Origin of the sequence: Paenibacillus sp. FSL M7-0896 (assembly GCF_037975415.1) — a bacterium.
Lineage (GTDB): Bacteria > Bacillota > Bacilli > Paenibacillales > Paenibacillaceae > Paenibacillus_AQ > Paenibacillus_AQ silagei.
In genome coordinates this window covers 4,727,513-4,958,198 of the sequence record NZ_CP150250.1, presented here as the reverse complement: position 1 = coordinate 4,958,198, position 230,686 = coordinate 4,727,513, and the positions used below count along the sequence as shown (strand labels likewise).

At 53.9% G+C, this 230,686-nt stretch carries 162 protein-coding genes, 1 CRISPR repeat array and 1 riboswitch (2 of these 164 cut by a window edge); of the genes, 99 read left to right on the top strand and 63 right to left on the bottom strand.

Going from position 1 to position 230,686, the window contains the following annotated elements:
- Positions 1 to 646: the 5' portion of an alpha/beta hydrolase gene (locus tag MKY12_RS21375; protein WP_339249882.1), read on the bottom strand. It extends 377 nt beyond the left edge of the window; the window shows 646 of its 1,023 coding nt (coding positions 1–646); the start codon lies at positions 644 to 646; the stop codon falls past the left edge of the window.
- A 201-nt stretch (positions 647 to 847) separates the two neighbouring features.
- Here MKY12_RS21375 and MKY12_RS21370 point away from each other — a divergent pair, with 201 nt between their 5' ends.
- From MKY12_RS21370 to MKY12_RS21325, 10 genes are all read left to right on the top strand, one after another.
- Positions 848 to 994, top strand: a complete 147-nt coding sequence (locus MKY12_RS21370) for a lmo0937 family membrane protein (RefSeq protein ID WP_143804202.1) — start codon at positions 848 to 850, stop codon at positions 992 to 994.
- 533 nt (positions 995 to 1,527) lie between these two features.
- Complete coding sequence (locus tag MKY12_RS21365) at positions 1,528 to 2,085, top strand: hypothetical protein (RefSeq protein ID WP_339249880.1); 558 nt, start codon at positions 1,528 to 1,530, stop codon at positions 2,083 to 2,085.
- Positions 2,086 to 2,279: 194 nt separating this feature from the next.
- The gene (locus MKY12_RS21360) at positions 2,280 to 3,872 is read left to right on the top strand and encodes a diguanylate cyclase (RefSeq protein WP_339249878.1); all 1,593 of its coding nucleotides are present in this window, start codon (positions 2,280 to 2,282) and stop codon (positions 3,870 to 3,872) included.
- Between the two features lie 83 nt (positions 3,873 to 3,955).
- A complete protein-coding gene (gene dcuS, locus MKY12_RS21355; protein WP_339249876.1) occupies positions 3,956 to 5,554 on the top strand; it encodes a DcuS/MalK family sensor histidine kinase in 1,599 nt (532 codons plus the stop codon).
- A gap of 51 nt (positions 5,555 to 5,605) precedes the next feature.
- Positions 5,606 to 6,313, top strand: coding sequence for a response regulator (locus MKY12_RS21350; protein WP_339249874.1), 708 nt, complete (start codon positions 5,606 to 5,608; stop codon positions 6,311 to 6,313).
- A 514-nt stretch (positions 6,314 to 6,827) separates the two neighbouring features.
- Positions 6,828 to 8,186 carry a 2-hydroxycarboxylate transporter family protein gene (locus tag MKY12_RS21345; RefSeq protein WP_036731526.1) on the top strand — a complete coding sequence of 453 codons (1,359 nt, stop codon included), beginning with the start codon at positions 6,828 to 6,830 and terminating at the stop codon, positions 8,184 to 8,186.
- A 271-nt stretch (positions 8,187 to 8,457) separates the two neighbouring features.
- On the top strand, positions 8,458 to 9,642 hold the full coding sequence (locus MKY12_RS21340) for a malic enzyme-like NAD(P)-binding protein (RefSeq protein WP_339310679.1): 1,185 nt from the start codon (positions 8,458 to 8,460) through the stop codon (positions 9,640 to 9,642).
- 175 nt (positions 9,643 to 9,817) lie between these two features.
- Complete coding sequence (locus tag MKY12_RS21335) at positions 9,818 to 10,882, top strand: suppressor of fused domain protein (RefSeq protein WP_339310678.1); 1,065 nt, start codon at positions 9,818 to 9,820, stop codon at positions 10,880 to 10,882.
- Positions 10,883 to 11,087: 205 nt separating this feature from the next.
- Complete coding sequence (locus tag MKY12_RS21330) at positions 11,088 to 12,224, top strand: AI-2E family transporter (RefSeq protein ID WP_339310677.1); 1,137 nt, start codon at positions 11,088 to 11,090, stop codon at positions 12,222 to 12,224.
- Positions 12,225 to 12,428: 204 nt separating this feature from the next.
- A complete protein-coding gene (locus tag MKY12_RS21325; protein ID WP_339310675.1) occupies positions 12,429 to 12,626 on the top strand; it encodes a hypothetical protein in 198 nt (65 codons plus the stop codon).
- A gap of 94 nt (positions 12,627 to 12,720) precedes the next feature.
- Here the strand turns inward: MKY12_RS21325 and MKY12_RS21320 are convergent, their stop codons facing one another.
- The 4 genes from MKY12_RS21320 to MKY12_RS21305 form a co-directional block, all read right to left on the bottom strand.
- Positions 12,721 to 13,464, bottom strand: coding sequence for an amino acid ABC transporter ATP-binding protein (locus MKY12_RS21320; protein WP_339249868.1), 744 nt, complete (start codon positions 13,462 to 13,464; stop codon positions 12,721 to 12,723).
- Between the two features lie 15 nt (positions 13,465 to 13,479).
- Complete coding sequence (locus tag MKY12_RS21315; RefSeq protein WP_209984930.1) at positions 13,480 to 14,139, bottom strand: amino acid ABC transporter permease; 660 nt, start codon at positions 14,137 to 14,139, stop codon at positions 13,480 to 13,482.
- Positions 14,140 to 14,153: 14 nt separating this feature from the next.
- Positions 14,154 to 14,930, bottom strand: a complete 777-nt coding sequence (locus MKY12_RS21310) for an amino acid ABC transporter substrate-binding protein (RefSeq protein WP_339310673.1) — start codon at positions 14,928 to 14,930, stop codon at positions 14,154 to 14,156.
- Between the two features lie 307 nt (positions 14,931 to 15,237).
- A complete protein-coding gene (locus tag MKY12_RS21305; RefSeq protein WP_209985194.1) occupies positions 15,238 to 15,921 on the bottom strand; it encodes a pectate lyase in 684 nt (227 codons plus the stop codon).
- A gap of 238 nt (positions 15,922 to 16,159) precedes the next feature.
- Between MKY12_RS21305 and MKY12_RS21300 the strand changes: the two genes are divergently transcribed.
- Positions 16,160 to 16,840: a GDSL-type esterase/lipase family protein gene (locus tag MKY12_RS21300; protein ID WP_339219230.1), complete on the top strand. Its 681-nt coding sequence runs from the start codon at positions 16,160 to 16,162 to the stop codon at positions 16,838 to 16,840.
- 82 nt (positions 16,841 to 16,922) lie between these two features.
- On the opposite strand, the gene MKY12_RS21295 is transcribed toward MKY12_RS21300, so the two are convergent.
- The 6 genes from MKY12_RS21295 to MKY12_RS21270 all read right to left on the bottom strand — a co-directional run bounded on the left by MKY12_RS21295 (position 16,923) and on the right by MKY12_RS21270 (position 26,220).
- Complete coding sequence (locus MKY12_RS21295; protein ID WP_339310671.1) at positions 16,923 to 18,344, bottom strand: collagen-like protein; 1,422 nt, start codon at positions 18,342 to 18,344, stop codon at positions 16,923 to 16,925.
- A 215-nt stretch (positions 18,345 to 18,559) separates the two neighbouring features.
- The gene (locus tag MKY12_RS21290) at positions 18,560 to 19,606 is read right to left on the bottom strand and encodes a glycosyltransferase family 2 protein (protein ID WP_339219226.1); all 1,047 of its coding nucleotides are present in this window, start codon (positions 19,604 to 19,606) and stop codon (positions 18,560 to 18,562) included.
- A 16-nt stretch (positions 19,607 to 19,622) separates the two neighbouring features.
- The gene (locus MKY12_RS21285; protein ID WP_339310669.1) at positions 19,623 to 22,082 is read right to left on the bottom strand and encodes a collagen-like protein; all 2,460 of its coding nucleotides are present in this window, start codon (positions 22,080 to 22,082) and stop codon (positions 19,623 to 19,625) included.
- 175 nt (positions 22,083 to 22,257) lie between these two features.
- Entirely contained in the window at positions 22,258 to 23,457 is a 1,200-nt protein-coding gene (locus MKY12_RS21280) for an MFS transporter (protein ID WP_339314941.1), read from the bottom strand.
- A 252-nt stretch (positions 23,458 to 23,709) separates the two neighbouring features.
- Positions 23,710 to 25,158, bottom strand: a complete 1,449-nt coding sequence (locus MKY12_RS21275; protein WP_339310667.1) for a hypothetical protein — start codon at positions 25,156 to 25,158, stop codon at positions 23,710 to 23,712.
- A 183-nt stretch (positions 25,159 to 25,341) separates the two neighbouring features.
- Entirely contained in the window at positions 25,342 to 26,220 is an 879-nt protein-coding gene (locus MKY12_RS21270; RefSeq protein ID WP_339314939.1) for an AraC family transcriptional regulator, read from the bottom strand.
- Positions 26,221 to 26,394: 174 nt separating this feature from the next.
- On the opposite strand from MKY12_RS21270, the gene MKY12_RS21265 reads away from it, so the two are divergent.
- From MKY12_RS21265 to MKY12_RS21170, 20 genes are all read left to right on the top strand, one after another.
- Positions 26,395 to 27,054, top strand: a complete 660-nt coding sequence (locus tag MKY12_RS21265) for a ThuA domain-containing protein (protein WP_339310665.1) — start codon at positions 26,395 to 26,397, stop codon at positions 27,052 to 27,054.
- A gap of 24 nt (positions 27,055 to 27,078) precedes the next feature.
- Positions 27,079 to 28,182, top strand: a complete 1,104-nt coding sequence (locus tag MKY12_RS21260) for a Gfo/Idh/MocA family oxidoreductase (protein ID WP_339249850.1) — start codon at positions 27,079 to 27,081, stop codon at positions 28,180 to 28,182.
- Positions 28,183 to 28,955: 773 nt separating this feature from the next.
- Entirely contained in the window at positions 28,956 to 30,680 is a 1,725-nt protein-coding gene (gene treC, locus MKY12_RS21255; protein ID WP_339249848.1) for an alpha,alpha-phosphotrehalase, read from the top strand.
- A gap of 101 nt (positions 30,681 to 30,781) precedes the next feature.
- Entirely contained in the window at positions 30,782 to 32,767 is a 1,986-nt protein-coding gene (treP, locus tag MKY12_RS21250; RefSeq protein WP_036731549.1) for a PTS system trehalose-specific EIIBC component, read from the top strand.
- Between the two features lie 128 nt (positions 32,768 to 32,895).
- Entirely contained in the window at positions 32,896 to 33,615 is a 720-nt protein-coding gene (treR, locus tag MKY12_RS21245) for a trehalose operon repressor (RefSeq protein ID WP_036731551.1), read from the top strand.
- A gap of 219 nt (positions 33,616 to 33,834) precedes the next feature.
- On the top strand, positions 33,835 to 39,795 hold the full coding sequence (locus MKY12_RS21240; RefSeq protein WP_339249845.1) for an S-layer homology domain-containing protein: 5,961 nt from the start codon (positions 33,835 to 33,837) through the stop codon (positions 39,793 to 39,795).
- 308 nt (positions 39,796 to 40,103) lie between these two features.
- Entirely contained in the window at positions 40,104 to 41,627 is a 1,524-nt protein-coding gene (locus MKY12_RS21235) for a glycoside hydrolase family 43 protein (protein ID WP_339310663.1), read from the top strand.
- Positions 41,624 to 42,619 carry a glycoside hydrolase family 43 protein gene (locus tag MKY12_RS21230; RefSeq protein ID WP_339310661.1) on the top strand — a complete coding sequence of 332 codons (996 nt, stop codon included), beginning with the start codon at positions 41,624 to 41,626 and terminating at the stop codon, positions 42,617 to 42,619. The genes MKY12_RS21235 and MKY12_RS21230 overlap by 4 nt, the downstream gene beginning before the upstream one ends.
- Before the next feature lie 436 nt (positions 42,620 to 43,055).
- Entirely contained in the window at positions 43,056 to 45,863 is a 2,808-nt protein-coding gene (locus MKY12_RS21225; protein ID WP_339310659.1) for a hypothetical protein, read from the top strand.
- Positions 45,864 to 46,007: 144 nt separating this feature from the next.
- Positions 46,008 to 47,831 (top strand): sensor histidine kinase, encoded by a 1,824-nt coding sequence (locus MKY12_RS21220; protein WP_339310658.1) that lies wholly within the window; start codon positions 46,008 to 46,010, stop codon positions 47,829 to 47,831.
- Positions 47,824 to 49,353, top strand: a complete 1,530-nt coding sequence (locus tag MKY12_RS21215) for a response regulator transcription factor (RefSeq protein WP_339310656.1) — start codon at positions 47,824 to 47,826, stop codon at positions 49,351 to 49,353. The genes MKY12_RS21220 and MKY12_RS21215 overlap by 8 nt, the downstream gene beginning before the upstream one ends.
- A gap of 206 nt (positions 49,354 to 49,559) precedes the next feature.
- Complete coding sequence (locus tag MKY12_RS21210; RefSeq protein ID WP_339310655.1) at positions 49,560 to 51,065, top strand: ABC transporter substrate-binding protein; 1,506 nt, start codon at positions 49,560 to 49,562, stop codon at positions 51,063 to 51,065.
- Between the two features lie 90 nt (positions 51,066 to 51,155).
- Positions 51,156 to 52,082: an ABC transporter permease subunit gene (locus tag MKY12_RS21205; protein ID WP_036731566.1), complete on the top strand. Its 927-nt coding sequence runs from the start codon at positions 51,156 to 51,158 to the stop codon at positions 52,080 to 52,082.
- A gap of 29 nt (positions 52,083 to 52,111) precedes the next feature.
- A complete protein-coding gene (locus tag MKY12_RS21200; RefSeq protein ID WP_036731568.1) occupies positions 52,112 to 53,029 on the top strand; it encodes a carbohydrate ABC transporter permease in 918 nt (305 codons plus the stop codon).
- Positions 53,030 to 53,071: 42 nt separating this feature from the next.
- A complete protein-coding gene (locus tag MKY12_RS21195) occupies positions 53,072 to 55,366 on the top strand; it encodes a glycoside hydrolase family 3 N-terminal domain-containing protein (protein WP_339310653.1) in 2,295 nt (764 codons plus the stop codon).
- Between the two features lie 17 nt (positions 55,367 to 55,383).
- Positions 55,384 to 58,527, top strand: coding sequence for an alpha-mannosidase (locus MKY12_RS21190; RefSeq protein ID WP_036732079.1), 3,144 nt, complete (start codon positions 55,384 to 55,386; stop codon positions 58,525 to 58,527).
- A 275-nt stretch (positions 58,528 to 58,802) separates the two neighbouring features.
- On the top strand, positions 58,803 to 60,122 hold the full coding sequence (locus MKY12_RS21185) for a glycoside hydrolase family 125 protein (RefSeq protein ID WP_036731572.1): 1,320 nt from the start codon (positions 58,803 to 58,805) through the stop codon (positions 60,120 to 60,122).
- A gap of 71 nt (positions 60,123 to 60,193) precedes the next feature.
- A complete protein-coding gene (locus MKY12_RS21180) occupies positions 60,194 to 61,192 on the top strand; it encodes a glycoside hydrolase family 130 protein (protein ID WP_036731574.1) in 999 nt (332 codons plus the stop codon).
- A gap of 6 nt (positions 61,193 to 61,198) precedes the next feature.
- Positions 61,199 to 63,937 carry an alpha-mannosidase gene (locus MKY12_RS21175; protein ID WP_036731576.1) on the top strand — a complete coding sequence of 913 codons (2,739 nt, stop codon included), beginning with the start codon at positions 61,199 to 61,201 and terminating at the stop codon, positions 63,935 to 63,937.
- Between the two features lie 43 nt (positions 63,938 to 63,980).
- On the top strand, positions 63,981 to 65,471 hold the full coding sequence (locus tag MKY12_RS21170; RefSeq protein ID WP_081751400.1) for a glycoside hydrolase family 20 protein: 1,491 nt from the start codon (positions 63,981 to 63,983) through the stop codon (positions 65,469 to 65,471).
- A 228-nt stretch (positions 65,472 to 65,699) separates the two neighbouring features.
- Here MKY12_RS21170 and MKY12_RS21165 read toward each other — a convergent pair whose 3' ends face one another.
- Positions 65,700 to 66,893, bottom strand: coding sequence for an IS256 family transposase (locus MKY12_RS21165; RefSeq protein ID WP_339249823.1), 1,194 nt, complete (start codon positions 66,891 to 66,893; stop codon positions 65,700 to 65,702).
- A 791-nt stretch (positions 66,894 to 67,684) separates the two neighbouring features.
- Here MKY12_RS21165 and MKY12_RS21160 point away from each other — a divergent pair.
- Complete coding sequence (locus MKY12_RS21160; RefSeq protein ID WP_339314936.1) at positions 67,685 to 68,572, top strand: PhzF family phenazine biosynthesis protein; 888 nt, start codon at positions 67,685 to 67,687, stop codon at positions 68,570 to 68,572.
- Positions 68,573 to 68,594: 22 nt separating this feature from the next.
- Here MKY12_RS21160 and MKY12_RS21155 read toward each other — a convergent pair whose 3' ends face one another.
- A complete protein-coding gene (locus MKY12_RS21155; protein ID WP_339310650.1) occupies positions 68,595 to 69,182 on the bottom strand; it encodes an NAD(P)H oxidoreductase in 588 nt (195 codons plus the stop codon).
- A 169-nt stretch (positions 69,183 to 69,351) separates the two neighbouring features.
- Between MKY12_RS21155 and MKY12_RS21150 the strand changes: the two genes are divergently transcribed.
- The 3 genes from MKY12_RS21150 to MKY12_RS21140 are packed head-to-tail and all read left to right on the top strand — an operon-like array spanning position 69,352 to position 71,700.
- Positions 69,352 to 69,723 carry a helix-turn-helix domain-containing protein gene (locus MKY12_RS21150; RefSeq protein ID WP_036731582.1) on the top strand — a complete coding sequence of 124 codons (372 nt, stop codon included), beginning with the start codon at positions 69,352 to 69,354 and terminating at the stop codon, positions 69,721 to 69,723.
- Positions 69,724 to 69,759: 36 nt separating this feature from the next.
- Positions 69,760 to 71,202: a cardiolipin synthase gene (cls, locus tag MKY12_RS21145; RefSeq protein ID WP_339249815.1), complete on the top strand. Its 1,443-nt coding sequence runs from the start codon at positions 69,760 to 69,762 to the stop codon at positions 71,200 to 71,202.
- 48 nt (positions 71,203 to 71,250) lie between these two features.
- Entirely contained in the window at positions 71,251 to 71,700 is a 450-nt protein-coding gene (locus MKY12_RS21140; protein ID WP_339310648.1) for a DUF1877 family protein, read from the top strand.
- A 77-nt stretch (positions 71,701 to 71,777) separates the two neighbouring features.
- On the opposite strand, the gene MKY12_RS21135 is transcribed toward MKY12_RS21140, so the two are convergent.
- From MKY12_RS21135 to MKY12_RS21125, 3 genes are all read right to left on the bottom strand, one after another.
- Positions 71,778 to 72,200 (bottom strand): GNAT family N-acetyltransferase, encoded by a 423-nt coding sequence (locus MKY12_RS21135; protein ID WP_339310646.1) that lies wholly within the window; start codon positions 72,198 to 72,200, stop codon positions 71,778 to 71,780.
- 199 nt (positions 72,201 to 72,399) lie between these two features.
- Positions 72,400 to 74,943: an MMPL family transporter gene (locus tag MKY12_RS21130; protein WP_339310644.1), complete on the bottom strand. Its 2,544-nt coding sequence runs from the start codon at positions 74,941 to 74,943 to the stop codon at positions 72,400 to 72,402.
- 29 nt (positions 74,944 to 74,972) lie between these two features.
- Positions 74,973 to 75,593 carry a TetR/AcrR family transcriptional regulator gene (locus tag MKY12_RS21125; protein WP_036731586.1) on the bottom strand — a complete coding sequence of 207 codons (621 nt, stop codon included), beginning with the start codon at positions 75,591 to 75,593 and terminating at the stop codon, positions 74,973 to 74,975.
- Positions 75,594 to 76,062: 469 nt separating this feature from the next.
- Positions 76,063 to 76,245, top strand: a riboswitch (cyclic di-AMP (ydaO/yuaA leader).
- 800 nt (positions 76,246 to 77,045) lie between these two features.
- Here MKY12_RS21125 and MKY12_RS21120 point away from each other — a divergent pair.
- Positions 77,046 to 77,543: a hypothetical protein gene (locus MKY12_RS21120; protein WP_209871546.1), complete on the top strand. Its 498-nt coding sequence runs from the start codon at positions 77,046 to 77,048 to the stop codon at positions 77,541 to 77,543.
- An 18-nt stretch (positions 77,544 to 77,561) separates the two neighbouring features.
- Complete coding sequence (locus MKY12_RS21115; protein WP_036731590.1) at positions 77,562 to 78,992, top strand: SPFH domain-containing protein; 1,431 nt, start codon at positions 77,562 to 77,564, stop codon at positions 78,990 to 78,992.
- 133 nt (positions 78,993 to 79,125) lie between these two features.
- Here MKY12_RS21115 and MKY12_RS21110 read toward each other — a convergent pair whose 3' ends face one another.
- From MKY12_RS21110 to MKY12_RS21095, 4 genes are all read right to left on the bottom strand, one after another.
- Positions 79,126 to 81,420, bottom strand: a complete 2,295-nt coding sequence (locus MKY12_RS21110) for an alpha-galactosidase (RefSeq protein ID WP_339310641.1) — start codon at positions 81,418 to 81,420, stop codon at positions 79,126 to 79,128.
- A gap of 118 nt (positions 81,421 to 81,538) precedes the next feature.
- Positions 81,539 to 82,534, bottom strand: coding sequence for a substrate-binding domain-containing protein (locus MKY12_RS21105; RefSeq protein ID WP_339310640.1), 996 nt, complete (start codon positions 82,532 to 82,534; stop codon positions 81,539 to 81,541).
- A 565-nt stretch (positions 82,535 to 83,099) separates the two neighbouring features.
- Positions 83,100 to 84,728, bottom strand: a complete 1,629-nt coding sequence (locus tag MKY12_RS21100) for a helix-turn-helix domain-containing protein (RefSeq protein ID WP_036731597.1) — start codon at positions 84,726 to 84,728, stop codon at positions 83,100 to 83,102.
- A gap of 101 nt (positions 84,729 to 84,829) precedes the next feature.
- Positions 84,830 to 86,608: a sensor histidine kinase gene (locus MKY12_RS21095; protein WP_036731599.1), complete on the bottom strand. Its 1,779-nt coding sequence runs from the start codon at positions 86,606 to 86,608 to the stop codon at positions 84,830 to 84,832.
- Between the two features lie 281 nt (positions 86,609 to 86,889).
- Here MKY12_RS21095 and MKY12_RS21090 point away from each other — a divergent pair, with 281 nt between their 5' ends.
- From MKY12_RS21090 to MKY12_RS21075, 4 genes are all read left to right on the top strand, one after another.
- Positions 86,890 to 88,233, top strand: a complete 1,344-nt coding sequence (locus MKY12_RS21090; RefSeq protein WP_076085891.1) for a sugar ABC transporter substrate-binding protein — start codon at positions 86,890 to 86,892, stop codon at positions 88,231 to 88,233.
- A gap of 148 nt (positions 88,234 to 88,381) precedes the next feature.
- The gene (locus tag MKY12_RS21085) at positions 88,382 to 89,320 is read left to right on the top strand and encodes a sugar ABC transporter permease (protein WP_036731603.1); all 939 of its coding nucleotides are present in this window, start codon (positions 88,382 to 88,384) and stop codon (positions 89,318 to 89,320) included.
- A 15-nt stretch (positions 89,321 to 89,335) separates the two neighbouring features.
- Positions 89,336 to 90,175, top strand: a complete 840-nt coding sequence (locus MKY12_RS21080; protein ID WP_339310637.1) for a carbohydrate ABC transporter permease — start codon at positions 89,336 to 89,338, stop codon at positions 90,173 to 90,175.
- A 446-nt stretch (positions 90,176 to 90,621) separates the two neighbouring features.
- Complete coding sequence (locus MKY12_RS21075) at positions 90,622 to 96,462, top strand: S-layer homology domain-containing protein (RefSeq protein ID WP_339310635.1); 5,841 nt, start codon at positions 90,622 to 90,624, stop codon at positions 96,460 to 96,462.
- A gap of 100 nt (positions 96,463 to 96,562) precedes the next feature.
- Here MKY12_RS21075 and MKY12_RS21070 read toward each other — a convergent pair whose 3' ends face one another.
- The 9 genes from MKY12_RS21070 to MKY12_RS21030 form a co-directional block, all read right to left on the bottom strand.
- Positions 96,563 to 97,717 (bottom strand): hypothetical protein, encoded by a 1,155-nt coding sequence (locus tag MKY12_RS21070; protein WP_339310633.1) that lies wholly within the window; start codon positions 97,715 to 97,717, stop codon positions 96,563 to 96,565.
- 34 nt (positions 97,718 to 97,751) lie between these two features.
- Positions 97,752 to 98,909 carry a hypothetical protein gene (locus tag MKY12_RS21065; protein WP_339310632.1) on the bottom strand — a complete coding sequence of 386 codons (1,158 nt, stop codon included), beginning with the start codon at positions 98,907 to 98,909 and terminating at the stop codon, positions 97,752 to 97,754.
- Between the two features lie 64 nt (positions 98,910 to 98,973).
- Complete coding sequence (locus MKY12_RS21060) at positions 98,974 to 100,119, bottom strand: YncE family protein (RefSeq protein WP_339310631.1); 1,146 nt, start codon at positions 100,117 to 100,119, stop codon at positions 98,974 to 98,976.
- 19 nt (positions 100,120 to 100,138) lie between these two features.
- On the bottom strand, positions 100,139 to 101,269 hold the full coding sequence (locus MKY12_RS21055; protein WP_339310629.1) for a YncE family protein: 1,131 nt from the start codon (positions 101,267 to 101,269) through the stop codon (positions 100,139 to 100,141).
- Between the two features lie 314 nt (positions 101,270 to 101,583).
- Positions 101,584 to 102,726 carry a hypothetical protein gene (locus tag MKY12_RS21050; protein ID WP_339310627.1) on the bottom strand — a complete coding sequence of 381 codons (1,143 nt, stop codon included), beginning with the start codon at positions 102,724 to 102,726 and terminating at the stop codon, positions 101,584 to 101,586.
- A 238-nt stretch (positions 102,727 to 102,964) separates the two neighbouring features.
- Positions 102,965 to 104,134: a YncE family protein gene (locus tag MKY12_RS21045; protein ID WP_339310626.1), complete on the bottom strand. Its 1,170-nt coding sequence runs from the start codon at positions 104,132 to 104,134 to the stop codon at positions 102,965 to 102,967.
- Between the two features lie 183 nt (positions 104,135 to 104,317).
- Complete coding sequence (locus MKY12_RS21040; protein WP_339310624.1) at positions 104,318 to 105,148, bottom strand: carbohydrate ABC transporter permease; 831 nt, start codon at positions 105,146 to 105,148, stop codon at positions 104,318 to 104,320.
- A complete protein-coding gene (locus tag MKY12_RS21035) occupies positions 105,148 to 106,020 on the bottom strand; it encodes a sugar ABC transporter permease (protein WP_339310623.1) in 873 nt (290 codons plus the stop codon). Before MKY12_RS21035 ends, MKY12_RS21040 begins: the two co-directional genes overlap by 1 nt.
- Positions 106,021 to 106,113: 93 nt before the next feature.
- Entirely contained in the window at positions 106,114 to 107,457 is a 1,344-nt protein-coding gene (locus MKY12_RS21030; RefSeq protein WP_339310621.1) for an ABC transporter substrate-binding protein, read from the bottom strand.
- Positions 107,458 to 107,651: 194 nt separating this feature from the next.
- Between MKY12_RS21030 and MKY12_RS21025 the strand changes: the two genes are divergently transcribed.
- Together MKY12_RS21025 and MKY12_RS21020 are read left to right on the top strand one after the other, a co-directional pair.
- Entirely contained in the window at positions 107,652 to 109,448 is a 1,797-nt protein-coding gene (locus tag MKY12_RS21025; RefSeq protein ID WP_339310620.1) for a histidine kinase, read from the top strand.
- An 18-nt stretch (positions 109,449 to 109,466) separates the two neighbouring features.
- Positions 109,467 to 110,234 carry a response regulator gene (locus MKY12_RS21020; RefSeq protein WP_339310619.1) on the top strand — a complete coding sequence of 256 codons (768 nt, stop codon included), beginning with the start codon at positions 109,467 to 109,469 and terminating at the stop codon, positions 110,232 to 110,234.
- 210 nt (positions 110,235 to 110,444) lie between these two features.
- Here MKY12_RS21020 and MKY12_RS21015 read toward each other — a convergent pair whose 3' ends face one another.
- Positions 110,445 to 111,302: an AraC family transcriptional regulator gene (locus MKY12_RS21015; protein WP_339310617.1), complete on the bottom strand. Its 858-nt coding sequence runs from the start codon at positions 111,300 to 111,302 to the stop codon at positions 110,445 to 110,447.
- A gap of 93 nt (positions 111,303 to 111,395) precedes the next feature.
- Here MKY12_RS21015 and MKY12_RS21010 point away from each other — a divergent pair, with 93 nt between their 5' ends.
- Genes MKY12_RS21010 through MKY12_RS20995 form a run of 4 tightly spaced genes read left to right on the top strand, consistent with a single transcriptional unit; the run spans position 111,396 to position 117,511 of the window.
- Positions 111,396 to 112,538, top strand: coding sequence for a DUF2264 domain-containing protein (locus MKY12_RS21010; protein WP_339310615.1), 1,143 nt, complete (start codon positions 111,396 to 111,398; stop codon positions 112,536 to 112,538).
- Between the two features lie 38 nt (positions 112,539 to 112,576).
- Positions 112,577 to 114,391: a hypothetical protein gene (locus MKY12_RS21005; protein WP_339310613.1), complete on the top strand. Its 1,815-nt coding sequence runs from the start codon at positions 112,577 to 112,579 to the stop codon at positions 114,389 to 114,391.
- A gap of 44 nt (positions 114,392 to 114,435) precedes the next feature.
- On the top strand, positions 114,436 to 115,572 hold the full coding sequence (locus MKY12_RS21000; protein WP_339310612.1) for a glycoside hydrolase family 88 protein: 1,137 nt from the start codon (positions 114,436 to 114,438) through the stop codon (positions 115,570 to 115,572).
- 28 nt (positions 115,573 to 115,600) lie between these two features.
- Positions 115,601 to 117,511: a DUF2264 domain-containing protein gene (locus tag MKY12_RS20995; RefSeq protein WP_339314934.1), complete on the top strand. Its 1,911-nt coding sequence runs from the start codon at positions 115,601 to 115,603 to the stop codon at positions 117,509 to 117,511.
- Between the two features lie 485 nt (positions 117,512 to 117,996).
- Here the strand turns inward: MKY12_RS20995 and MKY12_RS20990 are convergent, their stop codons facing one another.
- Both MKY12_RS20990 and MKY12_RS20985 read right to left on the bottom strand, forming a co-directional pair.
- The gene (locus tag MKY12_RS20990) at positions 117,997 to 119,586 is read right to left on the bottom strand and encodes a response regulator (RefSeq protein ID WP_339314932.1); all 1,590 of its coding nucleotides are present in this window, start codon (positions 119,584 to 119,586) and stop codon (positions 117,997 to 117,999) included.
- 60 nt (positions 119,587 to 119,646) lie between these two features.
- Positions 119,647 to 121,434 carry a sensor histidine kinase gene (locus tag MKY12_RS20985; protein WP_339310610.1) on the bottom strand — a complete coding sequence of 596 codons (1,788 nt, stop codon included), beginning with the start codon at positions 121,432 to 121,434 and terminating at the stop codon, positions 119,647 to 119,649.
- A 212-nt stretch (positions 121,435 to 121,646) separates the two neighbouring features.
- Here MKY12_RS20985 and MKY12_RS20980 point away from each other — a divergent pair, with 212 nt between their 5' ends.
- From MKY12_RS20980 to MKY12_RS20955, 6 genes are all read left to right on the top strand, one after another.
- Entirely contained in the window at positions 121,647 to 122,999 is a 1,353-nt protein-coding gene (locus MKY12_RS20980) for an extracellular solute-binding protein (RefSeq protein WP_209871469.1), read from the top strand.
- An 85-nt stretch (positions 123,000 to 123,084) separates the two neighbouring features.
- On the top strand, positions 123,085 to 123,975 hold the full coding sequence (locus MKY12_RS20975) for a sugar ABC transporter permease (protein WP_036731631.1): 891 nt from the start codon (positions 123,085 to 123,087) through the stop codon (positions 123,973 to 123,975).
- A 12-nt stretch (positions 123,976 to 123,987) separates the two neighbouring features.
- Positions 123,988 to 124,812, top strand: coding sequence for a carbohydrate ABC transporter permease (locus tag MKY12_RS20970; RefSeq protein WP_036731633.1), 825 nt, complete (start codon positions 123,988 to 123,990; stop codon positions 124,810 to 124,812).
- A gap of 118 nt (positions 124,813 to 124,930) precedes the next feature.
- Positions 124,931 to 126,934 carry a beta-galactosidase gene (locus MKY12_RS20965; protein WP_339310609.1) on the top strand — a complete coding sequence of 668 codons (2,004 nt, stop codon included), beginning with the start codon at positions 124,931 to 124,933 and terminating at the stop codon, positions 126,932 to 126,934.
- A 303-nt stretch (positions 126,935 to 127,237) separates the two neighbouring features.
- The gene (locus MKY12_RS20960; protein ID WP_339314930.1) at positions 127,238 to 128,509 is read left to right on the top strand and encodes a glycoside hydrolase family 30 protein; all 1,272 of its coding nucleotides are present in this window, start codon (positions 127,238 to 127,240) and stop codon (positions 128,507 to 128,509) included.
- A gap of 310 nt (positions 128,510 to 128,819) precedes the next feature.
- Complete coding sequence (locus MKY12_RS20955) at positions 128,820 to 129,467, top strand: elongation factor G-binding protein (RefSeq protein WP_036731637.1); 648 nt, start codon at positions 128,820 to 128,822, stop codon at positions 129,465 to 129,467.
- Between the two features lie 81 nt (positions 129,468 to 129,548).
- On the opposite strand, the gene MKY12_RS20950 is transcribed toward MKY12_RS20955, so the two are convergent.
- Complete coding sequence (locus MKY12_RS20950; protein ID WP_339249753.1) at positions 129,549 to 130,535, bottom strand: hypothetical protein; 987 nt, start codon at positions 130,533 to 130,535, stop codon at positions 129,549 to 129,551.
- Positions 130,513 to 131,433, bottom strand: coding sequence for an AraC family transcriptional regulator (locus MKY12_RS20945; protein ID WP_339249751.1), 921 nt, complete (start codon positions 131,431 to 131,433; stop codon positions 130,513 to 130,515). The genes MKY12_RS20950 and MKY12_RS20945 overlap by 23 nt, the downstream gene beginning before the upstream one ends.
- 156 nt (positions 131,434 to 131,589) lie before the next feature.
- On the opposite strand from MKY12_RS20945, the gene MKY12_RS20940 reads away from it, so the two are divergent.
- Genes MKY12_RS20940 through MKY12_RS20920 form a run of 5 tightly spaced genes read left to right on the top strand, consistent with a single transcriptional unit; the run spans position 131,590 to position 136,522 of the window.
- Entirely contained in the window at positions 131,590 to 131,829 is a 240-nt protein-coding gene (locus MKY12_RS20940; protein ID WP_339249749.1) for an acyl carrier protein, read from the top strand.
- Entirely contained in the window at positions 131,826 to 133,169 is a 1,344-nt protein-coding gene (locus MKY12_RS20935; RefSeq protein WP_339249747.1) for a hypothetical protein, read from the top strand. Before MKY12_RS20940 ends, MKY12_RS20935 begins: the two co-directional genes overlap by 4 nt.
- 16 nt (positions 133,170 to 133,185) lie before the next feature.
- The gene (locus MKY12_RS20930; protein WP_339249745.1) at positions 133,186 to 134,307 is read left to right on the top strand and encodes a UDP-glucuronosyltransferase; all 1,122 of its coding nucleotides are present in this window, start codon (positions 133,186 to 133,188) and stop codon (positions 134,305 to 134,307) included.
- Positions 134,307 to 135,500, top strand: coding sequence for a radical SAM protein (locus MKY12_RS20925; protein WP_339249743.1), 1,194 nt, complete (start codon positions 134,307 to 134,309; stop codon positions 135,498 to 135,500). The genes MKY12_RS20930 and MKY12_RS20925 overlap by 1 nt, the downstream gene beginning before the upstream one ends.
- Positions 135,497 to 136,522: a Gfo/Idh/MocA family oxidoreductase gene (locus MKY12_RS20920; RefSeq protein WP_339249741.1), complete on the top strand. Its 1,026-nt coding sequence runs from the start codon at positions 135,497 to 135,499 to the stop codon at positions 136,520 to 136,522. Before MKY12_RS20925 ends, MKY12_RS20920 begins: the two co-directional genes overlap by 4 nt.
- Before the next feature lie 146 nt (positions 136,523 to 136,668).
- Here MKY12_RS20920 and MKY12_RS20915 read toward each other — a convergent pair whose 3' ends face one another.
- Complete coding sequence (locus tag MKY12_RS20915; RefSeq protein ID WP_339249739.1) at positions 136,669 to 137,457, bottom strand: nucleotidyltransferase domain-containing protein; 789 nt, start codon at positions 137,455 to 137,457, stop codon at positions 136,669 to 136,671.
- 126 nt (positions 137,458 to 137,583) lie between these two features.
- Positions 137,584 to 138,885, bottom strand: coding sequence for an MFS transporter (locus MKY12_RS20910; protein WP_339310607.1), 1,302 nt, complete (start codon positions 138,883 to 138,885; stop codon positions 137,584 to 137,586).
- 176 nt (positions 138,886 to 139,061) lie between these two features.
- Between MKY12_RS20910 and MKY12_RS20905 the strand changes: the two genes are divergently transcribed.
- Positions 139,062 to 140,267 carry a helix-turn-helix transcriptional regulator gene (locus MKY12_RS20905; protein ID WP_339249734.1) on the top strand — a complete coding sequence of 402 codons (1,206 nt, stop codon included), beginning with the start codon at positions 139,062 to 139,064 and terminating at the stop codon, positions 140,265 to 140,267.
- A gap of 646 nt (positions 140,268 to 140,913) precedes the next feature.
- Here MKY12_RS20905 and MKY12_RS20900 read toward each other — a convergent pair.
- The 5 genes from MKY12_RS20900 to MKY12_RS20880 all read right to left on the bottom strand — a co-directional run bounded on the left by MKY12_RS20900 (position 140,914) and on the right by MKY12_RS20880 (position 148,077).
- Complete coding sequence (locus MKY12_RS20900) at positions 140,914 to 142,668, bottom strand: ABC transporter substrate-binding protein (protein ID WP_339249732.1); 1,755 nt, start codon at positions 142,666 to 142,668, stop codon at positions 140,914 to 140,916.
- 77 nt (positions 142,669 to 142,745) lie between these two features.
- Entirely contained in the window at positions 142,746 to 143,645 is a 900-nt protein-coding gene (locus MKY12_RS20895; RefSeq protein ID WP_076081237.1) for a carbohydrate ABC transporter permease, read from the bottom strand.
- Between the two features lie 12 nt (positions 143,646 to 143,657).
- Positions 143,658 to 144,614 carry an ABC transporter permease subunit gene (locus tag MKY12_RS20890; protein ID WP_036731659.1) on the bottom strand — a complete coding sequence of 319 codons (957 nt, stop codon included), beginning with the start codon at positions 144,612 to 144,614 and terminating at the stop codon, positions 143,658 to 143,660.
- Positions 144,615 to 144,701: 87 nt separating this feature from the next.
- On the bottom strand, positions 144,702 to 146,294 hold the full coding sequence (locus MKY12_RS20885) for a response regulator (protein WP_339249729.1): 1,593 nt from the start codon (positions 146,292 to 146,294) through the stop codon (positions 144,702 to 144,704).
- Positions 146,287 to 148,077, bottom strand: coding sequence for a sensor histidine kinase (locus MKY12_RS20880; protein ID WP_081751385.1), 1,791 nt, complete (start codon positions 148,075 to 148,077; stop codon positions 146,287 to 146,289). Before MKY12_RS20880 ends, MKY12_RS20885 begins: the two co-directional genes overlap by 8 nt.
- 604 nt (positions 148,078 to 148,681) lie before the next feature.
- Here MKY12_RS20880 and MKY12_RS20875 point away from each other — a divergent pair.
- The 7 genes from MKY12_RS20875 (at position 148,682) to MKY12_RS20845 (ending at position 156,171) form a co-directional block, all read left to right on the top strand.
- Positions 148,682 to 148,996, top strand: coding sequence for a helix-turn-helix domain-containing protein (locus MKY12_RS20875; protein WP_339310606.1), 315 nt, complete (start codon positions 148,682 to 148,684; stop codon positions 148,994 to 148,996).
- A 5-nt stretch (positions 148,997 to 149,001) separates the two neighbouring features.
- Positions 149,002 to 149,934, top strand: a complete 933-nt coding sequence (locus tag MKY12_RS20870; protein WP_339310604.1) for an IS3 family transposase — start codon at positions 149,002 to 149,004, stop codon at positions 149,932 to 149,934.
- A gap of 285 nt (positions 149,935 to 150,219) precedes the next feature.
- On the top strand, positions 150,220 to 152,292 hold the full coding sequence (locus MKY12_RS20865) for a hypothetical protein (RefSeq protein ID WP_339310603.1): 2,073 nt from the start codon (positions 150,220 to 150,222) through the stop codon (positions 152,290 to 152,292).
- A gap of 6 nt (positions 152,293 to 152,298) precedes the next feature.
- A complete protein-coding gene (locus MKY12_RS20860) occupies positions 152,299 to 152,772 on the top strand; it encodes a hypothetical protein (protein WP_339310601.1) in 474 nt (157 codons plus the stop codon).
- A gap of 423 nt (positions 152,773 to 153,195) precedes the next feature.
- Positions 153,196 to 154,497: a Na+/H+ antiporter NhaC family protein gene (locus MKY12_RS20855; RefSeq protein ID WP_339310600.1), complete on the top strand. Its 1,302-nt coding sequence runs from the start codon at positions 153,196 to 153,198 to the stop codon at positions 154,495 to 154,497.
- A 27-nt stretch (positions 154,498 to 154,524) separates the two neighbouring features.
- Positions 154,525 to 155,670, top strand: a complete 1,146-nt coding sequence (locus MKY12_RS20850) for a glycerate kinase (RefSeq protein WP_339310598.1) — start codon at positions 154,525 to 154,527, stop codon at positions 155,668 to 155,670.
- Between the two features lie 231 nt (positions 155,671 to 155,901).
- Entirely contained in the window at positions 155,902 to 156,171 is a 270-nt protein-coding gene (locus tag MKY12_RS20845) for a hypothetical protein (RefSeq protein WP_339310597.1), read from the top strand.
- Here the strand turns inward: MKY12_RS20845 and MKY12_RS20840 are convergent.
- Both MKY12_RS20840 and MKY12_RS20835 read right to left on the bottom strand, forming a co-directional pair.
- Positions 156,140 to 157,168: a sugar diacid recognition domain-containing protein gene (locus tag MKY12_RS20840; RefSeq protein ID WP_339310595.1), complete on the bottom strand. Its 1,029-nt coding sequence runs from the start codon at positions 157,166 to 157,168 to the stop codon at positions 156,140 to 156,142. The genes MKY12_RS20845 and MKY12_RS20840 overlap by 32 nt on opposite strands.
- Before the next feature lie 300 nt (positions 157,169 to 157,468).
- The gene (locus MKY12_RS20835) at positions 157,469 to 158,383 is read right to left on the bottom strand and encodes a dihydrodipicolinate synthase family protein (RefSeq protein ID WP_339310594.1); all 915 of its coding nucleotides are present in this window, start codon (positions 158,381 to 158,383) and stop codon (positions 157,469 to 157,471) included.
- A gap of 96 nt (positions 158,384 to 158,479) precedes the next feature.
- Between MKY12_RS20835 and MKY12_RS20830 the strand changes: the two genes are divergently transcribed.
- From MKY12_RS20830 to MKY12_RS20815, 4 genes are all read left to right on the top strand, one after another.
- A complete protein-coding gene (locus MKY12_RS20830) occupies positions 158,480 to 159,238 on the top strand; it encodes an IclR family transcriptional regulator (protein WP_339310592.1) in 759 nt (252 codons plus the stop codon).
- 65 nt (positions 159,239 to 159,303) lie between these two features.
- A complete protein-coding gene (locus MKY12_RS20825) occupies positions 159,304 to 161,259 on the top strand; it encodes a YjhG/YagF family D-xylonate dehydratase (protein WP_339257559.1) in 1,956 nt (651 codons plus the stop codon).
- Positions 161,256 to 162,839: a glycoside hydrolase family 43 protein gene (locus MKY12_RS20820; RefSeq protein ID WP_339249711.1), complete on the top strand. Its 1,584-nt coding sequence runs from the start codon at positions 161,256 to 161,258 to the stop codon at positions 162,837 to 162,839. Before MKY12_RS20825 ends, MKY12_RS20820 begins: the two co-directional genes overlap by 4 nt.
- A 439-nt stretch (positions 162,840 to 163,278) precedes the next feature.
- On the top strand, positions 163,279 to 164,601 hold the full coding sequence (locus MKY12_RS20815; RefSeq protein WP_339249709.1) for an IS4 family transposase: 1,323 nt from the start codon (positions 163,279 to 163,281) through the stop codon (positions 164,599 to 164,601).
- Positions 164,602 to 165,040: 439 nt separating this feature from the next.
- Here the strand turns inward: MKY12_RS20815 and MKY12_RS20810 are convergent, their stop codons facing one another.
- Positions 165,041 to 166,657 (bottom strand): mannitol dehydrogenase family protein, encoded by a 1,617-nt coding sequence (locus tag MKY12_RS20810; RefSeq protein ID WP_339249707.1) that lies wholly within the window; start codon positions 166,655 to 166,657, stop codon positions 165,041 to 165,043.
- Positions 166,657 to 167,733, bottom strand: a complete 1,077-nt coding sequence (gene uxuA / locus MKY12_RS20805) for a mannonate dehydratase (protein ID WP_339310590.1) — start codon at positions 167,731 to 167,733, stop codon at positions 166,657 to 166,659. Before uxuA ends, MKY12_RS20810 begins: the two co-directional genes overlap by 1 nt.
- Before the next feature lie 227 nt (positions 167,734 to 167,960).
- Here uxuA and MKY12_RS20800 point away from each other — a divergent pair, with 227 nt between their 5' ends.
- Positions 167,961 to 168,614, top strand: coding sequence for a GntR family transcriptional regulator (locus MKY12_RS20800; protein WP_036731680.1), 654 nt, complete (start codon positions 167,961 to 167,963; stop codon positions 168,612 to 168,614).
- A 207-nt stretch (positions 168,615 to 168,821) separates the two neighbouring features.
- Here MKY12_RS20800 and MKY12_RS20795 read toward each other — a convergent pair whose 3' ends face one another.
- Positions 168,822 to 169,727: an AraC family transcriptional regulator gene (locus MKY12_RS20795; RefSeq protein ID WP_339249701.1), complete on the bottom strand. Its 906-nt coding sequence runs from the start codon at positions 169,725 to 169,727 to the stop codon at positions 168,822 to 168,824.
- Between the two features lie 302 nt (positions 169,728 to 170,029).
- On the opposite strand from MKY12_RS20795, the gene MKY12_RS20790 reads away from it, so the two are divergent.
- From MKY12_RS20790 to MKY12_RS20760, 7 genes are all read left to right on the top strand, one after another.
- Positions 170,030 to 172,114, top strand: coding sequence for an alpha-glucuronidase family glycosyl hydrolase (locus MKY12_RS20790; protein ID WP_339249699.1), 2,085 nt, complete (start codon positions 170,030 to 170,032; stop codon positions 172,112 to 172,114).
- A 32-nt stretch (positions 172,115 to 172,146) separates the two neighbouring features.
- A complete protein-coding gene (locus MKY12_RS20785; RefSeq protein ID WP_339249697.1) occupies positions 172,147 to 172,941 on the top strand; it encodes a Nif3-like dinuclear metal center hexameric protein in 795 nt (264 codons plus the stop codon).
- A gap of 247 nt (positions 172,942 to 173,188) precedes the next feature.
- Positions 173,189 to 175,477, top strand: a complete 2,289-nt coding sequence (locus MKY12_RS20780; RefSeq protein ID WP_339310588.1) for an AraC family transcriptional regulator — start codon at positions 173,189 to 173,191, stop codon at positions 175,475 to 175,477.
- 173 nt (positions 175,478 to 175,650) lie between these two features.
- The gene (locus tag MKY12_RS20775; RefSeq protein WP_339310586.1) at positions 175,651 to 177,261 is read left to right on the top strand and encodes an extracellular solute-binding protein; all 1,611 of its coding nucleotides are present in this window, start codon (positions 175,651 to 175,653) and stop codon (positions 177,259 to 177,261) included.
- A gap of 84 nt (positions 177,262 to 177,345) precedes the next feature.
- A complete protein-coding gene (locus tag MKY12_RS20770; RefSeq protein WP_036731695.1) occupies positions 177,346 to 178,254 on the top strand; it encodes an ABC transporter permease subunit in 909 nt (302 codons plus the stop codon).
- Positions 178,255 to 178,266: 12 nt separating this feature from the next.
- Positions 178,267 to 179,145, top strand: coding sequence for a carbohydrate ABC transporter permease (locus MKY12_RS20765; RefSeq protein ID WP_339310584.1), 879 nt, complete (start codon positions 178,267 to 178,269; stop codon positions 179,143 to 179,145).
- 24 nt (positions 179,146 to 179,169) lie between these two features.
- Positions 179,170 to 182,661, top strand: a complete 3,492-nt coding sequence (locus MKY12_RS20760; protein WP_339310582.1) for a sugar-binding domain-containing protein — start codon at positions 179,170 to 179,172, stop codon at positions 182,659 to 182,661.
- A gap of 167 nt (positions 182,662 to 182,828) precedes the next feature.
- Here MKY12_RS20760 and MKY12_RS20755 read toward each other — a convergent pair whose 3' ends face one another.
- The gene (locus tag MKY12_RS20755) at positions 182,829 to 184,154 is read right to left on the bottom strand and encodes a sugar phosphate nucleotidyltransferase (protein WP_339314929.1); all 1,326 of its coding nucleotides are present in this window, start codon (positions 184,152 to 184,154) and stop codon (positions 182,829 to 182,831) included.
- 16 nt (positions 184,155 to 184,170) lie between these two features.
- Complete coding sequence (locus MKY12_RS20750) at positions 184,171 to 184,986, bottom strand: DUF6492 family protein (protein ID WP_339314927.1); 816 nt, start codon at positions 184,984 to 184,986, stop codon at positions 184,171 to 184,173.
- Positions 184,987 to 185,203: 217 nt separating this feature from the next.
- Between MKY12_RS20750 and MKY12_RS20745 the strand changes: the two genes are divergently transcribed.
- From MKY12_RS20745 to MKY12_RS20720, 6 genes are all read left to right on the top strand, one after another.
- Positions 185,204 to 185,959, top strand: coding sequence for a YheC/YheD family protein (locus MKY12_RS20745; RefSeq protein ID WP_339310580.1), 756 nt, complete (start codon positions 185,204 to 185,206; stop codon positions 185,957 to 185,959).
- A 295-nt stretch (positions 185,960 to 186,254) separates the two neighbouring features.
- Positions 186,255 to 187,274, top strand: a complete 1,020-nt coding sequence (locus MKY12_RS20740) for a LacI family DNA-binding transcriptional regulator (RefSeq protein ID WP_036731707.1) — start codon at positions 186,255 to 186,257, stop codon at positions 187,272 to 187,274.
- Positions 187,275 to 187,399: 125 nt separating this feature from the next.
- Positions 187,400 to 188,395: an ABC transporter permease subunit gene (locus MKY12_RS20735; RefSeq protein ID WP_339310577.1), complete on the top strand. Its 996-nt coding sequence runs from the start codon at positions 187,400 to 187,402 to the stop codon at positions 188,393 to 188,395.
- A gap of 13 nt (positions 188,396 to 188,408) precedes the next feature.
- Entirely contained in the window at positions 188,409 to 189,296 is an 888-nt protein-coding gene (locus MKY12_RS20730) for a carbohydrate ABC transporter permease (RefSeq protein ID WP_036731709.1), read from the top strand.
- 33 nt (positions 189,297 to 189,329) lie between these two features.
- Positions 189,330 to 190,970: a sugar ABC transporter substrate-binding protein gene (locus MKY12_RS20725; protein ID WP_339249680.1), complete on the top strand. Its 1,641-nt coding sequence runs from the start codon at positions 189,330 to 189,332 to the stop codon at positions 190,968 to 190,970.
- 61 nt (positions 190,971 to 191,031) lie between these two features.
- On the top strand, positions 191,032 to 192,378 hold the full coding sequence (locus MKY12_RS20720) for a glycoside hydrolase family 30 beta sandwich domain-containing protein (protein WP_339310575.1): 1,347 nt from the start codon (positions 191,032 to 191,034) through the stop codon (positions 192,376 to 192,378).
- 99 nt (positions 192,379 to 192,477) lie between these two features.
- Positions 192,478 to 192,860: a CRISPR direct-repeat array (repeat unit 26 nt; unit sequence AATGTAATCGAAAAACCGATTACAAT).
- A gap of 38 nt (positions 192,861 to 192,898) precedes the next feature.
- Here MKY12_RS20720 and MKY12_RS20715 read toward each other — a convergent pair.
- Positions 192,899 to 193,912 (bottom strand): ABC transporter substrate-binding protein, encoded by a 1,014-nt coding sequence (locus MKY12_RS20715; protein ID WP_339249676.1) that lies wholly within the window; start codon positions 193,910 to 193,912, stop codon positions 192,899 to 192,901.
- 249 nt (positions 193,913 to 194,161) lie between these two features.
- Between MKY12_RS20715 and MKY12_RS20710 the strand changes: the two genes are divergently transcribed.
- The 3 genes from MKY12_RS20710 (at position 194,162) to MKY12_RS20700 (ending at position 199,653) form a co-directional block, all read left to right on the top strand.
- On the top strand, positions 194,162 to 194,677 hold the full coding sequence (locus MKY12_RS20710; RefSeq protein WP_209871359.1) for a hypothetical protein: 516 nt from the start codon (positions 194,162 to 194,164) through the stop codon (positions 194,675 to 194,677).
- A 132-nt stretch (positions 194,678 to 194,809) separates the two neighbouring features.
- A complete protein-coding gene (locus MKY12_RS20705) occupies positions 194,810 to 195,856 on the top strand; it encodes a LacI family DNA-binding transcriptional regulator (RefSeq protein WP_339249673.1) in 1,047 nt (348 codons plus the stop codon).
- 593 nt (positions 195,857 to 196,449) lie between these two features.
- Entirely contained in the window at positions 196,450 to 199,653 is a 3,204-nt protein-coding gene (locus tag MKY12_RS20700) for an alpha-mannosidase (protein ID WP_339310573.1), read from the top strand.
- Between the two features lie 131 nt (positions 199,654 to 199,784).
- Here MKY12_RS20700 and MKY12_RS20695 read toward each other — a convergent pair whose 3' ends face one another.
- Together MKY12_RS20695 and MKY12_RS20690 are read right to left on the bottom strand one after the other, a co-directional pair.
- Positions 199,785 to 201,530, bottom strand: coding sequence for an ATP-binding cassette domain-containing protein (locus MKY12_RS20695; protein WP_339249669.1), 1,746 nt, complete (start codon positions 201,528 to 201,530; stop codon positions 199,785 to 199,787).
- Between the two features lie 82 nt (positions 201,531 to 201,612).
- On the bottom strand, positions 201,613 to 202,521 hold the full coding sequence (locus tag MKY12_RS20690; protein WP_339310571.1) for an AraC family transcriptional regulator: 909 nt from the start codon (positions 202,519 to 202,521) through the stop codon (positions 201,613 to 201,615).
- Between the two features lie 157 nt (positions 202,522 to 202,678).
- Between MKY12_RS20690 and MKY12_RS20685 the strand changes: the two genes are divergently transcribed.
- From MKY12_RS20685 to MKY12_RS20665, 5 genes are all read left to right on the top strand, one after another.
- Complete coding sequence (locus MKY12_RS20685; RefSeq protein ID WP_339310569.1) at positions 202,679 to 205,351, top strand: glycoside hydrolase family 78 protein; 2,673 nt, start codon at positions 202,679 to 202,681, stop codon at positions 205,349 to 205,351.
- Between the two features lie 42 nt (positions 205,352 to 205,393).
- On the top strand, positions 205,394 to 205,741 hold the full coding sequence (locus MKY12_RS20680) for a hypothetical protein (RefSeq protein WP_339310567.1): 348 nt from the start codon (positions 205,394 to 205,396) through the stop codon (positions 205,739 to 205,741).
- 137 nt (positions 205,742 to 205,878) lie between these two features.
- Positions 205,879 to 206,280, top strand: a complete 402-nt coding sequence (locus tag MKY12_RS20675) for an Rrf2 family transcriptional regulator (RefSeq protein WP_339310566.1) — start codon at positions 205,879 to 205,881, stop codon at positions 206,278 to 206,280.
- Positions 206,281 to 206,473: 193 nt separating this feature from the next.
- Positions 206,474 to 207,406, top strand: coding sequence for a methyltransferase domain-containing protein (locus MKY12_RS20670; RefSeq protein ID WP_339310565.1), 933 nt, complete (start codon positions 206,474 to 206,476; stop codon positions 207,404 to 207,406).
- A 173-nt stretch (positions 207,407 to 207,579) separates the two neighbouring features.
- Entirely contained in the window at positions 207,580 to 208,008 is a 429-nt protein-coding gene (locus MKY12_RS20665; protein WP_036731739.1) for a GreA/GreB family elongation factor, read from the top strand.
- A gap of 90 nt (positions 208,009 to 208,098) precedes the next feature.
- On the opposite strand, the gene MKY12_RS20660 is transcribed toward MKY12_RS20665, so the two are convergent.
- Positions 208,099 to 210,036, bottom strand: a complete 1,938-nt coding sequence (locus MKY12_RS20660; RefSeq protein ID WP_339310564.1) for an NAD(+) synthase — start codon at positions 210,034 to 210,036, stop codon at positions 208,099 to 208,101.
- A gap of 191 nt (positions 210,037 to 210,227) precedes the next feature.
- On the opposite strand from MKY12_RS20660, the gene MKY12_RS20655 reads away from it, so the two are divergent.
- On the top strand, positions 210,228 to 211,067 hold the full coding sequence (locus MKY12_RS20655; RefSeq protein WP_339310563.1) for an MBL fold metallo-hydrolase: 840 nt from the start codon (positions 210,228 to 210,230) through the stop codon (positions 211,065 to 211,067).
- Between the two features lie 3 nt (positions 211,068 to 211,070).
- Here MKY12_RS20655 and MKY12_RS20650 read toward each other — a convergent pair whose 3' ends face one another.
- Positions 211,071 to 211,844 carry a DeoR/GlpR family DNA-binding transcription regulator gene (locus MKY12_RS20650; RefSeq protein ID WP_339310561.1) on the bottom strand — a complete coding sequence of 258 codons (774 nt, stop codon included), beginning with the start codon at positions 211,842 to 211,844 and terminating at the stop codon, positions 211,071 to 211,073.
- A gap of 320 nt (positions 211,845 to 212,164) precedes the next feature.
- Between MKY12_RS20650 and MKY12_RS20645 the strand changes: the two genes are divergently transcribed.
- The 4 genes from MKY12_RS20645 to fucU are packed head-to-tail and all read left to right on the top strand — an operon-like array spanning position 212,165 to position 216,734.
- Positions 212,165 to 213,931 carry an L-fucose isomerase gene (locus tag MKY12_RS20645; RefSeq protein ID WP_339310559.1) on the top strand — a complete coding sequence of 589 codons (1,767 nt, stop codon included), beginning with the start codon at positions 212,165 to 212,167 and terminating at the stop codon, positions 213,929 to 213,931.
- 24 nt (positions 213,932 to 213,955) lie between these two features.
- Positions 213,956 to 215,569 (top strand): rhamnulokinase family protein, encoded by a 1,614-nt coding sequence (locus tag MKY12_RS20640; protein WP_339310557.1) that lies wholly within the window; start codon positions 213,956 to 213,958, stop codon positions 215,567 to 215,569.
- A gap of 50 nt (positions 215,570 to 215,619) precedes the next feature.
- A complete protein-coding gene (locus MKY12_RS20635; protein ID WP_036731751.1) occupies positions 215,620 to 216,270 on the top strand; it encodes a class II aldolase/adducin family protein in 651 nt (216 codons plus the stop codon).
- 23 nt (positions 216,271 to 216,293) lie between these two features.
- Positions 216,294 to 216,734 (top strand): L-fucose mutarotase, encoded by a 441-nt coding sequence (gene fucU / locus MKY12_RS20630; RefSeq protein WP_036698546.1) that lies wholly within the window; start codon positions 216,294 to 216,296, stop codon positions 216,732 to 216,734.
- A gap of 1,257 nt (positions 216,735 to 217,991) precedes the next feature.
- On the opposite strand, the gene MKY12_RS20625 is transcribed toward fucU, so the two are convergent.
- From MKY12_RS20625 to MKY12_RS20595, 7 genes are all read right to left on the bottom strand, one after another.
- Complete coding sequence (locus tag MKY12_RS20625) at positions 217,992 to 218,834, bottom strand: sugar phosphate isomerase/epimerase (RefSeq protein ID WP_339310555.1); 843 nt, start codon at positions 218,832 to 218,834, stop codon at positions 217,992 to 217,994.
- A 288-nt stretch (positions 218,835 to 219,122) separates the two neighbouring features.
- Positions 219,123 to 219,836, bottom strand: coding sequence for a rhamnogalacturonan acetylesterase (locus tag MKY12_RS20620; protein WP_339310554.1), 714 nt, complete (start codon positions 219,834 to 219,836; stop codon positions 219,123 to 219,125).
- Between the two features lie 17 nt (positions 219,837 to 219,853).
- Positions 219,854 to 221,275, bottom strand: coding sequence for a glucuronate isomerase (gene uxaC, locus MKY12_RS20615; RefSeq protein ID WP_339310553.1), 1,422 nt, complete (start codon positions 221,273 to 221,275; stop codon positions 219,854 to 219,856).
- Positions 221,276 to 221,525: 250 nt separating this feature from the next.
- Positions 221,526 to 223,013: an altronate dehydratase family protein gene (locus tag MKY12_RS20610; protein ID WP_339310551.1), complete on the bottom strand. Its 1,488-nt coding sequence runs from the start codon at positions 223,011 to 223,013 to the stop codon at positions 221,526 to 221,528.
- Between the two features lie 62 nt (positions 223,014 to 223,075).
- Complete coding sequence (locus MKY12_RS20605) at positions 223,076 to 224,497, bottom strand: tagaturonate reductase (protein WP_339310550.1); 1,422 nt, start codon at positions 224,495 to 224,497, stop codon at positions 223,076 to 223,078.
- 136 nt (positions 224,498 to 224,633) lie between these two features.
- Entirely contained in the window at positions 224,634 to 225,629 is a 996-nt protein-coding gene (locus MKY12_RS20600) for a LacI family DNA-binding transcriptional regulator (protein WP_339310549.1), read from the bottom strand.
- Positions 225,630 to 225,844: 215 nt separating this feature from the next.
- Positions 225,845 to 226,063: a hypothetical protein gene (locus tag MKY12_RS20595; protein WP_339310548.1), complete on the bottom strand. Its 219-nt coding sequence runs from the start codon at positions 226,061 to 226,063 to the stop codon at positions 225,845 to 225,847.
- A 200-nt stretch (positions 226,064 to 226,263) separates the two neighbouring features.
- Here MKY12_RS20595 and MKY12_RS20590 point away from each other — a divergent pair, with 200 nt between their 5' ends.
- Complete coding sequence (locus MKY12_RS20590) at positions 226,264 to 227,373, top strand: hypothetical protein (protein WP_339310547.1); 1,110 nt, start codon at positions 226,264 to 226,266, stop codon at positions 227,371 to 227,373.
- Positions 227,374 to 227,493: 120 nt separating this feature from the next.
- Here the strand turns inward: MKY12_RS20590 and MKY12_RS20585 are convergent, their stop codons facing one another.
- From MKY12_RS20585 to MKY12_RS20575, 3 genes are all read right to left on the bottom strand, one after another.
- Entirely contained in the window at positions 227,494 to 228,396 is a 903-nt protein-coding gene (locus MKY12_RS20585; protein WP_339314925.1) for a manganese catalase family protein, read from the bottom strand.
- Positions 228,397 to 228,470: 74 nt separating this feature from the next.
- The gene (locus MKY12_RS20580; RefSeq protein ID WP_339310546.1) at positions 228,471 to 229,832 is read right to left on the bottom strand and encodes a metallophosphoesterase; all 1,362 of its coding nucleotides are present in this window, start codon (positions 229,830 to 229,832) and stop codon (positions 228,471 to 228,473) included.
- A gap of 93 nt (positions 229,833 to 229,925) precedes the next feature.
- Entirely contained in the window at positions 229,926 to 230,480 is a 555-nt protein-coding gene (locus MKY12_RS20575) for a hypothetical protein (RefSeq protein WP_339310545.1), read from the bottom strand.
- A gap of 159 nt (positions 230,481 to 230,639) precedes the next feature.
- Here MKY12_RS20575 and MKY12_RS20570 point away from each other — a divergent pair, with 159 nt between their 5' ends.
- Positions 230,640 to 230,686: the 5' portion of a TetR/AcrR family transcriptional regulator gene (locus MKY12_RS20570; protein WP_339310544.1), read on the top strand. 529 nt of this gene lie beyond the right edge of the window; the window shows 47 of its 576 coding nt (coding positions 1–47); it begins with the start codon at positions 230,640 to 230,642; its stop codon lies off the right edge, out of view.

The window sequence follows — 230,686 nt, the reverse complement described above, 5'->3', positions numbered from 1 at the left end:
TCTGGAACAGCCGAAGCGCACCGGAGCGCTTGAGCAGGCTCAGCAGGGAGGCACTGGGGTTGCCGGCAAACTTCTCGGCGGCCAGAATCGGCTTCGTCTCGCGATCGTCATTCTCAGGTCTGGCATCAATCAGTACCAGTCCGGTCACTTCCTCCGGGTAAGTCTGAGTGAACAGCCGGGCGTACATGCCGCCGAGGGAGTGGCCGACCATCAGGTAAGGGCCAGGAATGTCTGCATTCTTAAGGGCGGTGTGCAGCTCGTTCACAATATTGGCGCCTGAGCGTTCCGTATCCGCCTGCTCGCTCCAGGCATACCCGGCCCGTTCGTAAGTGACCACGGTGGCATGTGCAGCTAACTGTTCAGGGATATCTCTCCACGACAGGCTGGTTTCGCCGCTGCCTGCTTCCAGAATGATAGTGGGTGCTCCCGCTCCTATCTGGCGAATGTGGAGGTTATAACCTCCGGCATCCACCAGTTGACCCGGTGCAGGATAGTTTTTACGGTCAGTGGTAGAGGCGATGGCTTCATACAGGAACCCTGATCCTGCGAGAAGCAGGACAGCGGACACAAGGATTAGCAGCAGCTTAAGCAGCCTGATCCGCAGTTTTTGGGCAGCGGGTTTCGGGTGACTGGAAGAGTTGGTCATGGTACTAGGTTCGACTCCTTTTATATAATACAATTGTATCATTTAAAAAACAGTATAACAGCCTGTGCCGCAATTAAGCAATGTCCTGAGCGCTCAAAATAGCTATCTCCATAGCCGGATCTGAAGGACTAGCCGTTTAAATCCCCCTCCACAAGGGTAAAATACAAACAAATCAAACCGGAAGAGAAAGGCGGTAAGCTTATGCTGTGGGGATTAATCGGACTTGTAGTGGTGGTATGGCTGTTAGGCCTCATCTTTAATTTCATGGGCAATATGATTCATCTTCTGCTGTTTGTCGCAGCGGTCCTGTTCGTGATCAACCTGGTCAAGGGACGGTCGCGGAGATAACGGCTAATGATCAGAATGGTGAACCTGAGTGTTCACAATACACAGTGGCTGCGTTAGGCAGCAATGCATGTGCCCCGGTAGGAGGGCATGTGCTTTTTTATTGTTTGGGAATTTATAGTTCACGTCTGTTGTAAGAAGTGCAACAATGGTGCCTCATAGAAGCGGTCTATGCTGAAATCCTGCAAGAATTGCAACAATGCTACCCCTTACAAGCGGCGGGTGAGTAAATAACGCTTAGAATTGGCAAGAGATAGGCGGAGCACCGCCATGAAAGGAAGAATAACATTGGATTCTGCGTTTAGTTCACCTGATCTCGTCGGAGGTGGGCAGCGAACGTAATTGAAGAGCAGAAGTGCACTTGAATTAGGGTTTATTGGAACAACATTCCGTTTGCGGAGCGTGCTCACCGAGCGTCGTACGTAAATCATGCGCATAAACCAAAAAGGAGGTGTCTCATTTGCAGTCTGGCGGATGTCTGGACACTTATTCCCCGGTTGCCTATAATAAATGAAAATGTATATGGAGGAGATTCAATGCGCAAACCAATCATCGCCGTCGATATGGACGATACCATCTGCCATCTCGTGAAGCGTGCGATATACCACAATAACATTGAGTTTCCTACGCACCCGCTCCGCTATGAGGACATGATGGATTGGAACACGGACCACCTGCGTCATCCGGACAGCACGATGGAGCTTTTTTTCGGGAGACCCGGCTTATATGAGGAGCTGGAGCTGTTCGATGAATATGTAGTGGAAGAGATGGAGAAGCTTCACCATGCGTATGATGTCATCATTGTTACGGCGGCTTCGCCGAAGTCGGTGGCTGAGAAATGGAACTGGCTGCAGAAGCATATGCCGTATATCCCGGCCGACAATTTCTTCACCGCAAGGCGCAAGCATCTGATCGGCTACGATCTGCTGATTGATGACGGCCCGCATAACCTGCTGCCCGCCGTTCAGGCAGGGAAGAAGGTGCTCTGCATCCCGCATCCGTGGAATCTGAGAGCACGTGAGCAATACTCTTTTCCGCTGATGACCTCCTGGGAGGGTGCCAAGGAACGGGTGGATGAGATTTTGCAGGCGTAGGGTCAACCTGATCTTAACCTTAACCTGAACCTGATTTATCGCTTGAAGATGAGCCTCGCTTGTGCGGGCTTATTCTGCTATGTCCGAGAGATATCCACCGCCTGTACTGCCGTAAATCCGCTGTCGAACATTATCAGTATTTGCTGTATGATGGGTGTATCTTTGCGTTTCTTGCTCCAAGGAGGATTGCAGTTTTGTCTAAAGGGTTAAAGAGTAAGGTTAGTCAAAGTAAAAAGCTGAGTCTCACCACGCTGCTCACGGGTCTGGTGACACTGGTGGTTCTCCTAACTTCGAGTATTCTTCTGCTGGGTTCTTATGAGTCTAAGAAACGTTCATTAATGGAGACCACGCTTCATTTGAATTACATCAATGCTGACCGTATGTCGAGGACCATGGATTCATTATTTCAGTCTATGTGCGGGAGTCTGAAATACAACGCCGCAAGGCTGTCTGACATAGAAGCTATGCCGGCTCAGCAAGTGAATGATTCCCTGGATCTGATGCGCAGTAGCAGCAATTTCTTCAATTCCATCACCGTGGTCGACGCCAGCGGATTCGTCCGCCATGTCTCACCTGCCAGCATAGGGACTACAGGCAAGCACATCACCTCAGAGAATAGCAAGGAAGCATTAGCGCTCCGTAAGCCGTATACCTCTTCTCCATACCTGACTGCCAATACCAAGCGGTTAATTGTATTTTTGAGCCAGCCCATCTTCGATGCTGCGGGTACCTACGCCGGAATGCTTAGCGGCACCATCTACCTTCAGGAGAATAACGTGCTGTCTGAGATTTTTGACAATGGGCAGGAGGATGATTCGGGGGCTTATTATTATATTGTGGATTCCGAAGGACATCTGGTGTATCACCCGGATAAAGCGCGGATCGGCACAGATGTCAGCAGCAATGGGGTTGTGCAGCGTCTGATGAATAAGCAAAGCGGAGAACAGCCTGTCACGAACACCCGGGGCATCGAGATGCTGGCCGGATACTCCAGTGTGCCCGCCAATGGTTGGGGCATTGTGGTCGTCTCCCCGATCAGCCAGATTCATAAGGAGCTGATGGGCCATTTTCGTATCCTAATCGGGTATTCCTCCCTGCCGTTCATCGTCCTGCTGCTGGGGGTTATTCTTCTGGCACGCAAGTTTGCGCGCCCCTTCGTCTATCTGGCAGATGTTGTGAGCAAGATGGGCAAGGAGCAGATAGAATTGCAGGAAGCGAAGCGGTATTGGAGCAGGGAAGCCTATTTATTGACAGACGGCGTGTCGCTTGCCCTGGCCAATATCCAGCAGCAGACCGAGCAGTTGACCCATGAAGCCGAAACGGATGTGCTGACTGGTCTGATGAACCGCAGGTCCCTTGAGCATACGATCAGCCAGCGGATGAGCTCCGGTATTCCTTTTTCACTGGTGATGCTGGATGTAGACAAGTTCAAGCTTGTCAATGACACGTACGGCCATAAGCTGGGCGATGAAGTTCTAAAGCATGTTGTCCGGGTTATTGTGACCTCGCTTCGCCCGGATGATGTCTGTTACCGCTACGGCGGGGAGGAATTCGTTATCCTGCTGGCCCGGACTACACCTGCGGAAGCCTTCAGCGCTGCTGAGCGAATCCGTCTTGCTGTCGAGCGGAGCCAGGCGCCGATTGCGGCGCAGCTTACGATTTCACAGGGGATCGCCCACTATCCTTCGCATGCTGCGGACTTTACGGGACTGCTCGTGAAGGCGGATCAGGCCTTGTATCTGGCGAAGAGCAGAGGGCGGAACCAGTCGGTGATTACGGAGTCATAGCAGAATTTACTTAGAATTGTGATTATCGCGCTTTGAAGGCTTTTGCGTTATAATCGAGAAAAATTTCCTGAAGGTGGAGCATTGTGAGAATTGGTACAAAAAGATTACGCCTTCAAACCACCATTACTCTGATGATCTGCCTGATCGTCGTGCTGGTGCTGCTGATTGTGTATGTAATGTTCGGCATGCGATTCTCCGAAGAGGCCCGGTCTTCTCTGGAGAACAAGGCCATCACCATTGCACGGACGGTATCCCGCACGCCGGGGGTGGTGGATGGGCTGCTTGCAGAGTCTGATTTCGGCAGCATCCAGCGTTATGCAACCGATATCAGCGCTATTAATGACGTTCAATTTGTGGTGGTGATGGATATGGGCGGCATTCGCCGTTCCCACCCTGATCCGGCCCTGATCGGCAAGCATTTCATGGGCGGGGATGAGACCGATGCACTGCATGGCAAGGAGACCATATCCGTGGCTGAAGGCTCGCTCGGTTATTCTGTGAGAGCGTTCTCACCGATCTTCGCCGCTGACGGCAAGCAGGTTGGAGCAGTAGCTGTAGGCATATCGCTTGGCAGCGTCCGTTCCGCCGTTCAGCAGAACCGCTGGATTATCTATTCAGGCATCCTGGTCGGCGGGCTGATGGGGATATTCGGTGCCATCCTGCTCGCCCGCAAAATCAAGCGGATGATGTTCGGCATGGAGCCGGGAGAAATCGCCAAATTGCTGGAGGAGCGCAGCGCCATGCTGCAATCGACCAAAGAAGGGATTCTGGCCGTCGACAAGGACTCGCGGATTACCCTGGTGAATGCCGAGGCCCGGCGGCTGATGGGCAGTGTCGGCTTGAACCAGGAACCGGTAGGCAGGCAGGCCGGGCAGTTCTGGCCGCTGCTGCGGATGGAGAAGGTGCTGGAGACCGGGGAAGCCTTGCAGGATAAGGAAGTGGAGCAGAGCGGCATCACGCTGCTGGTGAATGTGGTTCCGGTCCGGGTGAACGGAATCATCGAAGGGGCGATTGCCACGTTCCGGGACAAGACCGAGATCAGTATTCTGATGGAGCGGCTCTCCGGCATCTCCCTATACGCCGAGGCACTGCGTGCGCAGACGCATGAGTTCATGAACAAGCTGCATGTCATCATGGGGCTGAATACTATGCGCAGATACGACCGGCTTGAGGAATATCTCACGGATATTGTACAGAGCATCCAGACGGAGGCGGACTCAGTGGTCCGGCAGGTCAAAGACCCGGTGATGGTTGGCTTCCTGCTCGGCAAGCTCAGCAGAATCAGGGAGGCCGATGTGCGGCTGGTGATCCGGGATGACGGTATGCTGCCTGAAGTAGCGGATCATGAGGTGGCGCGGGAGCTGGTCACGATAGCGGGCAACCTGCTGGACAACGCGCTGGAGGCGCTGCAAGGCGCAGACAACAAGCAGATCGAGATTGGATTCAGGCATAAGGACAACCAGCTTACCCTTAAGGTTAGCGATAACGGGACAGGCATAGCTGCGGAGAATGGAGCCCACCTGTTTGAACAGGGCTATTCGACCAAAGGCGGCGACCGGGGCGTGGGGCTGTATCTGGTGCGGCGAAGTGTAGATAAGCTGGGCGGAACGATTACGTATGACAGCCGGGAAGGGGAAGGCACTGAATTCACGGTGCAGATTCCTTATTTGGCAAAGAATTAAGATAAATCATGAAAAGGGTGGAGAGCCCATGAAGAGTGGTGATAAGCCATTATGATAAAAGTACTTATCGTTGAAGATGATCCCATGGTGTCGGAGATGAACAAGTTTTATCTGCAGCAGGTGGAGGGCTTCCGTGCAGATGGCTGGGCCAGCTCGGCGGAAGAAGTGCTGGGGATGCTGGAGAAGCAGGCCTATGACCTGATCCTGCTGGATATTTACATGAAGGAGAGCAACGGGCTGGAGCTGCTGTCCGAGATCCGGCGCAGAGGCGTGAAGATTGATGTCATTGTCATCTCGGCCGCAAGCGACAAGGAGAGCATCCAGGAAGCGCTACAGAACGGAGCGGTGGACTACTTGATTAAGCCGTTTGAATTCTCCAGGCTCCGGGCGGCGCTTAATGGATACCGGGAGCAGAACAAGCTATTCCGCAGCCAGGAGCGGCTGAACCAGTCGGAGCTGGACCGGCTGTCCCGGTTCAAGCAGGAACGGACGACATCTCATGAACTGGCCAAGGGCTTCACCCGTCAGACGCTCCAGACCATCTGGCGGGCGGTGGAGGCCTGCGGCAGCGAATTGTTCTCCGCTGAGGAGATCTCGGCGGTATCCGGAATTTCCCGGGTCTCCGCCGGCAAATACCTGATCGGGCTAACGGAGATGGGAGTGCTGGAAATGGATCTGGTCTACGGGAGCATCGGCAGGCCAGTACAGAAATACAGACTCGCTCCGAATGGTAAGGGATTGATTACTAAGTATATTTGAGTACAACTAACTAATATTGGAGCTCCTGCCACGCAACCTGCGGCGGAGCTTTTTGTGTTGCACAGACAGCGGAAGTGGGCTGGATGCTGAAAGGAAAGGGATAAATCCCTTTGAATTGGCCGAAAGTGGGCTGTAAGCGCAAATGAAGAGCACTAATGCACCTGAAGTAACCTGGCTCCGTCAAAAGCTCCTAATACTAACTAATGTTACCTGCCTCCCCCTGATACTACCTGTCTCTTTCTGACTTCACCTATTCCACCACTCGCCCTCCCCGGCGCCTATATCGACTAAGTAGACTGCTCTACCAATATTATTTACCAACAATGTCCTCTACCACTGCCCTTCACTAATCCTCTGTACCAATCCTCTATACCAATGCCAGCGCCCCCAGCCCCTCTCCTGATAGCGCTTACTTTAATAATTTACAAAACCCCTTTATTACTTTCATAAAAACAAAAGCGCTTTCAAAGCAGCTATGATGAATTTGTAAAAGAGTTAAGGAGGTAAGGTTAACATGCAAAAAGCAATTCAACCCCCACTTTCGGTACCGGAACAGCAGCCTGTTGTACTGAAGCAAGGAGAACAGGGTTTCGTCCAGAAGCTTCTGCATTTAAAAGTAGGCGTTATTCCGCTCCCATTGTATGTGGTATTTGCACTTATTATTTTTGCGGCTTCTGTGCTTGGTGAACTGCCAAACGACATGATCGGCGGCTTTGCAGTAATTATTGTACTGGGGGTGCTGCTCAGTGATCTGGGCTTCAAGCTTCCGATTCTCAAGAATATCGGCGGTCCTGCGATCCTCTCTCTAATGATTCCATCGTTCCTGGTGTTCTGGAATGTGCTTGATCCTTCGGTGCTTGAATCGGTCAACACGCTGATGAAGACCTCGAACTTCCTGTACCTGTACATCTCGATTCTGGTAGCCGGAAGTATTACCGGGATGAACCGGACCACGCTGATTAACGGCTTCATCCGCATCTTCATTCCGATGATGGCCGGAACCCTCGCCGCAGTGGCTGCGGGCCTGGGTGTAGGGATGCTGCTTGGTTATAGCGCACACCGGACACTATTCTACATTATCGTGCCTATTATCGGCGGCGGTGTCGGTGAAGGGATTCTCCCGTTGTCGATCGCGTTCTCGCAGATCCTCGGCGGGGAATCCGGCTCCTATGTGGCCCAGATGATTCCGGCAGCGGTGATCGGCAACGTGTTTGCGATTATTGGAGCGGGCCTGCTCAAGCGGATGGCTGACAAAAATCCGTCCATCACCGGGAACGGTGTCCTGGTGAAGTCGAAGGACGGCCAGAAGCTGGCGGGCAGCACGTATGACAGCGCGAAGCCGGACTTCCTGCTGATGGGCGCGGGCCTGCTGTTCGCCTGCGGATTGTTCATCACCGGACATCTGCTGTCGCCGTTTGTCGGCATTCCGGGTCCGATTCTGATGATCTTCGCAGCGGCATTACTGAAGATTTCCAAGCTGCTCCCGTCCAAAATCGAGCAGGGCGCTTATCAGCTCTACAAGCTGGTATCCGGTACTTTAACCTGGCCGCTGATGGTCGGCCTCGGGATGCTGTACATTCCGCTGAAGGATGTCGCCGCCCTGATCTCGCTTCCTTATATTATTGTCTGCGCTACTGTTATCGTGGCGATGACGATCACCGGCTATTTTACCGGCAAATGGGTCAATATGTACCCGGTTGAAGCGGCCATTGTTACCGGCTGCCGCGGCGGCCTTGGCGGAACAGGCGATGTAGCCATTCTGTCTGCCTCGGGACGCATGGAGCTGATGCCGTTCGCACAGATCTCCACCCGTATCGGCGGTGCGATTACAGTAGTTGTAGCCACGCTGCTCATCTCTGTATGGGGTGGCTGATCAAGGCGCTCAATCCGCAGAGGATGCGCCTGAATCACATGAAATCGTATCCAATCGTGTCTAAATCGTGGACAATTTTCAGGTGTCAGCTTTTATCTTGCCAATCCGATAATTATCGCGGAGAATGACTAAGGGAGTATATGAAATGCAGAGTTGACGGGCCTGCATACGGGTCTGGTACGGTTCCGGATGCAGGTATATCCGCTATATATAGTAAGATCTGAGAATAGATGCAAGCAAACGGTTAACCAGTTGAATGGAGGAGTTATTCATGGAACTATTAGAAGAAATTATGCTGCTGCATAAAGGCGGTAAGCTCGAAACTACCCTGAAGCATCCGATTCTGTGCAAAGACGACCTGTCCAAAGTCTACACGCCGGGTGTGGCGAAGGTCTGTCAGGCGATTGCCGACGATCAGTCCCAGGCCTATGAGCTAACCACGAAGAAGAATACCGTAGCTGTCGTATCTGATGGTACGGCTGTACTGGGGCTTGGCGATATCGGGCCGAAGGCGGCCATGCCGGTTATGGAGGGCAAAGCGGCGCTGTTCAAGCAGTTCGCAGACGTCGACGCCGTGCCGATATGCCTGGACACCAAGAATACCGAAGAGATTATTGCGATTGTAAAAGCACTTGCCCCGACGTTCGGCGGCATTAACCTGGAGGACATTTCCTCTCCGCGCTGCTTCGAGATTGAAGCCAGACTAAGAGCCGAACTGGACATTCCGGTCTTCCATGATGATCAGCATGGGACGGCGATTGTGGTTACTGCGGGACTACTGAACGCGCTTAAGGTATGCGGCAAGAATATCAAGGATGTCAAAATCGTGGTGAACGGCATAGGCGCGGCAGGAATCTCCGTCTCCAAAATGCTGCTGCATGCCGGAGCGGTCAACCTCATCGGCGTGGACCGGGAGGGCGCGATTAACCGGCTGGCGGATTATGAACGCAGCCACTGGAGCGATTACGCCCGGATTACGAACCCTTATCTTGAAACCGGAAGTCTGTCCGATGTGATTAAAGGCGCAGATGTGTTCATCGGAGTCTCTGCACCGGATGTGCTGAAGCTGGAAGATGTGCTGAACATGGCCACAGACCCGATTGTGTTCGCTATGGCGAACCCGATGCCGGAGATTGATCCTGCCATTGCTGCGCCGCATGTAAGAGTCATGGCGACCGGCCGTTCCGACTATCCGAACCAGATTAACAATGTGCTGTGCTTCCCGGGGATATTCAGAGGCGCGCTGGATTGTGAAGCTACGGATATCAATGAAGATATGAAGCTGGCGGCAGCAGAAGCGATCTCCTCAGTGATTGACCCGTCTGAGCTGCATGAGAAATATATCATTCCCGACGCCTTCGATCCGCGTGTAGTAGAGAGAATCCGCATGGCTGTAGCCGAAGCGGCAGCTAAGAGCGGCGTAGCCCGCAAGGACCTGCTGGTCTGCATTAACTGATACCTATATTAATGAAGATACACCAAACGGCAAGCTCGTAAGATGAGCTTGCCGTTTTTTGCGGAATTTATATGGTTTGGGGTTTGTGATGATGGAATTGGGGTAATGAACGGGAGATTCTGGGCCGGATACGGGAATTCCGGCTGTACATAAATATGAACCTGGAGGGAACAAGATGAGTGAGCAAGAAGTGGAAGCTATCGGCTGGGATGCCATTGAAGATCAGATGAAGGGACTGTACGGGCAACAGGAGCCGAAGCATTACGCGGCAATGCTGCCGTATAGCCTGGGAGGCAATGACCCGCTGAACGGAATCAGCGCCTATACAGCCGAGCAGCCTTATCCGCATTGGCATTTCGTAACCTTCGGCTTCACCGAGCTGTTCGAGAAGGAGTCCGAAGATCCTGAGTACAGCGGATACGGCTTCGAGCTGACCTTCCGTCTGGCACGCAGTGCAGGCGAGCAGGAGCCTCCGGCCTGGGCGATCAATCTGCTGCAGAACATGGCCAGATATGTATTCTCCAGCGGAAATATCTTTGCTTCCGGCCATCACCTGGATGCCAATGGCCCGATATGCCTGGGGGCGGATACTCGGCTGACAGCGCTGGCGTTCACCGATGACCCGGAGCTTCCGGCTGTGGATACGCCGAACGGCCGTGTAGAATTCTTGCAGATGGTAGGAATCACAGCGGATGAGCTGGAAGCGATGATGTCCTGGAATACCAACGCCTTCCTGGAGGCCAGTCAGGAGGTGCTCCCTCTCTGCATCACCGATCTTGCCCGGGATTCGCTGCTCCGGCTACCTGTCATCCAGGAAGCGGTACGTCAGGGCATTGAGCGTGACGGATCACAGACGGGCATTCTGTATGTAGATGAACTGGATTATGAGCCGGGTACAAGCCGCCTGTTCAGTGCAGCACCTGCTGTCCTGACCATAGGAGCAAGGCAGGCACCGACTATAGCTAAGCTGCTGCGCGGCCGTCTGCTGAAGGGGAAGCCGCTGACACTGACCAGCAAGCAGCGGCAAGTGATGCTGGAGCGGAAGCCCGCTAACGGGACTGTGGTCAACGAGGATTTTGTCCGCATCGGCTTGACTGAAGAGGTGGTCCTGGAATTGGAAGAGAAGCTCCAGCCTAAGGAAGGGGAGCTCCGGCTGTCTGCCGCCAAGGAATTGAAGGTGCAGATCCGCAAGACCTACATCAAAGACCAGGAAGGCAATGTGGTCGAAACTATCGGCTAACCGCGCGGACGGTAGCTTTCTTTTCGGCAAATCATACCCGTCTATCTCAGAGCCGTTTCATGACGAAATTAAACATAGCCGTATTCCGGCCTGGAGACCAAATCTTTAGCTTATCTTTAGACTTGGTTTAGTCTGAATTAAGAAACCCCGGCTATATTTAAGTGAACAAGAAACGCTGTTCAAAATAACGGAACGGGAGCCCACTATGGCCAAATTGAATTTGTTTATCCGCGTGTGTATTGCTGTGCTGCTGGTGCTGGGCATTATCTATGTCGGCTCACTGGTAGACTTTATTTTTACCCCTGTTATCTCGTTGTTCAATGTTGTGATGGTGCCGTTAATGCTGGCCGTATTCTTCTATTATCTGCTTCGGCCCCTGATTGACTTCCTATCCTCGCGCAAAATGAAGCGGACGCTGGCGATCCTGCTGGTCTATCTGGTCATTGCTGTGCTGCTGCTGGGCTTCACGGTAGGCGTCTGGCCATCGCTGCAAAGTCAGCTGCTGAACCTGGTCAACAATATGCCGGGTGTGCTGAGAGCAGTGGGGGAGCAGCTTAGCAAGCTGGAGAACACGGAGTTGTTGTCGGGACTGATTCCCGAGAATATGAACCTGTCCAGCCAATTGATAGGCTATTTAAATACAGGCTTCTCGCTGGCAACGGGCTATGTGTCCGGGCTGTTCTCTTTTGTCTCTAATTTTGCGATTGTGCTGTTCACCTTCCCGATCCTGCTGTTCTACATGCTGAAGGAGGGTGGAAAGTTCGGCGATAAGCTCGTGAGCTTTTTCCCGAGACGCTATCACGAGGAAGGCGCGGGGGTGGTTGCCGAGATTGATAACGTGATGGGCAGCTTCATTGTCGGCAGAGTGCTGGTCAATCTGGCGCTCGGCGTGCTCATGTACATCGGGTTTCTGTTCATCGGCCTGCCGTATGCGCTGCTGCTGACGCTGGTGGCGGTGCTGATGAACTTTATCCCGTTTATCGGAGCCATTCTGTCTACCGTGCCAATCTTCATCATCGGTCTGATTGAGTCCCCGTCTACGGCGGTCTGGTCGATTGTGGTCGTGCTCGTTGCGCAGCAGATTCAGGATAACCTCGTGGCCCCTTATATCTTCGGCAAAAGCATGGATATCCACCCGCTGACCACCATCATTCTCGTCCTGGCCGGCGGCGATTTCGGCGGAATCATCGGCATCCTGGTCATTATTCCGGTCTATATGATGCTCAAGATCATCATCGTCAAGCTCTATCAGCTCTTCCTCCGCAAACGCTGGGATGAGGAGGAGCCGGAGCCGGCAGCGCCGATGGGACCGGTAGAGCCGGAGCAGGTGCCGGAGGCATGAGGGATTGACAGGGCAGTGAACTGCCAGAAAAGGACCGGAACCGCCGTAGTGGCGTTCCGGTCCTTTGTTTGCAAAGATGAGATACAGTATGCTGGTGCTCGCGTGAAGACATGTGGTTCAGATGTAATCGAAAAACCGATCACATTGTGCTGGGTGAGGGCACGAGGAGCAATTGTAATCGAAAAACCGATCACATTGTGCTAGATGAGGGCACGCGGAGCAAATGTAATCGAAAAACCGATCACAATGTGCTGGGTGAGGGCACGCGGAGCAAATGTAATCGAAAAACCGATTACATTGTGCTGGGTGAGGGCGCACGGAGCAAATGTAATCGAAAAACCGATCACATTGTGCTGGGTGAGGGCGCACGGAGCAAATGTAATCGAAAAACCGATCACATAGTGCTGGGCGAGGGCACACGGAGCAAATGTAATCGAAAAACCGATCACATTGTGCTCGCGAGAAGACACGTGGGCGGATGTATGCGGAAGTAAGCCTACTCCCGCATCAAAAACGTCCGCGTCCGCTCCAGCTTCGGGCTGCCGAAGATCTCCTCCGGTGTGCCGGATTCGGCAATGTCCCCGTTGTCCATGAAGAACACGCGGTCGGCGACATCGCGGGCGAAGCTCATCTCATGGGTGACGATCATCATCGTCATGTTCTCCTCGGCGAGCTGGCGGATGACGCGCAGCACTTCGCCAGTTAATTCAGGATCAAGCGCCGAGGTCGGCTCGTCGAACAGGAGAATATCCGGGCTCAGCATCATCGCTCTGGCGATGGCAACCCGCTGCTTCTGCCCGCCGGATAGCGTGGAGGGATAGACGTCGGCTTTGTCGGCCAGGCCTACCTTCGAGAGAAGCTCACGGCTCTTGGCCGTAATCTGCTGCACACTCTCCCGCTTCAGGGTGCGCGGGGCAAGCTCCAGGTTGTCCTGCACACTGAGATGCGGAAAAAGATTAAAATGCTGAAACACCATCCCCATCCTTGAGGTGATGTCTCTAATTGCCGCCGTACTGGCGTAGCGTCCGTTCTCAACCAGCGTTTTGTCGCAGATTGAGATGCTGCCCCCGGTGACCTCCTCCAGATGCACGAGACTGCGCAGCATAGTGCTTTTGCCGGAGCCCGAGGGTCCGATCACCGCAACGACTTCGCCGGGCTTCACGTCAAAGCTAATCTGGTTCAGCACACTGAGGCTGCCGAAGTCTTTCTTCAATTGACGTACTTCAATCATGCTACTCATAGCGATACAGCCCTTCTACTCAAATTTGAAACGTTTCTCCAGCAGCTTGAAGAACAAGGTCAGCACCAGTGTCATCAGCAAATAAATGACGCCCGCTACGACAAAAGGAGTGACGGTAAAATCACGGTTCACCGCCGTCTTGGCGAAATTCAGCAGCTCCGGTACGGCCACGGCATACAGCAGAGCGGTATCCTTGACCAGTGTAATCGACTCATTGGCAACCGCAGGCAGCGCCACGCGGAACATCTGGGCAAGAATGACCTTGCGCAGCGTCTGCCACCGGCTAAGCCCGAGCACCTTGGCCGCCTCATGCTGACCTTTATCGATTGAGAGCAGCCCGCCCCGGAAGATCTCGGCGAAATAAGCGCCGTAATTCAGAATAAAGCCCAGGCTGGCCGCTACAAAACGGTCCATAACCAGATATTGCCCGATTACAGGAATCTGCGGCAAACCGAAGCAGAAGAAGAACAATTGCAGCAAGAGCGGCGTTCCGCGCATGACGTAAATATAAGCGTGTGCGATCCAGGCCAGCGGCTTTAGCGTGCTTTTGGCCATCAGAGTGACCACCATCCCGAGCGGAATGGACAGCACGATCACGATCAGGAACAGCAGCACCGTGGTCCGGGCGCCTTCCAGCATCGGTCCGGAAATTCTAATAATATAATCGATATCCATGGCTTAACCGGCTCCTAGTTCAATACTTTGTTCTCTCCGAACCACTTGGTTGAGATCTCGGCGGCTGTTCCGTCACTGCTTAGTTCATCCAGCGCCTTCTGCAGCTCATTGAGCAGAGCTTCATTGCCTTTCTTAATCCCGATGCCATATTGCTCAGGGGCCAATGATTCTTCCATCAGCTTGTACGTATCCGGCTCCTTGGCTATGTAATATCTGGCGACAACCTCATCGATGACCACCCCGTCCAGACGGCCCGACTTGAGGTCGGTCAGCGCCAGCACATTGTCGGTGAATTCAGACACGCCGCCAAGCTCCGCCTTGATCGGACTGGCATCCAGGGCATCGGCGGCAGAGGAGAGGCTTTGCAATCCGACTTCTTTGCCGGCCAGATCCTTAAGCGCAGACAGCGATGAACCCGCCAGCACGACTACCACCTGGCTATTCTCCAGATAAGGCTTGGTGAACAGTACCTTCTCCTTGCGCTCGTCCGTGATGGTGTATCCGTTCCAGATCATATCGATGCGCCCGCTGTTCAGCTCGGATTCCTTGGCGGACCAGTCAATCGGCTGGAAGGTAACCTCCTTGCCCATCTTCTTGACAGCCGCTCGCGCATAGTCAATATCGAAGCCGACAAGCTCATTGTCATCATCCCGGAAGCCCATCGGGGCGAACTTGTCGTCTATGCCGATCACCAGCTTACCGTCCTTGCCGCCTGAACCGGACCCTGAGCAGCCTGTAATTAGTACAATAGCCATGATGGTTAATAGAACCCATATTCCCTGTCTCTTCATCTCTCTAATCCCCCTAGTAGATTGCCTGCCGCATCGGTTGCTTTAGTTCGTTAATACGTTATCAGTGTATCATAATAACATATCATGTGAGTTCATGTCGATAGAGTTGAGAAAGGCAGATGTGTCCAAAATAAATCTATTCCTCCGTCCCGGATATTATCGTGTTCATGTGTGCCTGGCCGTCCGTCTGAACTGAAACCGCCTCCATCCCAGCGGAGCCGGAAATGGAGGCGGTTACTGTTAAAGGTGGTCTGCTGCAGGAATCAGACTGGTGTATTCACACTAGCTTCCCTGACTTTATTTTATCTCAATATTGCGTGTTGCCCGATTGGCTGGTCTTACCCGAGGCAAAACCCTTGAACAGGGTAGGCACATTGCGGTAGCGGGTATTGGTGATCCGGGCGGCGCTGCTGCTGCTGTCTGTGCGGAAGATGGAATCCTTGACATTCGAGATATCCGAGTTGTCCAGGGTGAAGTTCACGGCATAGGAGGTGCCGCCGTTCTGGCGGGCCAGCTTGCCGATGTCATTCGCTTTGAAATTCTTGATGTTGATCGTGCCCGCAGCGTTCGCCTGGAACACTTTATCGTAGGCTTTGTACGCACCTCCGCCTGTAATATTGACTGTGCCGGAGGCCTTCAGTGTCAGGGCATCCTCGCCGACATCCTGCCAGGTCACATTGGAGATGGTAGCATTCCCGTAACAGTGCACCCCGTCTGCGCCGGGAGCACCGATAATTACATTTTTGAGTGTAGCATTCTTTTCCAGCCGGAAGATGGGTTTCTGGTTCTCTGCCTGGCTGCCGTCTCCCAGCGTATTCGGATTGGCGACGAACGTTTGGCCATTGCCGTTATACGTCTCACCGGCCGGTACGACAATCGTCGAATTCACCACAATGGGCGTTGCGGCAGATACCTCGGGGGGACTGGCAACATAGAACGAAGACAACAATGCAACCGACAGGAGCAAGCCAACTACCTTTTTCAAAAACATTCCGCCCTTCAACTGTAGAATTAGGTCCGGCGCACCGGTCCCTTGCGGGCATACCAGCCAGATGTGCACCTCTGACAGCACCCGATATCTAACCTATTCAGAACACGTGTGCATAGAACATAAACCTTACATGAAGATCAATTTCCATATTTCTGACACAATTTGGGCGGGCTGCAAGCTGAGGGATAAAAGATAACAATGGTAGAATAACAGAGCAGCAGAAACGGAGGAGATTAGATTGAATCAGGAAGAGCTTGACGAGATGATGGAGATTCAGTGGCAGAGAGAGAAAGAGGAGAAGGTGAAGAAGTACAGCATCCTGAACACCTTGGCGCTAAAAGGGCAGACCGTACTGGCGGGCTCCTCGCTGATGGAGTTTTTTCCGGTAAATGAATTGCAGCAGACACTGGAGAAGCAGACGGCTATCTATAACCGCGGGATTGCGGGCTATGTGACCCGGGAATTGCTCGAAGCGCTGGAGGTATGTGTGCTTGCGCTTGCGCCTTCGAGGCTGTTCATTAATATAGGCACCAACGACATCAGCTCAGCGGATGGGGAGTATGAGCTCGGGAAGCTGCTTGCGAATTACAATGAGATTCTGACCCGGATTAGAGAGAGGCTGCCGGAGTGCAAGGTGTACGTCATGGCGTATTATCCGGTGAATGCCAAGGCCGACTTCCCCGGAATGGATGAGGAGATGCGAGAGAATTACTTCAGAACGAGAACCAATGCGGCGCTGCTGGAAGCGAACCGTGCCGTGGAGGAACTGTCGCTCAGGCACGGATATGAGTTCATTAATGTGAATGAGGGACTGACCGACGCGGAAGGGAATCTGAAGGAAGAGTATACGATGGACGGTGTGCATATGTATGCTAACGGGTATGCGGTAGTGCTGGATAATCTTAAGGCATATTTGTAAAAAGGGAAGAGCGATGGCGCACGACCTGAAAAGGCAAAGGGGCGATCCTCCAAGAACGGAGAACCGCTCCTTTGCGTGTCCATTACATAATTTGAATGATACTTAAGTTGGACCAATCTGCATTGATATAATGACTAGTTAAAGTAGTCCCTGAACTAATATTGCAATTTAAGCTCAAGGTTTGAGTACCTGTACCGGTTTGCAATAATCCACTGCTGTTTAATGAGAGAGCTGTGGGGGTTGTTGGAGCACCAGTCGGAGCTGCGAATTTGTCGAGTGCGGACAAGTGTACCGCGTTGCCATTGAGGAATAGAAGAGCTTGTGCACCGGTAATATCAGCATTTCCGGGTGCATAAGTAATTCTGACTGTATAAGAAATAAAATATAAACTGTTAGGTGAAAGCGTAATTTGCGTATCGTTACCGGCATTAAATTGGATACCAGTTCCATTGATAAAATCTACAACAAATGGTGTCGCAGTTGGAGCTGGTGGCACTGTACCCGTTGGAGAAAACAGGGCATTATTATTAATGATGTTGACGCCCGTAGCACCGGTGAGACCAGTGGCACCAGTGAGTCCTGTAAGGCCGGTAACGCCGGTAACGCCGGTGAGTCCGGTGAGTCCGGTGAGTCCGGTGAGTCCGGTGACGCCCGTAGCCCCAGTATCACCCGTAGCCCCAGTATCACCCGTAGCGCCGGTTTCGCCCGTAGCGCCGGTTTCGCCCGTAGCGCCGGTTTCGCCTGTAGCCCCAGTATCACCCGTAGCGCCGGTTTCGCCTGTAGCCCCAGTTTCGCCCGTAGCGCCGGTTTCGCCTGTAAGGCCGGTAGCGCCAGTGCCCCCAGACCCTGTACCGGTTGGTCCAGTCATACCACGCGGCCCAGTCGTTCCCGTAGGTCCTGTACCTCCAGCTCCTGAACCAGTCGGCCCAGTCGCACCACGAGGCCCAGTCGTTCCCGTAGGTCCCGTACCCCCAGCTCCTGAACCAGTCGGCCCAGTCGCACCACCAGGCCCCGCCGTTCCTGTAGGTCCGGTGGCTCCAGTTGCTCCTGCCCCTGGCCCGGTCGGTCCCGTTACTCCGGGAGGGCCTTGTTGTCCAGCGGGTCCGGTTGGCCCTGTGGCTCCTGCCTGCCCGCCGTCCTGTTCTCCAAGCAGCTCTTCAGCGACCAAACGGTGTGCGGTTACCAGCGCACCTGCACTATTTTTGCCCCAGACCGAAATTTGAATTGGATCGCTCACACTAGTTGAATCATCAGGTGTAAGGAAATTAAACTCAAAACCATTAAAATCAGCGTAATAATTCTTTGTAATGACTTGATTTGCTTCAATGTTGAGTGCTTCGCTGACATACAAGACCCTTGTTCCAGCTTGTAGATAATAACCTTTAATGGTTACTGAGGAAGCCGAGCCACCACTGCTGTTAACAATTTTAATGGTAACCTGTTGAGTAGGCCTTACTCCGCTTACCGGATTATTCTCGATAGGTCCTGTTGATAAAAAGGCCAAGATTCTTCACTTCCTGTCCGTATATTTGGATTTCGTTCCAGCATACTTAACGTTTAATATAGTAATATTCTGACTTCACGGTTTGGTGCGGACTTAGGGGTTGAAACTGCAATATAGGGGAGATGGACAACAAAAAGAGACAGGTCCAGGAATAATTAAGCTTCCGGGATTGTCTCTATAGCTGTGTTAAGACTTAAACAGCCTTACACACAGCACTATCTTTTACTATAAAATTCAGCCCATTGCTGATGATGTAACGCCTGGGCCTTGTCACCTAGCGCCTGGTAGCATAGGGAGAGCTGTTGATGGGGAAGCCAGGTGTGGTAGACGTTATCAACAACAGACCAGTCGTATCGTTCACCCGGCGGGGACAAATAAGCCGAACGATACCAGAATATTGCAGCCTCCAGATTACCTGCTTTCAGGAAATGCTCTCCCATCCGGCAACTGAAGGCGGGGTAGGGCACATCCATGGACAGAGCTTCAAGCGTAAGTTCGAGTTCTTTCTCCGTCTGGCTGTTGTATACATAACAGGTTGCCAGCTTGTGAAGGATGAAAATTCTGTTCTCCAGAGTTATTTCAGGGTGATCCTTGCACAGCTCATAATAATGGATGGCTTGCTTATATTGCTTGCGGGAATGACATTCCCTGGCATAATTTAGCATATCAGATGTGCTGAAAGTGTAGCCTTTCGCCAAGTGGCGTTCATAGATGTCCATATTTCTGCTTGAGGAATTGCCACCTGAAGCGTTCACTACTTTAGTATGGGTAACAGTGATATCTGATTTTATAAAATGATACGTCTCATCTGTAGCTAAATCCTCATGTACGATGCCTTGCCAGATGAAACCTTTGGTACGCTTGAGTAGCCGCAGCCTCGTGGTATTACTGATGAGTTTCCGGCTGTTGTCCTGCGGAATTTCGTAATTCATGGAGACGGCGTCTATGTCTTCCGTGAGCGTGTTTTTTAAATGCTCCAACTTGACCTTGTCCTCGGGAGTCAAAATATCATCGGCATCCAGCCACAGAATATACTCCTGGGTAGCATATTTAAAGGATTCGTTCCGGGCAGCAGAGAAATCGTCAATCCACTCGAAATCGTAGATATGCTGCGTCCACTTCGCTGCAATCTCCTTGGTGCGGTCTGTGGAGCCGGTATCGACGATAATAATCTCATCGGGAATACCTTCAATGGAAGAGAGGCAATGATCCAGGTTCTGTTCTTCGTTCTTGACGATTAGACATAAACTGATTGATGCCATACCTTAACCTCCGCTGTTAAGACATAAACGGATCAATAACACTCCAGAGAGGGGTGTTACCAACCGGAATGGTAGCAAGCAACTTATTGGTATTCTGATCAATAACTGCAACATTATTAGACGCACCAATGCTTACATAGACCAGATTAGATTGTACACTGTTCCGCAATAAGGTGATGAATGGATTCACGGCAGGAGAGTCTTGATTGGTACCTGCTGTTATCGTGCCGATGACGGCATATGGAGCATTTCCGTCTATGACGCTAACATAATCTCTACTGTAATTGGATATATAGAAGCGGTTAGTCAGCAAATTCCCGGCAATATTAGAACAATTCCGTCCAACAGTAATTGTTCCTATAATGGCATGTGTATTCGAGTTAATAACATTCACAATGCCGGGGTCTGCATAATTGGCTACCCACAGCTGGTCACGCAGGGGATCGATTATAATTCCATGAGGTCTGCCGGTACTAGGGAGAGAGAATGTCGTAACAACTGTATTGTTGTTTCCATCAATAACTGAAACATAGTCACCCGCAATATAAATTCTATTGTTCAGTGGATTGATATCAATCTGAACAGGAAAAGATGTGACATTAGCGATGGTTGTGACCTGACTTGTGGTAATATCTATTTGCCAAATATTATTTGATGCAGCTTGGGAATTAGCCACATATAGCGTATTCGTAAGCGTGTCAATTGCCATCCCTCGCGGCTGTCCTCCAACAGGATAAGTTGCTGTGATCTGGTTCATAATTTCGTCATATTGAATAATGTTGGTGGCGTTAGAGTAATAAAGAAGATGACGCTGAGTATCTATAGTCGCACTTCCGTAGTACGTGCTTGTAATTGCAAAGCTTGTAACGATTTCGTTCGTTAAGGCGTTAATAACAGACACATATTTATTAGTCCCATTAGATCCTACATACAACATTGGAGGATGCATGGTTCCTGAGACACCGGTGAGTCCCGTAGCACCGGTGAGTCCCGTGACGCCGGTGAGTCCGGTGACGCCGGTAAGGCCAGTGACACCGGTGAGTCCGGTGACGCCAGTGAGCCCCGTAGCCCCGGTCTCCCCAGTGAGGCCTGTAGCGCCGGTCTCTCCAGTGAGGCCTGTAGCGCCGATCTCTCCAGTGAGGCCTGTAGCGCCGGTCTCTCCAGTGAGCCCCGTAGCGCCGGTCTCTCCAGTGAGCCCCGTAGCCCCGGTCTCCCCAGTGAGGCCTGTAGCGCCGGTCTCCCCAGTGAGGCCTGTAGCGCCGGTCTCTCCAGTGAGCCCCGTAGCGCCGGTCTCCCCAGTGAGGCCTGTAGCGCCGGTCTCTCCAGTGAGCCCCGTAGCCCCGGTCTCCCCAGTGAGGCCTGTAGCGCCGGTCTCTCCAGTGAGCCCCGTAGCGCCGGTCTCCCCAGTGAGGCCTGTAGCGCCGGTCTCTCCAGTGAGCCCCGTAGCCCCGGTCTCCCCAGTGAGGCCTGTAGCGCCGGTCTCTCCAGTGAGTCCCGTAGCCCCGGTCTCCCCAGTGAGGCCTGTAGCGCCGGTCTCTCCAGTGAGTCCCGTAGCCCCGGTCTCCCCAGTGAGGCCTGTAGCGCCGGTCTCTCCAGTGAGTCCCGTAGCGCCGGTCTCTCCAGTGAGTCCCGTAGCGCCGGTCTCGCCAGTGAGTCCCGTAGCGCCGGTCTCTCCAGTGAGTCCCGTAGCGCCGGTCTCGCCGGTGAGGCCTGTAGCGCCGGTCTCTCCGGTGGATCCAGTGAAGCCTGTAAAACCAGTAGCTCCCGTGGTTCCAGCCCCTGTCGGGCCTGTGGGTCCTTGTTCACCGATGGGAATCCATGGCCCGTAGTTGTTACCGCCATCCTGGCTGCTGCGGTAATAGAGCGCTGGATTGGAAATATAGAGCTGCTGTACGAAGTCGCCGACGCGAGAGATATAAATCGTCCAGACAGCGGGGTGAGGCAGAGGTGGTTCTCCTGGGGCTGGCGGGCCGTCCTGGGGTGACGGACCGCCCGAGTTACCCGAGCTGTAAACGCCGGGCTGGTTGAAATCTTTCAGCCAACTTCCGGAAAATTCCTTATTGTTAATAGGGAAGACACCGTCTTCCGCATCAAGTACGACATCTCCGGTCTGGCCGTTAACGCTGGTGACGGCCCCGGCAGGCCCGGTAACACCTGTAGGTCCGGTAGGTCCATACAGTGTTTGAAGATTAGCAGCGGTTGTCAGTCTGGAATCCAGCAGCATTTCCTGGCGTGAAATGGTATTCAGCATGGCTCGCGTACTATCATTTACTTCAAGGATCTGAGCGAGTGTGGCAGGTGGACCGGTGAGCCCTGGCAATGTACCCAGAGCGAACTGGATTTTCTCACCTTCTGCATTTAGAATATGGGCTAATCCAAGTTCTTCCATGGCAATGGAAGAGAATAGCAAACTAACGACATCATCCCTTGATAATGTGACTGAGGGCGTGATGTTTGGGATATTGGGATTGGACATGAGGCACCTCCTTAGGATTAGGGCACTATTCAATATATGCGCAGCGTTTCTTGCGGAAACGTATAGTGGCCTACTCTTGGGGTTGGTGACATTTGATATAAATGCATATAAAAGAAAGTAACGGCCCTTCGCGGAGACTCTCCTTTGCAGGGCCATTACTCTCTTTATAAATCTATCAGATCAATTCCCGCCGCCGCTTCAAATACACATACAGCGCGATGCCCGACACGGAGCACACCGCTGCGCATAAGCCAATGAAGCCATACCCCGCCTGAAGACCGCGCAGCAGGCCAAGCTCTGAAGTGCTGCCGTATACTCCTTTGACGGTCTCAATGACCCAGCCGATGATGTAATTGCCGATGACGCTTCCCAGACCCATCAAAGTGACGACAAAGGTAATGGCTGTATCGCTTCCGTTCGGATAACGGCGGGCAATAAAAGCCATCACGGTAGGATAGATAATAGCAATTCCGGCCCCGGATATGGCGAACAGAAAGGCAAGACTCTCTCCGCCGACCAGCGCGAGGAAGGTACAAACCGCCGAGAAGCAGGAGAAGATAATCAGCGAGAGTACGAAGCCGATCTTGTCTGTCAGCGGGCCGATCAGGAGCCTTCCCAGCGAGAAGAGCAGGAAGAAGGCCGACAATAAGCCGGAAGCGCGGACGGTATCCCAGGCATAGGCTTTTTCCAGAAAATTAACCAGCCAGCCGCCCACGGCCAGCTCTGAGACAACACCGAACGACAGAATCATCACCATCATCCAGAGCGCGGGATCACGCATCAGGGTACGGAAGGAGGTACGGTCCTCATTCGGCAGATCATCACCGGGAAACGTGCTGCGCAGCGCTGACAGGATCGGCAGCAGACACAGCGACAGCATAACCAGATACATCCCCCGCCAGTCCAGCGTATGCCCGAGTATGCTCAGCGACATCACCCCGGTAGCCAATAGAGGTGCAACGGTCGAGCTTAATCCATAGAAAAAATGGGACAAGTTCATCATCATACCCGTGTTTTTGACGAAAATACGCGCCCCCAGAATCGCCAGTCCAATCTCCAGCATCCCGTTCCCGATGTACATCAGGAAGTAAGAGGAAGCGAATAGCGGATAGCTGTGCGAGAGGAAGATCAGCACGCCCGAGATCACCATCGAGGCGAACGAAATAATGGTGACTGCCTTGATGCCCCATTTGCGGACAAGGATGGCAGTGAAGGAGCAGGCGATCAGATAGCCAAGCGCATTCAGGGAGAGCAGCGTGCCGAGCTGTCCTTCATTAAGGTTGAAGGCGAGCTGAATCCGCGGGATAGCGGGCCCTTTAATATTCTCCGAGATGCCAAAGACGACAAAGCCCAGGAAGATAGTGACAAGTTGCATGATATAAACGGTATTGCGTTTGCTTGCAGAGTTGCGGGACTGAGCTTTCAAGGTAAATTGCCTCCTGGAAGATTGCGTGTTGGAATACGTGTATTGTAGTTATTTTACGGTGAAAGGGCAAGGGTTACTTGTTCAATCTCCCTACATAAAGAAAGCCCGCACAGGCAGGGGATGATAACTTTCCTGCGTTGTACGAGCATTTGGAGGAATTGGACCGGTTGAACCGCCTTTGCTCATTTTTTAGCCCTACATTTAAGAGATTCTAAATATGCTTACATTACTGTAAGTATCAGATTGTCCTGTGATTTGCAAGGTTAATCCCGTAATTCCTTGTGCTAAGACTGGGAAAATAAGCTCTGAGTCGGCCGTGGTTACATTTATCAGACCACTGGCCGCCAGCGCCAAGCCGCCAGGTCCTGTAGTTCCTCCGTCTGCTTTATACAGATAAGAGGGGAAGGGAGTAATTGTACCGTTCAAGGTAGGTAAAACAGTTATAATATCAGCACTTGCAGAGGTATCACTAATGTACAATCGAATGTTGTAGGCAACAAAATAAATGCCTGTTTCTGGTATCACTATACTTTGGTTACCGCCGGTACCTCCAAGGGTAATCCCCTGAGCAAATACCGTATTGAACGGGATATTAACCGTGGTGTTATTAGTTACTGTTGTGTTATTGACCGGAACAAATCGTCCATGAGTGGCCAATATATTCGGCCCTGTGATTCCAGTAGCCCCAGTGAGGCCAGTAGCGCCGGTAAGGCCGGTAGCCCCAGTGAATCCGGTGGTTCCGGTGACTCCGGTAAGGCCGGTAGCACCAGTGACTCCGGTGACTCCGGTGACTCCGGTAAGGCCGGTAGCCCCAGTGAATCCGGTAGTTCCGGTGACTCCGGTAAGGCCGGTAGCACCAGTGAATCCGGTAGTTCCGGTGACTCCGGTAAGGCCGGTAGCACCAGTGACTCCGGTGACTCCGGTCGGCCCTGTTGCCCCTTCTCCTGGACCAGTAGGTCCTGTCACTCCGGTCGGCCCTGTTGCCCCTTCTCCTGGACCAGTAGGTCCTGTCACTCCGGTCGGCCCTGTTGCCCCTCCCCCAGGCCCCGTAGGTCCTGTCACTCCGGTTGGCCCCGTGGCCCCTCCCCCTGGACCGGTAGGTCCTGTCACTCCGGCTGGCCCCGTAGCCCCTCCCCCTGGACCGGTAGGTCCGGTGACTCCGGTTGGCCCTGTTGCCCCTCCCCCAGGCCCCGTAGGTCCGGTGACTCCGGTTGGCCCCGTGGCCCCTCCCCCTGGACCGGTAGGTCCGGTCACTCCGGTTGGCCCCGTGGTCCCTCCACCGTTATGTTCTCCAAGCAGTTCTTCAGATACTAAGCGGTGAGCGGTGACCAGTTGACCAGTACTACTCTTGCCCCACACCGAAATTTGAACGACATTGCTCAACTCAGTCACACTATCAGATGTAACAAATATAAATTCAAAACCATTAAAATCAGCATAATAATTCTTCGTAATGACTTGATTTGCTGCAAGCTGGACAACTTCGCTAACGTACAAGACCCTTGTTCCCGCATTTAGATAATATCCCTGAATAGATACAGAGAACGCCGAGCTCACGCTGCGATTATCGATTTTAACGGTAACCTGCTGAGTAGGCCTCACTCCGCTAACCGGGTTATTTTCGATCGGTCCTGTTGATAAAAAGGCCATTGCCTTATCACTTCCTGTTCGTATAATTGAATTTCGTTCCATCAGCAGCACACTTAATGATTAATATAGTAATATTCAGACTTACTGGTTTGGTGTGGACTTAGGAAGCCCCATATAACCGCAAAAAACCCGCAAGGATACTCTCCTGTGCAGGCTGTTACTTTTTCTTTAGCCTATTTCAAGTTACCGCAGCTCGCTCGGTGTCCGCTGCTTGACCTGCTTGAACACACGGTTGAAGGTGCGGATATTGGTGAAGCCGCATTCCAGCGCGATATCCAGGATACTTTTGTCCGTATTAAGCAGCAGCCGCTCCGCCTGGTTGACGCGGATGCTATTCAGGTAGGCGACGTAGCTCATGCCTGAGATGCTTTTGAAGAAGCGGGAGAAGTAGAACAGACTCATATTGGCGTGACGGGCGGCATCGGCCAGGGTGATGGGGTGCATGTAATGGACATCCAGGTACTCCAGCACCTCCTGCATAATCTTCATATTGGTAATGCGCCGCTTATCCTTGTGCGGATTGACGATATCCAGCGGCATCTGCCGCAGAATGAGCGCACACAGCTCGTGCAGGAGGCCGGTCACCAGCTGTTCGTGATGCGGAAGCTTCTCCAGATGCTCCTTAAGCAGCTCCTGCATAATCGCGGGCAGCCGGGGGTTGCCTTCAACCGGGTCAGATTGGGTCTTGTCCACAAAAGGGGAGGTAAGCCGCATATTCAGCGGCCAGCCCGCAGGAAACCCGATCAGTGAAGGATTGAAAATCACCAGCAGCAGCTTGGACTCGCTGTTCTTGCTGTCATAATAATGAATATCTCCGCTGCTGCATACGGCCAGATCTCCTGCGGTCAGCACCCGAGTCTCGGAGTTGATCCCCATCCGGATCGAACCCTCCAGTACATAGACAATCTCCAGATCATGGTGCCAGTGGGCCAGGAAATCGATATTGCGGCTCACAAAGGCAGTGAAGGGGAACGCTGTTCCATACGTCCGGTTCTCGTGAAAAGCTCTCATGGTTACTCCTGTTCTCGTCCTTCCCGGATTTTCAGCAGGAAGCGGTTTCAGTGATTAGATGCTTTGTGCATAATGTAGTCTTAAATTTAGCAAAAAATGACCATTCCCACAAGCAAAATGACGAGCAAGAAGGCTCGTAATGGATTACAATTTCTTCAGGAAGACCTGATCTGAATCAATCTATAACCCAAACTTGGATAAATAGGACAAAAAGGAGGGCTTGATATGGCAAAGAAGGCATTGATTGTAAAAGGTGGATGGGACGGGCATGAACCGAATGAGGTAGGGGCGCTTTTTGCAGATATCCTTACGAATGAAGGCTTCGAGGTTGAAGTCTCTGATACGCTGGACAGCTTCAATGATGCGGAGGCGCTGAAGGCGCTGAACCTGATTGTACCGGTGTGGACCATGGGCGAAATCAAGGGGGAGCAGTGCTCGGCGGTTCTGGCGGCTGTGGCTTCCGGCGTAGGCATCGCGGGCTGTCACGGCGGGATGTGCGATTCCTTCCGGACCAATACGGAATGGCAATTTTTGACCGGGTCGCAATGGGTGGCGCATCCCTTCAACGATGGAGTGGATTATGAAGTGAACATCGTGAAATCCGGCTCCAGCCCGATTGTGGAAGGTATGCAGGACTTCATGGTGAAGTCTGAGCAGTATTATCTGCATGTCGATCCGGCGGTGAATGTACTGGCTACCACCACTTTTGGAATAAGCGAAGGCGAGCATTCGGCCAATGGTGTGATCACGATGCCGGTGGTCTATACGAAGAAATGGGGCCAGGGCAAGGTATTCTATAACGCGCTTGGACATCATGCGGATGTGTTCGATATCCCGGAGGCCAAGGAACTGATGCGCCGGGGCTTCTTGTGGGCAGCTAAATAAACGAAGGACAAGGTGGGATACAGCGTGCGTAAAGTTAAAGTTGGGATTGTTGGCTGCGGGAATATCAGCGGCATTTATTTTGAAAATTTGACCGGAACCTTCAAGAATACGGAAGTCTACGCCTGTTCGGATCTTAATCTGGAGCGGGCGCAGCAGGCGGCAGAGCAGTACGGAGTGCCGAATGTCTGGACAACAGCGGAGCTGCTGGCTTCGGATGAGATTGAGATTGTTGTGAATCTGACGACGCCAAATTATCACTTCGAGGTGTGTAAGCAGGCGCTGCTCGCAGGCAAGCATGTCTATGTGGAGAAGCCGCTGTCGTTGTCGCTTGAGAACGGAACCGAGCTGGTCGCATTGGCAAAAGAAAAGAATCTGTTCATCGGCTGCGCACCGGACACCTTCCTTGGGGGTGGTCTGCAGACCTGCGCGAAGCTGATCGCGGACGGCTACATCGGAGAGCCGGTGGCGGCGACGGCCTTCATGCTCTGCCACGGGCATGAGAGCTGGCACCCGGACCCTGAATTCTACTATCAGGCCGGAGGCGGCCCGATGTTCGATATGGGCCCGTATTATCTGACGGCTCTGGTATCCTTGCTGGGCCCAGCAACTACGGTATGCGGCATGACAAAGACCTCGTTCCCTACCCGGACGATCACGAGTGAGAAGAAGTTCGGCAAGGTAGTCGAGGTTGAAGTACCTACACATGTGGCCGGAACAATCCAGTTCGCCAGCGGTGCGGTTGCCACGATGATTACCAGCTTCGATGTCTGGCACAGCACACTGCCGCGCATCGAGATCTATGGCTCGCTGGGCACCCTGATTGTGCCGGACCCGAACACCTTCGGCGGCCCGATCCTCCTGCGTCCGGCGCATAGCTCCGAATTCAAGGAGATTCCGGTGGTCCATAGCTATGAGGGCAACAGCCGGGGCATCGGCGTGGCGGATATGGCCCGCTGCATCGGAACTGGTGAAACCCCGCGCGCAAACGGCGAGCTGGCGAATCATGTGCTGGAGATCATGCACGCCTTCCACACCAGCTCCGATTCGAAGCGCTATGCCGAGCTGACCACCACCTGCGAGCAGCCGAAGCTGCTGCCGCTGGGACTGATTAAGGGATATTTGGAATAATTAATAGTAAGAGAGATAAAAGAGGTACAGAAAGATACAGAGAGATTCAAAGAGGTATAAAGAGGTACAGTGAGGTAAAGAGGACTAGTAATAGGCAGCGTTCCTGTCTCCGGTATTCGGGGAGGGGCGCTGTTTTTTTATTGTTTAGGAAATTATGAGAGTGCACCCGATCTCACCTGACGCGTGCTAAATATGCTAATGAGGAGCACTAGTGCTCCTCATTATGCCGAATGCCGCCAGAAGTAGACGAATGGAGAAGGGGGAGGGCAATCTGCTGCGTCCCTCGCCGCGCCATCGCTCCGTTGCTGCTGCTTGAAGCAAGTGGAAAAAGGGCACTTGCTGTAATGCAGAATCACAAAAGTAGGAAAACGAGTGGAAAAAGTACATTTAATTCTGCCTGAAATGTCCAGAGGCAGGGAAATGGAACATAGTAGATGCTGTTTATCCAATTAAATGCCCTCCGAAGCCTATTTGACGAAATTTAAATGTACAATTTCCACCTACTACTTATACCCGCGAGCTTCCCGGCACCCACTATCTATCAACTACCCTACCCACCCACTATCTACCCACCCACCGACTATCTTCCCACTACCCATTTACTACTCCAACTACTAAATTACTAAATTACCCGTTAAATCATCTACTAGGCCAACCCATATTGACAACCTGTATATACAGGTTTACACTGTGTGAGGTGTTTGAACTTGTATATACAAGTGTAATGAATGACAATAAAGCGATTTTTGCTGAGGACAACACAGAAATTCTACATGGAGGTGCTAACTTTGAGCCAAGCCCGGCATTCAGAATGGTGGCGACGGTCTACCGTGTATCAGGTGTATCCGAAGAGCTTCAAGGATACGACAGGTAGCGGAACAGGAGATATAAGAGGCCTGACGGAGAAGTTGGATTATTTACAGGAGCTTGGCATTGATATTGTCTGGTTGCAGCCGGTGTATGTCTCGCCCGGCCATGATAACGGTTACGATGTGGCGGATTATGAGCGGATCAACCCGGAATTCGGTACGATGGCGGACTTCGACGAGCTGGTAGCGGAGCTGCACCGGCGCGGCATGAAGCTGATGACGGATATCGTAGTCAACCATACCTCGACAGAACATGAGTGGTTCAAGCAGGCGGTCTCCAGCCGGGAGAATCCCTACCGCGATTATTATATCTGGAAGGACCCGGGGCCAGGCGGGGGAGTACCGAACAACTGGCAGTCGAAGTTCGGCGGCCCGGCGTGGCAACTGGATGAAGCGTCAGGCCAATACTACCTTACCCTGTTCGACAAGACACAGGCAGATCTGAACTGGGAGAACGGACAGGTCCGCAGCGCGGTGAACGAGATGATGCTGTTCTGGGCCCGCAAAGGCGTAGACGGGTTCCGGATGGATGTCATCAACCTGATCTCCAAGGACCAGCGCTTCCCGGATGATGACGGAAGTGTGCCGCCCGGAGACGGGCGGAAGTACTATACAGACGGTCCACGGGTCCACGAATACATCCGGTCGATGTATGATGAGGTGTTTGGCTTGCATGAGCTGATTACGGTTGGCGAGATGTCCTCTACAACACTTGAACATTGCATCCGTTACTCCAATCCTGAGCGGCGGGAATTCTCAATGACGTTCAACTTCCACCATCTGAAGGTGGATTATCCAAACGGCCGGAAATGGGAGCTGATGCCTTATGATTTTGAGGCGCTGAAACGGCTGTTCTCGGAGTGGCAGACGGGGATGCAGGAGGGCGGGGGCTGGAACGCTTTATTTTTCAACAATCACGATCAGCCTCGCGCCCTCTCCCGGTTCACAGACGACACGGCGTACCGCGAGGAGAGCGCCAAGCTGCTGGCAACCACCCTGCATGGACTTCAAGGCACGCCGTATGTCTATCAGGGAGAAGAGATCGGGATGCCGAATCCCAAGTGGAAGAGCATTGAGGAGTTCCGCGATATCGAGTCGCTGAATATGTACCGGATTCTGTGTGAGCAGGGGGCAAGCCCCGGGGAGGCTCTCGCTATCCTGCAGGAACGTTCAAGGGACAACTCCCGTACGCCGATGCAGTGGGATACAAGCGCGAATGCAGGCTTCACCACTGGTACTCCTTGGCTGAAGGTGGATGAACGTTACCCGGACATCAATGTGCAGAAGGAGCGGGAGCGGCCGGATTCGATCTTCCATCACTACCGCAAGCTGATCGCTCTGCGCAAGGCGCATGCGGTCTTCACCGACGGCATCTACCGCAGACTGGACGAAGGACATCCCGAGGTATTCGCTTATACACGGATGGGGGACGGCGAGGCGCTGGTGGTGGTCTCGAACTTCAGCGGCAAGGATGTCAGCTTCCGGCTCCCGGAGGAGCACTGGGCGGACTTAAATGTAGCCGGGAAGGACAGGCTTCTGCTTGCCAATACGGATGAGCATCCCTCACTGACTCAAGAGCTTCAGCTTAGTCCGTATGCTTCATACCTGTGGCTAATCAGCCGGGACTAAAGGAAGCTGGCCCTAGAGAAATGTACTTAAATATAGAAGCAACGCGCGCTAAGAGAAGCAACAACTGGTAAGCATTCATCAACTACGCGAGGAGTGACAATATGGCTATAGACCGCAAAAATGTTGAAGATATCGTCCGGGCGGTTGGAGGCAAGGAAAATATTGAGGTTGCAACGCATTGTGTTACCCGGCTGAGGTTCTCACTCTATGACGAGAGCAAGGTGGATTCGGCGGCGCTGGACCGCAACGACCTTGTGAAGGGACAATTCTCTTCCCAGGGACAATTCCAGATTGTTATCGGACCGGGAACAGTAGATAAAGTCTATGATGAGATGATTCAGCTGACCGGCGGTGCGCGTTCCTCCAAAGATGAGGTGAAATCAGCCGCTGCCCGCAAGCAGAACCCGCTTCAGCGGGCGATCAAGACGCTGGCCGATATTTTTATTCCCATTCTTCCGGCCATCGTAACTGCGGGTCTGTTGCTGGGGATCAATAACCTGCTGACCGGCCCTGGGATCTTCTTCAGCCAGTCACTGGTGGATGTCTATCCGCAGTGGAAGGATATTGCGGCGATTATCAATACGATTGCCAGTACGGCGTTTACCTTCTTGCCGGCTCTGATCGGCTGGGCGGCCGTGACCCGCTTCGGGGGCAGTCCGCTGCTCGGGATTGTGCTGGGTCTGATTCTGGTTCATCCAGACTTATTAAGTGCTTACAGCTATGCCAACGCTTCTACGGAAGGGACGGTTCCAACCTGGAATCTGTTCGGCTGGCATCTGGAGCGGATCGGTTATCAAGGGCAGGTCCTGCCGGTCCTGGTATCGGCCTATATTCTGGCCAGCATTGAGAAATTTCTGGATAAGCGGGTCCATGATTCGATCAAATTGCTCGTGGTCGCACCCGTGACTCTGCTGATTACAGGGTTCCTGGCCTTCACCATCATCGGACCGGTTACGTTCGGCATTGCGAATGCCATTACCTCCGGGCTGATCTATATTTTCGATCATTTCGCCATCCTCGGCGGCTTAATCTACGGCGGATTCTATTCGCTGCTGGTCATTACGGGCATGCATCACACCTTCCTGGCCGTGGATGTTCAGCTAATCGGCAGCGAAGGAGGCACGTTCCTCTGGCCGATGCTGGCGCTCTCCAACATTGCCCAGGGTGCGGCCGCACTGGCTATGATGTTCGTGATTAGAGAACAGAAGACGAAGGGGCTGGCTGTTACCTCCTCCGTCTCGGCTTTCCTTGGAGTCACCGAGCCGGCGATCTTCGGGGTGAATATCCGCTACCGCTATCCGTTCATCTTCGGAATGATCGGCTCCGCGATGGCCGGAGTGCTGCTGACCGTGAATCAGGTCCGGGCCACTTCCATTGGGGTAGGAGGGATTCCCGGCTTCCTGTCGATCTTCCCTAACCAGTGGGGCGTATTCTTCATCGGGATGGCGATCGTACTGATTGTGCCGTTTGTTGCCACGGTGCTGTATGGCCGGGCAGTTGTGCAGCGTGCAGCGAAAAGCCCGTCAGAGGCAACAGATCTGACGGATGCTAAGCCTGCGTCCAAAAGCGGGGAACTGAACAGCCGCAGCTCGGTTCAAGGCTCGCAGGAGCAGGAGCCCGTAAATATTCTGGAGCTGGCGTCGCCGCTCAGCGGAACGGCAGTGCCGCTTGCGCAGGTTCCTGATCCTGCATTTGCCGAGAAGCAGATGGGTGAAGGGATTGCCATTGAACCCGCCGAGGGTAAGGTGTATGCTCCGTTTGATGCTACAGTGGCCCATGTGATTAAGAGCAAGCATGCGCTGATTCTGGAGCATGCCAGCGGAGTCCAGGTGCTGATCCATGTCGGGATCAACACCGTGTCGCTCAAGGGCAGCGGCTTCACCACACGTGCCAATATCGGCGATAAAGTGAAGGCAGGCGAGCTTTTGCTGGAATTCGATATGGAGGCCATCCGCGCCGCAGGGTATCCATTAATCACTCCAATCATTATCCCCGCAGGGCAGGATATGGTGGAGCGGATTGAGGAGAAGACCGGACCGGCAACGGCGAAGCAGACAAGTATTCTGACGGTTCATCTGAAGGGTTGATCTGAGCGGATCAGGCATACAATATAAGGAATGGAGGACAGCCCTGCGGGGCTGTTTTTCTACAATTATAGAATTATATACTCTGTCCTGCAGCCAGGGCATGTTACAATATAGGGCGGTGATGATCGATGAGAGAGAATATATTTTTGCAGATCTATACGGAATATAGCAACCGTATTCATTCCGGCCAGCTTGCGCCCGGAAGCAAGCTGCCCTCCGAGAGTGAGCTGGCGGAGGCTTACCAGACTTCGCGGGAGACGGTGCGCAAGGCGCTGAATCTCCTGTTCCGTGAGGGCTATATCAACAAAATCAAAGGCAGGGGCTCCTTTGTGCTGGATATGACGCGGATGGATTTTCCCGTAACCGGACTGATCTCATTCCAGGAGCTGACAGGGACGCTCGGGGTTACCTCGCGGACACTGGTAGAGGAGACGGTCCTGGAGCCGGCAGGCTCTCTGCTGGCCCGGCAACTGCACATTACTGAAGAGACGCCGGTATGGAAGGTGATCCGCGCCAGAGAGATTGAAGCCGAACGGATTATTCTGGACAAGGACTATTTCCGCTCAGATATCGTCCCATTTCTGAGCAAGGAGATTGCAGAAGGCTCTATTTATGAATACCTGGAGTCTGAGCTGGGTCTTAAGATCAGTTATGCCAAAAAGCTGATTTCCGTTGAGCCCTCAACCGGGGAGGATCAGCGCCTGCTGGACCTGAAGCAATATACGCATATTGTCGTAGTGCGCAACTATGTGTATCTTGAGAATACCGTGCTGTTCCAATATACCGAGTCCCGGCACCGGCTGGACAAATTTCAGTTTGTGGATTTTGCCAGAAGGGTTAGGCGGTGAACGGTCAGGCACAGGCAGGCGAGGGAGCATTCCTGAAATAGCTGAATATGAAGCACCATAAGGCAGGGCGTTCACGTATAAACGTGCGTTCTGCTTCTTTTTTATGACTTTTTGTAGGAATTGTCGACAATTTTCGATTATTTGTGAGAATTTTGTGAGAATGATTTGCTTTTATTAGGGATAGGCTTGCATTTCAATGATGAAGAATGGAGTGAGACAATGAAGCGTAAGAAGCTGCTCGCACTGCTAATGGTGCCCACAATGATCCTGTCTATGTTTCCAGCGCCCCTGGCTGTACATGCAGATTCAGCAGATTGGGGAGCAAGGGCTGCCTATGGCGGGGAAGGCGGAACAGAGCTTTTCCTGGGAGGCAAATTCATTGAACTGGGGATAAGCAACTGGGGGAATTTCGGTACGATGGGCAGTAAGCCCGCTAATTTCCGTGGAACGAATTCCAGACCTTATCTGGGAATGAGTGCGGATCATGACGGATATGGAACAGGCAAAGATCTGCCAGTCGATTATTATTTGCCGGGTACCCCTGAAGAACGGTTCGCGGTAGGATACCAGATCGCCGGAAATACATATGCGAAGTCCAATTCAGCGCAGATGCACTCGATGGATATGCCGACCACCGTTGTAAATACCTCGCAGACGGATAAAGGAATTCTGAGTGCGACTACGGTATCTACATGGACTGACACTATGGAGATTAAGCAGGTGATCAGCTTTGGGGAGAACCAGAAATTCTACCGCAATGATGTGACTATTACCAATCTTACAGATAAGAATTGGGACGGGGCGCGGTATATGCGCTCAATGGACCCGGATAATACGGTGGATCAAGGAGGGGCATATGTCACCTCTAATATTGTGACCCACACCATTGAGGAAGATCGTGCTGCAGTCGTGAAGGCGAGTACTATTGCTGATAATGATCCGCTGTACAAGGCCTTTAATTCAAGAGCCCCAATCTTCTTCTATTCCAGTGATCAACGGGCGAAGGCTTCCGTCTTCGGGTTTACCAATACTAACCCTTATGCGCTGGAAGCTTACAACAGTCCGAAGGCGAAGAACGTGGAAGTCAAGGCTGATGCAGGGATTACCATGACCTGGGATTCTGGTACGCTGGCTCCGAACGCAAGCAAGAAATTCACCTATTACACGAGTCTCGATGAGAGGGATTTCAGTGAAGTCATCTCTGACATTGAGCTGGATGAAGGTGCCAGCACCGAGCTGGTGGAAGCCAAGGCGAATGATGGAACCGTTACCGGCAACCAGAAGGTGAAAATAGTCGGTGCGACCCTTGCTGAATCTATTGATCCAAGCCATATCCGTATCAACAATCTGCCGGAAGGACTTGATTTCGCAGTAACCCGGCTGAGTGATACGGAGCTTAACTTCACACTGACTGGTGCGGCGGTTGATCACGGCAAGGATGCGACAACGAAGAACCTGTCCGTTACGGTCGATAAGGAGAATCTGCTGGGGATCTCCTCCGGTCTGACGACCAAGACCTTCAGTGTAACGTTCAGAGATCCTGCGGCGCTTAGCCTGAATAAAGGGATTGTATCCGAAGCGGTCTATGGCTCGGGTGAAATCACTGAGACGCTTGGCGTGACGATTACTGGCGGCAAATTCAATGAAACGATTGATGCAGCCGATGTGCAGGTGCATGGTCTGCCAGCCGGTCTTGGCACTAGCGTGACAAGAGTATCCGACACAGAGCTCACGCTTCAGTTCACCGGTGCAGCTACGGTGACCAGCGATGTCTACGGAGCTTATGTAACCGTAGCTTCCGGCAAGCTTGCCGGAAGCCCGGCGGACTTAAGCACGAACACCTTCAAATTCGATTTCTTGGACAAAGAGCCTTATCTGGTGGTCAAGACACCGCAGCTCTATGAATCGGATCTGAATGATGGCACGATCGGGGATGTGCTTGTTCTTGAACTGAAGAACGGTTCTTTCGATGAGTCGGTTATGGATGCCATCGAAGCGGTGAATTGGCCGCCGGGCCTTACGCCGGGCAAGATTACCGTGGATTCTCCGAACCAGATTACGGTGGCCATTACCGGCCAGGCTGCCAGCCATAAGACTGCTGACAGTGTGAACCGGGCAGCGGTTACGCTAGCAGGCATTCCGTCGGGGACCTTCGCTATTCTGTTCCGCTCTCCTCCGGCAGTGATTGCCGCGTCTCCTGATGTAATCCACGATGCGGGTGACGGCTCAGCGGCAGAGACGTTGACGGTGACTCTGCGTAATGGATTATTTACTGAAGAGGTCGAAGGCGGCGTAAACGTCAATAATATGCCTGAAGGCTTAAGCTTCAGCGTGGTGCGGGTTAGCGGCACGGTACTTGAGATTCATTTCACCGGTCAGGCGGCTGGAAAGTACGAGGCTTCTGCCTTTGCTTCAGTCACAGTTGATCCTTCTATTATTGTAGACGGGGTTAAGCCTGTGACCTCCAATAACGTTGATCTGCAGTTACCGGGTGCTGGTGTGTTGGTGAAACGCGATATGGAAGCCTTAACCTGGGAGTTGATCCGCAAGGACAATACCCTGCAGAGCTCTGTGCTGAGCGGATTAGATTTACCCCTAAAAGGAGCGGGCGGCAGCACGATTACCTGGACCTCCACCAATGGAACGGTCGTTACCACAGACGGGACGGTGACAAGACCGCCGTTCAATACAGGCGATCAGCCGGTTACATTGACAGCGGTGCTGAAGAATGGGGCATCCGAGCTAACGAAGACCTTCGAGCTGATTGTCAAAAAGCAGGCCGGCACCGACAAACAATCGGTAACCGAAGATACTTACCTGCTTACCTGGAATACGATCCGCGAGGAGAATGTGAAGCAGGAATCCGTAACCTCTGCGGTGTATTTGCCGAAGAATGGGACGAATGGCAGCACGATCACCTGGACCTCTTCCGATGAAGAGGTGATTGCCACTGACGGAACGGTAACACCACCTTCCTTTTCAAAGGGGGACAAGCCGGTAACCTTAACAGCGGTCATCCGTAAGGGAGACAGCGTGCTGACCAAAGAATTCGTGCTTACGGTCATCAAGCGTCCAATGACAGATGAAGAATCTGTAAATGAGACCTTGGCCAAGCTGGACTGGGACATGATTCGGGAAGATAACGAGGAGCAGGAGCAGGTCCTGACGGATCTTGACTTGATTACCGAAAGTACCAGCGGCAGCACGATCACCTGGACCTCCTCCCAGGAATCAGTTATTACTCCGGAGGGTGTTGTGAAGCGCCCCGCTTATGCAGATGGAGACCAGAAGGTTACCCTGACAGCAACGGTGACCAAGGGCAGTGTGACTTATCAGAAAGAGTTCGTAGTGACCGTTAAGGCCAAGCGTGAGAGCATCGATGAACAGCTTGATGAAGCTATGAGACTGCTGAGAATCGGTTATCAGGGGCAAGATTCGGCCAAGAGTGTAACGCAGAATGTCGAGTTGATCTCCAAGGGCTACTATGATTCCGATGTAGTATGGACGAGCCACCGCAGCGATATTGTCAGCATCACCGGTGAGGTTCAGCGTCCGCTGAAGGATACGGTGGTAAGATTGACAGCTCGTGTGACCAAGGAAGGCTTCTTCCGGGAGCAGGACTTCTATATTACGGTCAAAGGAACGGCTACGGTCGATCTTCCTCAGGATGAATTGAATATTCAAGTGACCTATGCTCCGGGAGATTCAGAGGAGTCGGTGACCCGGAATCTGTTCCTGCCGAAGACAGGAGAGACCGGATCTGTACTGACCTGGACCTCCAGTAACCCGGATGTTCTCACGAATACCGGACGGATCAAGCGGCCGGGACCAGATGAACAGGATGTGACGGTAGAACTTACTGTGAAGCTGGCAGACCCTGACCGTCCGGGCGAGATGCTGGTCAAAACCTTTACAATTGTTGTCAAAAAGCTCAGCGACCAGGAAGCCGCAGAGGATGCGGCAAGAAGCACCGGAATCAACACGGCGGCCACTTTCGCGCCTGGTGATACCTGGGAGAGTGTCACTGAAGCCTTCCTGTTGCTTCAGACCGGTAAATACGATACGAAGATCACCTGGACCTCCAGTGAAACTCCGGTAATCGCCGTCCAGCAGGATGCGGACCAGGCCAAGGGAAATGTAACTCCTCCGGTCCAGGATACGAATGTTATTCTGACCGCTACCTTCACCCGGAACGGTAAGAGTGCAGTGAAGCAATACCTGCTGATTGTGAAGGCGAAAGGCGTAGTCAAGGAAGGTGCCGTTCGTGAAGCAACGTCCAGAACAGCCGGACTGTCTACCTCTAATGACGGCAAGCCGCTGGAGCAGGGCGTGACCATTCTAAGAACGAACCTGTCTAACGGAACGAAGATTGACACCATTGTGATTGATGAGAACGAAGTGTATAACCTTGTGGAAGGCGTGAACCCGAATGACCCGGATACAGCCAACCGGAGTGTAACCATCACCCATGTGGATGATCTGTCTGCGCGCGCGGATGAAATTGCAGTTGAAATTCCATCAACGGCCGTTTCGATTCTTGCCGGGCGCAAGGCTTCACTGGATATTGTAACTGCACTCGGCTCGATCCATCTGGATGCAGCCAGCCTGGCACAGCTTGATGCGAGTGCTACCGACCTGTATTTCCGGATTGTACCGGTGAAGGACCCGCAGGCGAAGGCGAACGTCCAGAGCAACGCGATCCTGAACGGTTCTTCCAAGCTGTCACTGGCCAGTGACAAGACACTTCAGAATCTTGGGTCACCACGGGAGATTGAGACTAACTATGACAAGATCAATACGCGGATTCAGCTTCCGTTGTCAGAGTTCGCGGATCAGATTCCGTTGCAAAGCTCCGGGGTGCGCGACGCCTTCCTGGACAGCTTGCGGGTGTACGTTGAACACAGCGATGGCGAGATTACAATCTACACGCCAGAAATTGTGTATAATCGGGGCGGCGAGCCTGTAGCGCTGGAGATTCAGATTAACAAATTCAGTACCTTCCAGATTGTACGGATTACAGATAAGGCTGCGGAGCCTGTTAAAGAAACTGAACCCGCACCTACAACTGCACCTGCAACTGTCCCTGGGGTAAAAGGCGAGACAGTTCCTTCGGCCAGTGTAGAGCTGACCGCAGATCAAGTGAAGGAATTGCAGAATAAGGGCAGTGAAATTGTGATCGAGTCGAAGCTGGGCACGATTAAGCTTGACGCAGCTGCTATCGATCTGGCAGCGCTCAGCAAGCAGTTTGGACTGAAGAATGACAATCTGGGTGGCATTGTCATCACAGCTGAGCTGGCAGCATCCTCTTCTGACAGCCTGGAAGCCTTCAAGCTTGCGGCCGCGAAGCAGAAGGTACAGCCTGGTAACACTCTGGTGAACTTCTCTATTAAGGCGAAGTATCAGGGACAGACGGTACAGGTAACCAGCCACGGCTGGGCGAAGTACACGCTTGAAGTACCGGCAGATATGAAGATTACCACTGGCGTATTATACCGGGATGGTGCAATCTATCATCAGCCGACATATGTAACCGTTAAAGACGGACGTTACTACGCTACGATCAACAGCCTGGAGAGCGGAGAATTCGGCTTAATCTGGAATCCGCTGGAATTCCCGGATGTAGCGAAGCACTGGGGTAAGCCGGATGTCAATGACATGGGCTCAAGACTGGTGGTAAGCGGCACGAAGGAAGCGGTCTTTGAACCGCAGCGGGCGATCACACGGGCTGAATTCACTGCCATGCTGGCAAGAGCGCTCGGCATTGTCACCCATGGGGAGCAGCCTGTTACGTTCAGCGATGTCTCCGCAGGCGGATGGTACGGGCTGGAGCTTCAGGTTGCCATCGAGAACGGCCTGATCACCGGTTATCCTGACGGAACCTTCAGACCGGACAACAATATCTCCAGACAGGAGGCCATGGCAATTGTCAGCAGAGCCTTGAGCATCACAGAACTGAAGTCTTCGCGCAGCGAAGAGCAGACTCAGCAACTGCTGAAGTCCTTCGCAGATTCCGCTTCGGTAGCCAAATGGGCGATTGCTAATGTGAAGCAGAATCTGGCAGCTGGTATTATTCTGGGCAGAGACGAACAGCGTCTTGCGCCGAACGAGAATATTACCCGCGCCGAGGCGTCGGCTGCCATCCGAAGATTACTGATTCAATCGAATCTGATTAATCCGTAAGTATAAGCATCACATAACCATTGTATAAGCAAGATCAGGGTCGTCCCTCAGCCAGATTATGGTTGGGGGACGGCTTTTTGTTAACTTTTGAGACCACTACAGGGTAGCCGTTAAACTCCGCAAAAAATGACCATTAACCCAAGCAAAATGGCGAGCAACCGGTGTGTTTTTCCAGTACAATCGGTTGTAGGCGGAAATTGCACATTTTTTCGGGGGAAGTTCTTTAGTCTGCGCATAGGAAAGTTCATTTCGGGCTTGTAAAATAACACTAGCGATTGTAAACGCTTGCTTTCATTCCAGAGGAGGGTATGATGCATTCCATGAATGTGCGGAATCCCGTAATTGCCGGGTATTATCCGGACCCCAGTGTGGTCCGTGTGAATGAAGATTTCTATCTGATTAACAGTACCTTTGAATATTTTCCGGGTGTGCCTATCTTCCATAGCAGGGACCTGATCGACTGGACCCCGATAGGGCATGTGCTGACCCGCCAGTCCCAGCTGGATCTGCGGACCACCAAGAGTTCGTCCGGTATCTACGCCGCCACCATCCGCTATCATGCCGAACGATTCTACATGATTACCACCGATGTACGGGGCATCGGCAATTTCTATGTGACTGCGGACAAGCCCGAGGGTCCCTGGTCTGATCCGATTCTGCTGCCGCACGGGGGCATTGATCCGTCCCTGTTCTTCGATGATGACGGGCGCGCCTATGTTACGGTGCAGAACGGTGCAGGCTATGAGTCGCATATTATCCAGTATGAGATTGATCCGTTGTCCGGCGAAGTGCTGTCGGAGCCGGTCAACATCTGGAGCGGAGATGACGGCCCGTGGGTCGAAGGCCCGCATCTGTACAAGATCAAGGGCGTCTACTACCTGATGACCGCCTCCGGCGGCACGGCGGGTGATCACCGGGAGATTATTGCCCGCAGCAGCAGTCCTTACGGCCCGTTCGAGGACAAGCCGGAGCCTATCCTGACCCACCGGGGACTGAAGGACCACCCGGTACAATGCCTTGGACATGCCGATCTCGTGGAGGATACATCCGGTCAGTGGTGGGCGGTCTTCCTGGGCATGCGTCCCGTGGAAGGCCGGTATTCCCCGCTGGGCCGGGAGACCTTCCTAGCTCCGGTCACCTGGACGGAGGACGGCTGGCCGATGATTGACAATAATGAAGGCACCGTTGTAGCCGCGGACGAGTCCAGCCTGGAGGAACAGGTGCGGCGCTTTACGCCAGAGGACGGCTTCGGGCCGGAGTGGGCCTTCCTCCGCGCTTATGAAGCGGAACGGTATTCCTGGACCGAGCGCGAAGGCAGTTTGACCGTGCGCGGGAATGCCTACACGCTGGACGATGAAGCGCCCGCCGTGTTCGCGTGCCTCCGCCAGCAGCATCACCGGATGGCGCTGGGCGTCAGCCTTGACTTCACGCCGGTGACCGAAGGCGAGCATGCCGGACTGGCTGCGCGGCTTAACAACCGTGGATATCTTTTCTGGGGACTTACTTGCCGCAGCGGCCGCCGGGTGATGGAGCTTGTAGTGAAGAACGGTGAGGAGCGGCAGGTTCACCAGTATGAGGTAAACGGTGAAGGTGCCGTTCAGCTTCGCCTCCGCTGCGACGGCCATTCCTACCACTGCTCCTATTCGGCAGATGGGGTGTCCTGGCATGAAGTCCCGGAGACGGTTCATGTATCGGTCCTGTCCCCGGAGGTCAACGGCGGCTTCACCGGTGTCTGCCTCGGCGTACATGCCTCGGGCAACGGTACAGAGAATGCCAGCCCTGCTTACTATGAAGGATTCTATTATTCCAATATCAAAGGAGATGCCTTATGAATCAGCAACAACCCCCTAAGCCTAACCAACCGATCGTAACTCACATCTATACAGCGGACCCGTCCGCCCATGTCTATGAAGGCAAAATCTATATCTATCCTTCCCACGATCTAGATCATGACGAGCCGAGCAATGATAACGGCGACCAGTATAAAATGGAAGACTACCATGTTCTCTCGATGGACAGCTTCGATTCTCCGGTGGTCGATCACGGCGAAGCGCTGCATGTGAGAGATATTCCATGGGCCTCCAAGCAGCTCTGGGCTCCAGATGCCGCATATAAGAACAACTCCTACTATCTGTTCTTCCCGGCCCGCGACCATGACGGCATCTTCCGTCTTGGTGTAGCAACGTCGGAGTCTCCCGCAGGCCCGTTCTCCCCGCAGCCGAATTATATGGAAGGCAGCTTCAGTATTGACCCGGCCGTGCTGGTAGATGACGACAACCAGGCGTATATCTACTTCGGCGGACTCTGGGGCGGCCAGCTGGAGAAATGGCAGACCGGCAGCTTCGTGCCGGATGCGGAAGGACCGGCTGCCGACCAGCCGGCGCTTGGACCGCAAGTTGCGCTGCTTAGCGATGACATGCTATCCTTCCAGGGCAAGCCAGCCGAGATCTCGATTGTCGATGAAGACGGGAATCCGATTCTGGCCGGGGATGAAGAGCGCAGATATTTTGAAGGCCCGTGGATGCACAAATATAACGGCGATTACTACCTGTCCTACTCTACAGGAACCACGCATAAGCTCGTGTATGCAATCGGCAAGAACCCGATGGGACCGTTCACGTTCAAGGGTGAGATTCTGTCCCCGGTCATCGGCTGGACGACTCACCACTCCATTGTTCAAGTGGAAGACAAATGGTATCTGTTCTATCACGACAGCTCCCTGTCGGAAGGCGTCAACCACAAGCGCTGCGTGAAATACACCGAGCTGAAATACAACGAAGACGGCACGATCCAGAGTATCAATCCTTATCCGGATGCGGAGTAAGCTGGCGGATAAATTAATGAAGGCAAGTAACATATGAGGTAACCATGAAGCAGCTCCTAGAGGGGCTGCTTTTTGGCGTGGCAAGGGTGCGAGTGAGGCAGATGTAGGCGAAATACCGAACACAATGTGCTGGTGCGGGGCGCTCGGGCTGAATGTATACGAAAAAGCGAACACATTGGACAGGTGCGGGTGCGAGTGGGTCGGATGTGTGCGAAAAACCGAATACAATGGCGGCGACGGAGACGCGCGGGCGGATTGTAGTCGAAAAACCAAATACAACTTTTCTTTAATTTGACCAGCGAATCTTTAATTTAGCTTCTATTAGTCCTCGCAGGTGCTGCTATATAGTAACTTTGATAACCATTACCCAGAAGGAAGATTCATCCAGTTATTATGAATGCGTTCTCATCAATCTGAAGAATGAGGAGAGTGAACAATGGTAGCTACATCCCGGACACACAGAATTCGTAAGCTGACTTCAGCGGTATTAGGTACAGCGCTGCTGGTGACCCTACTGCCGCAGACAGCCATGGCCGGAGACACCTGGCCGTTCAAAGGTGAAAGCGCACACGGTGCGAATCAGCCCAGCGTACACGGCTATACCAGCCAGCACATTGCGGACTGGAGTCCGCAGAGAGATCAGGACGCGGCGCTGCTGCGCTCCAGGGTGCCGTTGCAGCAGCGGATTGCACCTTTCCAGCAGACTCAAGCCAATCCGGCGCTGAATCCGGCGGTGCAGATGATGAATGTTGCGGGCGATTATGGCAATGCTTTTATCGAGAATGCCCCGTACACCAACAAGTTCGCCCAGTACCACTTCAACTTCTGGCAGTACATTGACTATTATTCCTACTGGCACGGAACAGCGACAGCGTATACACCGCCGGAATATTACGACGATCTGGCCCAGTCCGACTGGCAGCAGAAATGGTTCGAGTTCGGTATGCTGAACATTCCGAATCCGACATATACCGATGCCGCGCATAAGAATGGGGTTATGTCGCTGGCCGGAGTGTTCTTCTCGAACAATGACCGGGGGCAGCAGACCTATAAGCAGATGATCGTCAAGGATGCAGCCGGGAAGTTCCCGGTAGCTGAGAAAATGATTGAAATGGCCCAATACTTCGGATATGACGGGTACTTCCTGAATCAGGAGGAGCAGAATCCGAATGTGGCGACAGCGGATATTCCCGATTATATTGCTTTTATGAAAGCGCTACAGGATGGCGGGCTGTATGTGCAGTGGTACGATTCCCTGAATACAGCCACGGGAGCCAATGTCTTCGCCAGAACCTTCAATAACAATAATATCTCCATGCTCTACGATAAAGCGGCCAACAAGCCGGTGTCGAATTCGTTTTTCTTCGATTACGGTATGGGCAGCTCGCAGATTACCTCGGCGGCGAATTACTTGAATACCTTCAATGCGGCCCAGGGGACGAGCTACAATCTCTTTGAGACCGGCTTCGCGGGGCTGGAAGCCGGGCGCGACCGCTTCAAGAGTGTGCAAGGCTCAGCCTTGAGCAGCAAGCTGGCCGGGGGAATTCCACGGACCAGCCTGGCGACACTGGGCGCGGATTTTGTCCATGCTGGTCTGGATGAGGATATGAATCAGTCCTGGCCGGTCTCGAACCGCACGGATAACAAATACCAATGGATGACGAACCTGCGCGAGCAGCTATGGTGGTCAGGACCACGGGTAAATCCGAAGAATACAGCCGTGTCTTCCAATAATACGGTGGCCGATGTGTATGCCGATAACCGCTACTGGCCGGGGATCGCTTCGGTCATTGCCGAGCGCTCGGTAGTGAAGGATGCCAACTTCTATACCAGCTTCAATACCGGCCACGGCCTCTCCTATTACAAGGATGGAGCGGTGTCCAGCGCAGCTGAGTGGTCCAATATGAGCCTTCAGGATGTTCCGGTCACCTGGCAATGGTGGCAGGATACTACAGGCAACCGCCTGAACGTGGACTTCGATTATGGTCCGGGTTATGACCAGACTGCCAATTCGCGTATGAATTACCAGCAACTTGGCGGTTACAACGGCGGAAGCTCGCTGGCAGTGAGCGGGAATCTGAACAGCGAGAACTTCCTGCGTCTCTATAAGAGCGATCTTGCCGTACAAGCTGGTTCTAAGCTGTCCATCGTCTACAACAAGCCGTCTGCCGATGATGGCTCTGTCCTGAGTGCCGGACTGATCTTCCGTGACCAGCCTGCCCAGGTAGTGAAGGTTCCTGTTGCAAATAGCGGGAAGCATACCACGGGCTGGACCACAGCCGAGCTTAATCTTGGTGCTTATGCCGGCCGGGAGATCGCGGCCTTCGGCCTGGTGTTCACCCCTGGAGCCACACAAGCAGCCAATTACCAGATGAACATCGGCCAACTGCGGATTCATGACGGCTCGGCAGTCAAGCCATCCGCTCCTACTGGTCTTTCCATTGCCCAGGCGCTGTCCGGCACAGATGAGATGATCGTGAAGTGGAGCATGGACACCGATTACTCCAAGGTGAAGCAATACAATGTATACGTGAATGATATCTATGTGGGCGGGAAGTATGATGAGACCTTCTATATCAAGAAGCTTCCGGCCAAATCCGGCGTGTTGAAGGTGGCGGCTGTAGGCGCAGACGGGCTTGAGGGCGATCCGGCCACGCTGTCCTTCGACCTGAATGCTGCGGTATCCAAGGTGACTGCCGAATCCGCTGCGAATGGAGACTTCCTGGTAAAGTGGACGAATCCCGCCGCAGCCCAGGGAAGTATCAAGGTAACAGTGAAGTCGGTGAACTGGACTACCACGCCGCAGCCGGTATCGAAGGAATTGACCGTGCCGCAGGGGGCAACCTCAGCCTTGTTCCAGAATATGCCGGTGAACGGAGATGAGTATACGGTTACCGTTCAAGCCGGAAATACCGATAAAATAACCTATAACGGAACGTTCACCGACAAGGTGTCCGAGCCTTATGCAGAGAACTGGTCCTGGAACGGAAATACGCTGAACCTGCCGATGCCAAGCACCCGGGACTGGCGGTATATGTACATTAAGGAAGACGGCCAGAACCGGTCGTTCCCGGTCACCTATCTGTCCGGTGCTGCGGGCATGAAGCCGATGATCATCCGCGGCCGCACGACTAAGGCTGCGCTGAGCTTCACCTCTACCGCAGCAGTAGTTACAGTGGTCATGGAGGATTACAGCGGTAATAAGTCGCAGCCTGTATACCTCAAAGGCCAACCAACGCCGTAAGGCGCGGGTAGGAATAAGTACCGCCCATTCTGCACAACATACACAAAGCGCTCACCCTCTGGCAAAATTAGCAGGGGGGAGCGCTTCTTGTGTATCCCGGCTAGCCGCGCCTGCAAGGCTATCAACTATGTTAGGAGGTGAATGATGCGAAGCCTTTCGCTGTACCGCAAGTATTTTAAAGACAATATGTTCCTGCGCTTCACGCTGATCGTGTCCTGTATCTTCATAGCCACCATTATCGCCTTCTCTTATCTGGTGCTGCTGTTAATCTCGGATTCGGCGGTGCAGCGTCAGATGGATATCCAGCGCAAGAGTATGGAGAGCGTCAGCAATTATGTGGAGAACAAATATCAGTCTGTTCAGGATATGCTCCGTGATGTGTACAGGGACGCAAGTCTGGCCAGTAATACGACATTCTTGCTGGAGAATCCGTTAAGCGATTATATCGAGCACCGGCTGGACCGCTTTCTGTTGGGAGAACAGTCCACCTCGAACGCCATCCAGTATTTCCAGAACAAGATTGACGATGATCCCGATATCCGCAGCCTGATCCTGTACAGCGCCAACCAGCAGGTCATGTATTATTACGACAACCGCAGGCAGTTCGAGCGAATCTCGACCAATGCGGCGCATTCCTTCGTCCCCGATTCGATGGTTCTGGGTGAGGAGAGTGTCGTCTCTATTCCGAATATCTGGGTGCTGAACAGTATAGGGATGCCGACAGCCCCGCTGTTCTCGGTGAAGCTGCCGATCAACAATAAGTCCTCACTGCTCAATATCGGCCAACTGCTGGTCTACTTCGACTCCGAGGCGATCTGGCAGGCCATGAATAACTATAAGCAGGATTTCAAAGGCGATATCCTCGTGCTCTCGGCCCAGAATGAAGTCATCTTCGATTCATCAGGTAAGGGGTACGGCCGGAAGCTGCCGAAGCTGCAAGAGATTAACGCTGGCGAGGAGTTTACGATAGAGGGAATGGTTGTCACGAGTCTGACGCAGAGTCAGGCGGGGTATACGGTGATCAGCCTGATCTCTAAGCAGGAGCTGGCCGAGACCTACAGCAGTGCGCGGAGCACCATTGTGTCCATCGCACTCGTCTGTATTCTGTTTGCCGTGCTGCTGCCGGCGATGTTCATTTCTAATTTTGCCAAACGGACCCACCGCATTATCCGCTTCACCCGCAAAGTCAAGAACGGGGATCTGAACACCCGGATTGTGGACGGTAAGGAAGATGAATTAGGCCAGATTGCCAAAAGCTTCAACAGCATGCTGGATGAACTGAACCAGTATATCGACCAGGTCTATAAGGCGGAAATCAAACAGAAGCATACGGAGATCGCTACGCTGGAAGCCAGGGTGAATCCGCATTTTCTGTATAATACATTAGAGGTTATCCGGATGCGGGCGATTTCGAGCGGGGCGAAGGATGTGGGGGAAATGATCTACAGCCTGTCCATGCTGTTCAAGTCGTATGTCCGTCCGAAGCAGAAATATACGTTCAAGGATGAGCTGGAGGCCTGCCGTCTGTACCTGGAATTATTCCGTATCCGCTATAAGGACAGGTTCGCATACACCATCGAATGCAGTCCAGAGCTGGAAGAGCTTCCTGTGCTCAAAATGTCGCTGCAGCCGGTCATTGAGAACTATGTTCTGCACGGCATGCGGACAGGTCAGACTGATAATGTGATCCGTATTGTGATCACAGCAGAGCCGGAGAATATCCGCGCGGTTGTTACGGATAACGGCAAAGGGATCGCGGAGGAGCGGCTGGCCCGGCTCCGCGAGGTGCTGGAGGATCACGGCGAATTGTCCGGGTCCGAGTCGTTCGGGCTGCGCAGTATTCATGAGCGGCTGAGACTGATGTACGGCAAGTCTTACGGCGTAGAGCTAGAGAGTGAAGAGGGCAGCGGAACAGTGGTTACGATTACTTTTCCATACCCGCCGAAGGAGGAGAACGCAGATGTATAAGGTGTTTATTGTGGATGATGAGCCGTTCATTCTTAGCGGCCTGCAGGATATATTGGACTGGGAGGAGCTGGGCCTCACGATTGCGGGGCAGGCGGAGAACGGGCAGGAGGCGCTGGAGCAGCTGCGGGAGATTCCCGCTGATATTCTGATTACCGATATCTCCATGCCGGTGATGACCGGCCTTGAGCTGATCCGCGCCGTCCGGGAATTCCGCCCGGATCTGAAGGTGGTGGTGCTGAGCGGCTTCGATGAATTCATGTATGTGAAGGAAGGTCTGTCGCTCGGGATCGAGAACTATCTGCTGAAGCCGATTAATCTGGAGGAATTCCAGCAGACGCTGGAGACGATTGTGGAGAAGCTGAACGTCTTCAGGCTGGATATGCAGTGGTGGGAATATACGAATTCCGTATTGAAGGATAATGTGCTTCTGCGCTGGCTGCGGGGGCAGATTGATCCGCAGGAGCGCTCCGAACGGCTGAATCTGATCGGCCTGCCGCTCACAAGCCGTTATGTGCAGGTTGCCCTGCTACAGGTCGAGCCGGCAACGGATACCTTCAGGAAGAGGGTATCCGATCTGGCAGAGGCAGAGGCAGAGGCAGAGACTTCGTTCTTCATGTTCTGGGATTCGGACAATGATCTGGTGCTGATACATAACTATGAAGAAGCCTCCGCCGGAGCGGAGGAGATGGCGTTCATGCTGGAGGAGATTGCAGGCTTATGCACCGGCGGTGAGAAACTGCGCGCAGCAGTGGGCTCGCCTGTCTACGGGGTAGACGCCGCTCCCGCAAGCTACGAGCAGGCGAAGCAGGCACAGGAGTTCCTGGAGATTCACCCGGAGCGCAGCATTATCTATTATGAGCAGCTGAGGGACCGGAAGGAGGATCTGCAATCGGTCCTGCCTGAGGACTGGAGCGATTACGCCAAGCTCATTATGTCCAAGAATGTGGCCGGGCTGTCGGAGCAGCTGGAGCTATATTTTGCGGCCCCGAGTATGGAAGGGTTAACGCCAGCGATGCTGGAGGAGATCTCGCTGGAATGGATTCTGTTCTTCCGGGTGCTGATCAAGGATATCCGCAGTGAAACGGAGCGTGAGTCTATTGCCGAGGGCTTGACGGCGATCCGCCGGGCGAATTCGCTGCCCGCACTGTCCGCTGCGCTCCGGCAGACCTCGGCTGGCATCATTGGGATGCTGGACCGGGAGCTGAAGAGCCCGGTGGTGAATCAGGTGCTGAATTATATCGCGAAATCGTACAGTGAGGATCTGTCGCTGAAGAAGCTGGGCTTCATGTTCAACATTCATCCGGTGTATCTGGGACAGCTGTTTCACAAGACTACCGGCGAATCCTTTGCGGAATATATGAACCGCTACCGGATCGATAAGGCCAAGGAACAGCTTCGCACGACGAACCTGAAGGTGCATGAAATCGCAAGAAGCGTGGGATACTGGGAAATGGGATACTTCTACAAGCAGTTCAAGAAATATGTCGGGATCTCCCCGACAGAGTTCAAGGGGCTCCTTTGAAGGCGGCTCTTTTTGAAAAGAAAAGAAATTATATGTTAGGTACGGAGTTATTTTTCTTTATTTCATACCTGAAAATATATAGTTTCTCTTCTATTTGAAACTGCTTTCATCTTATAAAGTTAAGTTATAGCCCAAGGAAACCAGCAGCCGGAAATGCCCGGCAGGCCTGAATTTTCCGGACAGCTAATTAAAAGGGGGTACGGCAAATGAGTAAGAAAAAGAAACACTTCTCCTTGTTGTTGACAACGCTTTTAACCGTTTCACTGGCGCTAACGGCGTGCGGGGGAAACAGTAAGAACAATGCAGGCGGGGAAGCAGCTTCGGGCGGCAACAAAGCCTCGGAGACTACCGAAAAGCCAGTGGAACTGATCTGGTATACGATCGGGCCGCCGCAGAAGGATATGGACAAGGTCCTCACAGAAGTCAATAAATACACACTTGAAAAAATCAACGCCACACTCGATATCAAAATGCTCGACTTCGGGGACTACACGCAAAAAATGCAGGTTATGGCGGCTTCCGGTGAGCCTATGGATATCCTGTTCACCTCGTCCTGGGCCTTCGATTATGTGCAGAATGCACGTAAGGGCGCCTTCCTGCAGCTCGATGATCTGCTGAAGAATCAGGGCAAGGGCATTGTGGATACTATTGATCCGGCCTTCCTGGAAGGCTCCAAGGTAGACGGCCACAACTATGCGATACCGGCCAACAAAGAGCTTCCGGCTCAAGAGGTGTTCCGCTTCAATAAAGAGCTGCTCGACAAATACAAGCTGGATTTGACCAGCGTGAAGACGATGGCCGATCTTGAGCCGCTGCTCAAAACGATTAAGGAAAACGAGCCTGGAGTCACTCCTTACGCGATGGTGAAGGACTTCATGCCGATTATGCCTTTTGACTATGTGATCGAGAAGATGCCGATGGCTGTCTATATGGACACCAAGGACTACAAAGTGGTCAACATCCTGGAAACACCTGAGATTAAGGAAGCGCTTAAGACCGTCCGCAAATTCTACCAGGCGGGTTACATCTCCCCTGAAGTAGCGACTACCTCATCGGTAGATGATTTGTACAAAGCCGGCAAATGGTTCACTGACCGTGCATCCACCCAGCCGATGGCCGACAACCTGTGGTCTGCAAGCTATGGGTATCCGGTAGTATCGACACCAGCCAGTCAGCCTTATATCTATAACTGGTCGGTAATGGGCTCCATGCAGGCGATCTCGGCTAACTCCGAGTACCCTGAGAAAGCGATGGAATTCCTGAACCTGCTGAACACTGACCCTAAGCTGCGCAACATGATCGACTCCGGGATCGAGGGCGTACATTACGAGAAGATCAGCGACAACATGATCAAGAACCTCCCGGATGCGAAGAACTACGACATGCCTACGTTCTCCCTAGGTAACATCATGATCAACTATCTGAACGAAGGCGACCCTGAGAACAAATGGGAAGAGTTCAAAAAGTTCAACGATGCCGGTATCAATGCTCCGCTGCTCGGCTTCAACTTCGATACGTCCAAGGTGACGAATGAAATCGCCGCTGTTCAGAACGTGAAGGAAGAATTCTGGGCACCTCTGATGACCGGATCTGTAGATTCGGAAGAGTACCTGACCAAGGCTAACGAGAAACTCAAAGCAGCCGGTCTGGATAAAATTATTGCCGAAGCTCAAACGCAGATCGACGCCTGGAAAGCAGCGAATAATAAGTAGCATTCTATTAGAGGATCGGGCGGGTGATTAGACTTGGCCCGATCTTTTTTGTAAATATAAGAATTTTCCGGCATAGGAGGAACTAGAAGTATGGGGAAAATAGGAAAGTCCGCCAAAGATGTATTAAGAAATAAAGTGCTGCTGTTTATGGTTCTGCCGGGCACACTGTGGTTTTTATTCTTCTCTTACCTGCCGATGGTGGGTACGGTCATTGCATTTAAGGAGTACCGCTTCAGCCGGGATGGCTTCTGGGCCAGCATCATCAACAGCAAGTGGGTCGGCTGGGATAATTTCAAGTTTCTGTTCAGCACCAATGATGCCTATCTGATCACACGCAATACCCTTTTATATAATATAGCCTTCATTGGCCTGGGCCTGATTCTGTCCGTGCTGATGGCGGTGGTGCTGTCCGAGATTGCCAATAAAAAACTAGCCAAGTTCTATCAGACAGGCATGTTCCTGCCGTATTTTCTGTCCTGGGTTGTTGTGGGATACTTCGCGTTCAGCTTCCTTAGCTCGGAGCGGGGGCTGCTTAATGCCATGTTCGGCAGCAATATCTCCTGGTACTCGGAATCGAAATACTGGCCGTTCATTATTATATTCGTATTCCTCTGGAAGGCCGTCGGCTATAACAGCGTGGTCTATCTCGCCGCAATTATGGGCATAGACAAGTCCCTCTACGAAGCGGCGATGATCGACGGAGCCAGCAAGCTCCAGCAGATCCGCAGTATCACGCTGCCGATGCTGAAGCCGATCATTATCATTATGACGCTGCTTGCGATCGGGAAGATTTTCTATGCCGACTTCGGGTTGTTCTATCAGGTGCCGAGAGATTCGGGGACGCTCTACAGTGTGACTAACGTCATCGATACTTATGTATACCGTGGACTTAAGACTACCGGCGAGATCGGAATGAGTACGGCTGCGGGCTTGTATCAATCAGTGGTCGGGTTCGTGCTGGTTCTTACCTCTAATTACATCGTGCGCAAATTCGATAAGGACAGTGCATTATTCTAGGGAAAATGAAGGAAAGTGAGGTCATCCAAATGTCTGCTAATGCTGCGAAATCGCGCGATTTCCATCGGCTGTCGCCGGTGCTCAATACCATCTTCAACTGTATCGCCGGAGGCTTTGCCATCCTGTGTATCTTCCCGTTCCTGTTCGTGGTCCTCATCTCGTTCACGGACGAAGGGGCGCTTGCGCGGGACGGCTACCGGTTAATTCCGGCCAAATGGAGTCTGGAAGCCTACAAATATGTATTTAGCTCAGGGGACACGCTGCTCCGTTCTTACGGAGTGACCATTGCGGTAACGGTCATTGGTACAATTGTCAGCCTGCTGATTATTTCACTTTATGCGTATGCCATTTCACGTAAAAGCTTCAAATACCGCAATTTCTTCGCGTTCTTTTCCTTCTTCACCATGCTGTTTAACGGCGGGCTGGTTCCGACCTATATTGTCGTGACACAGATGCTGGGCTTGAAGGACAGCATTTGGGCGCTGGTGCTGCCGCTGGCGGTGAATGCTTTTTACATTATGATTCTGCGTACCTTCTATATTACCAGTGTGCCGGATGCGCTGATCGAATCGGCCAAAATCGACGGCGCCGGAGAGTTCCGCACCTTCCTGAAAATCGTGCTGCCGCTGTCCTTGCCGGGCCTCGCTACGATCGGGCTGTTCAGCACGCTCGGGTACTGGAACGACTGGTTCAATGCCCTGCTCTATATTGATAATCCGAATCTGGTGCCGCTGCAGTCCATGCTGATGCGCATTGAGACCAGTATGCAGTTCATTCTTCAGAATTCGCAGAACAGTTCATTAAGCCTGGAGGCCCTCCGCAACATGCCGCAGGATACCTCGCGTATGGCGATGGTGGTGCTGGCAACCGGACCGATTATTTTCGCGTATCCGTTCTTCCAGCGTTATTTCATTCAGGGTCTTACGGTCGGGGCGGTTAAGGAGTAGGGATATATAGATTAAGATCAAAGGAGAGAGGGTGGAGCCAGGATGTTATATAGAGACCGTACACAGCCCGTCAAGGAGCGGACGAAGCATCTGCTCGGGCTGATGACGCCGGAAGAGAAGGTCGGCCAGCTGGTGCAGCTGTTCGGGTGGCAGACCTATAATCATACAGATGGAAAGATAGAATTGACAGAAGACTTCAAGCGCCAGATCCGCGAAGGCGGTGTCGGCGCATTATACGGAACCCTGCGTGCCGATCCCTGGACAGGGGTTACGCTGGAGAGCGGGCTGGATGCACGGGCCGGAGCGGAGGCTGTTAATGCGATTCAGCGTTATGCGCTGGAGCATTCCAGGCTAGGCATTCCGCTCTTGATCGGCGAGGAATGCTCGCATGGGCATATGGCCATCGGGGCCACGGTATTTCCCGTTCCGCTGCTGATCGGCAGCACCTGGAATGTGGACCTCTACCGGGAGATGTCCCGGGCGGTCGCGCGGGAGACCCGTGCTCAAGGCGGAGCCGTGACGTATTCCCCTGTGCTGGATGTGGTGCGTGATCCGCGCTGGGGCCGGACCGAGGAATGCTTCGGGGAAGATCCGTATCTCATCGGCGAATATGCCGTAGCGTCTGTGGAAGGACTACAGGGCGACCGGCTTGACAGCGCGTCCAGTGTGGGGGCAACCCTCAAGCACTTCGTAGCCTATGGCAGCTCGGAGGGCGGCCGGAATGCCGGTCCGGCACATATCGGCAAGCGGGAGCTGCTGGAAGTCGATATGTACCCGTTCCGCAAAGCGGTGGAAGCCGGTGCGGTCTCCATCATGCCGGCTTATAACGAGATTGACGGCGTGCCTTGTACCACGAACCGGGAGCTGTTGGAAGAGATTCTGCGCGGTGAATGGGGCTTCGAGGGCATGGTGATTACCGATTGCGGCGCGATCGATATGCTGGCCTCGGGTCATGATACAGCGGACAGCGGGGAGGATGCAGCCGTACAGGCACTCACCGCCGGGATTGATATGGAGATGTCCGGCGTGATGTTTGGCGGATATCTGCTTACGGCGCTACGCTCCGGGCGGCTGGATGAGAAGCTGGTGGACCAGGCGGCGGCGCGTGTGCTGGAGCTGAAGTTCCGGCTGGGCCTGTTTGAACAGCCGTATGCCGATCCCGATTTGGCAGAGCAGGTCATCGGAAGTACGGAGCATGCGGAGCTGGCGCGCAGCGTGGCGGCGGAGGGAATTGTGCTGCTGAAGAATAACGGAGTGCTTCCCTTGTCTGCGGCCCATGGAAAGGTTGCGGTAATCGGGCCGAACGCCGATATTGGCTACAATCAGCTCGGCGATTACACCTCGCCGCAGCCGCGTGATCGGGTAACTACGGTGCTGGCCGGGATACGGGCCAAGCTTGCCGCGCAGCCGGAGCGTGTAGCTTATGCGCCGGGCTGCCGGATCAAAGACAGCTCCACCGAGGGCTTCGAGCTTGCGCGTGAGGTAGCAGCCGATGCGGATATCATTGTGCTGGCCCTGGGCGGGTCGAGTGCCCGTGACTTCGGGGAAGGCAGCATCGATCTGCGGACCGGAGCCTCGAAGGTCACAGAGAATGCGCTTAGCGATATGGACTGCGGCGAAGGCATCGACCGGATGTCGCTTCATCTGTCCGGTGTTCAGCTGGAGCTGATGAAGGAGCTGAAGGCGCTTGGCAAGCCGGTAGTCGTCGTATACATCAACGGCCGTCCCATTGCCGAGCCGTGGATCGATGAGCAGGCGGATGCCATTCTGGAAGCCTGGTATCCGGGGCAGGAAGGCGGCCACGCCATTGCCGACATTCTGTTCGGCGATGTCAATCCGTCCGGCCGGCTGACCCTGTCCCTCCCTGAGGATGTAGGACAGCTGCCAGTGTATTACTTAGGCAAACGTTCCCGGGGAGTGCGCTATCTGGAAGGGAATTCGCAGCCGCGTTATCCGTTCGGCTTCGGACTCAGTTACACAGAATTCAGCTATAGCGGACTCCAGGTAGAGCCGGCAGTGATCACAGCAGACGGAACGGCTGAGGTTACAGTGGAAGTAGAGAATACAGGCTCCCGCAGTGGTGCGGAGGTCGTGCAGCTATATATTTCCGATCTGGTCAGCAAGGTGACGAGACCGGCTAAGGAGCTTAAGGGATTCCGCAAGATCGTGCTGGAGCCGGGCGAGAAGCAGAAGGTGACCTTCACGCTGAGTGCAGAGCATCTGAACTATATCGGGCCGGATTATAAGCTGGTGGTTGAGCCGGGAAGCTTCCGCATCGGGGTCGGCAGGAATGTGAACGATACGCTGAATATAGATCTTACGGTTACGGAGGACTAAAGATGGAGCAGATAAACATCGAACGGATTAACCGGTTCATTCGGGAATGCTCACAGAAGCAGTGGCTGGAATACCGGGTGCTTGATGACTGGAAGGTCTTCTCCACTATCTACCGGCAGCCGGGCCACTATGACGAAGCACAGCCTTATTCGGGCAGCGAATCGTTCGGATTGTTTCCGAGCGTGCAAGGTACCACCTATTACTTCCGCACTACTCTCGATATCCCGGCGGATTGGACCGATGCGGACACCGGGCTGATCTTCCACTCCGGCGGCGAAGGGCTGCTGCGTGTGAACGGAGCCTCGCGGCAGGGGATTGACCGCAATCATACCTATGCTTCCCTGAACCCCGAGACGGGCGGCAGACACCCGGAGATTGAGATTGAGCTCTATGATCCGATCCCTGAGCCGGATGATCCGCTCAATAAACAAGCGGTCATTCAGCCGCCGGTCCGGTCCATTACCGCAGCGCTTGTCAGAGTGAACCTGCCGGTGCAGTCGCTGATGTACACAGTAACCGTCATCCGGGATTCAATGCTGCTGCTGCCGGAGCAGGACTTCCGGCGCGTCCGCATGCAGGAGGTGCTGCATCAGGCGATGGATGCATATGTGAATTTGGGGCCTGACGTTTCGCAGTCTGGCAAGGAGATAGAGAAGATTGAGCAGGAGCTGGCCGCGAAGGTGCAGGCCATCGGCGGCAACAGCGAGGGCTTCATTCATATGATCGGGCAGTCGCATATCGACATCGCCTGGTTATGGCCTACCCGGGAGACGGTGCGCAAGACCAGCCGGACCTTCTCGACGGTACATGCCCTGATGGAGGAGTATCCGGAATACCGCTATGCCCAGAGCCAGCCGCAGCTGTTCGCTTATCTGAAGGACAATGATCCTGAGCTGTACGCGAAGGTGAAGGCGCGGATTCAGGAAGGCCGCTGGGAGCTAGTCGGCGGCATGTGGGTCGAGCCGGATCTGAATATTCCGAGCGGGGAATCGCTGATGCGGCAGATGCTGTACGGGCAGCGCTTCTACCAGGAGGAATTCGGACAGCAGTCCGAGATTGAATGGCTGCCGGACACCTTCGGCTATTGCGCCTCCCTGCCGCAGATCCTGAAGCACGGCAAGGTCCGTTACTTCATGACCACGAAGCTGGGCTGGAATGATACCAACCTGTTCCCGTATGACCTGTTCCACTGGGTCGGAATTGACGGGACAGCACTATTATCATATATGAACCATGGCGTGAATGAGAATACGCTGCCGAAGGATATCCACGAGCACTGGCAGTCCTATCGCCAAAAAGCCGTTCACAGCGAGCAAATGCTGCTCTACGGACACGGAGACGGCGGCGGCGGCGTGACGCGGGAGATGCTGGAATACCTGTCGCGCTCGGAGCTGATGGTGGGTCAGCCTGCCTCCGGCTACAGCACGGCGGCGGATTTCTTCGCAGGCATCGAGCAGGCAGCACCGGAGCTGCCGGTCTGGCAGGGTGATCTGTATCTGGAGCTGCACCGGGGAACCTATACGACCCATGCGCGGAACAAGCGCAATAACCGCAAGGCCGAGATTCTGTACCGGGAAGCGGAGCTATGGCAGACTCTGGCTGGACACCAGCTGACACCGCAGCGGCGGGAAGAGGTAGGTGAGGCTCTGCATGAAGGCTGGAAGCTGATTCTGCTGAACCAGTTCCATGATATTATTCCAGGCTCATCGATTCCCGAGGTCTATGAGACTTCGGAGAAGGAATACAAGAACATCTTTGTCCTTGGGGAGAGTACCTTGAAGTCCGTTATGGAGGCTGCCGTAGCGGATATTGATACACGTGGAGAGGGACAGCCTTATGTCATCCTGAACGGACTGGGCTGGACCCGGGATATGGTGGCCCAGCTTGAGCTTTCCTCTAAAGTGGAGCCTGCCAATGTCGCCGTCTATGACCGGAACGGAACACGGCTTCCGGCAGAGCTGACTACAGCAGGAAAGCGGGCAGTGCTGCGTGTGCGGGTGCCGGAGGTTCCGGCATTCGGGTATGCAACCGTATGGCTGCGGGAAGAGGAACAGCCGGGGGCAGATGCATCTGATGCAGGCAATAACTCAATTTCTGCCGCGAACTCCGCTACGTTCGAGGATCGCTGGGAGACCGGCTACTACCGGCTCCAGTTCAATGAGCTGGGCGAGATCATCAGCTTGTACGACAAGGAAGCCGGGCGTGAGATTGTGAAGTCCGGCGAAGCGCTGAACCGGCTGCATTTCTTCCATGACCGTCCGATTCTCTGGGATGCCTGGGATATCGACAGCCGTTATGAAGAGCAGCCCGCCGGAGCAGCGGTACTGCTGGAGAAGCGGCTGCTGTCCACAGGTCCTGTCTGCGATGTACTGTTCTTCCGCTGGAGCCTCGGCCAATCGGAAATCCAGCAGGAGCTGATTCTGTATCACGCCGATAAGCGAATCGACTTCAAGACGAAGGTCCAGTGGCACGAAGCCCACAAGCTGCTGAAGGTTGGCTTCCCGATTGATGTAGTGACCAGCAAGGCCACGTATGAGATTCCGTTCGGCGCACTGGAGCGGACCACGCACCGCAACACCAGCTGGGAGCAGGCACAGTACGAGGTCTGCGGACACCGCTATGCCGATGTGTCAGAGCATGATTACGGCGTAAGCCTGCTGAACGACTGCAAATACGGCTATGATACGCAGGGCAGCACCATCCGTCTGTCCCTGCTGCGCGCTCCGCGCTGGCCGGATCATTCGGCCGATCAGGGAGAGCATGAATTCACCTATTCGCTCTACCCGCATACCGGGGACTGGCGCGCAGCGCATACCCAGCGCAAGGCCGCTGAGCTGAACCATGCTTCGTATGCTGTGGCCTGCGAGGCAAGTGAGGGACAGCATCCGTCCACTGGCTCCTTCCTTCCCTACGAAGGGAAGCAGGTAGTGTTGGACACGGTCAAGCTGGCGGAAGACGGAAGCGGCAGCATCCTGCGGCTATATGAATCTGCCGGTGGACGCGAGACCGTGCGGATCAGCTGGCCGCTGCCGCACTCTGCTATCTATCTGTCCAATGCACTGGAGGAAGAGACCGAGCTTTTGCCGGATGAAGACGGCGTGTTGACGATAGACTTCCATCCGTTCGAGATTAAGACGATTAAGATTATTCATGCTGAATAGAGGTACACAACTATATAGATTGAACTTGAGATTTAAGTTAAGGAAAAGTGGCGTAGGGGAATTTTGGAACTGTAGGAGCGATAGCGTCCGCCTTTGTCTGCGGATTTCAACCGTTAAAAACGGAAAAAATCAAGAAATCTGCAGACAACAGCGGCCGGAAGTCCAAAACTTCTCTGGAGTCACGGCCAATTCCAAAACATATGTGATGAGAAGCTTCAAGTTAATTTCCTAAGTTCAGCTATACCAATAGATCAAGCAAGAAGGAGACTACTACCTTGGAACAATTCAGACTTCCCCGCATCGAGATGCCGGAGCTTACGCTGCCGTCATCCATTCAGGCCGTGCTGGCCGACGCCGAAGCGAAGCTGGCCCACCGGCCCAAGCTGCAACGGCTGTTCCGCAACTGCTTCCCGAATACACTGGAGACGACCACCAAGCTGCTTGATGACGGCACCACCTTTGTGATTACGGGGGACATCCCCGCCTGCTGGCTGCGCGATTCAGTGGAGCAGGTCATTCATTATGTGCCTTTTGCCGCGGAAGATGCTGATCTGCAGCGGATTATCGGCGGGCTGATCAAGCGCCATACGGAGTATGTACTGATCGATCCTTACGCCAACGCGTTCAATGAATCGGCCAATGACTGGCACTGGAATGCCGCCGATGTGACCGAGATGTCGCCGTGGGTGTGGGAGCGCAAATTCGAGATCGACTCGCTGTGCTTCGTGATCCGGCTGGCCCATGCTTACTGGGAAGAGACGAAGCAGACCGATTTCTTTACCTCTGATTTCAAAAAAATGCTCCGCGTCATCACCGACCTGTTCAAGCGCGAGCAGCATCATGCCGAGCAGTCACCGTACCGTTTCACCCGGAACAACGGGATTATGGAGGATTCCATCCGTAACGGCGGCCTGGGGATGCCTGTCAATTACACCGGCATGATCTGGTCCGGCTTCCGCTCCAGCGATGACGCCTGCGACTTCCATTACAACATTCCGGGGAATATGTTCGCTGTGGTGGCGCTGCGGCAGATGCAGGATTTCGCCGAGTGGGTCTTCCGGGACTTGGATTTCCTAGCCGAGCTGAAGGAGCTGGAGCAGGAGGTCGATCACGGCATCAAGCTGTACGGCATCTACCGCCACCCGGAATTCGGGCCAATCTACGCATACGAGACAGACGGATACGGTAACTATAGCCTGATGGATGACGCCGGAACACCGGGCCTGATGTCCATTCCGTACCTGGGCTATCTGAACAATGACGATCCGGTCTATCAGAATACGAGACGGTTCGCTCTGAGCAGCGAGAATCCGTTCTACTTCGAGGGCAAGGCCGCCAAGGGAATTGGCAGTCCGCATACCCCTCCGGGCTACATCTGGCATATGGCGCTGTCGATGCAGGGCATCACGGCAGACAGCAAGGAAGAGCGGCTGGCAGTTATCGCCATGCTGGAAGCTACTGACGCCGATACTGGCTATATGCATGAAGGCTTCCACGCCGACGATCCGGCTGTGTTCACCCGCAAGTGGTTCGCCTGGTCGAACAGCTTGTTCTCGCAGCTGATTTTGCGGGCGCTGAAGGAAGACATTCTCTAAACATACGGTCCGGCACGTAAGAGGCGGTCCTGGTAATATACTATTTTTTCACAGATAAAGGAGACCAGATCATGAGTACAATTATTGGAGAAGCACTACCTAACATCCCTTGGCAGGAGAAGCCTGAGGGCACGAATTCCCCGGTATGGAGATATTCCGCCAACCCGATCATTCCGCGCAACGCCATTCCGAACTCGAACAGTGTGTTCAACTCGGCGGTCATTCCCTTCGAGGGCGGCTTCGCTGGTGTGTTCCGCTGTGATTCGCGGTCGGTCAGCATGGATATCTTCGCGGGCTTCAGTGAAGACGGTGTGAACTGGAAGATCAACCATGAGCCGATCGTATTTGAGGGCGATGAAGAGATCACCAAGCGCGAGTACCGCTATGATCCGCGTGTCTGCAAGATTGACGACCGTTATTATGTCTCTTGGTGCAACGGCTACCATGGCCCAACGATTGGACTGGCGTACACATTCGATTTCAAAACCTTCCATCAGCTGGAGAATGCCTTCCTGCCGTATAACCGCAACGGAGTGCTGCTCCCGCGCAAAATCGGCGGCAATTATGCGATGCTCAGCCGTCCGAGCGATACCGGGCATACGCCGTTTGGCGATATTTTTTACAGTGAGAGTCCTGACCTGACCTTCTGGGGCAAGCACCGCTATGTGATGGGTACGGTTGACGGTGACGCTTCTGCTTGGCAGTCCAAAAAGATTGGTCCCGGACCGATTCCGATTGAAACCGACAAGGGCTGGCTGCTGATCTATCACGGCGTTATCAATACCTGCAACGGATTCGTCTACCGCATGGGTGTCGCGCTGCTGGATCTGGATCAGCCTTGGAAGGTAAAAGCCCGCTCGCGCAACTATATCCTCGGCCCGGAAGAGCTGTATGAATGTGTCGGCGATGTGCCGAACGTGACGTTCCCTTGCGCGGCATTGACTGATGCGGCTACCGGACGGATTGCCATCTACTACGGCTGTGCGGATACAGTGACAGGACTGGCCTTCACGACCGTGGATGAACTGATCAGCTATATGGATGAATATCCGCTGGAGATTGAGGGGTAACAGGTTATGACTACTAAACAGACGGCACATATTATCTCGCATACGCATTGGGACCGGGAATGGTATCTGCCTTATGAGCGCCATCATATCCGGCTGATTCAACTGGTGGACACATTGCTGGACACGCTGGAGCAGAACCCGGATTTCCGCAGCTTTTTCTTCGACGGCCAGACGATTATCATCGAGGATTATCTCCAGGTCCGTCCGGAGAACCGGGAGCGGCTCACGCGGCATATCCGTGAGGGACGGATATTTATCGGACCTTGGTACATTCTGCAGGATGCTTATCTCACCAGTCCGGAAGCCAATGTACGTAACTTACAGCTAGGACATCAGGATGCGGCAGTCTATGGGGAAGTGTCCAAAATCGGTTATTTCCCGGACACCTTCGGCCTGACCGGACAGATTCCGCAGCTTATGCAGCAGGCCGGCATCACTAACGCCTTTTTCGGGCGCGGAGTGAAGCCTACGGGCTTCAACAATATGGTCTCCGATGACGGCTATGAATCCTCGTTCTCGGAGCTGGTCTGGGAAGGGCCGGACGGCTCGCAGGTGCTGGGCATCCTGTTCGCCAACTGGTATTCTAACGGGAATGAGGTTCCCGTCGAGCTTGATGAGGCACGCCGCTACTGGGAGCGCAAGCTGGGCGATGCCCGGCAGTATGCGGCGACCGATCAGCTGCTGTTCATGAACGGCTGCGATCACCAGCCGCTGCAGACCGACCTTCCGGAGGCGATCCGCACGGCGGAGAAGCTGCACCCGGAGGTCAACTTCGTTCACTCGAACTTCCCGGACTATATCAAGGCAGTGGAAGCTTCACTGGCTGGCCGCAGTCTGTCCACGGTGAAGGGCGAGCTGCGCAGCCAGCGCACGGACGGCTGGGGCACGCTGGTCAATACCGCTTCCGCCCGGGTATATCTGAAGCAACTGAACCAACGGGGGCAGGCCATGCTGGAAAAGGTGGCCGAGCCGCTGGCCGTTATCGCTAAGCTGCACGGCGGGGAGTATCCGCATCATCTGCTGGATTATGCGTGGAAGACGCTGCTGCAGAACCATCCGCATGATTCCATCTGCGGCTGCAGCGTGGATGAGGTACACCGCGAGATGGTCACCCGCTTCGACAAAAGCTATCACACGGCTGAGGGCATCGTGGCGGATAGTATGCAGGCGATCACCGCAGCGGTGGACACCTCCGGCTTCGCCGCTTACGGCGAAGAGGCACTTCCGCTCATTGTAACCAATACCAGCGGCTGGAGCCGCACCGGTACGGTGACCATAGAGCTGGATGCGGCCCGCCAGTATCTGCGCGAAGGACTGCCGCTGGAAGAGAATGCCCGGCTTATGAAGGCTGTGGACCTGGCCGGACGGGTCCTGGTCGATGCACAAGGCCAGCCGGTTCCTTGTACGGTGGAGGATCTTGGCCTGTCCTTTGGCTATGATCTGCCGGATGACCGGTTCCGCCAGCCTTATAGCTGCCGCAAGGTGCGTCTGACCTTCGAGGCGGCGGATGTGCCTGCCCTGGGACTGCGCACCTATGCCTGGGTCCGCCCTGTTGGGGCGGCTTCCGCTCAAGAAGCCTCATCGCTGGTTCGCGGCGGACGTGTGCTGGAGAACGACACGCTGCGCGTCGAGGTTATGGCCGATGGCTCCTTCACACTGGAGCATAAGCCTAGCGGCAAGATCTATCGTGACCTTGGTGTCTACGAGAATACCGGTGACATCGGGAATGAATATATGTACAGAGCGCCTGCGGGCGAAGTGCCGCTGACGACTCTGGGCCTTAACGCGGATATCGCTGTTATTGAAGATACGCCATACCGGGCTTCCATCGAAATCACCCATGAATGGGAGATTCCGGCTTCGGCCGATGCCCTGCTGGAAGAAGAACAGCGGGCGCTGGTCTATTACCCGGAGCGGCAGGCTCAGCGCAGTGCCGCTACAGTAACCCTTAAGCTGCGGACGGTCTTGAGACTGGAGCGCAGCGGCAAAGGGCTGGAAGTGAAGAGTTTCATTAGTAATACCGCTAAGGATCACCGCCTGCGGATGCTGTTCCCGGCGGATCTGTCCGCAGCCTCGCACCGCGTAGATTCGATGTTCGAGCTGGCGGAACGTCCGAACGAGCCGGCGCCGGAATGGCAGAATCCCAGCAATGCGCAGCATCAGCAGTGCTTCGTGGATGTTGCTGGAGAGAATGCAGGCCTCACGGTTGCGAACCTCGGATTACACGAATACGAGATTCTGCGGGATGGCCGCAATACCATTGCCGTTACGCTGCTCCGCAGTGTAGGCGAGATGGGCGACTGGGGCTGGTTCCCTACGCCGGAAGCCCAGTGCCTGGGTGAACAGACCGCAGACATGCTGCTCCTGCCGCATAGCGGGGATGCGGTAACCTCCGGTGCCGCTGCGGCTGCTTACCAGTTCCAGATTCCTTGGACCTGCGCGCAGGCAGAGGTTCACGCGGGAACGATTCCTTCCGTGTATTCGGCCGTCCGCTGGAACGGCGGAACCGCTGCTTTCTCTTCCATGAAGCTGAACAAAGAGCGCGGCGATGTGCTGCTCCGCTGGTTCAACCTTACGGAACAGCCTTGCGAGCTGGAACTGGAATCTGTGCTGTCGGTTACCGCCTTCTATACTTCGAATGTACTGGAAGCAGAAGGTGAAGAGCTTCAGCCAGAAGAAGCCGCTTCGCTCAAGCTTCCGCTTGGCGGACATGAGATTACCACGGTCGGCCTCCGGCTGCGCTGATCCACGCGAAGAAGGAAGAGGTGAGAAGAGTATGGATATGAATATGGATGAACCATTAGATCAGAACGTCTCCGATACCTGCCCGCTCACCAGTGTACAGCAGCAGATTGCAGCGGCATCCGGGGAGCCATGGCGGCTGTCTGCCGGGTCCAAAACCCGGATTGTAGACAATGCCAGATCGGATAATAACCGTGTTCTGAACGAAACAGCCTTTATTGTGCTGGGTGAATACTCGGGCATTCTGACACCCGCTGACCAGATCATGACTATTGTTCATGGGGAAACGGAGACACCCGCTTCGGGTGATATCGTCATTGAACTGACGGATCATGAAGCTGCGGGAGACCTGGACAGCAAGGAAGCTTACGTCATTGACATCGGGACTTATGCGAAGATCACCGCATCAAGTGAACGGGCAGTGATGTATGGTCTGCGGACGCTGTTGCAGAAGCTGGCGGATGACGGCTCCGTACCTTACGGAACCATTGCCGATGAGCCTGTCATTCGAGAGCGTGCGCTGCATATCGATATCGGCCGCAAATTCTACAGCGAAGATTGGCTTCTGGAGCGGATCAGAGAGATGTCCCGGCTGCGGCTGAATACGCTGCAGCTGCATTTCTCCGAGAACGAAGGCTTCCGGCTGATGAGTGAGAGCCATCCTGAGGTGGTGTCGGAGCAAGCTTTAACCAAGCAGGAGATGAAGGCGATTATCCTTGAGGCACAGCGTTATCATGTGGATATCATTCCTTCACTGGATTCGCCGGGACATCTGGGGCAGGCTCTCCGCACGCATCCCGAGTGGCTGCTCAAGGATTCAGCGGGAACTCCGGCTCCTGGGGCCCTGGATATTACGAATCCGGCCGCCCGCCGGTTCGTGCTGGATTTGATTGACGAATATGCGGAGTTATTTGCGGGCAGCCGCTATTTTCATATCGGCGGGGATGAATTCATTAACTTCGCGGAGTTCGATAAGTATCCGCAGCTCGCGGAGTATGCCCGGAATGTGCTGAACATCAGCGGCGGCACGGGCGTGGACACTTATATTGATTACCTTAACGAGGTTGCTGAGCATCTGGAATCGAGAGGCTGGACGGTCCGTGCCTGGAATGATGGCCTCTATCGTGCGGATCAGACCCAGCGGGTCGCGCCCAAGCCGTCCATTCAAATCACGTATTGGACGAAGTGGCATCCGATGATGGCCCCGGTGGAAGACATTCTCGCCAAGGGACATCAGGTGATTAACTACAACGATGGCTACTTGTACTACGTGCTGGGCGAAAATGCGGGCTATAAGTATCCGACAGGCGAGAAAATCCGCGCCTCCTGGCATCCCGGCCTGTTCCCGGCCCGTACCGGAGAAGCCAAGCAGGAGTATACCGGAGCTTATCCGCGCGAACTCATCGGCACTACCTTCTCCATCTGGAGTGACAAGCCGGAGGCGCAGACCGAAGCGGAAGTGGCCGCAGGCCTCCGCGGCCCGCTGCGGGCGATGGCGGAGTTAGCCTGGTTGGGGAAGCAAGATGCGGGTGAATAGACAAATCGAATAGCTTTCTATAATTGCAGCAACGGATATCGTCCTCTTTAGGGGGAGATCTGTTGCTGTTTTTGTGTGTGAATGCGAAAAACCGAACACAATGAGCTAGCGCGGGTAGCGTCAAGAAGTTTGTGTAAAAGAGTAGAAGTGCCTCCCCCGGGTTACGGGTTGGGATGTAGTGTTTCTGGGGGAGGGGGAACCCCGACTCCCAGAAACTGGATTTCTCTGTTACGCCTCTTCCGGTGTGGGCAAAGAGGGGTAGCGTGTTTCGAATAGCTCTTTTAGCTTCTTTTTAACGGCATCCACTCCAAAGCCTTGGGCGACCCGCCCTGCATGACGTTCATTGTATTCCAGCATCTCCAGGTACACGATTTTCTCTGCGGCATCCATGTTTGTCAGACTGTTCATCGGTTTCAGACGCTTGCGGATTTCCTTGTTCATCCGCTCGATGGGGTTCGACGTGTAGATCGCTTTACGGATCGACAGCGGATAGTTGTAGAACGTCAGGAGTGTGGATAACTGTTCCTCCCAGGACCTCATTTCCTTCGGATACAGCTTGTTCCACTTCGCTTTGACCGTATCAAAGTTAGCCCGGGCGACCACTTCATCCGGTGCCGTATATACGGTTTTCAACGCCTCCATGACATCGGTTTTGTGCTCCACCCGAATTTTATGAAACGTGGCCCGCACTTTGTGCACTACGCAATGCTGTACATCCGCCTGAGGATAGGTCTCTTTAAACGCCGCATCCAGTCCCGGTAGCCCGTCAAACACACCCAGCAGGACTTCCTGCGCTCCGCGGTCGTACAGGTCTTTGAGTACCTCCCGCCAGCCATTCGAACTCTCTTGGCCACCCACGTAGAACCCGAGAATTTGACGCTGGCCCTCCTCGTCAATTCCCATCGCAAAGTAGACCACTTCACCACGAACCGTGCCCCGTTTCAGCTTCACGTACAGCCCATCTAAATAGATGACGGAGTACCGTTTGCTCAGTGGCCGTTTCTGCCACTGGTGGATATCGTCTAGCACCGTAGCCGTAATATTGCTGACCGTGGTGGGGGAGTAGTGGCTGCCAAACATACTTTCAATGAACCGGGCCACATCCCGCGTACCCATGCCCGATTTATACATTTGGATGACGGCCTCTTCTAACCATCCGTCCCGCCGCTGGTACGGCTCAAACAACTGCGTCTGGAAAAGGCTTTGGCGGTCCCGGGGCACCTGAAGATCCTCGATATGGCCGTATTTCGTGTGTAAGTCTCGCGTATAGTAGCCATTGCGACTATTGCTGGCGCCGGCTTCTTCACTCTCCATAAACCCCTGGATTTCGGCGCGCAACAGGCGTTCCATGTTGTCTTTCACAAAATCTTTAACAAGTTTTTCAAATAGATTATTCAGCGAACTTTCGGGTAAAATATTCATTGGTAGGGTTCCTCCTTGGTGGTTTCGCAATCCCGAGGATACCCTACTTTTTTGGTGCCTGACTAGGCTCCAAATCTTGGTACACAACTTACTTTACGCCATCCTAGCGCGGGGTTCATGGGAAAAATGTAATCGAAAAACCGACCACATTGGGCATGGTGGAGGCGTGTGGTCCAAATGTAATCGAAAAACCGACCACATTGGGCGTGGTGGAGACGTGTGGTCCAAATGTAATCGAAAAACCGACCACATTGGGCGTGGTGGAGACGTGTGGTCCAAATGTAATCGAAAAACCGACCACATTGGGCGTGACGGAGGCGTGTGGTCCCAATGTAGTCGAAAAACCGACCACATTGGGCGTGACGGAGGCGTGTGGTCCAAATGTAGTCGAAAAACCGACCACATTGGGCGTGACGGAGACGTGTGGTCCAAATGTAGTCGAAAAACCGACCATATTGGGCGTGACGGAGACGTGTGGTCCCAATATAGTCGAAAAACCGAACACAATGGGCCAGTGCGAGGGGCGCGGGCTAAATGTAATCGAAAAACCGACCACATTGGGCGTGACGGGAGGCGTGTGGTCCAAATGTAGTCGCAAAACCGACCATATTGGGCGTGACGGAGGCGTGTGGTCCAAATGTGATCGAAAAACCGACCACATTGGGCGTGGTGGAGACGTGTGGTCCAAATGTAGTCGAAAAACCGAACATATCATGATGCCTAAATATCTTAAATTCACATTATATACATTTATGCTATCATATTACTCAAAAAAGACAGGCGGTGCAGGTGTGCAGAACATCAAAGTCTATCATTACGATGCGTTCAGCAGCATTCCGAACAAGGGGAACCCGGCAGGGGTTGTCCTGGACGGCGAGGGTCTCACTGAGCAGCAAATGCAGGAGGTCACAGCGAAGGTGGGTTTCAATGAGACGGCGTTTCCGTTAAAATCCAACCTGGCGGATCTCAGAATCCGCTATTTTACCCCGGGACATGAGATTAATCTCTGCGGCCACGGGACCATGGCGTTGTTATATGCCATGAAGACCACGGGTCTGCTTGGAGACGCCAGCGAGCTGACCATCGAGACCAAAGCAGGAGTCTTGCCCGTCCGTTTCACTGAAGAGAGCGGCGGACTCTATATGACGATGAGACAGGCCAGTCCGCAGTTTCAACCCTTCAACGGAGCACTTGAAGACCTGGCCCGCTCGATCGGCCTCGAACCCGGTGATATTGATCAGACCCTGCCTACCATGTACGGCAGCACCGGAACGTGGACCTTACTGGTCCCGGTCACAAGCCTGGACGCCTTCACCCGGATGCAGCCGGACAACAAGTGGTTTCCCGAGGTGCTGAAGGAGATGCCCCGCTCGTCCATTCACCCGTTCTGTCTGGAGACGTATGATCCTGAGGCGCATATGCACGCCCGCCATTTCTCCTCCCCGTTCTCTGGGACCACCGAGGACCCGGTGACTGGCACCGCCTCCGGGGTGATGGGTGCTTATTATTCCAGGTACATCGGCGGACAAGGACAAGCCTCCTCCTTCGAGCTGCTGATTGAGCAGGGCCTTGAGATCGGCAGGGACGGTAGAGTGCAGGTGTCCGTGTCGGACAACGGCAACACTATAGAAGTGACTGGCAATGCAGTTTATGTGAATGAATTTGATGTGATGCTGTGATTTCCCTCATTCCTGTGATGTGTCAGTTCTCCTCCTTGCCATAATGTAATCCCGCCTGATAGGCCTGTTCCAGCAGCGCTTCATAATGCGCGGGCGGCGAATCCAGGGTCTCGTAAAAGAATTCAACCTTGGAGTCTGTGATTCCGCAGTAATCGGCAATTCCTACGTTCAGCAGACGCGTAGTGGCCTCATCATAATTACGTTTCTTCACCTGCTCCTCCGATACGCCTGCCAGAGCCAGCCATAGCGCACGATAATCATGCAGATTACTTGTGCCGTAGGCAACCCTGTTGTTCAGCACCCGGTCGATATACCCCTTCAGCATGGCCGGCAGATGCCACCACCACAGCGGAAAAACAAATGCCAGGCCGTCATGCTGCCGCAACCGCTCCATTTCCCGCTCTAATTCAGGAGAATAGGGCTGTTCCTGTTCACCTGCGGTCATATTGAGTTCCTCTCTCCCCTGTAGAACAGGGTCAAATCCTATCCCATGCAAATCCAATATCTCATAATCATGGCCGGCCTGGCTCAATCCCTCTGCGAAACGGCGGGCGACCTGGAAGGTCAGGGAATCTTGTCTTGGGTGTGATACGACGATTAATACGCTCATGCTTGTATCTTCACTACCTTTCTTAATAGCAGGTTTGTAGCCATGTTCCTTGGCTGATGCTATTATAAACAGGAATAAAATAATCCGGAAGTACGCACTTTGCTGTTCTATAGGAAGGTGTATGTTCCATAGGAACATTGAGGTACCCTACATAATGGAGGCAGAAGCAATGACTGAACAGAATGGCGATAGCGTTCCCAAAAAGTACAAAGTAGGCGTAGAGGCGGCGCTGGAAGTGATGGGCGGCAAGTGGAAGCCGTTAATTATCTACCATCTTATGACCGGACAGAAGCGAACCTCCGAGCTGCTGCGGCTCATTCCGGGCTTAACCCAGAAAGTGCTGACTGCCCAGCTAAGAGGGCTGGAGAACGATGAGATTATCTCGCGGACCATCTACCAGGAGATTCCACCCAGAGTGGAGTATGAGCTGACGGCCTACGGCTGGGGGCTGAAGCCCGCGCTGGACCTGTTATGCTACTGGGGAGAGGAGCATCTGGACAGGATCCATGGCGACAGGTCCAAGGTGCTGGAGGACTTTTAGGCAGCAGAGAGAGACAGAGAGAAAAGGGGAAAGAGCATGGAATTTGCAAGTCTAACCACAGTCGTCACCCTCATTAACATCATTCTGGCCCTGGGCTTTCTGTTCATTGAGCGCAGGGAGGCGGGGTACACTTGGGCCTGGCTGATGGTATTGTTTTTCATCCCGATTCTGGGATTTGTCTTGTATATCTTCTTCGGACGCAATCTCAAAAAAAAGAATTTCTACAAGCTCTTCATCGAGGAGCAGGAATATGTCCAGGCCGAAGCCGACAAGCAGCTGGCAGCCTTCGCGGAAGGGGCGGATGACAGGTCGCAGCTGCTGACGAACTATGCCCAGCTCATCAACATGAATATCCGTTCGTCGCATGGCCTGTTGTCCAGCGATAATGAGATTGTTATTTACAGTGACGGCCATCAGAAGTTCGCCGCGTTATTTGAGGATATCCGCACTGCCCGCGCAGAGATCAACATTCAGTATTATATCATTCAGCCGGACCGTCTGGGCCGGGAGCTGAGGGATATGCTGATCGTGAAGGCCATGGAAGGCGTGAAGGTGCGGCTGTTATATGATGAAGTCGGCTCGAAGCGGATTTCACGGCATTTTTTCAGAGAATTACGTGCAGCAGGGGGCGAGGTTGAAGTGTTCTTCCCGTCCTTGATCAAGCCGCTGAACTTCCGGATCAACAACAGGAATCACCGCAAGCTGTGTATTATTGACGGAAGCATCGCCTATATCGGCGGCTTCAATGTGGGGGATGAGTACCTGGGGCTGGACAAGAAATTCGGCTATTGGCGGGACACCCATCTCCGGATCACCGGTAACGCTGTCAGCCATATTCAGGGCAGATTCATCCTGGACTGGCATCAGGCGGGGATGCATGAGCGCGGGGATTACGGGGAATTTGTCTTCAACATGGAGCTCCATACAGGGACAAGCCCGGTGCAGATTATTACAAGCGGCCCCAATTCGTCCACTGAGCATCTGAAGAATATGTACATCAAGCTTATTTTATCGGCTAAAAAAAGTGTGTACATCCAGACCCCGTACTTCATACCGGACACCAGCTTCATGGACGCCTGCAAAATCGCCCTGCTCTCCGGAGTCGATCTGCAGATCATGATCCCTAACAAGCCTGACCACCCGTTCGTGTATTGGGCCACCTGGGCGTATGCCGGAGATCTGCTGAATTACGGGGCCAAAATCCTGCTCTACGAGAATGGCTTCCTGCACGCCAAAACGATTGTCGCTGACGGAGAGGTTGCTTCTGTCGGAACGATGAATATCGATTCGCGCAGCTTCCGGCTGAACTTCGAAGTGAATGCCATTGTGTATGACCGGGCGATTGCCGAACAGCTCCAGGACATTTTCCTGAACGATGTCAGACTGTGCTCTGAGCTGACCGTTGAACGTTATGCGCAGCGCTCGCTGGTGATCAAGCTGAAAGAGGGGATTTCCCGGCTGTTGTCGCCTATTCTGTAAGGAGAGTGGAGCGCGGGCAGCTGTATTTTATTGAGGGAGGAATGACAGATGGGGATGCTGGGTCAATATGTCATGGTGGATGAGGATACACTGGAGCGCATGATGGAGATGGACGGTTCAGAGCTGATGAATACGCTGGAGAAGCTGATTGAAGGCGGAAGTGAATATTACGATATCGACAAGCTGTGGGAGGAGCTGCATCTCGCGCTAACCGGAGTCTCGGCCAGTGAACCTATCGAAGGCGATCCGTTAAGTGAAGCTGTTGTCGGGGTCCATGTGTTTGAGGTGGAAGAGGAGGACGGGTTCTTCGCGTGCACCGAGCAGGATGAATTGGAGGACATTATTGCGGCGATGCAGCAGGTGGACTTCGATCAATTGAAGACGGGTGGTGTAGCGGAGGAGCTGAGGGCAGCTTTGAAGGGTGAATTTGCAGGCCTGCTGGACTTCTACGGGAAGGCGCTGGCGGGCGGGAAGCACGTGATTTTCAGTGTGGCTTGAACAATCCTCCTTGCTTTGCTTACAGAAACGGTACTGTCCTTGTCAAAAGGAGGTACCGTTTTTGCTTAGAGTGAGAATTACGGCTGCAATTTTTTTTGAAGATAATATTTCGTCTGGCCTTCGCGGGGACAATCTTTGATCTCGCCGAAGATCTCATACCCCTGCTTCTGATAAAAAAACGGCGCCTGCCAGCTCATCGTGGTCAACTCGCTTACCTTACAGCCGCGTTGCCTGGCTCTATGCTCCAGCTCTTCCAGCAGGGCCTTGCCGAGTCCATGGCCCCTGTACCCGGGATCCACAGCCAGCAAGTGCACATTCAGAATATTCCAGACCATATCCCCGGTAACGCCGCCGAGGAAGACGCCGTTCTCATAGGCCGCCAGGGAGATCACCTCGCGCTGATAGGGCGGAATGCTGCTGTCCATGCGGCGGCTGTGTTCCTCCAGCAGCCTGGAGATTTCCTGCTGGTTCTGAGCAAGGTCCAGTTCTATGATGTTCATGGGTACTCCTCCTTAGTATTTGAATTCAATTATAGCCATTATATCAAAATAGAGCCTGCGGACGATGCCGCAGGCTCTATTTGTACATGGAGAACGGCGGGAGTGCCGTACGTTATTCCTGGGAGATGTACATGTATTGGGATCCCGCAAAGTACCTGACTATTCATCGAAGCCAGGTCTCCGCTTTGTGTGTGGCGAATTAGTGCTTGTGTCCGCTCTCGGCATTCAGCTTGGCGATCAGCTTATCGCCTTCGACATCGAGATTCGGCAGCAGGCGGTCCAGCCATTTCGGCAGCCACCAGGCTTTGTCGCCGAAGACGGCCATGACGGCCGGAACAAGCGTCATCCGGATGATGAAGGCATCGATCAGAATGCCGAAGGCCAGCGCGAAGCCGATCTGCTTAATCATCGCATCAGGGGCGAAGATGAAGCCGGCGAAGACGGACACCATGATCACACCTGCGGCCAGTACGACCCGGCTGGCCAGATCATAGCCGTGAATAACACTGTCCTTGCCATGGCGGCCGTGGACATAAGCTTCACGCATGGAGCTGACCAGGAAGACCTGATAATCCATGGCGAGTCCGTACAGAATACCGGTGACCAGGATCGGCATGAAGCTGAGCAGCGGCCCGCCGGTATCGAAGCCGAACAGCGAATGCAGCCAGCCCCATTGATAGACGGCGGTGGTTACGCCGAAGGTGGCAATAATACTTAACACGAAGCCGACGGTTGCTTTGATAGGTACGATAATGGACCGGAATACCAGGAGCAGAATGATCAGCGACAGGATAACGATGATCCCGATGTATACAGGGAAGGCATCGGACAGCTTAGAGGACATATCAATATTGATGGCGGTGAAGCCGGTCACGCCAAGATTAATATTGTTGCCGGTGCTCAGGCTGGACGCTGGATCACGCAGCTCCTGTACCAGGTCTCTGGTTGCGGTATCTGTGGGCCCTGTCTTCGGAATTAGGCTGATAATGGCGATATCGCCGGTGGGACTGACACCGAGCGGAGAGACCAGGGTCACATTATCGTGCATTTGCAGCTCCTGAACCAGCTTGCCCAGGATCGGCATGGAGATTTTCTCAGACGGATTCTTTGTCTCAGCAACCAGCAGCAGCGGGCCGTTGAAGCCTTCGCCGAACCCTTTGGAGATGACATCATAGCTCTGGCGGGCCGGAGTATCCAGGTTCGCCGAGGCGCCGGATGGAATACCCAGCTCCATCTTGGTCACTGGAATGGCGGCTGTGCCCAGCACCAGCACCACCAGCACAATGATGGCCCAGCGGTATTTCACTGTGGCATTCGCCCAACGGTGCGAGAAGCTGTGCTGCGATTTTTTGGCAGCGGTGCTGTGCTTGGTCCGGGCTTTGGCGGTTACAATCCGTTCACCGACCAGGCCGAGCAGCGCAGGCAGCAGGGACAAGGCCAGCAGGACATTGATCAGCACGCTGGCCGCAGCAACTAGGGCCATAGTAGACAAGAAGCCGATGCCGATAACGAGCATACCGCATAAGGCGATAATAACGGTCAGACCGGCGAAGAATACCGCGCTGCCTGCGGTGCCCAGTGCCCGGCTGGCTGCTTCGGCTGCGCTTAATTTCTCATCCAGGATCAGACGGCGCTGGCGGTTCACAATGAACAGCGAGTAGTCGATCCCCACGGCGAGACCAATCATCACGGCAAGAACCGGTGTAATATCGTTCATCTGGATCAGGCTGCCGAGGGCAAACGCACCTCCGACGCTAATGCCTACTCCGAGAAGTGCGGTCAGCAGCGGCAGCCCGGCGGCAACGACTGAGCCCAGCGTCATGAACAATACGATGGCAGCAACGGCTACGCCGATCGCTTCCGTGGAGCCGATGGCCGGCATGCTTTTGAGCGAGTCGCTTGGAATCGCGGTAATGCCTGAACCGGACTGTTCAACTTTGGTCACGGCATCGATGATGTTGTCCGGCACCTCCGATGGCAGAGATGTCTGCTGAACCGTGAACTGGAACTGGAACAGGGCAATGCTGCCGTTAGCCGACAGCATCACGCCGGGAACCGGAGCGCCTTGGGCAATCAGCGGACCGAACGGTGCTGCCTGAGCAGCAGCGGCTTGACCCGCGGCGGCGGAAGGATCGGCAGCGGCTTGGCCAGCAGCGGCGGAAGGATCGGCAGCGGCTTGGCCAGCGGCAGCGGAAGGATCAGCAGCGGCTTGACCGGCAGCGGCGGAAGGATCGGCAGCGGCTTGACCAGTGGCAGCGGAAGGATCAGTAGCGGCTTGACCGGCCGCAGCGGAAGGATCAGCAGCGGCTTGACCCGCGGCGGCGGAAGGATCGGCAGCGGCTTGACCAGTGGCAGCGGAAGGATCAGTAGCGGCTTGACCGGCGGCAGCGGCTGCCGCTGCTTGTGCTGCCAGTTCGGCAGGGTTGATGACATATTCCATGTTGTACACATCATTAATAGCTTTTAGAAGCAGTGCTGTACGCTCAGGCGTATCAAGACGCTCCCCGTCCGGTACTGTGAAGGCGATACTAGCCTGGCCTCCGGCCGCAGCGGGCAGCTCTTTGGTCAGCTTATCCAGCACCTTTTGCGACTCTGTGCCTTCAATTTTCATCTCGGAGCTGGATTGAATGCCATTGACTCCAATCAGGGTGCCTACAACTCCAAGTACAATGATCCAGACGGCAATGAAGGCCCAGGGCTTGGCATAAGCCGATTTACCTAAGCGGTATAGAAAGGTAGACATGTAGTGGTTTCTCCTCTTTATCTGTGAATTTAGAAGCCGTTGCGTAAATAAGCAAACATGGAATTCAGGTATTGTTCAAACGGCATAGCCCCGGAGTCCCCGCTCTGCTGCTCACCCGGCAGCATGACGTTTAGCCGTCCGTCCAGGATAGGCACGAAGGCCCCATAGACGGCACCTACCAGCAGGTGGGTATATCCATCGGCATACCGTCCACGGGTGAACTGCTCCAGTGTCTCCTGGGCGGTGATCTGCAAATGCCGGAAGACATTGAGAATGTAAGGCTCCAGGGACGGATATTGATTCGCCAGGGAGACGAACTGCCGCAGCTTATGCAGGAACTCCGAGGTGAATTGCAGCTTCAGCAGATTGTACAGGGCATCGAGCGGTGTAGCATCCGACGGCAGAGCAGCCAGCGGGTTATTCTCTTTCTCTTGGACAGCAATAATGCCAATGAAATAGGCGGCGACTGCCTCCTCCTTACAGGAGAAGTAATTCGCAAAAGTCCGCCGGGAATATCCAGCCTTCTGAACAACATCATCCACAATGAAGCCATCCATGCCATGCTCAAGCGCAAGCTCGAAGGCCGCTACGGCTAAGGCATAGGCGGTGGCTTCTTTTTTTTTGTCCCGCAGATTCAGTTTGGAATTCAAAAGTAAATGTTCCTCCTTTCCCTGAAATCTATAAGTTCTAGAGAATCTATAGTTTTATTATTGCTCAAAGGGAAAGATTGCACAATGAGCATCGAGTGACGGGAATGTGAATATTTTAAATTTGGAGTAATGGGCTGAGAAAAAAAGGTGCGGGGTTAGGAGATTAAGTTAGGAGGGCGTGGGGAAGGGAGTGGGAAGTAAGTGAGTAAATGAGGAGTGAGAGCTAGAGTGGGAGTAAGAGTAGGAGAGTAAGTGAGTAAGTGAGTAAGTGAGTAGGTGAGTAGGTGAGTAGGATGGGTGTAAACAGACGATAGCGCGAGCAAATCCCCGGGCGGATAAGAGCAGAGCTGAAGAATGCGCCTTCATTCACGAAGGGACAGCATTATTGACTTCTTTTGTCATCCGTGAGGTTTTACATTAAATGGCTGCAGGCGTAAGATTCAATCAACAACCGAATGAAATGACACTGTTCTTGAAATGGCTGAATTCCGTAACGGGAACGGGGGAACCAACTGGTGCAGGCGGCTTAAGGATAGGCTGCTGAGTACCCGGGGTGAATCCTTGCCAGTGTGCTACTATGGCTCTGGTGAGGTAGGGCAATCTCGCTGCCCGAATCCGTCAGCTAACCCCGTAAGCCTCGAAGAGAGAGGATGAGCGCCATGATCGAGTAACCGACCACGGAGAGCCCTGCTGCTGCTGTGGTCTTTTTGCTGTGCAGGAAAGACATAAATCCCACTGAATAGGCTGAAAGTGGGCTGGATGCGGAAATGAGAGGGATAAATCCCACAGATTGCGCTGGAAGTGGGCTGGAGGTGGAAATGAAGAGCACAAGTGCCCCTGAATTCCAGGAAAGTTAGCTAAACGAGCAAATGAAGAGCACAAGTGCCCCTGGATCTCAGGAAAGTTGGCCAAATGAGCAAATGAAGAGCACAAGTGCCCCTGAATCTCAGGAAAGTTGGCCAAAAGAGCAAATGAAGAGCACAAGTGCCCTTGAATTCCAGGAATGTTGGCTAAACGAGCAAATGAAGAGCACAAGTGCCCCTGAATCCCGGGAATGTTGGCTAAACGAGCAAATGAAGAGCACAAGTGCCCTTGAATTCCAGGAAAGTTAGCTAAACGAGCAAATGAAGAGCACAAGTGCCCCTGAATCTCAGGAAAGTTGGCTAAATGAGCAAATGAGGAGCACAAGTGCCTCTGAACCAAGTTGCGTCTCTGACCCCTACTAACTAACCAGCCTGAAGTGGAAATTAGGTGCATTAGTGACGGGGAGTAGCGAAATTTAATCTTATAACAACACTAATTAGTCATTTATATGCCGCAATAGTCTTTTTATGCACCACAATAGTCAGTTTCCGCATCGCCACTACAGTCAGTTTTCTTATAGCCATATTACATTGAAAGGAGGGGGTTCCCATCGCTACTGTATTTATCGTCTGCTTCTGGGTTGGCCTCGTGCTTATCCTAAGCGGCAGCATTCATGGGCACGGTCTGGTAGGCCACCTGCATGTCGGGGGAGGGGATGCCGGGGGGCCGGGCTTTCTCCCGATTCTTCCGCTGATGGTGTTTGTCACCGTCTGGGGCGGCACAGGGTATATGCTTGTCAAGTACAGCGGGATGCAGCTGCTCGCCGTGGTACTGGTCTGTACCTTGATCGCCCTGCTGCCGGGCATCCTGCTCTACACGGTACTGGCCCGGGTAATGACCCGGTATGACAGCAGTATGAGTGAACTCGATTATGATCCGGCAGGCCAGCTCGGCTATATCAGCATCGCCGCAGCGGATGGGGCCGTGGGAGAGATGAAGTATGTGCTGCACGGGACCATGCGCTCCATCGGCGTGCGTGCCGAATCCGGTCAGTCGCTATTGCGGGGCGATCGGGTGATTATTGTGAAGACGGATAAGGGGATCGCAGCGGTCACTTTGTTTGAGAGGGAAATGGAACAAAACTAACGGGGAGTGTCGGAGCAAATGTTAATTTTATATGTAACCGGAGCTATTGTTGTTGTAATTCTGCTGGCGTTAACCAGTATTGTGACCGCGTATAAAAAGGTTCCGCCCAATCAGGCCATGATCGTATACGGTCTCGGCGGCAAAAGAGTGGTTCAGGGCGGCGGGACATTCGTCATCCCCGGCTTCCAGAACAATAAAACCATCTCCATGATGCTGATGAGCTTCGATGTGATCCCGGCGCAAGCCATGTTTTCCCGCCAGGGCATCAAGCTGAACCTGGAGGCGGTCGCCCAGATTAAGATCAAAAGCGATCCAACCGCTATTCTCACAGCCAGTGAGCAATTTATCGACCGGCCGGAGGAAGACCGCGAGACGATTATTCTGCATTCGGTGGAAGGCCATCTGCGCGGCCTGATCGGGCAGCTCAGTGTAGAATCAATACTCAAGACCCCAGACGAAATCAACAGCAAGATGCGGGAGACCTGCTCGGAGGACCTAGACAAGATGGGGCTGGAGGTGGTCAGCTTCACCATCAAGAAAATTACCGACGACAAAGGGTACATCGACAATATGGGGGTGCCTGAGATTGAGCGGATTCGCCGTGATGCCAGCATCGCCAAGGCTGAAGCCGAACGCGATATTCAGATCAAGCAGGCCGAGGCGGAGAAGGAATCCTCCATTGCCAAAGCCAATGCGCATCAGGCGACGATTGAAGCAGGAACCGCTGCCCGTGCGAAGGAATCGCTGTTCGAGAAGGAGCTGAACATTAAGCAGGCGGACTTCAAGCTGGAGACAGAAGTGAAGAAGGCACAGGCGGATCTGGCGTACGAATTGCAGCAGAATAAGATCAAGCAGTCGCTGGTTACCGAACAGGTCAAAATCACACAGATGGAGGCCGAGGCCAACCGGACGGTCCGGGAGATTGAGGTGGAGCTGAGACAGCGGGAGCTGGAGGCGACAGTGATCAAGCCGGCCCAGGCGGAGAATCAGGCGACAATTATGAGAGCGGAAGCCGCCAAGCAGCGGCAGATTCTGGAGGCGGAAGCCGAAGCCGCTACGACGACCAAGCGCGGACTGGCAACAGCGGAGGCGGAATTGGCAAAAGGGAAGGCGAATGCGGAGATCGTCCAGCTCGCCGGAGCGGCGGAAGCGGGAGCGCTGCAGAAGAAGGCTGAGGCGTACAAACAGTTCACTCAAGCCGCCCTGACCGTGGAATTCCTGAAAATCCTGCCCGAGCTGGCTGAGAAAATCGCCTCCCCGCTGGCCAAGGTAGATAAGATCACCGTCATCTCCCAGGACGGGGCTTCCTCAGGCGTGAACAAGATTACGGGTGATATCGCCAAAATCATGGCCCAGGTTCCAGAGCTGACCCAGACACTTACTGGCATGAACGTGACTGAGGCGCTCAGCGGGTTACTTGGCCGGGACAAGGAGCATGGACAGGAGTAGAAGAGGAGTAGGGGAGGAAGTAAGTAGTTAATGAAACGGCAGCAAGCCCCTTCCTGACTGCATCTCTCCACAAAAAAACAGGCGTCAATCTCCAAAAGGAGGCTGACGCCTGTGGTATGTCTGAAGCTGTAGATCAGCGCTGCACCGCTCTCAGGCGGTAGGTGCAGCTGGCGTAATCCCCGCGCAGGTCGGAGACCACAAGACCGATACGCATCAGGCGGTCACCGCCCAGCGGTGTGCCGTCAAAGGCGGGCTGGAATGGAGCGGAGCTGACGCCATCTGCAGGTGCAGAGGCTTCTGCGCCGCCGTGGACATGCCCGTTGCTGCCTTTTGCCCCCGTCTCAATGACATAATCCAGCTCGGGATTGAGTCCTTTGAGCGTAAGGCGCGAGATCGGAGGATTCGGTATGGCCAGCACGCGGAAATAAGCGACGAAGGCTTCGGTCTTGTCCTCGCTGACGAACATCCAGGCGGTGTCGCCACTACCCTCGAACGGACTCAGCAGACGGTACATATCCCCTTGCTGCACCAGTGTGCGGATCTCCTTGTACTGGGCAATCTGCCGGGTAGCCAGGTCCTTCTCCGCTTCGGTGAACTTTGTGAGGTCCAGCTCATAACCGAAGTTGCCGCTCATCGCCACATCCCCGCGTGTAGCTAGGGTGGTGATGCGGTCTACCTGATGGTTCGGAACATCAGACACATGTGCGCCCATGCTGCTGGCCGGATAGACAATACTGGTGCCATATTGAATCGCTAGGCGTTCTACCGCATCGGTGTTGTCACTGGTCCAGGTCTGCGGCATATAGAACAGGATTCCCGGATCGAACCGGCCGCCGCCGCCGGAGCAGCTCTCGAACAGAATGTCCGGGAAGCGCGAGGTCAGGCGCTCCAGCAAATTGTACAGCCCCAGCATATAGCGGTGGGCTGTTTCTTTTTGCCGCTCAGGGCTGGCTTTGGCAGAAGCTATCTCGGTCATATTACGGTTCATGTCCCACTTGATATAGCGAATCGGGGCACTGGAAAAGACCGCGCTTAATGTCTCATACAGATAGTCGCAGACTTCTGGACGGGAGAGGTCCAGGATTAGCTGGTTGCGGCCTTCCGTGCGGCGGCGTCCTGCGGCATGCAGGCACCAGTCCGGGTGCTTGCGGTACAGCTCACTGTCCGGCGAGACCATCTCCGGCTCCACCCATAGACCGAACTGTACGCCTTCCTTGTTGACCCGGCCGGCCAGATCCGCCAGACCTTCAGGCAGCTTGCGGCGGTCCTCGAACCAGTCGCCGAGTGAGCTGTTATCCTTGTCGCGTCTGCCGAACCAGCCGTCGTCAAGGACGAATAGCTCAATGCCGAGCGGGCCTGCTGCTTTGGCGATGGTTGCGATTTTGTCCGCATCGAAGTCGAAGTAAGTCGCCTCCCAGTTGTTGACCAGAATCGGCCGGGCCTGATCACGGTGAACACCACGGCAGAGCCGGGTCCGGTACAGCCGGTGATAGGTACGCGACATGCCGCCGAGACCTTCACCGGAATAGACGAGCACGGCCTCCGGGGTCTGGAAGGATTGGCCCGGCTCCAGCAGCCAGGAGAAGTCGAACGGATTAATCCCGATACTTACACGGGTCTGTCCGAACTGCTCAACCTCGGCAGTGGCGGCGAAGCTGCCGCTGTAGACGAGGCTGAAGCCGTAGACATCCCCCTGGTCTTCATCTGCGCCGTGACGTAGCAGCGCAATGAACGGATTGGTCTGGTGGCTGCTTGAGCCGCGGCGGCTCTCCAGTGACAAGGCAGCGCCCGGAGTAAGCGGACGGCGCTGAACATGGCGCTCTCTGGCCCATGCGCCGCTCAGATGCAGCGTATCGTAAGAGGAATCGGCGAAATCGACGGATGCGCTAAGCGCCTGCTCCAGCCGGAGCGGGGCTTCGCCGTTATGCTCGAAGCGGACGGAACGAGTAATCGCGTTATGATCGGCGAATACGGTGTAGAGCAGTCTAACCGTTAGACCAGCGTAGTCATCTTTCAGGGTAAGCTCCAGTGTCTGTGCTTCTGCTTCATTCTCCGCATACACGGCAGGCAGTCCTTCGAGTGCCGGCTTGCCTGGTGTAATGGTATATCCCGCATATTTGAGTTCAGAGATCCGCGTGCCGTCAGCTAGCTGAACCTGATAGGCCGGCCGCCGGAAGTCGCTCGTTCCATACTGCGGATACTCCTGAGGCAGGGCATCCAGAGAGAGCGAAGGCCGCGTTAGCACCGGGGTTGGTGAGAAGGAGGCGCGTTCGCGCAGCTCCAGTGCTCCGGCCAGACTGTCATCATGACGGAGACGTGCGCCCCAGTAGACATGAGCAGGGTAACCCTCTACCAGTTGGATGATATAGCTCGTGTCTTTGGACTGAAGATGGAACAAGCCTAGTGATTCGTCTGCAAAAATGTTCATGATCATAACACTCCTTGTGTGATGGGATAAGGTTTGATGATCTGGACCAACTTGAGTGCTGCTCCTGCGGAACCCTTGGAACAGGCAAAACAACTATTACTGGGTAGCCGGGCTGCGGTTAATCCGCTGTCCCGCCGCTGGTCTCCCGGACAATCAGCTTCGTGCCGATCATCGTATGTGAAGGGGCTTCGCGCCCTTCGAACCGTTCGGCGAGCAGCTGAACCGCAGCTTTGCCCATCTGCTCGGGATAGGCGCGGACCGTTGTCAGCGGAGGCTGAACATAGGCCGCCATCTCGATATCATCGAAGCCGACGACAGCCATCCCGGCAGGCACCTGTATCCCGTGATCATGCAGGGCGCGCAGAGCGCCGACCGCCAGCGGATCACTGGCGGCGAAGCAGGCCGTAGGCCGCTTTACCCCTGCCAGCAGCTCGCTCATCATCCGGTAGCCGTCAGCACTGGTCCAGCTTCCGGTGCGGATCAGCGCCGGATCATAGCAACCCTGGCTCTGCATAATCCGGGTGTAATGATGCCTGCGGCGCTCCTCCTCGCTGCCGCCTCCGATGAAGGCGATCTCGCGGTGACCCAGCTCCAGCAGATGGCCCAGCACCTGATCGACAGCCTGCCGGAAATGCGTGCGCACGGAGTCATATTCCGGGCGCTCCGAATAATGGTCGACCAGTATGGTGGTGCTTGTATCCGGGTGCAGCTTCGCAAGCTCTCCCGGCTGGAAGCTTCCGCCAACTACAATAAGCCCGTCACCTGTGGGCCGGAGCGGGGCTGGCGTGCTGTGTCCGCGCAGCGTCTGGCCGAGCCGGATGCCCAGCTCCTCACAGCGCAGCTCCACGCCGCGCCGGATCGAGCCGTAATAAGGGTCGTCCCGTTCCTCTTCGGCCGAACACCAGAGCAGAAGAGAGACAGTCTTGCTGCCCAGCTCGTTCTCCCGCTTCAGCTGCCGTACCCGTGAGGGCTTGTAGCCAAGCTGCCCGGCCACAGCGAATACCCGGCTGCGCGTCTCCTCACTGACTGCCAGAGACAGGTCATTATTTAGTACTCTTGATACGGTTGCGGCCGATACGCCGGCCTCGCGGGCGATGTCTTTAATCGTTGCCAAGCTGCTCACGCCTTTTTAGTTAATAAATTTACTAAATATTCATCTTCATCCTATCATCTCTTTAGAGTTCTTTCAAGCAGATTTTGAGGAGCGCTTACATTAGGGAGGGGGTGCCCCGCCCCAACATCCTCGCGGACTGGAAAGACCTTATCAGCGCCAAATTACACCATTAGGCAGGCCAGGCGGACTCAGAGGGCGTTAACTAACCCGTTACTCCTCATTTATAGCTGCAAATGGCAAAATAAGCGCTCCTGAGTCCGGAAACACAAGAAAAGTTGGTTTTTTCGCGTGATAGCGTCATCTGAGTCCCCTGGATGCCAAAAAAGCCTAGGAGGAGTTCGTACCAAGGTTACAGCAAGTCTTACTTTGTTGTTCGGCTCTTGCTCTTCGGAAACAGCTAGGCCTCAGCTCATGATTCCGTTTGTACGCAAATAAAAAGAGGCTGCCTATACCGGCAGCCCTGTCTACTTTTCCGCATTATTACGCCATCTCATCCATATCATTCTACAGTACGCTCACCGAATAAATGCCCCACAATCAGATCCGCGCACGCTTCAGAGGTATATCATGTGTGTTCCCCTCCCGCATTCCCTTCAATCTGCTGCATATAATCCCGGGGAGAGAGCCCGGTGACCTTCTTGAACACCTTGCTGAAATAAAAGGCGCTCTCATAGCCCAGCTTCTGGGAGATTTCGTAGATCCGGCCTTCGCCGCGGACCATCATTTCCTTGGCGGCGGTGATTTTGGTCTCTGTGATATACTCAACATAGTTCACCCCGGCGACCTTGGAGAACAGGTGGCTCAGATAGTTGGGGCTGAAGTTGAACACATCCGCGACTTGATTAAGCGACAGCTTGGTACCGAGATTTCTTTTGATATACTCCTGGACATTCTTCACCACCTGCTCCTTATAGCTCTGTCTGCGGGTGGCGAGCATCCGGACACAGCCGTCCCGGAACTGGACGAGCCAGCCGGTAATCTCTTCAATGGTATGCATCTGATAGATCGCCCGGTAGCCCTCCGGCTCCTGCTCGAAGATCTGCTCCACCATGTTCTCCCCGTCCGCGAGCAGGGAGGTCGCCATATATAGAATGTTGCAGGCGGCATCGGTGGCGGGAACGAGCAGATCGGCCCGTCCGTCGAAGATCTCGATCATCCGGGAGATGATGCTGTGCAGGGCGCGGGTATCCATTTCTTCAAAAGCTCTGCGGATCTCCAGCCGCGATTCCGAGAAATCAAACAGCAGGTGCTCCTGCAGGAGGGCTTCGCCTTCCGTGAAGAAGACGAAGGAGCGCTCCTTCACAGCGGCGGGCAGCGCCTTCCGGGCGGCGAGATAGCTCCCCTGCAGCAAAAACGGATCTTCCACCGCGAAGCCGATCGCCCCGATAATGGTCACATTGAAGTAATTATGCAGTACGGAGGCCATGTCCGCCAGCAGCTTCTGGATGTCTTGCATCCAGAGCTGCGGGTCCGGGCCCGGCACAGGCAGGGTCAGCGCGAAGTTGCGCAGATCCAGGCTGGTGACGTAGCAGGCGCTTCTGGAGGCCAGTGTATCCTTTGCCATCTGCACGGTGCTTGAGCATAAGGCCACCAGCTTATCCCCGCGCGGCGGGACGGTGTCCGGCCCGAGAATGCGGCAGGTACAGACCAGATAAGCCGGCGCGGAGAGGTCCACCTCTAGATCCTCCTTTTGCAGCAGATACTGGTTCTTGTTCTCGAACAGGCCGCTTAACAGCCGGATGAAGAATTTATCCCGCTGGGCCTGGAGATTGCCGCGATGGACCAGCTTCGGATAGCTCTCCATGGTCTGGTACTCCTCCAGGATACTGGTGGCCCGGCGGATCGATTCGGCCAGCGCCTCCGGGGTCAGCTCCAGCTTCACCAGGTAATCGGTAGCCTGGATCTCAATCGCTCCGCGCGCATACTGGAATTCCTCGTAGCTGGTCAGCATGATGAATAGCGGAAGCCGCCCGTATTTGCGGCGGACCGAGCCGGCGACCTCCAGGCCGCTTTTGATCGGCATTTTGATATCGCTGATCACAATGTCCGGGCGGAGGGTGTCGATCATTTCTTCCTCCTGTGCGCCGTTGTGGGCGATGCCGACAATCTCAATGTTATATTGCTCCCATTTCAGCATGGACTGGAGTCCGATGCAGACCAGGGCTTCATCATCTGCGATTAATAATTTGATCAAGCTCATCACATCCTTGCTCAGTATGCTATTGTTTTTGGGGTCCCCGCAAAGTACCTGAGTACTCATCGAAGCTAAGGCCTCACTTTGTGGGGGATTCTTAGCTATTCTCTCTGCCGGAAGGGGAGCAGCAGCTTCATTAAGGTATAGCGGCCGGGCTCGCTCTCAATGGACAAGCCGTACTCTCTGCCAAAAGCGAGCTGCAGCCGTTCGTTCACACTGCGCAGCCCGATATTCTCCAGCATTCCCTTAGCCTCGTCCCCGGGAACGGTTAGAATGGTGGCAATCTGCTCCTCCGTCATCCCTACCCCGTTGTCCTCGATCGTGATGAGCAGATCCGTGAATCCGCTCTTCGTGACCCGGACAACAATGTCGCCTCGGCCCTTGGGCTCGATGCCGTGGAAAATCGCATTCTCGACCAAGGGCTGGAGTGTGAAGCGCGGGATAAGCCCGCCAAGCAGCGCTTCCTCTTCAATCTCTGTGACCATGGTAACCGTGCTGCCATAGCGGTATTTCTGAATCAGGAAATAATCATCCAGCAAGCTCAGCTCATCCTTCAGCGGCATCAGCCGCCGGTTGTCCTTGGCGATGCTGCGGAGCAGCCGGGATAGGGAGGTCGTCATCTCTGCAATACCGGTGGCGTTCTGGATCGTAGCCATCCATTTGATCGAGTTCAGGGTATTGTAGAGGAAATGCGGATTAATCTGGTTCTGGAGCATCCGGTATTCCAGCTCCTGCTTCTGCTTCTCGTCCGCGAGCCGGCTGTCCATGAGGGCTACGATATCCTGGGACAGGCGGTTAATGCCCCGGCCGACATCGCCCAGCTCGCTGTTCCATTCAATACCCGAGTCCAGCAGGAAGTTGCCCTGGGCAATCTTGTCCATACGCTTCTTCAGCTTCTCGACTGGAAGGCTGATCGTGCGGGTCAAATACAGCGTAATGATCGCGCTTAAGACAAGCACGAGCAGACAGACGCTGAGCAGGACGAGAATCCATATATTGCTCCGGGGCGCGAACTGGTCGCTGGATAAGGTCTGCGAGAGCATGACACCGCTGCGTACCGGATACGATACCACGATATGGCTTTCCCCATCATCTTGCATTTTCACCATGGACAGCTCGGTATCGGGGCCGACAGGCTTGTCACTGGTATAGGCTACCGGCTCATACGGCTCTTCAATAGCTTTGACCTGATCTCCGTTAAGCTGATAATGATGATCGCCGAGCGTAAGCAGCAGCCGGGAGTGCTCCGGCAGGGCATAGCCCTTCAGCTTGTCCGTAATGACGGAGGTATTCGCGAGCAGGTAGACGGTGCCCACCCGGGTAGCCCCCCGGCCATAGATCGGGAACACGAAGGGAATACCGTAGGAATTGGAGAGCGGGTCCTTAATGACGCGGTCCCATTGCTCTTGGGCATCATTCGTCAGACCGGTCACTTGACCGATATTATGGATCGTAAGCGGAATGGAGGTGCCGAAATTCTCCACCTGCAGGAACTTTCCGCTGTTATCTGTGGCAATCAGGCGGCGTACATAGCTATAGGAGCGGTTGATCCGCACATCGTCCTGCATCGCGTTGAACACATTAAGCGCCTGCTTGGGGCTGGCCTCCGCCGAACCGAAATATTCGGTAAGCAGGGTGTTCGTGGACGAGTTGGTGCTGCTGGTCATCGCCAGCGTAGTCAGGTCAATCAGATCCTGTTCGATAATATGGGAGACGAGCTGAAGGTTGAATTCCGTCGCCTGGATCGTTGTTTTGCGCTGGTAATACGTAATCAGTTCGTAGCTAAACCAGGACAGCAGCGTCGCAATCAGCAGCGCAAAGGCGGTCATGAGCAGAATAATGCGGCTTTTAATAGTAGATTTACGTACCGTGGTGAACACTCCTTCATCTATAACTGGACCTATTTAAAGCGTTTTCAACTACCATAGCATATTCCTGCGTTTCATTATAGAGCCAGGGGGAGAAGCTGAGAATTTTACAGGTTTCGGATAAGAAATTACAGGTTTGGGGCAGGATGTGCGGAGAAGAGCACAGAATAGTGAATGAACTGTGTTTGATTTTGCATCCCCATCGCGTCTGAAAAGGCTTACAATTTGAACTAAGGCCGGAGCAACAGATGCCGGCTGCTGAAATATCATCAGAAGATAAAGGGGATAATCGAATGAACTTGAAAAGATTCTACGGCATGACCCTTGCCACCGCGCTCTCCGTGAGCATGCTGGCCGGATGCTCCGGCAATAACAATACGAAAGACGCTGCTGCCACTGCCGCACCTGCTTCGGGCAACGCTGCAACCGCTTCCTCCGAACCAAGCCAGGAGCCGGTAACACTGAAATGGGCGCTGTGGGACTGGGAAGCTACTGCATACTACAAACCGCTGATCGATGCATACAAGGCTGCACATCCTAACGTAACCATTGAATATGTCGATCTTGGCTCCACCGACTATATGACCATGCTCAGCACACAGCTCTCGGGCGGAGCGGATCTGGACGTCCTGACGATCAAAGACATTCCGGGCTACTCGAACCTGGTGAAGCAGAACCACCTGGAGCCGCTGAAGACCTACATGGGTGACAAATCGATCGATCCTTCCGTATACGGCGGTACGGTTGAGCAGATTGAAGTGAACGGCGAGGTGTATGCGCTTCCGTTCCGCAGTGACTTCTGGCTGATCTACTACAACAAAGCCTTGTTCGACAAAGCTGGTGTAGATTATCCGACTAATGATATGACCTTCGACCAATATGATGAGCTGGCCCGCAAGATGACCTCCGGCAGCGGCTCGGAAAAAGTATACGGTGCCCACTACCACACTTGGCGGAGCGCGGTTCAACTGTTCGGCATTCTGGACGGCAAGAACACCGTGGTCGGCGGCAACTATGACTTCCTGAAGCCTACCTATGAGCGGATTCTGAAGGAGCAGGAAGACGGTATCGTTATGGATTACGCGACTCTGAAGACCTCCAGCACGCATTACTCCGGCGTATTCTACAACAACTCCGTAGCCATGATGAACATGGGCAGCTGGTTCATTGCCACCCAAATTGAGAAGGTGAAGAGCGGCGAATCCCAATCTGCGGAATGGGGCATCGTGAAATACCCTCATCCTGACGGCGTTGAAGCCGGTACAACTCTGGGAACGATTACTTCTCTGGCTGTAAACCAGAAGTCCAAACACAAAGAAGCAGCGCTTGACTTCATGAACTTCGTAACCGGGGCAGAAGGCGCCAAGGTTATTGCTTCCACCGGTACGATTCCTGCGATCAAGAATGATGAAGTGATCAATTCCATCACCTCTATCGACGGCTTCCCGGCAGATGAGAACAGCAAGGCTGCACTGAATACCGTTCAGACTTACCTGGAAATGCCGATTCATGAGAAGAGTGCGGATATTGAGGTTATTCTGAATGAAGCGCATGACAACATCATGACTAAGAACGCTACGATTGACGAAGGCTTGAAGGATATGAATGACCGTGTAGGCCAGCTTTTGAACAATTAATGTGAACCTGTAATGTTAGTGTCCTGAAGGAGGGGCGGGCGAAGGCCCGCCTTCCATATAAATAGAGGACATCGCAGCACTCACATTAACAGGTATCGATGTAATTCCCACTTTGCGGGGATGTTATATAAGGTTTGGAGGAGAACGAATGCAGAACGAAACCATATTGCGTACAAATAAGAGCCCAAAAAGCCGGTTGTCGCGCGGACTCCGGGATAACCTGGTCGCGTATAGCTTTATTGCGCCGAACTTTATCGGATTTGCCCTGTTCACCCTGGTACCGATGATTTTTGCCTTTATTCTGGCCTTTGTGAAATGGGACGGGGCCAATCCGATGAAGTTCATCGGGCTGGACAACTTCTCCCGGCTGATCTCGGATACCACCTTCCACAAAGCCTTGTGGAACACGATTGTCTACACCGTCGGAGTCGTGCCGCTGACCATGATCGTTGCGCTGGCCCTGGCGATTCTGCTCAATCAGAAGATTATGGGCCGTAATTTCATGAGAACGGTCTTCTTCTTCCCTTACGTGGCTTCGCTGGTAGCGGTTGCGGCGGTATGGAACTTCATCTTCAGCCCGACCATGGGTCCGGTGAACAACATCCTGCACTTGATTACCGGCATTCCGCTGGAGGACCTGCCCCGCTGGGCGGCGGATAAGCAGTGGGCGATGTTTACGGTAGTGCTTTTCACCGTGTGGAAAAATATGGGCTACTACATGGTCATCTATCTGGCCGGTCTCCAGGGCATTAATCCAGAGCTGTATGAAGCGGCTGAGCTGGACGGGGCAGGCCCGTGGAGAAGATTCCGCAACGTGACTGTGCCACAGCTGGCACCAACCACCTTCTTTGTCCTGATGATTCTGGTCATCAACTCGTTCAAGGTCTACGATATCTTCATCAACCTGTTCGCGGGCGCGGATAACCAGCTCAATAATGCTACACGGGTCATGGTCTATCAGATCTACAACACGGCGTTCCGCTCGCTGGATTACGGATATGCCAGTGCCATGGCGATTGTGCTCTTCCTGCTGGTACTCGGCATTACCATCGTCCAGTTCCGCGGCGAGAAGAAATACGGACAATAGGGGGATCTATAAGATATGGTTGGTAAAAGTAAAGGACTTAAAATCAGCTTAATGGTGCTTGTATATGCCCTGTTAATTCTGACCGTGCTGGCAATGCTGGTGCCGTATATCTGGATGCTGTCGTCATCGCTCAAGCTGAACAAGGATGTCTTCTCCTTCCCGATGCAATGGATTCCGGCGAATCCGCGCTGGGAGAACTTCGCGGATATCTGGACACGGATTCCACTCGGACGATTCATCTACAATACAGCGAAATTATCGATTATTGTTACCATTCTGCAACTGCTGACTTCCAGCTTCGCGGCGTATGCTTTCTCCAAGCTGCATTTTAGAGGCAAAAATGTGATCTTCCTGGGGTACATCGCCACGATCGCGATCCCTTGGCAGGCCTACATGGTGCCGCAGTTCATTCTGATGCGCTATATGGGACTGAACAATACCCACCTGGCGATCATTTTGCTACAGGCTTTCTCGGCCTTCGGTGTGTTCATGATGCGCCAGTTCTATCAAGGGGTGCCAGATGAATTATGTGAAGCGGCCCGGATTGACGGACTGAGCGAATACGGAATTTGGGCAAGAATCATGCTTCCGCTGTCCAAGCCGGCGCTCTCCACGCTGACCATCTTCACCTTCGTCGCCACCTGGAATGACTTCCTCGGGCCAATGATCTATCTGACCGATACGAAGCTCAAGACCATTCAGATCGGTCTGCGGATGTTCATCTCACAGTATTCTGCGGAGTATGGCCTGATTATGGCGGCGAGTGTGGTGTCGATCATTCCGGTAGTGATTGTATTCTTGGCGCTTCAGAAGTATTTCGTGCAGGGCGTTGCTGCTTCGGGGATTAAGGGGTAGTGGAGTCAGATTTTAACTATATAAGACGCACTTAAGTTTTGAACTTGAAGCTGCATCGTCGCTGCGGTGAACATTTGGACTTCCGGCCGCTGTTGTCACCAGATTTCTTGATTTAAACCGCTGTTCGCGGGTGAAATCCGGTGACAAAGGCGGTCGCTACCGCTCCTACAGTTCCAAATTTCCCCTCCGCTTCTTTTGCTTTTTGTTAATTTCTTTAGTGCTTCTTATGCAGTGTAAACCACTTGCACGTAATACAACTATCCTATCCAGTCCCAATCGGGGATTGAGGTGAGTAGAGTATCCGCCTGGCAGTTGCAGTTTTTCGCAGTCTGCCAGGTATTTGTATACCCGCATTGTGATTTTAGACAAAGGTCTGTCCAAGTCAATCATTCTTCTAACGACATGATGAATGCGCTTACTTAAGTGAGAAAGAGGAGGATTAATGAATGAACAGAAAGAACCGCGTGAAGAAAAGGCTTTTCTCCGTGCTGTTATCGACTGCACTCGTAGCCGGAATGTTTCCTGCACTAGGGTTGCCTGTAGCTTCTGCCAGCGAGACCGATGCTTCTGCAGTCAGAGTCCAGCTGGACGGCAATGATATCAAGGCTGACAATGTCAATGGCCTGACCTTCAAAGGCTTCGGCGTACTGAGCGGCAACAGTACGAGCGCCCTGCTGATGGACTATAAGTCCGAGCAGCCGGAGGCGTATGCCCAAATGCTGAAGATCCTGTTCGGGGGCGAACGCCCGCTGATCGACCATGTCAAGATCGAGATGGGCAATGACCGGAATAACTCTACCGGTCCCGATCCTTCGACGATGCGTACGGAGGATGAAGCGGCCAATGTGGCCCGGCATCCCGGCTTCCAGCTTGCGGCCGATGCCAAGGCTATTAATCCGGCGGTCAAGGTGAGCTTCCTGCGCTGGAATGCTCCAGCCTGGGCTAACAATAACGACAAGATTTATACCTGGTACAAAAATACCATTCTGGCCGCATACCGTGAATACGGGTATATGGTGGATTATGTGAATCCCCATATCAATGAGCACGCGCCGGATCTGGCCTGGACGAAGCAGTATGGTGAGAGGGTCAAGGGGGATACTGAAGACTTCGAAAACGATCAGGAGAAAGAGCTGTACCACAGCATCCAGCTGGTGATTTCCGACGAGGTTGGAATCGGCTCCTTCGGGGATGCCATGGTGAGCGATCTGTCGCTGCGAGATGCGGTAGCGGCTGCCGGATATCACTACAACACCGACGACGACAGCAAAGGCAATTTCAAACGGCTTGCCGATGAATTCGACAAGGAAATCTGGAACAGTGAAGCACAGGCCACCTTCAGTAACTCGGCCTTCCGTCCCCACAATAACATGAAGGACCCTTCTGAGCCCGGGACGGGCATCGGCGGCATCGGCGGACCGCTGGAGATGGGCAATACCATTATCAAGGGCTTCGTGAATTCCCGGCGGACGCATTTCATCTATCAGCCGGCAATCGGCTCCTTCTATGAAGGCGGGCAGTACTCGTTCAAGGAGCTGCTTAGCGCACGCGACCCGTGGTCAGGCTTCATTCATTATGATGCGGGACTGCTTGTCCTGAAGCATTTTAATGGGTTTGCCAAGACAGGCTGGGAGAACGAAGGCAATACGGCAGGAATCTGGAGAGCCGTTCCCCAGGCGAGCTACACCGGAGCAACCGGCACGAACCCGGTCAGCGGGCGCAACGGGACTCCAAGCTATATGACCCTGGCTTCACCTGACAAGCAGGATTTCTCGACGGTGATCATCAATGATAGCGAGACAGAGAAGATCTACAAGCTCCAGGCCGTCAATATGGCCTATACCGGCAATCCGTCTCTGGAGATGTGGGAGACCCGTGCGGCGGAGACAGGTCAGGCTTTTAACAGCAATTATATGAAGGACCTTGGGGATGTTCAGGCAGACGGCAGCGGTGAGTATACCATTCGTGTGAAGCCGTTCTCGATTGTAACGGTAACTACGCTGGATAACCGCACGAATGAAGAATTCGGTGCCTCGCTTCCGGTTGAAGGTGAACGTACGGTGCTGGATACCGATGCCACCGGGTCTGTACAGAATACGGAGGATCAGATCCTGTACGCGGATGATTTCAATTACGGGGACAGAACCGTTGCCGTCATCGGGGAGGGCGGTGCCATTACCGGCGAGCAGAGTTATGTCAGCTCCCGCGGCGGTGAGCAGAGTGTAACTCCGCGCTATACCCAGGACCTCAACGGAGCGTTCGAAGGCTATCTGGTCGATGGCACGGATAACTACGTGCTGCGGCAGCAGCTGGATCAGGTGACAACAGGCGTGGGCGGTGCCTGGAACGGCGGAGACCCGGTCACCGTGATCGGCGATTACCGCTGGACTAACTATAAGGCTAGCGCCGATGTTTCTTTTGAACAGAACAGCACTTATGGCGGGAATAATTACGCAGCGATTGGAGCCAGATACCAGGGCGGGCCGCAGACAATTAACGGCACCCCTTATGCGCTCAAGTTCTGGTTCGATGGCGGCTGGCAGCTGCTGTCCAGCGGGACCGTGGTCGCCAGCGGCAATGCGGCCACCGGCTCCGGCGGGGTGAAGATCGACGGATTTGACACCGCACATGATGCCTGGCATAACATTGCCGTTCAGGTTGCCGGTGACAAGATTACTGCCTATCTGGATGATGTTAAGCTTGCAGCATACACCGATCCGAATCCGAAGCTGTCTGGACGCGTGCAGCTCGCGAGCGGCTTCTATCATGTCCGCTTCGACAATCTGAAGGTAGAGAAGGTGGACGGTTATACACCGTATTATTCAGAGCAGCTGGATAATCTGGAGATGTATGACCTGGCGCAGGCACCTGAGGCGAAGCTGGTATATGAGGGTGCTTGGGCACATGAGAATGGAAAAGGCATGTATGTGTATCAGCGGTCCCTGTCTACCAGCCAGGGTGCGGGCGCTGTGCTGAAGTATACTTTTACCGGCACAGGCCTTGATATTCTGGGGCCGAACGACGGCTCTGCCAAGCTGGAAGCCGTGGTGGACGGCGAGACCCTGGTAGTCTCGGGTGCTGCTAATGCAGCGAAGGAGCTGTACCAGACCTTCACACTGCGCGGACTGAAATACGGTGAGCATACGGTTCAGCTCAAAGTGCTGAGCGGGACTCTCGCTGTAGATTCCGTTGCGGTTATCGGCTGGGAAGGAGCAGGAAGCCCGGATACGGCAGGCCTTAAGCAGGCGGTGAGTGCTGCGCTTGAGGTCAGCAGGGAAGAGAGCTACCCGGAGAAGGACTGGAAGATGTTCACGGATGCTTTGGATACCGCCCAGACAGCGCTGAATGATCCGGCTTCCTACCGGCTGGACCAGGAAGGGGCGTCACAGCTTGTAGAACGTCTGTCTTCCGCCCTGAATCTGCTGCTGCTCGGAGATGTGCGAGAGCTTGCGTCTATCCCCGATAGGGCTACCTATGCAGGGAAGCTGCCGGAACTTCCAGCCAAAGTCGAGGCTAAGCTCGCAGACGGAACGACCATACAGGTAGCTGTGAAGTGGAATCTTGATGCGCTTAACTTCAATACTCCATATGAACGGGTAGCGGTTACCGGCAACTACGGAAGCCTGAAGACCATTGCCTATGTGGAAGTGGTTCCTGAGGGGCTGGTATACTTCCTGGACATGGGCCTTGCCGGAGATGGCGACACCCCGCCGTATACAGCCATCCGGGATCTCACAGGCAGCAGCCTGCTGAATCACAAGGCAGATCAATTGTCCACAGGAGATACGGTATGGGGACATACGAATACGGGCGCTACCTATAGTGTCAAAGGGCTTGGAGGTGCTGTAGTCACTACCGATAAAGCCCAGACCGGAGTATACGGCTCGAATACGAGGAATACGCCGCTGGTCTACAACCTGCCTCTGAGTGCAGGGAAATATACGGTTACTTCCTATCATCTGGACTGGTGGAATAACGGGAGCCGGACGATGGATATTACCCTCAGCTATGTGGATGCCGAGGGCAAGACTGTGAATGAGACTGTTAAGACCGGCCTGGTTGCAGGCCCGAATGGGGTCATGGTTCAGCATGATTTCACGTTGCCGGTCAGCGGTACGGTGAAATATTCGGTGAACAATACGTTCAGTCAGGCGGCTCTGATCAGTTATCTGACTGTAGCTAGAGATAAAACCAGTGCGGCCAATGAACAGGCTGTACTTGAGGCGAAGAATATCATTGAGGGAGCGGCTTACAGCGTTAAGAAGGCGCAAGCAAAAGGTGAAGAAGCTGTCCTGGTATGGCTGCAACAGACGATAGGCGAATTGCCTGGATTCCAGGCTACGGGCGTTACCATGGATGACATTACCATGACTGCATTCCAGGAAGCCACGGAGGATACTGACGGCAGCTTCACCTTCACAGTAACGCTGAGCAAGGGGGAAGCGAGAGCAGACAGCTCGGCCAGTGGAACGATCACGCTACCGGAACCGGATACGGTACCGCCGGTTATTACCCTGACAGGCGAGGCGACAGTCAATCTGCCGGTCGGAGCGGAATACACCGATGCGGGAGCTACCGCTTATGACGACCAGGACGGAGATATAACTGACCGTATTACGACAATGGTGACAAGCGAAGTGTATGGCTTGACTGAACTGGATACATCCAAGGTCGATATCTATACCTTCCATTATAATGTCAGTGATACGGCGGGCAATCCGGCTGCTGAGGTGACAAGACGGGTAGTGGTTGCGCTGGACCCGGATGTAACGAAGCCGGTAATTACCTTGCTCGGTGAAGCATCCGTTGAATTGGAAAAGGATGCAGACTATACGGATGCCGGAGCTACAGCGGCAGATGACCGGGATGGCGATATTACAGACCGTATCGTTGCAACGATTACGCAGGAGGGGGAGAGCGTGCTGACGCTGGATACTTCGGCGGCCGGCAGCTATGTGTATCATTATAATGTGACTGATACAGCGGGCAATGCGGCTGCTGAAGTGACAAGAACGGTCACTGTAAAAAAAGCGGAGCTGCCGCCGGAAGTAATTCCAACCAAGGCGCCAACTCCGGCGCCGACAGCAACACCAGCACCTGCGGAAGTGCCAGTATGGACACCGGCACCGGCTGCAACGCCAACCGTAGCTCCGTCACCTTCAGCGCAGACGGAGAAGGTTCTTGTACCGGCTGATTTCCCGGCACCGTCTAGTGGAGCTATAACCGTTCAGCTTACCGATGCTACAGAATCCGTGCTGCTTCCGGCCGGTTTAGCCGGAATACCAGGAGAGAACACCCTGCGTCTTGCCTGGAGCACAGTGGCTGTTGAGCTGAGTCCGGCGGCGCTGAAGGACATCCAGGAGAAGATTGCCGGAGCTGGAGGACAACCGGAGGCAGCGGCAATCAGACTCTCCGCCGTGAAGACAGCGAGAGCTGCTGCGGAGCAGCTGATCAATAATCCGGCGGTCAACGGGTCCGTCCGGTTAACGGCGGTAAGCGATGTGATCCGCTTCAGTCTGGAGGCTGTTGCTGCGGACGGCACTGCCGTACCGGTTACAACGTTTAACGAGCCGCTGACGCTTACCTTCACGGTTGATCCTAATGCTAACCGCAGCGTACTCGGCGTCTACTATATTGCTGCCAGTGGTGCGGTGGAATACATGGGAGGCACGCTGACAGACAGTAAATTCACCGCCGATGTGCATCATTTCAGCCAGTATGCGGTGCTCGAATATGACAAGACATTCTCGGATGTCAGCAGTAGCAGCTGGGCCAGCGGTGTTATTAAGTCTATGGCTGCGAAGCATATTATCGAAGGCATTTCCAGCACCGAATTTAATCCGCAAGGGGAAGTCACAAGGGCGCAGTTCGCCGCGATGATTACCCGTGCGCTTGGCCTTAAGGCGACCAGTCTATCCACATTTGCTGATGTGGACTCCAGGCTGTGGTATGCCGAAGCCGTAGCGGCAGTGAATGAAGCGGGCATCGTGCTCGGACGCAGCAAGGACGCCTTCGCACCGGAGGAGTGCATTACCCGTGAAGAAATGGCGGTCATGATCGTCCGGGCGCATGAACACTTGAAGGGAAGCATGATCAGCAGCAGTGACTCCGCTGCCAGCCCGTTCAGTGATTACTCCCAGATTCGTGACTGGGCGAAGCATGCGGCAAGCGCTGCCGAGCAGGCAGGGCTGATCAACGGGCGCGGCAATCAGCAATTCGCGCCGCAGGAGACCATGACCCGCGCCGAGAGCGCGCAGGTCATCTCCAATCTGCTGGAGCATCTGTAACACTAACGAGGCGGTTCAAGCTTCAGATCTGTAATTCAAACAGAGCAGCGGTTCTCCTGTTATCGGAGAGCCGCTGCTCTGTTGTGTGCGCCACGTACTGTCAGGATTGATTGCTGTAACCGCAAATCACGTTTCTGACTTCGATATTATCAGTACTTATGGGACTCATCGGGATAGCGGGCAGGGGCTTTACGGTTGCCAGGTCGATCGGACGAATTGATTTGAATAGCCCCACATAGGCCTTGATGTCTGAGGAAAACGCCAGATCGCCGACAGATGGAAGTCTAACTAACGGGAAATTGGTACCGGTTGAAGTATAGAATTGCACTCCGGCTATCGGTGTAGTAGTAGGCTGTACGGTGACGCCAACATATACTTGATTAGGAGAATAACGAATTTTATCCTGGCCCTTGTAGCTTTGAATATCTATATAATAATCGTAAATTACGTTTCCCTCTTCATCAACGGCCAGGTCAATAATTTGTTTAATAATACTTTTTCCTTCGTCTGTGGTACAAAGTAACCGTTTGTTGTCCAGATAGACGCCGGATACCGTATTGTCCAGCAAGCTTGTCGTAACCGGCTTACCAATTTTATCATCTGTATGAACAAGCATCCCTGGAGTTCCCATTGTGACTTGGGTGTGCCCATCCGGATGAACAGCCAGGGGGTTGAGGCCCTCGTAAAAGGTTAACCCCATCTCCTTGCCATACGGAAAAGCGATGTCTTCCTCAAGGGAAATAGCGACAACATAATCTTCACCATCGGCAACCTTACAGGCAGCATAGATAAAGTTGCTGTTCTTATTGCTCGCAAAGGCAAAGGGCTTGCCTGGGCCTACATCGACATCTTTTGTAACGCCATGCGTGGTATCAATAATCACAACTGTTTTTTCTCCAGAATCGGCCACATAGAGTTTACCGCCCAAAGGAGAGGCGAGGAGAGCAACAGGGTAGGAGTTATTTGTTTCGCCGATGCGATAGGTAGCCAGATTGTCAAATGTATTCGTATCAAATACGGTGACCGACCTGCCCTGGCTGCTTAGTACATAAAGCCTCTTTTCTTCAATATCCATGCACATGGGGCCAGGATCGAAGCCGGCGATAACCGTTCTGATGATCTCGTCGCTAGCAGGATCAATAACGGCGATATACCCGGCAACATAATCATACACATAGCTGACATAGACGTAAGAATTACCTGAGGAGCTCCTTGTGTTTGACATTGCCTTTGTTTTTGCATGGTTTGTGTTCACGGACGAATGCCCCTTTTCTTGTAGTTGCATCTTGCTAGGATTGATTGCTATAACCGGAAATAATATTCTTGACGGTGATACGTTCATTGTTGGGGTACCCAATCAGAATAGCGGGCAAGGCCGTAGCGGTTGCCAGATCAATCGGACGGATAGCATTTGCTTCCCCCACATAAGCCTTGGTGTCTGAGAAGAACGCCAGATCGCCGACATAATAGAGCGGAACAAGCCAGGAACTGGCACTGTTTACATTATAGATTTGTAGGCCACCGGTTGGGAGAGTAGTGGGCTGAATGGTGATGCCAACATACTCTTGTTTACGCGACACACGAATTTTATCCTGGCCTTTGTAACTGGGGATTTCTATGAATTTTTTATAGGTGATGTGATTCTCCCAATCAACGGCCAGGTCAGTAAACCGTTTAAGACAGGATTTTTCTCCTTGCGAGGTGCAGAATAACGAATTGTTGTCCAGGTAGACTCCGGATACCGTATTGTCCAGCAAGCTTAACGTGTTAGGCAAGCCAATTTCATCATTTCCAAAATAGGTAATCATGCCAATCGTTCCAAGTGTGATTTGCGTGTGTCCATCCGGGTGAACGGTCAGAGGGTTACGGGTTTCGTCTAAGGCAAGTTCAAATCCCAGGTTAAACTGTGTAAAATTATCATCGTCAAGGGTAATGGCGATTACGTAATCTTTTTTATCGGCAACCTTGCAGGCAAGATAGACAAAGTCGCTATTCTCATTGCCCGCAAAGGCATAAGGTCTGCCTACGCCGACATCCACAGTTGTTATCACCGTATCCGTGTGGGCATCAATAATCGTAACGCTATGATCTCCGGTATTGGCAACATAGACTTTATTAACCTTAGAAGCAGCGAAAATGGCAACAGGATTGACATTTGTGCTGCCGGCAGCGCCAACGCGAACGGTTTTGAGAATGTTAAGTGTATATGCATCAATGACGGTGACCGAATTCCCGCGTGTATTCACTACATACAGCTTCTTTTCTTCGGCATCCATACACATAGGGCCAGGGTTGGCGCCTACCGGAATCCGTCTGACAATCTGATCTTCTACAGGATCTATAGCTGCGACATATCCAAATTGATAGTCAACTTCATAAGATACAAAGATATAAGGATCACCTGAGGGTAAGTTTCTGTTGTTTGCATTTGCCTTGTTAGGGTTCATAATTAAATCCCCCTTTCCTGTGTTTGAATCTGCTATAAGTTAGGTCAATGACCCGTATAATTGTTTACTGTAAGGATTGAGTGCTATAACCGGAGATAATATTATTGACTTTGAGGCTATCCGTAACGACCCCAAGCACGATAGCGGGCAGTGCCGTTGCGGTTGCCAGATCAATCGGGCGGATCGCATTTGCTTCCCCCACATAAGCCTTGGTGTCTGAGAAGAACGCCAGGTCGCCGACATAAGGAAGTTCAACCAAGTGGGTATAGCCTTCATGTAAGTCAATGATTTGCACACCACCTAATGGGGAATCCGTAGGTTGAACGGTAACGCCCATGTAGGCTTGCGTACGTGAAAGACGGATTTTATCCTGCCCTTTGTAGCTGGGAAAATCCGCAAAACTCTTATAGGTGACGATTCCTTTCTTATCAATGGCCAGATTACCGATTACTTTCAGATAGTTTTTGTCTTCGCGCATGGTGCAGAATAATCTTTTGTCGTCCGTGTAGACCCCGGATACCGTATTGTCCAGCAGACTTGACGTACTGGAGTACCCAATAGAATCATTGTCAAAATAGGTTAACATACCAGCAGGTCCAAATGTGATCTGGGTATGCCCATCGGGATGAACGGCCAAGGGATTACGGCTCCCGTTAAAGGTAAGCTCCATTGTGTCTCCATACGGATGAACGGTGTCGTCGTCAATGGAAATGGCGATAACATCATTACTCCGGCAGGCAGCATAGACAAAGGAGCTGTTCTCATTTCCAGCAAAGGCGAAAGGCCAACTAATCCCTCCTGCCAGTTGCACATCCTTAATAACCTCATCTGTGAGGAAGTCAATAATGGTAATGCCCGGACCTGATTGGGCTACATATATTTTGTTACCCTTAGGAGAAGCGAAGATAGAATTAGGATAGAACTTGACGAACGGATTGCCAATGTGAACGGTATTGAGAACCTTAAAGGTATCAATATCAATGATGCTGACTGAATCCTCACGGGTATTAATGACGTACAGCTTTTTCTCCGAGGGGTCCATGCACATGGGACCAGGCTCGCTGCCCACCCTAATCCGTTCGATGATCGTATCTTGTACAGGATCGATGACAGCGACATATCCGAAATCAAAACCAACTTCATAACTCGCATACACATAAGGATGACCTGATGACAGACCTCTGCTGTGATTTGCCTTATTCATATCCATGAATGAAATCCCCTTTGCCTTACAAGGATTGATTGATATAACCGGAAATAATGTTTGCGACGCTGGCTCCCATCTGGATAGCGGGTAGAGCCGTTCCAGTTGCCAGATCAATCGGACGAACCGTGCTCTCCTCCCCCACATAGGCCTTGGTGTCACCGGAAAATGCCAGATCACCGACAAAAGGCAATTCAACTAACGTGCTGGTGCCTTCCTTTGAGTGGATGATTTGCACACCGCTCTTATAGGGGCCGAAAGGTCGAATGGTAACGCCAATGTAGGCTTGCGTACGTGACAGACGAATTTTATCCTGCCAGCGATAACTGGGGAATCGCGCAAAATTTTCATAGCTGACGCCACCATCCTTATCAATGGACAGATTCTTAATTACTTTCAGATAGTCATATTCGTCCCGCATGGTGCAGACTAGCACTTTGCTGTCCAGGTAGACCCCGGATACCGTATTTTGCAGCACCATTGAATTTCTGGTTATCCCAACTTCATTGCCGTCAAAATAGGTGAGAAATCCGTAGAATCCAAACGTGGCTTGTGTGTGCCCATCCGGGTGAACGGCGAAGGGGTTGTGGAACCCGTCAAAGGATAGATCCGCTGCAGTTCCATACGGATAAGCCACATTTTGGTCGATATCGATAGCGAAAATTTTATCCTTTGGCGAATCATATGTGCGTGCAAGAGAGACAAAGTTACTATTTTTATTGCCCGCAAAGGCGAAATTGAGGAAAACTCCGGATGTGCCTATTGGCAATGTTTCAATAACCTCATCTGTGAGGGAGTCAATAATTGTAACTTGCGTATCTCCTGCATGGGATACATAGACTTTATGGCCTGTAGCAGAAGCGAAGATAGCATTAGGAAAGGTCCTCTTGAATGGATTGCCAATGGTAATGGTTTTGACAGAGGTAAAGGTGTCCGTATCAATGACGGTGACTGAATCATCACCGTTATTAACCACGTAAAGTTTTTTCTCTGTAGGGTCCATGCACATAGGACCAGGTTTGTTGCCCACCAGAATCCATCTGATGACCTTATCTAGTACAGAATCAATGACAGCTACATATCCCAAACCGTTAGCTTGACAGCTCACATAGACATAACGGTTATCTGATGATAGATTCCTTCTGCGGTTTGCCATATTCGTATTCACGAATGAAAAACCCCTTTCATGTGCTTCTGGATAGTGGACTCGCCGGGCCTGGCGGACAGACAACCGGATGGGCAGGCGCGCCGTTTTTGTCCGGATGCCGCATCAGGTTGTCTGCTGTATGTTATGTCTGGATGCTCCGGCCCGAATAATCCATTTGTCCAATAAAGCCACAAAAAGGGCAGAGATTACCCCTTCACCCCTCCCGCCGTAAGTCCGCTAACAATGCATTTCTGGCAAAAAAAGAGCTGTCCTCAAGTCAGTTTCGACTTGAAGAGACAGCTCCACGTTAACGTACATGACCCTTAGGTTTGATTGCTATAACCGGAAATAACATTCTTCACTTTGAAGTACGTTGTCCCAATGGGAATCGGATTTAGAGGTCTTGCAGTGGTCAAATCAATGGGTTGAACCGAGGTGAATCCTCCTACATAAGCTTTGGTGTCTGAGAAGAATGCAAGATCGCCAATGGAAGTAAGCTCAACAAACCGGGAAGTGCCACGGTCTACATCGTAGATTTGCAGCCCGCCCGTTGGGTGATCCGTGGCTTGAATGGTGACGCCAATATACTTTTGCGTAAGCGAAGTGCGAATTTTATCCTGACCTTTGTAACTGGGGATTTCTTTGTAATCATCATAGGTGATTTTCGAATTCACATCGATATCCAGATTCTTGAATAATTTCAAAAAGTTCCTTTCTTCTCGCATCGTGCAGAATAACAAGCCGTTGTCCAGATAAATTCCGGATACCGTATTGTCCAGTGAACTAGTCGGTGCTGCTGCAACTAAACCATTATCAGGACTAAGAAAATCAAGGGCTCCAATATTTCCAAGCTCGACCAGTGTGTGTCCATTGGGGTGAACGGTCAAGAAGTTTCGGGTCGAGTCATGTATAGTGCCCGGTCCTGCTGGGCCAAGCGCCACATTAGGTCCATTATTAATAATTCTAATGGCAAGAGTAGAATCTCTTGTTGGATGAATTTCGTTGCAGGCAACGTAGACGTAAGGGCTATTCTCATTGCACGAAATGGCGAAAGACATCGTGTCTACAGAATAAAGATTTCCAATGAAACTAAGAGTAATGGCATCAAAAATCGTCAGGCAGGGATATCCATAGTTGGCTACATAGACTTTTTTGCCGCTAGGCTCTACGAGGATAGCAACAGGTTTGTTGTCAACTGGAACTGAACCTATAAGGTTAAAGGTATCTGTACTATAGACATAGACCATATTCGCAAGGCCATCCGCCACGTAAAGCTTATCTCCAGAGGGACTCAAGCACATAGCGACAGGATTATAGCCTGCCGAGATCCGTTTGATGATCTGATCGGTAGTGGGATCAATAACAGCGACATATCCATTATTATTAATACTTACATAAGACACATATACATAAGAAAGGCCGCTCCGTGTATTTCGGTTACGGTTTGCTGTTCGATTCATATTCATAGATAAAATCCCCTTTCATGCAGATCTGGCTAGTGGACTCGCCGGGCCCGGCGGACGGACAAGCGGATGGGCAGACGCACCGGTCCTGTGCCTTGATGCCGCATCAGGTTGTCTGCTGTAGGTTATGTCTGGATGCTCCGGCCCGAATAGTCCTAATGTCCAGTAAGGTAAAAAAAAGAGCTGCCCCCAAGTCCAGTTCGACTTGAAGCGACAGCTCAATTTTTATACTAAATGTGCATTACAAGGATTGATTGCTATAACCGGAAATAATGTTCTTTACGTTGACGCGGTCTGAGGGACTTGTGCCAATCGGAATAGCAGGAATGGGATTACTTGGATTTCCCAAATCAATCGGTTGAATCGAAGTCAATTGTCCTACATAGGCAATGATGTAATCGTAAAGTGCTAAATCACCGACATAAGGGAGCGGAACAAACCGTGAACTAGCAGCGTTTACATCGTAAATTTGCAGACCACCTGTCGGGAAAGTGGTGGGTTGAATGGTGATGCAAATAGTACTTTGATCACTTGAAACACGGATTTTATCCTGGCCTTTGTAGCTAGGAATTTCTGTGAATTGATCATGGGTGATGTTTCCTTGCTGGTCCATGAACAGGTTGTTGAATTTTTTCAGATAGGCTCTATCTTCCCGCGAGGTGCAAAATAACATATTGTTATCCAGATAGATCCCGGATACCGTATTGTCCAGCATACTTGAAGTTTTGGAGGGACCCATTGTAAGTGGTTCAAAATGAGTCAACATGCCAGTCGGCCCAAGTGTGACCAGCTCCACTCCGCCTGGGTACACGGTCAAGGGGTTGTGGGTCCCGTCAAATTCAAGCGGAGTATCATCCCCAACCGGATGGGCGGTATCATCGTCAACGGAAATGGCGACAACCTTGCCTTTATCATTATCTTTAGACTTACATGCAACAAAGACAAAGAGACTGTTCACCTTACCGGCAAAGGCAAAAGGGTAGCCGCTTCCGCTAGGCAAATCCACTTGCTTAATAACCGTATCTGTGACGGAGTCAATAATTGTAACGGCCCTGTTACCCGAATGGGCTACATAGACTTTGTTCACGTTAGCAGCAGCGAAGATAGCAACAGGAGCGCTAGAGGTGGACGAAGAGCCAATGTGAAGGGTTTTGATAACGTTAAAGTTATATGCATCAATGATAGTGACCGAATCATTGCCCGTATTTACTACATAGAGCTTATCCTCACTTGGATTCAAGCACATAGGACCAGGGTTAAGGCCTACCGGAATCCGTTTGGTGACCTTATTGTATACAGGATCAATGACAGCGACGTAGCCAAAATAATAGGAAAGTTCATAACTCGCAAACACGTAAGGATTAAAATTTGATGCTAGATTTCTTCTGTGGTTTGCTATTTTTGTATTCATAATTAAAAACCCCTTTCATGTGCTTCTGGCTCATGGACTCGCCGGGCCCGGCGGACAGACAACCGGATGGGCAGGCGCGCCGGATCTCCCGGATGCCGCATCAGGTTGTCTGCTGTATGTTATGTCTGAATGCTCCGGCCCGAATAATCCATTTGTCCAACAAAGCCACAAAAGGGGCTGAGGTTATCCCTTGACCGCTCCCGCCGTAAGTCCGCTAACAATGTACTTCTGGCAGAAGATATAGAGGATTAGCACGGGAAGGGAGGTTAATACCAGATCCGCGAAGATCAGGTTCCAGTCCCGGCTGTATTTGCCGTAGAAATTGTACACGGAGAGCGGCATCGTCCAATCCGAGCTGTCGGTCAGGAAGTAGAGCGGTATGGTGATATCATTCCACACGGACATGAAGACCATAATCGCTACGGTGGCGTTGACCGGGACGATCAGCGGGGTGACGATTCTGAAGAACACAGAGAATGTATTCGCCCCCTCCAGAAAAGCTACCTCATCCAGCGCCTTCGGAATGGAACGGATGAATCCGCTGTACAGGAACACACTGAACGCCGTGTTGAGCGAAGCGTAGATCAGAATAACGCTGGTGATGCTGCCGTAGAAGCCCATCCACTGCACGACACGGATCGTGGTGATCGTGGACATTGGGGCAATCAGGCCCATGAAGAAGAACATGTACAGGAAATTCGACCACTTGGTCTCCCGGCGTACCAGAATGAAGGAGGCCGCCGAGGAGGTGAAGATGTTCAGGATGGAAGAGACGCCGGTAATCAGCATCCCGTTCAGGAATGCCCGTCCCAGACCGCCTTCCTTGAAGACGGTTGTATAGTTGGAGAACTTCCACTCCTCGGGGAGCCGCAGGGAGAACTTCAGTACCTCGGAGCTGGTCATGAAGCTGCCGAACAGCATAATCAGGAGCGGCAGGATAATCAGGAGCGAGGCCAGGATCAGGAACCCCTCCACCAGATAGTTACGCCAGGCCATTTTACGGGAAAAGCTCATTATTCCGATACCTCCTTACGCCGCATGAAGATCAGCAGGGGAATGGCGATGACAGTTACAGCAGCGAACAGCAGGGTATTGACGGCTGTGCCCAGCCCCCAGCTGCCTTCCCCGAAGGAACGGAGGATGATGGTGCCGACTACCTGGGAGGCATTGCCCGGTCCCCCGCCGGTGAGCACGAACACCTCGGAGAATACCTTGAGGCCGCCGATCAGGGTAAGCATCAGATTGATGTTGATCGCAGGGAGCAGCAGCGGAATGGTGATGCTGCGGAAGCTGCGCCAGGAGCCGGCGCCGTCGATGGTGGCGGCTTCATAATATTCCTTGGAGATCGACTGGAGCCCGGCCAGATAGATGGCCATCTGGAAGCCGGTATGCTGCCAGATGGACACAAATGCCACGGTCCAGATGACCAGCGCCGGATTGGTCAGCCAGGCCTGGCTCAGCGAAGGCAGCCCCACAGCTTCGAAGATGCGGTTAATCGTTCCGTCGGAGCGCAGCATGGGCGTGAACACAATGCTAATAACCAAAACGCTTAAGATCGACGGAGAATAGAAAATAGCCCGCAGCAGATTTTTGGATTTTAGCTTCATGTTCAAGCCGACCGCCAGCGCGATCCCGAGCAGATTTTTGCCGAGTACAGTAACGATCGCGAAGATCGCCGTATTTTTCATCGCAAGCAGCAATGTTCTATCCGTGAAGATCCGCTCGAAGTTATCCCAGCCGATGAACTTGATCGCTTCCCGGTCCAGCCTCCAGTCCGTGAAGGAATAGAAGAGTCCGATCAGCGCAGGCAGTACGAAAAAAATCGAATAGATCAGCAGCGCAGGCCAGATCAGGTAATACGAGTACAGCTTCTTGGATACGTTCATCTCTTCACACTCCTATAATAGCCCAGGACAGAATAAAGCCCGGAATGGACTTCATTCTGCCTGCTGTATGGTTGATCCGATTGGATACTTGGTTTAAAAGCCTTCCACGCCTTTGTCCTTCATCAGCTGGCTGAATTTCTCGTCCCAGGCCTTGAGTACGCCCTTGGCATCCAGACCGCCGGCAAATTCATCCTGAAGCAGACGGTACAGCTCGCTGCGGTCCACGATCATATAGGCATCCGTGGTCAGCGTAGTCTTCTTGGGTGTGATGTATTGATCGACAATCTCCTGCTTGTAATCGGGAAGCTTCGGTGTAGTGACATCGCTGAAGTTGGAGACGGAGCCCTGGCTGTCCACCATTTTCTGTGCGACTTCTTTGGTGGCAAGGAACTCCAGGAATTTCTTCGCTTCATCCATATGCTTGGCTTTCTTCGGAATGAACAGCTGGCCGCCCAGCGGGCTTGCGCCGAGATTTGCGTCTTCAGAAGACGGGATAGCGAACAGGCCCAGATGCACATTCGGATCCTTCTCGGCCACGTTCACGATCAGCCAGTCGCCCATGAACATCATCGCCGTTTCCTTGTTCAGGAATTTGCCCACGGCCATATCGTAGCTGTCGCTGAGAATGTCCGTGTTGGTGTAGCCTTTCTTGTAGACTTCGTACTGCTGCTCCAGGAAGGTAGCGAATTCGGGAACATCGGACCACTTCTTGCGGCCGGCATTGATGTCCTCGAACAGGGACGGTTCATTCTTCGCGGCCCAGTCGGCAAAAGCGGCAGCCGGCCAGATATTAGCCGCCCAGTTATCCTTGAATGGCATGAAGACCGGAGTAATGCCGCTGGCCTTGATTTTCTCGCAGACGGCCAGGAATTCCTCGTAATTCTTCGGAATCTCAAGCCCCAGGTCCTTGAAGATATCCTTGTTGTAGACTACGCCCTGCATCCCGGTATCCTGACTGTAATGGAAGCTGTAGACATGATCGTAAGCGGAGAGAACATCCTTGTTCAGCAGCCGGCTTACCCAAGGCTCGTTATCGAGAATCTCGAAATTGCGCTCCAGATTAAGGTCGGTAGTAGCACTCGCCAGATTGTATTGAATCAGGTCAGGGACCTCATCGACAGCCAGCTTGGTCTGGAGTACGGTGGCCGTCTGTTCAGCCGGAAGCAGCTGAAGATTGACCTTGATATTGGTTTTCTGCTCGAATTCATCCAGCACATCCTGGGCCACGAACGCCGAATCCTGCGAGCTTTTGGAGATGGCCAGCTCGATGGTTACCTTTTTGCCGCTGCTGCCGCCGCTGCCGCTGTTTCCGTTGCCGCCGCTGTCAGTAGCTGAAGCGTTGCCGGAGCCTGAGTTGCCATTGCCGCATGCCGCCAGCGTTAAGGTCATTACACCGGCCAGTACGCCTGTTGCGATTTTTTTCATTTTGCCATTCATGTGATCGCCCCCGTAGTAAGAATTGTCTGTCGTCTTTGAATCCGTTTACATTGCCCATTATAGAATGAGGAGAGCACAAGGTACATGTTTGTACTTGACTCTTTCTGTGTAATATTCTGAACTCCGGGACGGCTTGTCAATTCGCCCGATTGGTTGTAAAGTAGGCAGCATCCTAAGGTTCAGGGGGGCTCGGCTTGGCTACTATTGTTCAGAAATTGCGCGGAGGCAGGGTTCAGGCCAGTCTGCAAACGAAATTCTTCTTCACCTTCATGCTGCTCCTGCTGATTGTGCTGGGCTGCTTCCTGGTCTACGTGAATTATATGGTGATCCAGCCGCTCAAGGACAAGACGGAGAACGAAATGAAGCTGGCTGCTGCCCAGGTCAGCGATCAGCTGAACCTCTATATCAATAACCAGAACCAGCTCTCCCAGCGGATTCTGTCGAACAAAGAGGTGTTCACCCTGTTGTCCGCCGGGGATTATTCGCAGCTCACCCTCGAAGGGCTGACCCGGAGCCGCCGGCTGAAAGACATCATGTTCCAGGCGCTGGGGCCGAGTCTGAACATTGAGGATATGATGATCTATGATCTGACAGGGGAGCGGGTGGCCTCTTATATCGGATACGCGGATAGCCCGGCCTCACTAAGGCCGTTCCTGGAAGAGAGCAGCAACCTGCCGACCTGGAATGCAAGCGGTTACGCACTGTACCGGCAGGGGGCGGAGGCCATTTCTTTTGTGCGGGCGATCAGGAACCAGAATGGTCAGGTGTTCGGCTATCTGGCGGTGCAGCTCGACCAGCGGTATTTGAACAGATCTGCTGCGGGCCTGGCGGGCGGCAAGGTCTATATTATGGATCAGGACCAGCGGCTGGTCGCAAGCTTCCCGGCATTGCGGGAAGGGGAGAAGGTCCCTGAATTTGCAGCGTATCCTTCTGAATCTGCACCGGCTAACGGAATCTATCTGAGCAGCGGCCAGAACTATGTGGCTTACCACCGCTCTGCCGAGACGGGCTGGACTACCTATGTGGTGAATCCCAGGAATGTGGTGCTGGGCCCGGTCAATTCGGTGAAATACCTCTCCATTCTGCTGATTACAGCGTTGATACTGTTCTCGTTCATTTTCATTTACTTCTCGACCCGCAACCTGCTGCTTCCGATCCGCAAGCTGCGCAGCCAGATTCTGCGGATGAACTACAGCAACCTGAATATGAAGGCGGGGCCGCGTACCCACAACAATGAGCTGATTCAACTGAATAGCGCTTTTCAGGAACTGCTGGAACGGTTACAGGAATCTATCGAACGGGAAAAGCTTGCGCTACACGAAGAAGTGAAGTCGCGGAATTCCGCCTTGCAGGCTCAGATCGCACCCCATTTTATCCACAATGTCCTGTATCTGATCAGTATTGCCGCCCAGGAAGGGAAGAATAGCGTAGTGACCGAGATGTGCAAGCATCTGTCGGACAGCCTGCGCTATATTGTGTCCTCCCCTTATCAGCATGTGACATTGACGGAGGAACTGAAGCATACCCGGCATTATTTGTCCCTGATTCAGCATAATTTCGAGGACGATCTGGAGTGGGAGATTGACGGGGACGGTGCGCTTGAGCGGATTGAGCTGCCCCGGCTGGTGATTCAGCCATTCGTGGAGAATTGTATCGAGCATGCTTTTAAGAATACGGACCCTCCTTGGAGGATTGAGGTGCGGGTGAAGGTATATAACGGCCTGTGGGCCATCGAAATCCGGGATAACGGGGAAGGCTTCGCGCCGGGCCGGATCAGGGACATTCTGGACAATATTGAGGACTCGGATTCCGGGGTCTATGAGCTTCAGCATCATACCACGGGAATTGGCAATATGGGGATTGTGAATACTGTGAACCGGCTGAAGCTGATGTACAGGAACCGGCTATTCTTCAATATTTACAACCACTTAGACGGGGAAAAGGGCGCTACGGTCCAGATTATCGCATCTATGAGTAAAGACTTCTACTAGAACCGGGGAGGGACCGCTATGTATACCGCTATCATTGCCGAGGACAGCAAGCCGATTCTGCGCAATATCGAGGCGCTTATGCAGTCCATGGAGTTGCCTATCCGTATATCCGCCACCGCCTCGAACGGGCTGGATGCCCTGGAATACATCAAGGCTAACCCGGTGGATATCCTCCTGACCGATATCCGCATGCCCAAGCTGGACGGGCTGGCGCTGATCGGGCAGTGCAGGCAGGTGAATCCGGCGCTCAAGGCGGTGCTGATCAGCGGCTACAGCGATTTCGAGTATACGCGCAAAGCGCTGAACCTTCAGGTATTCGACTATCTGCTGAAGCCGGTGGAGCGGGAACAGCTGGCTGAGGTGATGCAGCGGCTGGTCGCCCATCTTCAGGAGCAGGAGGGCAGTAGGAAGGGATTGCCGGAGGTGTTGGCCGCTTCAGAGCAGCGGCCTAAGAGCAGCGAAGAGCTGTTCCGGCAATTGGAGCAATATTTGCAGCAGCATCTCTACTCCCAGCTCTCTATCACAGAGGTGGCGCTTCAGTTCCATGTCAGCCCGTCCTATGTCAGCCGGATCTTCAAGCGCTATTCGCACCAGACCTTCGTGCATTACAGTATGCGGCTGAAGATAGCCGAAGCCTGCCGGCTGATCGCAGCCAAGCCGGAGCTGAAGGTGAAGGAGCTGTCGGAGGCGCTGTCCTTCGGCGACCAGCATTATTTCTCCAAGGTGTTCAAGGACTATATGGGTGTAAGTCCTACGGAGTATAGGGGAGGAGAACGGGGTTACTAACAAAAAGCAAAAAGAAGCGGAGGGGAAATTTGGAACTGAAGGAGCGGTAGCGACCGCCTTTGTATTTGGATTTCTACCGCGAAGAGCGATTCTAATCAAGGAATCTAAATACAACAGCGGCTGGAAGTCCAAATGTTCACCGCAGTGACGACGAAGCTTCGAGTTATATCGTTCATTTTACGGCAGCGCTGCCGATAGGCGCTGCCGTCTTTATTTGCCGTATTTTCCCGGCGGGATGCCCGTGATGTTCTTGAAGGTGCGGATGAAATTGGCATAATCATTGAAGCCGGACAGGTAGCAGGTATCGGACACGGAGTTGCCGGCGGACAAGAGCTGCTTGGATAACGCGATCTTTTTGAGCAGGACATAACGGTAGATGGTGCCTCCGGTCTGCTGCTTGAACAGATGGCTGAGATAATATTTGTCCAGATTCAGCTCCCCGGCAATATGCGCTAGCGACAGATTCAGGTGCAGGTGGTTGTCGATATAGCTCATCGCGGATTGAATATGGGAGGAGATGATGCTGGGCACGGCGGCACGGGTGCGGCTGTACAGCTCGTTGACCAGCACCAGAATCTGAATCAGATACGTCAGGGCCAGCACCTCGCTGCCGTACTGCTTGCGTTCCAAGGCGGCAATCAGCTGAGAGGAGAGTGCGGTATATTCCGAGAGCAGCGGCTCCTCCATCCGGGCCAGGTTGTTCTCTCCGGGCTGGCGGTTCTGGAAGCAGGCCAGCAGATTCGTGGTTGCCGTACAGAACGGATAGACCAGCGGTGCTTTGAAATGTATGGTCAGCCGCTCATAAGGGTCGGGGGAGCGGTTGATGATTTTATGAATCTCATGATTATTGAATAACAGGACGTCGCCGCGCACCAGCGGATAGCTGTACTGGTCCACGAAGCCGTTCACGCTGCCGCCGAGGAACAGGAAGATTTCATAGTGGTCATGGATATGGAAATCCCGCGTCGGCGAGATCGGAGAATTGCCGATACCGGCCAGAATATCGCCGTCGAACGTTTCATAATACCGGGCATGCTTCATCGTCACAGCCCCTTTCTTGTTGATCACAATATACGCAATAAATCATCATTATTCGCAAAGACATTGCAATAATACCACAATACACTAGAGAAGAAGAATACCTGAGAGGGTGGAACTAGGATGAGTGGGATAGAACAGCGTAAATACTGGCTGGATACGATGCTGCGGATTGGAACGCCAGTCCTGGAGGCGCTCGCCGCACGGAAACTGAAAGAGTGGTTACCTACGGAGTTTCATAGCGAGCGCAGCCAGTTTGCGCATCTGGAAGCTTTTGCAAGGCTGGCTTGCGGAATGGCTCCCTGGCTGGAGCTTCAGGGGCTTGAGGGTGAAGAGGAGCGCTTAAGAGCCCGTTATGCCGGGCTGATGCTGGAAGCGATTGATGCGGCGGTCGATCCGCAATCGCCTGACTATATGGAATTCAAGACCGAAGGCCAGCCGCTGGTGGATGCTGCATTTCTGGCCCATGCGCTGGTGCGTGCACCGAAAACGGTTACATCCCGGCTGGACGCACGGGTCAAAGGCAATCTGATTGTGGCGTTCAAGCAGACGCGGCGGACCGCTCCCAGCGGCAGCAACTGGCTGCTGTTCAGTGCGATGGTGGAAGCAGCGTTATACCTGCTGGGCAATCCGGAGTATGACCGGATGCGCGTGGGTTATGCGGTCCACATGTTCATGGACTGGTACAAGGGTGACGGAGTCTACGGGGACGGGAAGGACTTCCACTGGGATTATTACAACAGCTTTGTCATTCAGCCGATGCTGTTGGATGTTGTTACCCTTTTCGAACAGGAGAATGAGGAGTATGCCCGGCTTAGACCCTTGGTCCTGCAGCGGGCGCAGAGATATGCATCCGTGCTGGAGCGCAGTATCGCCCCTGATGGAACGTATCCGTTCCTCGGGCGTTCGATTGTCTACCGGTTCGGGGCATTTCAGCTGCTGTCACAGGCGGCGCTCCAGCATTTCCTGGAAGATTCGCTGCCCCCGGCTCAGGTGCGCTGCGCTTTGACCGCTGTTATTAGCCGGATTATGCAATATCCGGGTACGCTGGATAAGAACGGCTGGCTGCAGCCGGGAATCTACGGCTATCAGCCGGAGCTGGCCGAGAGCTACATTAATACAGGCAGTCTGTATCTGTGCGCCGCTGTTTTCCTGCCGCTGGGCTTGCTTCCTGCTGATCCCTTCTGGTCGGGCGAGGATATGAAATGGACGGCACGGAGAATCGCGGACGGCGAGAATGTGATGCGGGACCATGCTTTGGATTAAGGGATACAGACAGACTGAACAGGAGAGGGAGCTTAGGCATGAACATACAGGAACTTAAGGCAATCGCAGAGAACATGAAGCCGGCAGATCTCAGCTTATATTATCCGCAAGGGGATTCGGCCGCTTTTTGGAGTGAGGCGGGATCTTCTCAAGTTTTACAAGCCAGTCTCAGTGAGATTCGTGCAGAGGCACGGAGGCTGGAAGGGCAGCCTATACCGCTGCTGACGTACAGTCTGTTTACCCTTTTCCGGCAGACGGGGTCGAGACTGGAGTATGAGCGGCCTTATTTTGAACGGAGAAGAAGGCTGAATACGTATGTGTTCCTAAGTCTGCTGGAGCCGGAGAACACAGCAGCTCTGGAGCAACTGACAGATATTCTATGGGCGATCTGCGATGAGTACACATGGTGCGTTCCCGCCCATCTTCCTGAGAAGCATGAGGCTGCTGAGATCAACCGCCATATCGATCTGTTCTCCGCCGAGACAGGCTTTACTTTAAGTGAATGTCTGCTGCTGGTCGGGGAGCGTCTCCCGCTGCTGCTCCGCTCCCGGATACGCAGTGAGGTGGAGAATAGAATCTTCCGGCCGTTCCTTGCGCATGGCCCTTATTTCTGGGAGACCTCCACTCACAATTGGGCGGCGGTCTGTGCGGGCTCTGTGGGTGCGGCTGCACTGCTCCTTGTGAAGGACAAGGACATGCTGGCGGAAATCTTGCTGAAGACAGAGAGCAGCATGAATTATTATCTGCAGGGCTTCGGGGCAGACGGGGCCTGCCAGGAGGGGCTGGGCTACTGGAATTACGGGTTCGGCTATTTCACTTATTACAGCGATCTGCTCCGTGCAAGAAGCGGAGGCCGGCTGGATTGGTTCAAGCAGGAAAAGGTGGCACAGATCGCCCGCTTCCAGCAGCAATGCTTCATTGACGGCAGCTATGTCGCCAATTTCTCCGATACAGTGCCCCGGGTGCGGGTACATATGGGACTATCTCATTATCTGGCGGACGTCTATCCGGATGTCCTGCGCCCGCCGTCTGCGCTGCGCGCCCCGTTCACGGAGGATCACTGCAGCCGCTTCGCACCGGCTCTGCGCAATCTGATCTGGACAAGAGCCGGGCAGGAGAAGGAGTCCTGGGAGGCGGGCAGCAGCTATCTGCCCGATGCCGCTTGGCTCGTATCGCGGCATGTCTCTGGGGCGGGCGCTTTCGGCTTCGCGGCCAAGGGCGGCCATAACGACGAGCCGCATAACCATAATGACCTGGGCCAATTTATTCTGAGCGGCCGGGGGGAGATCTTCGCGGCTGATCTGGGCAGCGGAGAGTACACGGCGGACTATTTCGGTGCCGGCCGTTACGGCTATGACTGCAACGGGTCGCAAGGCCATAGCGTGCCGATTATTGACGGCCAGTACCAGGGGGCAGGACGGGAGTTCGAGGCAACGGTGCTGTATGCATCGGCAGCGGAGGCGAAGGATGAGCTGATGCTGGAGCTGGCCCGGGCATACCCGGTAGCCGGACTGCAATCCCTGGTCCGTTCGCTGGTCTGGCATAAGGAGGAGCTGCCCCGTCTGGAGCTGACTGACACTTACCGGTATGACGGAGCTCCGGCAAGCTGGACGGAACGGTTCGTAACGTGGCGCAGACCGGAGGTGCGGGAACCGGGGAGCGTATGGCTGCCGGGAGCTGCTGAGGGGAGCGGCGTTGAGGTAACCTATAATCCGCAGATCGTCCGGCCTGAGATTACCGCACATGTGTACCAGGATCACTATGGCCAGGACAAGGTGTGGCATAGTCTGGACTTTCAGGTTCTCCAGCCCGGAGCAGAGGGCGTATTGGTGTTTGCTTTTGAGTTTATATAAGATGCACGGCACGGGTACAACATTCACACAAAGGCGGGATTCAAATGAACAGAACCATAGATCAGGCTTGGGTAGATGAGGCTTGGAGTAAGGCACTGGAGAAGACGAGAACGAACAGTATCAGCATCGGGGCGGAGTTCCCGCATGCCAGTCAAGGCGGCAAATATGTCCTGGAAGTGCCAAGCTGGTGGACTGCCGGTTTCTGGCCGGGCATGCTCTGGCAGCTCTATGCCGAGAGCGGCGATGAGAGCCTGAAGGCAGTAGCCGAGCGCTGCGAAGAGCGGCTGGATGAGGTGCTGGACGGCTACGTGAAGCTGGATCATGACCTTGGCTTCATGTGGCTGCTGACCAGCGTCGCCAATTACAAGCTGACGGGCAGAGAAGAATCAAGGGTCCGCGGGCTGAAGGCCGCCAACTATCTGGCCGCCCGCTTCAACCTGAAGGGCCGCTATATCCGGGCCTGGAATCCCTGGAGAGAAGGCGAGGACAACAGCGGGGTCGCCATTATTGACTGCAGCATGAACACCAGCCTGCTGTTCTGGGCCTCCGAAGTCACGGGAGACCCGCGTTACCGGCATATCGCGGAGGCACATATGGATACGGTGCTGGAGCATTTCATCCGGCCGGACGGCTCCGTCTATCATATTGTCAACTTCAACCCGGAGACGGGCGAAGTGGCAGAGAAGCTGGGCGGACAGGGCTATGCGCCGGAATCGGCCTGGTCGCGCGGCGCGGCTTGGGCACTATACGGGCTGGCGCTGGCCTATCACCATACGGGCAAGCTTAGCTACCTGCATGCGTCCAAGCAGGTTGCGCATTTCTTCCTGACCCGGCTGCCGGAGGATCAGGTGCCGCATTGGGATTTCCGCGCTCCCGGCGATGTTGGCGAGATTCGCGATTCTTCGGCCGGTTCATGCGCCGCAAGCGGTCTCTTGCTGCTGGCCGGGCTGGTGGAAGAATCAGAGGCTCCTGTCTACCGGAACGGGGCGCTTAGAATCACGGAATCTCTCTACCGCAATTACGGAACTTGGGACAATCCCGGCGAACAAGGCCTGCTGCTTCACGGCACCAGTAACTATCCTGAAGACCGGAATATCGATGTGCCGCTGATCTACGGGGATTTCTTCTATGTTGAGGCACTGGCCCGGATTAAGGGAGCAGGCCCGTTCTATTGGGAGTAGGAGGAGTACGATAATGACGAACAACAAGATGACTCGGGGAATTGGAAATCTGGGGACAGGCGATCCGGCGACGGGCAAGCTGGGGATTCAGAGCAATCCGCTGAAGACCCGGGACGACCTGCTGGCTGCCCTTGAGCAGCTGACAGAGCCGCTTCGGTCGCTCTATAGCAGAGGCAGCGCAAGACTTGAGATCGGGATTACGGGAGCGAGCTATCCGTCAGCCACCGCCGGAATGGAGGGCTTCTCCCGGGTGCTCTGGGGACTAATTCCACTGCTCGCCGGAGGCGGGAACAGTGAACTATGGGCCACTGTGCTGGACGGCATCCGGCACGGCACCGATCCGGCCCATGAGGAATATTGGGGTGATGTAAGGGACTATGACCAGCGTCTGGTCGAGATGGCCGCCTTCGGCTTCGCGCTGGCGGCTGTGCCGGAGCATCTCTGGTCCCCGCTTGCTCCGCAGGAGCAGGAGCATCTGTACAGCTGGCTGAACCAGATCAATTCCCGTCCCTGCTACGACTGCAACTGGCTGTTCTTCAATGTGCTGGTGAATGTCGGCTTCCGCACAGTAGGACGGCCTTATGATGCGATTCAACTGGAGCGGAATCTGGAGCGGATGGATGCCTTTTATCTGGGTGAAGGCTGGTACAGTGACGGTGTTGGCGGACACTGCGATTATTATGGGCCCTTCGCCATCCATTACTATTCGCTGCTGTATGCCAAGCTGATGGAGCGGGAGGACCCGGAGCGTTCCCGTCTGTTCAAAGAACGCGCCCGGCTGTTCGCGGCTGAATTCATGGGCTGGTTCGCCCCGGACGGCGCTGCGCTTCCCTATGGCCGCAGTCTGGCGTACCGGTTCGCCCAGTCTGCCTTCTGGAGCGCCTTGGCGTATGCAGAGGTGGAAGGCTTCTCTGCCGGTGTGGTCAAAGGCATCGTCCTGCGCAACCTGCGCTGGTGGTTCCGCCAGCCTATCTTCGATGCAGCCGGCGTGCTGACCATCGGATACACGTATCCGAATCTGGTCATGGCGGAGAATTATAATGCTCCCGGCTCGCCTTACTGGGCGCTGAAGACCTTCCTGCCGCTTGCCCTCGGCGCGGAGCATCCGTTCTGGAGCGAACCGGAGCTGCCGCTGCCGGAGCTTCCGGCTGTGACGGTGCAGCATCCGCCGCATCTGGTTCTGGTCCGCGAACCGGCTTCCGGTCATGTGGCCGCCTTCAACAGCGGGCATCTGTCCACCAATGAGCATACCCATACCTCGGCCAAATACGAGAAATTCGTCTATTCCACAGGCTTCGGGTTCAGCGTTCCCCGCTCAGAATGGGGATTGCCGCAGGGAGCCTATGATTCCATGCTTGCGCTCAGCGAAGGCGGAGACAATCTGTACCGCGTTCGGCGGCAGAATCTGGAATCAGAGATTACGGACAACGTCCTGCGGTCCGTCTGGAAGCCTTGGGCTGATGTTGAGGTACGCACATGGGTGGTAGCGGGTCTGCCGTGGCATATCCGGATTCACCGGATCGAGACGGGCCGTGCCCTGGATGCCGCCGAGGGCGGATTCGCGCTGGGTCAAGAGGCGGAGCCTGCTCAGCAGCTCAGCGGAATGGGCGCAGCGGCAGCTACAGCATGGGGAACGAGTGGCATCAAGGGGCTGAAGGGCTACTCCAAGGCCGAGCTGATCTGGCCCAATGCGAATACGAACCTGCTTCGTCCCCGGACAGTGCTGCCTACCCTGACCGCTTCGCTTGAGCCTGGGGTGCATTGGCTGGCTTCTGCTGTGTACGGCGACCCTTCATCTGCGCCGCTGGCAGATGGGGCAAAGGAACTCGGCCTGATTCTGGAACAGACTCCTGAAGAGCTGCTCAATGTTAAACTTGATGGAGAGCGTATTACGGTGCTAACCTCCGGCGGGACTGAGGTTAGTATTCCGGTGCAATGAGCAGAAATATGGTGCGAAAACACAGCATTTTGGTCATAGTACAGCAATTTCGGTCAATAACTCAACATTGGCTCTTTAGTGCCACCAACATACAAGCAGGCCAGCAGCTTTCCTTTGGAGAGGCTGCTGGCCTTTCGAGGCTCGTGGACCAAAATGTATGTTAAAAACCGATCACAATTGGCCTGGATGCGGCGAGTGGGGCAAATGTAATCGAAAAACCGATTACAATTGGACTGGATGCGGCGAGTGGACCGAATGTAATCGAAAAACCGATCACAATTGAGCTAGGAGCAGCGCATGGACCAAAATGTATGTTAAAAACCTATCACAATTGGACGGGGTGCGTCGTGTGAGCCAATGAGGAGCTTGAAACAAGAAAAAGCCAGACCCAATCCAACCTCCCCAAACAAACCCGCCCCACACCCTGCACGCATATGAAGCATCCGGTGCAGAGAGTGGGGCGGGCCGTAAGAGCAGTTAGCCATTTACTCCGTATTGCTGCGGAACTGATTGGGCGTGAGACCTTTATACTTTTTGAACACCTGATAGAAATATTTCGTATCATTATACCCGGACTGCAGCGCGATATCCTCGATCCGCATTCCGGGATCTTTGAATAGCAGGCAGGCATGCTCGATGCGGACCTTGTGCAGATAATCGATGAAGCTGATCTTAAGCTGCTGCTTGAACAGCAGGCTTAAATATCCCGGGGTAATGTAGATCTCCCTGGCGACGATCTCGCGGTTGATATCCTTCATGAAGTGCTCGCCGATATAGCCCTTGGCCGCTTCGAGCAGCTTGTTGCTGTTCTTCTTGGACGTCAGATGCTCACTGACCCGCTGGGCCGTCTCTAACAGCGACTGGAACAGATTATCCAGACTGGACCGGGACAGGACATGGATCAGCTCGGTCAGATTCTGCCCGAACACCTTGTTCACGTTGACATTGTTCTCGATGCATAATTTATAGAGCGCGAAGAACAGGGCGAAGCTCGATTTGATCACCTGGTCCCTGGACACCGTCTCAGGCTGCAGGGCTACATTGAACAGCGTGAGCTTATCGGCGATGTCCCCGGGAGAACCGCCGCGTACCGCCTTCAGCACCTCCTGCTCCTCATGCAGGGGATAGGAGGATTGAGAGGACTCGGCATCGAATTCGCCACTGTACTCCACGATTTTAGCAATTCCGGTGTAGTTGGTTGTATTCAAGGCCTGGCAAGCCTCCACGAACGAGTGGCGCAGATGCTCAATATTCTTGTCAATACTTCCGATCCCGGCGGATACGGTGAACTTCAGGAAGCTGGCGATATTCTCCTGAATAATCCGGATATAACCGCTTAATTCCTCCTGATCCGGCAGCTCGTCCATATTGAGAATTAGCACAATATCGTCCTGATGCTCGAAGGCAACGCAGAGCACAGCCTCCGGCAGCGACTCCTCGCAAATATTCTTCAGCCCGTACTTCAGCAGCTCCGTATCCTCATGCATATACTTCTCATGCAGCAGCTGGAAATTGTCGATGCGCAGCAGAATGATGCCGTACAGCAAATAGGGGAAAACCAGCTGGTTCATCTTCAGATTAGCCAGCAGCCGGGAATACGCGGGACTCTCGGTGAGAATGAGCTGGCTTAACGTCTTTTCCTTCAGCAGGGGTAGACTCTCCCGGAACCCTTGCCGCAGATGCTCAAGCGTGGTAATCTCCAGCTTCTCGGATTGAATCTGCTCCGTGATGGCCAGAACCGTGCTCAGAATCTCCTGCCGGCGGCTCGGCTTCAGCAGATAGTTACTGACCCCGGATCTTATGGCTTGCTGGGCATAGGCGAAATCATCGTATCCGCTCATAATGACCGATTTGACGCTGGGGTATTTCTCGGAGACAACCTTGATTAACTCCAGGCCGTCCATTTGCGGCATCCGGATATCTGTTAGCATGATATCGACGGCATAGCTATCCAGGAGTTCAAGTGCCTCAAGACCGTCTCTGGCTTCGCCTGCAATATGGATGCCGTGCGAATGCCAGTCAATCAGGGTCCTTATGCCTACCCGCGCCCGCTCCTCATCATCCACAATAATCATATTATACAAGGGACATCCCCTCCAATCTGTATTCGTATTGTTTATTCGCTCTGGCTTCGTCTATTCTTGCATGTCAGTTACAATCACCGGAACTACGATCTCCACCCGCGTGCCTTCTCCGGGGACACTGGAATAGTTCAAGGCATAGTCACCTTTATAAAAATGCTTCAGCCGTGCCTGGACATTCTGCACCGCATAGCCACCGACATCCCGGGCCGTGTAGACATCCGTCTCATCAGGCATGCTGAGAATCTTTTGCAGCGTCTCCTCGTTCATGCCGCTCCCGTTATCCTCAATCACGAAGATCAGCTTCTCTCCGCGGCGTTGTCCGCTGATGCTTACCCGTCCGCCGCCGCGCTTGCGTTCAATGCCGTGGATCAGCGCGTTCTCAATGAACGGCTGCAGGCTGAGTTTCAGGATGACATAGGCGTACAGCTCCTCAGGAATGTCGATCACATACTCGAGCGATTCCTGGAACCGCATCTTCTGGAGCGACAGATACAGCTCAATCAGCTCTTTTTCCTTGGCTACGCTGGTGAAGCTCTTGCCCTGGTTCAGACTTAACCGGAACAGCCGGGAGAGGTTGATCACCATCTCGCTGATCTTGTCCTGCCCTGCCGCCTCCGCCTCCCAGAAGATCGTGTCGAGCATATTGTACAGAAAATGGGGGTTGATCTGCGATTGCAGCGCCTTCAGCTCCGCTTCCTGCTCCTTTAGCTTCAGCAGATAGGCATCGTCCACCAGCGCTTTGATGTTGCCGACCATATTATTGTAGCCCCGGCTCAGCTGGCCGATCTCATCCCAATATTTGATCTCCACCTTCTCCTCGAACTGCCCGTTCTGGAAGCGCCGCATCGACAGCAGCAGCGTCTTGATCGGCGCTGTCAGGAAGGAGGAGAAGAACATCAGCAAGGGAATGCTAAGCACCAGGCTGGCTAATACCATCACAAGCACTGCCGATTTAATGGAATTAAGCTCTTGGGTCAACGAACGGAGCGGAACACTGTACAGGGTGATCCAGCCATCCTCGTTGATGTTGTAATTCAGCAGCGTATCCTTGCCCTCCAGGCTGACGATGGTGTTGCCGGAGAGAATGCCGGCATTGGCCTGCTTCATCACGAAGTCTACGGCTTCGGGGCTATAGGTCTCTTTGCCTGCCGACAGCAGCTGTGCGCCCTGTTCACTCAGAATGAGGATGCCGTGATCCTTGTCATACAGATTCGTCAGATAGGTTCTGCGGATGGTCTCCAGATTAATGCCGACGAATACAAAGCCGATCCGGTTCCCGTTCACAATATCGCGGATAATCCGGGTCATGCCGAGCTTGTCATTACGGTTAGTCTGAATGAATACGTTATTCTCTTCTGTCAGCGGGAACCAGTAGGAGGCACCGTTTAAGGCAACGGTCTGTTTATAAGTATCATTTGAGGTAATTTTGCTCAAACTATACGCACCGCTGCTGTCATCGGTGGCAACCTGAAACAGCGGCTCGGACAAGCTGCCGTACAGAGCCAGATAGTCGAAGCTTCCGGTCACCAGCATCTGGTTCATGATCGACGCGGTGGGTCCGTTATAGAGCTGGTTCTCGATCTTCGCCGAATCCGGGGTATTGCTCCGCAGAGTGTCCTGAACGACTGGAGCGAGGCTGAATACCGTGACCCAGTCGGCTAACGTCTTTTGCATACGGGCGAGATTACTGTCGATCTGCTTGAGCACACTCTGGTTTGAATTGCTCACCTTATTGATAATCTGCTGCTTGGAGATCTTATAGGAGTATGCGCCCAGTGTGCAGGCCACCCCGGTGATCAGCAGGAAGATCAGTATGGTTATCTTGTATCGCAGGTTCATATTCAAGTAGTAGCGCAGCACAGGATCACTAACCTTTTTGATTTTTATCTTATGCGTAATGCCGAATATACACAAGGGAGCTGACAAGCGAAGTCGACAATTTTCAACATTACTCTCTTTTTCTCTACTGACCCTGACTCTAGTGCTCTGGTACGATGTGTTCAGAAACAAAGAAAGCAACCCACGATCAATAACAATTAGGGGGAAATGACATGGTTATGAATTCAAAATCCACACGTAATATACTGCTGGTTACGGCCCTTGCGGCAGTCTCGGTGCTTAGCGCATGCGGAGGCGGCAATGACAAGAACAATAATGCAGGCAGCAGCACGAACGGCGGTACAACCGGCTCTGCGGACAAGGAAGTAACGCTGCGTCTGTTCTCGAACCTTCCCGACCGTAAATCCGGCCAGGGGCTGGCAGAGCAAATGGTAATCGACAACTATATCAAAGCGAACCCCAATGTCAAGATCGATATCGAGACCCTCGCCGAGGAGCCGTTCAAAAACAAGCTGAAGGCGTACATGGCCTCCAACGAAGCGCTGGATGTGACCATGGTTCACGGCGGAGCAGAGCTGAATACGCTGGTACAAGCCGGCTATGTGAAAGAGCTGAACCCTGCAGAATACGAAGGGGACACCTACAAATTCCTGCCGGGCGTCTACAAATCATTCACCTTTAACGACAAGCTCTACGGCTTGCCCCGCAACAGTGACTATGAAGTGATCTATTATAACAAAAAGCTGTTCGATGACAACGGCATCAAGATTCCTACCACCTATGCCGAGCTGCTGGAAGCGGGCAAGCAGTTCCGCGCCAAAGGCATTGAGCCGATGTCGATGAACGGTAAGGACCTGTGGAGCTTCGCGGCCTTCTTCCAGGATCTTGTCGTACGCCTCACCGGCGATCAGAACCTGATGCTGGATGCGGTAGCGAAGAAGAAGAATTTCACTGGCGATGAGAATTTCACCAAAGCTGCTGAGCTGCTGGCCCAGGCCAGAGACACCAAGCTGTTCCAGGAATCGTTCATGACAGCGGACTACGGCGCTTCCCAGAACCTGTTCACGCAAGGCCGGGCTGCTATGTGGTATATGGGCTCCTGGGAAGCAGGGATGGCAACGAATGACAAGCTGCCGGAAGACTTCCGCAACAATGTGAATGTACTGAAATTCCCGGTTGTCGAAGGCGGCAAAGGCAAGGACACCGATCTTTTGGCCTGGAATGGCGGAGGATATTCACTGGTGAGCAGCTCGAAGCATCCTGAAGAAGCCAAGAAGTTCTTCGATTATATGATGTCTGCCGATCAATGGGCCAAGATTGTATGGGATACCGGAGCGGCTGTACCGGCACAGAAATATGAGCTTACCGGCAAAGAGAGCGAGCTGCAGAAGCAACTGACTGAAGTTCTGACCGGGGCTACCAGCACAGCGGGTTCTATCGCCCTTGACTCCGGTACACCTAAGTTCAAGGATGATGCACAGAATGCCTTCGGCAAGTTCTTCGCTGGCGGGTCAACACCTGAACAGCTGCTGGCCGATCTTCAAAAGGCTGCGGAAACACAATAACAGATCACCACTATAGAGAATGAAAGGAGACGGGGCGGGAAGCATTCTTGCCCCTCTCTAATCTTAAGGATGGAGTTGGAGTTCCATGCAAAAAGTATTTAACAACAAAATGGCAATCTTTCTGTTCGTCTTTCCGGGGATTCTCCTGTTCGCCCTGACCTTTCTTGTGCCAATTGTGCTCAGCGCATATTACTCGTTCAGAGACACTTTGTCTCCGGGAACACCCTCGGCATTCATCGGATTCGCCAACTATACAGAGCTGCTGTTTCACGATTCCAGGTTCTGGCTGGCACTTAGAAATGCCGTACTGCTCGGTTTGGGCTTTATCCTGATCCAACATCCGATTGCCATCTTTTTTGCCATTATGCTGGACCGCCTGGGCGGTAAGGCAGAGAAGTGGTTCAGAACGATTTTCTTCATCCCATGTGTCATTTCTGTAGTCGTTATTTCAAAAATGTGGTTATCCCTGCTTGACCCGACCTTCGGCGCCTTCAACAAAATGCTGGATTCCCTGGGACTCGGCTTCCTTAAGCACGCTTGGCTGGGGGACAGCAGCACTGCGCTCGTCTCCATGTTATTCATCCTGATCTGGGCCGGCTTCGGCTGGGGATTGCTGTTCTATTATGCAGGACTCAAAGGCATTCCCGATGATATGTATGAAGCCGCTTCACTGGACGGAGCCTCCGGCTTCCGATTGCACTGGCGGATTACCGTTCCGCTGCTGTCACCGGTTATTACGGTGCAGATTACTTTGGCTATGATTACCGCCTTGAAACAGATGGAGACCGTGTTCCTGACCACTAACGGCGGTCCCGGCGATTCCACCCAATTCCTGGCCGTGTATCTCTATAACAAGGCGTTCTCGGCAAGCCAATACGGTTATGCCAACGCCATCTCGATTCTGTTTATTATTGTCTGCCTGCTTGCCACCTATCTCAGTAACAAACTGACCCGCAGTGATGCGACGGAATTCTAAGGAGGACTCACCATGACAAAAAGCACAAAAACCATACTATGGGTGTTCTTCCTGATCGTCGCCCTGGTTCAGCTGTTCCCGCTCATCTGGCTGGTAGATTTCTCATTCCTCAGCAGCAATGAATTCTACTCCTCCAGCGTCCTGAAATGGCCGAGTGACCCCCAGTGGCAGAACTATATCAATGCCTGGGTGGACGGCAAATTCCTGCGCTACTTCATTAACAGCGCCTTCGTTACCTCCGTAACCATTCTGTTAACGGTGATTCTGTCCCTTACGCTCGGCTATGCCTTTACCCGGATGCAGTGGAAGCTGCGCTCAGTCTTCTTCACCATTATCCTGCTGGGGATTATGATTCCGATTCATGCGACCCTGTTGCCTAACTTTGCCATCTTCAAGGCGCTGGGCTTGACGAATTCCTATCTCGGGCTGATCCTGCCATACACCGCAGTGTCTGTACCGCTGGGAACCTTTATCCTGACCGGCTTCATGCGTAGCATTCCTAGAGCAATGGAAGAGTCCGCCGTGGTAGACGGCGCGAATATTTACCGGATTGTCTTCCAGATCATTGCACCGCTTACCGCGCCTGCACTGGTTACGGTCATCGTTACAACGTTCCTGAACTGCTGGAATGAATTCATTATGGCCTCGACCTTCCTCAGTAAAGATGCGCTGAAGACGCTGCCCTTCTCGGTCATGAACTTCGCCGGCCAGTATTCCTCAGACTATGGCTCACAATTTGCGGTCATGGTGCTGACCTCGATCCCGGCTATTGTCATCTACGCTATCTTCAACGAACAGATTACCAAGGGCGTTACTGCGGGCGCGGTAAAAGGCTGATCTTAAAGCGGACCAAACTCTAAGCGTATGCTATCAAAACTCTAAGCGAATGCTTCCGAGCCAGTTTTGCGAAGAGATTCAGGATGTGTATGCTATCAAAACTCTTAGGAGGATTATAATGGATCACTTGTTATACGGCGTTGCTTATTATGATGAATACATGCCTTATGACCGTCTTGCGCAGGACATCCAAATGATGAAGGATGCGGGCATTAATACCGTCCGGATTGCCGAATCCACCTGGAGCACACATGAGCCGCAGAACGGGGTATTCGACTTCTCCTCTGTACGTAGAGTGCTGGATGCGATGCATGAGGCCGGAATTCATGTCATTGTAGGAACACCTACCTATGCGGTTCCGGCCTGGATGGTCAAGGAGCACCCGGAGGTGCTGGCGGTCACCGTGAACGGGGAAGGCAAATATGGTGCCAGACAGATTATGGATATCACCAGTCCGGCGTATCTGTTCTACGCGGAGCGGATCATCCGCAAGCTAATGGCTGTGGTACATAAGCATCCGGCGGTGATTGGCTACCAGATCGATAATGAGACCAAGCATTATGAGACAGCCGGACCGAACGTCCAGCTTAGCTTCGTCAAATACATGAGGGAAACCTACGGAACGCTCGAAGCCATCAACCACCAGTTCGGTCTGGATTATTGGAGTAACCGGATCGACAGCTGGGAGGACTTCCCGTCCATGACAGGGACAATCAACGGCAGTCTGGGTGCGGAATTCGCCCGGTTCCAGCGGGGACTGGTGAATGAGTTCCTGACGTGGCAGGTCGGAATTGTGAATGAGTATAAGCAGCCGGGGCAGTTCACCACACATAACTTCGATTTCGAGTGGCGGGGCTATTCCTTCGGTGTTCAGCCTTCGGTAGACCACTTTGCGGCTTCGCAGCCTTTTGACATTGCCGGTACAGATATTTATCATCCGTCCCAGGACCAGCTGACCGGTGCCGAGATTGCCTTCGGGGGAGATCTGATCCGCTCGCTGAAGCAGGATAATTACTTCGTGCTGGAGACGCAGGCGCAAGCGTTCCCGGAGTGGACGCCATATCCAGGACAGCTGCGGCAGCTGGCATTCAGCCATCTGGGCTCAGGGGCTTCGATGGTCGCTTACTGGCATTGGCATTCGATTCATAACTCCTTTGAGACCTACTGGAAGGGGCTGCTCAGCCATGACTTCCTGCCTAACTCGGTGTATAAGGAAGCTATGACTATCGGCGCGGACTTCAAGCGGTTAAGCGACCAGCTGATCGGACTGAAGAAGACCAGTAAGGTGGCCGTTATGGTCAGCAATGAAGCGCTGTCGGCGATCGAATGGTTCAAGCTGCCGGGAGGATTGATCTATAATGATGTGGTCCGCTGGATGTACGATGAGCTCTATAAAATGAACATCGCCTGCGATTTCATCCAGCCGGGCAGCCCGCGCCTAAGCGAGTATGAGCTGGTTGTGGTTCCTGCGTTATACGCCGTCTCCGATGAAGCGCTGCAGCAGTTGAATGACTACGTCCGCAGCGGCGGCCATGTAGTCTATTCCTTCAAGAGCGGGTTCACCGATGAACAGGTGAAGGTTCGTCATACCGCACAACCCGGGATCATTCATGAGGCCTGCGGGATTGCCTACAGTCATTTTGCCACACCGAATGCGGTTACGGGACTTACCGGCAAGCTGTTCCCTGAGGGAGCCGAAGCAGGCGTTCACACCGTCCGCACCTGGATGGAGATGATTGTTCCCGGTTCAGCGGAGGTGCTGGCCAGCTACGATCATCCCCAGTGGGGCGAATATGCTGCCGTCACTAGAAATACCTTCGGCGAAGGAACAGCCACCTATATCGGTTGTATGACCGGGCCTGCCGCACTTGCAGAGATCCTGCGCGATACGCTCCAGCTGGCCGGATTATGGGGAGCAGACCAGCAGCTGTCGTTCCCGCTCATCGTGAAGTCCGGTGTGAACCAGCAAGGCCGCACTATTCGTTACTACTACAACTACTCAGCCCAGCCGCTCAGCTTCAAATATCCGTACGAAGCCGGAACGGAACTGCTGTCCGGCAATCCGGTGGCACAGGATGAGGAACTTACCCTTGATGCTTGGGGCGTAATGATTATTAAATAAACATAACACTGGAGAACTTAATGAAGAGCGAAAAGGAACGGAGGGGAAATTTGGAACTGTAGGAGCGATAGCGTCCGCCTTTGTGTTTGAATTTCTACCGCTAACAGCGGTTCTAATCAGGAAATCCAAACACAACAGCGGCCGGAGGGCCAAATGTTCACCGTAGTGACGACCAAGCTCCCAGTCCAAACCTTAAGTGTGTTTTATATAATAAACATCTACAGCATTGGAGGCATAAGCGTGGACGTGACAGGACAAGTATGGATATCGAGTACAGAAAATGAGCCTTGGGTATCCCATCCCCTGGAAGCCACCACTGCCGAAGCAGTGGATCTGGCGTTCACCGGACAATTGCATCAGAATATCGAAGGGTTCGGCGGATGCTTCAATGAGCTGGGGTTCGAGGCGCTCAATCTCCTCGCGGACGAAGACAGAAGCGCTGTGCTGCATTCGCTCTTTCACCCGGAAGGGGATCAGCGATTCAGTATTTGCCGCCTGCCGATCGGGGCCAGCGACTATGCCCTGGAATGGTACAGCCTGAATGAGACCGACGGCGATTACGCCATGGAGCATTTCTCTATCGAGCGGGACCGCAAGTATCTGATCCCCTATATCCGCGAGGCTCTCAAGCTGAACCCGGAGCTGAAATTATTCGCCTCCCCCTGGAGTCCGCCAACGTGGATGAAATTCCCGCGCGTCTACAATTACGGCACCTTGCGCTGGGAGAAGGATATTCTGGAGGCCTATGCGCTCTACTTTGTGAAGTTCGTCCAGGCTTATGCTGAAGAGGGAATTACCATTCATCAGGTACATGTACAGAACGAAGTGGTGGCCGATCAGAAATTCCCTTCCTGCGTATGGACCGGCGGGCAACTGCTGGAATTCATCCGGGATTATCTGGGGCCGGCTTTTGAACAGCATGGACTTGCTACGGAGATCTGGCTGGGCACGATCAACGCACCGGAGCCTTGGGACGAGTGGATGAAGAAGAAGGACAGCAGCTTCGATGCCTATGCCCATACAGTATTAAGTGATCCTGAAGCTTACAAGTATGTGAAGGGAGTCGGCTACCAGTGGGCAGGCAAATACGGCATCCAGCGTACGGTACAGGCCTATCCTGAACTGCGTTATATGCAGACGGAGAACGAATGCGGGGACGGGGAGAACACCTGGTTTTATGCCAAATACGTATTTAATCTGTATCAGCATTATTTCACTAACGGTGTGAACGCGTATATCTACTGGAATATGGTGTTGCTGCCTAAGGGGCGCAGTACGTGGGGATGGGAACAGAACTCCATGATTACTGTAGACCCGGGCGGCGTTCAGGCAGTGCATAATCCCGAGTTCTATGTCATGAAGCATTTCGCCCATTTCGTGGGTCCCGGCTCCAGCCGAATCGGCCTCAAGGGCAAATGGAGCGGAAATGCAGTCGCCTTCGAGACGCCGGAGGGCAGACGGGTCCTAGTCATTGCCAATCCGTTCAAAGAATCGCGGACGGTTACCCTCTCGAATGACGGCACGCATTACGAGCTGGAGCTGGATGCGGAATCTTTTAATACCCTTTTGCTATAAAATAAACAGTAAAAACCGGCTCCACCATCCGCCGTCATCCCAGGGCATCTGCTGTGCACACCTATAACAATTGGAATTGTTCCGACCGTAATTTCCTGCTATAATTTTGGCAGGTTAGTTGATAGGGGGTTACACGGATGGCAACGAATTGCTCATTAGCTAGGGAGTCCTCATGCAGAGCCTGATCCGGGGCGATACTTTGCGTGGGGCGCGGCAGGACAATCTTGATCGCCCAAACAGATATATCGTTTCTAATCGCAGGCTCTGCACCTTATTGCTGTAATCAATAATAATAAGGGGCTGAAGAGCTGTGAAACCAACATTTATTAGAAACCATCAATATAATTATATTAAGAAACAAGCGGATTTTGTGCTGAAAACACTGCGTTCGGTAGCGGACCGCCGTGTCCTGGAGACCGTAAGATACAGCGCCGAGCTCAACGTGACGGGGGCCTTCGCTTCACTGACCGCCGAGCAGGAGCAGATGCTGCGGGCCATCTCCACCTTCGAGAAGGCCGAGGACTTCCAGCAGTATACCAGCGGGCTGGAGCCTTATCTGGAGCCGTTTCCGCCGATTACGCTGAAGCAGATTCAGAAGCTGTTTCCCAAGAATAAAAAGATGAAGCTGCCTGACCTGCAGTCGTTTGATTTCCGTTATGTCACGTATCTGGCCTGGGCGGACATCGCCACGAACAAGCTGTTCATCGTCTATCCGCATGAAGGGCAGTTCATTGGTGTGGAAGGCCGGATGCTGCCGATGCATAAGAAGGGCTACTGCCTGTTCTGCAACCGGCAGCAGGAGCTTGCCTTCCTGACCGTCAAGACCAAGCCGGAGCTGGCGGCGGCAGATAATTTTGCTTCCGTGGGCCAGTACGTATGTTTGGATAATCAGGGCTGCAATCAGAGCATTACGGATATAAGCGCGCTGGAGCGATTCGTCCTCTCGGTGCGCAAGTAGCAGTATAGTTAGGTTAACAAGAGCAGAGCAGCGGTTCCCGGTTGGGGGCCGCTGCTCTATTTGTTTTGTATAGTAGAGGAGCTATCTGCTAGGCTGCGTAGTCATAGCCAAATCTACCAGTTCCTCCAGAAGCTGTTCTTCCAGGCGGATGATCTCACACATATTCCTGTGAAGCTTCACCCGCGCGGCGGGCTTGTTGCCCGAGCACATCCCCTTAATCATGAACTGATTGATCAGATCCCACTGCTCGCCTGCCTGACGGTAGTCTTCAGCCGCCCGGGAGAGAGCAGGCGCCGGGCCTTCCCGCTCCAGCAGCTGCAGGAATTGGCTGAACCGGATTCGGCTGATCGGCAAGGCGTTGGCATAGATTTTGAAGGCCGAACTGGCTTCGGGTGAGTTATCAGGCTGTATCCCTATTTCCAGATAGGCCTGGGCATACGCCCTGAGCTGGACGCCCACTTGATCCGGCCGAATCTGTTGGGCAGGGCTGGTAAGCACCTCTTGAAGAATCGTCTGCCAATCTGAGCAGGAACGGGAGACTTCGCACCGCCCGAATAAGGCATAGAAATGACAGGCCCCTTCAAGGATGCTGAAATCTATCACTTCAAGATCCTTACCATAGTAAGCATCCGTTAGATAGATCAGACTCTTCTCCCTGTCCAGGCCCACGGCAAGACAGGCATGGCTCGTATGCAGCCTGCGGTAGGCTACACACCAGGGACAGTCATAGGAATCGAAGCCAACCAGAACCGGCATGCCTGAGGACAGCTGATTCTCCAGCAGGTCAAGCATATAGCTTCTATCCATTGCCGGTTCAGTCCGTTCTATATAACTGAAGGTAAGGCCATGATACGCGGACAGATAGCCGGTATTGATCCGGGGCAGCCGTATCCGCTCAATCAAAGGCTGGTCCGGGGCTTGCGGCTCATCCAGGAACATCTGCCAGGCATCGCCGTACATGCCTTTGCTGTCCAGTCCCTGCCACTGTGCTACAGACTGGATGCAATCATCAATACAGCTGCGCAGCTTAGGGTAGTGGGTACTTTTAACAGGAGCAATGTTCAACACTGCTCATCATCTCCTTCGCCGAGCAGAAGTGGCTGTGCAGCCGGTCGCGATAAGAAGCGGGAGTCATGCCGCTGAATTGGCGGAAGAGCCGGTAGAAGTATTTCATGTCGTAAATGCCGACCTCAAGGGCCACGGACTGGACGCCAAGCTTCGTGAACAGGAGCAGGATACAGCTGTATTTCATCCGGATCTCCTGGAAGATCTGGATGTAGGACCTGCCGGTCTTATTCTTAAGCAGCCGCTGGAACTGGCGGGAGCTCACCGCAAGCTGGCGGCTCATCTCATTCAGCGTGATCCGCTCACTATAGTTACTGATCATATATAGGAGGACATCATGCAGCGGGTCATACTGCGGTCCCGGGCGTTCGGCGAAGGGAGTGTCTGCTGCGGGCATAATCAGCTTGGCCAGCTCCAGCAGCGGCGGGTATAGCCGCTGCTCATCCATAAGCGGGCCAGAGTTCAGCATCCCCTGCAGCCGCCCGAGCAGGAAAAGGATTTCCTTATTCTTCTCCCTGTATCCGAACCATTGCCGCACCTCCAGAAGCTTAAGCAGCGGCAAGAGGACCTCTTCGGATAAGGGACCCGGCAGCTCTCTGAGCACACTGTCTAGCCCGGGCCTGAGCATACAATTCAGGATCAGCAGCGGCTCGGTACCGCTCAGATCCTGCGGATGAAAGACATGGGATATCCCCGGCGGAATCACTAGAACATCCCCCTGCACCACCTGCATTTTATCCTCACCTGCCAGATGAATGCCTGTCCCTTGAACCACGTAGGCCAGCTCTACGAAATCGTGCTGATGACGTACGGAAGTGACCGTATTTTGAGTCAGGAGCATTTGTACGGGTGAAGAGGAGTCGAATAAATAATCCCCCGTAAATACCGGAAAAGCTTCCATAAACAAACCTCCGTTTCCTGCTTCCTTATGTTGGATGACTGGAATCCACCCTAGTATATCTCAATATTTTGGCGCATTCAACCATATATTAACAACTTAAAATTTGGTATATTCATGCTATTCATTCCAATTCCGCAACCTGAAAGGGGTAGACACATGCAGCAAAAAGTCATTGAGATTATTGCCGAAATCAAGGAGGAACCAGGTTTGCTTCAGACGCTCAGCGGAGCTTCTGACCTGACCCTGGACGCCGCACTTGACTCCCTGCAGATCATTAATTTTATTCTGAGAATCGAGGATGAATTCAATATAGAGGTAGATTTCGACACCTTTGATCTGGAGCATCTGAAATCAGTGGACCGGTTCTCCGCTTATGTCGCCGGGCTTGCCGTATGATGAGGAATGCTGTGCACTGCGGCAGCCTGGAGTCGGAGCGGTACTGGCGGGAGGAGGATCTGGCCTCCTTGCCGGCCATTCCCGATGCGAAGGCGCTGGCTATCGTGCAGGCGATGGATGAAATGCTGTTTGTCTTTTGCGGGAGCGGCGATGTGCTCTTAACCCGCCAGGGGATGAACCGGGCACAATATGACTATCTTCAATCGCTCGGTTATGCTTTCAGCACCAATATGGATGCGCTCCGCCTGGAGACAGTGGAGTCTGTTCCCGCACAGGCGGCGCTGAATATATTTGAATTGCTGGGCCGGATGGACGCCGGGCAGGAACCGGACCGCTTAATACCGGAAGGAGCGCTGCTGGAGCCCTTCGCCGTGCTTCCCGGGACACAGGAGGCGGTTAGCCGGTACAAGCTTTTGCCTACGTTGCCTGATGAAGAGATTGTACGGGCGGTGAATACCAAGAGCTATTCTACAGCGATGCGTGACCGGCTGGGGCTGCCGAATATTGCGTTAGTGGTCGATAGTCTGGAGGAGCTGCTGCAATCGGGACAAGCACTGCTGGAGAAGGGAGCTTTTCTGATCAAGGATGAGTATGGGGTATCCGGTAAAGGGAATCAGCTGGTGGATTCAGAGCGTATGCTGCGCCGGATGGCCGGGCATCTGGAATCGAGCCGCAATCAGGGGAAAAGAATCCGGTTTGTCCTTGAGCCTCTGCTGGACCGGGAGACAGACTTCTCCTGCCAGTTTCAGATTGATCCGGAAGGCCGGGTCACCCTTTTGTCTGCCCAGCAGCTGGTGAACCAGGGCTTCGCCTTCGGAGAATCCCGCTCCCCGCAGCCGTCTCTGCTGGACAAGCTGGACAAGGAAGGCTACTGGGAGACCATGCACAGCATAGGCCGGGAGCTGCACGCTGACGGATATTACGGTGAGGTGTGTGTTGATTCCATGCTGCTGCGTGACGGAAGCCTGGCGCCTCTGGTAGAGATCAATGCCCGCAAGTCGATGAGTCTGATCAAGCATCATGTAGACCGCCGGTTCAAGCAGGAAGGTATGCACACATGCCTGATACAGGTACCGCTGGCGGCTATGGGCAAGGTTCATTATGAGGAGCTGCTGGAGCGGATGGAGGAGACGGGGATTTTATTCTCGCTGCGGGCAGGTGAAGGTGTGATGCCCTTGACCTCTAGCGCGCTCCAGCCGCTGGACCCTTCCCGTGCTGCCGGTTCCACGAAGGGCAAGCTGTATGCAGCCTTGACTTACCGGAGTGAAGACAGCAAGCAGAGCCTCATCCGTACGCTGGATGAGTCTCTCATGCGCACAGGCTATACTATCCTGCGATAAAGAAAGGAACCCCCCAATGAATAACACCGTGACGATTCTATGCTCAGGCTTTGGCCTGGGCTTCTATGTCCCTGGTCTGCTGCTGGAACGGAAGTTCACAGCGATGGGCCTTCAGGCAGAGGTTGAAGTGTTTGAGGCCTTAATGCCTGACCACAAAAAGGAGCAGACAGACAACAGCCGCAGGGCATACCAGCAGAGCTTTGCTGTCGCCCTGACCTCACAGAAAATACCGTCCGATATAAGAAACAGCCTTGATCCCGCAGCCGTTGAGCATTTGCTGCAGCAATGGAAGCAGGAGGAACGGCAGCACTTCATCGTCTTGTCCGGGCATTGGGTGCATGTTATGGACCAGTACCGTGAGCTGGCGGGGGTAAGCGTGTATGCTGACCTGCTGTATATTGACGCTGACCTGTCGCCATCGTGGAAGAATCTGCGCAAGCTGAATCCGGCTTACGCGGAAGGCTACCATGAAGTAAGTATGTATGATCCCGGGATGCAGGAGATTCTGTGCAGCATCGATGCCGGATCTGGGAAAGCACTGCCTGCTGCGGCGAGGAACGGGCGGCTGGTCGTTCATGGGGGCGGCTGGGGAATCGGAACCTTCCGCGAGAAATTTGACGCGCTGGAGTCGGCGGGGTACGAGCTGGATATTGCCGCTTACAGCATTGAGGAGATCGGCGGGCCTGTCCGCGGCAGACGTTATTATATGAATGATCCGCAGTGGCGGACCTGGACGAAGGATGACAGCGGGCAGTATACCTTCCCGCCGTTTGCAGAGGTAACCGGTAACCGGACAGAGCGTTTCCCGCCCTGTCAGAGCTACGGGGAAGGGATGTACGGAGTCATCCGGCAGGCGTCCGCAGTCATCAGCAAGCCGGGCGGCGGCGCTTTGATAGATTCCCTGGCTTCGGGCACACCGCTGGTGCTGCTCGACCCCTTCGGCCCGCATGAGAAGATCAACAGTGATCTGTGGGTCGGGCTTGGTTACGGTATTACTTACGGGGAGTGGGCCGAGTCAGGATATGATGATGATGTACTTCGCAAGCTGGCGAATAATCTCAGAGCCGCTAGAGGTCAATACCCGGACTATGCGGCAAGCTATGCCGAACAATTATCCACAGCAGGAGGGAGAAGCTAATGCAACCAACCAGCAGAGTGAGCCTGGACGAGCAGTCCTTCGAGGCATTGAAACGTACGATCAAGAATGTGGTGGTTCCGCACAGGGAACGCAAGCATGATCCCGGCTTCAAGACAGTGATGCCAGAGATTATGTCCCTCAAGCTGACCAACCGCTGCAATCTGCGCTGCAAGCATTGCTATCAATGGAATGAATCCGGCTACCATCATGATATGGATACCGCTGAGCAGAATCTGGATATGGATCTGGGAATGATCCAGAGGCTGCTGGAGGAGACGGATGAAGCGCAGTCCCGCCTGTATTTATGGGGAGGCGAGCCGCTGTTTCACCGGCAGGCCAAGGAGATTCTGGACCTTCTTAAGGAGCATCCCCGCGATACTACGATCTGTACCAATGCCTACATGATCCCTAAGTTCGAGGAGGAACTGTGTGCAATCTCGGACAATCTGGAGCTGCTGATCCCGATCGAGGGGTTCCAGGAGGAGCATGATTTCCTGCGCGGCAAAAATTCGTTCCAGAAGGTCATCGACGCCGTTGACCGTTTGCTGGAGCTGCGCGAGCAGGGCCGCTTCCGCGGCCGGATCTCAGTGCATAATGTGATCAACGACAATATGATCGGGAGATTATATGAGCTGGTGGAGTTTTTTGAGCAAAAAGGCGTCGATCTGGTCCTGCTCTGCTTCCCATGGTATATCTCGGAAGACACCAGTTTTGCGATGGACCGCTTCTACAATGAACACTTCCAGTGGCTGGCCGAGCTTCCGCCGGATCACCGGAGCAGCTGGCATGCGTTCAAATACCATATCAAGCCGGAGAATATCACCAGGCTGACCGAAGATCTGCGGCGGATTAACAGCAATACCTGGCACAATACCCGAATCCGCTACCAGCCGGGTCTCGATTTTGATGAGATTGAGGATTTCGTGGCCGGGAAGCCGATGGCATCCCGCAGTACCTCCAAATGTCTGGCACTCAGCACCCGGGTGGATATTGCCCCGAACGGGATGGTGAGTGCCTGTAAATTTTTTGGCGAGCTGGCGATTGGCAATGTGAATGAATACTCGCTCACCGAAATATGGAATTCAGCGCGCTATGACCGGCTGCGGCGGATTCTGGACGAAGGCCTGTCCCCGGCCTGCTCCAAATGTAATGTGCTGTACCTCAACACCTATGCTGCGCTGGCTCAGATATGAGCAGTGTGGTAGAGGAGCCAAGCTATAAGCTCGGCATTCTGGGCGCCTCGAGTATTGCGGTTCCAGCGATGCTGGAGCCGGCACGGATAGTGGACAAGGTGAAGATCAATGCGATTGCCAACCGTACCTTGGCGAAAGCGGAGGCTATGGCCGAGGCGTACCAAATTCCCTATGTGGCGGCTAGTCTGGACGAGTTGCTGGAGCTGGACGATCTGGATGGAGTATATATTGCGCTCAGCAATGAGCTTCATACGCAGTGGGCGATCCGGGCCTTGAATGCGGGCAAGCATGTCTTGGTGGAAAAGCCGATCTGTCTCCATCCTGAAGAAGCGGAACAGTTAAGGCTGGCGAAGGACAACCCTGCAGCCCCGAAGCTCACCGAGGGGCTGATGATTGCCTGTCACCCCTGGCAGCAGGCGCTGAAGGGCATCGTCGATTCGGGCGAATTCGGCGCGCTGCGCAGGATCAGCACCCGAATCTCCGTTCCTGCCAAGAACAGGCATGCCGGCAATTACCGGAGTGTCAGGGGGAAGGGCGGAGGTGCTTTTGCCGATCTTGGCTGCTATTGGTTGCAGTTCGTGCAGACCCTTGCTGGTCTACAGCCGGAGGAGATCCTGGCGCAGTCGGCCTTTGACGGGCCGGATGGCTGCGATTGGACCTTTCAGGCGGCGTTGCAATACAAGAACGGGCTGAGGGCCGAGTGTCTCACTTCCTTTGAGCTGCCATTCCGGGCCTCGCATATCCTGTATTTCGACCATACCGTGCTGACGGTCCCCGATTTCTTCCGGCCGATCAAGGGGTTCTATAAGCTCAAAATCCGGCATGATCTGCCGGACAACCGTACCACCCTATGCGAATTCGAACCGCTGAACTATTATGTGGGCCAGCTGGAGGCTTTTGCAGCGATCATGAGCGGGCAGCAGGCCGAGGGCCTGAGTGCTACCTGGGAACGGGTGCAGCTGCAAGCCCGGATCATGGCTGAGGCACAGCGGCGCCGGGTCTCTGAGGTGCTTCCACTATAGCGATTGTGCTAGCAGAGTGAGACCATTGACAGCAGCTGCTTCCAGCAACAGCAAACAGCGACTCCCTTTGTGGGGGACGCTTTTTGCTGTTCCACTATTCCGCTGGAGGTTCCAGTAAGTATGCCGAATATGAATGTCTGTCTACACTAGCGGTCCTGTAAGGAAGGAGGCTGCTCCATCCAGGCACGCTCGTTGTTCAGCACATAGATCCCGAGTGCCTGCTCGAAGGACAAGCCATGATTATAGAAAGTCAGCATCTTCGCGGCGAAGCGCACACTCTTATGTGCACTGGGCGATTGCAGCAGCTCTGTTGCCAGTGTACGGAAATTCTTCGGCTGGGCTTCCGCAGCATCGACAGCATCCAGCAGACCTTTAGGGCTTGGAAAAAGCAGGCGGTTATACGCCAGAATCATCCGTCCGCTAAAAAACACCAGTTGGACCGCCGTATGAGCGAGCAGGTAGGCGTCATTTTTTTGGCCCGCTTCCTTGGCGAAATACAGCCCGTACAGGTAGATCTGGGCGCAGAATTCCCGCAAATTACGCTCGCGGTTCTCCTCGGGATAGACGGGAATCCGGGCCACGAGCTCATTCAGCTCCGGGATTCTGGAGAATAATACCTCTGCACCGGTAAAAGCATACCTCGTCGGCTCATTGCCGCGCCGGGCGGCAAGCTCCAGAAACCGGCGGTTGATCACCTTGATATCGGCATATCCGCCTTCATAGGTGCTGACTTCCCGGTCCACGTAGGAGAGCCTGCCGTTCTGCTCATATTCCGCATAGGCTTCATCGGTGAAGACCAGATGAACATCCACATCCGAGGACTCGCTGGCGGTTCCCTTGGCTACAGATCCGCTGGTGATTGCCGCCAGACAAGCAGGGTCTTGCTCCAGCTTCTCCGCCAGCTTCTCCAGCGTCTGCCTGTGGTGCGCGTACATATAACGTTCCGCCTCCTTGATTAGATTCTGCTGCGTTAAGCGTATCAATTGGACAGCTTGCCAGCTATGGTCAATTCAGACATTCAGGCCCCCGCCTGCTCTGTCTTCCCCTGAGCGGCCTGTTGATCAGCGGCACTGCTGCGGACAAGACCTCTCTGTCCGGCCAGCGTGACCGCCAGAATAGCTGCACCGGAGACGAGCAGAATGAACGAGCCGGGAATCCGGTCGAGGAGGACTCCATAGAGCAGCATTCCGAGCGGAGCGATGGAACCGGCGATGCCCTCCACCAGCCCGAATACGCGTCCACGATACTCCTCCTCGGTGGTCTGCTGCAGATATACCTGGATCGGAATATTGATGACCATAATCATGATACCGACAAGCAGGAGCAGCGGCAGGAAGAGAAGGAAGGTGGCCTTCGGAGTGAAATGCAGCAGCAGCGGAACCGCCAGTGAGGAATAACACTCCCAGCGCGCTTAAGCCTCCGAGGATCGGCCTCACCGGACTCTTGCTCTGGGGAAGTATAGCAAGCAGCAGCGACATCAGCAGTACGCCTGCCGCCAGCATCGCTTCGAGGACTCCATATTGCTTCGAGGAGAGTCCGAGTGTCTGTACTGCAACGTAGGGCAGCACAACATTCAGGGCGACGACGAAGAAATTAATCCAGAACACAATCCCCATCAGGGAGCGGAGGACCGGACGGCGGATCACATAAGCGAAGCCTTCCTTCAGATTCGTGCGTACCCCGTTAACAGCAGTGCCCAGACGTTCGCGGAGCGGCTGGGGGCCAGCGGCTTCGGCAGGTTCAAGGGCAGCATGAAGCCGTGGAATCGGCTTGTATCTCAGCATGCAGCCCATCACGGTCGAAACGGTGAAGCCTGCCGCGTTCAGCAGCATGAAATCCTGAAGGGGAAGGAAGGCATACAGAAGACCGGCGAGAATCGGAGCCAGCAGGTGCCCAGCCGATCCGGCAATCTGATTCAGTGATCCGGCCCGCTGGACGGAGCCGCTGTCTACAAGCATCATCATCGAGGAGGAGACTGAGATACTATAGAAGGTAGAGCAGATAGATAATAGAATGAGCGACAGATAGATAGTCCATAGGGACATTCCCTCCAGCGAGACGAATAGAAAGGCCAGGGACATAATCAGGGCACTGGCCAGGTCCGAGCCGATCAGCAGCCTGCGGCGGTTAACTCTGTCGGCGAGCACACCGGCGAAGGGGGCCAGCAGGATACCGGGCAGCAGCCCGCACAGCAGTGTAACGGCGAAGCTGCTCCCTGACCCAGTCTCATTCAGAATGAACAGACCAGCTACGAAGGTGTACATACTGGAGCCGAGAACAGAGACCAGCTTGCTGCTGAAGAAGAGAAATATGTTACGGTTAGTCGCTGCCTTATCATGGGCTGCGGATGTTATTTGAGACATAATAGCACTCCCTTTGATCAAAAAAGTTAAGTTTAATTAAACTTATTATATGAGTAAAAGTTGAAGAATACAACAAAAAGTTTAATATAATTTAACTTTAGCGTATTTCCAGCTTTCTCTTAGGGTATAGGTAAGCTATACTGAAAAGAAAAGCTACCTGGAAAGTTGGCAAGCAGATGACCACCAAACAAACCATCGGAGAGAAAGTCAAGCAATTGCGCAAGGCTAAGGGGCTTACGCAGACGGACCTTGCCGGAGACCATATGACCAAGAGCATGCTGAGTCAAATCGAGAATGGACGCGCCTTGCCCTCGATGAACAGCTTGCAGGTTCTGGCCGGCAGGCTGGGAGTTGATCCGGGCTACTTCCTCGAAGGCGAGGAGGAGGCGGAGCTTGCTCCGCTTGTCCGGGAGATGGAGGCTGAGTTCAAGGCGAAGAATTACAGGGAGGTCATCCAGCGGCTTCAGCCGCTCACGGAGCGTACGCTTCCGATGACGATTGATGCTGCGCGTCTGCTGGAGTTCTATGTAAGCTCCCTTTTCTATACAGGTGCCGGAGGCGGGGAAGCGGAGCTTGCGCGGGCAGCGCTGATCTATGAACGCTTCGGCTTATTCGTGGAACGGGCGAAGGTGCAGTATATTTCCTATGCCCTGAATTTCGCACAGAACAGATACGCGGACGGGCTGGAGCTGATCCGCCGGGTCCGCAAGGAGTATGAGGATAACAAGGTGGGGAATGATTTTATCTTTGAAATCGATCTTCATTATGCTGAGAGTATTAGTCTGTCTGCCCTGGGGGATTATGCGGGAAGCCGTGAAGCTGCATTGGCGGCGCTGCAGGTTTCACGGGAAGAGGGAATCTACTATATGACGGATCATCTGTACCGGGTGCTCGGTATCCTGGCGCTGACCGAAGGAGAGACCTTGGCGGCAGAGGAGGCCATGAAGAAGGCCAGAGCATTCGCAGAATTCACCGAATCTGAGGATTCACTGAAGCTGGTGGTGATCGGAGAGATCAGACTTGCGGTAGCTAAGGGAGAGTACAGCAAGGTTCTTGCGCTGGCGGAGCAGTATCCGCAGGAGGATGAGCATTACGCATCCAGCGTCCAGCTCATGTCCGGCATCGCCAGGTATCATCTCGGCCAGGACGATGAAGCGCTGATCAGCCTGTCCAAGGCCGAGCCGGGTGATCAGGTCTACCACCCGCTTGACCGCGCCAACCTGCTGACAGCTTATGCTTACCGCGCACAGATCTGTATGCGCCGGGGCATGAAGGAGGAAGCACTGCGGTTGTCCCAATACGCCTACGATCAGGTGAAGGAATACCCGCCTTCCATATACACCGAAATGATTAACAAAACTTACCACGAGCTGCATAGCTAGTAGACCATCAGAATTAAACAAGTGATTTATTCCATAAGTGCAGTAAGGAGTGAAGCTATGTTCATAGCAAAAAAACAGGGATAAGTGTATTCTGTGCAACTAAAAACTGTGAAACGGATGGACATTCTCTTCTAATTGTAGTCTGTACAACTAAATTTGCCCGGATGGGCGAAAATCCAGATATAGGGGCATTTTAATTGTACGAACTACATCTAAACGGAGATTTGGCGGCACATCGGACGATTTAGTTGTACGAATTACAATTAAGACTTCCCCTTGCACCTGATTCGGGGTGAGGTAACCCCTCAGCAAGCCGTTAGTTATAGTATTTTTCACATGTTTAGATCTGATGAGCTACTAACTACCCTTCTAGCGCAGCAAAGAACACCCGTGCTATTTCCCCGCACGGGTGTTCTTTGCTAATGTGAAATATAGGTTGGACTATAAATCTTCAGATAAAGGAGGGAGCGACGGAGGAGATTTTGGAACTGTAGGAGTGTTAGCGTCCGCCTTTGTTTCCGGATTTCTACCGCGAACAGCGGTTCTAATCAGCAAATCTGGAAACAACAGCGGCCGGAAGTCCAAAATCTCTGCAGTGGCGACTACTCCTTTGATCTGTGTATTTGAGCTCACCCAACATAAAACTCTATTTGCTGCTCCACAGCTCCACACGGTCCTGCACATACTTGGTATATCCAGCTTCCATTTTCTTAACGCCGGCTTTTTCCAGATCGGCCATGTAATCATCCCAGATTTTATCGAATTCAGCCGGTTTGGCCAGAATGGCCTGCGGGATGCGCTTCCAGGTAATATCCTTCATTTTATTGCCCAGAATGGAGACTTCATCCTCACCGGGAATGGAAATGTTCCAGGCTGCACCGTAGGCTTTCTCCTTGAATTCCTCTTCTTTCGGGAACAGGTCCTTCCAGGTAGTAGCTTTGTAAGCTGCCAGCGTCTCCTTCTCTACATCGCTATAGCCCAGCACGAGCTGCTCAGGGAAGTTCTTGGTGTAGTAGTTGCCGGTGGAATCCTTGGCCCCGTCGCCGTAGTGGACCATCATATTCCAGTAGAAGCCAATGCCGGTTTCCTTCGTGAAGGCGGTGTTGTCGTTGTTGATGCGGTCCTGGACTTCCTGCGGAACTACGCGTTTGCCGTTCTCCACTTTATAGTGCTTGCCTTCAATACCCCAGTTGTTCAGGATCTGTCCTTCATCGGAGGCCAGGTAATCCAGGAACTTGATCGTCCGCACCGGGTCGGGGTTAGTGGTGGAGATAGAGATGCCGTAGCCGCCCATGAAGCCGGTAGGCCAGAAGCTGGTTTCCTTGTATTCTTCAGTTAAGGTGACCGGATAATGTCCGTAAGTCTGATCGAATTTGCCGGCGGCTTTGAGCGCCTGCTGTGCGTCGTTGTAGTCCCAGTCCTGGTCAATTAGGCCAAGCACGCGTCCAGTCGCTACTTTGGCTTTGTACTGGTCGTATTTCTGCACGAAGCTCTCCTTGTCAAGCAGGCCGATATCGTTCATGTGGTTCAGCCAGCGGAAATACTCCTTCTCTTCCGGGCGGCGGAAGTGGTAGATCGCTTCATGCGTCTCCTGATCGACGTAATATTCTCCGTCATCGGAGCCGCCGGTTGTAGCTACCGCAGGGTTGGTAACGGAAATGTACATATGCCAGTCATCCGCGTTGAGGGAGACGCCGATGTTTTTGTTGCCGTTCTCATCCGTAGGGTGCTTCTCCAGATAGGCTTTGATTACGTTCTCATAATCCTTCACCGTGCGGATCTCCGGATACCCGGCTTCCTTCAATACCCGGTGCTGCAGCTCGAAGCCGCCGCCCGCTACGAATTTCTTCTCATCCACTGCTGCCCAAGTTGGAATAGCGTAGATCGACTGGTCTTCATTCGTGTACTTGGCCCGGGCCAGATTATCGCCGAGCACGCGCTTAATGTTAGGGGCATGCTTATCGATTAGATCAGTCAGATCAAGGACCGCGCCGGCATCCACCAGCTTACCAATGTCGCCTTTAGCCGAGATAATGTCGGGATAATCCCCGCCCGCTGCAATGAGGGCAATCTTCTGCTGCGGATCACCGACAGCGAATTCGGCATCGAGGGTGACACCGGTCTTTTGCGTAATGACAGTGCTGACCTCATCCTTCATATTGTTCCAGTTCGGATTAGGGTCTTCCGCGAAGAAGGATAGTGTCAGGGGACTTAGGTCCTCAGCCGCCGCCGTAGCCTCAGCTGTTGCCGTGGCATTGCCGCTGTTCGTAGCCTTGGCCCCGGTATTCTCAGCCGTATTCTTGTTGCCGTTATTATTGCCTCCGCCGCAGCCTGCCAGCACACTAAGCAGCAAGGTTAGCACCATCAGCGCCACAACCGGTTTCGCCGTCTTTCTTGTCATGAATAGAAACCCTCCCTTTGTCTGGTAGAAACATATTGTATTCACAGGCAGCAGCCTGAAGATACCGCTTAAGCCGATTAGCTTTTGACCGAACCCAGCGTCATGCCTTTGACGAAATAGCGCTGCAGGAACGGATAGACAATCAGAATGGGAACGGTGACGACAATGGTGATTGCCATTTTGACCGATTCCGGGGAGATCTGGGCCATGACCTCTGTCATATTGCGTCCGCGGAAATTATCCGCGTTGGTCGTGGTGCTCTGAATGACCTTCATCAGCTCGAATTGCAGCGTGGTCAGCGAGTCCTTCGAGCCGTTATACAGATAGGTGTCAATCCACGCATTCCACTGGCCGACGGCCAGGAACAGGGCGATGGTTGCCAGCGCAGGCTTGGTCAGCGGTAGAATAACTCGCCAGTAGATGGTGAAGTCATTGGCTCCGTCCAGCTTAGCGGATTCCTGAAGAGCGTAAGGCAGACCGTCGATGAAGGAGCGGATCACGAACACATTGAAGGCGCTCACCAGACCGGGCAGAACATACACGCCGAAGGTGCCCATCATATGCAGATCTTTAATCAGAATGTAAAAGGGGATCAGGCCTCCCGATACATACATCGTCAGCGCCAGGAAGGTAGAGACGAACTTGCGGGCCTGGAAGTCCACCCGGCTTAAGGTGAAGGCCAGCATGGAGGCACTGACCAGTCCGAGCAGAGTCCCGATAACCGTGCGCAGCACCGAGATTTTGAAGCCGGTAATCAGGCCGGAGAAGGCGAAGATCGTCTCATAATTCTTGAAGGTGAACACCCGGGGATAGATCGTAATCCCGCCCTTGATGCTGTCCGTCGAGTCATTGAAGGAGATCGCCAGTACATTCAGAAAAGGGTACAGCGTAGCAACGGTAACCACCGTAATCGCGAGATAGACAACCAAATCGAAGATGCGGTCCGACCAGGATGCCGCAGCCAGTTTTTTAATCATGAGCAGGGCCTCCTATATGATGCTTTCCTTGGTTATTTTTTTGAAGATGCCGTTGGCTGTAAAGAGCAGAATTACACTCACCACAGAATTGAAAATATTAATCGCCGTCCCGAAGGAGAACCGTCCCATCCCCAGCCCGTAATTCAGGGCATACAGGTCGAGAGTCTGCGAGTAATCACGCACCAGATTGTTGCCGAGCAGGAACTGCTTCTCGAACCCGATGCTGATCAGATGGCCGATGGACATGATTAGCAGGATCACGATGGTACCCCGGATGCCCGGAAAAGTAATATGACGCACCTGCTGGAGCCGGCTGGCTCCGTCCACCCTGGCTGCTTCGTACAGCTCCGGCCCGATGCCCGAGATGGCGGCCAGATAGATAATGGTGTTCCAGCCCGTCTCCTTCCAGACATCCGAGGCGGTAACAATGCCCCAGAACAGATTGCCCTTCGCCATGAACTGGATCGGCTCACTGATGATATGAAGACCCATCAGCAGGTCATTGACTGCGCCGTTGTCCGTGGAGAGCATCTTGGTAATGATCCCGGCGGCAACCACCCAGGACACAAAGTGTGGCAGATACGACACCGTCTGAACAAAGCGCTTCAGCACCTGCAGCCGTACCTCATTCAGCAGAATGGCGAAGATAATCGGAATGATAAAGCCTGCCAGCAGTCCCATAATACTCATGGCCAGCGTATTGCGCAGGGCGTTGAAGAATTGCTCATCCTGGAACAGCTCCCGGAAGTACTGGAGGCCGACCCATTTTTGCTCGAAAAAGGATTTGCCCGGCTTATACTTCTGGAAGGCCATCATCCACCCCCATAACGGAAGATAGCTGAAGACAAAGGCCCAGAGGACAAAAGGAACAGCCATCATATAGAGGTATTTCTGCTGCCGGAATTTCCCCCAGAAGCTTGCAGCAGATTTCTTCGGCTCCGGCTTCATCGTGGTGGTAATCGCTTTCATTTATGTCCCTCCTTCGATATAGCTTTATCATAATCTGCCGCCAGGACGGGAAACACCCGAAGATTTGAGTGTAAAAACAGGGGAAAATCAGTCTTTTTCGTAAGCGCTTTCTGAAAAAACATTCTCCGGCTCCTTTCTCCGGTAAGCGGAAGGGGAGATGCCTGCGATTTTTTTGAATTTCTCGCGGAAATAATCGACATCGCTGAAGCCGACACTGCTGGCAGCCTGATGGATTTTGCAGCCTTGATCCAGCAGCTCCTTGGCCTTCTCAATGCGGATCGTATCCAGATAAGTGTTGAAGGAGCAGCCCATGGTGTTCTTGAACAGCTTACCCAGATAGGCACTGCTATAGGTGAACACATCGGCCAGCGTCTCCAGCTTCAGATTCTCGTCATAGTGCCGGTGGATCAGATCGACCATCCGTTTCATCAGGACATCCATATCGTCGCGTATAATCCCGCCAGCGTATTCCTCCAGCAGACCTGAGATATAACGCTGGAGCTGGGGGAGGGAGGTATGCCTGTAGATCTGCTGAATCTGCTCCTCCATCAGGCTCTGCGCAGCGCTAAGCTCCTTATAATGAACGGAGAGCTTGCCGGACATAGTAGTAACGGCCCGGACATAGTAGGATTTCACCGCCATCTCGGATAATCCCGCAGCAGCCATAAGGTCCCCTGCTTCCTGGATCAGGTCAGAGATTACGCTGAGATTGCCGGTATCCATGGCGAAATAGAGCCGGTCCATCACAGGGGCGAGCCTGCTCTCCGTATCCTGGGGGTTCGCAGGCAGCCCCTGCTTCAGCTTGAGCGAATCCGGGCCGATCATCCCCGGCTCATCATAGAAGAAGTGATCCTTCATCCGCGCCAGCGCCGACTGATGGGAGAGCTGCAGCTCCGCCAGACTGTCCACCATATCCCCGGCGGTGATGATGCACTCCAGTCCTTCAGCGGCAGCGGCCTCACGGATCTGCCGGGCCATCCGTTTGCTTACCAGCTCCTTCTGATAAGAGGGCTGAAGCAGCACCCCGAGATAAGAATCAAGCGCGAATACGATGCCCCGGCTATTGTCCTCGAAGCTTGACGTCAGCCGGGACTTGACGCTGCTGGAAGGTCCGTTGTCCGCATGATCCTGGAGCAGCAGCCGGATCAGCACGATCTGGTAGGCATCCCAGAGCAGCCCTGCTTCCAGCGCCGACTCCATCAGCGCCGGGGCGGGATGCAGACTGCTCTCCATCAGCAGGGACTGAACCAGCATCTCCCGGCTCCAGACCTTAACAGCCTCATGATTCTTGCGGTGCGTCAGCCGCGCATTCAGTACGGTGGATAGGCCCGTAAGATACAGCTGCAATTCCTCTTCATCGACTGGCTTAAGCAGATAGTTATCGATATTGTAAGACAGTGCACGCTTGGCATAGCTGAAGTCGGCATAGCCGCTCAGGATGAGAATATGCAGCTCCTCATGATCCTCCCGCAGCTCGCCGATCAGCTCCAGCCCGTCCTTCCCGGGCATACGGATATCGACAATCATCAGGTCCGGAGAATACAGCATAGCCTTATGCCTGGCTTCAACCGCGTTGGCAGCTGTATCCACTACCCGGTAGCCCAGACTCTCCCAATCCAACAGAGTAACAAGCCCTTCGCGGATAGACAATTCATCATCAACAATTAACACACTATACATAGGAATCACTCCTTATAGGGATGGCGAAGCTGATCTGTGTGCCGTATCCGCTCTGGCTGGACAGAACCAGGCCGCATTCCGGGCCGTAGGTCAGCTTCAGCCGCAGATGGATGTTACGCATTCCGATACTGTGGGTCTCATAGTCATCGTTATTGTCCAGCATCTGCCGCAGCTCTGCGAGCCGGGCCGGCGGGATTCCGGTTCCGTTATCGGAGACCTGAACCTTAAGCAGGGCATCCTCCACCCGGATATCCACCCGGACCATTCCGCCGTCCATCCGGTCCTCCAGGCCGTGTATGACACAATTCTCCACCAGCGGCTGAATAATAAGCGGCGGAATTTTTAAGGTATTCGCTGCCGGATCAACATACAGCTCGTAGGCGAGCCGGTCATTGTAGCGGAATTTCTGGATGACCAGGTAACAGTTTACGGTCTCCAGCTCACTTTGCAGGGTAATTCTGCCCCCGCCGACCTCCAGATTCTTGCGCATCATCTTGCCCAGCAGCCGGACGACCTGTGCAATATCGGTCTGGCCGCGGGTGTGGGCCTTCATCCGGATCGACTCCAGGGCATTGAACAGGAAATGGGGGTTGATCTGGCTGGCCATCATTTTGAATTTGATCTCATTCTGCTTCAGCAGGATAGCATTCTTCTGCTGGTTGGACTCCTGCACCTCGCTCATCAGCTCGTTGACATTGCGGACCATGTGGTTGAACTGCCGGGCCAGCTGGCCGATCTCATCTTTGCCGTCGATCACGAGCCGGGCTTCCAGATTGCCGGAGGCAACCTTGGAGATATGCTTGCTGAGATGCAGCATGCGTCCGGTGAGCAGGCGGGAGAAGTAGTAGATTAGGATGATTGCAAGGAATAGGGAGGAGATAATGACGGAAGAAGCCAGGGAAATAATCCGGTTAGGCTCACTTACAATACTCTCTACGGAGAAAATAGAGATGATCCGCAGGCTGTTCAGGCTGCCCACAGGATGCCAATCGTCGATCAGCATTTTGAAGGACTGCCCGTCGATCGTGATATCCGCAGGCCCGTGCCCGGCAAGGGTGGACAGCGGCTTCAGGTTGATTTCGTGCAGCGACTTGCCGAGGGTACCTGCCCGGTTGGAGGCGACAATATGATCGTTCTCATCGACGATAAAGGTCTCGAAGGTCTCCTGCTTCAGGATGCTGCTGAGCTGATCCGAATTGACATTCACGACCAGCACACCGGTTGTGCGCTGCTTGAGGAAGTCCACCTTGCGGATCAGGCTGAGATAATACTGGCCGTTGCGGCTGTCGGGGATATAACTCCAGAACGCGAGTCCCTTCTGGGCGAGGGCGAGCTGGTACCAGGGCTCCCGGGTAACTGCGGCATCAGCCTGGAGGAATTCCCAGTTGTTAAGCACCGTCGGGTTGTCGATATACAGCCGGATGCTGGAGATTTCTTTGTACAGGCGGACGAAATCCCGGAAGTCGGGATAATCCCAATAGGCCTGCACCACATCATAGACTGATTCGTACCGGTGATTCGCAGCCTCCTCCAGCCGGCTGTCATTGGACAGGCGGTAGACGATATCCACCGGAACGTTCAGCATCTCACTGGTCCGTTTTTTCACACGGTCGACATTCGCCGTAATCTGCTTCAGCGCATTGTTCATCGCCATATTCCGCAGCTCACTGGTCAGGAACACCCCCACAATGAGCACCGGAATCAGGACGACGCTGCCGAAAGAGAGAAAGAGCTTGGTCCTGAGCTTCAGGTTGTTCATGAAGGTGATGATACGGGTATACACGAATGAAATCGCCTCCGTAAGCACAATTATAATAACGCTTACAATAGAGTATAGCGCGAAACCGTCAGCCAATATATGTCATGAAAATATTTTTTTGATAAACTTTATGGAAACGAATTCCGATAATAAAGGGATCTGCACATCAATATTGGATAAATATTGAATACTTAGATGGAATGCTGGAACTCCATTCTGAAGAAGTACGCGGGACCATCTATTGTGTTCGGTTTATCGCATACATTTGGCCTATGTACCTGCGCACCGGTACAATGTGTGCTGTTTTTCGTATACATTCGAGCCACAAGCCTGCGCGCCAGCAGATGTATGCTGTTTTCCACATACATACGGGCCACACCTGCGCACCAGAACCGAATGTATGCTGTTTTTGGCATACATTCGGCCCGAGCGCCTGTGTGCAAGCAAATGTGTGCTGTATTTGGCATACATTCGGACCACACACCTGCTCACCAGCGCAACGTATGCTGTTTTTGGCATACATTGGCCCGAATCCCTTCGCGGAAGCACATTGCTCCACAGCCCCCTAAAGAAGTTGGAGTCCTCCCCCACAAAAATGTAGACTAGATATAGGAGGAGGATGAACGGTATGGGACACTTAACAGGAACAAGAGAGAAGGCAGCGCAAGAGGTGTTGTCTGGCATTAAGGCAGCGGTGGTTGCCCGCAAGTATGGGGTGACCCCATCGACGGTGAATCAGTGGGTGAGGGACTACCGAGAGACCCATGGGGAACAAGATCATCCGTATCCCCAGGAGCAGGTGGAGGAACTGAAGCGCCTCCTGGACGTGGAGCAGAAATACGAGAAGGCCGTCAAGATCCTCGGCGAAAAGGAGTTAGAGATCGAGATTCTGCGTGAACTGCTAAAAAAGCCAACCCCTGCTTATCCGAAAAAATCGAGGTAGCCGACATGTTCATTAAGCAGGGGAATACCGCAGCGTTGGTACTACGTCTCGTGGGGCTAGCAGAGTCTACGTATTACGACCGTAAGAAACGCAAGAAGCAGGATGCACAGGCCGTACCCCAGGGGCGCGGAAGACCCGTACCCGGCTATTCCCTGACCGAGTCTGGAGAGAAGATTAGCGACGAGGAAATCCAGGAATGGCTGCTGGAATTAATTGCTGGAGAGGAGCACGTGTACGGGTACAAACTGCTGGCCAAGTGCTTGTGGAACCAGCACGGGCTGAGGCTCAATCACAAGAAAAGCTACCGGCTGTGTCAGGCGCTGGATATCCTGCAGCCGCAGCGTCACAAGCGTTTTAAGCACCCTCGGAAGCTGCCGGAGAACCGGGTCATTACAGGGGCGGGCCAGCTCTGGCAGATGGACATTAAGTACGGTTACGTGGCGGGCCGCGATAGGCATTTCTTTGTCCTTAGCATTATCGATGTGTTTACCCGTGTCATCGTCGGCTACCACCGCGGATCGTCGTGTGAGGCCAAGCACGCCTGCCAGACGCTGGGACGCGCCATGGAGCAACACTGCGCCCCTGACAGCGCACGCCCGGTGATCCGCACCGACAACGGCCCACAGTTCGTCAGCCATCTGTTTGGCGACATGTGTGAAAGCTGGGAAATGACCCATGAACGCATTCCGCCTCGAACGCCGGATTTAAATGCTTTTATTGAATCGTTCCACAGTAATATCGATCGGGATTTATTCCGCAAAGAAGCCTTCGACACGTTCGAAGAGGCCTATGAAGCCGTGGACCGGTACATGGACTTCTACAACAATCGCAGAATGCATACAAGCCTTCGGAACATGCCGCCAGCTACCTTTGCGGAATGGGTCTTGACCCTAGAAGACCGCTCCCGCTTCTTCTGGCCGAGAGAAAAAGCGAAATAAAGAGCATATCTACGACAAGTACCGATTTTATACGGAGGACTCCGGGATAAGGGGGTCGCACCGATTGTATTCGGTTTTCCACATACATTTGGCCCGGTGACTTCTACTTGGATGGTAACGTAATCATAAATACAACCTTGGATCAATACCAGAAAAAGTATCTTTCAAGCGAGTTAATGAATTATCTTAGAACTCCGTATATTTGCAAGAAGTTGCAAGTCCATGATTCTATGAATTTGTGTACATAACATACAGGTAAGTATGGTGTACGACGGGAGGGTGAAGATGGCATCAACAAAGCTAGTATTTAACGAAGATGAAGTCAGGCGCCTGCAAACGAAGATCGGCCAAGTGAGTCAGGACACCAATCGGCTATATCTTCAATTGAAGGGCCAGTCCAGCGGCTGGGGCGGGATTCCGATGGGCGATCATATGATCAAGGCCCAGGTCCTGATCAATGAATTAACCGTAGAAGCGGAGAAATTAGAGGATATTATCCGGGTCGCCCTGAGAGGCGTCTCGGACTTGCAGGAAGAGAATAAGCGGCAGGCGGACAAGCTGGCGGGGCAGTTTAGTCTTTTGCTCGCAGCCTTCGGCAGCTTCGGGCTGCAATTAGCCACAGGACGGTTCTCCATCCCCGAATCCGTGCAGCGAAGTGCGACGAATCTCATCACTTCCATTGCCGCTCTTTCGGGAAAAGATGAGCTGAGCAGGGACCCCGTGGTGCAGCAGCTCAGGAATGTTATTCAAACCTCCGGCCTCTTGACCGTAGAAAGTATCGCTGCACAAAGTAAGCTGAACGATATCTTCGCGGCGCGGAATCAGATCGCCAAGGCCCAGATGGCCTTCAAAGTGTATCAGGCGTTCGGCAATCAAGCCCAGATGGAGGCTGTCCACGCGCAGGCCGAAGAAGCCCGGCAGAAGCTGGTTTCTCTAGGCGTAGCCAAGATCTACTATGAATCCGGCAAGGATCTAAGCGCCCACTACAGACAACCAGCGGTTACAGCCTGCGAGTATGATCCGTCCATTACGGCGGACAAGGTCCCCTTACTACATAACGAAGAATATCTGTTGCTGCTGCGGCTGGCGATGGAGAAGACTGCCGCCGGAGCGTATGCGCGGGGTCAGCTTGCAGCCAAGCGGCAGGAAATTCAGATCGCAGCGGCTCTTAAGCAGGTTCAGGAGCAGATCGAAGCGGAGCGGCGGTTGAACGGGCCGCCGCTTACGCTGCCGGACGGCACGCCAATTACCGCAGACAACAAGGAAAATGAGACCACCTGGGACTTTTATCAGGCGAAAGTCTATGTGCCGAATGAATATCTCACCCCCATGTACACCAGTTATCTGGGGTGGCTGGATAAGACGTACGGCCTCACGAAATGGGAGAGCAAGGTCCGTCAGTCGGGAGATGTAGTGCTGGCTTTTACCGAAGGCTTGGTGAAAGAGGTCGTCATGGGCGTGGCGGATACGGCAACCTTTGCCTTCAAGCTAGTGGTAGACCCGGTCAAAACCACCACAGAAATAAAGCAGCAAGCTCAATATCTCATGGAGCATCCGGAAGTACTGGTGGAAGCGGCAAAGATGGCGTATCATCAGTTTGACGAAGGTACACCCGAAGAGAAGGCGAAAATGCTGGGCTCGGTCGCGTCGATTCTGGTCCCCGGATTCCAGGTCACCAAAGCAGGCAAAGTGGGGAAAGTGTTGGGTGAGGTAGAAGACGCCGTCAGCCAAGCGGCGAAGGATGCCCTGCAAGGGATTAAGCAAAAGCTCCCGGATCTGGGACGGGCAGTGCAGACGCCGGAAGGGTTTATTTTCAAGATAGGAGAGATTCCCGATACTCCAGCCTTGCCGAAGACACCGGTGCAGCAGCGGTATATGGATGGGTTGGAGGATGGGGCGGGGAAGGTTAAACTGACTGAGCCTTCTTTGCCGGCAGGCGGAAAACCTAAAGGGAATTATACTAAAGGTGATTCACATGGTCTTAAGAAAGAGCACGAAACTGCAGATAACTTTGCAGAACAGGGATATGATATTGAAATTCTAGATGAAGTGAATGGTGGAAATGGATATGGAGTTAAAGAATCATCAAATCCAGATTATTTAATTGAAGGTGAAGTGTTTGATTGTTACGCACCAACAATGGATACAAATGTGGACAATATTTTAAGAAATATTAGAACAAAGACAAAATCACAGGCAGAGAGAATTGTACTTAATCTAGATGGGTTCACTTCAGAAAAAATAACTGAGATCACTGGGAAAATTATAAGGAAAGCTAATCCAAACGGAGATCTGAAAAACTTGCAAGAGTTATTAATTATTGTTGACGGGAAAATCACGCGGATATATGGGGGATAGATATGCATGAACTTTGAATTGTTTTTAGAATCTGATTTGAATGTTGAATCATTGTCAGAAGTTATTAGAGAAATAATATGTACAGATTTAAACGAAGAGGTGTCAGTTCACAATGATGAAGAAGAAATAGTTATTGGAACTGAATACTTTGCTTTAGCTCTTGAACTAGTGGATATTTCTGATATTAATTTTGTAAGAAATCATTATCAAATAGATGTGAATATTTGCATTAGAGTTCAATTATTTGGAAACACCCTTGATCAAGGATTAGAAATTTTGCTTAAGTTTATAGGGAAGATATTAAAACAGTATGTTGGGAACCTCTTGTTTCTAGAAGATGGTTCAGATCAACTTATTAGAAAACAGAATGGTCAGTTAATTATCAATAGCGATTTGAATCAATACCAGGTAAAGTATTTAACCCCGAGCCTGCTTAATTTACTTGATCATTCTTATGTCAAAGAAAAATTGACGAAATAGGTGTATCAAGTCAACTACGGTCCTTTAGCCATAGTTGGCTTTTTTTTGTCCCTCCCTATACGCAATATACCAAAAATCCTGCAACCCTGACTGAACTTTGAAGCCTTATGATGAGGGAAGTAATGAAATATAATGATGATATTAGGACAGTTGGAGGAGAAGAGGGCAGGAGATGGCCAGCACCAGGAGCTCGGCAGGGAAGTTGAAAAGTGGGTTTGCTGACTTCTATCAGATACGGTTGACGACATCATTAAAGAGAACCGTTCGTATTTCTTTGCAGAGCACCTATTCCAAAATTGAGATATACCCCCTATTCCGTTGGTCACTTGCACAATGCATTTCGTCCGTTCATCAATATTCTTTTCCTCCCCCCAGACCTTATAATGAGAGCGTGTTCAACAAGTTGTTAGGGGGATATTTGAAATGGAAGGATTAATCATTGGTTGGTATGGAGCGCTCGCAGGACTGGCAATTGCCATTATTCTGATCCTTAGAAAATTAAATCCGGTCTACGCTCTGTTCCTGGGTGCCATTGTAGGGGCGCTGATCGGCGGAGCCAATCTCGAACAGACCGTAAGTGTTCTTGTAAGCGGTACACAAAGTGTGATGGGCACAGTGCTGCGGGTGCTGGCCGCCGGTGTGCTCGCTGGTGTGATGATGGAGTCGGGTGCGGCTGAAGCCATAGCCCAGGCTATTGTCCGAAAGTTCGGCGGAAGCAAGGCCATTCTGGCCCTCGCGCTGGCAACTATGGTCATTACGGCAATGGGCGTATTCATCCCGGTAGCGGTGCTGATTGTGGCTCCGATTGCTTTAACCGTAGGCAACAAAATGGAGATCTCGAAGCTGGCGCTGCTGCTGGCCTTGTCGGGCGGGGGGAAGGCAGGTAACATTATTTCACCGAATCCGAATACGATTGCTGCTGCGCGCGGCTTTGATCTTGATCTCAGCAATGTTATGCTCGCAGGCGTAATCCCGGCAATCTGCGGATTAATTGTAACCGTTATCTTAGCCACCCTGCTGAAGAAAAAAGGCGTCATGGTTACCACGGCAGAAGCTGCGAACGGTGCGGACAACGCGAATACGGCCGCTTACCCGCCGCTTAGCAGAGCTATTGTGGCTCCGCTCGTGGCCATCGTCCTGCTCATGATTAACCCGATCGGCTCCATCTCCGGGATCGAAGCGTTGACCAAGCTTAAGGTGGATGCGCTATACATTCTGCCGCTGGCGGGGATTATCGGGATGCTGGCGATGGGGCAAGGCAACAAGGTACTGCAATATACATCCTCCGGCCTTAGCAAAATGACTGCAACCGTCCTGATCCTGATCGGAGCAGGCGGTATCGCCGGTCTGATCTCCGCTTCCGATCTGTCCGCCCAGGTGGTGCATCTGATTGAGCTGTCCGGGATTTCCGGGACGTTCCTGGCACCGATCTCCGGGATACTGATGGCTGCGGCTACCGCCTCAACATCCACGGGTGTTATTGTCGCTACCGGCTCCTTCGGACAGGCCATTCTGAATATGGGCACGGCTCCGCTGGCTGCAGCTGTAATGGTTCATACCGGAGCTACGGTGATCGACTCGCTGCCGCAGGGCACTTACTTCCATGTTACGGCGGACAGTATGAAAATGTCGATCAAGCAACGTATGGGGCTCATCCCGTATGAGGCCATAGTTGGCGGCACGATGACGATTGTGGCTACGCTGGTTTACGGATTTTTACTCTAAGATCAATATTGTAGATGAGGTGTGGAAATGAGAGAGAGAACCTTTGTACTGGCGCCGGATTCCTTCAAGGAGAGCATGACCGCGAAAGAAGTATGTACAGCGATGGAGGCCGGACTCCGCAAAATATACCCTGAAGCAACCTACATCCATGTTCCGATGGCGGACGGCGGGGAGGGGACCGTACAATCCCTTGTCGACGCATCCGGCGGAGAGATTCATTATCTGGAAGTTGCAGGACCGCTGGGACAGCCGGTGACGGCACAATTCGGCATTCTCGGCGACGGCCAGACGGCGGCAATCGAGATGGCTTCGGCCAGCGGCATTCAGCTAGTGGACAAGGCGGAGCGGAATCCGCTGATCACCACCACCTACGGCACGGGCGAGCTGATTCTGGAATGTCTGAACCGTGGTATCCGCAAAATCATCATCGGCATCGGCGGCAGCGCCACCAATGACGGTGGTGCCGGAATGGCCGAAGCGCTTGGCGCCCGATTCCTGGATGAAGCGGGGGACTTACTTCCGCGCGGCGGCGGCAGCCTGGGACGGCTGGCGAGTGTAGATGTTAGCGGGCTAGATGCGAGACTGCAGCAGGTTCAGCTCATTGTTGCCTGTGATGTGACTAATCCGCTCTGCGGGGAGCAGGGGGCTTCAGCCGTATTCGGTCCGCAAAAAGGGGCCACGCCCGACATGGTGCAGCAGCTTGACGCCAATCTGGCCCATTATGCGGCGGTGGTGAAGCAGCAGCTTCACAAGGATGTCCGCGACCTTCCCGGAGCCGGTGCAGCGGGGGGATTGGGCGCGGGTCTGATGATCTTTACGCAGGCCACGCTGCAGAAGGGAATCGAGATCGTGATTGAATACACAGGGCTTCAGCAGAAGCTGGAGCAGGCGGACTTCGTCTTCACCGGAGAAGGCGGGATTGACTTCCAGACCAAATTCGGCAAAACGCCGTACGGCGTAGCCCGCACCGCCAAAGCCAGCGGCAAAAAAGTCATCGCCCTGGCCGGTTATATCGGCGAGGGAATCGAGACGCTCTACGCCGAAGGGATCGACGCCGTCTTCGGCATCGTCCCCGGCGCTTCGAGCCTGGAGAAGCTGCTGGCTGACGGCCCCGCCAATGTCGAGCGGACCTGCGAGAATATCGCCAGGCTGCTGAAGCTTAGCGGGCAGTAAGATTAGTTAAGTGAATGGAGCAGCGGAGTTTAATGTAGCGGAACCTAGTGAATAGCAGAGGTAAGTGAATATTGGAATGTAGCTAATAGTTGCGTTGCATAGATTTGCCCCGGTGGATATGATCCTCCGGGGCAATTGCTTTTATTGACGGGGTACCGCAACCTTACTCCCATGTAAGAAGTGGAAAAAGGCCATTTAATTTCTCTGAAATCTTATACTTGAGGATTTTAGATGGAAAAAGTACAACTGCTTAGCCGGAAACCAGCTTTTGGCGGGAGCTGGGCTGAATTAAATGCCCTTTTTCCAATTAAATTCCTTAGTGTACAAATCAGCCGGAAATTAGATGTACTTAATCCACCTATGATCGTGCTGAAATTTCAACTATATGAGATGTGGCCGGAAGTCCAAATGTTCACCGCAGCGACGACCAGGCTTTGGGTTCTAATCGCAAGTGCTTCTTTTATAGTATCTATTTATACAGCGCCAGCAGCTCATGCGTAAGCTCGAAGAGCTGCAGCAGGTTCCTCGGGTCCTTGCCGGTGATGCTCTCGATCCGCTTTAGGCGGTATTGCAGCGTATTGCGGTGGATGTTCAACTGCTCAGCCGTCTGCGAGACGCTGCAATTGTGATTGATGAAGCTGCGGAGCGTCTCCAGCAGATCGGCGGTATCCTCCAGCTTGATCACCGTGCCGGGCTTGTCTGACAGCTTCGCCTGACTGAGCTTCACCAGGAATTCCGCATCCTCGTAGCGGATCGATTGCGCAGCAGGGCGGAGCGCCAGAAGAACGCCGAGAGCAGCTTTGGCTTGGCGGTAGCCCTCCGCGATGCTGGTCTCCAGCCGGCTTGAGGCCAGCAGGAGCTGCGGCTGATTATGCATCAGCTCCCCGATCAGTCGGCTGCAGTCCGGCCGGTTCTGGACTAGGATTACCCATGTATCCCCGTCGAGCTGGAAGGACGGGTGAAGGAACAGAAGCTTCGCCTCATCCAGCTCCGGCTGCACATGCTTGAGATAGAGCACGGTGGTCTTCAGCAGAAGATCGATCTGATAGGCTGCGGCTTCTTTTCGCAGTTTCTGGGAATATGCTCCCTGATGGTCAAGGAGCATCTCCAGCAGAGCCTTCTTGCGACTGGCTTCGCTGGCCAGATGCTCGAGCGTGTTTCTTTGTTCAATGAGCAGCGATACCGTGGTTCTTACGATATTGCAGAAGGGCCGGACCTCTTCCGGGCTGCCGGAGATTCCGATTACACCTACGCGGGTATTGCCGATGACAATCGGTTCGTTGGTGCCCTTTTTCTCATATCGCCCGTCCTCCATGACTTCGACCCTCTGCCCGGTGGACAGCGCCTCGACAGCCCCCTGATGAACGGTGCCGACCCTTGCCTTATGTCCGCTGCCGATGATGATCCCCTCATGATTCATGATGTTGATGTTATAAGGGATGTCCATCATCATCTTGTCTACAATCTCCTGCGCCTGTTTCTCCGATAGCTGAAACAACCGGAACGCCCTCCTCGTCTTGAGCGGGTAACCGCCAATATTGCCTTTACTTCACTCATTGTGCATCTGAACAAAATTATAGACCAACCTTCACCGCGAAGAAAGGAGGAACCTCACTAAGAGCCTTGCAAGGAGCCTCATAGGCACCTTACAAGGAACCGTGCACAAGAAGCAGCCGCACTAGGAAAAGCACAAAGCACCGCCCAGTACCAAAAAAAGCCAGCCCCAATACGGGCTGACCTTAATAGAAGGGGTGATTGTGAAAAATAAGAATGGATGAGTATGAGCTATAAATTTCGCTTACCCTTGGGCAATACCCGCCCGGCTGAAAATCAGCTTCAGCTTCTCTTCATGCTCCGCACTCCATATACCAGGCGAAGCCAGACTGAAGGTGGATACCGGTACGCCGGACAAGCGGACGGCTTCCTTGATCGAAGCGATGAACGGGTCATCGATGGCATACAGCGCCGGAATCTCAATCAGCCGCTGCTGGAAGGACAGCACTCCGGCTAAGTCCCCCTGCTTGAAGCTGTCATACACGCCGAGCATCAGCTCTGGAGCGAAGTTCGCACTGGCAGCGATCGCCCCGTCTCCTCCGGCAGCCAGCGTGGGCAGCAAATATTCGTCGAAGCCGCAAAAGACGGAGAAGTCCGGACTAACCGCCTTAACCTGCATGATCATCTGGCGGATATGGCTAAGCTGATCCACGGTATCCTTAATGCCGAGTACATTCGGATAATGTGCGGCCAGACGGGCCACGAAGGCCGGAGTCAGATCCTGGCCGGTCATGGCTGGGAAGTTGTACAGCATGAGCGGTACATCGACCGCTTCCAGCACAGCGGCATAATGGGCGAACAGGGCGTCCCCGCTCAGCTTGTAGTAATACGGATTCATAATGACGATGCCGGTAGCTCCATGCTCAGCGGCATGCCGGGAGAGCCGGAGGGTCTCAGCAACGGTATTGCTGCCGGTGCCGATCCAGGCCGGAAGACGGCCATTCGTATACTCCAGGCATAGCTCTGCGATCTCCTCACGCTGCTCTGCGGTGAACAGGGTGAATTCTCCGGCCGTTCCAAGGAAGAACAGACCGTGAACCCCTTTGGCGATCAGGCTGTCGATCAGCAGCTTCATTCCGTCACGGTCGAATTTTCCGGTGGAATCCAGAATGGTCGGAACGGGAGGAATGACACCTGCATTCGGGTGGCTAAGTTTCATTTTATTTTTGCCTCCTGGTTTGGTATTATAAACATATGATTATTATAGTGAACTTGGAAGGCTTAATCAATGGATTTATGAGAGGGGAATGAAGGTGTGGACCAGAAGTACTGGGTTCCGGCATTGGAACGGGCTGATCTGATTCTTAAGGCCATCTCAAGACAGACCGGAGCGCTCAAAATGACAGATCTCTGCGAGGAGACCGGCATTAACAAAAGCTCGATGTTCTCGCTGCTGCGCACAATGGAGACTCTGCAGTGGGTGGTGAAGGATGCGGGCGAGAGGTATGTGCTTGGTGCCGGGATCTCCTATTATAATACCGTCTATAATGATTCGCTTAAGCAGAATATGAATCTGGTAGAGCGGTTTCTGGCAGAGTCGGTGCAGAGTGTCGCGGCGGTGGGGGAGACCTTTCAGCTGTCGGTGCTGGACCGCGATGAGATTATTTATTTGGCCAAGCAGGAGGGGCAATCCCTGGTAAGGCTGGAGTCCAGCCCCGGGATGCGGTTTCCGGCACATGCGACGGCGATGGGCAAGATGATGCTGGCGCTGCTGCCGGAGGGAGAGCTGGAACGGCGTTATTCCGGCAAAAGCTTATCCGCAGTCACCTCACATACGCTGACGGATTGGGCTGAATTCACAGCGGCCTTGGCCGATATTCGCAGAACTGGCTATGCCATGGACCGCGAAGAGATTATCCAGGGCATCAGCTGTGTGGCTGCACCGGTACTGGATGCCTCAGGCAAGGCTGTTGCCGCTGTCAGTACTTCGATGCTTCAGCATGCCTTCACCGCGAAGCAGGAAGCTGCGGTCCGGGAGGTAACCCTGCTTGCGGCGAAGCTCTCGTTGTCATAGACATCTGGGCACATTCATTCTGAGGGAGAGAAGGGATTCATATGAAATTGACCGTACAAGAGATTATGAAGGAAGACATCATTGAAGCTGTTCCGGTACATACCGCTGCGGAAGGGCCGGCAGGCCAACTGCCGATCACCGGGGAGGTGCTGCGGAATGCGCCGAGCGGGGAGATTTTTGGTATGACCCAGAATGCCGGCATGGGCTGGAATCCGCTGCTGCTGAACCGGCCCCAGTATCTGATTCTCGGAACGATGGGCGGCATCCGGCGTGAGGACGGTACTCCGCTGGCACTCGGATATCATACCGGTCACTGGGAGATCGGCGTGATGATGGAAGAGATTGCGGAGGAGCTTACCGCGAATGAGGGGATTCCGTTCGCCGGTTATGTCAGCGATCCCTGTGACGGCCGTTCCCAGGGAACCACAGGCATGTTCGATTCCCTGCCTTACCGCAATGATGCGGCCATCGTGCTGCGGCGGCTGATTCGTTCACTCCCTACCCGCAAGGGTGTGCTTGGCGTAGCTACCTGCGACAAAGGCCTGCCCGCCATGCTGCTGGCTCTTGCCGGTATGCATAAGCTGCCCGGAGTTATCGTCCCCGGCGGCGTAACCCTTCCGCCGGTGGAGGGGGAAGACGCAGGTAAGGTACAGAGCATCGGGGCACGGTACAGCAACGGAGAGTTGTCCCTCGAAGAAGCGGCGGATCTCGGCTGCCGGGCCTGCGCGACGCCGGGCGGCGGCTGTCAATTCCTCGGCACCGCCGCAACCGCACAGGTGATCGCAGAGGCGCTGGGCATGGCGCTGCCGCACTCGGCCCTGTCCCCATCGGGGCAGCCGATCTGGAAGAACATCGGCCGCCAGTCGGCCCGGGCCCTTCAGCATCTGGATCAGAACGGAATCGTCATGAGCGACATTCTGACAGATCAGTCGATCCAGAATGCGATGGTGCTGCACGCTGCCTTCGGCGGCTCCACGAATCTGCTGCTGCATCTGCCGGCCATCGCTCATGCCGCCGGGCTGAAGGTTCCGACCGTCGAGGACTGGAACCGGGTGAACCGGATGGTTCCGCGCCTCGTCAGCGTACTGCCGAATGGTCCGGTACCGCATCCGACCATCCGGGTGTTCCTGGCAGGGGGCGTTCCTGAGGTGATGCTCCATCTGCGCAAGCTGGGACTGATTGACGAGTCCGTGCTGACGGTGACCGGGCGGACACTGGGCGAGAATCTGGATTGGTGGGAGAGCTCAGAGCGCCGGACGGAGCTGCGCCAGCGGCTGCTGAAAGCGGACGGCGTAGACCCGGATTCTGTAATCATGAGCCCGGAAGAGGCCAAGCGCCAGGGCATGGCGTCCACCATGACGTTCCCGGTCGGGAATCTCTGCCCGGAAGGCGCAGTCATCAAATCGGCCGCGATCGATCCTGCCGTTCTGGACAGCGAGGGTGTCTATCGCCATACCGGACGAGTGAAGGTGTTCACCACAGAGAGAGCCGCCATCCGCAGTATCAAGCTGGGTATGGTTCATGCCGGGGATATTCTGGCCGTTATCGGCCGCGGACCGAGTGGAACGGGGATGGAGGAGACTTATCAGCTCACCTCGGCGCTCAAGCATCTGCCTTACGGCAAATATGTCACGCTGATCACGGATGCCCGCTTTTCCGGCGTATCCACCGGCGCCTGCATCGGCCACATGGGCCCTGAAGCGCTGGCTGGCGGCCCGCTCGGCAAGCTGCGCGATAATGACTGGGTGGAAGTGCGGATTGATACGGTGACTCTTGAAGGAAGCGTGAATCTGGTCGGTGAGGGAGATGAGCCGCTGACCAAGGAAGCGGGGACGCTGATTCTGGCTTCGCGGACGCCGCATCCGGGCCTGGCGGTAGACCCGGGTCTGCCGGAGGACACCCGGCTGTGGGCTGCTTTGCAGGCGGCCAGCGGCGGAACCTGGAAGGGCTGCATTTACGACACTGACAAAATCATTGCCTTACTGGAAGCAGGACGGCAAGCATTGGAGGAGAAACTATGAGCCGAAATCTGATTCATAATCCGATTCTGCGCGGATTTCATCCGGACCCGTCGATCTGCCGGGCTGGAGATGACTACTACATTGCTACTTCAACCTTTGAATGGTTCCCCGGCGTGCGGATTCATCATTCGCGCGATCTGGTGAACTGGCGGCCGCTTACGTATGCGCTGACCCGCAGCTCGCAGCTCAATATGGAAGGGGACCCCGATTCCGGCGGAATATGGGCGCCCTGCCTCACGTACGATAATGGACTCTTTTATCTAATCTATACCGATGTCAAAAGCCGCCAGGGTGCCTTCAAGGATACACCTAACTATCTGGTGACTGCGGAGAATATCGAAGGCCCCTGGTCAGAGCCTGTGTACCTGAACAGCAGCGGCTTCGACCCTTCGCTGTTCCATGATGAAGACGGGCGCAAATGGCTGGTCAATATGCTGTGGGATCACCGCACTGGCCGCAACAGCTTCGCCGGTATTGTGCTCCAGGAATATTCGGTGGAAGAGCAGCGCCTGGTCGGACCGGTTACTCCGATCTATAAGGGAACGGAGCTGGCCCTAACCGAAGGCCCGCATCTGTACCGCAAGGACGGCTGGTATTATCTGATTACCGCAGAGGGCGGTACGCAGTATAACCATGCGGTGACTGTAGCCCGCGCTAAGCAGATTGAAGGTCCTTACGAGACCGCTCCGGTTAATCCGCTGCTGACCTCTGCCGGCCACCCCGAGCTTGCGCTGCAAAAAGCAGGCCATGCCAGCCTGGTCGAGACGCAGACCGGCGAATGGTACATGGTCCATCTGTGCGGCCGTCCTGTGAAGGACAACTACTGCAACCTCGGCCGGGAGACGGCGATTCAGCAGGTTGAATTTACAGCAGACGGCTGGCTGGCCTTGTCCGGGGGCGGCAATACCCCGGCGCTGACGGTGGAGGGCCCGGATCTTCCGGCGCATCCTTTTGCGCCAGCGGCTCCGCGTGACGACTTCGAGGCTCCGCAGCTGGATGTCCGCTGGAGCACCCTGCGGGTGCCTGCGGATGAATCCTGGCTCTCGCTTCAGGAGCGTCCCGGCTATCTGCGCCTGAAGGGCAGGGAGTCGATGAGCTCCATGCACCGCCAGAGCTTGGTCGCCATGCGTCAGCAGGCCTTCCGCTGCAGCGCCGAGACCTCGGTCGACTTTGAGCCGGAGCATTTCCAGCAGATGGCCGGCCTGATCGTCTATTACGACACGAAGGATTACCTCTATCTGCGGATCACGCACGATGAAGTCCTTGGTCGAACCCTGGGACTCATCCGCTCCAAGGACGGGGTCTATGAAGACACCCTGACACCTGAGATTCTGTTGCCTGCCGGAGTAAGCGTGTCGCTTAAGGTCATCATCGACGGCGAGTTCGCCCAGTTCTATTACAAGGTTAGCGAATCCACTTGGGAGCAGATCGGCCCGGCCCTGGAAATCTATCATCTGTCCGATGACTTCCCGGCCTATATCCGTTTTACCGGAACTTTCATCGGTATATGCGCCCAGGACCTCAGCGGCACGCTGCATCCGGCGGATTTTGATTACTTCGAGTATCTGGAGCAGGAGTAGGGCGGCCTATAGCTGTAGCTTCGAAAATAATGCTCCCATGAGGCTAAGGCTGAAGGGGAAACTAGCATAACTGAAAAGGAAAAACCCCTTTTAATTCGCCAAAAGTGAGCGTGAGGAGGAAATGAGAGGGATAAATCGCTTTGATTACTCAGATGCGCGCCAATTGAGCGAATGAAGAGCACAAGTGCCCCTGAATCCCTGGAAAGTTGGCTAATCTAGCAAATGAAGAGCACAAGTGCCCCTGAATCCCGGAAAAGTTGGCTAATCTAGCAAATGAGGAGCACAAGTGCCAATGTCATTAAGTTAAGATATAGAGCCAAAACAAGAAAAAGGCAGGTTATCGAAAAGATAGCCTGCTCTTTTTTTGCACAAAAAAAATCTTGACAATCCGTAGAAAACGTGTGGCGAAGCCCCTTGAAAAAACGAGGAGGTTACGCCAATGAATGCTTATGCAAATTCGCTGAAAGACAGACTGACTTCTCTTATCCGAGAGATGGCGGCTGCCCCCGCGCCTTACGTCAGAAACCCGGGAAAGGATTTTACCCGAACGAAAAAACTACCCTTTGAAACGGTTATGCAAACCCTGATCTTTATGGGCGGCAATAGCCTCTATAAGGAACTGTTGGAATCGCAGGGCTATGACGTTAACACCGCAACTTCTTCTGCTTTTGTTCAGCAAAGAAATAAAATTTTGCCGTCTGCGGTCGAATCTTTGTTTCACACCTTTACCGCGTCCCATACGGAATTCAAGGATTATCGAGGCTATCGATTATTGGCCATTGACGGTTCCGATCTGCATATTGCAACAGATCCTGCGGACCCGTTGACCTATTCTCAAAGTCAGCCCCACTCGAAAGGCTTTAACCTTCTGCACTTGAACGCTGCTTATGACCTCTGTAACCGGCTTTATGTGGATGCCATTGTTCAACCTCGAAAGTTCCGCAACGAAGGAAGGGCACTGGCCACAATGGTGGATCGCTCCCCCATTCAGGGTAACGTCCTTGTGACGGGGGATCGAGGATTTGAAAGCTATAATACGTTCGCACATCTGGAACGGAAAGGATGGAATTACGTCATACGCGTCAAGGATTTGCATTCGAATGGTATTCTTTCGGGTTTGCACTTGACCTTGGACGGAGCGTTTGATCAGGAGATTCACCTGACGCTGACTAAAAAACAAACAAAAGAGTTCAGGAATCGCCCCGAAATCTATAAAGTTCTTCCGGCTACCTCTAGCTTTGATTTTCTGGACATGCAAGAGAACTTGTTTTACCCCATTTCCTTTCGGGTGGTTCGTTTCCTCCTGCCCAGTGGCGATTATGAAACCGTCATTACCAATCTGTCTACTGCTGAATTCTCACCGGATGAACTCCGGGATCTGTATCATCTGCGATGGGGCATTGAGACCTCTTTCCGGGCTTTGAAATACACCATTGGTTTGACCCATTTTCACGCAAAAAAGCAAGAGTCCATTACCCAAGAGATATTCGCAAGAATGATCCTCTACAACTTCGCTGAAATGATTACCTCGCACGTAGTCATTTCCCAAAAGGATAAACGGCACCTCTACCAAGTCAACTTCACGGTAGCCGTTCACGTCTGTAGACATTTCCTGCGCTCCAAGGGCGATGGACCCCCGCCTGATGTGGAAGCTTTGATTCGCAAAAATATTTTGCCGATTCGTCTCACCCGTCCTGGGCAAAGGAATACACGCAGAATACGTAGCAAATCCGCCATTAGCTTCGTCTACAGAGTAGCATAATTCGGTTCGCATGAACATTTTTTTAAGTGGATCTTCCATCCGCTTTGTTTGCTATGCGCTTTTTTCCTTCCTTACACCAAAAACAAACGGCATAGGACGTTTCCCCATACCGTTTTGGATTCTCTTTATTAATTCCAAACTTATCTTTGAACTTATCTTAATGACATTGGCACAAGTGCCCCTGAATCCTCCGGAAGCGGGCAAAGTGAGTAAATGAAGAGCAGAGTGCCTCCGCTTCCACCGCCAGCGCGGGCCAACTTCCGCAGTCTAGTGTGATTTGGTGCAGCAGAAACGCAACACTCAGCTAAGCAGACCGGTTTATACATTATCACCCTGCCACCGACATCCTTACAACGCTCACCATACAAGAAAGGCTAGGCCCTCCTTTTTCAAGGAGAGCCTAGCCTTTCTACTTATGTTCGCGCACACCCGCCCACACTCAGGCTGTATACTTCTCCAGTGTAGCTCTTACCGCGCCCGGACCAGCCAGCATCTCGGTGAACATGCCCTCGATCGTCCCGCCGAGTCCGGCGGCGTACAGGTCCACGCCGAAGATGGCCTGGTCCTCCAGCACCGCGCGCACGCCAGCGGCCTTCGCAGCATCCGCGCCCAGCGTAATTCCTGCAAGCCGCGCTTGCAGCGATTCCAGCAGCGGATCGGAACTGAGTGTGAACGCAGCGCCTTCATCGTTCACGCCGAGCAGATAGCGGCACCAGGCGGCAATCGCTAGCGGTATAGCGGTCAACTCCCTAGGGTCGAGATCCCCGCGCAGGATATACGACTTGATCGTCTCGCCGAAGCGAATGCCGACCTTCTGTGAAGTATCCGTAGCAATCCGCTGCGGAGTGTCAGGGATGAACGGGTTGGCGAACCGTTCCTGCAGCACCTCGTCCAGGAATTGCTTCGGACTCAGGATGCCGGGATCAACCACAACCGGCAGGCCTTCCTTGTAGCCGATGGTCTCCACGAGCTTGCGAAGCGTGGCGTCCTTCATCTCATCGGCAATGAGCGTATAGCCGAGCAGACAGCCGGTTACCGCCAGCGCCGTATGCAGCGGGTTGAGGCAGGTGGTTACCTTCATCGTCTCCACGTTGTTAACCGTGTCGCGGTCCGTGAAGATAATACCGGCTTCTTCAAGCGCCGGACGTCCGTTCGTGAACTTATCCTCAATGACCAGATACTCGCTGATCTCCGCGTTAACGAAGGGAGCAGTGTACGTGTTCTTGGAGGTGACGATCACATCCATGCCGCCGATTCCCTGTTCCAGCAATGCTGCCTGGACGGATTCGGACGGGCGCGGGGTGATTTTGTCGATCATGGACAGCGGGAAGGTGATCTTCTGCTCATCCTCCAGGTAAGCCACGAACCCTTCCTCTACAAGACCTTTGGCGGCCCATTCCTTGGCGATAGTAACCATGCCGTTCTTCAGCTTGTCGCCGTTATGCGAGCAATTGTCCATGCTGACGAAGGTCATCGGGTACTGGCCCTTCAGGTAACGCTTGTAGGCGAAGGAAGCCACGATGCTCATGGCATGAACCGGATGCTCCGGCCCGCCGGCGATGTCCTTCTGCACAATGCCAAGGTACTGCCCATCAGGACCGGTCAGGGAATATCCCTTCTCTGTAATCGTGAAGCTCGCCATCTGCAGACTGGGATTCTCGAAAATCTCAGTCAGGCGGCTGTAGTCCGCTTCCCTCGTCTTATCTGCGGTGATGCCTTCGACAATGCTGCTGACGATCCGCTTCTGGAAGTCGCCGGCTGCATTCATCAGCACCAGCAGGGTCAGATTATCGTAAGGCTTATAGACCTTGTCAATCATCTCGAAGTCGAAGGTCTCGGCGGCGATGATGCCGGTATCGGCCTTGCCGCTGTCCAGCAGCTTCTGGTGCGCATTCGCCACGAAGCCTCTGAAAATATTCCCCGCCCCGAAGTGAACCCACTCCGGCTTCTCTAACGTATTCTGCGCTACCGCTGCGAAATCGAACTGCGGCAGCTCTACCCCTGCGGCTTCCCAGGCTTCCCGGTCCGCGATGCTGCTTCTGCTCAGACTCAGCATTACTTGGCCCCCTTGACATTCTCCAGGCTGTCCCATACGCCGAGCAGATACATGATGCCCATCGCTCTGTCGTAGAGGCCATACCCCGGACGGCAGTTCTTTTCCTCGCCCCAGAGATGTCTGCCATGGTCGGGACGCACATAACCGGTGAAGCCGCTCTCATGATACGCCTTAACAACCTCCGCAACATCTACGCTGCCATCACGGCCCCGGTGGGATACCTCAATGAAGTCGCCGTTCTCGAACACCTTCACATTACGGATATGGGCAAAATAAATCCGGTCGTGGAACTCGCGGATCATCGCTGGAAGATCATTCTCCGGGTTGGTGCCGAGAGAGCCGGTGCAGAAGGTCAGGCCGTTATACGGGCTGTCCACCATGTCCAGGAAGCGGCGGATCGTATCGCGGCTGCGGATAATGCGCGGCAGTCCGAAGATCGGCCAGGCCGGATCATCCGGGTGAATCGCCATGCGGATATCCACTTCTTCACACACCGGAATGATGCGCTCCAGGAAATATTTCAGGTTGTTGAACAGCTTATCTTCGGTAACGTCAGCATAGGCCGCGAACAGCTCATCCAGCTTGGCCAGCCGCTCCGGCTCCCAGCCAGGCATCGTGAATTGTCCGGCACCCTTCAGGATGCGGTCTACCATCTCGCGCGGATTATCAGTAATGGCAGCCTTTTCATAAAAGAGGGCGTTCGAGCCGTCCGGCAGCTCCTTGTACAGCTCGGTACGGGTCCAGTCGAACACCGGCATGAAGTTGTAGCAGATGACCTTGACGCCAACCTTGGCGAGCTTGCGGATCGTATCGATATAGATGTCAATGTATTTGTCGCGGGACGGCAGTCCGATTTTGATATCATCATGAACGTTGACGCTTTCAACAACTGCTGTGCTGAAGCCCTTGGCTGTAATCTGATCGGCAACCTTCTGGATGTCTTCCATCTCCCAGACCTCACCGGCCACCTTGTGGTGCAGTGACCAGACGATGCCCATAACGCCCGGGATTTGACGGATGTGGTCAAGAGTGATGTTGTCATTGCCCTCGCCGTACCATCTCCAAGTCATATTCATTGTCATTTTCCTCCTTAAGTAAGATAAGCATAAATACAAATGATAACCATTCGAAGCCTTGTGACAATTGACCTTACAGAACCAGCGTTACATGTGACATGATCTTGTATACAAGATAGGATTCGTAATGATCATAGAATATGCGTTCATCTTTGTCAATGAAATTCATATCCCTTTTCTATATAATGGGGGGAAGAACAATCCCGAACAGAAAGTTGGTCTATCCCATGACTTCCAAAAAAGAAATAATGGCCTACCTCAAGCAGGAGATTCTCTCCCTTGAGCTGAAGCCGGGGGCGATGATCAGTGAGACGGCTCTGTCCGAGCGCTTCCAGCTGTCGCGGACGCCGATCCGTGATGTGCTGAAGCAGCTGTCCCTGGAGCAATACGTCGATATTTATCCCAAAAAAGGCAATCTCGTATCCTTCATAGACCTGGAGTCCGTGGAACAGATTATCTACCTGCGCAATGTGCTGGAGAAGGAGATTATGAAATCGCTGGCCGGGAATATCCCGCTTAAAGGGCTGCATGAGCTGAGGGACAACCTTGCGCAGCAGCAGAAGTGTATTGAGCAGGCGGAGGGAGCAGAGGTGTTCCTGCAGCTTGATGACCAGTTCCACCGCACCATGTTCGGCCTGGCCGGGCGCGAATTCCTGTGGGGTGTGCTCCAGCAGTTCAATGTGCACTATATCCGCTACCGGAAGCTGCACATGCTGAAGGATGAGAAGCTGGCCGCCATCCGGCAGGAGCACCAGCAGCTGCTGGATTATATCGTGCAGGGGGACACCGCCGGGATCGACGAGCTGCTGCACCACCATCTGCGGGCGGATATCGACTCCAAGAACCTCCAGGAGCATTTCGCCACGTATATCAAAAAATAGGGCTGGCCTTCAGCAAGCCCCGCCCGCAATAGCGCAAAAAGCCCGCCCTCATCAACGATGAAGGCAGGCTTTTACTAAAAATATAAGAACTTATATGTTGCACACGATAACTTATCCTTCTATTTCTCGCTGAAACGGTACCGTCCTTTAAAAGGACGGCGAAGCCGCTTCTACTTGATATACAGCTGTACAGGCTCCGCGCTCTGCCTAGCTCCTGCCCTCGCGGTATTCCCGCGGCGACTGGCCGCTCCAGCGCTTGAACTGTCTGCTGAAATGGGCGATATCGCGGTAGCCGAGCAAGCCGGAGATCTGGCTGACGCTCAGGCTGTGGTCATCCAGCAGCACCTTGGCTTCATGCAGCATCTGCTCCGACAGGTAGACGCGGGGGGAGAGGCCGAATACCTGGCGGAAGACCCGGTAGCAGTGCGAGGGGCTGATCCCCAGCTCAGCGGCGATGTCGTCAACGCCATAATGGCTGTCATAGGGCACCTCGTGCTTGAACTGCTGATAGACCAGCCCCTGGAGACGGCTGCGGATCTGGTGGGCCAGCTCGATCCGCTCATAAGTGCCCGGGGAGGAATTGTCAGCCTCCAGGGAGAAGACCTCCCAGAGCTGGGCGAACAGCTCGAAGACGGCAGACTGCAGCCTCATGCGCTGGGAGATCGTGATGCTGCCGGAGCCGGAGGTGGAAATCTCCACCAGCCTGCTGAGGAGCGGTCCTAATCTGTGGGCAACATTGCTCTCTGAGGTGAATAATACATGATTCAACCGGCTGAGAAGTGAAATGAACAGCTTGTCATCAATATCGAAATGGATGCAGAAATAGGTGAAGGCCCCGCCGTTTCCGCTGCGGCTGGAGTGGATGTCGCCCGGCCTCAAGAGGACCAGATCCCCGGCGTGCTGAAGGTAGCTGTGGTTGTTGACGGTGAGCAGCTGCTCTCCTTCAAGCACATAATTGAATTCATATTGGGGATGGGCGTGCTGCGGATAATCCCATTCCCCGCTCACCTTGCGCAGATGCATGCCGAACAGGTTGAGCGTGGTTTTCACATCCGGGATGATAGTTTCACTAAGGCTTTGCCCCGGGACCGGCGGTTCAAAAGCTGCAACCAATAGGATCGCCCCCTGATACTTTGCGTTTTCATGATAGGGATGTTCAGGCTGTGTGCCTGTTTTATCCGAAATATAAGAGTTTATATGTTGCACACGATAACTTATCCTTCTATTTCTCGCTGAAACAGTACCGTCCTTTAAAAGGACGGCAAAGCCGTTTCCACTTGTTATTAGTATACAGGATTCTGCTTGATTTGGGTAAATATTAGCGTGATTTGACAATGTTCCGGGGCTGCGGCTGCGTGGTAGGATGAACCTGAATGAAATCTAGTATACAAGATGTATGCAGAGGAGATATGGACATGAGACAACAATCCGGGAATGAGTATGCTGCACAATATGACAGCGGATACAATGCGTGGTTAAGCTATCCTAAGCTTCAACAAGGCCCCCTATATAAGCAATATGCGAAATGGTGCGGAGCAGTATCCGTTACAGAAGCCGGGGAGACCATCCAGGCTGCACTTCAGGAATGGACAAGAGGCATTGCCTCGCTATTGGACCTTGAGGCTGTCTCCAAGCCGCAGCCGGAAGATTTCAGTGTGGCCTTCGGCACCTTCACGGGTGATCATCCGCTGATCCAGGGCTTGTTCGAGGACAAGACCGTCCAAGCTGTAGGAGCAGAAGGGTTCGCCATCCGAACCAGCCAGTCCCTTAAATGCATCGCTGTAGGGGCTTCCTCCCAGGCAGGTGTGTTATACGGCGTCTTCCATCTTTTGCGCCTGATTGCCAGCGGCAAGGACATTGAGAATCTGGATGAAATAGTGAATCCTGTGAATTCGCTGCGGATGATCAATCACTGGGATAATTTCGACGGCAGTGTGGAGCGCGGCTATTCCGGCAGATCCTTCCTGTATGAGAATAACCAGTTCACGAAGGATATGGACAGAATTACAGACTATGCGCGGCTGATGTCCACCGCCGGCATTAACGCAATAGCGATCAACAACGTGAACGTTCATGCGCTGGAGACGCTGTTTATCTCCACCTATTTGCCTGATGTGGCAAGAATCGCCGATATCTTCCGCATCTATGGCATCCGGCTGTTCCTGTGCGTGAACTTTGCCGGACCTATGCATGAAGGGGAAGTGGGTACGGCAGATCCGCTGGATGCAGGGGTGCGGGAATGGTGGAAGTCGAGAGCAGCCGACATCTATGCTGCTATTCCCGATTTCGGCGGCTTCGTGGTCAAGGCCGATTCGGAGAACCGTCCCGGCCCGTTCACTTACGGACGGAACCATGCAGACGGAGCCAATATGCTCGCGGAAGCTCTGGAGCCTTACGGCGGCATCGTGATCTGGCGCTGCTTTGTATACAACTGCAAGCAGGACTGGCGTGACCGCAAGACGGATCGGGCCAGAGCGGCTTATGACCATTTCAAGCCGCTGGACGGCCAGTTCCATGATAACGTCATTCTGCAGATTAAGAACGGCCCGATGGACTTCCAGGTCAGAGAGCCGGTATCTCCGCTCTTCGGCGCCCTGGAACGGACGAACCATGTGATCGAATTCCAGATCGCCCAGGAATATACCGGACAGCAGCGCCATGTCTGTTATCTCGTTCCACAGTGGAAGGAGATTATGGAATTCGATACGCAGGCCAAGGGCGGCCCGGCCCCTGTTAAGCGGATCGTTGACGGATCGCTGTGGGGCAACCGCCTGAGCGGGATTGCGGCGGTATCCAATGTGGGCAATGACAAGAACTGGACCGGCCATCTGCTGTCCCAGGCGAATCTCTACGGCTTCGGCCGGCTGGCCTGGAATCCTGAGCTGAGTGCGGAGGAGATTGCGGCGGAGTGGATCGCCTTGACATTCGGCACGGACACAGCGGTTGCCGGAGTGATCAGCCGGATTCTGCTGGATTCCTGGGAGATCTATGAGTCTTATACATCCCCGCTTGGCGTAGGCTGGATGATCAATCCCGAGCATCACTACGGCCCGAATGTGGACGGCTATGAATATTCAATGTGGGGCACCTACCACTATGCCGATCACCAGGGCATCGGGGTAGACCGTACCGTGGCGACCGGTACCGGCTACAGCTCGCAGTACATGGGCAGCAACGCCGCGCGTTATGATTCGCTGGAGGAATGCCCGGATGAGCTGCTGCTGTTCTTCCACCATGTACCGTATACTCATGTGCTGCATTCCGGCAAAACCGTAATCCAGCATATCTACGATACACATTTCGAAGGTGCAGAGCGTGCCGAGGGGCTGCTGGACGCATGGGGCGGACTGAAGGGCAGCATCGCGGACGGACTGTATACTCAGGTGGAGGAACGCCTTAAGGGCCAGGCAGCCCATGCCAAGGAATGGCGTGACCAGATCAATACGTATTTCTACCGTAAGAGTGGGGTTGCAGATGCATTGGGACGGACCATCTATTAAGTTATAGGTAACATCAAGGAGGAGAAGATCTCATGGCACTGACGTTCAGTGATGTGATGGAGCATTTAGCCGCAGGGATACAGCTGCCCGTGAATACGGTGGATAAGCTTGAGCCGGACGCTGCGGGAACAGAAGTGCAGGGAATCGTGACTGCCTTCGCCGCTTCGCAATATGTAGTGGAGCAGGCGGCCCGGCTTGGCGCCAACCTGGTGATCACGCATGAAGGTGTATTTTATAGCCACCAAGGTCACGGTAGCGCGCTGGAGCAGGATTCCGTCTACCAGGAGAAGTCTGCACTGATTTCAAGTAGCGGGGTAGGCATCTACCGCTTCCATGACACGATACACCGCTATGCGCTGGACGGGATCGTGGAAGGACTGCTGCAGGAGCTGGAATGGGAAGCCTATGTGGAGCGGCATCTGCCCGAGGTGTCGATCCTCTCCATTCCTGAGATGACCGTTTCCGGGGTTGCAGAGTATCTGAAGCAGAAGTTGAATATCCCTTATGTCCGCGTTGCCGGGAACCTCTCCGCCACCTGCTCCAGAGTGGGGGTACTGGTCGGTTACCGGGGGAATGGCCATTCGGTCATCCCGATGTATGAGCAGGAGTCGCTTGATCTGGTCATCGCCGGTGAAGGGCCCGAATGGGAGGTGCCTGAGTATATCCGCGATGCGGTCCAGCAGGGCAAGGACAGGGCACTCATCATGCTCGGCCATGCCGAGAGCGAAGCGCCGGGAATGAAGCTGCTGGCGGCGCGGCTGGCCCGGCAGTTCCCGGATGTGCCGGTGCATTACATTCAGGAGCAGCCCGTATTTCAGATTGTATAACTGGAGAAACCTCTTTGAAGGTGTAAGACCAAGGGACAATGGCTGTCCCTTCAGGTCTTCTGCCGGCAAAGGGGTTTTTAGTGTTCAACTGGATTGTTCGGCCGGATTGCGCACTACAGCGGTCTGTTTACAAATTGTCGATGTGTTTCATATTGCGGATTGCCCGCCGGGCTCAACTATCATATAGTGGAATTCTCAGTCCGATCCATCCAGAATCCAGATAAGCAACAGTAAGGGAGCACAGCAGATGAATTACAAGCGCTTTAAGTTCAGTAAGAGTATAGCCTTTAAATGGATCGTCTCCTATTCTGTGATCATGCTTATCCCGCTTATTGTTAGCGCTATCATCTATCTGCAGACAAAACAGATTGTTGAGTATGAGATTGAACGTGCGGGCAGCGCCATGCTTAAGCAGATGCAGAATACAGTAGACAGCGAGATTAATCAGGCTGAGAAGCTGGCCATGCAATTATCCATTCATAGCAGTGTGAATAAATACTTAACACTTACACCTGAGACTGAGGGAGCAGGGGCCTTTCAGATCTATCAAACCCGGCAGGAACTGAGCAAGTACAAATCCGCCAATGATTTCATTGATGGAATCTATCTGTATTCTAGCAGTTTGGACAGGGTGCTGACGGATGAGACGTATACAGACAGTGAAGCCTTTTATGCGATGAACAGCACGATGATCGGCTTGACCTATGAAGAATGGCTGGCGCAGCTGAACGGTGAGAGTGACATTAGCGAGGCCCCCATGCCGTTTATCAAATTTAGGCGCTGGGAGAATAAGGTTGTAATGATGAAGCCGTTCACCAGCAGCGTTGCTGACAATGGACTAAAGGGGATGCTGGTTCTGCCGCTGAACGGCAGCAAGATTCAGAGCATGCTGCAGAATGTGGACTGGGTGAATAACGGCGAGGTCTACATTGCCGATGATCATAATCAGATTTTATTTCAGAATAACGAAGCTGCTCCACAGCTAGCTGTGCCGGACGCCCGGGCTGGGGATGAGACAGCAGGCACTTCGTTCCAGGATATCGCCGGTACGGAGAATATGGTATCCTTCATCGATTCCGATAACACCAAGTGGAAATATATCAGTGTGTTTCCTTCAAGCGTATTTTGGGAAAAAGCGCGGCATATCCGCAATTTGAACCTGCTGGGACTATTTATCAGCTTTTTGATCGGGACGGTGGTCATCTCCTACTTTGCCCGCAAGAATTATAATCCTGTCCGCGAGCTGGTTAATATGTTCTCTCCCTCCACAGATGAGCAGACACAGCGGGTGCTGGATGAATTCTCCTTCATCCGGGAGAGCGCCTTGGCTACTATTCGGGAGAGGGATGACATTAACAGCCAGCAATTCAGGCAGCTCCGTGTGTTGCAGACCTACTACTTATCAAGGCTGCTCAAAGGGCAGGTGGAAGATGGATTATCACTGGAGGAAGCGGCGAGAGTCCATCACTTCCAGTGGGATTCGGAGGATTTTGCGGTACTTCTATTCTACATTCAGGCCAACGGAGAAGGCAGTCCGTCGCCAAGCCTTTCCAATTTCATCGTGTCCAATATCATTATGGATTTCACAGGTCCGAATCACGGCCTGAGCTTCACCGAAATGGACGGTATGCTGGCGGCGGTGATGAATATTAACACCGGCCGCTCCGGCAACTGGAAGGAGGATATTGAAGAGGCGCTGGGCCAAACCCTGGATTTCATTCAGCAGAAATACGGTCTGCAGATTGCGATGGCTGGCAGCGGGCTGCTTCATGGGATGGGCAGGTTGCATCAGGGATATCTGCAGGCGTTGGAGGCTCAGGAATACCGGCTGGTGCTGGAAGAGAATATATCAATCTGGTATGGGGATATTGAACCACAGGAGACGGATTATTATCTGACAATCAATGATGAAGTTGTATTTATTAATCTGGTCAAAAGCGGTGAATTTGAGAAGGCTGCGGTGATGGCAGATGAGATTCTGGCCCGCTTCTTCGGTTCCCAGGCGTCCATAGAGCTTGTGAGATATGCCATGATTGATTTAACCAGCTCCATTATGAAGGCTGTCCCGCATGAAACGAAGCGCTCGAAGCTATGGGACGAATGGCGTCCGATGAAAAGGCTCTTGGCCTGCTCCACCCGCGCAGATTTTCGTCATGAGCTGACAGAGCTGATCCAAATGGCTTGCAGCAAAGCCACGGAGAAGCTTGCACTGGTCTCAAATTCGGGAATCGGAGACGAGGTATCTGCCTATGTGCAGAATCATTATGCGGACATCAATCTTAGTGTGTCCATGATTGGTGCCAACTTCGGCATCACTCCGCAATATGTGTCCCGGTTGTTCAAGGAACAGACGGGTCAGGGGCTGCATGATTACATCAGTCAGGTTCGTACTGCCGAGGCCAAAAAATTGCTTCAGGAAGGAGTCACCATTGAGGAGGTTTCTTCCCGTGTGGGCTTCTCCAGCAGCAGTGCGTTCATCCGGGTATTCAAAAAATATGAAGGCATCACACCTGGGAGGTTCAAAACTCTGCAATAAACAAACCGGATACCCAATTTCTCTACAGGAGGATAGAAGCAGGCTGATTCTATCCTCTTTTGCGTTTTTAACAATGGATTCCGCATTTTGAATATTGTTTGTATACAAGATTCAGCTTACATTGTAGAGGCATCAAGTCGTTAACTAAACATATAACGGAGGTCGAATTAGCGATGAAATTATTTGGAACGAACAAGCTTCATAAACTGGTTGTCGTTTTGTTAGGTCTCACATTGCTGGCTTCAGGCTGCAGCAGTTCCAGGAATGTGAACAATGAGAGCGCTCCAAACACATCTGCAGGGAACGCCCCTGCTTCAAATGAAGCCGCTGCAGATTTCACTTATCCGATGACGGGCGGAATAGAGCTGACTTATATGAACGAACAGCTGGGAGGCACGCCGGAACGTCTGCCGGTCGATGACGAATACGAGAAACGCACAGGAATCATCATCAAACAGCTGGGCGGAACACCCATGACTGATCAGAAGTTCAGTCTGCTGCTGGCATCAGGTGAACTGCCGGATATCTTCCTGAATACATGGCTGCAATATCCGGGCGGTCCTGACAAGGCTGTAGAGCAGGGATATATTCTGAAGCTTAATGATCTGATTGAGCAATACGCGCCTAACCTGAAAAAGACCCTCCAGGAGCACCCGGAAATTGACAAAATGATCAAAACGGATGACGGCACCTACTATGCCTTCCCGTTCATCCGCTCGGAAGCCGGACGTGTCTATGGCGGGCCGATTATCCGTCAGGATTGGCTGAAAGAGCTGAATCTCAGCATCCCGGAAACGATTGAAGAGTGGCACACCGTATTGACTGCTTTTAAAGAGAAGAAGAATGCTGCCTCCCCTGTAACCTTTCGCACGATGTTTTTGGGTGAACGGACAGGCGGATTCGCCGGAGCCTTTGGCGTGATGGGGAACTTCTATGTCAATGATGGAAAAGTAGTGTACGGCTATCTGGAGCCGGGCTATAAGGATTACCTGACTACGATGAGCCAGTGGTACAAAGAAGGGCTGATCGACAAGGATTTCGCCTCTATTGATGCAGCTACAGTCGATAAAAAAATGACTTCAAATGTAAGCGGTGCAACGATTGGCTGGCAGTACTATATTGAGAAATATAATTCAGCCGTACAGCAAACTGATCCGAAGGCTGACTTCGTAGCCGCTCCATACCCGTCTGCTGTCAAAGGTGGACTTCCGGAGTTCGGACAGCTGGATAATGCCTATGCGGGGACAAGCTCGGCAGCCATCTCTGCCACCACCAAGAATGTCGAAGCTGCCATGCGCTGGCTGGATTATGCTTTTACCGAAGAAGGCAGAATGCTGAATACCTATGGGGTTGAAGGCACTACTTACACGCTCAAAGACGGAAAGCCCGTATATACCGATCTTGTAGTTAAGAATCCGGAGGGCCTCGGCAGTGATCAGGTCATGTCCAAATATTCTCACGGTACCAACTTCCCGATGATTCAGCAGGACAACAACCTGCCGGCGAAATATCCGGCAACTACTGAATCCATCGGCATCTGGAAACAGACCAATCATGAGAGCCACCTGCTTCCTCCGGTAACACCAACTGCTGAAGAAGCGGATGAAATGAGCAGTATTATGAACGATATCAATGCCTTTGTGAAAGAAACGGAGATCAAGATCATCCTGGGTACCGAATCTGTTGATAAATACGATCAAGCTGTTCAGCAAATGAAGGATCTGGGCATCGAGCGCGCACTGGAAATTCAACAAGCGGCCTACGAACGTTATTTGAACCGCTAACTAAACTTATAACGGCAGGGGCTGCTACAGAGAACAGATACGGGCAGTCCCTGCGTTAAACATTGCAGCAAAGGAGAGGGAAATATGCTGAAAACCAGACTGGGAAAAGACTTACTGCGCAATAAATGGCTGTATCTGATGATGCTGCCTGTCATCCTGTATTATGTTTTGTTCCACTATGTTCCGCTTTACGGAACGATTATTGCCTTCAAGCAATTTGTGCCTTCCCAAGGAATATGGGGCAGTGAATGGGTGGGGTTCAAGCACTTTGAAGCTTTTTTTTCGAGTATTTACTTTTTCCGCGTAATTAAGAACACCGTTCTGTTAAGCTTCTTCAATCTGCTCATCGGATTTCCGGCACCGATCATTCTGGCCTTGCTGCTAAATGAATTGAAAAGCCCGCTTTTCCGCCGGATCACTCAGACTATTACCTACATGCCGCATTTTATTACACTTGTAGTTGTGGCGGGAATTGTGCGCTACTTCACCTTATCAGATGGTTTGATTAACGATGTCATTGCCTATTTTGGCGGCACCCGGATCTCATTTCTGCAACAGCCCGAGTCCTTCCGCCCCATCTACATAATCAGTGAGATCTGGCAGCAAATCGGCTGGGGAACAATCATCTATCTGGCAGCCATCACCGGCATTGACCAGCAGCAGTATGAGGCTGCCAAAATCGACGGAGCGACCAAGGTTCAACAGATCCGCCACGTTACCCTGCCCGGCATTCTGCCTACGATTATGATTATGCTGATCCTGGCACTCGGAAATATTATGAATGTCGGATTTGAGAAAATCATTCTGTTATACAGCGCCAGTATTTACGAGACGGCTGATGTCATATCCACTTTTGTTTACCGTAAAGGGATTCTGGAATTCAGCTACAGCTACAGTGCGGCGGTAGGTCTGTTCAACTCCGTCATCAACTTCACCATTCTGCTGCTCGCTAACTCTTTCAGTAAACGTGCAAGTAAAAACAGTCTTTGGTAAGGGGGGACAACTATGATTAAAGCATCGCTCGGTGAACGAATCTTTGATATTTGCAATTCGATTATTATGGTGCTTATGATTATTCTGACACTTTATCCTATGCTGTATATTTTGTTCTCCTCGTTAAGTGACGGGAACCGCCTGATCTCCTTCGATGGCATTCTGCTCTGGCCGCAAGGCTTCTCGCTGGCAGCTTACAAGGCGGTGCTTAACAACCCAGTCATTCTGACCGGCTTCAAAAATACACTGTTCATCCTGGTGGTGGGACTTGGCATTAACATGACGCTTACCTCCCTGGGCGCTTATTTCCTGTCACGGGAAGGGGTCATGCTGCAAAAGCCGATCATGTTTTTCATTGTATTCACCATGTTTTTCCAAGGGGGACTGGTGCCTTTCTATCTGATCGTGAAATCCTATGGCCTGCTCGACAGCCTCTGGGCGCTGATTCTGCCTACGGCAGTTAGTACGTTCAACCTAATCATCATGCGCACTTATTTCATGGCGATTCCGAGGGAGCTGGAGGAGTCCGCTTTCCTGGACGGTGCAGGTCACTTCACGATCCTGTTCCGCATCTTCATTCCGCTGTCTATGCCAGTTGTCGCTGTGCTGATCCTGTATTATGGCGTAGGCCACTGGAACAGTTGGTTTAACGCGATAATCTTCCTGCGGGACCAGAGCCTGTTCCCGATCCAGCTTGTGGTCAGAAATATCATTCTTGAGAACGATAATGCCAGCATGCTGGGCACCACAACACTGCTCCATAGCCGGGATGTGACCGAGACGCTGAAGTATGCGGCAATTATCGTGAGTACAGCCCCAATCCTGGTGCTGTATCCGTTCCTGCAGAAGTATTTTGTTAAAGGCGTGATGGTAGGGGCATTAAAGGGGTAGGACTATTAAGGGGGAAGTGCAGCAATGAGTCTAAAAAGGAAACTCAGCAAGGGGTGGCAATTCAGCAAGCAACCGCTTTATTCGGAGCTCGCCAAGGTAGCCGCAGATAAGGAATGGATGCCGGTTACGCTGCCGCATGACTGGCTTATCTATGATACTCATAATCTCTATGAGAACGGAGAGGGCTGGTACCGCACCAGCCTTAAGTTCGATAAAGTGCCTGCCCATGAGCTCGTTTCCCTGCGTTTTGAAGGAGTGTATATGAACTCCACATTATACGTGAACGCGCAGGGGGCGGGGGAGTGGAAATACGGATATTCTACCTTTGAATTCGATATTACCCCGTACCTGATAGAGGGAGAGAATGAAATATATATGCGTGTGATCCACGAATCTCCCAATTCCCGCTGGTACTCCGGGGCTGGAATCTACCGTCCGGTCTGGCTGAAGACGACACCGAAGACGCATATTGCCGCTGACGGGATCTATATTGCAGCCAGAGCAGCGGAAGGTGATACCTGGACGGTGGATGTCGATGTGGAGCTGCGTATCGCAGACGAAGCTGCGGCACAGGGAACGAAGCTGAAGCTGCGGCACAGCATTCTGGATGCGCAAGGAGCGGTAATTACCGGGCACATCACGGAGGTGCCTATGCAGGCCGGGAGGACCGTACACTGCCTGAGCCGTCTTACTGTTGATCAGCCCTTGCTGTGGGATATTTCCAGTCCCAATTGCTATAGCCTGCAATCCGAGCTGCTGGCTGAGGGTGAAGTCATTGAAACGGAGAAGGAGCGCTTCGGCTTCAGGACCCTGGAGCTGGACAGTGACAAGGGCCTCTTCCTCAACGGCCGTCATGTCAAAATATACGGAGTTTGCCAGCATCATGACCTGGGCGCTCTGGGGGCTGCTGTGAACAAGGCGGCACTGCGCCGCCAGCTCGTCCTGCTGCTGGAGATGGGTGTGAATGCGATCCGTACCGCGCATAATATGCCGGCGGTAGAGCTCATGGAGCTGGCCGATGAAATGGGGCTGCTGATCGTATCAGAAGCCTTCGACATGTGGGAGCGCAGCAAAACGCCTTATGATTACGCACGCTTCTACCCGCAGTGGTGGAAGCGCGATGTGGCCAGCTGGGTGCGGCGTGACCGGAACCGTCCAAGCCTGCTGATGTGGAGCATCGGCAACGAGATTTATGATACCCATGCGGACAGCCGGGGCCAGGAGCTTACCCGCGAGCTGCAGGCTGAGGTGCTGATCCATGATCCGCGGCGCAATGCGTTCGTCACCATCGGCTCGAACTATATGCCCTGGGAGAATGCGCAGAAATGCGCCGATATCGTTAAGGTGGCGGGCTACAATTATGCGGAGAAATATTATGAGCAGCATCACCGTGAGCATCCGGACTGGATCATCTACGGCAGCGAGACCTGCTCGACCGTACAGAGCCGGGGAGTCTACCATTTCCCGCTGGCCCAGTCCGTGTTGGCCGATGATGACCAGCAGTGCTCCTCCCTCGGGAACAGCTCTACCAGCTGGGGAGCCAAGAGCACGGAGGTCTGCATCACCGAAGACCGGGATGCCGCCTTCTCGCTGGGGCAGTTTCTCTGGACCGGCTTTGACTATATCGGGGAGCCTACCCCGTATCACACCAAGAATTCGTATTTCGGGCAGCTGGATACCGCAGGCTTCCCTAAAGACTCCTATTATATTTATCAGGCGGAATGGACGGATTACCGTACACATCCGATGGTTCATATCTTCCCGTACTGGGACTTCTCTCAGGGTCAGCTGATTGATGTGCGTGTCTGCTCCAATGCTCCGCGCATCGAGCTGTTCATGAATGAAATCCCGCAGGGCATTGTGGAGATTGATCATGTTCACGGGCATAAGCTGCTTGGAGAATGGCAGCTGCCTTATGCGGAAGGTGTTCTGCGGGCTGTAGCTTATGATGAGCAGGGGGAGGTTATTGCCACAGATCAGATTTCCTCTTTCGGAGATGCAGCGTCGATTGTCCTTACTCCCGACAAACAGATAATTACGGCAGACGGTACGGATCTTATCTTTGTAACGATCAGCACCCTGGATCAGGAGGGGCGTCCGGTAGCGAATGCCAATAACCGGGTCCGTCTCCGTATTGAAGGCCCCGGACGGCTGATCGGTCTGGATAACGGGGACAGCACGGACTATGATTCCTACAAAGGCGTCAGCCGCCGGTTGTTCAGCGGTAAGCTGCTGGCAGTGATTGCCGGTACACTGGAGGCTGGAACAATTACGCTGCGGGCAGCTTCGGGGGGACTAGCTTCCGCCGAGCTTACGCTGCAATCGGTGCTGCCGGCACCGGGAACGGCTGCCGGGGATGAGCTGTATCTGTATGCGCACAATCCGCTGGAGGCAGATGCGGCATCCGGATATCCGGAGAGTGGCCGGGATGGAGAGATCCCGGTCCGCAAGCTGGAGATTATCTGTCCCGAAGGCAATGTTCTGACACCGGAGCAGCCGTCGCTTCCGGTCCGCGTCAAGCTTCATCCACAGGGTGCCTCCTGGCGGGATGTCGAGTGGCGGCTTACGAACGCTGCCGGGATTGATGCCAATATTGCTGCCATGGAGACGGATGGGCATGAGGCGGTCATTACGGCTCTCGGTGACGGAGATGTATATATCCGCTGCGGAACAGCCAATGGCGCTGACGGAATACGGCTCTATTCACAAATGGAATTCAGGCTGACAGGCTTTGGTCAAGCTTATCTGAATCCGTATGAATTTGTCTCCTCCGGGTTCAGCAGCAGCCACAGCCGGAATCTGACCAACGGCAATGAACGGGGTGTTGCCACTGCCCGCGAAGGGGAGAGCCGGATCTGCTTCGAACGGATTGACTTCGGGGAGTATGGGGCTGATGAGATTATTCTGCCAATCTTCTCGCTTGATGATCAGGAATTCCCGATTGAGATATGGGAAGGCGTGCCCGGGCAGCCTGGTGCCGAGCGGCTCACCACCATGACTTACCAGAAGCCATCCCGCTGGAATGTGTATCAGGAAGAACGTTATACGCTTCCCAGACGGCTGACGGGTATCACCTCTCTGTCCTTCGTGCTGCGCAAGAAGATTCATCTGAAGGGCTTCTACTTTGTCCGTAAGCCTAAGGCGTTCGAGCGTCTGAATGCCCTGGCCAACACTGCGGTCTACGGGGATACCTTCACCCTAACTGAAGATGCCGTCGAGGGAATCGGCAACAATGTTTCGCTTATATTTGCCGGAATGGACTTCGGCGGAGCGGAAGGCTCACGGGTGGTAATCTGCGGACGCTCAGCGCTTGCGAACAATACACTGCAGATCCTGTTCAGCGGTTCCGGCGGCGAAAGGAAGCAACTGATAGAATTCGCCGGAATCGGCAGCTACATTGAGCGTGAATTCACCCTGGAGCCGCCGGTCAGCGGCAGCGGGACGGTTACCTTCCTGTTCCTGCCGGGCAGCCGGTTTGACTTCAAATGGTTCCAGTTCCTGCCGCCGTCCGTCTAGAATCTGCGCAATACAGTGATCCGTCCGCAGCACTCCTGCTCCTAACATAGTGGGCAACAGCCTTCACCACTAATAAGGGATATCGTAAACGGCCAGCTATTCTGGCGTTTGCGATATCCCTTTTGCCTGTGGCGGCGGGATCTGCGAAGAAGCCCTGGAGCTTCATATCAGCAGCCGTACACCCGCCCGTCGTCTCCTCCTTCGCCAGTCCGTACCTCGATCAGCTTCATTGCACTGAAAGCTCTGAGCGTATGCTGTTGCCCCCGGGCTATTGTATAGCTCCCGCCTGCCGCTGCTTCGGCTGCGCACCCATCCACCCATACCTCTCCGTGGCCGGACACAATCATCCAGGACTTGGCACAATGCTCACAGGTCATCTCAGGTATGTTATGGCCCGGCAGCAGGGTAAGCATTGCCGTAAGGACAAGCCGGGAGCCGTCTGATTCCCGGTCCAGTACGGTATAGCTGCCCCAGCCCGTTTCACCATACCTCGGCTCCGTTACTGAATTCTTCGCCAGAATATCCTTGATGGTGTTAGCGTCCTTCTTATCTGCGATCAGGATGCCTTCGGGACCGGCTATGGCGACTATACCGGAGACCCCAATGACATGCAGCGGCACCTCCAGCTCGTTAATAAGGTGACTGTCTCCGCATTCTCCCCATAGCCCGCCTACTCCAATAACCTGTGAGGGCAGCCGGGCCGTCAGCGTATCCCAGCTTCCCAGGTCGGACCATTCCCTCTCATGCCTTACGACAACAGCCTTGGTGCTGCGTTCTGCCACTTCCTTGTCGAAGCTGCGGACCGGGAGCTCTGGGTACAGTGCGGTTAATGCTGCGAATTCCACAGGCAGCCCCAGCCGCTCCAGATGCTCCAGCAGGAAGCCGAGCCGCGCAGCGAACACACCGCAATTCCATAAGGCCTTCTCCTGCATCAACTCCAGGGCTTTAACTTTATCCGGCTTCTCTGCAAAAGATAGTACCCGAGCATACCCGCCATCGTCCTCCTGTGCCGGGACGATATAGCCGTATTGCTCTGAGGGATAGGAAGGCCTCGTTCCAAGCAGGAGGAGTTCGGCCCCAGAATCGGCCAGAAGTGCCTCGAATTGATGGAACTGGCGGAAGAAATCATCATCCGCATACATGTCGGCCGGAGCGATACAGATGATGTCCTCCGGCTGTGCCTTTCCGGTGGCAAGCAAGTGCAGCGCGCCGAACGCGGCAGCAGTGAAGGTGCCGCGCTTGCACGGCTCTCCGATTACCGGATAATTGCTTCCGGTATACCGCTGCGTGAGGGCTACCTGCTCCTGATGGGCCACGAGCAACAGGGATTCATCCAGTCCGGCCTGACTGAGCTGACGGCATACCCGCCCGATCATGGATTCTGTGCCCCCGCCCGGTGCAGGCAGCAGCTGCAGGAACATCTTGGAGCGGATGCTGCCGGACAGAGGCCATAGCCGCTGGCCGGAGCCGCCGCACAGAAGAATAGTATGCATCACGTTTCTTGCCTCCTTAAGGCTTGCCCGGAGTGGAGTATCCCTTGCGCTGATGGAAGGAGAGCGAACGGTAAGACCCGGCGTACTTCCGGATTTGCGCCTCAGTCAGCGAGCCCGCAGGGGTCTTCAGCGCTTTATTATTGGCATTCTTGAGCAGCACAGAGGTGCGGTTTGTGCTGTATACGTAGTTGGCATAAGTCTCGAATTCGGAGAAGCCGAACTGCCGCTTCTTGTTGATCGAGTGCAGAATAGCCGCGTGCCAGGACATGCCGTGGCGGGCTGCAATTTTTCGTTTGAGACTGGCCAGCTTTGCGGAATCAAACAGCATGTAGTGGGTCACGAACGACTTGGGTGAAGGCGCAGGGGCACCGAGCAGCTTGCGGTAGGTGCGGAAATACTCCGGCTGGCTCCAGTTGCGGCAATAGAAGATGCTTTTCCCGCCGGTACGGAAGCGATGGGGACGGATGAGCACCGTATCTGCATCAATGACCAGGAAATACTTCTCACGGCACACCTGATCCCCGTTCATCTTGAGCAGCTGCTGATACAGCCAGCCTGACCGGTTCCAGCGGGAAGAGGAATAGCGGATCGCTTTTTTGGTGAATGGGAGGACAGTGGTTTCATTGACAAAGACGCAAGCTTTCCGGGAGCACAGCTGTCTGATTCTACTATTCTCCGGCGAGACAATGTAGATATTGCTGATAGAGTGCTGGACATAACGGCGAAGACTATCAATTACATAAGGGAGGGTGGCGAGATCCTTTTCGATAGCAGGAATCAGGACGTCGATCGGTGGAGCGCTTGAGGTTACACTTACAGCAGCAAGGGACATAGATTCATCTCCATACATATATTGACATTTGATCGTCTTCACTAGCGTATGCCTGCTGAGCTGCTATGGAGAGGGCAATTATCCTGCACAAGTTAATCTTTCTATACGGGGCAAATGATATATTCCACGGCACCTCCGGCGGCATAGGATGCAGTGAATATGTAATTTTATGTTAAAACGGAGCGTTGGCTCCCAGCCCGGACAGGAGAGTGCATAAGTGACAGCCAAACCCATTCATTCAGGACTGAGCAAATGGTATAAGACACAACTGCTGCTTAAGAACGAGACCATTAAGGGGTTCATCCCCGATACCCGGAGATTTAACAGGCGTAATCTGGAGCAGATGATGCACGGCTATGGAATGATCTATATCAAGCCGGAACGGGGAACGTATGGCATGGGCGTGATCCGCGCGGAGCGGAAGGACCGGCAGGGATATATGTATCAGTATGAAGAGACCGTGCGCCGTTTCGCTACGTTTGAGGCTTTTCATCACAGTCTGGCGACAAGAATCGGGAAGAGGAGCTATCTGCTGCAAAAAGGTATCCACCTGCTGAAGCATCACGGGCGACGTTTCGATATCCGGGTGATGGTGCAGTTCAGTCCCAAGGGCGTATGGGAAGCTACGGGGATTATCGGGCGGCTGGGGCATCCGCGCAAAATTGTGACCAATTACCACAGCGGCGGCAAACCGACCGCAGTGGAGCATTTGCTCTCCACCCATCTGTCTGCGCAGCAGCTTGTGCAGCTTAAGGGGGAAATGAACCGGCTGGGCACACGCATAGCGCGGCAACTGAAAAAGACTTATCCGCACCACCGGCAATTCGGTGTAGATGTCGGACTAGACCACTCACTGAAGCCGTGGATCATTGAAGTGAATATGAATCCCGATCCCTACATTTTTAATCAGCTGAAGGATAAATCCATGTACCGCAGAGTGATGCGTTACCGGCGTGTGGGCTTGACCAAATAATACGATATGCCAAAGGAGGGCCTGCCAAGCTGTGCAAGGCCTTTCTTCGGCATAAGGCTGTGATGTGTAACCTTACTCCGGCATAGCTAAATCCCGCTGTCTTATAGTAAAATAAGATGAATTTAATGACATAGAAGTTATTGTATGCTAGACAGAGGTTAGGCCTTGTGTCTGGCGGGCAATAATGAGCGGAAAAGGTGGCAGGACAAGCCCATGAGAAAAAGTGTTGTATTTAAAGCGGTTTCATGTTACTTTATAGTCAATAAAAACGTTTTTATCAAAAAGGGACATTGATATGGCTAAGATAACGATCAAAGATGTCGCACGGGAAGCCGGGGTATCCATCTCGACGGTCTCCAACGCCCTGAATGATGTGGATGTGCTGAGCCCGGAGACCAAAGCGCATATTCTGAAGGTGGCCCAGCGCCTGAATTACGTGCCGAATCTGAACGGTAAGCTGCTGAAATCGGGTACCACGAAGATGCTGGGTTTTTTCACAACAAGTGTATCCGGTCCATACTTCTACAAGCTGGTTGAATCCATGTCCCGTCAGTGCGACCGGCTGGGCTATGGCCTGAATGTATTCGTCACCAAGGACAAACAAGTCATTATGAGCAATATCCTCGGACGGCGGGTGGATGGTGTCATTATCTATGAGGAGCTGGGCATCGACGAGCAGGACATTGCCGCTATGAAGAAAGACAAGATCAAGGCGGTGTTTCTGGACCGGGTGCTGGAGGATGAAGGGATGGGCAGCATTATCTTTGATTCCTATGAATCAGGCTATGAGGCTACGAAGTATTTGATCAGCCTGGGGCATAAGCGGATTGCCTATATCTCCGGCGTGGATACGATGTTCGACAGCGTGCAGCGGAAGGAAGGCTATCTGGCCGCGCTGCGTGAATACCAGCTTCCGGTGGAGGAGGAGTTTATCCTTCAGGGGTATTTTGAGGAGGACAGCACCTATAATGCCGTGAAGTCTTACCTCCGCCTGCATCCCGCGAGAGTCCCCGACGCCTTCCTGGCCGGCAACGATATCAGTGCCATGGGCTGTATTCAAGCGCTCAAGAGCTATGGGTATGAAGTGCCGCAGGATGTCAGCGTGATGGGCTTCGATGATATTGATATCGCCCCTTATTATTCGCCGCCGCTCACGACGGTAAGGAATCAGATTGCAAGACAGGGCATGCTGGCGATCGATCATCTGGTCCGCATGATTCAAGACAAGGAGCAGGGCGCAGCACAGAAGCTGCAGGGCGAGCTGGTCGTAAGAGGGTCAAGTCATGTGAAGCTGGAGCGGAAGGACCGCAGATAGAGGGCAGCGGGTGAAACTGATTTTACAGGAGGGGGATTTTTTGCGCCAAAATAAAAACGTTTTTATTGCTTTGAGCAACAATTTGAGCACCAACGTGATATCTCAATGGAGAGGGGGACAAGATCATGAATAAACCATCAGCGTCTACTGCATCAGCTTCCATCCCGCCAGCTGTTCCGCCGTCCGCCAAGAAGCCTGTGGGGCAGCGGATCAAAGAATTTGTAACCGATTACAAGAGGCAGTGGGAGATTCAGTCGATGGTGCTGCCGGGCATTATTTTTATGATTATTTTCTGCTACATACCGATCTACGGGCTGACGATTGCCTTCAAGAATTACACGGTCATTGATACCCTGTCTACTGCACCTTGGGTGGGCCTGGACAACTTCAGGATTATTCTGTCGGACGAATACTTCTGGGATGCGGTCATCAATACGCTCGGCATCAGCTTCCTGAAGCTTGGGATCGGGTTCATCATTCCGATTATCCTCGCCATTATGATCTACGAGCTGAACATGGGCCGCTTCAAAAAATTCGTCCAAACGATCTCCTATCTGCCGCATTTCCTGTCGTGGATCGTTCTGGGCGGGATGCTGATCACCTGGTTCTCCACCTCGGGGCTGTTCAATGAGCTGCTGCTGAATCTCGGGCTGATCTCGAAGCCTTCCAACATCCTGCTGGATGCAGGCAAGTACTGGTGGATTGCCACGTTGTCCGATATCTGGAAGGAAGCCGGCTGGGGCACCATTCTGTATCTGGCGATTATGGCCAAGATTGACCCGACCTATTATGAGGCGGCCCGGATCGACGGAGCTGGACGGCTGCGTCAGATCTGGAATATCACCCTTCCGAACATGAAGGCGATCATCAGCCTGAATCTGATTTTGACGGTAAGCGGCCTACTCGGCTCGAATCTGGATCAGACGCTTGTACTGATGAACTCACAGAACCGGGAGAAAGCAGAGGTTATCAACTCTTATGTCTACCGCATGGGGATGACGCAGGGCGATTTCTCTTATGCTACGGCTGTCGGCCTCGGTGTCTCCATTGTGTCGGTAATCCTGCTGCTTATGGCCAACAAGGTCACCAGTAAATTGAACGATAATCAATCCGTGTTGTAGAGGGGGCGTTAGAGTGAATCGGAAGGTCATACGGGAAGATCTCGACAGCCGGATCTTTGATGCGGTGAATAAGGTGCTGTTGGTCTGCTTCATGGTTATTATCCTCGTTCCCCTATGGAACGTAATTATCTCCTCCCTTAGTTCGGGCAGGGCGCTTGCCGAGGGCGGATTCATCTTCTGGTCCAAAGAATTCTCGCTGGAGAATTACCGGGCGGTCTTCAATGACAGCACGATCGGTCAATCCTTCATTGTCTCGGTCGCCAAGACGTTTCTCGGGGTGATCACCCACGTGTTCTTTTGCGCAATGATCGGCTACGGTCTCAGCAAAAGATACATCCGCGGCCGCAAGCTGTATGTGGCGATGGGCGTCATCACGATGTTTTTCTCCGGCGGAATGATTCCGACGTATCTGCTTATCAAATCGCTCGGGCTGCTGAACAGCTTCTGGGTCTACATTATCCCCGCATTATTCAGTTATTACGATGTGGTGATTCTGATGAACTTTTTCCGGAACGTGCCGGATTCGCTGGAGGAGTCGGCCAAGATTGACGGCGCAGGCGACTGGCATATTTTCCTCAAAATCTTCATTCCGCTGTCCATGCCCGCGATGGCCACCATCGCCCTGTTCAACGGGGTGGGACAATGGAACGACTTCATGACCACGAAGCTGTATATCACCGATCAGGCGCTCTACCCGCTGCAGATGAAGCTGTATGAGATTATTGTGCAGTCGCAGACCCAGTCCATGCAGAATATCGGCGGCTCCGTCGTCATTGAGACCACCACCAAAGGAGTTCAGCTGGCCACCATTGTCATTACCACACTGCCGATTGTTGCGATGTATCCCATTCTTCAGCGGTACTTCATCTCGGGCATGATGCTGGGGGCAGTCAAGGAGTAGAAGAGGTTCACTACATTATAGGAGGTCAAGAAGATGATCAAGATGACTAAGGTTCTCGGCACAAAAACGCTAAAATCCGCGCTGCTCCTGATGGCGGCTATGCTGGTGGCGGCAGGCTGCAGCTCGGGCGGCGGCTCCACTAAGGCGGTAGAGGTGTCCCTGGACAACCGGTATACGGTTGACCCGGAGACTCCGGCCTGGCAGCTCGATAAGAAAGAGGAGACTACGGACTTAACCTGGTATGTGAACGCAGACTGGTGGAATACGGACTTCGGCAAGGATGTAGTCACCAAGAAAATCAAAGAGGATCTGAACATCAACATCAAGTTCATTACCGGGGACGATACGAAGCTGAATACGTTCTTCGCGGGCGGCGATATGCCGGATCTGCTGACGATCTTCGACTCCAATTCCCCGGTTGTGCAAAAGGCCTCCACCTGGGCGCTTCCGCTCAATGAGCTGGCGGAGAAGTATGACCCGTATTTCAACAAGGTGGCCGCTGCCGACACGCTGAACTGGTTTCAGCTGAAGGACGGCAAAACCTACGGTTATCCGAACTATTCCAATACACAGGCGGATTATGACAGCGGTAATATTCCGGCGAAGACGGCTTTTGTCATCCGCAAGGATGTGTATGAAGCGCTGGGCAGCCCTGACTTCGGGACCCCGGAGGCCTTCCAGAAGACAATGAATGAGATTAAGAGCAAATTCCCGGATATGATTCCCTTCGGGTTCAATGCTATCGGGGAAGGGACCGGCTCGCTCGGGGATGCGCTGCAGGATTTCATCGGCGTTCCGCTGGAGACGGAGGACGGCAAGTTCTACAACCGCAATCTGGATGAGGATTATCTGACCTGGCTGCGGACGCTGAATGCCGTGTACCGGGACGGGGCGATCAGTGATGACAGCTTCGCAGATGACGGAACCGGCTTTGAGGAAAAGGTGAAATCCGGCAAATATGCGGCCATGCTGCTTGACGGTACTCCACAGCAGGGCGGCAATTTGCAGATTTTCATGAGTGCCAATCCCGGCAAGGAGTATATGGCTGTTGACGGGCCGCAGAGCACCGTAGGGCATCAGCCGACCCTCAATCAATCCGGGATTACCGGCTGGATGATCAATTACATCACCAAGAATTGCAAAGACCCGGCCAAAGCGATTCAGATCTTCACGTATCTGCTGAGCGAAGAAGGGCAGAAGCTGATGAACTACGGGATTGAAGGTGTAACTTATAAATCCAATCCCGACGGTACGGTTGAGCTGCTGCCGGAAGTGAAGGACCTGCAGCTTAATAATGCGGATAAGTTCAAGAAGGACTACCGGATGGGCGAATTCATGTTCTTCGGACATGACCGCCACAAAGCGCTGAGCAAGGACGCCTTCCCCGAGTCGATCAAGCAGATGCAGGAATGGGGTAAAGGCAAGCTGAAGCCGCATTTCATCCTGGAGAATATTAACCCCGATCAGGGGACGGCGGAGGCCCGCGGCCAGACGGCCATTAATACGAACTGGAACACCACGCTGGTCAGCATGATCCGTGCCAAGGACGAGGCAACCTTTGACAGCATTCTGGCGGAGCATAAGGCCTTCCTGGACAAGAACAACTGGAGCAAAATCGTAGAGGTCCGCAGCGAGAAGATGAAAGCCAATAAGGCCAAGCTGGGCATTAAGTAGGCAAGGCGCAAGGGAGGGCCCGTTTTGGGCCCTTTTATATAAGAAGATGGAGGGATAACACATGCGGGAAATGATCATGTACCAGTCCAGCGGAGAGAACGAGCTGTTTATAGAGCAGTCCGCAGCACAGCTGCCGCAGATTTCTGATGATGCAGTTACGGTCACCGTAGACATTGATGCGAGTAAGACCTATCAGGAGATGGATGGCTTCGGGGCTTCCTTCACCGACTCGGCCGCCTACCTGATCCATCAGGTGCTAGGTGCAGAGCAGCGGACGGACGTTATGCAGAAGCTGTTCGATCCGCAGGCGGGGATCGGCTTGTCCTTCCTGCGTAATCCCATGGGCGCATCGGATTATGCCAGAACGGTCTACAGCTATAATGATCTGCCTGAAGGCGGGAGTGATCCGGAGTTGGCCGGATTCTCCATCGCCCACGATGAAGCAGACATCATTCCTTTGGTGCAGGAGGCACTCAGGCTTAATCCTGAGCTGAAGCTGATGGCCTCCCCCTGGAGTGCGCCGGGCTGGATGAAGACCAGCGGCTCGATGATCGCCGGGCGGCTGAAGCCGGAGCATTACGGAGTCTATGCGGATTATTTTGTCCGCTATATTCAGGCCTATGCCGCTCATAGCTTACCTATCTATGCTGTCACTGTGCAGAACGAGCCGCTCTATGAGCCGCAGCATTACCCCAGTATGCTGATGCTGCCGGAGGAGCAGCGGGAGTTCATCCGGGACTATCTGAAGCCTGCGTTCAGGCAGCACGGGCTGGCCGCCAAAATCTTCTGCTACGACCATAACTGGGACCGGCCGGATTATCCGCTGTCTGTGCTGGAGGCAGCCGCGGCAGAGGTGGACGGCGTAGCCTGGCACTGGTACGGCGGCGCGGCGTCCGCGCAGTCGGAGGTGCAGGCGGCCTACCCGGATCATGAGGTCCATTTCACCGAAGGCTCCGGCGGGGAATGGATTCCTCCGTTCGAGCAGGCCTTCTCCAATGTGATGCGCACGGGAATTGAGATTCTGCGGAATCACAGCAAATCGTTCGTGCTATGGAATATGGCCTTGGATGAACTGAACGGCCCTACGGTGCCCGGCTTCGGGGAGAGCACCTGCCGCGGGGTAGTGACGGTCAACCAGCAGACCCGGGAGCTGACGTACACTCTGGACTACTATGCACTGGCACATTTCAGCAAGGTGATCCGCCCCGGGGCATTGCGCCTGGAGTCTGCCGCCAGCCATGAGCCCGTGCGTTCCGTGGCCTTCCGCAACCGCGACGGGTCCATCGCAGTCGTCCTGTTCAACGACGGAGAGACCCCGGAGACCGTGGCTGTGCGGCTGGAGAGGGAGGAATTATTGACCCTTGATATCGCTGCGAAGGGTGCGGTTTCGGTGAGGGCGGGCAGGTAAGCGGGAGTAGAAGTATAGGCTAGACGAAGACTTAGGCTGCCGGGATTTTCCCGGGCAGCCTAAGTCTTTTTTAGGAGTAGTGTGATGGTGCGTGGGCGGAATGTATGCAGAAAAGCGAACACAATCGGCTGGCGAGATGTGCGTGGACGGAATGTGTGCGGAAAACCGATTACAATACGCTGTCGCGAGGCATGTGGGCCGAATGTAATCGAAAAACCGATTACAATGAGCACACACGAGGTATGCGGTCTAAATGTAATCGAAAAACCGATTACAATACGCTGTCGCGAGGCATGTGGGCCGAATGTAATCGAAAAACCGATTACAATGAGCACACACGAGGTACGCGGTCTAAATGTAATCGAAAAACCGATTACAATACGCTGTCGCGAGGCATGTGGGCCGAATGTAATCGAAAAACCGATTACAATGAGCACACACGAGGTACGCGGTCTAAATGTAATCGAAAAACCGATTACAATTCGCCAGCGCGCTTAATTTCTAATTACTGTTTACCTTTTTACTCTTTACCCTTGCTGCCAAAGATCTCAACGATCTCATCCAGCAGCCGGTCGAGGGTAATCGGGTCATCGAAGTTATATTTGCTGTCGAAGGTGTATACACGGCCCTCCTTGACGGCAGGGATCGCTTTCCATAAGCCGCTGTCCATCAGCGCGCTCTGTCTTGCAGCCGTCTTGCTGCTGGTGTCGGTAAGGAGGAACATGTGCTTTCCAATATACTGTGGCAGCACCTCGTCAGAGATGGTTACGAACCGTTCGCCGGCATCGACCAGCTTCTGTACGCCTTCAGCCGGTTTGAAGCCAAGCTGTCCGTACAGGGTTTCGTTCAGCCCTTTGCCGCCCATAATGTACAGCTCGGAGCCAAGCACCAGCAGGGAGGTAGCTGTATCACCTTCAGTTAGATTGAGCTGCTTCTTCACGGAGGCAACCTTCGCCTGGTAATCGTTGAACCAGCGGTCCGCAGCTTCCGTGCGGCCGAACAAGTCAGCGAGCTGCCGGACACGCTCCTCCGTCGGGAAGGTGCCGTCAAGTCCCACCACCACGGTCGGCGCGATTTTACTTAACGCTTCAATCCCGGTCTCGTCCCAATCGTCGAAGATAATCAGGTCCGGGGATAAGGCCAGAATCTTCTCAGCAGAGAACGGATACCCGATATCCTCAATCCCTTCGAGTAGATCGGGGTAAGCCACCTGAGTGCCGATGACGCTTAGCGAAGCTCCCGCAGGCTTAATCCCCAGCGCCAGCAGGTCACCCGGATTGCTGCCGACATAGACAATCTTCTGGGGATCGGCGGGGATTTCAACCTCCCGTTTCTTGTAATCGGTATACTTCCGTGTTGCAGCAGCCGCTTCCGTGACAGCTGCCGGGCTGGCCTCAGGCGCTACGGTTGCCTGACTTGTGGCGGCTGCTGCCGGAGCTGTCGCAGCTGAGTTATCCGGTTGGCCACAGGAGGCCAGGATCAAGGTGAAGAGAAGCAGGGTTAACGGGAGTACTAATTTTTTGAGGCTTGGCATGTGCTATGCTCCTTTAGAAGGTATGTAGTTGAATGAAGATGATAATCATTATCATTTAACTATGATAGAGAGGAAATACCGCTTTGTCAATCTCTAAGTTGGTCTGATTCAAGGTAAGTAGGGGACAATCAGAACTCTTTTCTCATTGGGAAAAAATAACTGTAAGCCAATTTACAGCTGAAGGGAAGCACCCGCCGCTATAAAATGATAGAATAATAGTCATAGTCTTATACAGGGAGTGAATTTCTTATGAAAAAGATTGCTGCCGGCGTCATTGCCGGAGCGATACTGATGGTGGGTGCGCAGGCGCTGGGTGCTTCTGCAACACTGGTAGGAAAGGCCATTCAGGCGGAGTATACGGTAAATGTGTATGGAAAAAAGCTGGCAGATCCGGCCATTGTGATTGATGGCAAGAGCTACGCGCCCGTACGGGCGATTGGTGAATTGGCCGGGTTCAAAGTGACAGTGAAGGGCAAAACGATTAGCCTGGATGATAAAGGACAAGCCGCTCCTCCGTTGTCCGACGAGAGAAGCTCGCTGGTTGGTCCAGTGCCGGTGACTACACCAGATCCTGCTTTGACTGCGGCCAAGAGCAAAATTGATATTATTGACGAGAAGATTGATTCCGTGGTAACTAACATCCTGACCACCAGCAGCCTGCTGAAGACGAGTCCCGGCAATGCCGAGCTCAAGCAGAAGCTGGAGCAGTACAAGGAAGAATACGCCGACCTGCTGAAGCAAAAGGACCAGGAACTGCAGAAATAAATAAATTGCCCCGTGCCATGAATGATGTTGATTATGGGCTGCGGGGCTTTTTGGGGCGGATGGGTATGATGATTAAGACGCTATACATTGTTTTATAACACGTGTTATACTTCCCTTGAGGTGCTAATTAGTATGAGCAAAAAAAGAGTGACCAGCTTCGATGTAGCCAAAAGGGCTGGCGTGTCGCGCAGTGTAGTCTCTGCGGTGCTGAACGATACGCCCGGCATTGGCGTTGGAGCCGATACGCGCGAGGCTGTGCTGGAAGCCATCCGTGAGCTGAATTATCATGTGGACGCGGGAGCGCGCAGCATGAAGACAGGAAGAAGCATGACGCTGGCCGCTTACGGGGATACGCGTCATCCGCTGTTCATCCGGCTGCTGGAAGGGATGCAGCGGGAGTGTGAGCTGGGCGGGTATCACATCCTGCTCTGTTCCCCGCGCCCCAAGGGGAATGCGGGCGGCAGAGCCGAGCTGCTGGAATTGTATCACCAACGGAAGATCGACGGTATTGTCACTCTGGACCACACCAGCTACCGGGACGAGGAATGGGCCTCCGGTGTCAGCGCTGCCGGAGTCCCCTACGTCTCCGTGGAAGGGTATGCGGAAGTGCCGGGAGTACAGTCTGTACTGGCTGATTATTCAGGTAGTGTGGAGACCGCAATGAATTATTTGATGCGGGAAAGCAAGGCACAGCAGCCGGGGCCGGTCTACGCCGAGGTGTACCACGAGGGGGAGGCGGATAACTGGGCGGAGCGGAACCGCCGGGAGGCCTACACAAGCTGGTGTATATCACGTGGGATGGAGCCGGTAATCGTTCGTTTGGAAGAGCATGGAAGCGCATGGGTAGATTGTCTCCAGAGGCTTACGGCGGTCAGCGGTCAGCCGTCTGCGCCCCTCCTGGTTAACTGGTCGAGCGCGATTCCCGATCTGTACCGGGCTGCTCATAAGCTGGGCCTGAGGATCGGTGAAGACCTGCGTATTATGGCAGCAGACAACACGATTCAAGGCGACCGGCTCAGCCTGCCCTCCTTAAGCTGCGTAGAGATCCCCTATGTGAGTATGGGAGAGGAAGCCGTCCGCTGCCTGCTCGCACAGATGAGCGGAGGGAACGGGAATAAGGCTGGCCAGGCCGAGAAAATCTGGCTCCCCGCCGTGTTGAGGGCGGGGGAAAGCGCGTAGCTGCTGGTATAAGTGGAGCTGAAGCGGTTAGATTCTGGGTAGTGGAGCTAAAGTGCGTAGGATGCTAATGGTAGTGGAGATAGTCCGGTTGGCAGTGTATAGTGTGCCGGATAGACTCGATGCGGCAATCCAGAGGGATAGATCCCTCTGAGTTGGCTGGAAGTGGGTTGGATGAGTTACTTGAAGTGGGCTAGGCGGGCCAATTAGGGGCACAAATGCACCTGAATTCGCCGAAAGTTGGCTAGGCGCGGGAATGAGGAGCACAAATGCACCTGAATTTACCGAAAGTGGGCTGGGTGAGTGAATGAGGAGCACAAGTGCCCCTGAATTTGTCGAAAGTGAGCTGGGAGAGCGAATGAGGAGCATTAGTGCCCCTGAATTAGCCGAATGTGGGCTGGGAGAGCGAATGAGGAGCATAAGTGCCCCTGAATTAGCCGAAAGTGGGCTGGGTGAGTGAATGAGGAGCATAAGTGCCCCTGAATTAGCCGAAAGTAGGCTAGGTGAGCGAATGAGGAGCATAAGTGCACCTGGTCTCAGCCCCACTACTTTTGCCTGCTTAATAACACGTGTTATAACATGAGAGGAGAATGTTAATGTTCTGGACAGAAGAGAAGCTTGGGGCGCGGTTGAGAGAGCTGGAGAGTTACAGGTACCGTGAGGGGATTATGCTTGAGGAGTGGCAGGTTACTGAGGATCTGGAGGGGGCTAATGGTGCCTATCCGCCTGTTCTTGATGGTAACAGGAAGCTGCGGACCGGGGAGCATTGGACCGGCTATGATGCTTATCTGTGGCTGCACCGCAAGGTAAACGTTCCAGCCGAATGGCAGGGGAAACGTGTTGTCGGGCTGTTCGATTTCGGACGTACCGGCGGAGGCAATAACAGCGGGTTCGAATCGCTGCTTTACCTGGACGGGAAGCCTTATCAGGGGGTGGACTCCAACCATCAGGAGGTATTTCTGGAAGACGGCGCGGCTGGCAGTGAGCTGAATTTCACCTTCCGCTTATGGTCGGGCCTGAACGGCGACGGGCAGCTCATCCCGCAGGAGCACAAGATCAAGCGGGCGGAGCTGGCCTATCTGGATGAGTCCACTGACAATCTCTATTATACCGGTCGGGCTGCGCTGGGTACGATCAAGCAGCTACAAGACAGCCAGATTCAGAAGCATGAGCTGCTAACCGCCTTGAACAAGGCCTTTAACAAGCTGGACTGGTCCAGACCCGGAAGCGCGGCGTTCTATGACTCAGTTCAGGAGGCCGAGTCAAGCCTGCTCGCAGACCTGTCCCGGCTGGAGCAGGAGCATCCCGTAACTGTAACCGCCATCGGCCATACACACATCGATGTGGCCTGGCTGTGGCGGCTTACCCACACCCGGGAGAAAGCGGCCCGCTCCTTCTCCACCGTACTGCGGCTGATGAAGGAGTTCCCGGAGTACATTTTTTTGCAGACCCAGCCTCAGCTCTATGCCTATATCAAGCAGGATTACCCGGAAATTTACAGTGAGATCAAAGAGCGTGTAGAGGAAGGCCGCTGGGAAGCCGGAGGGGCAATGTGGCTGGAAGCGGACTGCAATCTGACGAGCGGTGAGTCGCTGGTGCGGCAGATTCTGTACGGGACGAAGTTTTTCCGCGAGGAGTTCGGGGTGGACTGCAAATATCTATGGCTGCCGGATGTGTTCGGGTATAGCTGGGCGCTGCCGCAGATTCTGCGCAAGTCGGGTATTGACACCTTCATGACCACCAAGATCAGCTGGAGCCAGTACAACCGGATGCCGCATGATACCTTCCAGTGGAGGGGGATTGACGGCAGTGAGGTGCTGACCCACTTCATCACCACACCCGAGGGACCGGATTCGGGGGCCTGGTATTACACCTATAACGGCCTGATCGAGCCTTTCTCTGTGCAGGGCATCTGGGAACAGTACCGGGACAAGAACCTGAACCGTGAGCTGCTGTTGTCCTATGGTTACGGGGACGGGGGCGGCGGTGTTAACCGCGAGATGCTGGAGATGCGGCGGCGGCTGGATACGATGCCGGGTCTTCCGCAGGTGAAGACAGGCCGGGCAGCGGAGTACTTCGAGCGTCTCCATGAGACGATAGATGCTACGGAGGAGTATGTGCATACCTGGGACGGGGAGCTATATCTGGAGTATCACCGGGGAACTTATACCAGCCAGGCCTATAATAAAAAAATGAACCGCAAGCTGGAGCTGCTATACCGCGAAGCGGAATGGCTGCAGATGCTCTGGGCGGCGGAGAGCGGCGGATTCGGCCAGTATCCTGCGGACGCGCTCCTGGAAGGCTGGCAGATCATTCTGCGCAACCAGTTCCACGATATTATTCCCGGCTCCTCCATTCATGAGGTGTACCAGGATTCCCGGGTGGAATATGCTGAAGCAGAGCAGCTTGGCCTAGCGGCGCGGACAGCGGCTGTGGAGGGACTTGTCGGTCCCGCGTCTGCGTCTGCCGAAGGTTCGCTTGCGGCGCAAGCAGACCTCCCTCCGGCGGAAGCCCCGGTGCAGACAGAATATACGCTGTTTAACAGCGCATTCTTCACCGCTCCCCGGCTGGCAACTGTGCCTCATGATGCGGAGAATGCTGTCTGGACAGATGCTGAAGGTAACCGGCTTACTGCACAGCGCTCCGGCGGGCAGTGGCTGGTGGAGACGCCGGCGGTCCCGGCAATGGGGAGCGCAGTGATTGTGGCCGCTGAGCCTGGCGGTTCCGAAGCCGCTCAGCCGGAATCTACCGTTCCTTTCCACTGGCAGGATTCCACACTAACCACTCCTTATTATATTCTGGAGTGGAATGCATCTGGACAGCTAAGCCGGATCTTCGACCGCGGCGCGGCACGCGAGGTGCTGGCACCGGGCGAATGCGGCAATGTACTCCAAGTGTTCGAGGATAAGCCGAAGATGTTTGATGCGTGGGATATCGACCTCTTCTACCAGGAGAAAATGCAGGTCATCACCAATCTGCGCTCCGTCAAGCTGACCGAATGCGGCCCGCTCCAGGCGGTGCTGGAATTCGTCTGGAGCTATATGGATTCTACCATTATCCAGAAGGTCAAGGTCTATGCCGGAAGCGCGCGGATTGATTTCGAGACCTGCGTAGACTGGCATGAGCAGCATCAGCTACTGAAGGCGGCATTTCCGGTGGCTGTGCGGGCGACGGAAGCGACCTATGATATCCAGTTCGGCAATGTGAAGCGGCCGACTCACTGGAATACAAGCTGGGATTATGCACGGTTCGAGAGTGTGGGCCATCAGTGGGCCGATCTGTCGGAGCGGGGCTACGGGGTCAGCCTGCTGAACGACTGCAAATACGGCTATGACATCAAGGATCATACGATGCGGCTGTCGCTGATCAAATCGGCAACCAGCCCTGACCGGCTGGCGGATCAGGGCGAGCATAACTTCACGTATGCGCTGCTTCCGCATGAAGGGGATTGGGTGGCTGCGGGCACGGTGCAGGAAGCATGGGCGCTGAACCAGCCGCTGCTGGCCGTCGAAGGAGCCTACACCGCCGGAGCCGGCAAATCCCTGATCACCTGCGATGCCCCGAACATTGCGATCGATGCTGTGAAGCTGGCCGAAGACGGCAGCGGCTGTATCGTCCGGCTGCATGAGTTCACCGGAACACGCTGCACGGCGAATGTCGGCAGCGATTATGCCGTCTCCTCCTGGCAGCTGCGCGATCTGATGGAACGGCCGCTGGAGGCTGAGCCGGTAGACGGACCTGCTATACGGCTTGATTTCAAGCCTTATGAGATCCATACGGTTCATGTGGCTTTTGCCTGAGTCTTGCGTCTGATCTGCCCGTCCAGGCAGGGTAATGCACATCAATAAGGCCGCCATTTCGGCAGGAGAGTTTTCACTACACCTACCGAAATTGGCGGCCTTTTTTTGAACATATAACTGTTCTTGTCTGCTTACATCTGTTTAATCAGCTCTTCCAGCTCAGCAACCAGACTTTTGGCAAGCTCAAAATTGTTATCCTTCAGCGCCAGTTCTACCCGGGTTTCGGCTGCTTTCTTCTTCTGCTCCAGCTCCAGATAGTCTTTATCGAAATGCCGGGCATAGATCATCTTCTTGAATTTCTTGATCGTCATTTTGCGGACCGTCTTATCATCAATGATCAGTACATAATCCATCCCGTTGACTACGGAATAGAAGTCATGGGAGATCATAAGAATCGCGCCCTTGTACTCCTGGATGGCTTGGTCCAGCGCGATTTGCGTGTAGGTGTCCAGATGGCTGGTCGGCTCGTCTAGCAGCAGGACATTAGCCTTCAAGGCAGACACCTTGGCCAGCTGCAGCAGATTCTTTTCGCCGCCGGACAGGGCTGCTATTCTCTGGTTCACGATCTCGCCTTCAAAGCCGTAGCCTGCCAGATGGGAGCGGATCTCATCATACGTAGCCATCCCGGCCTCGATGAATTCTTCGAGCAGGGTGTTGGAATCGTTCAGCACTTCGCCTTGAAGCTGGGACAGATAAGCTACCGCAGCCTCCGGGCTGAGGGTAATAGAGTCGTGCTGGCCCCGCGCAATATCGCGCAGCAGGGTTGTTTTGCCGGTACCGTTCGGACCGATCAGGGCGACTTTATCACCAGCATTCAGCTCGAAGCTAACCTTGTCCAGCAGCAGTTCATCGAAGGCGGCCCGGTAATCCTGGACTGTCACTACAGGAGAGTCAGTGTCCTGCGGCTCATGCACCATCCCCAAATGAATCTGCGGCTGCTTAATGTCCACGAACGGCGCTTTGATTCTGCGGGCCTCCAGTCTTTCCTGGAACTTCACTCTCGCTTTCAGCGCCCTCCCTCTGGAGGCTTCTGAATTATACGTGGCGATCGCCCGGAGGTTATCGATGATGTTCTCGTTGCGCTCAATCTCTTCCTGTTCAGCGAGGGCCAGCTCCTGCAGCTCTATTTTGGTCTGAAGCAGGGAGAGGTTGTACTCCAGATAACGGCCGTCAAACTCCTGAAGCTCCTTATTTTCCAGGTGAATGATTTTGTTAAAACAATGGTTAAGCAGATAACGGTTGTGCGTAACCACCAGCAGAATTCCCTTATGAGCGTTAATCAGCTGCCGGAGCGCATTCAGGTTCTCGAAGTCCAGGAAGACATCCGGCTCATCCATAATCAGGAAGTCGGGGCGGTTCAGCATTTCCTTCATGACCTGAACGAGCTTGAATTCCCCTCCGCTCAGCTCAGATACCTTAAGATCCCTGCGCTTCATGAGGTCTGCCAGATTCAGCTTTTTATGAATGAGACTCTCGTAATCATCTCCGCCCAAGGCCTCAAAAGCGTCCAGAGCCAGTTGATACTTCTCCAGCAGCGGCTCAATATCCGCCGAGGTCTCCATCTCAGTGCAGATGAGCTGTATTTCCTCCTGTAGCTTAATGAAAGGTCCGGCTATATATTCAAACACGGTGGTGTCTAGAGACTGGTCAGGCTTGGCGAACTGGCTCACATACCCAATGCTGCAATCAGGCTCCATCTCTATTGTACCGTCGAACAAATATCTGTTCCGGTCGATGAGGATATCGATCAGGGTGCTTTTTCCGCTGCCGCTGGTTCCGATAAAAGCGCAATGCTGCGCCTCTTCGAGCGTAAACGAAATGTCAGTGTAGAGCTCTTTTTGCGGGAAGGAGAAGGACAGGTGTTGAACTTTAATCATAGGACTACCTTTCTGTGTAGCTGGAATGGAGTTTACCGTTGATAGCCTAACACTATTTCCTAATAACATCAATGATTCCGCGTTAAAGTTGTTCCTCCAGGTTCACCGCTTCTATCTGTTTCCTTCCCGATGTTTGCCGGTAGATCCCCGGTGTGGTGCCGATAATCCGCTTGAACACCAGATTGAACGTTGACGGATCGCGGTAGCCTACCTGCTCTGCAATGAGGTGAACGGGCGACTTGGGCTGCTGGATTAGCAGCAGACAGCTTTTCTGAATCCGGATGTTCTGCAGGTACCGGTAGAAGGTCTGCCCGGTATGCGCCTTGAACAGCCGCTGAAGATGCCGTTCACTCCAGTCGAAGCTGCGTGAGAGATGCGTCAGGGTAATCTCCTGCACATAGTTCAGGTGGACATAATTCAGAATCTGCAAAAATTGCGTCTGCTTGCCCAGCGGAAACTGAATCTCATCATGCTCCAGCCTGTAGATACCGATCAGCAGTTGAATGAACAGGGTCAGCAAATAGCTGTCCGAGCCGCTCTGCGGCAGGTGAAACTCACGGTGAAGCGCCAGAAACAGGTTCTCTATGGAACCATTCAGATCCGTCAGGGAGAAGGAATGCAGCCGTTGTTCTCTGATCTGCTCCAGGTAGGAAGCAATCGGCGGGTCTTGAATCACGCAGGCAAGACGGTCCAGCAGCTCCGGCTTAAACAAACAATTGTACACGACAAGCGGCTCACGCAGAGAGCTGGGTGAAGACGGACGGAAGACATGGGACACGCCGACAGGAATGAAGTGCAGCTGGCCCTTGCCGGTCGGGTGAGCCTTCTGGCCGATATAATGAAATCCTTTGCCCTCGGCCACGAAGGTCAGCTCCATGAAGTCATGGGAGTGAAGCGGAAGATCATAGGTCTCGGTAGCGCGGTTCACATATAACAGGAGATTGCCCCGGAAGAAATACTCCCCTTTTAGCGTATGGTTGGCCGAATCCATCAGTTCCCTCCTCCAGATGGCATAAAGTCCTTTTTACCCCGGTGAAATGTCCATATTGCAGGTCATGCAAACCAAGCGGAATCCTATAATTGTAATAGAAAGCGCATCATATATACAGGTATACAGGATTAATCCTATAAAAGGTGAGGTGTATTCAATGATAGCTATCCAAAAACCGCGAGTGGAGTACCAGGAGAATCCGCTGGGACTGGATACCCGTAATCCGAGAATCAGCTGGCAGCTGCAAGCGGATGAGCGCGATGTGAGGCAGCAGGCGTATCAATTACAGGTGGCAGGTGCGGCGGATTTCGGGAGCGTATGGTGGGACTCGGGCAGAGTGGAGTCTGGTGAATCTCTCCATATCGAGCTGAAGGGGCTGGAGCTGCAGTCCAGGCAGATTTATTATTACCGGGTGAAAATATGGGATCAGCACAACCGCCCTACGGAGTGGTCACAGGCGGCCTGGTGGGAGATGGGGCTGCTCTCGCCGGAGGAGTGGACCGCAGAATGGATTACGGCTCCCTTGGCCTGCCTTGCGGAAGATGCGGAGCAAAGTCCGCTGCTGCGCGGAAGCTTCCAGGTGGACCGGCCGCTCGCCCGGGCCCGGATCTATGTGACCAGTCTCGGGCTGTACGAGCTGGAGCTGAACGGAGCGCGGGTCGGAGATACTTATCTTAATCCTGGGTGGACCAGTTACAGCCACCGCCTGCAGTATCAGACGTATGATGTAACGGAACAACTGGTGGTAGGGGACAATGTGGCCGGAGCTTGGCTCGGGAACGGCTGGTACAAAGGGAATCTCGGCTGGGAGCACAGGAAGCATATCTATGGCAACCGCACAGCGCTGCTGTTGCAGCTTCATCTCACCTATGAGGACGGCACGGAGCAGATCATAGGGAGCGGTCCGCAGTGGAAGGTGTTGCCCGGCCCGCTGCTGATGTCGGAGCTCTATCACGGGGAGACCTATGACGCCCGCCTGGTGCAGCACGGCTTCAGCACGCCGGGTTACGATGACACGCTGTGGCTGGCTGCGGAGATTCTTCCGTATGCCAAGCATATTCTGCTTGCACAGGAGAATGATCCGGTCCGGGCGGTCCAGGAATTGGCACCTGTTGCCCTCATCCGCACTCCTGCGGGGGAGACGGTGCTCGATATGGGCCAGAATATGGTCGGCTGGCTGCGGTTCACCGTAGATGGCGCGGCGGGTCAGGAATACCAGCTGCGGCATTTCGAGGTGCTGGATCAGCAGGGAAATGTATATACCGAGAACCTGCGGACAGCCAGGCAGACCATTACCTATATTGCCGCAGGCGGAGGGCGGGAGAGCTTCCGGCCGCGTTTTACCTTCCAGGGCTTCCGGTATGTCCAGCTGATCGGCTTCCCGGACCCGCTGGATCTGCAGGACTTCACAGGCGTGGTGCTGCATTCCGATATGGAGCCGACTGGCACCTTTATTTGCTCCAATGCTCTGCTGAATCAGCTCCAGCACAACATCCTCTGGGGGCAAAAGGGGAATTTCGTCGATGTGCCGACCGACTGCCCGCAGCGGGATGAACGGCTGGGGTGGACCGGCGACGCACAGATGTTCATCCGCACGGCGGCGTATCTGATGAATGTGGCACCTTTTTTCAGCAAATGGCTGGGGGATCTGGCTGCGGATCAGCGGGAGGATGGCGGCGTTCCCTACGTGATTCCGCATGTGCTTGGGGAGGAGGCGCATTCCTCTGCAGCCTGGGGCGATGCGGCGGTCATCTGTCCGTGGACGGTCTACCAGTGTTACGGGGATAAGCGGATTCTTGAGCAGCAGTACAGCAGCATGAAGGGCTGGGTGGAGTATATCCGCCGCCAGGGTACGGATGAGTTCCTGTGGAATACCGGCGACCACTTCGGAGATTGGCTGGGTCTGGATGCCAAGGCTGACAGTCATGTGGGTGCAACGGACCGGAATTATATCGCAACTGCCTTCTATGCCTATTCGGTCCAGCTGATGGAGAAGACGGCTAAGGTGCTGGGCAGGACAGAAGATGTAGAGAAATACTCACAGCTTCATCACCAGGTCAAAGATGCGTTCAACCAAGCGTATATCCTGCCAGCGGGGGAGAAAGGTCCGGCTACCCAAACAGCCTGTGTGCTGGCGTTAATGTTCGGACTAGTGGAGGGGAGTGCGAAGGACCGTACGGTGGCGAGACTAATACAGCTGCTGGAAGCGAGCGGGTATCACCTTACGACCGGCTTCGTCGGCACGCCTTATCTGAATCTGGTGCTGGCGGATGCGGGACATTACGAGGCTGCCTACAAGCTGCTGCTCCAGACGGACTATCCATCCTGGCTGTATCCGATTACCCGCGGCGCAACTACGATCTGGGAGCACTGGGACGGAATGAAGGAGGACGGAAGCTTCTGGAGTGCGTCGATGAATTCCTTCAACCACTATGCTTATGGGGCGGTAGGGGATTTCCTGTACCGCCATGTAGCGGGGATCGAGCAGACAGAGGAGGGGCCGGGCTATAAGCAGTTCCTGATCCAGCCGCATCCGGGAGGCGGACTGACCTCGGCTGCGGCCAGTCTGGAATCCATGTACGGGACGATCCGCTCCGAATGGACGATAGATTCCGGGACAATCGGGCTGATCGCCGTGATTCCGCCGAATACCTCAGCTACGGTGCTGTTGCCGGACGCCTTGCTGGGCGAAGTGTCGGAGACAGGAATGGCGGCTGGGCAGCCGCTTCAGCAGGTCCCTGGCATTCATTCCGCTGAGCAGCTGGCACAGGTGGTGAAGATTACACTCGGCTCCGGGGAATACAGATTCCAGTACCCTTTGCGGAAGTAAGTGGCGTGTAGACGGACTATTTCAGCCATTGATAATGCTGCGATGCAGAGCCCTCAGAGTACGGGGCTCTGTTTTTTTGTTGTGCTGGAAAGTGCGAATACATTGTGCCAGTGCGAGGTGCGCGGACCAAATGTAATCGAAAAACCGATCACATTGCGCTGGATGGTAGTGCGCGGACCGAATGTAATCGAAAAACCGATCACATTGTGCTGGATGGTAGTGCGCGGACCGAATGTAATCGAAAAACCGATCACATTGCGCTGGATGGTACTGTGCGGGCCAGATGTAATCGAAAAACCGATCACATTGGGCAGGTGTGAACCGCGCGAACCAAATGTAGGCGAAAAACCGAACACAATGCGCCGAGGCGGACGTAAGCGGGCTGTCTAAAGGACAACAAACCGTACCCACTTGTTATCTTTCCCCATCCCCCCTCCCGGTGCTTGCAATCTCCCTGCATAAGGGCTATCATAGACAAATGAAGTCTGTAATTGCGGACATAGTCCATAGGTAAGGTGGAATAAGACATGAAGTACTCCAAAGCAACGAACTACGCTCTGCACACGATGCTGTTCCTGGTCGCGCACACTCCCGATAAGCCGATGGGCGTGCAGCAGCTGGCCGAGCGGCAGAATGTATCGCCTACGTATTTGTCTAAGATTCTGACCAAGCTGGTCAAGGCCGGGCTGATCGAGTCTGCCTCCGGGGCGAATGGCGGGTATCGTCTGCGGCGCAAGGGGGACGAAATCTCGTTTCTGGATATCATCCATGCCATTGAAGGCACAGCGTCGCTGTTCGACTGTACCCTGGACCATCCCAGTGAGTGTCTGATTCAGCAGGAGATGGTCAAGGCCGAAGGGCAGATGGAGGAATATTTGCGTAACAAAATGATGTCCGAGCTTGCCGAGAAGATGCTGGCCTGTCAATAAGCGCTGGCATCATGCAATGTCATTCTGCGCCATTCTGTGTGCTGCTATTTCCCGCTGCAACGGATACCGTCCCCTCAGGGGCGGTACAGCCGTTTTTATTTAGCGGGTATTATAGATATTCAAAATCTTTTAAGTCTGTGTAATTGCATTGCAGTTAAGACAATCAAGACATTCAGGAGAGGATGAATTAGTAATGAATAACGGATTATTCGATGCAAGCGTATGGGAGAAGGCCTGGAAGGAAGATCCCAAGGCAATGGCCAACAAGTTCAAGGCGATGGGCATGAATCCGCACACGAGCTTCGATCATAAGGCGCAGGTGTTCAATGAAGAGGTATTCAGCAGTGCCGGGCGGGACCGGAGCGAGCGGATTATCGGCTGGATGGAAGGCCAGGGCGTGGATTTTAACGGGTTGACTGTGCTCGATGTGGGGGCGGCTTCGGGCGGGTTCACGGTTCCTTTTATCGAGCGGGGGGCCAAGGTTACAGCAGTAGAGCCTAATGTTCCCTTAGCGGAGCTGTTCCTGAAGAACACGGCCGGAGCGGCTACGGGACAGGTGGAGCTGGTGCATGAAGCATTCGAGAATATCGACATTGCCGCGCGGGGCTGGCTGAATGCCTTCGATCTGGTCTTCGTGTCCATGTGTCCTGCGGTCTTCGACTGGGAGAGCACGGAGAAGGTGATCAGCTGTGCCCGGAAATACTGTTATATCAGCACCTCGGCAGGTGTGCAGGAGCATAGCCTGATGAATGAAGTATTGCCGCTGCTGACGGGCCGGGAGGTTCATGCAGAGTCCTCGGATATGGCTTATCTGACTCAATTATTATATTTGAAGGGCTATTCCTATGAGACGATCATTACCCGCGAAGCGAAAAGCAAGGAGCTGTCACTGGAAGCAGTAGCCGCTGAGGTGGTGGAGATGCTGCCGCTGCATCATCTGGACGGGGGAGAGGCTACCCTCAAGGTAGTTACAGACTATCTGCACACGGCCTACCCGCAGCAGCAAGTCGTTGTCCGCCAAGGAGGACGATTCGGCAAGGTGCTGATTAAGCTGCAGGACCTGAATATGTACAGCCGGGCCGCTGCCGGAACGTCCGGGAAATCTGCCGATTCTGTGAAGGGTTGAACCGGAGCGCGCCATCCCCTGCACATGAGATTGTCTTTCCCGGGAAAGATGCTATCATAGAGAATAGGTCCCTGCGCGGGACCTATTTTCTTATATAGGAGGACTGAGGGCTATGAGCAGGAACCAGCGTATTTTCGAGCATGACCTGATGAAGAAGGTAGGTGAAATCTACTATGAGCCATAGTCTCAGAACCGTTTCCTTACGCGAGGAGCTGGTGCAGCAGCTGGTCTATCTCGATGAGCATAAATTCTCCATTCTGGACAGGGGAACGTGGGAGTCTCCGGCTGAGCGGGCAGAGGTACAGGCGATGATCAAGCGCTATCAGGAGACGGTGGAGCGGATTCTGTCCGGTGACAACGATGCGCTAGAGCGTTCTATGGTGCTGGTCGGGTCCCGGGTGTCGCTGCGGATCGGCCAGGAGACGCTTGATGAGCCGTACCGGATTGTCATCCCCGGTGAAGCCGAGCTGGATGAATTCTGCATCTCACTCTGGTCGCCCATGGGCAGAGGGCTGATTCTGGCGTGCCCTGGAGAGACGGTAACGATTCAGACTCCGTTCGGCAGCGATGAAGTCTTGATTCTTGATAATCGGTACGAGTGAAGCAGATTGCTTACAAAAGAGGCGTCCCTAATCATCCTGTGATGATGGGGGACGCCTCTTTGCCTTCGGCCCTGTTGCTGCGGCCGGGAGTTACAGTTCTTCTATTTCCTGCAGCCAGAGCGCGGCGGAAGCATCGCTTGGCATGCGCCAGTCGCCGCGCGGCGAGAGGCTGACCGTACCGACCTTCGGTCCGTCCGGCAGGCAGGAGCGCTTGAACTGCTGGGTGAAGAAGCGGGTGACGAACACCTTCAGCCAGGCGGTTAGCTGCTCCTTAGGATAAGCTTCGCCGAAGGCGTGCTGGGCGAGATAGAGCATTTTGCCGGGAGAAGCGCCTGTACGCAGCATGTAATACAGGAAGAAGTCATGCACAATGTAAGGACCCAGAATATTCTCGGTCAGCTGGACAATCTCTCCGGTTGCCGAAGGCGGCAGCAGCTCCGGGCTGATTCCGGTCTCGATAATGCTGTAGAGATACTTGCTCACCGTCTCGTGTGCTTCGTGGTCCGCATACCAGGCGACAACATACTGGATCAGCGTCTTCGGAATGCCCGAATTCACGCTGTACATCGACATATGATCGCCGTTATAGGTACACCAGCCCAGCGCAAGCTCGGACAGGTCGCCTGTACCTATGACAATCCCGCCGTTCTTGTTGGCAAGGTCCATCAGAATCTGGGTACGCTCGCGGGCTTGTACGTTCTCGTAAGTCAGGTCATGCACCTCGGGGTCGTGGCCGATGTCCGCGAAATGCTGGAGGCAGGCCGCCTTGATGTCAACGACCTTCATCGAGGCGCCGAGTGCCTTGATCAAGCCTACCGCGTTGTCGTACGTGCGGCTGGTCGTGCCGAAGCCCGGCATCGTGACCGCCAGCACATCACTGGCCGGACGCCCGAGCAGCTCCATAGCCCGCACGGCAACCAGCAGCGCAAGCGTAGAGTCGAGGCCGCCGGAGATGCCGATCACAGCCTGCTTGGTGCCGATGTGACGGATACGCTTCATCAGGCCGGAGGTCTGGATCGAGAGAATCTCCTGGCAGCGTTCGTCCCGCTGGAGCGGATTGCCCGGCACGAAAGGGTTGACGCCTACAGAACGCTTCAGCTCCCTCTCATTGCTGCTGCTGAGCGGCGCAGCGTAGAGAATCTCGCGGTAATTGCGTCCGCCCTTGCCGGCCCGGAACGTTCCCATCACGGTGCGGGAATACTGCAGCCGCGGCAGGTCAATGTCGGCGGTAATCATCCGGCTCTCGTGGGTGAAGCGTTCCGATTCGGCCAGCAGCTGGCCGTTCTCCGCGATCAGCGAATGTCCGCCGAAGACAACGTCTGTTGTCGACTCGCCGGTATTACAGCTGGCATAGACATAACCTGCAACACAGGAGGCAGACTGGCTGCCGACCAGCTGGCGGCGGTAATCAGCCTTGCCGACCAGCTCGTTGCTGGCCGACGGGTTGAACAGCAGCGTGGCCCCGGCCTGGGCCAGCAGGCTGCTTGGCGGCACCGGCACCCAGAGATCCTCGCAGATCTCCACACCGAACGACAGGTTCCCGTCGCTCTCACAGGCAAAAATCAGATCATTGCCCACCGGCACCGCCGATCCGCCGATCCGCAGCTCGGTCACCTCCAGCTCCTCGGCTCCGGCGAACCAGCGCGGCTCATAGAATTCGCTGTAGCCGGGAATGCAGGTCTTGACCACAATCCCGAGAATCCGTCCCTGCTGGAGGACAGCGGCACAGTTAAACAGCCTGCTCTTGATGGAGACCGGCAGACCGGCAATGACAATCATCCGGTGCTCTGCCGTTGCGGCTGTAATCCGCAGCAGCGCCTGCATCGCGGATTCCAGCAGCCGGGGCTGGAGGAACAGGTCCGCACAGCTGTAGCCGGTGATGCACAGCTCCGGGAGTACCAGGTACTCCACCTCCTGGGTGCTGGCTGTATTGATGGCTTCAATTATCTGGTCTGCATTGAATACGCAGTCAGCCACCCGGAGTTCCGGGGAAGCGGCGGCGACTCTTGCGAATCCGTAATTCTGCATTCATTTCACCTGTCCTTTACCTATCCTGTTGTAGTTACACTATTTAATAATTGTACCCATCATTCGGCACCCGTAACAAGCAGGGATTTGTACAAGCGCTTCCATTTGACTTCCGGCGGGTATAAACTAAACAGGGATGTAACAGCCAGCCATGATGAATGAGAGATAGAAGAGGAAGGGAGCATACTATTATGCCATTAACAGGACAAGAATTGATCGAAGAAATCCGCAGCACAGAGGTGCCTTACGGCTGCCTGGCGGTCTGGTTCCTCGGACAAGCCAGCGTTATTGTCAAGGGGGCGGGGGTGACCGTCTATATTGATCCTTATGTATCCCCGAACCCGGACCGCACTTTCCCGCCGCCAGTCGGGCCTGGGGAGATTACGAATATGGAGGTCTGCCTGATTACCCACGACCATTCGGATCATCTGGATGAGGAGGCCCTCCCGGTGCTGGCCGGACTGAATCCGGGCGCGCAGTTCATGGCTCCGGCGGTCTGCCTGGAGCGTCTGCAGGAGCTGGGCATCGGTAAGGAGCGTCAGGCTGCTGCCCTGCCCGGTCAGGAGGCAGAGCCCGCACAAGGGCTGAAGGTATATCCGGTGGCAGCGGCGCATGAGCAACTGGAGCGTGATGAACAGGGTCATCCTAAGTACGTGGGCTACATTCTGGAGCTGAACGGGGTCACGCTCTATCATGCCGGGGATACCGTGCTGTTCCCTGAGCTGATTGAGGAGGTAGGCAGCCGCAAGATCGATCTGGCACTGCTGCCGATTAATGGACGCGATTATTACCGGGGCAGCCGCAATATCGTCGGCAATATGAATTACCGGGAAGCGGCAGAGTTCGCGGCGACCTCTGGTTTTGAGACCGTGGTACCGCTGCATTATGACCTGTTCGCCGGCAACGCCGAGAATCCGGGCTATTTCGTAGATCACCTGTACCGCCACTTCCCGGAGCAGAAGTTCCATATGATGGCCAGAGCGGAACGGTTCGTTTACGTGTCGGCGCAGGCTTTTAAACGTGAACGTTAAGACTTATTGTGAATCAGCAGGGTAGAGCAGGGAGACCTGATATTTGGCAAGGAACTCGATCCATTCCTCAGACGGCCGCTGATCGGTGACGATATAATCGACCTTGTCGAAGCTGAACAGGCGGATGAAGGCGATTCGGTCGAACTTGGAATGGTCAGCCAGAAGGATCACCTTGCTCGCCTGCTGCTGCATCAGCACCTTAAGCTCGGTCTCCGCTTCGTTGGAATCACAGAGTCCGCCCGCCATGGAGAGTGCCTTGCAGCTGAATATGGCCACATCCACATTATATTTCAGAATCGTCTGCGAGGCCGTAGGCCCTACGAAAGAGCTGGTCTCCGGCCCGAGCAGGCCTCCCGTGCAGATGAGCTTTTGCCCGGAATGCTGGAATTCTGACAATACCGCCAGGGAATTGGTGATGATGGTCAGATTTTTTTTGTCCTCCACGATTCTCCGCAAGCCTTCAAAAGCCGTTGTGCTGGTGTCCGTCATCACACTGTCCCCGTCATTAATCAGCTCCAGCAGCCTTACCGCAATCCTCCGCTTCGCTTCAATGTTGACCTGATGCCTGTGCGAGTAAGAGGGGTCCTCGTTGGTGTGAGCGTTCAGAATCGCCCCGCCGTAATTCTTCTTGGCAATGCCCTCCTTGTCCAGCCGGTCGAGATCGCGCCGGATCGTCTCCTCCGATACACCGAATTTCTGCGCCAGATCCGCAACGTGAACCTTCTTATGCCTGTAGAGCTCATTAATGACCAGATCCCGCCGTTCAAAAGCCTTCATATCATGCCCACCCTTACGTTATGTAGTTGTATACAGTTTACTATAATCTGCCGCCTAACATAAATCCCGCAATCACAGAGTATTCCACAGTTTGACGTCATTATATCACACAAAACCACACAAAAACCAAAATTAATGTGTGGAATAGTGTTGACTTTGAAGGTGAGTGATTTTATGATGTAGAAGAAATTGAAAGCCTGCGATGAAAGACAAAAGTGTGCAGACCGCAGAGGCTGTATTTGGTAGCGCTTACTAATCGGAGCCATAGCTCCAGTGTAATGTTCTCATACTATCAACTTACGATTCGGGGAGGAACAGCAGTGACAGCAAATTATCCGAAGATTGGAATCCGGCCGACGATTGACGGCAGAAGACGCGGGGTGCGCGAATCGCTGGAGGCACAGACGATGGGCATGGCTCAGCGGGTAGCGGCATTTTTGCAGGAGAATGTAAGGTATCCGGATGGTTCACAGGTGGAGTGTATCATTGCCGATTCTACGATTGGCGGTGTGAAGGAGGCTGCGGCGGCGGCGCAGAAGTTCGCGGGTGCCGGTGTAGGCGTATCCATTACAGTCACCCCGTGCTGGTGCTATGGATCGGAAACGATGGACATGGATGCGACCATCCCGCATGCGGTATGGGGTTTCAACGGAACGGAGCGCCCCGGGGCGGTATATCTGGCGGCAGTTCTGTCTGCTTATGCGCAAAAAGGTATTCCGGCCTTCGGCATCTACGGAGAGGATGTCCAGGAATCCAGCAGCGAGGAGATCCCGGCAGATGTTCAGGTGAAGCTGCTGCAGTTCGCGAGGTCCGCGCTGGCGGCTGCTCTGATGAAGGGGAAGTCCTATCTGTCGATGGGCTCCGTGTCGATGGGGATCGCCGGTTCCATCGTGAACGAGCAGTTCTTCCAGGAATATCTCGGCATGCGCAATGAATACATCGATATGTCTGAATTTGTACGCAGATTTGAGGAAGGGATCTATGATCCTGAGGAGTTCGCGCGGGCGCTGGCCTGGGTGAAGGACAACTGCCGAGTGGGGGCGGATAATAACCCGCAGCATCTGCAGCTCAGTGAAGAGGTTAAGGAAGAGCAGTGGGAGACGGTTGTCAAAATGACGCTGATTGCCCGTGATCTCATGACTGGCAATCCGCAGCTTGCGAAGCTCGGCTTCGAGGAGGAAGCGGGCGGTCACAATGCCCTGCTGGGCGGCTTCCAGGGCCAGCGGCAATGGACCGACCATTTCCCGAACGGCGACTTTATGGAGACGATTCTGAACTCCTCGTTCGACTGGAACGGCAGACGGGCGCCTTATATCGTCGCCACCGAGAATGACAGCCTGAACGGGGTAACGATGCTGTTCAATTATCTGCTGACGAATACAGCGCAGATCTTTGCCGATGTGCGCACCTTCTGGAGTCCGGCTGCCGTGAAGCGAGTGACCGGGTATGAGCTGGAGGGAGCGGCAGCAGGCGGTCTGCTGCATCTGATTAATTCGGGCTCGGCAGCGCTGGACGGCACCGGCGAGCAGAGCATTGACGGCAAGCCGGCGATCAAGCCGTTCTGGGACATCACGGATGAAGAGGCAGCTGCCTGTATCGCACAGACCCAGTTCCGCCCGGCGTCCCAGGAATATTTCCGGGGAGGCGGCTTCTCCACGGACTACCTGACCCGGGGCGGCATGCCGGTCACCATGGCCCGGCTCAATCTGGTCAAGGGGCTGGGACCTGTACTCCAGCTGGTAGAGGGCTACACTGTAGAACTGCCGGGAGAGGTTCATGACACGCTCGACCAGCGCACAGACCCTACCTGGCCGACAACTTGGTTCGCTCCGAAGCTGACCGGTCATGGCTCCTTCCAGTCTGTCTACGATGTGATGAACAATTGGGGTGCCAATCACGGGGCGATCAGCTACGGACATATTGGCGCAGATCTCATTACGCTGGCCTCGATCCTGCGGATTCCGGTCAGTATGCATAACGTGGAAGAAGCGCGGATTTTCCGCCCGCGCGTCTGGTCGCTGTTCGGCACAGAGAATCTGGAGAGTGCCGATTACAGAGCCTGCCGCAACTTTGGCCCGCTCTACTAATCCTCCGCGTGAAGAGGTGGGAAGATGACAGAGGCGAAGACGCAAGTTATGGAGGTAACCGGAAACCAAGGAATCCGGCTGCTGGCCATCGACCTGGGAGCCAGCTCCGGCAGAGTGATGCTGGGATGCTACAGGGACGGAAAGGTGACGGTGGAGGAGATTCACCGCTTCCCTAACGGACCGGTAGAGGTCAACGGACATTTGCACTGGGATGTGCAGCGGCTGCTTGAGGAGATCAAGCAAGGGATTGCAGCGGCTGCGGCAAAGTATGGCCCGCTGCGCTCTCTGAGCGTGGATACCTGGGGAGTCGACTACGGCCTGCTGGATGAGCAGGGCGGGCTGCTGGACGCTCCGCATCATTACAGGGATCAGCGGACGGCGGACTTCACTTCAGTACTAGAGGCTGCGCTGCCTCCGGCAGAGCAATTCAAGCTGACGGGCAACCAATCCAGCCCGATTAATACGGTGTATCAATTGTTTGCCGATCTTATGGCGAAGCCGGAGCTGCGGACAACCGCCAGACAGCTGCTGCTGATGCCGGATCTGTTCAATTATATGCTAAGCGGTGTGGCCGTGGCCGAGCAGACCATCTGGAGCACCAGCGGCCTGCTGAATCCGCAGTCCACAGCGCCTGCAGCCGAAGTGCTGCGCAGGCTGGAGCTGCCGGTGACGCTTGTGCCCCGGCTGGTTCCGGCAGGCACGGTGCTGGGGGAGCTCCGGCCCGCACTCCAGGAAGAGCTGGGCAGCGGCCCGCTCCAGATCATCGCCGGAGCTTCGCATGATACGGCTTCCGCCGTGGCGTCCATTCCTTACGGCGGATTCGACTATAGCTATGTCGGCCCTAGCTGTGTCGGCCCTGGCAGCGCTGATCCAAGCAACGCCGATCTTAGCTTTCCAGATCCAAGCTCCGCCGGACCTGACTGGCCCGCCGGACTCAGCCCCACGCTGCCGTCCGCTGCATTCATCAGCTGCGGAACCTGGTCGCTGGTGGGCCTGGAGACAGCAGAGCCTGTATTAAGCGATGCCGCCCGGGCCAGAGGCTTCACCAACGAGAGCGGCTTCGGCGGCACCAACCGGCTGCTGAAGAATATCACCGGCCTCTGGCTGCTCCAGGAGACCCAGCGGTGCTGGGCTGAAGCGGGCGAACCGCTCAGCCATCAGGAAGCCGCCGAGCTGGCCGGGCAGCTGGACCGGTCCAAGGCGTGCATCGCCATGCTGGACCCGAATGATCCGCTCTTCAGCACACCGGGCGATATGCCGCTGCGGATTGAATCCTACTGCATCCGCACCGGGCAGCCGGTGCCGCAGACCCGGGCGGAGATCATCCGCTCGATTCTGGAGAGTCTGGCCCGGTCTTACGCGGATACGATCCGTGAGCTGGAGGCGCTCACCGGCCGTCCGGTGCGCCGTATTCACATGGTCGGCGGCGGCATTCAGAACAAGCTGCTGTGCCAGCTGACGGCGGATGCCACCGGTAAAGAGGTTATTGCCGGACCGGTAGAAGCGAGCGCGATCGGCAACCTTTTGGTGCAATTGACGGCGCTCGGTGCTGTCGATCCCGCAGAGGTCCCAAGGGTGGCAGCCCGGTCCTGCTCAACGCTCCGGTACCAGCCGTCTTTTTCACATCAGAACGGATAAGCTTCATACAGCAATCATACAGCAATCAAGCAGCAATCAAGGGGGCAATTATGAATAATCATGAAGAAGAACTACGGCGCCTAATCTGCGATATCGGCCGGAATCTGTTCAACAAGGACTTCATCGCGGCCAATGACGGCAATATCTCCGCACGCCTGTCGGCCACTGAGGTAATTACTTCGCCCACAGGAGTCAGCAAAGGCTATCTCCAGCCGCATATGCTGGTCAAAGTCAATCTGCAGGGAGAGATCCTGGATGCAGCGGAGGGCTACCGGCCGTCCACGGAAGTGAAGATGCACCTGAAGATCTACAACGAGCTGCCGGAGATGGGCGGGGTGGTTCATGCGCATCCGCCGTATGCTACCGCTTTTGCCATCAAGGGTGAAGCGCTGGACAAAATGATGATGCCGGAATCCGTCATTGCCATGGGGGACATTCCACTGGCGGTATACGGGACGCCTTCGACAGAAGAGATCCCGGATTCGCTGACCCCCTTCCTGGGCAAGAAGACCGCTGTGCTGCTGGAGAGCCACGGGGCCCTGACCTGGGGCAAGGATGTAATGGCTGCTTATATGAACATGGAGCGGCTTGAGTACACGGCGAAGCTGACCTTCCTGACCCGCATGATCGGGGGAGAGCGTGAGCTGCCGCCGCACCGGATTGAGGAGCTGGTGGCGCTGAGATCATTTTACGGGATGTAATGAAGCCGAGAGGAGATAGGAATATGCTCAAAAAAATACCCAAACTGCTCTCCCCTGAGCTCGTCCGCACCCTGATGGAGATGGGCCACGGGGATGAGCTGGTGCTGGCAGACGCCAATTATCCGGGACATGCGCTGCATTCCCGGGTGCTGCGGGCTGACGGGATCGGTATCCCCCGGCTGCTGGACGCCATCCTGGAGCTGCTACCGCTGGATCATTATGCTCCGGCTCAGGCGGCCTTCATGGCTGTAGTGGAGGGAGACCCCACTGTCCCTGTGATATGGGACACGTACAAGGAGATTCTCACCCGGCATGATCCTGCGGTGCAGGTGGAGTATGAAGAGCGTTTCGACTTCTATGACCGCTCCAAGCACAGCTACGCCATTCTAATTACAGGGGAAGAGGCACTCTACGGGAACATTATACTCAAAAAAGGTGTGATTTCCCCCGAGGCCGGGGAATAGCGGCACCAAGCAACGGACCGCCCGGTTAACTATGGGCGGTCTTATTGCTATTTCTAAAGTGCTCCGCTTACGGGAGCACTCGTTTAGAGGACCGCTCACTTAGAGCAAATACCCTCAAATGTTGCAAGTTATGCAACCTGGCTACCCCGAAATAGGGGCCTGCCAGAGGATTGTTGCAGGAAATGCAGGAATGTGCAGGCCAAGATGCTTAGTTAGAGGAGGAATCCTGCCTTTTGTGCAACAATTCCAGCTATGAGTGTGTAAGTTGGGGGAGAAGCTGCAATTTGTGCAAGATTATTGGTGTTAGTTTGAAAGTCTATTGCTCGATTGCTTTGTTATGCTATTACTCTATTACTCTATTACTCTTACGCATAAAGTATCTGCCCACTGTACATTATAGTGCAGGAATCCAGCACAAGAATGCAGTACAAGTGCCTCATACGTCGATAAGGGGGCACTATTTATACTATACAGTAATTGTAATATGCGTCTGTGTGTAGAGAGGAGTATAAAGTTGGGACGCAATGTGCTGGCGCGAAGGTGAGTGGAGCAAATATGTGTGAAAAACCGAATACAATGGGCAGTAGTGAGGCACGTAGAGCAAATGTGTGCGAAAAATCGAATACAATAGGCAGTAGTGAGTCGAGTGGACCAAATGTGTGTGAAAAACCGAATTCATTGGGCTGCAGTGAGGCACGTAGAGCAAATGTGTATGGAAAACCGAATACATTGGGTAGTGAGGCAAGTGGAGCAAATGTGTGTGAAAAACTGAATACATTGGGTAGTCACAGGTGCGCGTAAATAGGATAAAGCCCAAAGGGAGTTACTGAGGAGCACAAGTGCCCCTGAATTCAGCACACGCAGGCGAAATGAGCAAATGAAGAGCACTAATGCCCCTGAATTCAGCACAGGCAGGCGAAATGAGCAAATGAAGAGCACTAATGCTCCTGAATTCAGCAGAAGCAGGCGAAATGAGCAAATGAAGAGCACTAATGCTCCTGAAATCAGCACACGCAGGCGAAATGAGCAAATGAAGAGCACTAATGCCCCTGAATTCGCGAATGCCCCAAAGGTGAGCGGATGAGTAAGGCAGAGGTAGGGACACCAACTGTGTGGACCGTATGACTCCTTATCTCATCTCTCATTCATCATCTCTCATTCATTATCTCTCATTCATTTTTCAGCATTCATCATCTCTAATCTCTCATCCAGCATCTCCCATCCATCCTCCCAACATCCATCCGCAGAGCACTTTTGTTAAACCTCGTTATACATTCTCCGCAGGAATTGCGCGCTGGCCTGGAGATGTTCCTCAGGAGTGCTCTCTAGCAGGCCCTGGATATGCGGGCGCTTATATTTCATGTAGCGGAGCAGCGGGGCGAAGTTCAGCATCCCTTGTCCGGCAGGAACGATGTCAATGGCGCCGTTCTTAACCGTGAAATCCTTCAGATGCAGGACCGCGATCCGGTCTCCGAGGAGCTCCAGCGCTTCTGCCACAATCTGCTCCTGCTGAAGGTAATTGTCCGGGGTCATCAGATTCGCGGCATCCAGTATAATTTGCAGGTTATTAGACGGTACAGTATCCAGCAGACGCCGGGCTAACTGGGCCGTGTAGAGCGGGTGGTTGACGCCTGCCTCGATGCCTACAGTTACTCCGAACCGTTCGGCCTCAGCAACCATGGCACTGACGGAGTCAACCACTTGTTCAAAAGCCTCCTCCGTGAAGTTATCCGGTGTATACCCCTGACCTACACTGCCGGTCTCCGTACCTACCAGACTCGCGCCGAAGTCTCGGGCCAGCCGCAGATGAGTGTTGAAGTCGCTCAGCGCCTGCGCGCGCTTGGCAGGGTCAGCATCAATAATGTTCACATAACAGCCAAGGACAGCAATCTTGATACCTGCTTGTCTGAAGGCATCGCCATAGTACGCAGCAGCACCCGGACTTAGTGCGCCAAGCTCAGCCACACTCTCCGGAAAAGATTTATGTAACGCCAACTGAATCGCCGGGAAGCCATGCTCCTTCAGCTTATCTATTAATTGCGGCAGCGGACACCGCTTGAAGTCATGGGCACGGACGCCCAGGTGAAATGGAACGGTCATAGGGTTAGACTCCTTTGTATTCAGATATAAGAGTTCGCATGGAGTGCCGAAGGGCAGGTTTCCACTAAAAAGGCCGCCTATGTCCAAAAGTGGTCACAGGCGGCCTGATCATGCTGACTGAGGATTGAAGCAACATGTAAGAATGGCGAATAACGTGCGCTATGTTTGCAATGCTCCACAGGCTCATGCATAACCTAATCCGCACTACACACTTGTCTGCTTCCCGCAGCTACACCCGCAGATACGGTTGCAGTAGTTTCAGCTCCGCAGACTGCGCTAGCGTTTCGGCTACCTCGCCTGCCGACCCCCAGCTACACCCGCACGCAGATACGGATGCAGCAGCTTCAGCTCCGCGCACTGTGCGAGCGCTTCGGCTACCAGCGCTGCGATCTGCTGCGCCCCGGAGCTGCAGAAATGCGTGTCATCGGTAATGCCGTCCGGGTAGTTGGGGCGTGCGCCCGGCGGCAGGTGCATGAACAGCCCGGCCGATGCTTCCACTCCCAGTCTGCGGTAGAGCTGCTGGGAGGCGGCAAAAATATCAAGCAGAGGTGTTCCGGTCTCCCCTGCAACCTCCCGCATAACCTGCGGATAGAGTCCGACAGCCTGCGGGTCTGGTTCCCCGTCCGTAGTGAAGCGGCGGCGGCTCGCGGAAGTCAGCAGCACAGGGAAGCTGCCCCGGCTGCGGGCGGAATCAATGAATAGCTGCAGATTCCGGCGGTATTCGGTATGCGGCTCCGTGTAACGGAGAGGGTCCTCCAGCTTCTGGTCATTATGGCCGAACTGGATCAGGAGAAAGTCTCCGGGGAGGAAATCCCGCTCCATGTCTGCCAGTCTGCCCTCAGCCAGGAAGGAGCGTGTGCTCCGTCCGTTGATGGCCCGGTTCTCAATCTGCACCTTCCGGCTGATATACTGCTGCAGGTACTCGCCCCATCCGGCCATTGGCCATTCCCCGCCGCCCTTCTGGGCGGCGGTAGAGTCTCCGGAGATATAGATAGTCGGCATCTTTAGCATGCCTCCATCTAGACGGTGACTCCGGCTTCGCTGCCGGCAGTCTGGAAGCCGAAATATCCGGCTGCGTTATTGTAGGAGATATCCCGGACCATAGCCCCCAGAACTTCTAGGTCATCCGGCGCTTCCCCGCGTTCGGCGAGTTCACCGAGCAGCCCGCACAGGACCCGGCGGAAATATTCATGCCGGGTATACGACAGGAAGCTGCGCGAATCGGTCAGCATGCCGACAAAGTTGCCGAGCAGGCTGTTCTCGGCCAGCAGGGTCAGCTGCTGGCGCATGCCGCTGCGCGTATCGTTGTACCACCAGCCGGAGCCAAGCTGGAGCTTGCCGGGGGTGTCCTTCTGGTAGCAGCCCAGCAGAGCCAGCAGGGCAGGGTAGTCGCCGGGATTCAGCGAGTAGAGGATCGTCTTCGGCAGGCCGATGCCGCTCTCGGCCCGGTCAAGCAGCTGCGACAGCGCTGTGGTCAGCGGCAGATCGTTGATGCCGTCATAGCCGGTATCCGGTCCCAATCGCTGGAACATCGGCGTGTTATTGTTGCGGTAAGCATGCAGGTGAAGCTGCATGGTCCAGCCCTTGTCATGATAGAAGCCGATCAGCGCGGTCAGCAGCTCTGTGCGGTAGCGGGTGATTTCCTCCGGTGACAGCACAGCACCCTGCATTCTTTTGGCGAATATAGCCTCAACGATCTCAGGCGCACCTGCTTCGTAACGCAGGATATCCAGCGCATGGTCCGACAGGCGGCAGCCCTGCTCGTGGAAGAAAGCAACCCGGTTACGCAGGGCATCCAGCAGCCCGGCATAGCTCTTGACCGGCAGGCCGGAGGCCGACTCCAGCTTAAGGGTCCAGGCGGCGAAGCCTTCGGCATCGATGTTCAGCGCCTTGTCAGGACGGAAGGTCGGGAACACCTGGAAGGCGGTCTCACTCCCCTGCAGCAGCTTGTGATACTCCAGGGAATCTGCCGGATCATCGGTGGTGCAGATCACCTTGACACCGCTGCTGCGGATCAGGCCGCGCCGGGTGAAGCCCGGTTCAGCCAGCTTGCGGTTGACCTTCTCCCAGATAGCCGGCGCCGCGGCTTCATTCAGCAGCTCCTCTACACCGAAGAAACGGCGGAGCTCCAGATGCGTCCAGCTATACTGAGGGTTGCCTACTGCCTTAGGCAGTGTACGGGCCCAGGCCAGGAATTTATCATAATCAGAGGCATCGCCGGTAATATGCGATTCAGGCACGCCGTTCGCGCGCATCAGCCGCCACTTGTAATGATCACCGTACAGCCAGGCTGCGGTCAGATTCTCAAAGGGCTGGTCCTCATAGATTTCGCGCGGGTCCAGATGGCAATGGTAATCGATAATGGGCATGGTTTTGGCGTGATTATGAAAGAGTAGCTGTGCTGTTTCGCCGGACAACATGAAGTCCTCGTTTAGGAACATGAGTAGGATCTCCCTTTGAATGGATTATTATATAGATTGTACTTGTATATTTCTGTTATAGGATTTCCGTGACTCCAGAGAATGTTTGGCCCTCCGGCCGCTGTTGTCCCCAGATTTCTTGATTTAAACCGCTAATCGCGGTAGAAATCCGGTGACAAAGGCGGACGCTATCGCTCCTACAGTTCCAAAATTCTCCTCCGTCACTTTTCCTTATCTGTAATCTTCAAGTTCAATCGATATAGGATAAGTTCTATAAAGTTACGCCTGTTTTGAAAATAGCCAGCTCACGCACTTCATTCTGCTCGTTCCGTGTTTTTTGGCCGCTGGCGACATCAATGATATACGTGATGAATTCCTCCAGCACATCGGCCATCGGCGTTTCCAGCAGGGGACCTGCGTTGAAGTCCATCCAGTGGCCTTTTTTGGCAAAAAGGTCGTTGTTCGTTGCTATCTTAACCGTAGGCACAAAGCTGCCGAAAGGCGTGCCGCGGCCGGTGGTGAACAGCACGAGCTGGCAGTCGGAAGCGGCAAGCGCAGACGCAGCGACCAGATCGTTGCCGGGAGCCTGTAAGAGGCTCAGCCCTTTTTTGCGCAGCTTCACGCCATACTGCAATACATCCACCACCGGCGACGAACCGGCCTTCTGGGTGCAGCCGAGCGATTTGTCCTCCAGTGTGCTGATGCCGCCGGCCTTGTTGCCCGGAGACGGATTCTCATAGACAGGCTCGCCGTAAGAGAGGAAATACTGCTTGAAGTTATTGATCAGCGAGACGATATCATCATAGACCTCCTTGCTCTCAGCGCGGGCCATCAGCACCTTCTCCGCACCGAACATTTCCGGCACCTCTGTCAGCACCGAGGTTCCGCCCTGAGAGATGATGAAGTCGGAGAATGCGCCCAGCAGCGGGTTGGCCGTAATGCCGGAGAATCCGTCTGAGCCGCCGCATTTCAGCCCGATGTTCAGCTCACTGAGCGGAACCGGCTCACGAACGTCGTTCGCAGCGGCTTCATACAGCTCCTCCAGCAGCACAAGGCCAGCTTCCAGCTCATTGCCTACCTCCTGGGCCACCAGGAACTTAACCCGGGACCCGTCATAATCGCCCAGCATGCTGCGGAACTCGGAGACGATATTGTTCTCGCAGCCAAGGCCGAAGACGAGTACACCGCCTGCATTGGGATGATTGACGGCATCGAGCAGAATGCTGCGGGTCATGCGGTGGTCATCGCCCAGCTGGGAGCAGCCGTAAGGGTGCTTCAGCACGGTCAGGTTGTCGAATCCGCCAAGATCGGGATGCTCGGCCTTGAACTCCTGAAGCATCTGCTCGGCAACGCCGTTCACACAGCCCACGGTCGGAATAATGAACAGATCATTACGGATGCCCACCTTGCCGTTACTCCGCCGGTACCCCTGGAAGGTCAAATCACGGCGCGGATAAATCACCGGATGGACATCAGGCACATACTCGTATTCTTCCTCCCCGGACAGATTGGTTTTGATGTTATGCGTATGAATCCAGTCGCCTGCGGCAATCGGAGCCGTGGCATGGCCGATCGGGGAACCGTATTTGGTAATGATGTCTCCGCTGCTGAAACACGTCAGGGCAATCTTATGCCCCTGCGGAATCTCCTGGGCGGCCTGAAGCGTCAGTCCGTCTATCGTGAGTTCTTCTCCGGCAGCAATCGGCCGTAAGGCTACAGCTACCGTATCTCTCGGGTTCATTTTCATTAAGTTCTTCATGTTGGCCCTCCTAAAAGTTTGTAAGCTGCGCTTCCCTGAACTTCTTCGTGCAAACCGCGGGTTCAGCCGACGAGTTCCTGTAATGCTGCGCGGGAATCTTCACGCTCCAGCTGCTGCAAATGGGTGGCTATCGCATCAGCCAGTCCCGGCAGCCGGGTCAGATCCTGTCCCCACAAGCTGGTGTCGGCAAGAATGGTGTTCACGAAGCTGGCCGGCTGGCTCCAGGCCTGATCGAACACTGCCAGTACCTCTGCGCCGTCCTGCCGGGGAATACGGTCGCCCCGGTAGCTGAGCAGCAGGGCGGCGAAGGCAAGGGTCATCCGCTCCGGAAGCTGGCCGCGTTCCTGCTGGTAGCGAAGCAGAACCGGGAGCAGGCGGGCCTTGAATTTGGAAATGCTGTTGAGCGAGATGGAGGTAAGCTCATGGCGGATGAACGGATTGCGGAAGCGCTCCTGTACGGCATCGGCGTAGGACAATAGCTGCCCGGCAGGCAGATCCAGCATAGGGATCAGCTCCTCTTCAATCAACTGCTTCACGAAGCGGGAGAAGGTACCGTCATTCATGACGTCTTCAACCGTCTCAAGACCGGCGAGCAGGCCCAGAGGGACCATAGCGGTATGCGGTCCGTTCAGCAGATGAACCTTGCGTTCGCGGTAAGGCGTCATATCCGGTGTCACCACGACATTCAGTCCGGCCTTAGCCAGCGGCAGGCGCTCTGCCAGAGAGTCCGGTCCTTCAATGACCCAGAAGAGGAACGGCTCTGCGGTTATCATTACGTTATCAAGATAGCCGAGCTCAGCTTCGAGGGCGGCAGCCTGGTCACGCGGATAACCAGGGACAATCCGGTCTACCAGACTGCAGCAGAAGGTATTCTCGGACTTTAGCCATTGCAGGAATTCAGCACCAAGATTCCAGTCAGCCGCATAACGTTCTACAATCTCCTGTAATTTCTCGCCGTTGCGGTCAATCAGCTCGCAGGGGATAATGACGAAGCCTTTCTTGCCCAGCTCGAAGCGGCGGTGGAGCAGCGCTGTCAGCTTGCCCGGGAAGCTCTTAGGGGGAGCATCGTCTGCGCGGTCGCCTGGAAGATAGGCAATGCCGGCTTCGGTAGTATTGGAGGTAATGAACTCCAGATCATCATTCTCGGCGAGCGCGAGATAAGCTTCATAATCCATGTATGGGTTAATCACCCGGCTGACCGAGCTGATAATTTCGCGGGAATTGACGGTCTCGTTGTCCATAATGCCATTAAGCAGCACGGTGTAGAGGTTGTCTTGAGCGGCCATCAGATCAGCTACGCCTCCGGGTCCTTGCGCAATGGGCTGAATGAGGACAGCGCTTCCGTTGAACAGCCCCTGATTGTTCATTTGCTGCAGCTGCCAGTCTACGAACGCACGCATGAAGTTGCCTTCGCCGAACTGAATCATCCGTTCCGGATGGAGGGTTAGCCCCGGGTGAGTGCTTCTGGATAAACGGTTTGTCATAGTGGTCATGATCTCCTTTAGAATACAGTGATAAATTGCACACGTTAACATTTTATTTTAAGCAAGATCCGGAATTCCTTCTCTTGTCCAGGAAGGCTCCGTATCTGCAGAAAATAGCGGGTGGGTTGAAATAGAGTTATACTCCTGCAACCGTATCCCTTACCACCAGCGAAGTCTTAACGAACAGCTGCTGCGGCGGGGTCTCCGGCTGCTGAAGCAGCTGGATCAGCATGGTAATGCCGAGCTCACTGATCTCGGCAATCGGCTTGCGGACCGTGGTCAGGGCAGGATTCGTATAGCGGGCGAACATCATATCATCGAAGCCGATCAGTGAGATCTGCTCCGGCACCTGCACCTTGTGGGCATAGCAGGCATTCATGGCGCCAATCGCCATATCATCATTGGAGCAGAACACAGCCGTAGGCCGGTCCTCCAGGCTAAGCAGCTTGCTCATCGCCGCATATCCGCTCTCAATGCTGTAATCTCCCGGGGCAAAATAATCAGGATTCAGCGGAAGCCGGCCTGCAATCAGACTGTCCAGGAAGCCCTGCTTCCGTTCGCTTGAGGACTTGAAGCCGGGCTTGCCTTCAATAATAGCCAGCTTGCGGTGACCCTGCTGCACAGCATAATCAATCGCTTCCTTGACGCCTTCGCGGTCATTGGCGACCACGTTCATGATGCCGGGGTCCTCCAGCTGGCGGTTCAGCACCACTAGCGGAATGCCGGTCTTCTTCACATGATAGATGAAGGCATTGTCTTCATCGCTCTGGCTCATGACCAGAATGCCGTCGAAGCGCTGCGGCTGAATATTGCTGAAATGCTGCACACCGTCGATCCCGTTCACCGTCAGATTATAGTTCTCATCGAGACTGTGCGTAATGCCCTTGATGGCATCCACCAGGAAGCTTGAGGAAGTCCCCTGCTCAATACTGGAGAAGAACAGGCCGATGATGAACGATCTTTTGGTGACCAGGCTCTTGGCACTGTAATTCGGCACATAATTCATTTCGGCGGCAATCCGTTCAATCTTATCCCGGGTGGCCTTCTTGATCAGCGGGTTGCCGTTTAGCGCCCTCGATACAGTAGTATGGGACACACCGGCAACACGGGCAATATCTTTGATGGTAATCATAGGTTCTCCCCGGGTACATGGAATTGTTAACGATTTCAGTTTAGTTCTCCAGCAGCGTCAAGTCAATAGTTTATTGGAATGCACACGTTAATATTTTGTGAAAAGTGAACGCAAAAACAGACCCGGATCAGGGGCCAGGGTCTGCGTTTGAAGAGGGGAGGGAGGATCACAGGCGAGCGCTGTTTCTCCTTTGATGAAGAGACCCCGAAGCCTTCTCAGGCATGGTTATGCTGGAATTTCGTAATATCGCGGGCGTAATGCGAGGTGGTGCCGTCGAATCTTTTCAGCCGGACATACTCATCAGAGAATTTGTCAACGACTCCGCTGCCTACCTGGGAGTACATTCCGTCAGGGTCAAGCTGGAGGGCGGATACGAAGGTCTGTGACAGTGCGGCTACGAAAAAATCAATGTTTTTAACAAGTGTCTGTGGCAAAAGTCCCAGTCCTTTCATCAAATAAGTTCATTGTCAGCGGAAAAAACTTAAATCTTATTGTACGACAGGCTGCCGGATTTGAACATAGGCTATACTTGGTGTATATATATCCAGCCGAAAGTTGACACAGGGATGTCCGGTTCGTATGGTATGCTCTCATTATAAGAGAATCCAATTACATCAGCAGGAGGAATTCAAGAATGGCCGAACCCCTGAAAGCAATGTACAACCAAGAATTCCTGCATAGCCTGGGAATGAAGATTAAAGCCGTCTACGGTTCGTTCGAGCTAGGCCGTTTCATGGCTGAGGCGATGAGGGAGCCGTGGGAGGAGCTGGAGCTGAAGGCGCGGATGCGGAGGATTACAGAGACACTGGGCAGCTGCCTGCCCCCGGACTATGAGGAAGCGCTGAAGATATTGTATGCGATAGATAAGGACTGTGTCGGCTTCCCGTATCTGATTTTCCCGGATTTCGTAGAGGTGTATGGCGGAGGTGAGGAGCACTGGGAGCTGTCGATGGAGGCGCTGGAGCGGTTCACCCCGAAGTCCTCGGCGGAATTTGCCGTCAGGCCGTTCCTGCTTCGTGACCCGCAGCGGATGATGGCTCAAATGCTGGTCTGGGCGGAGCATCCGGGGGAGCATGTGCGGCGGCTCGCCAGCGAGGGCAGCCGTCCCCGCCTGCCCTGGGGCCAGGCATTGCCGATGTTCAAGCGCGATCCGTCTCCGCTATTGCCGCTGCTGGAGAAGCTGAAGGATGACCCGTCACTCTATGTACGCAAAAGTGTAGCCAACAACCTGAACGATATCGCGAAGGATCACCCTGATATCGTGATAGCTACCGCCCGCCGCTGGCTGGGCAGTAATGTAAATACGAACTGGATTGTGCGGCATGGCTGCCGCTCTCTGATCCGCAAGGCGGACCCTGAGATCATGGAGCTGTTCGGATATGCCCCGGAAGAGAGCGGCACCCCGCTGGTCAGCTCGGCTGTCCTAACGGCCGAACCGGCCGAGCTGCGGATTGGGGAGCACTGTGAGCTGCAATACACTCTGACGATCCGGGAGGGCGGTCCGGTGCGCATCCGCATTGAATACGGAATCAACTTCGTCAAGGCCGGCGGCAAGACCTCGCGCAAGCTGTTTCTGTTATCCGACAAAACCGTGCCCGGCGGCACCAGACTCTCCGGTACAAGGACCCACCGCTGGGCCAACCTGACTACACGAAAGCACTATCCCGGAGAGCATACCCTTGTGCTGCTTGTGAATGGGCGGGCTGTTGCCGATACCTCACTGCTGCTTGAGCCGGAGTTATAAGGCAGAGATCTTAGAAGTATCCATACCCAAACAAAGCGGATGTTCCGGCAGCCAGTTCATGGCTTCCGGGACATCCGCTTCTCTATGGGTGCTATTATCCGCTAGGCTTGGCTCTGGCTGCTAGTCATGAATATTCCCGGCCATTTTCAGCCGTTTGGCAATCTCCTTGAATTCCTCAGCAGAGATGCCCGGTGCGAATTCTTCCTTCACTTCCGGGGCTTCGGGGATAGGGAAGCCTTTCGGTACACCCTGAATGACCTCAAGCGGAAGCCCGTCCTCCGGGTGAGTCCCCTTCCAGATCTGGTCAATGGAGCTGAAATCTTTATCACTCCACGTGTACAGCTTGGTATGGACGCCCTTTTCCTCATACTTTCTGGCTTCATTGAAAGCTTTGTTGTCCAAGGAAGGAATGGGCACCAGCTTGGTAACATTGACGCCTGTGGCAATCTCCAGCGCCTTGGCGTAAGCGACCACGTGAACACCTCCACGGACAAGCAGGAAGCCGACTACCGCCCGGGCTGCAGGGTGGTCGGTCATTTCGTAGACCTTCATTTTATGGGTTCTGGCCCCGCACTCCAGGAAGAAGTTATGAAGCAGGTCCTCCACCAGATTACCGCTGTTGAACACATTGGCTCCGGTCCATGGATTGCCCATCGAATCGAACGGCATGGCCCCCTGTGCGCCCGCCAGGAAATGATAAGACAGCCGTGCGTCTTTGACATCCGCAAGCGGTGTGGAATCCGGTTTCTTATAAGCCGTGGAACCTCTTAGACATTTGTTCACGGCGTGGGAGACCAGCTCAACATGGCCCAGCTCTTCGGCGGTAATGCTCATTACCAGGTCGTAGAAGGGCTTCAGCTTGTCCTTGGAGCGGAAGTTGAAGGACTGGTACAAGTAGTTATTGAGTGTTGACATTTCACCGAATTTGCCTCCGAGCAGCTCTTGTACGGCTGCTGCAGCATTAGGATCTGGTTTCTCGACGTCCGGGATTTCTATCATAATCTCATCCATACGTGTGAACATGGTGATCATCATCTCCTTAGCAGTAGGTGTAAGCATACTTGTCTATTTTACACCTGTTTCCAGTTTTTCAAACATCATCGCTGAGGAAGCTGGACATGCAGTTCATGATTGTTCTTCGGCTGCTGTGAGGCCATCTCCAGAACATAGCTTCTCGTTCCGCTTGCCGGGGCGTCCTGCCAGAGCCGGTAGCCTGCTGTGGCGGTCACGGCGGCATTGCCCGTACTGGCAGAGCCTGCGAAGTAATTCTCGTTCAGCCTTCCGACAACGTCAGCCATTTGCTTCAGCTCAGCCTCCGTATAACTGGCGTAAGCGGGATCTTCAGCCAGACGGGAATAACTCCGGGCCATAGACCGCTTGCGGAAATTGGCTTCACTGTAGGCCCTGAAGCCCAGCAGATTCGGATCGGTATTGCCGGTGGCTGCTGCCCATTGCTCCATCCCTAATCGCTGTGTGCTGTAATCCAGAGTCTGACGGGCGGAGGAATAGGTTAAGAGTCCATATTGATGGGGAAAAACAGATAAAGCACTGCTGGCGATGTCATAGATACGCTCCCCGTCATGGCTATATTCACTGATGTCCTGAATGTGTATATGCCCGCTGAGAACCGTCCGTACACCGCTCTGCATCAAGGCATCTGTAACCTTGGCATGGTCCTCTACAGTGAAGCCCTCCTGAATGAATTCACTGTGATTCAGCAGGCTGTGATGCATGACCGTCACGAGCTGCGCGCCTGCGGCAGCGGCCTTCGCACCGCAGGCGGCGATCCATTCCAGGGTCCGGTCACTGACCCGGCCCTCCAGCTGGGGATGGCCCAGCGCTTTATTGTCTCCGTACTGTGCAGTATCCAGCATGAGCAGCCATAGCTCCTCTGAAGGGGCAGCCAGATAGCTGAGCGAATCTTCGTCTCTCAGCAGGGCCTCATCATAACCGAAGCTGCCATAGATTTGGCGGAATGCCTTGGCGCTCACGGAATCTGTGGCGTATTGGCGCTTATCGCGGAAGCTCCGGGCCCAGGGATTCCGGATATCATGATTGCCCGGGATCACATAGATCCGGGTTCCGGTGTCTTGCTCGATGCGCTTCAGATGTCCGGCCAGCTCCTTATGGCTGGCTTCTTCCCCGTTGTTGCTGAGATCCCCGCTGATAATCACCACATCCGGCTTGCGGATTCCGATATCATAGCCCAGCGCCTCCAGCATTTCCTTGCTGTAGCCGAGCTGCTTGCCGTCACCGGCAGCCAGAAACTGCTGGAAGGCAGGTCCGAGATCCCTTAGCTCCTGCGCTAAATAATGGGTGTCACTCGTTGTCAGAATCTTCAGATCATGGCCGGACTGAATCCGGTATTGTGGCTCCGGCTCCGCTACATCCTGTCCGCCGCAGGAGGAGAGCATCAGGAGCAGAAGGGGAAGGATAGCATACTTACGGATGAATTTCATTAGGCCAGCACCTCTTTTCGCGGGCGACAACAAGAAAAAGGGGTATTCTCCCCGGCCGCTTGCCCGAAGAGGAACACCCCGCACCCTGCCGCATTATTTTTTCACTTCGGTGACGCCGGTTACCTTACCCTGGTCTGCTGCGGAATAGGTAGCCTGATATTTGTCATCGGAGAAATAGACATTACCTTCAATGGTGGCATTCACGACGGCGAAGCCGTTAGCCTCTACATAGACATCACCCACAAAGGTCCCTCCCTGAATCCGGGCATTCTCGCTACGGATCGTTAATTTGGGCGCGGTGAGCTTGAAGGAGTTCGTGATGTTGTGATCGGCATCCTGGGTATAGAGCGCGATTTTGCGGGCAGGCTCTTCCTTATGGATGAATTGTCCGTCGAGCACAAGCTCCTCGGAGAAGCTCAGGTCCTTCAGCGTAGCTGCAATCCAGGTGCCGTCCTTGCTGATCGCCTTCTTGAAGGCTTCCCCGTTATCGACTACCGAAGCTGAAGTGACTGCATCCGGGGCAGCGGTAGCCACCGTATTGCCCGTGTTCGCTGCTGTGCCCGTGTTGCCTGCATCTTTGTTTGCGTTGCCGCATCCGATAAGCAGGGTCAGGGTGAATGCCGCCAGTATTACTGCGAACTTTCTCATTGTGTTAACCTCCTTTAGGTGTGTAATGCTGATGGTATTTTCCTTGAAATTAATATAGAATGATTGGTGCGGAATTAATGTGATTTAGTTAACACTGCTACAATAATATTTACCGATCGTTCTATAAATGGTAAAATAGACCGCGAAAGGAGCATGATCATGGCGCGAAGCAAAGAGTTTGACATTGATGATGTATTGCTCAAGGC

Excerpts from the sequence above, each read along its gene's own strand:
- MKY12_RS20725 (WP_339249680.1), top strand. The coding sequence starts at position 189,330 with ATGATCAAGATGACTAAGGTTCTCGGCACAAAAACGCTAAAATCCGCG.
- MKY12_RS20930 (WP_339249745.1), top strand. The coding sequence starts at position 133,186 with ATGAATAACACCGTGACGATTCTATGCTCAGGCTTTGGCCTGGGCTTC.
- MKY12_RS20590 (WP_339310547.1), top strand. The coding sequence starts at position 226,264 with ATGGCCGAACCCCTGAAAGCAATGTACAACCAAGAATTCCTGCATAGC.
- MKY12_RS20925 (WP_339249743.1), top strand. The coding sequence starts at position 134,307 with ATGCAACCAACCAGCAGAGTGAGCCTGGACGAGCAGTCCTTCGAGGCA.
- MKY12_RS20650 (WP_339310561.1), bottom strand. The coding sequence starts at position 211,844 with ATGAAGGCTTTTGAACGGCGGGATCTGGTCATTAATGAGCTCTACAGG.
- MKY12_RS21030 (WP_339310621.1), bottom strand. The coding sequence starts at position 107,457 with ATGAATGGCAAAATGAAAAAAATCGCAACAGGCGTACTGGCCGGTGTA.
- MKY12_RS21115 (WP_036731590.1), top strand. The coding sequence starts at position 77,562 with ATGTTAATTTTATATGTAACCGGAGCTATTGTTGTTGTAATTCTGCTG.
- MKY12_RS21035 (WP_339310623.1), bottom strand. The coding sequence starts at position 106,020 with ATGAACGTATCCAAGAAGCTGTACTCGTATTACCTGATCTGGCCTGCG.
- MKY12_RS21150 (WP_036731582.1), top strand. The coding sequence starts at position 69,352 with ATGACTGAACAGAATGGCGATAGCGTTCCCAAAAAGTACAAAGTAGGC.
- MKY12_RS20710 (WP_209871359.1), top strand. The coding sequence starts at position 194,162 with ATGAAAAAGATTGCTGCCGGCGTCATTGCCGGAGCGATACTGATGGTG.
- MKY12_RS21285 (WP_339310669.1), bottom strand. The coding sequence starts at position 22,082 with ATGTCCAATCCCAATATCCCAAACATCACGCCCTCAGTCACATTATCA.
- MKY12_RS21290 (WP_339219226.1), bottom strand. The coding sequence starts at position 19,606 with ATGGCATCAATCAGTTTATGTCTAATCGTCAAGAACGAAGAACAGAAC.
- MKY12_RS21040 (WP_339310624.1), bottom strand. The coding sequence starts at position 105,148 with ATGAGCTTTTCCCGTAAAATGGCCTGGCGTAACTATCTGGTGGAGGGG.
- MKY12_RS21020 (WP_339310619.1), top strand. The coding sequence starts at position 109,467 with ATGTATACCGCTATCATTGCCGAGGACAGCAAGCCGATTCTGCGCAAT.
- treC (WP_339249848.1), top strand. The coding sequence starts at position 28,956 with ATGGAGGTGCTAACTTTGAGCCAAGCCCGGCATTCAGAATGGTGGCGA.
- MKY12_RS20865 (WP_339310603.1), top strand. The coding sequence starts at position 150,220 with ATGGCATCAACAAAGCTAGTATTTAACGAAGATGAAGTCAGGCGCCTG.
- MKY12_RS20610 (WP_339310551.1), bottom strand. The coding sequence starts at position 223,013 with ATGAAGAACTTAATGAAAATGAACCCGAGAGATACGGTAGCTGTAGCC.
- MKY12_RS21215 (WP_339310656.1), top strand. The coding sequence starts at position 47,824 with ATGTATAAGGTGTTTATTGTGGATGATGAGCCGTTCATTCTTAGCGGC.
- MKY12_RS21135 (WP_339310646.1), bottom strand. The coding sequence starts at position 72,200 with ATGAACATCATAGAACTGGACCTTGCTCAGAACCAGCAGGAAATCTCC.
- MKY12_RS21220 (WP_339310658.1), top strand. The coding sequence starts at position 46,008 with ATGCGAAGCCTTTCGCTGTACCGCAAGTATTTTAAAGACAATATGTTC.
- MKY12_RS21310 (WP_339310673.1), bottom strand. The coding sequence starts at position 14,930 with ATGAAGAGACAGGGAATATGGGTTCTATTAACCATCATGGCTATTGTA.
- MKY12_RS20835 (WP_339310594.1), bottom strand. The coding sequence starts at position 158,383 with ATGAAACTTAGCCACCCGAATGCAGGTGTCATTCCTCCCGTTCCGACC.
- MKY12_RS20755 (WP_339314929.1), bottom strand. The coding sequence starts at position 184,154 with ATGCATACTATTCTTCTGTGCGGCGGCTCCGGCCAGCGGCTATGGCCT.
- MKY12_RS21345 (WP_036731526.1), top strand. The coding sequence starts at position 6,828 with ATGCAAAAAGCAATTCAACCCCCACTTTCGGTACCGGAACAGCAGCCT.
- MKY12_RS20915 (WP_339249739.1), bottom strand. The coding sequence starts at position 137,457 with ATGTACGCGCACCACAGGCAGACGCTGGAGAAGCTGGCGGAGAAGCTG.
- MKY12_RS21340 (WP_339310679.1), top strand. The coding sequence starts at position 8,458 with ATGGAACTATTAGAAGAAATTATGCTGCTGCATAAAGGCGGTAAGCTC.
- MKY12_RS20975 (WP_036731631.1), top strand. The coding sequence starts at position 123,085 with ATGCAAAAAGTATTTAACAACAAAATGGCAATCTTTCTGTTCGTCTTT.
- MKY12_RS21305 (WP_209985194.1), bottom strand. The coding sequence starts at position 15,921 with ATGTTTTTGAAAAAGGTAGTTGGCTTGCTCCTGTCGGTTGCATTGTTG.
- MKY12_RS21200 (WP_036731568.1), top strand. The coding sequence starts at position 52,112 with ATGTCTGCTAATGCTGCGAAATCGCGCGATTTCCATCGGCTGTCGCCG.
- MKY12_RS20680 (WP_339310567.1), top strand. The coding sequence starts at position 205,394 with ATGCAGAGCCCTCAGAGTACGGGGCTCTGTTTTTTTGTTGTGCTGGAA.
- MKY12_RS20845 (WP_339310597.1), top strand. The coding sequence starts at position 155,902 with ATGGAAAAAGTACAACTGCTTAGCCGGAAACCAGCTTTTGGCGGGAGC.
- MKY12_RS20860 (WP_339310601.1), top strand. The coding sequence starts at position 152,299 with ATGAACTTTGAATTGTTTTTAGAATCTGATTTGAATGTTGAATCATTG.
- MKY12_RS20685 (WP_339310569.1), top strand. The coding sequence starts at position 202,679 with ATGATAGCTATCCAAAAACCGCGAGTGGAGTACCAGGAGAATCCGCTG.
- MKY12_RS20640 (WP_339310557.1), top strand. The coding sequence starts at position 213,956 with ATGACAGAGGCGAAGACGCAAGTTATGGAGGTAACCGGAAACCAAGGA.
- MKY12_RS21065 (WP_339310632.1), bottom strand. The coding sequence starts at position 98,909 with ATGAACCCTAACAAGGCAAATGCAAACAACAGAAACTTACCCTCAGGT.
- MKY12_RS20855 (WP_339310600.1), top strand. The coding sequence starts at position 153,196 with ATGGAAGGATTAATCATTGGTTGGTATGGAGCGCTCGCAGGACTGGCA.
- MKY12_RS20985 (WP_339310610.1), bottom strand. The coding sequence starts at position 121,434 with ATGAACCTGCGATACAAGATAACCATACTGATCTTCCTGCTGATCACC.
- treP (WP_036731549.1), top strand. The coding sequence starts at position 30,782 with ATGGCTATAGACCGCAAAAATGTTGAAGATATCGTCCGGGCGGTTGGA.
- MKY12_RS21330 (WP_339310677.1), top strand. The coding sequence starts at position 11,088 with ATGGCCAAATTGAATTTGTTTATCCGCGTGTGTATTGCTGTGCTGCTG.
- MKY12_RS20810 (WP_339249707.1), bottom strand. The coding sequence starts at position 166,657 with ATGCTGAGTCTGAGCAGAAGCAGCATCGCGGACCGGGAAGCCTGGGAA.
- MKY12_RS21180 (WP_036731574.1), top strand. The coding sequence starts at position 60,194 with ATGAGTACAATTATTGGAGAAGCACTACCTAACATCCCTTGGCAGGAG.
- MKY12_RS20625 (WP_339310555.1), bottom strand. The coding sequence starts at position 218,834 with ATGACCGTTCCATTTCACCTGGGCGTCCGTGCCCATGACTTCAAGCGG.
- MKY12_RS20920 (WP_339249741.1), top strand. The coding sequence starts at position 135,497 with ATGAGCAGTGTGGTAGAGGAGCCAAGCTATAAGCTCGGCATTCTGGGC.
- treR (WP_036731551.1), top strand. The coding sequence starts at position 32,896 with ATGAGAGAGAATATATTTTTGCAGATCTATACGGAATATAGCAACCGT.
- MKY12_RS20775 (WP_339310586.1), top strand. The coding sequence starts at position 175,651 with ATGAAATTATTTGGAACGAACAAGCTTCATAAACTGGTTGTCGTTTTG.
- MKY12_RS20580 (WP_339310546.1), bottom strand. The coding sequence starts at position 229,832 with ATGAAATTCATCCGTAAGTATGCTATCCTTCCCCTTCTGCTCCTGATG.
- MKY12_RS21365 (WP_339249880.1), top strand. The coding sequence starts at position 1,528 with ATGCGCAAACCAATCATCGCCGTCGATATGGACGATACCATCTGCCAT.
- MKY12_RS21370 (WP_143804202.1), top strand. The coding sequence starts at position 848 with ATGCTGTGGGGATTAATCGGACTTGTAGTGGTGGTATGGCTGTTAGGC.
- MKY12_RS21280 (WP_339314941.1), bottom strand. The coding sequence starts at position 23,457 with ATGCAACTTGTCACTATCTTCCTGGGCTTTGTCGTCTTTGGCATCTCG.
- MKY12_RS21090 (WP_076085891.1), top strand. The coding sequence starts at position 86,890 with ATGAACTTGAAAAGATTCTACGGCATGACCCTTGCCACCGCGCTCTCC.
- MKY12_RS21275 (WP_339310667.1), bottom strand. The coding sequence starts at position 25,158 with ATGGCCTTTTTATCAACAGGACCGATCGAAAATAACCCGGTTAGCGGA.
- MKY12_RS21080 (WP_339310637.1), top strand. The coding sequence starts at position 89,336 with ATGGTTGGTAAAAGTAAAGGACTTAAAATCAGCTTAATGGTGCTTGTA.
- MKY12_RS20600 (WP_339310549.1), bottom strand. The coding sequence starts at position 225,629 with ATGATTACCATCAAAGATATTGCCCGTGTTGCCGGTGTGTCCCATACT.
- MKY12_RS21010 (WP_339310615.1), top strand. The coding sequence starts at position 111,396 with ATGAGTGGGATAGAACAGCGTAAATACTGGCTGGATACGATGCTGCGG.
- MKY12_RS20785 (WP_339249697.1), top strand. The coding sequence starts at position 172,147 with ATGGCACTGACGTTCAGTGATGTGATGGAGCATTTAGCCGCAGGGATA.
- MKY12_RS20605 (WP_339310550.1), bottom strand. The coding sequence starts at position 224,497 with ATGACAAACCGTTTATCCAGAAGCACTCACCCGGGGCTAACCCTCCAT.
- MKY12_RS21055 (WP_339310629.1), bottom strand. The coding sequence starts at position 101,269 with ATGGCAAACCGCAGAAGGAATCTATCATCAGATAACCGTTATGTCTAT.
- MKY12_RS20900 (WP_339249732.1), bottom strand. The coding sequence starts at position 142,668 with ATGACAAGAAAGACGGCGAAACCGGTTGTGGCGCTGATGGTGCTAACC.
- MKY12_RS20970 (WP_036731633.1), top strand. The coding sequence starts at position 123,988 with ATGACAAAAAGCACAAAAACCATACTATGGGTGTTCTTCCTGATCGTC.
- MKY12_RS20890 (WP_036731659.1), bottom strand. The coding sequence starts at position 144,614 with ATGAAAGCGATTACCACCACGATGAAGCCGGAGCCGAAGAAATCTGCT.
- MKY12_RS21165 (WP_339249823.1), bottom strand. The coding sequence starts at position 66,893 with ATGAATATTTTACCCGAAAGTTCGCTGAATAATCTATTTGAAAAACTT.
- MKY12_RS20675 (WP_339310566.1), top strand. The coding sequence starts at position 205,879 with ATGAAGTACTCCAAAGCAACGAACTACGCTCTGCACACGATGCTGTTC.
- MKY12_RS20905 (WP_339249734.1), top strand. The coding sequence starts at position 139,062 with ATGACCACCAAACAAACCATCGGAGAGAAAGTCAAGCAATTGCGCAAG.
- MKY12_RS20780 (WP_339310588.1), top strand. The coding sequence starts at position 173,189 with ATGAATTACAAGCGCTTTAAGTTCAGTAAGAGTATAGCCTTTAAATGG.
- MKY12_RS20655 (WP_339310563.1), top strand. The coding sequence starts at position 210,228 with ATGCCATTAACAGGACAAGAATTGATCGAAGAAATCCGCAGCACAGAG.
- MKY12_RS20770 (WP_036731695.1), top strand. The coding sequence starts at position 177,346 with ATGCTGAAAACCAGACTGGGAAAAGACTTACTGCGCAATAAATGGCTG.
- MKY12_RS20690 (WP_339310571.1), bottom strand. The coding sequence starts at position 202,521 with ATGGATTCGGCCAACCATACGCTAAAAGGGGAGTATTTCTTCCGGGGC.
- MKY12_RS21000 (WP_339310612.1), top strand. The coding sequence starts at position 114,436 with ATGAACAGAACCATAGATCAGGCTTGGGTAGATGAGGCTTGGAGTAAG.
- MKY12_RS21075 (WP_339310635.1), top strand. The coding sequence starts at position 90,622 with ATGAACAGAAAGAACCGCGTGAAGAAAAGGCTTTTCTCCGTGCTGTTA.
- MKY12_RS20850 (WP_339310598.1), top strand. The coding sequence starts at position 154,525 with ATGAGAGAGAGAACCTTTGTACTGGCGCCGGATTCCTTCAAGGAGAGC.
- MKY12_RS20815 (WP_339249709.1), top strand. The coding sequence starts at position 163,279 with ATGAATGCTTATGCAAATTCGCTGAAAGACAGACTGACTTCTCTTATC.
- MKY12_RS20935 (WP_339249747.1), top strand. The coding sequence starts at position 131,826 with ATGATGAGGAATGCTGTGCACTGCGGCAGCCTGGAGTCGGAGCGGTAC.
- MKY12_RS21235 (WP_339310663.1), top strand. The coding sequence starts at position 40,104 with ATGATGCATTCCATGAATGTGCGGAATCCCGTAATTGCCGGGTATTAT.
- cls (WP_339249815.1), top strand. The coding sequence starts at position 69,760 with ATGGAATTTGCAAGTCTAACCACAGTCGTCACCCTCATTAACATCATT.
- MKY12_RS21210 (WP_339310655.1), top strand. The coding sequence starts at position 49,560 with ATGAGTAAGAAAAAGAAACACTTCTCCTTGTTGTTGACAACGCTTTTA.
- MKY12_RS20695 (WP_339249669.1), bottom strand. The coding sequence starts at position 201,530 with ATGATTAAAGTTCAACACCTGTCCTTCTCCTTCCCGCAAAAAGAGCTC.
- MKY12_RS20870 (WP_339310604.1), top strand. The coding sequence starts at position 149,002 with ATGTTCATTAAGCAGGGGAATACCGCAGCGTTGGTACTACGTCTCGTG.
- MKY12_RS20740 (WP_036731707.1), top strand. The coding sequence starts at position 186,255 with ATGGCTAAGATAACGATCAAAGATGTCGCACGGGAAGCCGGGGTATCC.
- MKY12_RS20990 (WP_339314932.1), bottom strand. The coding sequence starts at position 119,586 with ATGATTATTGTGGATGATGAGGAGCGGGCGCGGGTAGGCATAAGGACC.
- MKY12_RS21050 (WP_339310627.1), bottom strand. The coding sequence starts at position 102,726 with ATGAATATGAATCGAACAGCAAACCGTAACCGAAATACACGGAGCGGC.
- MKY12_RS20765 (WP_339310584.1), top strand. The coding sequence starts at position 178,267 with ATGATTAAAGCATCGCTCGGTGAACGAATCTTTGATATTTGCAATTCG.
- MKY12_RS20705 (WP_339249673.1), top strand. The coding sequence starts at position 194,810 with ATGAGCAAAAAAAGAGTGACCAGCTTCGATGTAGCCAAAAGGGCTGGC.
- MKY12_RS21240 (WP_339249845.1), top strand. The coding sequence starts at position 33,835 with ATGAAGCGTAAGAAGCTGCTCGCACTGCTAATGGTGCCCACAATGATC.
- MKY12_RS20715 (WP_339249676.1), bottom strand. The coding sequence starts at position 193,912 with ATGCCAAGCCTCAAAAAATTAGTACTCCCGTTAACCCTGCTTCTCTTC.
- MKY12_RS20800 (WP_036731680.1), top strand. The coding sequence starts at position 167,961 with ATGACTTCCAAAAAAGAAATAATGGCCTACCTCAAGCAGGAGATTCTC.
- MKY12_RS20940 (WP_339249749.1), top strand. The coding sequence starts at position 131,590 with ATGCAGCAAAAAGTCATTGAGATTATTGCCGAAATCAAGGAGGAACCA.
- MKY12_RS21230 (WP_339310661.1), top strand. The coding sequence starts at position 41,624 with ATGAATCAGCAACAACCCCCTAAGCCTAACCAACCGATCGTAACTCAC.
- MKY12_RS21175 (WP_036731576.1), top strand. The coding sequence starts at position 61,199 with ATGACTACTAAACAGACGGCACATATTATCTCGCATACGCATTGGGAC.
- MKY12_RS20700 (WP_339310573.1), top strand. The coding sequence starts at position 196,450 with ATGTTCTGGACAGAAGAGAAGCTTGGGGCGCGGTTGAGAGAGCTGGAG.
- MKY12_RS20820 (WP_339249711.1), top strand. The coding sequence starts at position 161,256 with ATGAGCCGAAATCTGATTCATAATCCGATTCTGCGCGGATTTCATCCG.
- MKY12_RS20945 (WP_339249751.1), bottom strand. The coding sequence starts at position 131,433 with ATGGAAGCTTTTCCGGTATTTACGGGGGATTATTTATTCGACTCCTCT.
- MKY12_RS20635 (WP_036731751.1), top strand. The coding sequence starts at position 215,620 with ATGAATAATCATGAAGAAGAACTACGGCGCCTAATCTGCGATATCGGC.
- MKY12_RS21315 (WP_209984930.1), bottom strand. The coding sequence starts at position 14,139 with ATGGATATCGATTATATTATTAGAATTTCCGGACCGATGCTGGAAGGC.
- MKY12_RS20665 (WP_036731739.1), top strand. The coding sequence starts at position 207,580 with ATGAGCCATAGTCTCAGAACCGTTTCCTTACGCGAGGAGCTGGTGCAG.
- MKY12_RS20735 (WP_339310577.1), top strand. The coding sequence starts at position 187,400 with ATGAATAAACCATCAGCGTCTACTGCATCAGCTTCCATCCCGCCAGCT.
- uxuA (WP_339310590.1), bottom strand. The coding sequence starts at position 167,733 with ATGAATATGACTTGGAGATGGTACGGCGAGGGCAATGACAACATCACT.
- MKY12_RS21265 (WP_339310665.1), top strand. The coding sequence starts at position 26,395 with ATGGCAAAGAAGGCATTGATTGTAAAAGGTGGATGGGACGGGCATGAA.
- MKY12_RS21005 (WP_339310613.1), top strand. The coding sequence starts at position 112,577 with ATGAACATACAGGAACTTAAGGCAATCGCAGAGAACATGAAGCCGGCA.
- MKY12_RS21320 (WP_339249868.1), bottom strand. The coding sequence starts at position 13,464 with ATGAGTAGCATGATTGAAGTACGTCAATTGAAGAAAGACTTCGGCAGC.
- MKY12_RS21045 (WP_339310626.1), bottom strand. The coding sequence starts at position 104,134 with ATGAATACAAAAATAGCAAACCACAGAAGAAATCTAGCATCAAATTTT.
- MKY12_RS21110 (WP_339310641.1), bottom strand. The coding sequence starts at position 81,420 with ATGAACATTTTTGCAGACGAATCACTAGGCTTGTTCCATCTTCAGTCC.
- fucU (WP_036698546.1), top strand. The coding sequence starts at position 216,294 with ATGCTCAAAAAAATACCCAAACTGCTCTCCCCTGAGCTCGTCCGCACC.
- MKY12_RS20790 (WP_339249699.1), top strand. The coding sequence starts at position 170,030 with ATGAGACAACAATCCGGGAATGAGTATGCTGCACAATATGACAGCGGA.
- MKY12_RS21205 (WP_036731566.1), top strand. The coding sequence starts at position 51,156 with ATGGGGAAAATAGGAAAGTCCGCCAAAGATGTATTAAGAAATAAAGTG.
- MKY12_RS21325 (WP_339310675.1), top strand. The coding sequence starts at position 12,429 with ATGAGGGCACGCGGAGCAAATGTAATCGAAAAACCGATCACAATGTGC.
- MKY12_RS20875 (WP_339310606.1), top strand. The coding sequence starts at position 148,682 with ATGGGACACTTAACAGGAACAAGAGAGAAGGCAGCGCAAGAGGTGTTG.
- MKY12_RS20995 (WP_339314934.1), top strand. The coding sequence starts at position 115,601 with ATGACTCGGGGAATTGGAAATCTGGGGACAGGCGATCCGGCGACGGGC.
- MKY12_RS20980 (WP_209871469.1), top strand. The coding sequence starts at position 121,647 with ATGGTTATGAATTCAAAATCCACACGTAATATACTGCTGGTTACGGCC.
- MKY12_RS20660 (WP_339310564.1), bottom strand. The coding sequence starts at position 210,036 with ATGCAGAATTACGGATTCGCAAGAGTCGCCGCCGCTTCCCCGGAACTC.
- MKY12_RS21060 (WP_339310631.1), bottom strand. The coding sequence starts at position 100,119 with ATGGATATGAATAAGGCAAATCACAGCAGAGGTCTGTCATCAGGTCAT.
- MKY12_RS20670 (WP_339310565.1), top strand. The coding sequence starts at position 206,474 with ATGAATAACGGATTATTCGATGCAAGCGTATGGGAGAAGGCCTGGAAG.
- MKY12_RS20825 (WP_339257559.1), top strand. The coding sequence starts at position 159,304 with ATGAAGGAAGACATCATTGAAGCTGTTCCGGTACATACCGCTGCGGAA.
- MKY12_RS20575 (WP_339310545.1), bottom strand. The coding sequence starts at position 230,480 with ATGAGAAAGTTCGCAGTAATACTGGCGGCATTCACCCTGACCCTGCTT.
- MKY12_RS20760 (WP_339310582.1), top strand. The coding sequence starts at position 179,170 with ATGAGTCTAAAAAGGAAACTCAGCAAGGGGTGGCAATTCAGCAAGCAA.
- MKY12_RS21085 (WP_036731603.1), top strand. The coding sequence starts at position 88,382 with ATGCAGAACGAAACCATATTGCGTACAAATAAGAGCCCAAAAAGCCGG.
- MKY12_RS21140 (WP_339310648.1), top strand. The coding sequence starts at position 71,251 with ATGGGGATGCTGGGTCAATATGTCATGGTGGATGAGGATACACTGGAG.
- MKY12_RS20885 (WP_339249729.1), bottom strand. The coding sequence starts at position 146,294 with ATGTATAGTGTGTTAATTGTTGATGATGAATTGTCTATCCGCGAAGGG.
- MKY12_RS21225 (WP_339310659.1), top strand. The coding sequence starts at position 43,056 with ATGGTAGCTACATCCCGGACACACAGAATTCGTAAGCTGACTTCAGCG.
- MKY12_RS20620 (WP_339310554.1), bottom strand. The coding sequence starts at position 219,836 with ATGCCGACTATCTATATCTCCGGAGACTCTACCGCCGCCCAGAAGGGC.
- MKY12_RS21155 (WP_339310650.1), bottom strand. The coding sequence starts at position 69,182 with ATGAGCGTATTAATCGTCGTATCACACCCAAGACAAGATTCCCTGACC.
- MKY12_RS21170 (WP_081751400.1), top strand. The coding sequence starts at position 63,981 with ATGGATGAACCATTAGATCAGAACGTCTCCGATACCTGCCCGCTCACC.
- uxaC (WP_339310553.1), bottom strand. The coding sequence starts at position 221,275 with ATGTTCCTAAACGAGGACTTCATGTTGTCCGGCGAAACAGCACAGCTA.
- MKY12_RS20585 (WP_339314925.1), bottom strand. The coding sequence starts at position 228,396 with ATGTTCACACGTATGGATGAGATTATGATAGAAATCCCGGACGTCGAG.
- MKY12_RS21335 (WP_339310678.1), top strand. The coding sequence starts at position 9,818 with ATGAGTGAGCAAGAAGTGGAAGCTATCGGCTGGGATGCCATTGAAGAT.
- MKY12_RS21195 (WP_339310653.1), top strand. The coding sequence starts at position 53,072 with ATGTTATATAGAGACCGTACACAGCCCGTCAAGGAGCGGACGAAGCAT.
- MKY12_RS21130 (WP_339310644.1), bottom strand. The coding sequence starts at position 74,943 with ATGTCTACCTTTCTATACCGCTTAGGTAAATCGGCTTATGCCAAGCCC.
- MKY12_RS20750 (WP_339314927.1), bottom strand. The coding sequence starts at position 184,986 with ATGTCCCTTGCTGCTGTAAGTGTAACCTCAAGCGCTCCACCGATCGAC.
- MKY12_RS20895 (WP_076081237.1), bottom strand. The coding sequence starts at position 143,645 with ATGATTAAAAAACTGGCTGCGGCATCCTGGTCGGACCGCATCTTCGAT.
- MKY12_RS20965 (WP_339310609.1), top strand. The coding sequence starts at position 124,931 with ATGGATCACTTGTTATACGGCGTTGCTTATTATGATGAATACATGCCT.
- MKY12_RS20720 (WP_339310575.1), top strand. The coding sequence starts at position 191,032 with ATGCGGGAAATGATCATGTACCAGTCCAGCGGAGAGAACGAGCTGTTT.
- MKY12_RS20910 (WP_339310607.1), bottom strand. The coding sequence starts at position 138,885 with ATGTCTCAAATAACATCCGCAGCCCATGATAAGGCAGCGACTAACCGT.
- MKY12_RS21350 (WP_339249874.1), top strand. The coding sequence starts at position 5,606 with ATGATAAAAGTACTTATCGTTGAAGATGATCCCATGGTGTCGGAGATG.